This window comes from Microbacterium sp. LMX7-1.2 (genome assembly GCF_040675935.1).
GTDB lineage: Bacteria > Actinomycetota > Actinomycetes > Actinomycetales > Microbacteriaceae > Microbacterium.
This window is the reverse complement of the sequence record NZ_JBEGIL010000001.1, coordinates 3127739-3350360: the sequence shown is the minus strand read 5'-3', so window position 1 is coordinate 3350360 and position 222622 is coordinate 3127739. Positions and strand designations below refer to the sequence as shown.

The 222622-nt window shown below is 69.7% G+C and carries 215 protein-coding genes, 4 tRNA genes and 2 pseudogenes (2 of these 221 cut by a window edge); 101 read left to right on the top strand and 120 right to left on the bottom strand.

Translation table 11 applies throughout. The features are described from left to right. Positions 1–4, top strand: partial view of a nicotinate phosphoribosyltransferase gene (locus MRBLMX7_RS16430; protein WP_363370110.1) — the end only. 1319 nt of this gene lie to the left of the window's left edge; only the last 4 of its 1323 coding nucleotides appear in the window; the start codon falls outside the window, past its left edge; it ends in the stop codon at positions 2–4. Between the two features lie 48 nt (positions 5–52). Here the strand turns inward: MRBLMX7_RS16430 and MRBLMX7_RS16425 are convergent, their stop codons facing one another. Genes MRBLMX7_RS16425 through MRBLMX7_RS16415 form a run of 3 tightly spaced genes read right to left on the bottom strand, consistent with a single transcriptional unit; the run spans position 53 to position 3666 of the window. Beyond that, positions 53–319 (bottom strand): DUF3039 domain-containing protein, encoded by a 267-nt coding sequence (locus tag MRBLMX7_RS16425; RefSeq protein ID WP_028503536.1) that lies wholly within the window; start codon positions 317–319, stop codon positions 53–55. A gap of 39 nt (positions 320–358) precedes the next feature. Then, entirely contained in the window at positions 359–1924 is a 1566-nt protein-coding gene (locus MRBLMX7_RS16420; RefSeq protein WP_363370108.1) for a hypothetical protein, read from the bottom strand. Continuing rightward, positions 1900–3666 (bottom strand): ABC transporter ATP-binding protein, encoded by a 1767-nt coding sequence (locus tag MRBLMX7_RS16415; protein WP_363370106.1) that lies wholly within the window; start codon positions 3664–3666, stop codon positions 1900–1902. Before MRBLMX7_RS16415 ends, MRBLMX7_RS16420 begins: the two co-directional genes overlap by 25 nt. A 250-nt stretch (positions 3667–3916) precedes the next feature. Between MRBLMX7_RS16415 and MRBLMX7_RS16410 the strand changes: the two genes are divergently transcribed. The 4 genes from MRBLMX7_RS16410 (at position 3917) to MRBLMX7_RS16395 (ending at position 7619) form a co-directional block, all read left to right on the top strand. Then, entirely contained in the window at positions 3917–4609 is a 693-nt protein-coding gene (locus MRBLMX7_RS16410) for an NTP transferase domain-containing protein (protein WP_363370104.1), read from the top strand. Between the two features lie 87 nt (positions 4610–4696). After that, positions 4697–5686 carry a hypothetical protein gene (locus tag MRBLMX7_RS16405; protein ID WP_363370103.1) on the top strand — a complete coding sequence of 330 codons (990 nt, stop codon included), beginning with the start codon at positions 4697–4699 and terminating at the stop codon, positions 5684–5686. A 101-nt stretch (positions 5687–5787) separates the two neighbouring features. Beyond that, entirely contained in the window at positions 5788–7377 is a 1590-nt protein-coding gene (locus tag MRBLMX7_RS16400) for an acyl-CoA carboxylase subunit beta (RefSeq protein WP_414685112.1), read from the top strand. Further along, the gene (locus MRBLMX7_RS16395; protein WP_363370099.1) at positions 7374–7619 is read left to right on the top strand and encodes an acyl-CoA carboxylase subunit epsilon; all 246 of its coding nucleotides are present in this window, start codon (positions 7374–7376) and stop codon (positions 7617–7619) included. The genes MRBLMX7_RS16400 and MRBLMX7_RS16395 overlap by 4 nt, the downstream gene beginning before the upstream one ends. A 183-nt stretch (positions 7620–7802) precedes the next feature. On the opposite strand, the gene MRBLMX7_RS16390 is transcribed toward MRBLMX7_RS16395, so the two are convergent. The 5 genes from MRBLMX7_RS16390 to MRBLMX7_RS16370 all read right to left on the bottom strand — a co-directional run bounded on the left by MRBLMX7_RS16390 (position 7803) and on the right by MRBLMX7_RS16370 (position 13501). Further along, the gene (locus MRBLMX7_RS16390) at positions 7803–9020 is read right to left on the bottom strand and encodes an ROK family transcriptional regulator (protein ID WP_363370097.1); all 1218 of its coding nucleotides are present in this window, start codon (positions 9018–9020) and stop codon (positions 7803–7805) included. Between the two features lie 320 nt (positions 9021–9340). Then, entirely contained in the window at positions 9341–10348 is a 1008-nt protein-coding gene (locus MRBLMX7_RS16385) for a hypothetical protein (protein WP_363370096.1), read from the bottom strand. After that, positions 10345–11577, bottom strand: coding sequence for an ATP-binding protein (locus MRBLMX7_RS16380; protein ID WP_363370094.1), 1233 nt, complete (start codon positions 11575–11577; stop codon positions 10345–10347). The genes MRBLMX7_RS16385 and MRBLMX7_RS16380 overlap by 4 nt, the downstream gene beginning before the upstream one ends. Next, positions 11567–12229 carry a response regulator transcription factor gene (locus tag MRBLMX7_RS16375; RefSeq protein ID WP_363370092.1) on the bottom strand — a complete coding sequence of 221 codons (663 nt, stop codon included), beginning with the start codon at positions 12227–12229 and terminating at the stop codon, positions 11567–11569. Before MRBLMX7_RS16375 ends, MRBLMX7_RS16380 begins: the two co-directional genes overlap by 11 nt. Positions 12230–12271: 42 nt before the next feature. After that, positions 12272–13501: a class I SAM-dependent RNA methyltransferase gene (locus MRBLMX7_RS16370; protein ID WP_363370090.1), complete on the bottom strand. Its 1230-nt coding sequence runs from the start codon at positions 13499–13501 to the stop codon at positions 12272–12274. Positions 13502–13524: 23 nt separating this feature from the next. Here MRBLMX7_RS16370 and MRBLMX7_RS16365 point away from each other — a divergent pair, with 23 nt between their 5' ends. Next, entirely contained in the window at positions 13525–14163 is a 639-nt protein-coding gene (locus MRBLMX7_RS16365) for a Maf family protein (RefSeq protein ID WP_363370972.1), read from the top strand. 78 nt (positions 14164–14241) lie between these two features. Then, a complete protein-coding gene (locus MRBLMX7_RS16360) occupies positions 14242–16008 on the top strand; it encodes an acetyl/propionyl/methylcrotonyl-CoA carboxylase subunit alpha (RefSeq protein ID WP_363370088.1) in 1767 nt (588 codons plus the stop codon). A 151-nt stretch (positions 16009–16159) separates the two neighbouring features. Here MRBLMX7_RS16360 and MRBLMX7_RS16355 read toward each other — a convergent pair whose 3' ends face one another. After that, the gene (locus tag MRBLMX7_RS16355) at positions 16160–17608 is read right to left on the bottom strand and encodes an NAD(P)H-quinone dehydrogenase (RefSeq protein WP_363370086.1); all 1449 of its coding nucleotides are present in this window, start codon (positions 17606–17608) and stop codon (positions 16160–16162) included. Positions 17609–17656: 48 nt separating this feature from the next. Between MRBLMX7_RS16355 and MRBLMX7_RS16350 the strand changes: the two genes are divergently transcribed. The 3 genes from MRBLMX7_RS16350 to MRBLMX7_RS16340 are packed head-to-tail and all read left to right on the top strand — an operon-like array spanning position 17657 to position 20429. After that, complete coding sequence (locus tag MRBLMX7_RS16350; protein ID WP_363370084.1) at positions 17657–18490, top strand: purine-nucleoside phosphorylase; 834 nt, start codon at positions 17657–17659, stop codon at positions 18488–18490. Then, on the top strand, positions 18487–20157 hold the full coding sequence (locus tag MRBLMX7_RS16345) for a phospho-sugar mutase (protein ID WP_363370082.1): 1671 nt from the start codon (positions 18487–18489) through the stop codon (positions 20155–20157). Before MRBLMX7_RS16350 ends, MRBLMX7_RS16345 begins: the two co-directional genes overlap by 4 nt. 8 nt (positions 20158–20165) lie before the next feature. Further along, positions 20166–20429, top strand: coding sequence for an HPr family phosphocarrier protein (locus MRBLMX7_RS16340; RefSeq protein ID WP_363370080.1), 264 nt, complete (start codon positions 20166–20168; stop codon positions 20427–20429). 25 nt (positions 20430–20454) lie between these two features. On the opposite strand, the gene MRBLMX7_RS16335 is transcribed toward MRBLMX7_RS16340, so the two are convergent. After that, on the bottom strand, positions 20455–22377 hold the full coding sequence (locus MRBLMX7_RS16335) for a BglG family transcription antiterminator (RefSeq protein WP_050722798.1): 1923 nt from the start codon (positions 22375–22377) through the stop codon (positions 20455–20457). A gap of 170 nt (positions 22378–22547) precedes the next feature. Here MRBLMX7_RS16335 and MRBLMX7_RS16330 point away from each other — a divergent pair, with 170 nt between their 5' ends. The 8 genes from MRBLMX7_RS16330 to MRBLMX7_RS16295 all read left to right on the top strand — a co-directional run bounded on the left by MRBLMX7_RS16330 (position 22548) and on the right by MRBLMX7_RS16295 (position 30227). Beyond that, positions 22548–22862 (top strand): PTS sugar transporter subunit IIB, encoded by a 315-nt coding sequence (locus MRBLMX7_RS16330; protein ID WP_050722797.1) that lies wholly within the window; start codon positions 22548–22550, stop codon positions 22860–22862. Next, the gene (locus MRBLMX7_RS16325) at positions 22859–23137 is read left to right on the top strand and encodes an HPr family phosphocarrier protein (RefSeq protein ID WP_050722796.1); all 279 of its coding nucleotides are present in this window, start codon (positions 22859–22861) and stop codon (positions 23135–23137) included. The genes MRBLMX7_RS16330 and MRBLMX7_RS16325 overlap by 4 nt, the downstream gene beginning before the upstream one ends. After that, positions 23134–24816: a phosphoenolpyruvate--protein phosphotransferase gene (gene ptsP, locus MRBLMX7_RS16320; protein WP_363370077.1), complete on the top strand. Its 1683-nt coding sequence runs from the start codon at positions 23134–23136 to the stop codon at positions 24814–24816. The genes MRBLMX7_RS16325 and ptsP overlap by 4 nt, the downstream gene beginning before the upstream one ends. Beyond that, positions 24813–26375, top strand: coding sequence for a PTS mannitol transporter subunit IICB (locus MRBLMX7_RS16315; protein WP_363370075.1), 1563 nt, complete (start codon positions 24813–24815; stop codon positions 26373–26375). Before ptsP ends, MRBLMX7_RS16315 begins: the two co-directional genes overlap by 4 nt. A gap of 70 nt (positions 26376–26445) precedes the next feature. Beyond that, positions 26446–26877 carry a PTS sugar transporter subunit IIA gene (locus MRBLMX7_RS16310; protein WP_363370073.1) on the top strand — a complete coding sequence of 144 codons (432 nt, stop codon included), beginning with the start codon at positions 26446–26448 and terminating at the stop codon, positions 26875–26877. Next, positions 26877–28049, top strand: a complete 1173-nt coding sequence (locus MRBLMX7_RS16305) for a mannitol-1-phosphate 5-dehydrogenase (RefSeq protein ID WP_363370072.1) — start codon at positions 26877–26879, stop codon at positions 28047–28049. Before MRBLMX7_RS16310 ends, MRBLMX7_RS16305 begins: the two co-directional genes overlap by 1 nt. A gap of 96 nt (positions 28050–28145) precedes the next feature. Further along, the gene (locus tag MRBLMX7_RS16300) at positions 28146–29468 is read left to right on the top strand and encodes a flavin-containing monooxygenase (protein WP_363370070.1); all 1323 of its coding nucleotides are present in this window, start codon (positions 28146–28148) and stop codon (positions 29466–29468) included. A 9-nt stretch (positions 29469–29477) separates the two neighbouring features. Next, a complete protein-coding gene (locus MRBLMX7_RS16295; RefSeq protein WP_363370068.1) occupies positions 29478–30227 on the top strand; it encodes an alpha/beta hydrolase in 750 nt (249 codons plus the stop codon). A 13-nt stretch (positions 30228–30240) separates the two neighbouring features. Here MRBLMX7_RS16295 and MRBLMX7_RS16290 read toward each other — a convergent pair whose 3' ends face one another. The 9 genes from MRBLMX7_RS16290 to MRBLMX7_RS16250 form a co-directional block, all read right to left on the bottom strand. Then, positions 30241–31344, bottom strand: a complete 1104-nt coding sequence (locus MRBLMX7_RS16290; RefSeq protein ID WP_363370066.1) for a polysaccharide deacetylase family protein — start codon at positions 31342–31344, stop codon at positions 30241–30243. A gap of 17 nt (positions 31345–31361) precedes the next feature. Continuing rightward, complete coding sequence (locus MRBLMX7_RS16285; RefSeq protein ID WP_363370064.1) at positions 31362–32477, bottom strand: adenosine deaminase; 1116 nt, start codon at positions 32475–32477, stop codon at positions 31362–31364. Between the two features lie 75 nt (positions 32478–32552). After that, the gene (locus MRBLMX7_RS16280; protein WP_363370062.1) at positions 32553–33845 is read right to left on the bottom strand and encodes a thymidine phosphorylase; all 1293 of its coding nucleotides are present in this window, start codon (positions 33843–33845) and stop codon (positions 32553–32555) included. After that, a complete protein-coding gene (locus tag MRBLMX7_RS16275) occupies positions 33842–34240 on the bottom strand; it encodes a cytidine deaminase (protein WP_050722786.1) in 399 nt (132 codons plus the stop codon). Before MRBLMX7_RS16275 ends, MRBLMX7_RS16280 begins: the two co-directional genes overlap by 4 nt. Positions 34241–34262: 22 nt before the next feature. After that, positions 34263–35546, bottom strand: a complete 1284-nt coding sequence (locus MRBLMX7_RS16270) for an ABC transporter permease (RefSeq protein WP_414685149.1) — start codon at positions 35544–35546, stop codon at positions 34263–34265. Continuing rightward, positions 35546–36856, bottom strand: coding sequence for an ABC transporter permease (locus MRBLMX7_RS16265; RefSeq protein WP_363370058.1), 1311 nt, complete (start codon positions 36854–36856; stop codon positions 35546–35548). The genes MRBLMX7_RS16270 and MRBLMX7_RS16265 overlap by 1 nt, the downstream gene beginning before the upstream one ends. Further along, on the bottom strand, positions 36853–38367 hold the full coding sequence (locus MRBLMX7_RS16260; protein ID WP_363370056.1) for an ABC transporter ATP-binding protein: 1515 nt from the start codon (positions 38365–38367) through the stop codon (positions 36853–36855). Before MRBLMX7_RS16260 ends, MRBLMX7_RS16265 begins: the two co-directional genes overlap by 4 nt. Before the next feature lie 139 nt (positions 38368–38506). Next, positions 38507–39619 (bottom strand): BMP family lipoprotein, encoded by a 1113-nt coding sequence (locus tag MRBLMX7_RS16255; RefSeq protein ID WP_050722782.1) that lies wholly within the window; start codon positions 39617–39619, stop codon positions 38507–38509. Between the two features lie 148 nt (positions 39620–39767). Then, positions 39768–40883 carry a mannose-1-phosphate guanylyltransferase gene (locus tag MRBLMX7_RS16250; protein ID WP_050722781.1) on the bottom strand — a complete coding sequence of 372 codons (1116 nt, stop codon included), beginning with the start codon at positions 40881–40883 and terminating at the stop codon, positions 39768–39770. Between the two features lie 179 nt (positions 40884–41062). On the opposite strand from MRBLMX7_RS16250, the gene sdhC reads away from it, so the two are divergent. The 6 genes from sdhC to MRBLMX7_RS16220 all read left to right on the top strand — a co-directional run bounded on the left by sdhC (position 41063) and on the right by MRBLMX7_RS16220 (position 46717). Beyond that, positions 41063–41503, top strand: a complete 441-nt coding sequence (gene sdhC / locus MRBLMX7_RS16245) for a succinate dehydrogenase, cytochrome b556 subunit (RefSeq protein ID WP_082297558.1) — start codon at positions 41063–41065, stop codon at positions 41501–41503. Continuing rightward, the gene (locus tag MRBLMX7_RS16240) at positions 41503–41946 is read left to right on the top strand and encodes a succinate dehydrogenase hydrophobic membrane anchor subunit (RefSeq protein ID WP_050722779.1); all 444 of its coding nucleotides are present in this window, start codon (positions 41503–41505) and stop codon (positions 41944–41946) included. The genes sdhC and MRBLMX7_RS16240 overlap by 1 nt, the downstream gene beginning before the upstream one ends. A 20-nt stretch (positions 41947–41966) precedes the next feature. Continuing rightward, the gene (sdhA, locus tag MRBLMX7_RS16235) at positions 41967–43793 is read left to right on the top strand and encodes a succinate dehydrogenase flavoprotein subunit (protein WP_363370053.1); all 1827 of its coding nucleotides are present in this window, start codon (positions 41967–41969) and stop codon (positions 43791–43793) included. Positions 43794–43795: 2 nt separating this feature from the next. Continuing rightward, positions 43796–44563, top strand: coding sequence for a succinate dehydrogenase iron-sulfur subunit (locus tag MRBLMX7_RS16230; protein ID WP_363370052.1), 768 nt, complete (start codon positions 43796–43798; stop codon positions 44561–44563). 89 nt (positions 44564–44652) lie between these two features. Beyond that, the gene (locus tag MRBLMX7_RS16225; protein WP_363370051.1) at positions 44653–45867 is read left to right on the top strand and encodes a YihY/virulence factor BrkB family protein; all 1215 of its coding nucleotides are present in this window, start codon (positions 44653–44655) and stop codon (positions 45865–45867) included. A 10-nt stretch (positions 45868–45877) separates the two neighbouring features. Then, positions 45878–46717, top strand: a complete 840-nt coding sequence (locus MRBLMX7_RS16220; RefSeq protein ID WP_363370049.1) for an exodeoxyribonuclease III — start codon at positions 45878–45880, stop codon at positions 46715–46717. Here the strand turns inward: MRBLMX7_RS16220 and MRBLMX7_RS16215 are convergent. From MRBLMX7_RS16215 to MRBLMX7_RS16205, 3 genes are read right to left on the bottom strand one after another with little or no spacing between them, the layout of a single operon-like run. After that, the gene (locus tag MRBLMX7_RS16215) at positions 46711–47355 is read right to left on the bottom strand and encodes a DUF4166 domain-containing protein (RefSeq protein WP_363370047.1); all 645 of its coding nucleotides are present in this window, start codon (positions 47353–47355) and stop codon (positions 46711–46713) included. The two genes, MRBLMX7_RS16220 and MRBLMX7_RS16215, sit on opposite strands and share 7 nt — an antisense overlap. Next, complete coding sequence (locus MRBLMX7_RS16210) at positions 47352–48038, bottom strand: DUF4166 domain-containing protein (protein WP_363370046.1); 687 nt, start codon at positions 48036–48038, stop codon at positions 47352–47354. Before MRBLMX7_RS16210 ends, MRBLMX7_RS16215 begins: the two co-directional genes overlap by 4 nt. After that, positions 48035–48691 (bottom strand): SRPBCC family protein, encoded by a 657-nt coding sequence (locus MRBLMX7_RS16205; RefSeq protein WP_363370044.1) that lies wholly within the window; start codon positions 48689–48691, stop codon positions 48035–48037. Before MRBLMX7_RS16205 ends, MRBLMX7_RS16210 begins: the two co-directional genes overlap by 4 nt. A gap of 64 nt (positions 48692–48755) precedes the next feature. On the opposite strand from MRBLMX7_RS16205, the gene trpS reads away from it, so the two are divergent. Together trpS and MRBLMX7_RS16195 are read left to right on the top strand one after the other, a co-directional pair. Next, positions 48756–49760: a tryptophan--tRNA ligase gene (gene trpS / locus MRBLMX7_RS16200; protein ID WP_363370042.1), complete on the top strand. Its 1005-nt coding sequence runs from the start codon at positions 48756–48758 to the stop codon at positions 49758–49760. A 37-nt stretch (positions 49761–49797) separates the two neighbouring features. Continuing rightward, positions 49798–50529 carry a hypothetical protein gene (locus MRBLMX7_RS16195; RefSeq protein WP_363370040.1) on the top strand — a complete coding sequence of 244 codons (732 nt, stop codon included), beginning with the start codon at positions 49798–49800 and terminating at the stop codon, positions 50527–50529. A 48-nt stretch (positions 50530–50577) separates the two neighbouring features. On the opposite strand, the gene pth is transcribed toward MRBLMX7_RS16195, so the two are convergent. Beyond that, complete coding sequence (pth, locus tag MRBLMX7_RS16190) at positions 50578–51159, bottom strand: aminoacyl-tRNA hydrolase (RefSeq protein WP_363370038.1); 582 nt, start codon at positions 51157–51159, stop codon at positions 50578–50580. 116 nt (positions 51160–51275) lie between these two features. Continuing rightward, entirely contained in the window at positions 51276–51905 is a 630-nt protein-coding gene (locus tag MRBLMX7_RS16185; RefSeq protein WP_050722768.1) for a 50S ribosomal protein L25/general stress protein Ctc, read from the bottom strand. A gap of 219 nt (positions 51906–52124) precedes the next feature. Between MRBLMX7_RS16185 and MRBLMX7_RS16180 the strand changes: the two genes are divergently transcribed. From MRBLMX7_RS16180 to MRBLMX7_RS16165, 4 genes are all read left to right on the top strand, one after another. Continuing rightward, positions 52125–52250, top strand: a complete 126-nt coding sequence (locus tag MRBLMX7_RS16180; RefSeq protein ID WP_268768105.1) for a hypothetical protein — start codon at positions 52125–52127, stop codon at positions 52248–52250. Positions 52251–52329: 79 nt separating this feature from the next. Then, positions 52330–53784, top strand: coding sequence for an NADP-dependent phosphogluconate dehydrogenase (gene gndA / locus MRBLMX7_RS16175; protein ID WP_363370035.1), 1455 nt, complete (start codon positions 52330–52332; stop codon positions 53782–53784). 113 nt (positions 53785–53897) lie between these two features. Then, positions 53898–54626 (top strand): response regulator transcription factor, encoded by a 729-nt coding sequence (locus MRBLMX7_RS16170; RefSeq protein ID WP_050722766.1) that lies wholly within the window; start codon positions 53898–53900, stop codon positions 54624–54626. A gap of 26 nt (positions 54627–54652) precedes the next feature. Continuing rightward, a complete protein-coding gene (locus tag MRBLMX7_RS16165; RefSeq protein WP_414685148.1) occupies positions 54653–56125 on the top strand; it encodes a sensor histidine kinase in 1473 nt (490 codons plus the stop codon). 132 nt (positions 56126–56257) lie between these two features. Here the strand turns inward: MRBLMX7_RS16165 and MRBLMX7_RS16160 are convergent, their stop codons facing one another. From MRBLMX7_RS16160 to MRBLMX7_RS16135, 6 genes are all read right to left on the bottom strand, one after another. Further along, positions 56258–57832 (bottom strand): FAD-dependent oxidoreductase, encoded by a 1575-nt coding sequence (locus MRBLMX7_RS16160; protein ID WP_363370031.1) that lies wholly within the window; start codon positions 57830–57832, stop codon positions 56258–56260. A 44-nt stretch (positions 57833–57876) separates the two neighbouring features. Further along, positions 57877–58734, bottom strand: a complete 858-nt coding sequence (locus MRBLMX7_RS16155) for an FAD:protein FMN transferase (protein WP_363370029.1) — start codon at positions 58732–58734, stop codon at positions 57877–57879. A gap of 18 nt (positions 58735–58752) precedes the next feature. Next, positions 58753–59217 (bottom strand): FMN-binding protein, encoded by a 465-nt coding sequence (locus MRBLMX7_RS16150; RefSeq protein WP_363370028.1) that lies wholly within the window; start codon positions 59215–59217, stop codon positions 58753–58755. Positions 59218–59322: 105 nt separating this feature from the next. Further along, entirely contained in the window at positions 59323–60357 is a 1035-nt protein-coding gene (locus tag MRBLMX7_RS16145; protein ID WP_363370026.1) for a ribose-phosphate diphosphokinase, read from the bottom strand. An 8-nt stretch (positions 60358–60365) separates the two neighbouring features. Further along, complete coding sequence (gene glmU / locus MRBLMX7_RS16140) at positions 60366–61814, bottom strand: bifunctional UDP-N-acetylglucosamine diphosphorylase/glucosamine-1-phosphate N-acetyltransferase GlmU (RefSeq protein ID WP_363370025.1); 1449 nt, start codon at positions 61812–61814, stop codon at positions 60366–60368. 1 nt (position 61815) lies between these two features. Further along, positions 61816–61887 (bottom strand) — tRNA-Gln (locus MRBLMX7_RS16135). Between the two features lie 72 nt (positions 61888–61959). Here MRBLMX7_RS16135 and MRBLMX7_RS16130 point away from each other — a divergent pair. Next, on the top strand, positions 61960–62454 hold the full coding sequence (locus MRBLMX7_RS16130; protein ID WP_050722759.1) for a MarR family winged helix-turn-helix transcriptional regulator: 495 nt from the start codon (positions 61960–61962) through the stop codon (positions 62452–62454). 24 nt (positions 62455–62478) lie between these two features. Here the strand turns inward: MRBLMX7_RS16130 and MRBLMX7_RS16125 are convergent, their stop codons facing one another. Then, positions 62479–63432 (bottom strand): NADP-dependent oxidoreductase, encoded by a 954-nt coding sequence (locus MRBLMX7_RS16125; protein ID WP_363370023.1) that lies wholly within the window; start codon positions 63430–63432, stop codon positions 62479–62481. A 116-nt stretch (positions 63433–63548) separates the two neighbouring features. Between MRBLMX7_RS16125 and MRBLMX7_RS16120 the strand changes: the two genes are divergently transcribed. Both MRBLMX7_RS16120 and MRBLMX7_RS16115 read left to right on the top strand, forming a co-directional pair. Next, positions 63549–64484, top strand: coding sequence for a GlxA family transcriptional regulator (locus MRBLMX7_RS16120; RefSeq protein WP_363370021.1), 936 nt, complete (start codon positions 63549–63551; stop codon positions 64482–64484). Between the two features lie 16 nt (positions 64485–64500). Next, the gene (locus MRBLMX7_RS16115; protein WP_363370019.1) at positions 64501–65433 is read left to right on the top strand and encodes a pseudouridine synthase; all 933 of its coding nucleotides are present in this window, start codon (positions 64501–64503) and stop codon (positions 65431–65433) included. An 18-nt stretch (positions 65434–65451) separates the two neighbouring features. On the opposite strand, the gene MRBLMX7_RS16110 is transcribed toward MRBLMX7_RS16115, so the two are convergent. From MRBLMX7_RS16110 to MRBLMX7_RS16060, 11 genes are all read right to left on the bottom strand, one after another. Further along, positions 65452–66111: a methionine ABC transporter permease gene (locus MRBLMX7_RS16110; RefSeq protein WP_050722755.1), complete on the bottom strand. Its 660-nt coding sequence runs from the start codon at positions 66109–66111 to the stop codon at positions 65452–65454. Beyond that, a complete protein-coding gene (locus MRBLMX7_RS16105; protein WP_363370017.1) occupies positions 66111–67154 on the bottom strand; it encodes a methionine ABC transporter ATP-binding protein in 1044 nt (347 codons plus the stop codon). The genes MRBLMX7_RS16110 and MRBLMX7_RS16105 overlap by 1 nt, the downstream gene beginning before the upstream one ends. A 119-nt stretch (positions 67155–67273) precedes the next feature. Beyond that, positions 67274–68182, bottom strand: a complete 909-nt coding sequence (locus tag MRBLMX7_RS16100) for a MetQ/NlpA family ABC transporter substrate-binding protein (RefSeq protein ID WP_363370015.1) — start codon at positions 68180–68182, stop codon at positions 67274–67276. 137 nt (positions 68183–68319) lie between these two features. Then, positions 68320–70119: a Na+/H+ antiporter gene (locus tag MRBLMX7_RS16095; RefSeq protein ID WP_363370013.1), complete on the bottom strand. Its 1800-nt coding sequence runs from the start codon at positions 70117–70119 to the stop codon at positions 68320–68322. 40 nt (positions 70120–70159) lie between these two features. Continuing rightward, positions 70160–70945: an ABC transporter ATP-binding protein gene (locus MRBLMX7_RS16090; protein ID WP_363370011.1), complete on the bottom strand. Its 786-nt coding sequence runs from the start codon at positions 70943–70945 to the stop codon at positions 70160–70162. Then, positions 70942–71994 (bottom strand): FecCD family ABC transporter permease, encoded by a 1053-nt coding sequence (locus MRBLMX7_RS16085; protein WP_363370009.1) that lies wholly within the window; start codon positions 71992–71994, stop codon positions 70942–70944. The genes MRBLMX7_RS16090 and MRBLMX7_RS16085 overlap by 4 nt, the downstream gene beginning before the upstream one ends. 3 nt (positions 71995–71997) lie before the next feature. Beyond that, positions 71998–73041 carry a FecCD family ABC transporter permease gene (locus tag MRBLMX7_RS16080; RefSeq protein ID WP_363370007.1) on the bottom strand — a complete coding sequence of 348 codons (1044 nt, stop codon included), beginning with the start codon at positions 73039–73041 and terminating at the stop codon, positions 71998–72000. A gap of 22 nt (positions 73042–73063) precedes the next feature. Next, the gene (locus MRBLMX7_RS16075) at positions 73064–74023 is read right to left on the bottom strand and encodes an ABC transporter substrate-binding protein (protein WP_363370005.1); all 960 of its coding nucleotides are present in this window, start codon (positions 74021–74023) and stop codon (positions 73064–73066) included. A gap of 96 nt (positions 74024–74119) precedes the next feature. Then, positions 74120–75943, bottom strand: a complete 1824-nt coding sequence (locus tag MRBLMX7_RS16070) for an ABC-F family ATP-binding cassette domain-containing protein (protein ID WP_363370003.1) — start codon at positions 75941–75943, stop codon at positions 74120–74122. 45 nt (positions 75944–75988) lie between these two features. Then, positions 75989–76465, bottom strand: coding sequence for a DUF664 domain-containing protein (locus MRBLMX7_RS16065; RefSeq protein ID WP_363370001.1), 477 nt, complete (start codon positions 76463–76465; stop codon positions 75989–75991). Positions 76466–76479: 14 nt separating this feature from the next. Then, positions 76480–77391, bottom strand: a complete 912-nt coding sequence (locus MRBLMX7_RS16060; RefSeq protein ID WP_363369999.1) for a phosphotransferase family protein — start codon at positions 77389–77391, stop codon at positions 76480–76482. Positions 77392–77579: 188 nt separating this feature from the next. Between MRBLMX7_RS16060 and MRBLMX7_RS16055 the strand changes: the two genes are divergently transcribed. After that, positions 77580–78965: an HNH endonuclease signature motif containing protein gene (locus MRBLMX7_RS16055; protein ID WP_363369997.1), complete on the top strand. Its 1386-nt coding sequence runs from the start codon at positions 77580–77582 to the stop codon at positions 78963–78965. Between the two features lie 340 nt (positions 78966–79305). Here the strand turns inward: MRBLMX7_RS16055 and MRBLMX7_RS16050 are convergent, their stop codons facing one another. The 7 genes from MRBLMX7_RS16050 to rsmA form a co-directional block, all read right to left on the bottom strand. Beyond that, positions 79306–80427 carry a sugar-binding protein gene (locus MRBLMX7_RS16050; protein WP_363369995.1) on the bottom strand — a complete coding sequence of 374 codons (1122 nt, stop codon included), beginning with the start codon at positions 80425–80427 and terminating at the stop codon, positions 79306–79308. Positions 80428–80485: 58 nt separating this feature from the next. Beyond that, the gene (gene mmsB, locus MRBLMX7_RS16045) at positions 80486–81838 is read right to left on the bottom strand and encodes a multiple monosaccharide ABC transporter permease (protein ID WP_363369993.1); all 1353 of its coding nucleotides are present in this window, start codon (positions 81836–81838) and stop codon (positions 80486–80488) included. Beyond that, on the bottom strand, positions 81835–83355 hold the full coding sequence (gene mmsA, locus MRBLMX7_RS16040) for a multiple monosaccharide ABC transporter ATP-binding protein (protein WP_363370969.1): 1521 nt from the start codon (positions 83353–83355) through the stop codon (positions 81835–81837). The genes mmsB and mmsA overlap by 4 nt, the downstream gene beginning before the upstream one ends. A gap of 154 nt (positions 83356–83509) precedes the next feature. Then, positions 83510–84550 (bottom strand): LacI family DNA-binding transcriptional regulator, encoded by a 1041-nt coding sequence (locus MRBLMX7_RS16035; protein ID WP_363369991.1) that lies wholly within the window; start codon positions 84548–84550, stop codon positions 83510–83512. Between the two features lie 79 nt (positions 84551–84629). Further along, positions 84630–85562: a 4-(cytidine 5'-diphospho)-2-C-methyl-D-erythritol kinase gene (locus MRBLMX7_RS16030; protein ID WP_363369989.1), complete on the bottom strand. Its 933-nt coding sequence runs from the start codon at positions 85560–85562 to the stop codon at positions 84630–84632. A 78-nt stretch (positions 85563–85640) separates the two neighbouring features. Continuing rightward, on the bottom strand, positions 85641–86708 hold the full coding sequence (gene mgrA, locus MRBLMX7_RS16025; RefSeq protein ID WP_363369987.1) for an L-glyceraldehyde 3-phosphate reductase: 1068 nt from the start codon (positions 86706–86708) through the stop codon (positions 85641–85643). Positions 86709–86717: 9 nt separating this feature from the next. After that, positions 86718–87587: a 16S rRNA (adenine(1518)-N(6)/adenine(1519)-N(6))-dimethyltransferase RsmA gene (rsmA, locus tag MRBLMX7_RS16020; protein WP_363369985.1), complete on the bottom strand. Its 870-nt coding sequence runs from the start codon at positions 87585–87587 to the stop codon at positions 86718–86720. A gap of 54 nt (positions 87588–87641) precedes the next feature. Between rsmA and MRBLMX7_RS16015 the strand changes: the two genes are divergently transcribed. Then, positions 87642–88892: an MFS transporter gene (locus MRBLMX7_RS16015; RefSeq protein ID WP_363369983.1), complete on the top strand. Its 1251-nt coding sequence runs from the start codon at positions 87642–87644 to the stop codon at positions 88890–88892. 113 nt (positions 88893–89005) lie between these two features. After that, positions 89006–91330, top strand: coding sequence for a DUF4143 domain-containing protein (locus MRBLMX7_RS16010; protein ID WP_363369981.1), 2325 nt, complete (start codon positions 89006–89008; stop codon positions 91328–91330). 42 nt (positions 91331–91372) lie between these two features. Here MRBLMX7_RS16010 and MRBLMX7_RS16005 read toward each other — a convergent pair whose 3' ends face one another. From MRBLMX7_RS16005 to MRBLMX7_RS15965, 9 genes are all read right to left on the bottom strand, one after another. Then, on the bottom strand, positions 91373–92248 hold the full coding sequence (locus MRBLMX7_RS16005; RefSeq protein WP_363369979.1) for a TatD family hydrolase: 876 nt from the start codon (positions 92246–92248) through the stop codon (positions 91373–91375). A 24-nt stretch (positions 92249–92272) separates the two neighbouring features. Then, positions 92273–93862: a methionine--tRNA ligase gene (gene metG, locus MRBLMX7_RS16000; RefSeq protein ID WP_363369977.1), complete on the bottom strand. Its 1590-nt coding sequence runs from the start codon at positions 93860–93862 to the stop codon at positions 92273–92275. 37 nt (positions 93863–93899) lie between these two features. Continuing rightward, a complete protein-coding gene (locus tag MRBLMX7_RS15995) occupies positions 93900–95441 on the bottom strand; it encodes a molybdopterin-dependent oxidoreductase (protein ID WP_363369975.1) in 1542 nt (513 codons plus the stop codon). Positions 95442–95504: 63 nt separating this feature from the next. After that, on the bottom strand, positions 95505–96674 hold the full coding sequence (locus MRBLMX7_RS15990) for a glycoside hydrolase family 1 protein (RefSeq protein WP_363369973.1): 1170 nt from the start codon (positions 96672–96674) through the stop codon (positions 95505–95507). Between the two features lie 32 nt (positions 96675–96706). Continuing rightward, positions 96707–98434 (bottom strand): ABC transporter ATP-binding protein, encoded by a 1728-nt coding sequence (locus MRBLMX7_RS15985; RefSeq protein ID WP_414685108.1) that lies wholly within the window; start codon positions 98432–98434, stop codon positions 96707–96709. Further along, positions 98431–99354 (bottom strand): ABC transporter permease, encoded by a 924-nt coding sequence (locus MRBLMX7_RS15980; RefSeq protein WP_363369969.1) that lies wholly within the window; start codon positions 99352–99354, stop codon positions 98431–98433. The genes MRBLMX7_RS15985 and MRBLMX7_RS15980 overlap by 4 nt, the downstream gene beginning before the upstream one ends. Then, positions 99351–100331 (bottom strand): ABC transporter permease, encoded by a 981-nt coding sequence (locus MRBLMX7_RS15975; RefSeq protein WP_363369967.1) that lies wholly within the window; start codon positions 100329–100331, stop codon positions 99351–99353. The genes MRBLMX7_RS15980 and MRBLMX7_RS15975 overlap by 4 nt, the downstream gene beginning before the upstream one ends. Continuing rightward, on the bottom strand, positions 100328–101992 hold the full coding sequence (locus tag MRBLMX7_RS15970) for an ABC transporter substrate-binding protein (protein WP_363369965.1): 1665 nt from the start codon (positions 101990–101992) through the stop codon (positions 100328–100330). The genes MRBLMX7_RS15975 and MRBLMX7_RS15970 overlap by 4 nt, the downstream gene beginning before the upstream one ends. A gap of 130 nt (positions 101993–102122) precedes the next feature. Next, positions 102123–102566 (bottom strand): MarR family winged helix-turn-helix transcriptional regulator, encoded by a 444-nt coding sequence (locus MRBLMX7_RS15965; RefSeq protein ID WP_363369963.1) that lies wholly within the window; start codon positions 102564–102566, stop codon positions 102123–102125. A 55-nt stretch (positions 102567–102621) separates the two neighbouring features. On the opposite strand from MRBLMX7_RS15965, the gene MRBLMX7_RS15960 reads away from it, so the two are divergent. Then, positions 102622–102990 (top strand): VOC family protein, encoded by a 369-nt coding sequence (locus MRBLMX7_RS15960; protein ID WP_050722726.1) that lies wholly within the window; start codon positions 102622–102624, stop codon positions 102988–102990. Between the two features lie 32 nt (positions 102991–103022). Here MRBLMX7_RS15960 and MRBLMX7_RS15955 read toward each other — a convergent pair whose 3' ends face one another. From MRBLMX7_RS15955 to rsmI, 3 genes are read right to left on the bottom strand one after another with little or no spacing between them, the layout of a single operon-like run. Next, positions 103023–104117: a LacI family DNA-binding transcriptional regulator gene (locus tag MRBLMX7_RS15955; protein WP_363369960.1), complete on the bottom strand. Its 1095-nt coding sequence runs from the start codon at positions 104115–104117 to the stop codon at positions 103023–103025. A gap of 58 nt (positions 104118–104175) precedes the next feature. Beyond that, the gene (locus tag MRBLMX7_RS15950; RefSeq protein ID WP_363369958.1) at positions 104176–104793 is read right to left on the bottom strand and encodes a class I SAM-dependent methyltransferase; all 618 of its coding nucleotides are present in this window, start codon (positions 104791–104793) and stop codon (positions 104176–104178) included. Further along, a complete protein-coding gene (gene rsmI, locus MRBLMX7_RS15945) occupies positions 104790–105611 on the bottom strand; it encodes a 16S rRNA (cytidine(1402)-2'-O)-methyltransferase (RefSeq protein WP_363369956.1) in 822 nt (273 codons plus the stop codon). Before rsmI ends, MRBLMX7_RS15950 begins: the two co-directional genes overlap by 4 nt. A gap of 35 nt (positions 105612–105646) precedes the next feature. Between rsmI and MRBLMX7_RS15940 the strand changes: the two genes are divergently transcribed. Together MRBLMX7_RS15940 and MRBLMX7_RS15935 are read left to right on the top strand one after the other, a co-directional pair. Beyond that, positions 105647–107203: a dolichyl-phosphate-mannose--protein mannosyltransferase gene (locus tag MRBLMX7_RS15940; protein WP_363369954.1), complete on the top strand. Its 1557-nt coding sequence runs from the start codon at positions 105647–105649 to the stop codon at positions 107201–107203. Positions 107204–107224: 21 nt separating this feature from the next. Continuing rightward, positions 107225–107443 carry a hypothetical protein gene (locus tag MRBLMX7_RS15935; RefSeq protein ID WP_363369952.1) on the top strand — a complete coding sequence of 73 codons (219 nt, stop codon included), beginning with the start codon at positions 107225–107227 and terminating at the stop codon, positions 107441–107443. Positions 107444–107450: 7 nt separating this feature from the next. Here the strand turns inward: MRBLMX7_RS15935 and MRBLMX7_RS15930 are convergent, their stop codons facing one another. The 3 genes from MRBLMX7_RS15930 to MRBLMX7_RS15920 are packed head-to-tail and all read right to left on the bottom strand — an operon-like array spanning position 107451 to position 111059. Then, entirely contained in the window at positions 107451–109256 is a 1806-nt protein-coding gene (locus MRBLMX7_RS15930) for a thioredoxin domain-containing protein (RefSeq protein ID WP_363369951.1), read from the bottom strand. 9 nt (positions 109257–109265) lie between these two features. Next, positions 109266–109838, bottom strand: coding sequence for an FMN reductase (msuE, locus tag MRBLMX7_RS15925; protein WP_363369949.1), 573 nt, complete (start codon positions 109836–109838; stop codon positions 109266–109268). Positions 109839–109892: 54 nt separating this feature from the next. Continuing rightward, positions 109893–111059 carry a heparan-alpha-glucosaminide N-acetyltransferase domain-containing protein gene (locus tag MRBLMX7_RS15920; protein ID WP_363369947.1) on the bottom strand — a complete coding sequence of 389 codons (1167 nt, stop codon included), beginning with the start codon at positions 111057–111059 and terminating at the stop codon, positions 109893–109895. A gap of 69 nt (positions 111060–111128) precedes the next feature. On the opposite strand from MRBLMX7_RS15920, the gene hrpA reads away from it, so the two are divergent. Further along, positions 111129–115034 carry an ATP-dependent RNA helicase HrpA gene (gene hrpA, locus MRBLMX7_RS15915; RefSeq protein WP_363369946.1) on the top strand — a complete coding sequence of 1302 codons (3906 nt, stop codon included), beginning with the start codon at positions 111129–111131 and terminating at the stop codon, positions 115032–115034. Positions 115035–115272: 238 nt separating this feature from the next. Here hrpA and MRBLMX7_RS15910 read toward each other — a convergent pair whose 3' ends face one another. After that, a complete protein-coding gene (locus MRBLMX7_RS15910; protein ID WP_363370966.1) occupies positions 115273–115575 on the bottom strand; it encodes a GIY-YIG nuclease family protein in 303 nt (100 codons plus the stop codon). Between the two features lie 147 nt (positions 115576–115722). On the opposite strand from MRBLMX7_RS15910, the gene MRBLMX7_RS15905 reads away from it, so the two are divergent. From MRBLMX7_RS15905 to MRBLMX7_RS15885, 5 genes are read left to right on the top strand one after another with little or no spacing between them, the layout of a single operon-like run. Continuing rightward, the gene (locus MRBLMX7_RS15905; RefSeq protein ID WP_363369944.1) at positions 115723–116667 is read left to right on the top strand and encodes a quinone oxidoreductase family protein; all 945 of its coding nucleotides are present in this window, start codon (positions 115723–115725) and stop codon (positions 116665–116667) included. A gap of 43 nt (positions 116668–116710) precedes the next feature. Continuing rightward, positions 116711–117706, top strand: a complete 996-nt coding sequence (locus MRBLMX7_RS15900) for a Gfo/Idh/MocA family protein (protein WP_363369942.1) — start codon at positions 116711–116713, stop codon at positions 117704–117706. Then, on the top strand, positions 117699–118658 hold the full coding sequence (locus MRBLMX7_RS15895) for an NYN domain-containing protein (RefSeq protein WP_363369941.1): 960 nt from the start codon (positions 117699–117701) through the stop codon (positions 118656–118658). Before MRBLMX7_RS15900 ends, MRBLMX7_RS15895 begins: the two co-directional genes overlap by 8 nt. Positions 118659–118671: 13 nt before the next feature. Further along, on the top strand, positions 118672–119280 hold the full coding sequence (locus MRBLMX7_RS15890) for a DUF4166 domain-containing protein (protein WP_363369940.1): 609 nt from the start codon (positions 118672–118674) through the stop codon (positions 119278–119280). Positions 119281–119282: 2 nt separating this feature from the next. Then, positions 119283–120266, top strand: coding sequence for an epimerase (locus tag MRBLMX7_RS15885; RefSeq protein WP_414685147.1), 984 nt, complete (start codon positions 119283–119285; stop codon positions 120264–120266). Positions 120267–120276: 10 nt separating this feature from the next. Here MRBLMX7_RS15885 and MRBLMX7_RS15880 read toward each other — a convergent pair whose 3' ends face one another. Genes MRBLMX7_RS15880 through MRBLMX7_RS15870 form a run of 3 tightly spaced genes read right to left on the bottom strand, consistent with a single transcriptional unit; the run spans position 120277 to position 121858 of the window. Then, a complete protein-coding gene (locus tag MRBLMX7_RS15880) occupies positions 120277–120657 on the bottom strand; it encodes a PLDc N-terminal domain-containing protein (protein WP_363369937.1) in 381 nt (126 codons plus the stop codon). A gap of 24 nt (positions 120658–120681) precedes the next feature. Then, the gene (locus MRBLMX7_RS15875) at positions 120682–121611 is read right to left on the bottom strand and encodes an aldo/keto reductase (protein WP_363369935.1); all 930 of its coding nucleotides are present in this window, start codon (positions 121609–121611) and stop codon (positions 120682–120684) included. 37 nt (positions 121612–121648) lie between these two features. After that, entirely contained in the window at positions 121649–121858 is a 210-nt protein-coding gene (locus tag MRBLMX7_RS15870) for a hypothetical protein (protein ID WP_152926157.1), read from the bottom strand. A gap of 94 nt (positions 121859–121952) precedes the next feature. Between MRBLMX7_RS15870 and MRBLMX7_RS15865 the strand changes: the two genes are divergently transcribed. Genes MRBLMX7_RS15865 through MRBLMX7_RS15855 form a run of 3 tightly spaced genes read left to right on the top strand, consistent with a single transcriptional unit; the run spans position 121953 to position 123427 of the window. Then, positions 121953–122327 (top strand): helix-turn-helix domain-containing protein, encoded by a 375-nt coding sequence (locus MRBLMX7_RS15865; protein WP_363369933.1) that lies wholly within the window; start codon positions 121953–121955, stop codon positions 122325–122327. A 23-nt stretch (positions 122328–122350) separates the two neighbouring features. Next, positions 122351–122791: an ImmA/IrrE family metallo-endopeptidase gene (locus MRBLMX7_RS15860; RefSeq protein ID WP_363369931.1), complete on the top strand. Its 441-nt coding sequence runs from the start codon at positions 122351–122353 to the stop codon at positions 122789–122791. A gap of 33 nt (positions 122792–122824) precedes the next feature. Next, positions 122825–123427 carry a GNAT family N-acetyltransferase gene (locus tag MRBLMX7_RS15855; RefSeq protein ID WP_363369930.1) on the top strand — a complete coding sequence of 201 codons (603 nt, stop codon included), beginning with the start codon at positions 122825–122827 and terminating at the stop codon, positions 123425–123427. A gap of 24 nt (positions 123428–123451) precedes the next feature. On the opposite strand, the gene MRBLMX7_RS15850 is transcribed toward MRBLMX7_RS15855, so the two are convergent. Beyond that, positions 123452–123655 carry a hypothetical protein gene (locus tag MRBLMX7_RS15850; protein WP_050722708.1) on the bottom strand — a complete coding sequence of 68 codons (204 nt, stop codon included), beginning with the start codon at positions 123653–123655 and terminating at the stop codon, positions 123452–123454. 136 nt (positions 123656–123791) lie between these two features. Here MRBLMX7_RS15850 and MRBLMX7_RS15845 point away from each other — a divergent pair, with 136 nt between their 5' ends. Continuing rightward, positions 123792–124403, top strand: a complete 612-nt coding sequence (locus tag MRBLMX7_RS15845) for a flavodoxin family protein (protein WP_363369927.1) — start codon at positions 123792–123794, stop codon at positions 124401–124403. Between the two features lie 22 nt (positions 124404–124425). Here MRBLMX7_RS15845 and MRBLMX7_RS15840 read toward each other — a convergent pair whose 3' ends face one another. Beyond that, positions 124426–124752, bottom strand: coding sequence for a hypothetical protein (locus MRBLMX7_RS15840; RefSeq protein ID WP_050722707.1), 327 nt, complete (start codon positions 124750–124752; stop codon positions 124426–124428). A 96-nt stretch (positions 124753–124848) separates the two neighbouring features. On the opposite strand from MRBLMX7_RS15840, the gene pgi reads away from it, so the two are divergent. Continuing rightward, positions 124849–126528 (top strand): glucose-6-phosphate isomerase, encoded by a 1680-nt coding sequence (gene pgi, locus MRBLMX7_RS15835; protein ID WP_363369925.1) that lies wholly within the window; start codon positions 124849–124851, stop codon positions 126526–126528. A 27-nt stretch (positions 126529–126555) separates the two neighbouring features. Here the strand turns inward: pgi and MRBLMX7_RS15830 are convergent, their stop codons facing one another. Further along, the gene (locus tag MRBLMX7_RS15830; RefSeq protein ID WP_363369923.1) at positions 126556–128304 is read right to left on the bottom strand and encodes a DUF4304 domain-containing protein; all 1749 of its coding nucleotides are present in this window, start codon (positions 128302–128304) and stop codon (positions 126556–126558) included. Between the two features lie 86 nt (positions 128305–128390). Between MRBLMX7_RS15830 and MRBLMX7_RS15825 the strand changes: the two genes are divergently transcribed. Continuing rightward, positions 128391–129659 carry an FAD-dependent oxidoreductase gene (locus MRBLMX7_RS15825; protein WP_363369921.1) on the top strand — a complete coding sequence of 423 codons (1269 nt, stop codon included), beginning with the start codon at positions 128391–128393 and terminating at the stop codon, positions 129657–129659. Positions 129660–129713: 54 nt separating this feature from the next. Here MRBLMX7_RS15825 and nrdF read toward each other — a convergent pair whose 3' ends face one another. From nrdF to nrdH, 4 genes are read right to left on the bottom strand one after another with little or no spacing between them, the layout of a single operon-like run. Next, positions 129714–130694, bottom strand: a complete 981-nt coding sequence (gene nrdF / locus MRBLMX7_RS15820; protein WP_363369919.1) for a class 1b ribonucleoside-diphosphate reductase subunit beta — start codon at positions 130692–130694, stop codon at positions 129714–129716. A gap of 49 nt (positions 130695–130743) precedes the next feature. Then, positions 130744–132864 (bottom strand): class 1b ribonucleoside-diphosphate reductase subunit alpha, encoded by a 2121-nt coding sequence (nrdE, locus tag MRBLMX7_RS15815; RefSeq protein ID WP_363370965.1) that lies wholly within the window; start codon positions 132862–132864, stop codon positions 130744–130746. 20 nt (positions 132865–132884) lie between these two features. Then, positions 132885–133334 carry a class Ib ribonucleoside-diphosphate reductase assembly flavoprotein NrdI gene (nrdI, locus tag MRBLMX7_RS15810; protein ID WP_363369917.1) on the bottom strand — a complete coding sequence of 150 codons (450 nt, stop codon included), beginning with the start codon at positions 133332–133334 and terminating at the stop codon, positions 132885–132887. Positions 133335–133361: 27 nt separating this feature from the next. Next, the gene (gene nrdH / locus MRBLMX7_RS15805; RefSeq protein WP_045253199.1) at positions 133362–133595 is read right to left on the bottom strand and encodes a glutaredoxin-like protein NrdH; all 234 of its coding nucleotides are present in this window, start codon (positions 133593–133595) and stop codon (positions 133362–133364) included. A gap of 389 nt (positions 133596–133984) precedes the next feature. Between nrdH and MRBLMX7_RS15800 the strand changes: the two genes are divergently transcribed. The 7 genes from MRBLMX7_RS15800 (at position 133985) to MRBLMX7_RS15770 (ending at position 141089) form a co-directional block, all read left to right on the top strand. Then, positions 133985–135193, top strand: a complete 1209-nt coding sequence (locus tag MRBLMX7_RS15800; protein ID WP_363369915.1) for an MFS transporter — start codon at positions 133985–133987, stop codon at positions 135191–135193. Further along, positions 135190–136119: a sugar kinase gene (locus MRBLMX7_RS15795; protein ID WP_363369913.1), complete on the top strand. Its 930-nt coding sequence runs from the start codon at positions 135190–135192 to the stop codon at positions 136117–136119. The genes MRBLMX7_RS15800 and MRBLMX7_RS15795 overlap by 4 nt, the downstream gene beginning before the upstream one ends. 120 nt (positions 136120–136239) lie before the next feature. Then, positions 136240–136998 carry an alpha/beta fold hydrolase gene (locus MRBLMX7_RS15790; protein ID WP_363369911.1) on the top strand — a complete coding sequence of 253 codons (759 nt, stop codon included), beginning with the start codon at positions 136240–136242 and terminating at the stop codon, positions 136996–136998. Continuing rightward, entirely contained in the window at positions 136995–138167 is a 1173-nt protein-coding gene (locus tag MRBLMX7_RS15785; RefSeq protein ID WP_363369909.1) for an acyl-CoA dehydrogenase family protein, read from the top strand. Before MRBLMX7_RS15790 ends, MRBLMX7_RS15785 begins: the two co-directional genes overlap by 4 nt. Positions 138168–138254: 87 nt before the next feature. Next, on the top strand, positions 138255–138722 hold the full coding sequence (locus MRBLMX7_RS15780; protein ID WP_050722699.1) for an Lrp/AsnC family transcriptional regulator: 468 nt from the start codon (positions 138255–138257) through the stop codon (positions 138720–138722). After that, a complete protein-coding gene (locus MRBLMX7_RS15775) occupies positions 138719–140113 on the top strand; it encodes an aspartate aminotransferase family protein (RefSeq protein ID WP_363369907.1) in 1395 nt (464 codons plus the stop codon). Before MRBLMX7_RS15780 ends, MRBLMX7_RS15775 begins: the two co-directional genes overlap by 4 nt. A gap of 61 nt (positions 140114–140174) precedes the next feature. Further along, a complete protein-coding gene (locus MRBLMX7_RS15770; protein ID WP_363369905.1) occupies positions 140175–141089 on the top strand; it encodes a hypothetical protein in 915 nt (304 codons plus the stop codon). Positions 141090–141098: 9 nt separating this feature from the next. Here the strand turns inward: MRBLMX7_RS15770 and MRBLMX7_RS15765 are convergent, their stop codons facing one another. Continuing rightward, entirely contained in the window at positions 141099–142637 is a 1539-nt protein-coding gene (locus tag MRBLMX7_RS15765; RefSeq protein ID WP_363369903.1) for a PucR family transcriptional regulator, read from the bottom strand. Between the two features lie 123 nt (positions 142638–142760). Between MRBLMX7_RS15765 and MRBLMX7_RS15760 the strand changes: the two genes are divergently transcribed. After that, positions 142761–144245 carry a CoA-acylating methylmalonate-semialdehyde dehydrogenase gene (locus MRBLMX7_RS15760; RefSeq protein WP_363369901.1) on the top strand — a complete coding sequence of 495 codons (1485 nt, stop codon included), beginning with the start codon at positions 142761–142763 and terminating at the stop codon, positions 144243–144245. 19 nt (positions 144246–144264) lie between these two features. After that, positions 144265–145653 (top strand): aspartate aminotransferase family protein, encoded by a 1389-nt coding sequence (locus MRBLMX7_RS15755; protein ID WP_363369899.1) that lies wholly within the window; start codon positions 144265–144267, stop codon positions 145651–145653. Between the two features lie 7 nt (positions 145654–145660). On the opposite strand, the gene MRBLMX7_RS15750 is transcribed toward MRBLMX7_RS15755, so the two are convergent. The 5 genes from MRBLMX7_RS15750 to MRBLMX7_RS15730 all read right to left on the bottom strand — a co-directional run bounded on the left by MRBLMX7_RS15750 (position 145661) and on the right by MRBLMX7_RS15730 (position 150794). Further along, entirely contained in the window at positions 145661–146407 is a 747-nt protein-coding gene (locus MRBLMX7_RS15750) for a FadR/GntR family transcriptional regulator (RefSeq protein WP_363369897.1), read from the bottom strand. A 61-nt stretch (positions 146408–146468) separates the two neighbouring features. Continuing rightward, a complete protein-coding gene (locus tag MRBLMX7_RS15745) occupies positions 146469–147248 on the bottom strand; it encodes a 3-oxoacyl-ACP reductase (protein ID WP_050722693.1) in 780 nt (259 codons plus the stop codon). 40 nt (positions 147249–147288) lie between these two features. Beyond that, positions 147289–148647, bottom strand: a complete 1359-nt coding sequence (locus tag MRBLMX7_RS15740; protein WP_363369895.1) for an aldehyde dehydrogenase family protein — start codon at positions 148645–148647, stop codon at positions 147289–147291. 58 nt (positions 148648–148705) lie between these two features. Further along, entirely contained in the window at positions 148706–149458 is a 753-nt protein-coding gene (locus tag MRBLMX7_RS15735; protein WP_363369893.1) for a gamma-glutamyl-gamma-aminobutyrate hydrolase family protein, read from the bottom strand. Further along, positions 149439–150794: a glutamine synthetase family protein gene (locus MRBLMX7_RS15730; protein WP_363369891.1), complete on the bottom strand. Its 1356-nt coding sequence runs from the start codon at positions 150792–150794 to the stop codon at positions 149439–149441. Before MRBLMX7_RS15730 ends, MRBLMX7_RS15735 begins: the two co-directional genes overlap by 20 nt. 156 nt (positions 150795–150950) lie before the next feature. On the opposite strand from MRBLMX7_RS15730, the gene MRBLMX7_RS15725 reads away from it, so the two are divergent. Further along, entirely contained in the window at positions 150951–152498 is a 1548-nt protein-coding gene (locus MRBLMX7_RS15725) for an amino acid permease (RefSeq protein WP_363369890.1), read from the top strand. 34 nt (positions 152499–152532) lie between these two features. Here MRBLMX7_RS15725 and MRBLMX7_RS15720 read toward each other — a convergent pair whose 3' ends face one another. The 3 genes from MRBLMX7_RS15720 to MRBLMX7_RS15710 are packed head-to-tail and all read right to left on the bottom strand — an operon-like array spanning position 152533 to position 153535. Further along, complete coding sequence (locus MRBLMX7_RS15720) at positions 152533–152805, bottom strand: metal-sensitive transcriptional regulator (protein ID WP_363369888.1); 273 nt, start codon at positions 152803–152805, stop codon at positions 152533–152535. A gap of 34 nt (positions 152806–152839) precedes the next feature. Beyond that, positions 152840–153247, bottom strand: a complete 408-nt coding sequence (locus tag MRBLMX7_RS15715; protein ID WP_363369887.1) for a type II toxin-antitoxin system VapC family toxin — start codon at positions 153245–153247, stop codon at positions 152840–152842. Between the two features lie 3 nt (positions 153248–153250). Continuing rightward, complete coding sequence (locus MRBLMX7_RS15710; RefSeq protein WP_363369885.1) at positions 153251–153535, bottom strand: type II toxin-antitoxin system prevent-host-death family antitoxin; 285 nt, start codon at positions 153533–153535, stop codon at positions 153251–153253. 126 nt (positions 153536–153661) lie between these two features. Here MRBLMX7_RS15710 and MRBLMX7_RS15705 point away from each other — a divergent pair, with 126 nt between their 5' ends. From MRBLMX7_RS15705 to MRBLMX7_RS15690, 4 genes are all read left to right on the top strand, one after another. Then, entirely contained in the window at positions 153662–154939 is a 1278-nt protein-coding gene (locus MRBLMX7_RS15705) for a DUF445 domain-containing protein (protein WP_363369883.1), read from the top strand. Positions 154940–154953: 14 nt separating this feature from the next. After that, positions 154954–155868: an arginase family protein gene (locus tag MRBLMX7_RS15700; RefSeq protein ID WP_363369881.1), complete on the top strand. Its 915-nt coding sequence runs from the start codon at positions 154954–154956 to the stop codon at positions 155866–155868. 160 nt (positions 155869–156028) lie between these two features. Continuing rightward, a complete protein-coding gene (locus tag MRBLMX7_RS15695; RefSeq protein WP_363369879.1) occupies positions 156029–157108 on the top strand; it encodes a Gfo/Idh/MocA family protein in 1080 nt (359 codons plus the stop codon). Beyond that, positions 157101–157853 carry a ThuA domain-containing protein gene (locus MRBLMX7_RS15690; protein WP_363369877.1) on the top strand — a complete coding sequence of 251 codons (753 nt, stop codon included), beginning with the start codon at positions 157101–157103 and terminating at the stop codon, positions 157851–157853. Before MRBLMX7_RS15695 ends, MRBLMX7_RS15690 begins: the two co-directional genes overlap by 8 nt. A gap of 53 nt (positions 157854–157906) precedes the next feature. On the opposite strand, the gene MRBLMX7_RS15685 is transcribed toward MRBLMX7_RS15690, so the two are convergent. The 4 genes from MRBLMX7_RS15685 to galU all read right to left on the bottom strand — a co-directional run bounded on the left by MRBLMX7_RS15685 (position 157907) and on the right by galU (position 160510). Further along, positions 157907–157979 (bottom strand) — tRNA-Ala (locus MRBLMX7_RS15685). A gap of 50 nt (positions 157980–158029) precedes the next feature. Further along, positions 158030–158896 (bottom strand): hypothetical protein, encoded by an 867-nt coding sequence (locus MRBLMX7_RS15680; protein ID WP_363369875.1) that lies wholly within the window; start codon positions 158894–158896, stop codon positions 158030–158032. A gap of 70 nt (positions 158897–158966) precedes the next feature. Next, on the bottom strand, positions 158967–159578 hold the full coding sequence (locus MRBLMX7_RS15675; RefSeq protein WP_363370962.1) for a GNAT family N-acetyltransferase: 612 nt from the start codon (positions 159576–159578) through the stop codon (positions 158967–158969). A 44-nt stretch (positions 159579–159622) separates the two neighbouring features. Continuing rightward, positions 159623–160510, bottom strand: coding sequence for a UTP--glucose-1-phosphate uridylyltransferase GalU (galU, locus tag MRBLMX7_RS15670; protein WP_363369873.1), 888 nt, complete (start codon positions 160508–160510; stop codon positions 159623–159625). A gap of 40 nt (positions 160511–160550) precedes the next feature. Between galU and MRBLMX7_RS15665 the strand changes: the two genes are divergently transcribed. Together MRBLMX7_RS15665 and MRBLMX7_RS18715 are read left to right on the top strand one after the other, a co-directional pair. Beyond that, a complete protein-coding gene (locus tag MRBLMX7_RS15665) occupies positions 160551–161147 on the top strand; it encodes a 5-formyltetrahydrofolate cyclo-ligase (protein WP_363369871.1) in 597 nt (198 codons plus the stop codon). Positions 161148–161162: 15 nt separating this feature from the next. Further along, positions 161163–161303 (top strand): annotated as a pseudogene (locus tag MRBLMX7_RS18715) (FmdB family zinc ribbon protein); the annotation flags it as partial. Positions 161304–161317: 14 nt separating this feature from the next. Here MRBLMX7_RS18715 and MRBLMX7_RS18710 read toward each other — a convergent pair. After that, complete coding sequence (locus MRBLMX7_RS18710; RefSeq protein WP_414685155.1) at positions 161318–161500, bottom strand: hypothetical protein; 183 nt, start codon at positions 161498–161500, stop codon at positions 161318–161320. A 32-nt stretch (positions 161501–161532) separates the two neighbouring features. On the opposite strand from MRBLMX7_RS18710, the gene mscL reads away from it, so the two are divergent. After that, on the top strand, positions 161533–161958 hold the full coding sequence (gene mscL, locus MRBLMX7_RS15655) for a large conductance mechanosensitive channel protein MscL (protein ID WP_363369868.1): 426 nt from the start codon (positions 161533–161535) through the stop codon (positions 161956–161958). Between the two features lie 22 nt (positions 161959–161980). Here mscL and MRBLMX7_RS15650 read toward each other — a convergent pair whose 3' ends face one another. Beyond that, complete coding sequence (locus MRBLMX7_RS15650) at positions 161981–162196, bottom strand: hypothetical protein (RefSeq protein ID WP_363369866.1); 216 nt, start codon at positions 162194–162196, stop codon at positions 161981–161983. After that, complete coding sequence (locus MRBLMX7_RS15645) at positions 162189–165908, bottom strand: AAA family ATPase (protein ID WP_363369864.1); 3720 nt, start codon at positions 165906–165908, stop codon at positions 162189–162191. The genes MRBLMX7_RS15650 and MRBLMX7_RS15645 overlap by 8 nt, the downstream gene beginning before the upstream one ends. Positions 165909–166105: 197 nt before the next feature. On the opposite strand from MRBLMX7_RS15645, the gene MRBLMX7_RS15640 reads away from it, so the two are divergent. Continuing rightward, positions 166106–166621, top strand: coding sequence for a methylated-DNA--[protein]-cysteine S-methyltransferase (locus tag MRBLMX7_RS15640; protein ID WP_363369862.1), 516 nt, complete (start codon positions 166106–166108; stop codon positions 166619–166621). Positions 166622–166707: 86 nt separating this feature from the next. Here MRBLMX7_RS15640 and MRBLMX7_RS15635 read toward each other — a convergent pair whose 3' ends face one another. Together MRBLMX7_RS15635 and MRBLMX7_RS15630 are read right to left on the bottom strand one after the other, a co-directional pair. Continuing rightward, complete coding sequence (locus MRBLMX7_RS15635) at positions 166708–168315, bottom strand: solute symporter family protein (protein ID WP_363369860.1); 1608 nt, start codon at positions 168313–168315, stop codon at positions 166708–166710. Further along, entirely contained in the window at positions 168312–168659 is a 348-nt protein-coding gene (locus MRBLMX7_RS15630; RefSeq protein ID WP_050722674.1) for a DUF485 domain-containing protein, read from the bottom strand. The genes MRBLMX7_RS15635 and MRBLMX7_RS15630 overlap by 4 nt, the downstream gene beginning before the upstream one ends. Before the next feature lie 110 nt (positions 168660–168769). On the opposite strand from MRBLMX7_RS15630, the gene MRBLMX7_RS15625 reads away from it, so the two are divergent. Continuing rightward, positions 168770–169627 carry a LuxR C-terminal-related transcriptional regulator gene (locus MRBLMX7_RS15625; protein WP_363369858.1) on the top strand — a complete coding sequence of 286 codons (858 nt, stop codon included), beginning with the start codon at positions 168770–168772 and terminating at the stop codon, positions 169625–169627. A gap of 48 nt (positions 169628–169675) precedes the next feature. Next, complete coding sequence (locus MRBLMX7_RS15620; RefSeq protein WP_363369857.1) at positions 169676–170068, top strand: histone-like nucleoid-structuring protein Lsr2; 393 nt, start codon at positions 169676–169678, stop codon at positions 170066–170068. A 1-nt stretch (position 170069) separates the two neighbouring features. On the opposite strand, the gene MRBLMX7_RS15615 is transcribed toward MRBLMX7_RS15620, so the two are convergent. Then, a complete protein-coding gene (locus MRBLMX7_RS15615) occupies positions 170070–170714 on the bottom strand; it encodes a MarR family winged helix-turn-helix transcriptional regulator (RefSeq protein WP_363369855.1) in 645 nt (214 codons plus the stop codon). Positions 170715–170811: 97 nt separating this feature from the next. Here MRBLMX7_RS15615 and idi point away from each other — a divergent pair, with 97 nt between their 5' ends. The 8 genes from idi to MRBLMX7_RS15575 all read left to right on the top strand — a co-directional run bounded on the left by idi (position 170812) and on the right by MRBLMX7_RS15575 (position 178739). Continuing rightward, positions 170812–171333: an isopentenyl-diphosphate Delta-isomerase gene (gene idi, locus MRBLMX7_RS15610; RefSeq protein ID WP_363369853.1), complete on the top strand. Its 522-nt coding sequence runs from the start codon at positions 170812–170814 to the stop codon at positions 171331–171333. 29 nt (positions 171334–171362) lie between these two features. Beyond that, positions 171363–172415: a polyprenyl synthetase family protein gene (locus tag MRBLMX7_RS15605; protein WP_363369851.1), complete on the top strand. Its 1053-nt coding sequence runs from the start codon at positions 171363–171365 to the stop codon at positions 172413–172415. Next, positions 172412–173317: a phytoene/squalene synthase family protein gene (locus MRBLMX7_RS15600; protein WP_363369849.1), complete on the top strand. Its 906-nt coding sequence runs from the start codon at positions 172412–172414 to the stop codon at positions 173315–173317. The genes MRBLMX7_RS15605 and MRBLMX7_RS15600 overlap by 4 nt, the downstream gene beginning before the upstream one ends. Beyond that, entirely contained in the window at positions 173314–174909 is a 1596-nt protein-coding gene (crtI, locus tag MRBLMX7_RS15595) for a phytoene desaturase family protein (RefSeq protein WP_363369848.1), read from the top strand. Before MRBLMX7_RS15600 ends, crtI begins: the two co-directional genes overlap by 4 nt. Continuing rightward, positions 174909–175253 carry a lycopene cyclase domain-containing protein gene (locus tag MRBLMX7_RS15590; protein WP_363370959.1) on the top strand — a complete coding sequence of 115 codons (345 nt, stop codon included), beginning with the start codon at positions 174909–174911 and terminating at the stop codon, positions 175251–175253. The genes crtI and MRBLMX7_RS15590 overlap by 1 nt, the downstream gene beginning before the upstream one ends. Further along, the gene (locus tag MRBLMX7_RS15585) at positions 175250–175618 is read left to right on the top strand and encodes a lycopene cyclase domain-containing protein (protein WP_363369846.1); all 369 of its coding nucleotides are present in this window, start codon (positions 175250–175252) and stop codon (positions 175616–175618) included. Before MRBLMX7_RS15590 ends, MRBLMX7_RS15585 begins: the two co-directional genes overlap by 4 nt. Continuing rightward, complete coding sequence (locus MRBLMX7_RS15580) at positions 175615–176490, top strand: prenyltransferase (protein ID WP_363369844.1); 876 nt, start codon at positions 175615–175617, stop codon at positions 176488–176490. The genes MRBLMX7_RS15585 and MRBLMX7_RS15580 overlap by 4 nt, the downstream gene beginning before the upstream one ends. 62 nt (positions 176491–176552) lie before the next feature. Further along, positions 176553–178739: an MMPL family transporter gene (locus tag MRBLMX7_RS15575; protein WP_363369842.1), complete on the top strand. Its 2187-nt coding sequence runs from the start codon at positions 176553–176555 to the stop codon at positions 178737–178739. Positions 178740–178757: 18 nt separating this feature from the next. Here the strand turns inward: MRBLMX7_RS15575 and MRBLMX7_RS15570 are convergent. From MRBLMX7_RS15570 to MRBLMX7_RS15555, 4 genes are all read right to left on the bottom strand, one after another. After that, a tRNA-Arg gene (locus MRBLMX7_RS15570) sits at positions 178758–178831 on the bottom strand. 36 nt (positions 178832–178867) lie between these two features. After that, positions 178868–179365 (bottom strand): HNH endonuclease, encoded by a 498-nt coding sequence (locus tag MRBLMX7_RS15565; RefSeq protein ID WP_050722943.1) that lies wholly within the window; start codon positions 179363–179365, stop codon positions 178868–178870. 326 nt (positions 179366–179691) lie between these two features. Beyond that, the gene (locus tag MRBLMX7_RS15560; RefSeq protein ID WP_050722663.1) at positions 179692–180435 is read right to left on the bottom strand and encodes a M23 family metallopeptidase; all 744 of its coding nucleotides are present in this window, start codon (positions 180433–180435) and stop codon (positions 179692–179694) included. Between the two features lie 315 nt (positions 180436–180750). Continuing rightward, complete coding sequence (locus MRBLMX7_RS15555; protein ID WP_363369839.1) at positions 180751–181452, bottom strand: metal-dependent transcriptional regulator; 702 nt, start codon at positions 181450–181452, stop codon at positions 180751–180753. A gap of 98 nt (positions 181453–181550) precedes the next feature. On the opposite strand from MRBLMX7_RS15555, the gene serC reads away from it, so the two are divergent. Continuing rightward, the gene (gene serC, locus MRBLMX7_RS15550; protein WP_363369837.1) at positions 181551–182663 is read left to right on the top strand and encodes a phosphoserine transaminase; all 1113 of its coding nucleotides are present in this window, start codon (positions 181551–181553) and stop codon (positions 182661–182663) included. An 87-nt stretch (positions 182664–182750) separates the two neighbouring features. On the opposite strand, the gene MRBLMX7_RS15545 is transcribed toward serC, so the two are convergent. Together MRBLMX7_RS15545 and MRBLMX7_RS15540 are read right to left on the bottom strand one after the other, a co-directional pair. Beyond that, positions 182751–183512, bottom strand: a complete 762-nt coding sequence (locus tag MRBLMX7_RS15545; RefSeq protein ID WP_363369835.1) for a DUF3027 domain-containing protein — start codon at positions 183510–183512, stop codon at positions 182751–182753. Then, the gene (locus MRBLMX7_RS15540; RefSeq protein ID WP_050722660.1) at positions 183496–183876 is read right to left on the bottom strand and encodes a cold-shock protein; all 381 of its coding nucleotides are present in this window, start codon (positions 183874–183876) and stop codon (positions 183496–183498) included. Before MRBLMX7_RS15540 ends, MRBLMX7_RS15545 begins: the two co-directional genes overlap by 17 nt. A 158-nt stretch (positions 183877–184034) precedes the next feature. On the opposite strand from MRBLMX7_RS15540, the gene MRBLMX7_RS15535 reads away from it, so the two are divergent. From MRBLMX7_RS15535 to MRBLMX7_RS15510, 6 genes are all read left to right on the top strand, one after another. Continuing rightward, on the top strand, positions 184035–184307 hold the full coding sequence (locus MRBLMX7_RS15535) for a multidrug ABC transporter ATPase (RefSeq protein ID WP_363369833.1): 273 nt from the start codon (positions 184035–184037) through the stop codon (positions 184305–184307). Between the two features lie 11 nt (positions 184308–184318). Continuing rightward, entirely contained in the window at positions 184319–186031 is a 1713-nt protein-coding gene (locus MRBLMX7_RS15530) for a helicase-associated domain-containing protein (RefSeq protein WP_363369829.1), read from the top strand. Between the two features lie 45 nt (positions 186032–186076). Then, positions 186077–187717, top strand: a complete 1641-nt coding sequence (locus MRBLMX7_RS15525; RefSeq protein WP_363369827.1) for a DNA repair helicase XPB — start codon at positions 186077–186079, stop codon at positions 187715–187717. A 56-nt stretch (positions 187718–187773) separates the two neighbouring features. After that, entirely contained in the window at positions 187774–188460 is a 687-nt protein-coding gene (locus tag MRBLMX7_RS15520; RefSeq protein WP_096714949.1) for a response regulator transcription factor, read from the top strand. Positions 188461–188517: 57 nt separating this feature from the next. Further along, positions 188518–190215: a sensor histidine kinase gene (locus MRBLMX7_RS15515; protein WP_363369824.1), complete on the top strand. Its 1698-nt coding sequence runs from the start codon at positions 188518–188520 to the stop codon at positions 190213–190215. Between the two features lie 137 nt (positions 190216–190352). Continuing rightward, the gene (locus tag MRBLMX7_RS15510; protein WP_050722655.1) at positions 190353–190640 is read left to right on the top strand and encodes a WXG100 family type VII secretion target; all 288 of its coding nucleotides are present in this window, start codon (positions 190353–190355) and stop codon (positions 190638–190640) included. A gap of 110 nt (positions 190641–190750) precedes the next feature. On the opposite strand, the gene groL is transcribed toward MRBLMX7_RS15510, so the two are convergent. The 4 genes from groL to MRBLMX7_RS15490 form a co-directional block, all read right to left on the bottom strand. Next, positions 190751–192370 (bottom strand): chaperonin GroEL, encoded by a 1620-nt coding sequence (gene groL, locus MRBLMX7_RS15505; protein WP_363369822.1) that lies wholly within the window; start codon positions 192368–192370, stop codon positions 190751–190753. Between the two features lie 122 nt (positions 192371–192492). Continuing rightward, positions 192493–193071 (bottom strand): LytR C-terminal domain-containing protein, encoded by a 579-nt coding sequence (locus tag MRBLMX7_RS15500; RefSeq protein ID WP_363369820.1) that lies wholly within the window; start codon positions 193069–193071, stop codon positions 192493–192495. Positions 193072–193140: 69 nt separating this feature from the next. Next, entirely contained in the window at positions 193141–193398 is a 258-nt protein-coding gene (locus tag MRBLMX7_RS15495; RefSeq protein ID WP_363369818.1) for a DUF3263 domain-containing protein, read from the bottom strand. A 9-nt stretch (positions 193399–193407) separates the two neighbouring features. Continuing rightward, positions 193408–194400, bottom strand: coding sequence for a DUF2332 domain-containing protein (locus MRBLMX7_RS15490; RefSeq protein ID WP_363369816.1), 993 nt, complete (start codon positions 194398–194400; stop codon positions 193408–193410). A 67-nt stretch (positions 194401–194467) separates the two neighbouring features. Here MRBLMX7_RS15490 and msrB point away from each other — a divergent pair, with 67 nt between their 5' ends. Further along, positions 194468–194872: a peptide-methionine (R)-S-oxide reductase MsrB gene (gene msrB, locus MRBLMX7_RS15485; protein WP_050722651.1), complete on the top strand. Its 405-nt coding sequence runs from the start codon at positions 194468–194470 to the stop codon at positions 194870–194872. Then, positions 194869–195399, top strand: a pseudogene (locus MRBLMX7_RS15480) (nitroreductase family protein); the annotation flags it as partial. The gene msrB and the pseudogene MRBLMX7_RS15480, both read left to right, overlap by 4 nt. 154 nt (positions 195400–195553) lie before the next feature. On the opposite strand, the gene MRBLMX7_RS15475 reads toward MRBLMX7_RS15480, so the two are convergent. Beyond that, complete coding sequence (locus MRBLMX7_RS15475) at positions 195554–196465, bottom strand: DMT family transporter (protein WP_363370956.1); 912 nt, start codon at positions 196463–196465, stop codon at positions 195554–195556. A 121-nt stretch (positions 196466–196586) separates the two neighbouring features. Between MRBLMX7_RS15475 and MRBLMX7_RS15470 the strand changes: the two genes are divergently transcribed. The 5 genes from MRBLMX7_RS15470 (at position 196587) to MRBLMX7_RS15450 (ending at position 201066) form a co-directional block, all read left to right on the top strand. Continuing rightward, positions 196587–197213 carry an SOS response-associated peptidase family protein gene (locus MRBLMX7_RS15470; RefSeq protein WP_363369811.1) on the top strand — a complete coding sequence of 209 codons (627 nt, stop codon included), beginning with the start codon at positions 196587–196589 and terminating at the stop codon, positions 197211–197213. A 113-nt stretch (positions 197214–197326) separates the two neighbouring features. Then, positions 197327–198238 carry an ABC transporter ATP-binding protein gene (locus tag MRBLMX7_RS15465; protein ID WP_363369809.1) on the top strand — a complete coding sequence of 304 codons (912 nt, stop codon included), beginning with the start codon at positions 197327–197329 and terminating at the stop codon, positions 198236–198238. Continuing rightward, complete coding sequence (locus tag MRBLMX7_RS15460) at positions 198235–199047, top strand: ABC transporter permease (protein ID WP_363369807.1); 813 nt, start codon at positions 198235–198237, stop codon at positions 199045–199047. The genes MRBLMX7_RS15465 and MRBLMX7_RS15460 overlap by 4 nt, the downstream gene beginning before the upstream one ends. A 37-nt stretch (positions 199048–199084) precedes the next feature. After that, positions 199085–200371, top strand: a complete 1287-nt coding sequence (locus tag MRBLMX7_RS15455; protein ID WP_363369805.1) for a sensor histidine kinase — start codon at positions 199085–199087, stop codon at positions 200369–200371. After that, a complete protein-coding gene (locus MRBLMX7_RS15450) occupies positions 200368–201066 on the top strand; it encodes a response regulator transcription factor (protein WP_363369803.1) in 699 nt (232 codons plus the stop codon). The genes MRBLMX7_RS15455 and MRBLMX7_RS15450 overlap by 4 nt, the downstream gene beginning before the upstream one ends. A 7-nt stretch (positions 201067–201073) precedes the next feature. Here the strand turns inward: MRBLMX7_RS15450 and MRBLMX7_RS15445 are convergent, their stop codons facing one another. Beyond that, positions 201074–202027 carry an aldo/keto reductase gene (locus MRBLMX7_RS15445; RefSeq protein ID WP_363369801.1) on the bottom strand — a complete coding sequence of 318 codons (954 nt, stop codon included), beginning with the start codon at positions 202025–202027 and terminating at the stop codon, positions 201074–201076. Positions 202028–202141: 114 nt separating this feature from the next. On the opposite strand from MRBLMX7_RS15445, the gene MRBLMX7_RS15440 reads away from it, so the two are divergent. After that, entirely contained in the window at positions 202142–203029 is an 888-nt protein-coding gene (locus tag MRBLMX7_RS15440) for a hypothetical protein (protein WP_363369799.1), read from the top strand. A gap of 69 nt (positions 203030–203098) precedes the next feature. Here the strand turns inward: MRBLMX7_RS15440 and MRBLMX7_RS15435 are convergent. Both MRBLMX7_RS15435 and MRBLMX7_RS15430 read right to left on the bottom strand, forming a co-directional pair. Then, a tRNA-Thr gene (locus tag MRBLMX7_RS15435) sits at positions 203099–203174 on the bottom strand. Between the two features lie 42 nt (positions 203175–203216). After that, positions 203217–204170 (bottom strand): DsbA family protein, encoded by a 954-nt coding sequence (locus MRBLMX7_RS15430; protein ID WP_050722643.1) that lies wholly within the window; start codon positions 204168–204170, stop codon positions 203217–203219. A gap of 231 nt (positions 204171–204401) precedes the next feature. Here MRBLMX7_RS15430 and MRBLMX7_RS15425 point away from each other — a divergent pair, with 231 nt between their 5' ends. Next, the gene (locus tag MRBLMX7_RS15425; RefSeq protein WP_050722642.1) at positions 204402–205505 is read left to right on the top strand and encodes an ABC transporter ATP-binding protein; all 1104 of its coding nucleotides are present in this window, start codon (positions 204402–204404) and stop codon (positions 205503–205505) included. A 79-nt stretch (positions 205506–205584) separates the two neighbouring features. Next, entirely contained in the window at positions 205585–206892 is a 1308-nt protein-coding gene (locus MRBLMX7_RS15420; RefSeq protein ID WP_050722641.1) for a DUF4032 domain-containing protein, read from the top strand. A 23-nt stretch (positions 206893–206915) separates the two neighbouring features. On the opposite strand, the gene MRBLMX7_RS15415 is transcribed toward MRBLMX7_RS15420, so the two are convergent. The 6 genes from MRBLMX7_RS15415 to MRBLMX7_RS15390 form a co-directional block, all read right to left on the bottom strand. Beyond that, positions 206916–207557: an NAD(P)-dependent oxidoreductase gene (locus MRBLMX7_RS15415; RefSeq protein WP_363369796.1), complete on the bottom strand. Its 642-nt coding sequence runs from the start codon at positions 207555–207557 to the stop codon at positions 206916–206918. A 10-nt stretch (positions 207558–207567) separates the two neighbouring features. Then, positions 207568–208572: a 23S rRNA (guanosine(2251)-2'-O)-methyltransferase RlmB gene (rlmB, locus tag MRBLMX7_RS15410; protein WP_050722639.1), complete on the bottom strand. Its 1005-nt coding sequence runs from the start codon at positions 208570–208572 to the stop codon at positions 207568–207570. After that, positions 208565–209968, bottom strand: coding sequence for a cysteine--tRNA ligase (gene cysS, locus MRBLMX7_RS15405; RefSeq protein WP_363369793.1), 1404 nt, complete (start codon positions 209966–209968; stop codon positions 208565–208567). The genes rlmB and cysS overlap by 8 nt, the downstream gene beginning before the upstream one ends. A 164-nt stretch (positions 209969–210132) precedes the next feature. Further along, positions 210133–210723: a short chain dehydrogenase gene (locus MRBLMX7_RS15400; RefSeq protein WP_363369791.1), complete on the bottom strand. Its 591-nt coding sequence runs from the start codon at positions 210721–210723 to the stop codon at positions 210133–210135. Beyond that, complete coding sequence (ispD, locus tag MRBLMX7_RS15395; protein ID WP_414685145.1) at positions 210720–211988, bottom strand: 2-C-methyl-D-erythritol 4-phosphate cytidylyltransferase; 1269 nt, start codon at positions 211986–211988, stop codon at positions 210720–210722. Before ispD ends, MRBLMX7_RS15400 begins: the two co-directional genes overlap by 4 nt. 73 nt (positions 211989–212061) lie before the next feature. Continuing rightward, positions 212062–212544 (bottom strand): CarD family transcriptional regulator, encoded by a 483-nt coding sequence (locus MRBLMX7_RS15390; protein WP_050722636.1) that lies wholly within the window; start codon positions 212542–212544, stop codon positions 212062–212064. A gap of 136 nt (positions 212545–212680) precedes the next feature. Here MRBLMX7_RS15390 and MRBLMX7_RS15385 point away from each other — a divergent pair, with 136 nt between their 5' ends. Then, positions 212681–213217 carry a DNA modification methylase gene (locus MRBLMX7_RS15385; RefSeq protein ID WP_363369786.1) on the top strand — a complete coding sequence of 179 codons (537 nt, stop codon included), beginning with the start codon at positions 212681–212683 and terminating at the stop codon, positions 213215–213217. Positions 213218–213304: 87 nt separating this feature from the next. On the opposite strand, the gene MRBLMX7_RS15380 is transcribed toward MRBLMX7_RS15385, so the two are convergent. Continuing rightward, positions 213305–213988, bottom strand: coding sequence for a response regulator transcription factor (locus MRBLMX7_RS15380; protein WP_050722634.1), 684 nt, complete (start codon positions 213986–213988; stop codon positions 213305–213307). Further along, a complete protein-coding gene (locus MRBLMX7_RS15375; protein WP_363369784.1) occupies positions 213985–215202 on the bottom strand; it encodes a sensor histidine kinase in 1218 nt (405 codons plus the stop codon). Before MRBLMX7_RS15375 ends, MRBLMX7_RS15380 begins: the two co-directional genes overlap by 4 nt. Before the next feature lie 219 nt (positions 215203–215421). Here MRBLMX7_RS15375 and phoU point away from each other — a divergent pair, with 219 nt between their 5' ends. Continuing rightward, positions 215422–216117, top strand: a complete 696-nt coding sequence (gene phoU / locus MRBLMX7_RS15370) for a phosphate signaling complex protein PhoU (RefSeq protein WP_050722632.1) — start codon at positions 215422–215424, stop codon at positions 216115–216117. A 65-nt stretch (positions 216118–216182) separates the two neighbouring features. On the opposite strand, the gene MRBLMX7_RS15365 is transcribed toward phoU, so the two are convergent. Beyond that, the gene (locus MRBLMX7_RS15365) at positions 216183–216932 is read right to left on the bottom strand and encodes a phosphoglyceromutase (RefSeq protein WP_363369782.1); all 750 of its coding nucleotides are present in this window, start codon (positions 216930–216932) and stop codon (positions 216183–216185) included. Between the two features lie 69 nt (positions 216933–217001). Between MRBLMX7_RS15365 and MRBLMX7_RS15360 the strand changes: the two genes are divergently transcribed. Next, on the top strand, positions 217002–217826 hold the full coding sequence (locus MRBLMX7_RS15360) for a class I SAM-dependent methyltransferase (protein ID WP_363369780.1): 825 nt from the start codon (positions 217002–217004) through the stop codon (positions 217824–217826). 60 nt (positions 217827–217886) lie between these two features. On the opposite strand, the gene MRBLMX7_RS15355 is transcribed toward MRBLMX7_RS15360, so the two are convergent. The 3 genes from MRBLMX7_RS15355 to MRBLMX7_RS15345 all read right to left on the bottom strand — a co-directional run bounded on the left by MRBLMX7_RS15355 (position 217887) and on the right by MRBLMX7_RS15345 (position 220074). Further along, the gene (locus MRBLMX7_RS15355; protein ID WP_363369778.1) at positions 217887–219008 is read right to left on the bottom strand and encodes a YgfZ/GcvT domain-containing protein; all 1122 of its coding nucleotides are present in this window, start codon (positions 219006–219008) and stop codon (positions 217887–217889) included. Positions 219009–219025: 17 nt separating this feature from the next. Beyond that, positions 219026–219628, bottom strand: a complete 603-nt coding sequence (locus tag MRBLMX7_RS15350) for an FABP family protein (RefSeq protein WP_050722628.1) — start codon at positions 219626–219628, stop codon at positions 219026–219028. Between the two features lie 158 nt (positions 219629–219786). Then, the gene (locus MRBLMX7_RS15345; RefSeq protein WP_050722627.1) at positions 219787–220074 is read right to left on the bottom strand and encodes a hypothetical protein; all 288 of its coding nucleotides are present in this window, start codon (positions 220072–220074) and stop codon (positions 219787–219789) included. Positions 220075–220165: 91 nt separating this feature from the next. On the opposite strand from MRBLMX7_RS15345, the gene MRBLMX7_RS15340 reads away from it, so the two are divergent. Both MRBLMX7_RS15340 and MRBLMX7_RS15335 read left to right on the top strand, forming a co-directional pair. After that, positions 220166–220849: a winged helix-turn-helix transcriptional regulator gene (locus tag MRBLMX7_RS15340; protein WP_363369776.1), complete on the top strand. Its 684-nt coding sequence runs from the start codon at positions 220166–220168 to the stop codon at positions 220847–220849. 52 nt (positions 220850–220901) lie between these two features. Then, a protein-coding gene (locus MRBLMX7_RS15335; RefSeq protein WP_050722625.1) for an RNA degradosome polyphosphate kinase crosses the window boundary here: on the top strand, positions 220902–222622 show its 5' portion. 445 nt of this gene lie beyond the right edge of the window; only the first 1721 of its 2166 coding nucleotides appear in the window; the start codon lies at positions 220902–220904; the stop codon falls past the right edge of the window.

Below are 222622 nucleotides of genomic sequence, written 5' to 3'. Positions count from 1 at the left end.
CTGACCACTGGTCGTCGGCCGACGACCGAGGCGCGACGCGAGAGACCGGCGGTCAGCCGACCATCGACTCGTAGATCTCCTTGCACGTGGGGCAGATCGGGAACTTCTCCGGGTCACGACCCGGGGTCCACTTCTTGCCGCACAGCGCCCGCACCGGCTTGCCGGTGATCGCGGACTCGAGGATCTTGTCCTTCTTCACGTAATGCGAGAAGCGCTCATGGTCGCCCGGCTCGAGATTCTCCTCGCGGAGAAGCTCTTCCAGTTCGCGATCAAGCGTTGCCACGCCGCCCTGATCGGGGCTGTCCAGCGGAGTACTCATGCGCTGAGTCTAGTCGCGCGAGGATGCCGATGGGCGGCCTCATGCCGTCTCGACGAACTCCATCAGCCGCTCGCCCTGCTGCTGGAAGATCCGCCCGCCGATCACGACGCCCAACGCGAGCACGACCAGTCCGCTCGCGAGACCGACCCAGAAGGTCGCCGGCGCGTACGCGGAGCCCTCGATCGTCGTGAGCGCGAACAGCCAGATCGTCGGCCCGCTCAGCACGATCGCTCCGAGGAACGCCGCCGCGGGACCGTAGGCGCCGCGCGACGTGGGGCGCTGCGGCTGCTGGAAAGGGCTGTCCCCCGGGCGCGAGACCGCGTACGGCGCGATCACCGACACGATGCTCGACAGACCGAGCGCCGACAGCAGCAGGCTCGCGCCCACGCCCACGAGGGGCAGCAGGAGCCGCCAATCGTCGATCGACAGCAGAGTAAGGGGCACCGCGATCGCGAGCACCGGAAGCGCCACGAGGAGCACGGGCACGAGACGGCCGAGCCGGTCGGGCACACCGCGCACGCCGCTCGCCACGTGCGTCCAGAGGGCGGTCGAGTCGTAGGCGACGTCGTTGTGCGGGAGCCACCCGAAGAAGAGGGCCATCACGGGCACCGGGACCAGTGCGGCGATCTCCAGCGGCACGCCCGCGACCACGAGCGGCAGCACGGTGAGCACCCCGGCGATGGGGACCACGATCACGTTCATGATGTACCGGCGGTCGCGCAGCCAGTACACGAGGCTGCGCGCGGCGATCGCGCCGAAGGCGTTCGAGGGCAGCAGACCGAACCAGCCGAGACCCGTCCGCTCACGAGACGCGACGGGACGCTCGGTGGTCGTCAGCAGACGGCGCACCAGCCACGACCACAGCACCCAGAGGATCACGAGCGTCGCGACGGCCACGAGGCCGCTGATCCAAGCGCCGGCGACGTCGTCCGCGGCAGCCGCGAACAGGAAGCGCGGGGCGGCGGCGAGCGGAGTGACCCCGATCGCTGTCGTGATGCTCTCGACGATCCCGGGCACCTGGCCGTCCCACCGCAGGGAGGCGAGGAACACCGCGACGGGGAACGCCACGACGATCACGGCGAGCGCGAACAGCGCGGTCAGCTCACGCGATCGGCGCTCGGGCAGCAGCAGGGCGTTGACGGCCATGCCGACTCGGGCGGCGAGGATGGTCGTGAGTGTGCTGACCACGCTCAGGATCACGGCCGCGGGCCACGGAGCTCCCAGACGCACCGCGACCACGCACACGCTCACGTGCACGGCGATCAGCGCCAGGCTGGGGACGCTGATGAGCGAGGCGAGCGCCAGGACCGCCGGCATCCGTCGCTCGTCGACGCCGAAGACCGCGAACCTCCGCGGATCGAGCGGATCGACCGCCCCCACGAGAATCGGCCCCACGAGGAACCCGAGGAACAGCGCCGCGCTGCCGAGGACCACGACCGTGCGCGCGACGTCGACGTGGGCGGACTCGAGGCTGAGCACCGCGGCGCACACGAGCACCGTGATGACGACCACGACGGCGAGCATGAGCAGCGTCCGCACCCGACGTTCGCCGCGGAGCGATCCGATCAGGAGCGCAGCCCTCAGTCGGAGAACGTGTGCAGCCACTCGAGCCCCTCCACCTCGCCGATGCCGCCGGACAGCTCGACGAACCGCGCCTCGAGCGTCTGCCCGGCGCGCACCTCGTCGATCGTGCCCTCGGCGAGGACGTCTCCGCCCACGATGATCGCGACCCGCGAGCATACGCGCTCCACGAGGTCCATCCCGTGGCTCGAGAGGATCACGGTTCCGCCATGCGCGACATACGCGCGCAGGATGTCGAGGATCACCGCCGACGACACCGGGTCGACCGCCTCGAAGGGCTCGTCGAGCACCAGCACGCGCGGCGAGTGGATCATGGCTCCCGCGAGCATGATCTTCTTCGTCATGCCGGCGGAGTAGTCGGAGACGACGCGCCCGAGGGCGTCACCGAGGTCGAACGCCCGGGCCAGATCGCCGACGCGCTTCTCGATCACGTCGGAGGCCAGGCCGCGGAGCAGGCCGTAGTAGTAGAGGAGCTGCCGTCCGGTCAGACGATCGAAGGTGCGCAGGCGGTCCGGGAGGACGCCCATCATCCTCTTCGCGGCGAGCGGGTCGGATCGCTGGTCGACGCCGCAGATCACGACCTCGCCGCTGTCGGAGCGCAGCAGACCGGCCACGATCGACAGCGTGGTCGTCTTACCGGCGCCGTTCGGCCCGACGATGCCGTAGAACGATCCGGCGGGCACGGTCAGGTCGACGCCGTTGACGGCGATGTGATCGCCGAAGCTCTTCACGAGGCCGCGGATGCGGATGGCTTCGACTCCGGATGCTGCGGCGCTCGACGACGTGGGCTCGTCCGCCGGAGCATCGTCGACAACCGGGGTGACCTCCTCGACGGGCGCGGCGTCCTGTGCAGTGGCGTCGGCGACCGCGTCGTCCACGACCTCCGCTGGAGCGTCGTCGACCGCTGCGGGAAGGTCTTCCGCCGGCTCTTCGGTGACCGGCTCGCCCACGGTCGGCTCCGCCTCTACCGGCTCTGCTTCGACCGGCTCCGCGTCGACCGACTCTGCCTGCTCGGCGCCTGTCGCGGGGAGTGCGGCCTCAGCGACGGGGTGCACCGGCTCGGGCTCGGGCTCGGCCGCGGTGGGCTCTGCGGGAACGGCCTCGAGCGGAGCAGGCGCCTCCGACTGTGTCTCCAGGGGACGCTCGACCGCAGGCGTCGCGATCTCCGCGACGTCCGTCGACGCGTCCTCCTGCGCGGCGCGCGCCTCGGCCTCCGCCTTCGCGGCTGCAGCCTTGGCAGCCCTGGTCGCTGCGGCCTTCTTCGCCGCGGCGGTCCGGTCGGCCGACGTGCGCGCCGCCGTAGTGCGGGCGGCGCTCTTCTTCACCGCCGACTTCTCCGCCGCCGCCTTGGCCGCTGCGGTCTTCGTCGCCGCGGACTTGGCCGTAGACGTCTTCGCTGCGGTCGAGCGCGCTGCAGCCGTCTTCGCCGCAGCCGTCTTCGCTGCAGCTATCTTCGCCGCAGTCGTCTTCGCCGCAGTGCTCTTCGCGGCAGTCGTCTTCGCCGCAGTGCTCTTCGCGGAGGTCGGTCGCTTCGTCGGCGCCTTCGCCGCCGTGGGAGCGGTTGCGCCCGCCGAACCGGCATCCGTCCTCGCGATCGGCTCCACGACCACCTCCGCCGTCGGGGCCGCCTGCTCAGCGGCCGAGCGCGCAGGAGTCCGCTTCGCCGGAGTGCGCTTCGCCGGGGTCTTCCGAACCGGCGTCTTCTTCTCGGAAGGGGTCACGGCATCGGATGCCGGATCGGTACGGTCGTCGGGGGAGGCAGTCACCGTCCTACGGTATCAACGGGGCGGGAGTATTCCTCCGTTAGCCGCAATAAAGGGAGCGAAACGGCGGCATTCTTCGTGGTCCTGTCAAGCCCTGGACGAATCTGAGTGTTCGGTGTGTACTGGATCACGAAACGGCAACGGGGCCTCCTCGCCCCGGTGCTTCCCAGGCTGTATCGCTAGCATGACTCACGGCACGACGAAGTGTCCGGTCGGTGAACCGACCGTGAACACCTAATCCTTAGGAGCACTCGTGACTCTTCAGACCGTCATCCTCGCCGCAGGTATGGGCTCGCGCCTCGGTCGTGCGCTGCCGAAGCCGCTCACCGAACTGAGCGACGGCCGCACCATCATGCGCCAGCAGCACGACAACATCCGCGCCGCCTTCGGCTCCGACGCACGCATCACCACGGTCGTGGGCTACCGTGCCGAGACCATCATCGAGGCGTTCCCGACCGCGAAGTACGTCCACAACGAGCGCTACGACGAGACCAACACCTCCAAGAGCCTCCTGCGCGCCCTCGGCGCGACCGGCCGCGCCGGCGTGCTCTGGATGAACGGCGACGTGGTCTTCGACCCGATGATCCTGGGCCGCGCGGCCGAGTACATCGAGCGCGACCAGTCGTTCGTCACCGTCAACACCTCCAAGGTGAGCGACGAGGAGGTCAAGTACACCGTGACCGCCGAGGGCTTCATCAAGGAGCTGTCGAAGACGGTCAAGGGCGGTCTCGGCGAGGCCGTCGGGATCAACTACATCTCCTCCACGCACAAGAAGGCGTTCATGCGCCAGCTGCAGCGCGTCGAGGACCAGGACTACTTCGAGCGCGGGCTCGAGCTCGCGATCGCGGAGGACGGCCTCCTTCTCGAGCCGATGGACGTCTCCGACCTGTACGCGGTCGAGATCGACTTCGCCGAGGACCTCGAGCGGGCGAACCTCTTCGTCTGACCCGCACGGCACTGCACGAAAGCCCGGCCCCGTCAACGGGGCCGGGCTTTCGGCGTTCTCGCGGCATCCGTTCCTAGGATCGTGTGCATGGCCTCGAAGGTGCACAAGATCCACTCGCTCCCCGACGACGCACCCTGGGACCGGGGCGTGCCGCCGGTCGGCTCGCCCGAGCATCCCTTCATGGTCCGGGGGCTGGATCGAGTCCTCGCGATCCAGCGCCCGCTCGTCCTCGCGCACATCCGGAGCATCCGCCTGCGCAACCCCCACGCGACGCCCGCGGAGATCATCCGCATCCTCGAGCGCCGGTATCTCGCCGCCGTCACGACGGGGGGAGCCGCGGTCGGGGCGACGGCCGTGGTCCCGGGCATCGGCACGGGTGTCACGCTCGCCCTCTCCGGTGTCGAGACCCTGGGCTTCGTGGAGTCGACCGCGCTGTTCGCGCAGTCAGTGGCCGAGGTGCACGGGATCGCGGTCTCCAACCCCGACCGCGCCCGAGCGCTGGTCATGACGCTGATGCTCGGCAAGGAGGGCGTCGCCCTCGTCAGCCAGCTCGCGGGCCAGGCCACCGGCCGTGGCGGCACCCGCTCCTCGTACTGGGGCGAACTCGTCACGACCTCGCTCCCCCGGGCAGCCGTCGGACCCCTCGTCGATCGCCTCAAGAGCATGTTCGTGAAGCAGTTCGCGGCCGCGGGTGGAGCCTCCTTCCTCGGCAAGGCGCTGCCCTTCGGCGTCGGCGCGGCGATCGGCGGCGCGGGCAACCACATCCTCGGCCGCCGCGTGCTCACCACATCGCACCGGGCGTTCGGCGCCGCCCCCGTCGACCTCCCCCTCGACCTCGAGCCCGTCGACGGCGCGGAGAAGGTCGAGCTGCGGATGCTGCACGGCGCGCAGTACCTCGGAAACGCCGTGGCGGGGGCCGCGGGGGCCGCCGCACGCGGTGCCGGCTGGGCCGGACGCAAGGTGGCGTCGGTGGGGCGGGGCCGCCGCACGAAGGACGTCGCCGAGATCGAATCCGCGGGCGATCACGGCCTCCCCGACGGCACGTGGTCCTCTGCCGACGACGGCCGGCACGGCTGACGAGCGCGCCAGGCTCGTGCACGACAGACGCCAAAGGATCCGGCGAGCCGTTGTGGTGAGCATCCAAGGAAGAGCGCCGGGGCGACGATAGGGTGGAATCCGTGACGGAAAAGCCCGAACTCTCGACCACCGCCGGCAGGATCGCAGACCTCCGCGCTCGCTACAACGAAGCCGTTGTCGACGCTGAGAAGACCGCGCAGGACAAGCAGCACGCCAAGGGCAAGATGACCGCCCGCGAGCGTATCGAGCTGCTCGTCGATCCGGGGAGCTTCGTCGAATTCGACGAGTACGTGCGTCACCGCACGACGGCCTTCGGGATGGATCGCAACCGCCCCTACGGCGACTCCGTCGTCACCGGTGTCGGCACGATCAACGGCCGGACGGTCGCGGTGTACTCCCAGGACTTCACGACCTTCGGCGGCTCACTCGGCGAGGTGTCGGGCGACAAGATCATCAAGATCATGGAGTTCGCCCTCACCAACGGGATGCCGATCATCGGCATCCTGGACTCGGGCGGGGCTCGCATCCAGGAAGGCGTCCTCGCCCTCAGCAAGTACGGCGAGATCTTCCGCCTGAACACCCGCTCCTCCGGCGTGATCCCGCAGATCTCGATCATCATGGGCCCGGCCGCCGGCGGCGCCGTGTACGGCCCTGCCCTCACCGACTTCGTGATCATGGTCGACAAGACCAGCCAGATGTTCGTGACCGGGCCCGACGTCATCAAGACGGTCACGGGCGAGGATGTCGGCATGGAGGAGCTGGGCGGCGCCCTCACGCACAACACCCGCTCGGGCGTCGCGCACTACCTCGCGCAGGACGAGGATGACGCGCTCGACTACGCGCGCACGCTCCTCGGGTTCCTGCCCGACAACAACATGGCAGAGATCCCCGGGTACGAGAGCGGCTTCGAGTGGGAGACCACGGATGCCGATCGCTCGCTGAACACGATCATCCCGGACTCGCCCAACCAGCCGTACGACATGCACACCGTGATCGAGCACGTCGTGGACGCCGGCGACTTCATCGAGGTGCAGCCGCTGTTCGCCCCGAACATCCTCATCGGCTTCGGTCGCGTCGAGGGCCGCTCGGTCGGCATCATCGCGAACCAGCCGTCGCAGATGGCGGGCACCCTGAACATCGAGGCCGGCGAGAAGGCCAGCCGCTTCGTGCGCTTCTGCGACGCCTTCTCGATCCCGATCGTGACGCTCGTCGACGTGCCCGGTTACCTCCCCGGCACCGATCAGGAGTGGACGGGCGTGATCCGGCGCGGCGCGAAGCTCATCTACGCGTACGCCGAGGCCACCGTCCCGATGGTCACGGTGATCCTGCGCAAGGCCTACGGCGGCGCCTACATCGTGATGGGCTCCAAGCAGCTCGGCGCCGACGTCAACCTCGCCTGGCCGACGGCCGAGATCGCGGTGATGGGCGGTCAGGGTGCGGTGAACATCCTGTACCGCAACGAGATCAAGAAGGCCGAGGAGGCCGGGGAGGACGTCGCCGCCGTGCGCACGCGCCTCGCGAACGAGTACACCTACAGCGTCACCTCGCCGTTCCTCGCGGCCGAGCGCGGCGAGATCGACGGCATCATCGAGCCGGCCAACACCCGCGTCTCGGTCGCGAAGGCGCTGCGAGCGCTGCGCGGCAAGCGCGCCGAGCTGCCGGCCAAGAAGCACGGGAACATCCCGCTGTGACGCGCGCGGAGGAGCAGGGTTCGACGGACGGCCGGGACGAACGGCCGACCATCGAGATCACGCGCGGCTCGGCGACGGAGGAGGAGCTCGCGGCGCTGATCGCCGTGGTCAGCGACGCCTACGCGCAGGAGGCGGCGGAGGCGGTGGCGGAGGAGCCGATCGTCTCGGCCTGGGCCCGCACGCAGCGCCCGATGCGGCGTCCGCTACGGCGCGACATCCCTTGGGGCCGCTTCGCCGGCTGAGGCGGCCGAACTGCGGGTCCGCGAGCCCCCCAGCTCACGGACCGCGCAGACAGCCTCCGTCGTAAATGCGTGACGGCTTCCCCCTCGGTACCCCAGTCATCGCATCCGCTTCGATAGTACATCGAGTGGACATACGCACCGACGGTTTAACCCGATATTCCGGTATTCGGGTTGCAGGCTTGTTCAGTCTTCGAGGTACAGGTCCGAAGGACGCGGGCTCAGGATCTCGTCGAGCACGACGCACGCCGCCCCGACCGCGGCCACGTCGTCGCCCACGACGGTGCCGTCCACCGAGAGCGTCCGCAGCGCACGGGTGGCGTTGCGTCCCTCCAGCAGGGTGGGGAGCTCCCGGAGGTAGACGTCCGCCACACGGCTCCAGAACGGACCGCCCATCACGACGCGATCCACATCCATCGCGTTCGTGAGCGAGGAGATCAGCACGGCGAGATGCCCGGCAGCCCCTTCGAGCACGCCGAGCGCCGCCTCGTCCCCCGCTCGCGCCCGATCACACAGCAGCGTGAACCGCTCCTCGACCGCGTTCGCGTCGGTGTCGAGCACGCCTCCCTGGATCGCGCGCTCGACGATCGCCTGGGGGGTGCACACCACTTCGACGCATCCTCGACTGCCGCACGCGCACTCGGGGCCGTCGGGATCGACGATGATGTGACCGACCTCGCCCCAGTTGTGCGAGCTGCCTCGGACGGCCTCGCTGTCGCGCACGAGGGAGGCGCCGATGCCGGTTCCCAGGTACACGAACAGGAATGACCGGTCGGCGTCCCACCGGCCCGTCCACTGCTCCCCCACGGCAGCCGCTGTCGTGTCCTTCTCCAGCGTCACGTCGAGCCCCGTCGCCTCCCCGAGCACGGCCCGCAGCGGAACGCGGTGCCACCCGTCGAGCTTCGGCGGATCGATCACGGTCCCCCGGTCCGCGTCGATCGGTCCCGGCGCGGCGACGCCCACCCCCGCGACCGCGGCGCGATCCACCCCGGCGTCGCGGATCAGGGCGTCGATCGTGCGAGCCATGGTGTCCACGATCAGACGCGGCTCCCGCTCGGAGGTGCGCACCACGTGGCGATGCACCACCGTCCCCGCCATGTCGAGCAGAACCACGGTGATGACCGCGGGGTCGAGGTGTACACCGACCGAGTAGCGACTCTCCGGCACGAGGCGCAGCGTGACGCGCGGCTTGCCCGGGCCGTTGATCGTGCGGCCGGCCTCGGCGATGACCTTCTCGTCGAGCAGGCGACGAGTGATGTTCGTGACGGTCTGGGCCGAGAGCCCCGTCTCGTCGACGAGCTCGATGCGGCTCAGGCCCTCCCCCGACCGACGGATCGCCTCCAGGATGACGGACTGGTTGAAATCGCCCATCCGAGGCAGGTTGGTTCCGCGGCGCTTGACCATGCCCCATCTTCTCGCATGCGCTGGAATTCGTGTCCCCCAAAATACCTACAGACAACGTCTTGAAGAACCATCAGACTGAGGGGGACGCTTCGCGTTCGGCTGGTCTCTCTGTCCCAGGGTAGACAGACGCAGACCGGTCTTCGGCGGGACGGTTTTCGGGTAACTGTTCCGCATGGCGAGGGGCAGGCGGCTTCGCCGCCCCTCGCCCACTCTCTTCCCCCCTCGCCTCCGGTCACCTCCCCCGGCCGGAGCCGAGGCGGAGCGCGCGAACCACACGTCGGGCGGGACGTCACGATCGATCCCCGCGCCGCGGAGCGTCCTCAGGCCTCCGGGGCCCGCGGGATCTCGTGCCACACGTCGACGGCGTCGTCGTCGCTCGAGTCGCCGGCCGCGGCCCGACCCACCACGGTCACCGCCGTGCGCGGATCGCGCGCAGCCCGGATGATCCACCTCTCGGCGACGCTCGCGCGCAGCACCGACGCGAGTTCGTCGCGGATCTCGGCGCGGCGCGCCTCAGCGACGTCGTCCAGCCCTCCTTCGTCGAACACCGTGACGGCCGCGCCGTGACGGCGTGCGTCCTCGATCGCGTCACGCACCTCGTCGTTGAGGAGGTCGGCACCGCGGAGCTCGTCGCGCAGCCGCCCCTCCGCCAGGCGCGCCTCGAGCCGCTCGGCATCGTCGAGCATCCCGTGCGTCGCCACGGCCCGAGCCAGGACGGGCCCCGCGACCGCGAGCGCGAAATGCGTGCCCAACCGGCGCTCCTGCTGCCGGACCTGCTGCGTGGCGTGCCAGGCGGACACGGCCTGCTGGATGCTGGCGAGGCGCTCGGTGTCGCGCACCGCCCTGTCCCAGAACATCACGAGCAGGTGCGCGACCGCGACCCACATGATCGAACCCACGAGGCCGAGGGAGAGGGCACTGAAGAACCCGAGCGCGAGCGACGACGCCGCGACGAGGACGATGACGCTGAGCCAGCCGATCACGAAGCGCCGGCGGACGATGCACACGATGCCGAGCAGACCGAGCGCGCCGATGTACCAGGTCGCGAACGGCGATCGCAGTGTGGCGGGATCCAGCGACAGCGTCACGAGCGCCGGGATCAGCGCGGACGAGCTCAGCGCGACGAGCGCGGTCCACAGCGGCATCCTGACATCGACGGCCGAGTCCCACAGGATCGCGACGTTCACGACCACCAGGTAGAGGCCGATCGCCGCGACCATGAAGAGCGGGCCGGTCGGTTGCTCGATCCACCACACGCCCCGGGCCGCGAAGTACATCGCGAAGCCCACGGCGAGCGAGGTGGCGACGCTGCGCACCGTCCGGTTCACGACTTCTCCCATCCGAGGGCGACCGTGGTGCCGTGCTCGCTCGAGTCGATCTCGGCGGAACCGGCGACGCCGGCCATGCGCGCCAGGATCGACGCGCGGATGCCGAGACGGTCGGCGCCGATCGCATCGACGTCGAAGCCCGGACCGGTGTCGGAGATGATGACGCGGATACCCTCCTCACCGTGCCCCTCCGCGAGGATGTGCAGACCGCGCCCGTGCGCATGGGTCACCGCGTTGCCCAGCGCCTGACGCGCCGCGAGCACGAGGGCCCTGGCCGCACGCCCCGGGATCAGACCGGGTCCGCCGCGCTCCTCCACGATCGCATCGGCCCCGAGTTCGGAGAGGGCGCGGCGCAACTCGACGACGATCTGCGACATGCCGATCGGCTCGTCGCTGCCCTCCTGCGCGACCGCGGCCTCGGTGTTGGCCAGTCGGGTGAGCGCCTCGCGCGACATGCCCACCGCGAGGTCGCGTGCCCGCTCTCCCTCGGCCCGCTCCACCGCGATCAGGGCGGCGAGCACGCTGTCGTGCATGAGCGCCGACATCGCGACGCGCTCCTCCTCCGCTGCGGCCGCGGCGGCGGCATCCGCGTACGACGCCACCGCGCGCGCCCGCGCCTCGTCCACGCCCGCGGCCACCGAGCGGAACATCCACCCGAGCGAGATGATGACGATGCCGAGGATCAGCGTGAACGACACATCGAACGCCGTCGTGACCCAGAAGTCGCGGGAGAACGAGCCCTCCACGAGCCGCACGTAGCCGTAGACGAACGGGAGCCCCACCGCCCAGGCGAACTGCAGCCACAGCGGAAACGCCAGCATCGCCGCGACGACGCCCACGTTGACGAGGAAGAAGATCCACGGCTGATCCGCCGCGGAGGCGTCAGGACCGACGAGACTCGGCCAGGCTCCGAGCGCCAGCACGTAGGCGACGGCGAAGAGACCGGATGCCACGCGCACCGCCCGCCCGATCACGCACGCGACGAGCATGGCGGCGAAGGGGATGTACACCGCGAGCAGCGTCGCGACCCGGGGGCCGTCGCTCCACGAGGTCGTCGAGAGCGCCGCGATCAGCGCCTGCGTGCCGAGCACGGAGGACCCGATGGCGACCACGGTCGCGAGGATGCGCTCCATGCGCTTGCCCGTGAAGCGCTCGAACTCGGTCTCCACGCTGCCCGGAGAAGGGATCTGGCTCCAGGCTTCGCGGATGCTGAGCGGATCAGCGGGCACTCGGCGCCCCGTCGGAGGCCACGATGCCGTCCTCCATCGCACGGCGCAGCAGGTCGACCTTGGTCGGCGCGGGGCGCCCGACGTCTACGTACTTGACGCGGATGCGGGTGATGTTCTCCTTGGCCGTGGAGTAGGCCACGCCGAGTCGCTCGGCCACGGCTTTGAGCGGCAGGCCCGTCGCGTACAGCCGCAGCACCTCGCGCTCGCGGGTCGAGAGCTGGGCGTCCGCGAACTCCCTGTCGCCGTCGACCGCGCTCGCCCACTCGACGTTGTTGAGGGGGTCGCCCTGCGCGACGGTGCGGATGGCGTCGAGGACGTCGTCGAGGGCCGAGGACTTGCTCACGACGCCCGCGGCTCCCGCCACGAGCGCCTCGCGCACGGCGGCCGGGCGATCGGCGACGCTGTGGATCACGACGCTCGCACCGTCGGCGACGAGCGAGGAGACGTTCTCGGTCACGGTGGTGCCGTCGCCGAGGGTGAGATCGAGCACGACGACGTCGGCGGGCGCGGCGGCCGTCATCACCCGCCATTCGAGGTACGAGCCGACGGTGCTGCCGGAGAACACGACGGTCTGCGCTCCGTCACGAGCGCACGCCGCCTCCAGACCGAGGCGGACGGATTCGTGATCGTCGATGAGTGCGACCCTGCTCATCCGTCCAGCCTACTGAGTCGCGATCGGGGATGAGCGCGGCGCTCACCGGGTGAGCAGCGCGACGACCTCGAAGTGGTGGGAGTGCGGGAACAGATCGAATCCGCGCATCGTCGGCACCTGCCAGCCCAGATCCCGGAACGTGCCCAGGTCGCGGGCAAGCGCCACCGGATCGCAGGCCACGTAGGCGATCGCGTCCGGCGCGAGCCCGTGCAACGCCTCCACGACGGCGCGACCGGCGCCGGCCCGAGGCGGGTCGAGCACGACGGCGCCGGCCGTGGCACCGGAGGGAAGGCCTGCGAGATAGCGATCGACGCGGGCGGTGACGGCGGTCGCGTCGAGGCCCGCGAGGTTCTCCGCGGCGTGCGCGGTCGCGCGGCGGCTCGATTCCACCGTCACGACGTCGGTGGCCCCGAGGTCGCCGAGGGTGGCCGAGAACAGACCGACGCCGCCGTAGAGGTCGTAGTGCGTGGCGGCCTCGTCGACGTGCCCGTCGAGCACGCCGTAGACCGCGGCGTCGAGCACCGATGCCGCGCGCGGGTGCACCTGCCAGAAGCCCCCGGCATCCACCTGGAACCGGCGGTCGCCGACCAGCTCGTGCACGACCTCCGGCTCCGGCCTGCGCCCCTGACCACGACCTGGGCGCCCTTCGATCCTGTCGCGTCGGAGGATGCGCACCCGCCCGTCGGCGGGCTCGATGAGGTCGACGCTCCCCGGGCGCCCGCCCGTGAGCGAGAGGGCGGCCTCCGCGATCTTCGGCCGTGCCAGCGGATGCTCTCCGACGCGGATGACGCGGTGGCTGCGAGCCGCATAGGGGCCGACCGCGCCGTCGTCGTCGATGTGCAGCGTGACGCGCGTGCGCCACCCCGTGCCGTCCGTCGAGTCGACCGCCTCGATCTCGGGGGCTTCGAGCCCGCCCCCGGCGAACCGGTCGAGAGCCTCCGTGAGCACCCGGCGCTTGAGGACGCGCTGGTGCGCGAGCTCGATGTGTCCGAGATCCGCCCCGCCGGGGCGCGACTCGGGGGCGTTCTCGATGTCTGCCTCTGCCCAGATGTGCGATGTGCGGTGCGGCGAGGGGTCGAGCACCTCGACCGTCTCGGCGCGCCAGAAGCTCTTCGATTCACCGGTCGACTCGGCATCCAGGCGCGCGCGGACGCGCTCCCCGGGGATCGCGTCGGAGACGAACACGACTCGTCCCTCATGGCGGGCGATGAAGGTTCCGCCGTGCGCGATACCGGTGATGTCCAGATCGAGCAGGTCAGAGGAGGAAGTCATTCTTCGAGGATACGGTGGTGCACATGCGCGTCTGCCTCGCCTCCACCTCCCCCGCCCGTCTCATGCTGCTGCGTCAGGCGGGGATCGAACCGCTCACGCAGTCCCCTGACGTCGACGAGGACGCCGTGGCCGCGGCGGCGGCGGCCGAGCGCGGCGCCGACCTCCCTCCCGCCGACCTCGTGCTCCTGCTCGCGCGGGCCAAGGCCGCAGTCGTCGCCCGGCAGCTCGCGGCCGACGCGACCTTCGACGGGCTCGTGATCGGCGGCGACTCCATGTTCGCGCTCGGCGGCCGCGTGTACGGCAAGCCCTACACGCCCGAGGAGGCGACGCGGCGCTGGCAGGAGATGCGCGGTGCGACCGGCATCCTGCATTCCGGCCACTCCGTGTATCGAGTGGCCCCGGGCGCCGAGCCGATCGAGGCCACCGCGACCGCCGAAGCCGCCGTGACGTTCGCGGACGACATCTCGGATGCCGAGATCGCGGCGTACGTCGCCTCCGGCGAGCCTCTGCACGTGGCCGGGGCCTTCACGGTCGACAGCCTGGGCGGTGCGTTCATCACGCGGGTGGAGGGCGATCCCTCGACCGTCGTCGGCATGTCGCTGTCGACGGTCCGCCGCCTGGCGTCCGAGCTCGGGGTGCAGTGGACCGACCTCTGGTCGTAGGGTCCCCTCGACGTTTCCCCACCTTTCTTGTGGGGAGTCGTCAAAGAGATCGGCTTTCTTCTCGCTAGGCTGGCAATCATGCCTGATATCGCCAAGGTGCTCATCGCCAACCGCGGCGAGATCGCCGTACGCATCATCCGTGCCGCCCGCGACTCCGGGATCGCCTCGGTCGCGGTCTACGCCGACCAGGATCGCGACGCACTGCACACCCGACTCGCCGACGAGGCCTACGCCCTCGGGGGCGAGACCAGCGCCGAGACGTACCTGCAGATCGAGAAGATCCTCTCGGTCGCCCGTCGCGCCGGCGCGGACGCCGTGCATCCGGGCTACGGCTTCCTCGCCGAGAACGCCGACTTCGCCCGAGCTGTGATCGGCGCGGGGATGACGTGGATCGGCCCGTCCCCCGAGGCCATCGAGGCGCTCGGCGACAAGGTCACCGCACGTCACGTCGCCGAGAAGGTCGGGGCGCCCCTCGCCCCCGGCACCCCCGGCCCGGTCTCCGGCGCCGACGAGGTCGTCGCGTTCGCGAAGGAGTACGGCCTTCCGATCGCCATCAAGGCCGCGTACGGCGGCGGCGGACGCGGCCTCAAGGTCGCACGCGAGCTCGACGAGGTCGCTGAGCTCTTCGAGTCGGCGACCCGCGAGGCCGTTACGGCCTTCGGCCGTGGCGAGTGCTTCGTCGAGAAGTACCTCGACAAGCCGCGTCACGTCGAGACGCAGTGCCTGGCGGATGCCGAGGGCAACGTCGTGGTGATCTCGACGCGCGACTGCTCGCTGCAACGCCGTCACCAGAAGCTCGTGGAAGAGGCGCCCGCGCCGTACCTCACCGAGGAGCAGAACGCGCAGCTGTACTCCGCGTCCAAGGCCATCCTCAAGGAGGTCGGCTACGTCGGGGCAGGCACGTGCGAGTTCCTCATCGGCGCCGACGGCACGGTCTCCTTCCTCGAGGTGAACACGCGTCTGCAGGTGGAGCACCCCGTGTCCGAGGAGGTCACCGGGATCGACCTCGTGCGCGAGCAGTTCCGCATCGCCGCGGGCGGCACGATCGACTACGACGACCCCGCGCCCACCGGCCACTCGATCGAGTTCCGCATCAACGGCGAAGACCCGGGTCGCGGATTCCTCCCCCAGCCGGGCCCGATCCACGTCTTCAAGACCTTCGGCGGTCCCGGCATCCGCCTCGACTCCGGCGTCACGGCCGGCGACTCGGTCTCCGGAGCGTTCGACTCGCTGCTCGCGAAGATCATCGTGACCGGCAAGGACCGCGCCGAGGCCCTCGAGCGCTCCCGACGTGCCCTCGAGGAGTTCGAGGTCGCGGGTCTGCCCACCGTGCTGCCCTTCCATCGCAAGGTCGTGAACGATCCGGCGTTCACCGCCGAGGACGGTGAGTTCGGCGTGTTCACGCGCTGGATCGAGACCGAGTTCGTCAACGACATCCCCGCGTGGGACGGCGAGCTCGAGTCGCCCGCTGCGGCGTCCGGTCGCCACACCGTGGTCGTCGAGGTCGCCGGCAAGCGCCTCGAGGTCAGCCTGCCCGACCGTGTCGCGGTCGCCGCCGGCACCGCGGGACGTCCCGCCGCCGTGCCCCCGTCGCGTCGCAGCCATGCGACCGCAGCCAACGCCGGAGCGTCGGGCGACGCCGTGAAGTCGCCGATGCAGGCCACGGTCGTCAAGGTCGCGGTCGAGGATGGCCAGCAGGTCGTCAAGGGCGATCTCGTCGTGGTCCTCGAGGCCATGAAGATGGAGCAGCCGCTGCAGGCGCACAAGGACGGCGTCGTCGGCAACATCAGCGCGGATGCCGGGGCGACGGTCTCGGCCGGCCACCAGCTGCTCACGATCAGCTGACTCGCACCTCCATCCGCTCACACGAGAAGGGCGCCCCACCGCGGTGGGGCGCCCTTCTCGCGTCGTGGGCGTCTCGTCTCGTCGCCGCGCTCCTCACGGGGCGACCGCCGATCGTCGAGCGCGCGGAGCGAGACGAAACGCTCGGCCCGATCTACGAGATGTTGACGAGGTGCATCGCGCGGCTCGCGTCGGTGATGCTGCTCGACAGCGACGGGTAGGCCGCGAAGACGCGCGAGACCTGGTCGACGGTGAGACGGCGCTCGACCGCCACCGCGATCGGGTAGATCAGTTCGGACGCCTTGGGGGCGACGATCACGCCGCCGATCACGGTGCCCGATCCCTTGCGGGCGATGAGCTTGACGAAGCCGTCCTTGATGCCCATCATCTTGGCGCGCGGGTTGGCCGCGAGGGGCAGCTTGTAGACCAGGCCGTCGGCGACGCCGTCCTCGACGTCCTTCTGCGAGTAGCCGACCGTCGCGATCTCCGGCGCAGTGAAGATGTTCGAGGTGATCTTGATGAGTTCGAGCGGGATCACGATGTCGCCCAGCGCATGGAACACGGCCGTGCGGCCCTGCATCGAGGCGACGGAGGCGAGCGGGAAGAAGTTCGTGCAGTCGCCCACCGCGTACACGTTGGGGACGGAGGTGCGCGCCACCCGGTTGACCCGGATGTTGCCCTGCTCGGTGAGCTCGACACCCGCCTCCTGGAGGCCGATGCCCTGCGTGTTCGGGATGGATCCGACGGCCATCAGGCAGTGGCTGCCCTCCACCGTGCGCCCGTCGGCGAGGGTCACCCGGACGCCGTCGTCGATCACCTCGACCTTCTCGGCGCGGGCCTTCGACAGCAGCTCCATACCGCCCCGCTTGAAGACCTTCTCCAAGACCTTCGCGGCATCCTGGTCTTCGCCGGGGAGCACCTGCTCGCGGCTGGAGACCAGCGTGACCTTGGCGCCGAGGTTCATGTACGCGGAGGCGAACTCCGCCCCCGTGACACCCGATCCGACGACGATCAGGTGCTCGGGGAGCGCCTTCATGTCGTACAGCTGGGTCCAGGTGAGGATCCGCTTGCCGTCGGGCTTCGCGGAGGAGAGCTCACGCGGCGAGGCGCCGACCGCGACCACGATGGTGTCGGCCTCGACGCGGTCGAAGTCCGTGCCGTCCTGCCCGGTCGAGACGATGATCGCGTTCGGCCCCTCGAGGCGGCCGTGACCGGACAGGATGCGGACGCCGGCCTCGAGCAGGGTGGCGCGCATGTCCTCGGACTGCTGGCCGGCGAGGGCGATCAGCCGCTTGTTGACCGCGGCCAGGTTGATGGCGATCTCGGGCTTGAGCGGCTTGCCGTGCTCGCCCTTGGCGTAGAACTGCACACCGAGGTCGGACGCCTCCGAAATCGCGACGGCCGCATCCGCGGTGGCGATGAGGCTCTTCGAGGGCACGACGTCCGTCAGCACGGCCGCCCCACCGACGCCCACGCGCTCGACCAGGGTCACCTCGGCTCCGAGCTGAGCGGCCGCGAGGGCTGCCTCGTAGCCGCCGGGACCGCCGCCGAGCACGGCGACGCGCTGAGTGCGTTCGAAAGGGGTGGAAGACATGGTCTCCATTCTTCCGCAATCCTGGCACCCGGCCGTCCACCTTCCTAGAGTGGATCCATGCCTGAAAACCACAGCAACCCTCTCGACGACCCGACTGCGAACCCGTTCGAGGTCGCCGCCGCAGCCGCCGCGGACATCGCGCGCCTCACGGGCGTCGAGAAGCACGACATCGCCCTCACGCTCGGCAGCGGCTGGGGCAAGGCCGCCGACCTCATCGGCGAGACCATCGCGACCATCCCCGCGACCGAGGTGACCGGCTTCTCGAAGCCCGCGCTCGAGGGCCACGTCGGCACCCTGCGCAGCATCCGCACCCCGGGCGGCAAGAACGTCCTCGTGATCGGCGCCCGCACGCACTACTACGAGAGCCACGGCGTGCGCCGCGTCGTGCACTCGGTCCGTACCGCCGCCGCAACGGGGGCGAAGATCATGGTGCTCACCAACGGCGCCGGGGGCGTGCGCGAGACGTGGAAGCCGGGGCAGCCCGTGCTGATCAGCGACCACATCAACCTCACGGCCGACTCGCCGCTCGAGGGCGCGACGTTCATCGACCTCACCGACCTGTACGCGACGCGCCTGCGCGACATCGCCCGTACGGTCGACCCTTCGCTCGACGAGGGCGTGTACACGCAGTTCCGCGGCCCGCACTATGAGACGCCGGCCGAGGTGCAGATGGCCAAGCGCATCGGCGGCGACATCGTCGGCATGTCCACGGCCCTCGAGGCCATCGCGGCGCGCGAGGCGGGAATGGAGATCCTCGGGTTCTCGCTCATCACGAACCTCGCCGCCGGCATCCAGAAGACTCCCCTCAGCCACGCCGAGGTGATCGAGGCGGGCCGCGAGGCCGAGCCGGTGATCTCGGCGCTGCTGGCCCGAGTGGTCGAGGCGCTGTGAGCGAGGAGCGCCTCGCACAGGCGCGCGCATGGCTGCGCCAGGACCCCGACCAGGAGACCCGCGACGAGCTCGCCGGTGTCATCACCCGCGCGGGAGGCGGTGACGCGGCCGCGCTCGCCGACCTCGACGACCGCTTCGCCACGCGCCTCGCCTTCGGCACGGCGGGTCTGCGCGGCGCGCTCGGCGCCGGGAGCAACCGCATGAACCGCGTGCTGGTGGCGCAGGCCGCCGCCGGGTTCGCGGCGTACCTGCGCGAGAAGTCGCCCGGCACTGTGCCCACGGTCGTGATCGGGTACGACGGGCGCCGCAACTCGCGCGTGTTCGCCACGGACTCGGCCGAGCTGTTCGCGGGTGCCGGTCTGCGTGCCATCCTGCTTCCCCGCCTGCTGCCGACCCCGGTGCTCGCCTTCGCCGTGCGCCATCTCGGTGCGGATGCGGGCGTGATGGTCACGGCCTCGCACAACCCGCCGAACGACAACGGGTACAAGGTGTATCTCGGTGGTGCGGACCAGGGCTCGCAGATCGTGTCCCCCGCGGATGCCGAGATCGCGGCGCACATCCAGAGTGTCGCGGATGCCGGCGACGTGTCGGCCCTCCCCCGGTCGACCTCGTACGAGACGGCGGCCGAGGACGTCGTCGACGCCTACGTGGCGGCCACGGCCGCTGTCGCGCCCGCCCCCGAGGCGGCCTCGGGTCTGCGTTGGGTGTACACGGCGATGCACGGCGTGGGCTGGGAGACGGTCTCGTCGATCGTGAAGGCGGCAGGGTATCCGCAGCCCATGGTGGTGGGTGAACAGCTGCAGCCGGACGCGACCTTTCGCACGGTGTCGTTCCCGAACCCGGAGGAACCGGGCGCGATGGACCTGTCGTTCGCCCGGGCGAAGCGCGTGCAGGCGGACTTCATCCTCGCGAACGATCCGGATGCCGACCGCCTCGCCGTCGCGATCCCCGATCCCTCCGCGGACGGCGGATGGCGACGACTGACCGGCAACGAGGTCGGCCTGCTGCTCGGCGCCCGCGCGGCACGTGCGGCCGCAGGGACGCCCGGCGCTTCACTCGCCTGCTCACTGGTGTCGTCGCCCGGCCTGGGGGCGATCGCCGCGCACCACGGACTCGACTTCCACGAGACGCTCACGGGCTTCAAGTGGATCTCACGCGCACCCGGCATCGTTTTCGGCTTCGAGGAGGCACTCGGCTATCTCGTGAACCCCGGGACGGTGCGGGACAAGGACGGCATCTCCGCCGTCGTCGCGATCCTCGGACTCGCGGCCGAGGCCCACGGTCGCGGGGCCTCGCTCGCCGACCTGCTCGTCGAGCTGGGCGACACCTACGGGCACTTCGCGAGCGGCCAGGTCTCGGTGCGCGTCGAGGACCTGTCGGTCATCGGCACCGTGATGCAGTCGCTCCGTGCGACGCCTCCCGCACAGTTCGGCCAGCGGGGCATCGCCGCGGCGGAGGACCTGCTGCACGCCGAGCAGGGTCAGCCGTCGGGCGACGTGCTGCGCTACCGACTCCTCGACGGCTCGCGCATCATCGTGCGTCCGAGCGGGACCGAGCCCAAGCTCAAGGTCTACATCGACGCCGCCGGCGACTCCGCGGAGCACGCGACGCAGGCCGTCGGAGAGCTCGAGACCGCGGTCCGCGCCCTCCTGGACGAGCGCTCGTAGGTCGCACCATGCCACGCAGACACGTCGTGATCACCGCGCACAACGGGGTGCACGCGCGTCCCGTCGCGGAGCTCGTGCGCCTCGTCCAGGCGCATTCGCACAGCGTGACCCTGCAGACCTCGACGGGGGCGGTGGTCGATCTCAGCAGCGTGCTGGCGATCATGGACCTCGCCCTCGCCGAGGGAGATGCGGTAGTGCTCGAGACACCCGAGTCGCCCGGGGCCGATGCGGTGCTCGACACGCTCGCGGGCGTGCTCGATCCGCGCGGCTGAGACACAGAACCGCCGAACCTCGGGCTCAGCCGTCGATCACGGCGACCAGCTCGTCGAGGAAGGCCTCGAACGTGGTGCCGCGGCGCACGATGCGCTGCACGCTGTCCCTCTCGCTGAACACCTCGACGAGCTGCTCGAAGACGGTCTGGAACGCGGTGCGGTCGCTCTCGCTGAAGGCGGCGAGCGCGACGACCTGCACGCGCCCGTCGCCCCATGCTGCCGAGCCCTCGGCCACCCCGATCGCGATCGCTGTCCGCGCCGCGGTCATCTGCAGGGCGTGCGGCACGGCCAGGGCGTCGGTGAACGCGGTCGAGGACATCCGTTCGCGGGCGATCGTGTTGTCGACGTAGTCCTCGCCGATCAGACCTGCGTCGACCAGCAAGCCTCCCAGACGGCGGATGATGGTCTCCTCCCCCTCGTCGGGGAGCGGATGGACGAAGGCGTCGGCGACGAAGTACCGGGCGAGCTCGGCGCGGAGGCGCGCGAGGCGGCGAGCGCGGCGCACGCGCCCGGCCGCCTGCTGGATGCGGTCGACGTCGGCATCCGTGAGGAAGGGCTGGATGCGGACATAGCGGTCACCAGCGGCACCGGGCTCGATCGTGCTGAGCACCAGATCGGTGTCGAACGACGACCAGTCGGGATCGACGTTCGTCACGACGCTCGTGACCTCGATCGCCGAGCCGAGCGATCGGTCGACGCTCGATCGGAGCAGCTCGTGGAGCTCGTAGTAGCCGGGGCACACGATCGTGGCGGTGAGGATCGTCTCGGCCTTGCGGCTGCGCTCCAGCCGCCCGCCGACGTGCATGGCGATGTAGGCGATCTCGTCGTCGTGGATGGGCGTGCCGAGCCGGTCATGGAGCCCGCTCGCGATCGACACCGCCACTTCGAAGATCATCGGGTACGAGGTCTTGAGCGAGCGCGTGAGCGGGTTGCGGGTGAGAGCGCTTTCCTCGGCGCGGCGCAGCAGGTTCTGCACATGCAGCGCGAGCCGGAGCACGAAGGTCTCGTCGAGGAGGTCGACCTGGAAGTCCTCAGCCGCGCGCGCGATCTCCTCGCGGACCGCGGCCTCGACACCGGGCTCGATCCCGCTGCGGGCGACGTCGCGGGTGGCATCCTGACCCGGCGCGACGACGCGGGTGAGGACCAGGGAAGCCAGGTGCCCGCTGTCGCCCGGGCCGAGAGACACCTGGAAGTGCTCCTGCGCGAGGCGGGCGATGACGGTGCCGACCGCGGGGATCTCCGGGCGAGCTCCGGTAGCGGTCGCCTCGAGGGCGTGGCCGGCTGCGACCCGATCCGCCGCGATCGCGATGTGCAGCAGCACGTCGGAGATCGCGAGCTCGTTCACGTAGTAGCCGAGTGCGCCGAGTTCGCGGACGAGCTCCGACTTGAACGGGCCGACGGCGTGCGCGGGGACGGCGCTGCCGTCCAGCGCTCGACGGAACGTCTCAGGATGGAAGGACGCCGCGTCCATCTCGTCGTGCGCCAGGCGCGAGAGCAGGCGGCGTTGCGCGGTCTCGTCGCCGCGCAGACGCACCGTCTCCCGGTCGCGCTCGAGCACGAGCGCGCTGTCGTCGAGGAGCGTGCGCACACGGGCGAGGTCGGCTTCGAGCGTCGCCTCGCTCACGTGCAGCCGCTCGGCCATCGCGAACACGTCGATCCCATCCGGGTCGTCGAGGAGCGCACGGACGAGCGCGTGCAGGCGGTCACGCGGGGCCGATTCGCCGCCCTGGCGCGTGCGCAGCGCCTCACGCGCGCTCGCCCCGGCCCGGTATCCGGCCGGTCCGGACTCGATCGCGTCGGCGCCGGACGTCCGTGAGTTGAGGGCCGCGACATAGGAGCGGATGCTGCGCGGAGTGACTCCGAGCTGATCGGCGAGACTCGCGGCCGTCGCCCAGCTGCCCCGACGCAGCAAAGTCGAGAGGAGCTGGTCCTGGCGCTGCCGAGACATCATCCTCCCCTTTTCCCGTGCTGACCGCACTGTCGTGACGTGTCTTCCATCCTGCCAGGTGCGTCGAACCCCCGCGCCGGAACGGGGGTTCCGCGGGGGCGGAAAGGAACCTGTTGGCACCCGGCATCCGTCTCTTCCCAGAATGTTCTCAGGAAAGGTGGCATCGATCGATGAGGATCCTGGTGGTGTGCGGCGCGGGCGCGTCGAGCACGTTCGTCGCACAGCGACTCCGCCGTGCGGCGGCCGACGCCGGTCTCGACTGGGACGCGGCTGCGGGCACCGAGAGCACCCTCGTCGGCAGCGACCACGACCTCGTCCTCCTCGGCCCGCACATGGCGCCGCGTCTGGAAGCGCTCCGCGAGGCGGTCATCGCCCCGGTCGCGCTGCTCCCCGACGACGTCTTCGCCGACAGGGACGGCACCCGCACGCTCGCGTTCGCGCGCTCGATCATCGACGTCAGGAACACCCCGAAAGGAACACCATGACCGCTTCCCGTACCGTCCGGATCGGCTCCTCCCACGGACTCCACGCACGACCGGCCAAGCTCTTCGCACAGGCGGCGAAGGATTCGGGCATCCCCGTCACGATCGCCAAGGACTCCGGCAAGGCGGTCAACGCCGCCAGCATCCTCGGCGTGATCGCCCTGGCGATCGAGCACGGCGACTACGTCACGCTCACGGCCGACGGCGACAACGCGGAGACCGTGCTCGACACGCTCACCGAACTGCTGACGACCGATCACGACCAGGACACCGCATGAGCGAACTGCGCGGAGTGGGGATCGGTCTGGGCGTCGCCCAGGGACCGGTCGTCCGGATGACGGAGGCGCTGCCCGCGCCCGAGAACACCCCGAGCACCGAAGGCCCGGATGCCGAGCGCTCGCGCGTCCGCGAGGCGATCGCGGCCGTCGCTCAGGAGCTCACGGCTCGCGGCGAGACGGCCGGCGGATCGGCCCAGGAGGTTCTCGAGGCGCAGGCCATGATCGCGGAGGACCCGACTCTGCAGGACGAGGTCGACTCCCGCATCGACGACGGCGCGACGGCCGAGTGGGCTGTGCACGACGCCTTCGCCGGATTCAAGGCCACGCTCGAGGCCGTCGGCGGCTATCTCGGCGAGCGCGCTGCCGACCTCGACGACATCGCCCAGCGGGTGCTCGCCCGTCTGCGTGGCGTGGAGGCACCCGGCGTCCCCGATCCCGGTCACCCGTTCGTGCTGGTCGCCCGCGACCTCGCGCCAGCCGACACGGCCCTGTTGAACCTCGACCAGGTCCTCGCGCTCATCACGTTCGACGGAGGCCCCACCTCGCACACCGCGATCCTCGCCCGTGAGAAGGGCATCGTCGCGATCGTCGGCGCCGCGGCGGCCTCCGAGCTCGCGAGCGGTCAGAGCGTCATCGTCGACGCCGCAGCCGGGATCGTCACGACGGACCCGACCGATGTCGAGAAGGAGCGCGCCGAGGAGCGCGCCGCGGCGCGCCGCTCGGCGGACGCCGCTCCCCTCACTCCCGGCGCCCTCGCCGACGGCACGCTGATCCCGCTGCTGGCGAATCTGGGAAAGCCCGCAGACGCATCCGATGCCGTCGCACGTGGGGCCGAGGGCGTCGGGCTCTTCCGCACCGAGTTCCTGTTCCTGTCGTCGTCGCAGGCGCCCACCGTGGCGCAGCAGCGCGAGGCGTACCGGGAGCTGCTGGCGGCGTTCCCCGGCAAGAAGGTGGTCGTGCGCATGCTCGACGCCGGTGCCGACAAGCCGCTCGCCTTCCTCAACGACGCGCACGAGGAGAACCCCGCCCTGGGTCTGCGCGGGCTCCGCGCCCTCCGCGCGAGCGAGGACATCCTGCGCGAGCAGCTCACGGCCCTCGCCGAGGCGGACGCCGAGACCGAGGCCGAACTGTGGGTCATGGCCCCCATGGTCGCGACCGTCGAGGAGACCGCGTACTTCACGGCCCTCGCCCGCGAGTACGGCCTGAAGACCGCGGGCGTCATGGTCGAGGTCCCGTCCAGCGCCCTTCTCGCCGATCGCGTGCTGGCCCACGCCGACTTCGCCTCGATCGGCACCAACGACCTCACGCAGTACACGATGGCCGCCGACCGCCTCCTCGGATCGGTCGCCGGGTTCCAGGATCCGTGGCACCCCGCTGTGCTGCGCCTGGTCCGGGAAGTGGGCGCCGCCGGCGCACGCCTCGGCAAGCCCGTCGGCATCTGCGGCGAGGCGGCGGCGGATCCGCTGCTCGCCGTCGTGCTCGTCGGCCTCGGCGCGACGAGCCTCTCGATGGCTCCGTCCGCCCTGGCGGACGTGCGCCAGACCCTGTCCGCACGCACCCTCGACGAGGCCCGCAACCTCGCCGAACTGGCACTGGCAGCCGATGACGCCGCCGGCGCCCGACAGGCCGTGGCCGACGCCACGACCTCCCTCCCTCACCAGAAAGAGACGACATCATGACGACGACGTCACCAGCCGCCACGAGATCCGGCGGCGTTCGAGTAGGAGTGCAGCGCTTCGGCACATTCCTCTCGGGAATGGTCATGCCGAACATCGCGGCATTCATCGCTTGGGGCTTCATCACCGCCCTGTTCATCCCCGACGGATGGCTGGGAAGCAACAGCCCCGTCGAGGCATGGCGCTGGGCCGACTCGGCGATCCTTGGCGGAGGTGAGATCGATGGAGTGACCTTCCCCGGTCTCGTCGGCCCCATCATCACGTATCTCCTTCCCACGCTGATCGCGTTCACCGGTGGTCGCATGGTCCACGGTCACCGCGGTGGCGTTGTCGGCGCTGTCGCCGCGTTCGGCGTCATCAGCGGGGCCTCGGGCACCGTGATGTTCCTCGGCGCGATGATCGCCGGTCCGCTCACGGCTCTCATCCTGAAGTGGGTCGAGCGACCGTGGCAGGGCAAGATCAAGCCTGGATTCGAGATGTTGGTCGACAACTTCTCGGCCGGTTTCGTCGCGTTCTTCATGGCGCTCGCATCGTTCTTCTGGCTCGCGCCCGTGATGCGCTGGCTCACCGATCTCCTCGGCGGCGCGGTCGGCTGGCTCGTGGAGACGGGCCTCCTGCCGCTGGCGAGCATCATCGTCGAGCCCGCGAAGGTGCTGTTCCTGAACAACGCGATCAACCACGGCGTCTTCACCCCGCTCGGCACCGAGCAGGTCCAGGAGACGGGACGCAGCCTGCTCTTCCTCGTCGAGGCGAACCCCGGACCCGGTGCAGGCATGCTGCTCGCTCTGGCGGTCTTCGGCGTCGGCGTCGCGCGGGCGACGGCTCCGGGCGCGTTCCTCATCCAGTTCCTCGGCGGCATTCACGAGGTCTACTTCCCCTACGTCCTGGCCAAGCCGCTCCTGATCCTCGGCCTCATCGCGGGTGGCGCGACCGGCGTTCTCACGAATGTCATCTTCCAGTCGGGGCTGGTCGCCCCGGCCGCTCCGGGATCGATCTTCGCAGTCCTCATCCAGACGGCTCCCGGCAGCCACCTCGGCGTCATCCTGTCGGTGGTGCTTTCCGCAGCGGTCACCTTCGCGATCTCGATGCCGATCCTGCTCGCTTCCCGCAAGCGTGATCTGGCAGCAGAGGCTGCGAACGGCGACCCGCTCGCCGCAGCCATCGCGAAGACTGAGGCAAATAAGGGCAAGTCGTCCAGCACCCTGTCCAACCTGGCTGCTGCTGCCGGTGGCACCACTGCCACGGCCACGGCCGTCGCCACGACCCCGATCCAGAACATCGTGTTCGCGTGCGACGCAGGTATGGGTTCTTCGGCGATGGGCGCGAGCGTCCTGCGCAACAAGTTCAAGAAGGCGGGCATCGAGGACGTCACGGTCGTCAACCAGGCGATCGCGAACCTCGACGGCACGGCCGACCTCGTCATCACGCAGCAGCAGTTGACCGACCGCGCGAAGGCGCAGTCGCCGAACTCGGTGCACGTGTCCGTGGACAACTTCATGAACGCACCGCAGTATGAAGAAGTCGTCGAGATGGTGCGCGAACAGCGCGAATCCGGCGAGTGACAGACCGGGCGGGGCGGGTGCCACGGCATCCGCCCCGCCCCCACATCCGCAGAACCCGAAAGGAATCACCATGGGCGTCCTCACCCTCGGCCAGGTCCGCATCCACTCCGGCTCCAGCACGCAGGAGGCCGCACTGCAGGAGGCCACCGACATCCTGGTCTCCGCCGGCGCCGTGACCCCCGCGTACGTCGACGCGATGCGTCAGCGCGAGGAGACTGTCTCGACCTACATGGGCAACGGCCTGGCGATCCCGCACGGCACGAACGAGACCAAGGACGCGATCCTCGGCTCCGCGCTGTCGGTCGTGCGCTACGACGGCGGCGTCGACTGGGCCGGTGAGCAGGCGACGTTCGTGATCGGCATCGCCGGTCGCGGCGACGAGCACCTGGAGATCCTGTCGCAGATCGCGATCCTGTTCTCCGACGAGGACGACGTCGCGAAGCTCAACGCGGCGCAGACCCCGGATGAGCTGTTCGCGCTGCTCGCGGACGTGAACTCCTGATGACCGCAGCGGACACCCGGAAGGCCGTGCACTTCGGCGCGGGCAACATCGGTCGCGGATTCGTCGGCCTGCTGCTGCACGAGGGCGGCTACGAGGTCGTCTTCTCCGACGTCGCGGACGCTCTGGTCGATGCGATCAACGCGGTCGACTCGTACACCGTGCACGAGGCCGGCCCGGGAGGCTCCGACCACGTCGTCACGGGCTTCCGCGCCGTGAACAGCAAGAACGACCCGGAGGGCGTCGCGGCCGAGGTCGCATCGGCCGATGTCGTGACGACCGCGGTCGGCCCCACCGTGCTGCGCTTCGTCGCGCCGACCATCGTGGCAGGTCTCGCCCGCCGCTCCCCCGACGCCGCACCCCTGCAGGTCATGGCCTGCGAGAACGCGATCGGCGCGACCGACACCCTCCGTGCCGAGGTCGAGAAGGCCGCGGGCGCGGATGCCGCGGAGCTGCTCTCGCGCGCGGTGTTCGCGAACACCGCGGTCGATCGCATCGTGCCCGGGCAGCCGGCCGACGGGGGCGTCGACGTCACCGTCGAGCCGTACTACGAGTGGGCGATCGAATCGGGCGCGTTCGGCGCAGACCTGCCGCACATCCCCGGAGCGCACTTCGTCGACGACCTGGCGCCGTACATCGAGCGCAAGCTCTTCACGGTGAACACGGGCCACGCGGCCACCGCGTACTTCGGCGCCCGCGCCGGCATCGATCGCATCTCCGACGCGCTCGACGATCCTGACATCGCCGCGCGCGTGTCGGCCACGCTGGAAGAGACCTCGGCCGTCCTGGTCGCCGAGCACGGTCTCGATCCCGCCGACCTTGCGGAGTACCGCGCGACGATCCTCGAGCGCTTCCGCAACCCGGCGCTCGTCGACACCGTACAGCGCGTGGGCCGCCAGCCGCTCCGCAAGATCTCGCGGCACGAGCGCTTCATCGGCCCGGCGGCCATGGCCGCGGAGCGCGGGCTGACCACGACCGCGCTGATCGGCGCGGTCACGGCCGCGCTCGAGTTCGAGGAACCCGACGACGAGCAGGCCGTCGAACTGCAGGAGCTGCTGCGCACGGAGGATGCCGAGGCGTTCACCACCCGCACCACGGGTCTCGATCCGGAGCATCCGCTGTTCCCGGCTGTGCGCGACGCGGTCGCGTCCCGCCAGACCGCGCTCCGCGCCTGACACGAGGATGCCGCCCCGACGCCCCCGGCCGATACGATCGGCAGGGGGCGTCGCCCTGTGCGCGGCCCCTCGGCACGAGGACGTGCGGGGAGGACCATGAGCAGATACGCCGTGATCGGCGCGGGCCCGTCGGGGCTCGCGACGGCGCGCGCGCTCACCCGGCGCGGGATCGAGATCGAGGGCTACGAGGCCTCGCACGGTGTGGGCGGGCTGTGGGACATCGACAACCCTCGAAGCACGATGTACGAGTCCGCGCACCTCATCTCTTCGCGCACGACGACGCAGTTCGCGGAGTTCCCGATGGATTCCGACGCCGACTACCCGGATCACCGCGTGCTGCTGCGCTACTTCCGCGCCTACGCCGAGCGGTTCGGCCTCACGGATCTGTTCCGCTTCGACACGCGGGTGACCCGTCTCGCGCCGCGCGACGGCGGCTGGGATCTCACCGGCATCGGACCCGACGGCGAGCACACGCACTGGTACGACGGTGTCGTGCTCGCTAACGGCACGCTCGCCGAGCCGAACGTCCCGACGTTCCCCGGCCGTTTCGACGGGGAGGTGCTGCACACGAGCGCCTACAAGTCCCCCTCGCAGCTCGCGGGCAGGCGCGTGCTGCTGATCGGTGCGGGCAACTCCGGATGCGACATCGCCGTGGATGCCGTGCACCATGCGGCCTCCATCGACATGAGCGTGCGCCGCGGCTACTACTTCGTTCCGCGCTATCTGTTCGGCCGGCCGAGCGACACACTCAACCAGGGTCGTCCGCTCCCCGCCCGGCTCAAGCAGGCGCTCGACAGCCGCGTGCTCCGCGCCTTCACGGGGGACCCGGTGCGGTTCGGCTTCCCGAAGCCCGACTACCGCATCTACGAGTCGCATCCGATCGTGAACACCATGGTGCTGAACCACCTCGGCCAGGGCGACCTCCGCATCCGCCCCGACGTCGAACGGTTCGACGGACCGACGGTCCGGTTCCGCGACGGCTCGTCCGACGAGTACGACCTCGTGCTCCTCGCCACCGGCTACCGCCTCGACTACCCCTTCGTCGACCGGGGGCACCTGCACTGGCGTGGCGCCTCGCCGCGCCTGTTCCTCAACATGTTCCCCGCGTCGTTCAACGGTCTGTATGTCGTCGGCATGATCGAGGCGTCCGGGATCGGCTGGCAGGGGCGCTACGAGCAGGCGGATCTGCTCGCGGCGTACCTCGATGCCGTGGCGAACGATCCACCGCGCGCCGCCCGTTTCCGCGCGCGCGTCGCGGGTGAACCGTGGCCCGATGTCACCGGCGGCTACCGCTATCTCGGGCTCGACCGCATGTCGTACTACGTGAACAATCACGCCTATCGGGCGGCCGTGAGGCACGAAAGGGATGCTCTCCTGCGGCCACTCCCCGCGGCTCCCCGGCGCCGCACGACGACGTAGCCTGGAGAGGTGCAGAAGAAACGCGGTCGCCGGGTCCTGAAGGTCGTGCTGTGGGGGCTCCTCACCGTCGTGGTGCTCGGTGTCGGCGGCATCCTGGTGTGGAGTCAGGTCGGCGTGATGCCGGCTGAGCCGGAACCGCTCGCCGAGGTGCGCGCGGATCCCGCGATCCACATCGAGGACGCCGCTCAGGGCATCGTCATGACGCCGGCCGACGGCGACTCCGACCGCGGCCTGGTCTTCGTTCCCGGCGCCAAGGTCGATCCCTGGGCCTACGCGTCGATCCTGCACGGTCTCGTCGACGACGGGACGACCGTCGTGATCACCCGCCCCTGGTTGAACCTCGCGTTCTTCGACCTGCGCGGGCTGGACCAGTTCACGTCCGCCGCGCCGGACATCGACGACTGGGCCGTGGGCGGCCACTCGCTGGGCGGGGTGCGCGCGTGCCAGCTCGCCGCCGATGCCGAGGCGCTCGTGCTGTTCGGCTCGTACTGCGCCGATGACCTCTCGACGAGCGGCCTCGCGGTTCTCAGCATCTCCGGCAGCGAGGACGGACTGTCGACTCCCGCGAAGGTGAATGCTGCGCGGCATCTGCTGCCGGCTGACGCCGAGATGGTCGAGATCGACGGCGCCTCGCACGCGTCTTTCGGCGACTACGGACCCCAGGCGGGCGACGGGACGCCGGCGATCTCCCGCACCGACATGCACGCCAGGGTCGACGAGCTGCTCGAGGGATTCTTCGCGGAGCTCCCCACCCGGTGAGGTCGGGTCGCGGTCAGCCGATCCGCTTGATCAGCGCGTCCAGCCCCATGCCGTAGTCGATGCGCACGACCGGCAGGGCGTACTTGTCCGTGCCGATCGTGACGTAGCCCGGCTCGATCGTGCGGGCCATCTCGAAGCCGGCCATCGCGACGCCCTGTTTGGCCGTGTCGTTGTAGTGCCCGAACGGATACGCCATGACCTCGCGCACACCCAGGATGTCGCCGGAGGCGTTCATGTCGGCGGCGATCTCCTCGGCGGTCCAGTTGACCATGCGCCCCTTGCCGTTCGCGCCGGCCTGGTGCATGTCGTTCGTGTGCGAGCGGCGCTGCACGTAGATCGACGGCGCAGGGTCCTGCCGATACGCCGTGATCATGAACGAGGTCGAGAGCAGCTTGTACTCGTCGATCACGGGCACCGCGAGGTCGAACCACGTCTGGTCGGCGTCGTCGTCGGTGATGATCACGGAGTGCGCGGGCAGGTAGAGCCGTCCGTCGATGAACGCGCTGAGCTCATCCCAGGTGGGTAGGTAGAAGCCGGTGGTCGCGATGTGCTGCATCTGCGCCTGGAAGTCGCCGATGTACGCGTAGTTGCCGCGCAGCCAGCCCTTCTCGCCTTCGGGGTTCGTCGTGAACTGGTGGTACATGAGGATCGGGATCTGCGCGTTCTCGGCGGCGTTCGCTTCGGGCGTCGTCCACCCCGCGAACAGCTCGACCTCCTGATCGGCGCAGACCACCGGATCGGCACCGTTGACGCGGGCCGCGACCGTGAGGGCAGCCGCGTCTTCCGGGGTCGCATACCAGCCGGCGAACACGCGGCCGTCGATCGCGGGGATCGGCAACCCGACGTACAGCCCGCTCTGCGACTGCAGCATCGGATCGGCGGGGGCGCCGTCGCCCACGAACGTGACGGCGCATCCGGCGGGATCGCCCGAGTCCTTCACGAGCTGCTGCGCCGGCGTCAGCGGATGCTCTATCACCGCCCCGCTCGCCCGCGGCGACGTCTTCTCGGGCTCGCGTGTGAGCCATGCGTAACCGGCCGCGCCGGCTCCGCCGAGCACCACCAGGACAGCGAGCGTCACGGTTATCGCGATGCGCCGCTTCTTCCCCCCGGAAGCCATCCCTCAGCCCTCCATGACTAGTCGGCGAAGCCCTCGGCGATCATCTCGACGAGCTCTTCCCGCTCCTCGACCGGGAGGAAGGCTGCCGAGGCGGCGTTGAACTGGAAGGTCTCGAGGTCATCGAGGTCGTACTCGAACGCCTCGACGAGCAGAACGAGCTCGCGGGTGAGCGACGTGGCGCTCATGGTGCGGTTGTCGACGTTCACGGTCACCGCGAAGCCCAGCTGGTAGAGCAGGTCGAAGGGATGGTCTGCGAGGGTCTTGCCCCACGCCGAGATCGCCCCGGTCTGCAGGTTCGACGACGGGGACAGCTCGAGCGGGATCTCCCGATCGCGCACCCAGCGCGCGAGGTCGCCGAACTGCACCTGCACCTCATCGCCCTCCTGCGTCACGACCTGCAGGTCCTCCGCGATCCGCACGCCGTGCCCGAGGCGCAGCGCACGACCGTCCACGAGAGCGGAGCGGATGGACGCGAGGCCCGCCGCCTCCCCCGCGTGCACCGTGACGGGGAAGAAGTTCTCGGCGAGGAAGTCGAACGCCGCGCGGTGGTCGGACGGCGGAAAACCGTCTTCGGGACCGGCGATGTCAAAGCCGACGACCCCGCGTCCGCGGAAGTCGACGGCGAGTTCCGCGATCTCCCGGGCACGGTCGGCGTGGCGCATCGCCGAGAGCAGCTGACCGACGCGGATGCTGTGGCCGGCGCGGTCCGCGGCGTCCTCGCCCTCCTCCAGCCCCTGCTGGACGGCCTCGACGGCCTGGTCGAGCGAGAGGCCACGGGTGAGGTGCTGCTCGGGCGCCCAGCGGACCTCGCCGTAGATCACGCCGTCGTTCGCGAGGTCCTGCACGAACTCGCGGGCGATGCGCGTGAGTCCCTCCTCGGTCTGCATGACGGCCGTCGTGAGGTCGAAGGTCTTGAGGTACTCGACGAGGGAGCCGGAATCGCTCTTCTTCGCGAACCACTTCCCGAGCGCACGGGGGTCGTCGGCGGGCACGTCGAGGCCGATCGCGTCGGCGAGCTCGATGATCGTGGCGGGCCGCACGGCCCCGTCGAGGTGGTCGTGCAGCGACACCTTCGGCAGGGCGCGCACGGACGTCCCCTGGATGGTGACGTCGCCGTTCGCGTCGATCGACATGAGGTTCCTCTCGGTCGCGGATCCGCAGCTCTCAGGCTACCGGTCGCGGGTGCAGGCGGTGATGCGCTCGCGGGCTCAGGCGGTGATGCGCTCGCGCACGATCGGGCCGGTCTCCGGAGCCTGGTCGCCGAGCTCCCACGATCCCTCCAGCGCCTCGAGCGCCCGGGGGAACCGGGCCTCGTCGGCGGCCGAGAGCGTGAACAGCGGCTGGCCCGCGGTCACGCGGTCGCCGGGCTTGGCGTGCAGGTCGATGCCCGCTTCGAACACCACCGGGTCCTCGGCGCGCGCGCGACCGGCGCCCAGACGCCACGCCGCGACGCCGAAGGGCAGCGCGTCCATGCGGGTGACCACGCCGTCGGCCGGGGCCGTGACGACATGCGTCTCGCGGGCCGTCGGCAGTGCGGCATCCGGGTCGCCGTCCTGTGCGCGGATCATGGCCTTCCAGCGGTCCATCGCGCGCCCGTCGTCGAGAGCCTTCTCGACGTCGGCGTCCGGCTGGCCGGCGAGGGCGAGCATCTCGCGCGCCAGGGCCAGGGTGAGCTCGCGCACATCAGCGGGGCCGCCGCCGGCGAGCACCTCGACGGACTCGCGGACCTCGTTCGCGTTGCCGATCGCGAGCCCCAGGGGCACGTTCATGTCGGTGAGCAGAGCCGTGGTCGCGACGCCCGAGTCGGTGCCGAGCGCGACCATCGTCCGGGCCAGCTCCCGGGCGCGCTCGATGTCCTGCATGAAGGCGCCGGAGCCGAACTTCACGTCGAGCACGAGCGCGTCCGTGCCCTCGGCGATCTTCTTCGACATGATGCTCGAGGCGATCAGCGGGATCGCCTCGACCGTCCCCGTCACGTCGCGCAGCGCGTAGAGCTTCTTGTCGGCGGGCGCGAGACCGGAGCCCGCGGCGCAGATGACCGCGCCCACGTCGCCCTGCATCTGCGCGAACATCTCCTCGTTGCTGAGCGCTGCACGCCACCCGGGGATCGACTCGAGCTTGTCGAGCGTTCCGCCCGTGTGGCCGAGGCCGCGCCCGGAGAGCTGCGGCACCGCCACGCCGAACACCGCGACGAGCGGGGCGAGGGGAAGCGTGATCTTGTCGCCGACGCCGCCGGTCGAGTGCTTGTCGACGGTCTTCTTGCCGAGGCTCGCGAAGCTCATCCGCTCACCCGTCGAGATCATCGCGTCCGTGAGCACGCGGATCTCGTCGCGCTCCATGCCGCGCTGGAACACCGCCATCGCGAACGACGCCATCTGCGCGTCCGACACGTAGCCGCGCGTGTACGCGTCCACCATCCAGCGCAGGGCCGGCTCGGAGACCGCTCCCCCGTCGCGCTTGGCGCGGATCACGTCCACTGCGTCGAAAGGCTCTACGGTCATCGGGCGTCCTCCAGGTCGCGCGGCCCGAACGCATCGGGCAGCACCTCGTCGATCGTGCGGATGCCGGAGACGGTCTCCAGCAGCATCCCGGGCATCGCGTGCTCGAACAGGAGCTGACGGCAGCGTCCGCACGGCATGATGGTCTGCCCATCGTTGTTCACGCACACGAAGGCGACGAGCTGGCCGCCGCCCGACATGTGCAGGTCTCCGACCAGCGCGCACTCGGCGCACAGAGTCACGCCGTACGACGCGTTCTCCACGTTGCAGCCGGCCACGATGCGGCCGTCTCCGACGAGCGCGGCGGCGCCGACCTTGTAGCGCGAGTACGGCGCGTAGGCCTTCGCCATCGCCTCCGTGGCTACCTGGCGCAGCTCGTCCCAGTCGATGTCGGTCATGTGTTCTCGACTCCTCGGGGTGTCAGGACTTGATGTACGGCTTGCCGCTCGCCGCGGGGCCGCGGATCTGACCAGCGAAACCGGCGACTGCGAGCAACGTGACGACGTACGGCAGCATCAGCATGAACTCGCCGGGGATCGGCGTCTTCAGGATCGACAGCAGGTTCTGCAGGTTCGTCGCGAACCCGAAGAGCAGCGCGGCGAGCGTCGCGCGGATCGGATCCCACCGGCCGAAGATCACGGCGGCGAGGGCGATGAAGCCGAGACCCGCCGTCATGTCCTTCCCGAACTGCGGCACCGAGACGAGCGTGAAGTACGCGCCTCCGATGCCCGCGATCGCGCCCGCGAGGAGTACGTTCCAGAAGCGCGTCGAGTTCACCTTGATGCCGACGGTGTCGGCCGCCTGCGGGTGCTCGCCGACAGCGCGCAGCCGGAGGCCCCACTTCGTGCGGTAGAGACCCCACGCCACCACCGCGACGGTGATGAACATCAGGTACACGATGAAGGTCTGGTTGAAGAGCACCGGCCCGATGATCGGGATGTCGCTGAGCAGCGGGATCTCGATGCGGCTGAAGCGCACGGGGCTGTTCAGCTCCGCTTCGTGCGGTGCCAGGAGGGCTCCGTAGAGGAAGCCGGTGAGGCCGCTGACGAGCACGTTGAGCACGACTCCGACGATCACCTGCTCGACGAGGTACTTGATCGCGAACGCCGCGAGGACGCTGGCGACCAGGACTCCGCCGAGCATGGCGCCCAGAAGACCGATGAACGGGCTCCCGGTGATGCTCGACAGCAGTGCTGCGGAGAACGCACCGAGGAGCAGCTGTCCTTCGATCGCCACGTTGACGACGCCGGCCCGCTCGCCGATGACACCGCCCAGCGCGCCGAACACCAGCGGCACGGAGAGGGACACCGCGCCGAAGAGCAGGCTGGTGACGGGCACGAGCCCGCCGGCACCGGCCCACACGAGGAACGCGAAGACCGCGATCGCGCCGAACCCGGCCGCGATCCACAAGGAGGCCTTGCGGTAACTCCACGCGCGGAGGAAGGCGGCGATCGTGAGCACCACGAGGATTCCGACCACGACCCAGATGGTCGGGCCCGTGGGCAGTTCGACGTCCGGCAGGGCGAGAGCCGAGGACTGGTCGCTCAGGCGGAAGGAGCTTGTCCCGCTCCGCGGCACCAGGAGGAAGAGGAGCGCCAGGAGCACGGTGACCGCGGCGAGCACGATCGGCCCCTTGAGGTGGCGCTCACGCACTGTGGCGAGCTGGACCGTGCCGTCGGCGGCTTCGGTCTGAACGAGCGACATCATGCGGCCACCGCCTTCTTCGCAGCCTTGGCTCTCGCCTTGGCGGCCTTCTCCGCATCGGACTTGGGCAGGAAGAACACCGCGCGCAGCAGCGGCGGTGCCGCGATGAAGAGCACGACGAGCGACTGCACCACGAGCACGATGTCGACCGGGATGTCCTGCGCCTGCATCGAGAACGACCCCGCCTTCAGCGCACCGAACAGGATGCCGGCCGCGAAGGTGCCCCACGCGCGGCTGCGTCCCAGGAGGGCGACGGTGATCGCGTCGAAGCCGATCCCGGCGTCGATCGTCTCGGTGATACCCGTCGTGACGGCGCCCTGGACCTGGTTCATGCCGGCGAGACCCGCGAGCGCGCCGGCGAACAGCATCGCGTACACGTAGACGCGCTGCACGCTGATTCCGGCGGCGCGTGCGGCGTGCGGGTTCTCCCCCACCGCGCGCATGCGAAGACCGAGAGCGGACCGCTCGATGAGCCACCACACGAACAGCGTCGCGATGATCACGAGCACGAAGCCGAGATCGAGGAGCGGGAACTTCGGGCCGAGCAGCTCAGGGAACTGCGCCGACGACGGCGTCGGCGAACCGAGCGCCTGGTTCGTGCCGGGCTTCTGCAGGAGCCCCGGCGTGCGGATCATCCACAGCAGCAGGTAGTACGCCACGTAGTTGAGCATGATCGTGAGAATCACCTCGTGCGCGCCGGTGCGGGCCTTGATGAGTCCCGCGATGGCTCCCCAGAGAGCGCCGCCGGCGATGCCGGCGACGAGCGTGACGGGGATGTGCAGCCAGATCGGCAGATCGAGGTTGAAGGTCAGCAGACCGGCCACCGCGACGCCGATGAGCATCTGTCCGCGGGCGCCGATGTTGAACAGGCCCACGCGGAACGCGAGCGCGACGCCGAGGCCGGCGGCGATGAGCGGGGCGGCGAACCCCAACGTGTTCGTGAGCGGGCGGATCTGCGCGGCGAAGTCGGCCCCACGGGCGTTGAAGATCGCCCCGCGGAAGAGCGCCTCATAGCCGTTGTAGACCGCCTGCCAGGCCGCCGCGATCGTGTCGCCCGGACGTGCGAAGAAGTAGCCCGAGGCCTCCTGCACGTCCTCGTTCGTGAACGCGATGAGCACGCCGCCGACGACGAGGGCGAGGAAGATCGCGAGGATCGTCGAGACTGCGCTCCCGCGCAGGATCTCCTTGAGGATGACGTTGCCGCGCGGGGGCGGGGGCACGTCTCCCGTCAGCGGGCCGGTCGCCCGCGGGAGCTGTTCGGCGGGGAGGCCCTTGACGGCATCGTCCGCTCCCGGTGTGGTCCCGCTCATGCGGCTGCCTCTCCTTCGGCGGCGCCCGCCATCATCAGACCCAGCGTCTCGCGCGGGGTGTCGCCGGGCACGATGCCGACGATGCTTCCTCGGTACATGACCGCGATCCGGTCGGCGAGAGCCGCGACCTCGTCGAGTTCCGTCGAGACCACCACCACCGGGACCCCGGCGTCGCGCGTCTCGATGATGCGCTTGTGGATGAACTCGATCGATCCGACGTCCACACCGCGGGTCGGCTGCGCGGCGACGAGGAGGCGCAGCTCGCGGCTCATCTCGCGCGCGATCACGACCTTCTGCTGGTTTCCCCCGGACAGCGTGCCCGCGGGGGTGTGCGGGCCCTGCGTGCGGATGTCGTACTCGGAGATCCGCTCCTTCGCGAACTCCTCGAGTGCGGCGCGGCGGATGGTGCCCCCGCGGCTGAACGCCTGGTCGTCTGAGCGGTCGAGGATCAGGTTCTCCGCGACGGAGAACCCTCCGACCAGTCCGTCCTCGTTGCGGTCCTCGGGCACGAAGCCGACTCCGGTGTCGAGGATGGCGCGCACGCTCTTGCCCACGAGCTGCGTGCCGTCGAGCGTGATGGAGCCCTCGACCCGGGCTGCGAGGCCGACGATGGCCTCGACGAGCTCGGTCTGGCCGTTGCCCTGCACTCCGGCGATCGCGAGGACCTCTCCGGGTCGCACGGTGAAGGCGACGTCGTCGACGACGATCGCACCGCTCGGGGTCAGCACGCGGAGACCCTCGACCTCGAGTCCGCCATCGCCCAGTCGCGGTGCCTCCTTCTGAACCGTGAGCTCGACGGCGCGTCCGACCATGAGCGAGGCGAGCTCGGAGTTGCTGGCAGTCGGCGACGCTTCGCCGACGATGCGCCCGAGACGCACGATCGTGATGGTGTCCGCGACCTCGCGGACCTCACGGAGCTTGTGGGTGATGAAGACGATCGCGGTGCCCTCTTCGCGGAGCTGCCGCATGATGCCCATGAGCTCGTCGGTCTCCTGCGGGGTCAGCACGGCGGTCGGCTCGTCGAACACGAGAACCTTCGCATCGCGCGAGAGCGCCTTGATGATCTCGACGCGCTGCTGCACGCCGACGGGGAGGTCGCCGACGATCGCGTCGGGGTCGATGTCGAAGCCGAAACGCGCGGCGACGGCACGCACGTGCTCGCGGGCCTTCGCGATGTCGAGGCGTCCGACGCCCTTCGTCTGCTCGTGGCCGAGCATGACGTTCTCGGCGACGGTGAAGACGGGGACGAGCATGAAGTGCTGGTGCACCATGCCGATGCCCGCGTTCATCGCGTCTCCGGGGCCTCGGAACCGCTGCACGACGTCGTCGAGGAGGATCTCTCCCTCGTCGGCCTGGTAGAGGCCGTAGAGGACGTTCATCAGCGTGGACTTGCCTGCGCCGTTCTCACCGAGAAGAGCGTGGATCTGCCCCGGCTCGACCACCAGATCGATGTGGTCGTTGGCCACGAGGCTACCGAATCGCTTGGTGATGCCGCGAAGTTCGAGCTTCATATCTGCACCTTATCCAGAAGTGTCCGTGGAGTCCCGGGCGCGACGGCGGAAATCCGCGCACGCTGAGGACGGTCGTCCGTCCACGGCGCGGGGCGAGTGGCCGCTTGCTCCACTCGCCCCGCCCTGGACCTGCTGCGACTTACGGGGAGTTCGGGGACTCCACCGTGATGTCGCCCGAGATGATCTGCTCCTGGAGAGCGGCGATCTCATCGAGCAGCCCGTCGGGCAGCTCGGACTCGAACGAGCCGAAGCCCGAGAGCTTCACGCCCTCGTTCTCGAGGGTGCCCACGTAGGGCGCCGGGTCGAAGTCGCCCTCCGAGGCCGCGATGGTCGCGTCCTCGACGGCGACGTCGATCGCCTTCATGATCGAGAAGAGGGTGACGTCAGCCACGCTCTCGTCGGCGACGGCGAGGTCGCTGTCGACGCCGACCATGAGGGTGTCCTTGCCGCTGTCCTTGATGGCTGCCGCGGCGCTCTGGTAGATCGGGCCACCGACCGGGAGGATCACGTCGACGCCCTGGTCGAGCACACCCTGAGCGGTCTGCTTGGCGGTGTCGTTCGCGTCGAAGCCACCCGTGAACGAGCCCTCCTGCGTCGCGACGTCCCAGCCGAAGACCTGCACGGCACCCGACTTGTCCTCGTTGTACTTCTCGACACCGAGCTCGAAGCCGTCCATGAACACGGCGACGGACGGGATCTGCATGCCGCCGAAGGTGCCGACCTTGTTCACACCGGCCTGCGCCGACCAGCCGGCCGCGGCGTAACCGCCGAGGTACGCGGCCTGGGCCGTGTCGAAGACGAGGGGCTTGATGTTCGGCGCGTCCGTCGTGCCGTCGAAGTCGTTGTCGGCGTAGTCGTCGATGATCGCGTAGTCGATGTCCGGGTTCGCGAGAGCGGACTCGACGGTCGCGGCGGACAGCTTGAAGCCGACCGAGACGATGAGCGAGCACCCTTCCGAGACGGCGGTCTCGAGGTTCGGGGCGTAATCGTTGTCGTTCGCCGACTCGAACTCGAGCGGCTTCACGCCGAGGGTGTCCGCGGCGCGGTCCATGCCTTCCTTGGCGGACTGGTTGAACGACTTGTCGTTCCAGCCCCCGGCGTCGGAGACGAGGCACGGCAGGAAGTCGGATGCAGCGTCGCCGCCTCCGTTGCCGCCCGACTCGGTCGGAGCCTGGCCGCAGCCGGCGAGTGCGAAGACGACGCCCGCGGCGATGGTGGCGCCGAGCAGCTTCTTGGTGGTGGAGATGGTCAACTCATGCCTCCCTCAACGAACCCGCGGCCCTCGCGGATCGATCAAAGTTACCTACTGTTTCGTCATTCGCGCATACCGGAGCGGGCGGCTTCGGTGAATGGTTACGAACCTGAAATCTGAGCGACACATGAGCACCTCGGGGTGCGCATCAGAGCACGTCGCCTCGACCGGTGAGTTTGAGGGACTCCACGACGCCCTTCACGCGCTGCGCGTTCTCGACCGTCGTGACCAGCAGGGCGTCAGGGGTGTCGACGACCACGATGTCCTGCACACCGACCAGGCTGATCACACGGGACGTCTGGCTGACCAGGATGCCGCTCGCCGCATCCGTCAGCACGCGGGCCTTCGGACCCAGCACGGCCAGGTCGCCCTTGCGTCCGTTCGTGATGAGCTTCGTGAGCGAGGCGAAGTCCCCCACGTCGTCCCAGTCGAAGTGGCCGGGCACGACGGCGAGGCGTCCGCGGGTCGCCGCGGGCTCCGCGACGGCGTAGTCGATCGCGATCTTCTTGAGCCCCGGCCAGATGCGGTCGACCGCCGGCCCTCGGCGCTCGCGGTCGTCCCACGCCTCCGCGAGCTCGAGGAGCCCGGCGTGCAGCTCCGGCTCGTTGGCGGCGAGCTCGTCGAGCAGGACGCTCGCCTTCGCGATGAACATGCCCGCGTTCCACAGATAGTCGCGGCTCGCGAAGTACGCCTTGGCGGTCTCGAGGTCCGGCTTCTCGACGAAGCTCTCGACGAGCGCGGCCTCCCGCGCCCCGTCGACCACCAGCTCCGGGCCCCTCTTGATGTACCCGAAGCCGACCGCGGGCTCTGTCGGCGAGATGCCGATCGTGCAGATGTACCCCTCGCGCGCGACCTCCACGGCGTCCCTCACCGCGAACTCGAACACGCGAGTCCCGCGGATGACGTGGTCGGCGCTGAAGGAGCCGATGATGACGTCCGGGTCGCGACGGTGCAGGATCGCGGCCGCCAGTCCGATCGCAGCGGCGGATTCACGGGGCTCGGACTCGAGGAACACATTGAGGTCGGCGATTCCGGGGAGCTCCGCCTCGACGGCGGCTCGATGAGCGCGCCCCGTGACGACGGCGATGCGGTCGGGTCCCGTGAGCGGCTCGAGGCGGTCCCAGGTGTCGCGGAGCAGGGAGTGCCCGGATCCCGTCAGATCGTGCAGGAACTTCGGCGCATCCGCGCGCGACAACGGCCACAGACGGCTGCCGATTCCTCCGGCGGGGATGACGGCGTAGAAGTTCTCGATGGGTCGGCTCACTCTGTCAGCGTAGCCCGAGGCGTTGTCTCGACATCGAGATGGTTAGGGTCCCCTTCGTCGCCCGCAGGCTCCGCGCGGGAATAAGATGGACGTCGATCGGGCATGCCTGACTTCGACAGGGTCAACCTGTACGGGCGCAGTGCACGCGACCGAGTCACATCGATCCAGGGAGGACGACCGTGTCCACAAGCGCTCGCTTGACACCGTCGATTTCGGAAACCACGTCCAAGACCCCCCGCGGCACCCTCTACCGGGGTCGCGAAGGCATGTGGTCGTGGGTGCTTCACCGCATCACCGGAGTCGCCATCTTCTTCTTCCTGTTGGTGCACGTGCTCGACACGGCGCTCATCAGGGTGTCGCCCGAGGCGTACAACGCCGTGATCGGCACGTACAAGAACCCGATCATGGCGCTCGGCGAGGTCGTACTCGTCGCCGGCATCGTGTTCCACGCCATGAACGGCCTGCGCATCATCGCGGTCGACTTCTGGTCGAAGGGCGCGAAGTACCAGCGCCAGCTGTTCTGGGGCGTGCTGCTCGTCTGGGGCATCATCATGGCCGGCTTCGTGCCTCGCCACCTGATGCTCGCGTTCGCCGGCTTCGGCGCCGGAGGAGGACACTGATGACCGCTCAGACCGTCGCCGCGCCCGTACGCACCCGCCGCGGAGTGAACCTCGAGAAGTGGGGCTGGCTCTTCATGCGCGGCTCCGGCGTGCTCCTCGTGATCCTCATCTTCGGGCACCTCTTCATCAACCTCATGGTCGGCGAGGGCATCCACGCCCTCGACTTCGCCTTCATCGCCGGCAAGTTCGCCACGCCGTTCTGGCAGTGGTGGGACGTCATCATGCTGTGGCTCGCGCTGATCCACGGCGCGAACGGCATGCGCACGATCGTGAACGACTACGTCACGAACAACACGGCGCGCAAGGCGCTCGTCTGGGCCCTCGGTCTCGCCGCGGCTCTGCTCATCCTCCTCGGCACGCTCGTGGTCTTCACGTTCGACCCGTGCCTCGGAGTGACCGAGTCGAGCACGCTGTGGGAACAGTGCCAGACGCTGGGCAAGTAGAAGAGAAGGCATAAGAAGAAGTGACTACCGAGACCCAGGACTCCTTCGTGCGCGACGGCGTGCACTACCACCAGTTCGACATCGTCATCGTGGGAGCCGGCGGCGCCGGCATGCGCGCGGCGATCGAGGCAGGACCCGGCGCCAAGACCGCCGTGATCTCCAAGCTCTACCCGACGCGCTCCCACACGGGTGCGGCGCAGGGCGGCATGGCCGCAGCCCTCGCGAACGTCGAGGAGGACAGCTGGGAGTGGCACACGTTCGACACCGTCAAGGGCGGCGACTACCTCGTCGACCAGGACGCTGCGGAGATCCTCGCGAAGGAGGCCATCGACGCGGTCATCGACCTCGAGAACATGGGCCTCCCCTTCAACCGCACGCCCGAGGGCAAGATCGACCAGCGCCGCTTCGGCGGCCACACGGCCGAGCACGGCAAGACGCCGGTGCGTCGCGCGTGCTACGCCGCAGACCGCACGGGTCACATGATCCTGCAGACGCTGTTCCAGAACTGCGTCAAGCTCGGCATCAACTTCTTCAACGAGTTCTACGTGCTCGACCTCATCACGGTGAAGGATGCCGCGGGCGCGACGCAGATCGCGGGCGTCGTGGCGTACGACCTCTCGACCGGAGAGCTGCACGTCTTCCACTCCAAGGCCGTGATCTTCGCGACCGGCGGCTTCGGCAAGATCTTCAAGACCACCTCGAACGCGCACACCCTCACGGGCGACGGCGTGGGCATCGTGTGGCGCAAGGGCCTCCCCCTCGAGGACCTCGAGTTCTTCCAGTTCCACCCGACCGGCCTCGCCGGGCTCGGCATCCTCCTCACCGAGGGCGCGCGCGGCGAGGGCGCGATCCTGCGCAACGCCTCCGGCGAGCGGTTCATGGAGCGCTACGCACCGACCATCAAGGACCTCGCTCCGCGTGACATCGTCGCTCGCTGCATGGTGCAGGAGGTCGCAGAGGGCCGCGGTGCCGGCCCCCACAAGGACTACGTGCTGCTCGACTGCACGCACCTCGGCGCGGAGGTCCTCGAGACCAAGCTCCCCGACATCACGGAGTTCGCCCGCACCTATCTCGGCGTCGACCCCGTGGTCGAGCCGGTCCCGGTCATGCCGACCGCGCACTACGCGATGGGCGGCATCCCGACCAACAACGCCGGCGAGGTCCTCGCCGACAACGACACGGTCGTCCCCGGTCTCTACGCCGCCGGCGAGTGCGCGTGCGTCTCGGTGCACGGCGCCAACCGCCTCGGCACCAACTCGCTGCTCGACATCAACGTGTTCGGCAAGCGCTCGGGCCGCAACGCGGTCGAGTACGTCAAGACCGCCGAGTTCGTCCCGCTGCCCGAGAACCCCGCGGCCTTCGTGTCCGACATGCTCGAGGGTCTGCGCAACAACCAGGGCACCGAGCGCATCGCCGTGCTGCGCAAGACGCTGCAGGATGAGATGGACAAGGGCGCGCAGGTGTTCCGCACGCACGACTCGCTGCAGCACGTGCTGGGCGTCATCGCGGAGCTGCGCGAGCGCTACAAGAACGTGCACGTCGACGACAAGGGCCACCGCTTCAACACCGACCTCCTCGAGGCGGTCGAGCTGGGCTTCCTGCTCGACATCGCCGAGGTCGTCGTCTACGCGGCGCAGAACCGCGAGGAGAGCCGCGGCGGTCACATGCGCGACGACTTCCCGAAACGCGACGACGAGAACTACATGCAGCACACGATGGCGTACCTCACGGGCGACCCGCATTCGTCCGACCCGAGCGATCACATCAAGCTCGACTGGAAGCCCGTCGTCTTCACCAAGAACGAGCAGGGCGAGTTGAACTACCCGCCGATGGAGAGGAAGTACTGAGAATGTCGAACGCACTCGCCGAGGCCCCCGCGGAGGTCACGGAGGACACCGGCATCCAGTCCTTCATCGTCACGTTCAACATCCGCCGGTTCGACCCCGAGGTCGACGCCGAGCCGCACTGGGTCGACTACGACGTGGAGCTCTACTCCACCGACCGCGTCCTCGACGCGCTGCACAAGATCAAGTGGGAGGTCGACGGCTCGCTCACGTTCCGCCGCTCCTGCGCCCACGGCATCTGCGGCTCCGACGCCATGCGCATCAACGGCCGCAACCGCCTGGCCTGCAAGACGCTGATCAAGGACCTCGACATCTCGAAGCCGATCTACGTCGAGGCGATCAAGGGCCTCCCCCTCGAGAAGGACCTCGTCGTCGACATGGAGCCGTTCTTCGCGTCGTACCGCGAGGTGCAGCCCTTCCTCGTCGCGAACTCCGTGCCCGAGAAGGGCAAGGAGCGCACCCAGTCGATCGTGGACCGCGAGATCTTCGACGACACGACCAAGTGCATCCTGTGCGCCGCGTGCACCTCGTCGTGCCCCGTGTTCTGGACCGACGGCCAGTACTTCGGCCCTGCGGCGATCGTGAACGCGCACCGCTTCATCTTCGACTCGCGCGACGACAACGCCGCCGTGCGCCTCGACATCCTCAACGACAAGGAGGGCGTGTGGCGCTGCCGCACGACCTTCAACTGCTCCGAGGCCTGCCCGCGTGGCATCGAGGTCACCAAGGCCATCGCCGAGGTCAAGCAGGCCGTGCTGCGCGGTCGCCCCTGATCACGCGGTGACGACGCGGACGGGCGGTCTCCTCCGGGAGGCCGCCCGTCGGCCGTCTGCCCCGCGATCGACGCCGATAGGGTGAAGACGTGTCCCGCCCCGATCGAGCAGCAGCCGAGCCCGAACAGGGCCGGATCGACGCCGCCGTAGAGCGCGCGACGACGATCACGCGTCGCGCTCTCGCCCTCTTCCCCGTGCGCGTCTGGCGACACTTCCTGCAGCACAACGGCTTCCTCCTCGCCGCCGGAGTGAGCTACCAGGCGCTGTTCGCGATCTTCGCGGCCGTCTACCTCGCCTTCGCCGTCGCGGGCCTCTGGCTCGGGGCCAGCACGGAGGCCGTCGACGCGCTGATCGACGTCATCAACAGCTACATCCCGAACCTGATCCAGGCTGAGGGCGGCCTGTTCACTCCGGATCAGGCGCAGGAGATCGCGGCGAGCACCACCGGCGTGCTCAGCGTCACGGGCCTCATCGCTCTGGGGACGGTGATCTGGACAGCCATCGGATGGGTGACCTTCTCGCGTCGCGCGACCCGAGACATCTTCGGCCTGCCACCGGACCTGCGCAACTACCTGCTGCTCAAGGCCCGCGACCTCCTCGCCGCGCTGATCTTCGGCGTCGCGCTCCTGGCAGGGTCTCTTCTCAGCTCGGCCAGCGCGGCGGCGCTGAGCTGGCTGCTCGGCCTCGTCGGGTGGCAGCCGGGATCGGCGGGCATCGAGCTCAGTATCCGTCTCGGAACCGTGCTGGTCTCCTTCGTGCTGCTGTCGAGCGCCCTCGCGGCCATGGTCAGGTTCCTGACGGGCACATCGCTGGCCTGGCGGACGATCTGGCCGGGCGCACTGCTCGGCGGGGCGGCGATGACGGTCCTCCAGTACGGCGCGGGCTTCCTGCTGAGCTACACGCCGAGCAATCCGCTGCTCGCCACGTTCGCGATCTTCATCGGACTCCTGCTGTGGTTCCGCGTGAACGGCGTCGTGATGCTCGTCGCGTCGTCGTGGATCGCGGTGTCAGCGCGAGACCGCGATCTGCCCCTCACGCACAGGTCGAACGCTCAGCGGCGTGCCGACGAGCATCGCACGCTCGTCGCGGCGGCGCAGATCCGTCTGGACGCGGCTCGAAACGCACGCGAGGATGCCCCGTGGTACCGGTCCTGGGCGGCGGCGCATGCCGTGCGGGCGGCGGAAACCGACCTCGCCGATCTCGAAGCGTCCGCCCCGCCGCTGCCCGAGCCGGTGCCGTCGTTCATCCAGCGCTTACGGGCGGAACGGGACCGCTCGTCCGAGGATGTCGGCGACCCTCGTTAGGCTTGTCCTCATGCCTCATCTGCGTATCGCCTCGGTCAATGTCAACGGGATCCGAGCGGCCGCTCGCAACGGGATGAGCTCCTGGCTCGATGCCGCCGACGTCGACATCCTGACCCTGCAGGAGGTCCGCGGGCAGGACGAGCACCTCGAGGCCGCCCTCCCGGGCTGGACGTTCGTGCACGACGAAGCGACCGCGAAGGGCCGCGCCGGCGTGGCGATCGCGAGCCGCACCCCCGCGCTGGTGTCGCGCACCCAGTTCGGGCCGGACGACTTCGACTCGAAGGGACGCTGGATCGAGGCCGACTTCCTGATCGGCGACCGCCCGCTCACCGTGGTGAGCGCCTACGTGCACTCGGGCGAAGCCGACACCCCGAAGCAGGACGAGAAGTGGAAGTTCCTCGACGCGTTCGGCATCCGACTCGCCGAGCTCGGCCAGGACGACGCCCTCGCGCTCGTGACGGGCGACCTCAACGTGGGCCACCGCGAGCTCGACATCAAGAACTGGCGCGGCAACCGCAAGAAGGCCGGCTTCCTGCCTCGCGAGCGCGCCTACTTCGACCGCTTCCTCGGCGCGGCCGGCCAGGAGGTCGAGGGAGTCGACGGCAGCACCGGCACCGGACTCGGCTGGGTCGACGTCGGCCGGCGCTTCCATGGCGAGGTCGACGGCCCCTACACGTGGTGGTCGATGCGCGGCCAGGCCTTCGACAACGACTCGGGATGGCGGATCGACTACCACCTCGCCACCCCGGCCCTCGCCGAGCGCGTCACGGCCTACCACGTGGCCCGCGCCGAGGCCTACGACCAGCGGTGGAGCGACCACGCCCCCGTGGTCGTCGACTACGCCTACTGAGTCGAGCCGGGTCGGTCCTCGGGCGGCGCGACGCGGTACCACCCGCGATACTCGAGGACGGTGCCCGCGATCGGGCTACGTGCGCTCATCCGGATGGTTCGCCGTTCCTGCACGGCATCCCATCCATCCTCGACCCGGATATCGAGGCGGAGGATCCCGCGGAGCGCGAAACGTCTTCCTGCGAGGCGCACGGCCACACGCTCGCTGCGCATCCGCAGGGCACCGCCCTCGGTGACGTCGCAGCGCAGGATCAGTTCGATCCGTCCCGCCCTCCCCAGCACGTTGCGCACCAGTCCGGGACGCGAACTCGCGACGAGTCGGTCCGTGATGCACTGGACGCCGCCGCGGAATCCGAACTCCCGCGTGGTGTCGAGCGTCGCACGCCCGAGTCCGTCCCGCCGCGCCACCGTCACGAGAGTGAACGGCACGTCGCGCTCGTATCCGCTCACCAGAGCGTCCCGACCGACGACCGGGATGCCGAGGGCGTTGAGGCGGCGGAGCCGACTTCCGGCGCGCGCGAACACGCCGTGCGACTCCTGACGCTCGATCGTCGACGACATCTGCGCGCGGAGGGTCGGATGCAGGCGATCGGCGTCCTCACCGAGAGCGTCCAGGAGGACTCCGGATCCTCCGGTCACTCCCGTGCCTCCTCGCGGTAGGGCTTGGTGGTCGCCGGCGCATCGCCGCCCGGCACGAACTCGCAGGCGAACGTGCCCCGGTAACCGAACAGGAAGCCCAGGATGTCGTTGCGCACTTCGAGATCGATGACGTAGCAGTCGCGTTCGTCGTCGTAGTGCTCCGTCAGGTACGCACGGCCGCTGAACATCATCGGGAAACGGAACGCCACCGGCCCCTCATAGAATCGCTGCTCACCTGAGGTCAAGCGGAGACCGCCGTCGTCGGTCACGGAGAGGTCCAGGTCGACGGCGAGGTGCTGGTGCGTCCCGAGATAGTCCACGATCCGACCGCGGTCCTCACTGTAGATCATGGTCGCGTCGAAGCGCCGTCGACGGGCTGGACGGATCTGCATCGTGCGCACGAACGTCACGGTCTCCCGCCCCAGGCCATCGACGTACGCATGGTTGTCGATCTGGAAGGGGATGTCGCGCCCGCGGTCGGGGAACATGATGTTGCGCATCGTGCCGATCCCGAGGAACGGCAGCGTCCACCACGGACCGCGGCGGACCTCGGTCATGACACCCCGTCCGATGCATCCGTAGCCCGCAGCCACGCCGACCCCGAAGCGCTCCTGCATGCGCGGGTGCAGTCGATCGAAGTCCGGTCCGAGTGCGCGGCGGAACACGCCCGTCGCGGCGGTCATCGGTCCAGCTCCGCGAGGGCGGACGGTGCATTCTGCATGATGGTGCGGTCTCCGGGACGAGGCGGACGGGAGAGGCAGCGACCCGCGCGAGCGCGTGGACGACCGGGCCGCAGCGACCGCCACCAGCCGGTCTGCTCGGGAGGGATCCCCTCCTCGGCCCAGAGGCGGAGCCGGTCGAAGCTCCAGGCGGTGAGCCACCAGACGAACCGCCGCGTGACGAGTGGATCGACGATCCGTCCGAGAAGTCCCCACCCCGGAACGTAGTCGTAGCCCGTGAGGAAGCGGATGCCGTCGTCGGTCGGGATGTACCGCCAGTAGCCTCGTCCGGCTCCCAACGGGGAGAGCCGATCCGAGGTGTCGAAGAGGAGCGCGGAAGTGCGCTCGCCCGCCCTCCCCCGGCGTTCACCGCGGGACACCCCGGTGCCGCGGATCGTGTGGACGCCGAGATCGAGCTCGTAGACGAACTCCTGTGCCCCGTCTTCGCGGACGTTCGTCGGTCGGATCGCGGTGAAGCGTGCGTCCCACCGCGCATGAGTGTCCGGATCCTGCGTCAGCTCCCAGACTCGCTCCATCGGTGCCCGGATGACGATCTCGACGTACAGGGCGGCGTCCCGCCGTTTCCGAGGTCCGTCGGCACGGCGCGGGGAGGTCATGCGCATCAGCCTAGACAGGACTCCTGCGCCAACGAGCCCGGCACGTCGGCCTAGGATTGAACCCGTGACCAAGCCTCGCCTCTACTCCGGAATGCAGCCCTCCGCCGACTCCCTCCAGATCGGCAACTACATCGGGGCGCTCCTACAGTGGCGGGAGCTGCAGAGCTCCTACGACGCCTACTTCTCCGTCGTCGACCTGCACGCGCTCACAGTCGCCCAGGACCCCGCGGAGCTCCGCGAGAAGACCCGCCGCACGGCCGCGCAGTACATCGCCGCCGGGATCGAGCCGTCCCAGTCGACGCTGTACGTGCAGTCGCACGTGCGCGCGCACGCGGAGCTCGCCTGGATCCTCTCGACCATCACGGGCTTCGGCGAGGCCGGGCGCATGACGCAGTTCAAGGACAAGTCGGCCCGCTACGGCGCCGACGCCACGAGCGTCGGCCTGTTCACGTACCCGGTGCTGATGGCGGCGGACATCCTGCTGTACCAGACCGATGTCGTGCCGGTCGGCGACGATCAGAAGCAGCACGTCGAGCTGACCCGCGACCTCGCTGAGCGATTCAACTCCCGTTTCGGCGAGACCTTCGTCGTGCCGCGCCCCGTGATCCAGAAGGACACGGCGCGCATCTACGACCTGCAGAACCCGACGTCGAAGATGTCGAAGTCCGCGGAGAGCGACGCCGGCGTGCTGTGGATGCTCGACGACCCGGCCAAGTCCGCGAAGAAGATCATGCGGGCCGTGACCGACAACGAAGGCTCCGTGCGCTTCGACCGCGAGAACAAGCCCGGCGTCTCGAACCTGCTCACGATCTACGCGGCCCTCAGCGGCCGTCAGGTCGAGGCGATCGAGGACGAGTACGCAGGACGCGGGTACGGGGACTTCAAGAAGGGCCTCGCCGAGGTGGTCGTCAACGAGTTCGAGCCGGTGCGCGCCCGCGCGCTGGAGCTGCTCGCCGACCCCGCCGAGCTCGACCGCATCCTCGCGGCGAACGCCGCACGTGCGGATGCCGTCGCCGACGCGACCCTCGCCGCGGTGTACGACCGCGTCGGGCTGCTGCGCCGCGTCTGAGCCGGTCGCCGTCGGACCCGCGCTCTAGGATGGGGGCGTGAGCGATCAGCAGCAGCCCCCGTCCGGCGCCGTCCCACCCGAGCCTGCTCCCGAGCACATCCCCGCGCCCACCCCGCCGGCGTACAACGAGGCTCCACCCGTACCCCCGGCATACGCCGCGGCACCGCCGGCCCCTCCCGCGTACGCCCCGCCGGCATACAGCGAGGCCCCTCCCGCTCCCCCGGCATACGCCGCGGGACCTCCTCCCGTTCGCCCGGCATCCGCACCGGCAGGCTTCCCGGCACCAGGGGCTCCTACGCCCCAGGCCGCCCCTCCCGGCGCGTACCAGGTCCCCGTGGGCGGCTACGCGCCGTCGTCCGGCGGATACCAGGTACCTGAGGTCCCGGCACGGAAGTCCGGTTTCCTCGGCATCCTGGCTCTCGTCCTCGCGATCGTCGCCGCGGTGGTGGTCCCGATCGTCGCGGGCGTCGCAGGCTTCGAGATCGGCGTCCGCATCCCGTCAGGCATCGACACGAACGATCCCGACCTGCTCTCGACCCTCTCCCCCGCACGGGATCAGGTCCTCTGGGCCGAGATCGCCTTCTGGGCCGGCACCGTGCTCGGCATCGCGGCCATCGTCATCGGGATCCTGGGCATCGTCCGCCGGCAGGGCCGAGGGGCGGGGATCGCCGCTCTCGTCGTGGCCGCCGTCGCCCCCGTGATCTTCTGGGTCGTCCTGGTCGTCACGATCGCCACGGGGACGGCATCCGGCTTCCTGCCCACGACCTGACCGACCCCTGGCCGGCGCGAACCTCGGGCCCGCTGTGCGGCCGTACCGCTAGCGCGGAGCGTGGTGCTTCTGCTGCGCCGCGAGAAGCCCCTCCGCGACGAGCAGTTCGACGGCGTCGGCCCCGTCGGACACGAGGACCGGCAGGTTCGCGCGCTCGTCCTTGGCGAATGGCGACAGGACCCAGTCTGCCGGATCCTGACGTCCGACCGGACGCCCGATGCCGACGCGCACCCGCGGGAAGTCCGGCGTGGTGAGGGCACGGGCGATGTCGCGCACGCCGTTGTGTCCGCCGTGGCCGCCGCCGGTCTTGAGCTTGACGGTGTCGAAGGGGATGTCGAGCTCGTCGTGCACGACGATGACGCGCTCCGCGGGCACGGAGTAGAAGCGCGCGAGCGCAGCGACCGGAGTGCCTGAGACGTTCATGAACGTGTTCGGCTTGGCGAGCACGAGCTTGTCGCCACCGGGGCGCAGCCACGTCTCGACGACCCGCGCACCGCCCTTGTGCTCGCGGAACGACTCCCCGCGGCGAGCGGCGAGCTCGTCGACGACCATCTGACCGATGTTGTGCCGCGTGGCCTCGTAGCGAGGGCCGGGGTTGCCGAGTCCGACCACCAGCCAGGTGGATGCCATGTCTCGTCCTCTCGGATGCCGGGACGTGCGGTCCCGGGTCAGGATACGACAGAGGGGGCGCGATCTGCTCGCGCCCCCTCTGTGGAGCAGTCAGCTGTGCGCTGCGCCGGCGGAGGTCACTCCGCGGCGTCCTCCTGCGCTGCCTCTTCCTCGGTCTCGCCCTCGGCGGGCTCCTCGGTCTCGGCGTCGGCGTCGCTCTCGAGGTCGAGGACCGGCACCGTCACGGCGACCACGAGGACCTCGGGGTCGGTCAGCAACGTCGCGCCCTTGGGGAGCGTGACGTCGGCGGCCGTGATGTGCGCGCCCTCCTCGAGGCCCTCGACCGAGACCTCGACGTTCTGCGGGATGTGCGTGGCCTCGACCTCGAGCGACAGCGTGGTCGCGTCGAGGTTGGCGATCGTGCCGGCGAAGGACTCGCCCGTGACGACGACGGGAACGTCGATCGTGACCTTCTCGCCCTTCTTCACCACGAGCAGGTCGATGTGCTCGATGATCTGGTGCACCGGGTCCTTCTGGACGTCCTTGACCAGCGCGAGCTGCTCCTTGCCGGCGATGTCGAGCTCGAGCAGCGCGTTGGCGCGGCGGATGATGAGCGAGACCTGGTGGCCGGGCAGTGCGACGTGCACGGGCTCGGTGCCGTGGCCGTAGATGACGGCGGGGATCTTGCCGGCGGCGCGGAGGCGGCGGGCGAAGCCCTTGCCGAAGCTCTCGCGGAGCTCGGCGACGACCTTGGTGTCTTCAGACATGGGTTCTCCTTCGGGGCACGCAGCGAGGCTGCGCGGTGGTCTGGGATTCGAACTCGTACGCAGACGCGTGAGGAAAGCCACCGGGCTTGCTTCGCCGCGTCGATAACGGATGTGCGCGCACGCGCGCAGGCATCCCTCGCCGAGGTACTCCCCTCATCGTACCAAACCACCCGGTAGGCTGAGGACACCGTTCCCTCGCACAGAACACGGAGTCACCTCATGCTCGACGGCGCCCTCTTCTCGCACGTGATCGCCTGGGTCATCGGAGCGATGACCGTCTGCGCTGCCGTCACGACCTTCGCGGCCCTGTTCTCGCTCGGCCGCTCGGGCTACCGCAAGGACTGACAGCGACACACGCGCGGCTGACGGGCTCCCGCCGCGATAATCTGGAGGCATCCCAACCTTCACGATCGAGGAGCCTTCTGTGCCCGGAGCATCAGCCAACATCGGAGTCGTCGGACTCGCCGTCATGGGGTCGAACCTCGCCCGCAACCTCGCGAGCCGCGAGGGCAACACGGTGGCGATCTTCAACCGCAGCTACGAGAAGACCGAGACGCTCGTCTCCGAGCACCCTGAGGCCGGCTTCCTCCCCGCGAAGACCTACCAGGAGTTCGCCGACAGCCTGCAGAAGCCGCGGACCGCGATCATCATGGTCAAGGCCGGTCGCCCGACGGATGCCGTGATCGACTCGCTGCTCGAGGTCTTCGAGCCCGGCGACATCATCGTCGACGGCGGCAACGCGTACTTCCCCGACACGATCCGTCGCGAGAAGGCCGTGCGCGAGACCGGAGTGAACTTCGTCGGCGCCGGCATCTCCGGTGGCGAGGAGGGAGCCCTCACCGGCCCGTCGATCATGCCCGGCGGCTCGGACGAGTCGTGGGTCACGCTCGGCCCGATCCTGAAGTCCATCGCCGCGGTCGCCGAGGGCGAGCCCTGCGTCACGCACGTCGGCCACGACGGCGCCGGCCACTTCGTGAAGATGGTGCACAACGGCATCGAGTACGCCGACATGCAGCTCATCGCCGAGGCCTACGACCTCATCCGCCGCGGCACCGGCAAGACCCCCGCCGAGATCGCCGACATCTTCGCCGAGTGGAACCGCGGCGAGCTGGAGTCGTACCTGATCGAGATCACCGCCGAGGTGCTCCGCCAGATCGACGCCGCCACCGGCCAGCCTCTCGTCGACGTGATCGTCGACCAGGCCGGCGCCAAGGGCACCGGTGCGTGGACCGTGCAGACCGCGCTCTCCCTCGGCGTCCCGGTCTCCGGCATCGCCGAGGCCACCTTCGCCCGCTCGCTCTCCAGCCACCCCGAGCAGCGCGCCGTCGCCGCCGCCCTCCCCGGCCCCGACGACGAGTTCACCGTCGCGCCCGAGGACGTCGATGCGTTCATCGAGGACGTGCGCCTCGCGCTCTACGCGTCGAAGATCGTCGCCTACTCGCAGGGCTTCGACGAGATCCGCGCCGGCGCCGCCGAGTACGACTGGAACATCGACCTCGGCGCCATCTCGAAGATCTGGCGCGGCGGCTGCATCATCCGCGCCCAGTTCCTCAACCGCATCGCCGATGCCTACGCCGCAGAGCCCGGCCTTCCCGTGCTCATGACGGCACCGTACTTCGCCGAGGCCCTCACCCGCGGCCAGGCCGCCTGGCGTCGCGTGGTCGTGACCGCCGCACAGTCCGGCATCCCCGCCCCGGCCTTCTCCTCGTCGCTGTCGTACTACGACGGCATCCGCGCCGATCGCCTCCCCGCCGCGCTCGTGCAGGGCCAGCGCGACTTCTTCGGCGCGCACACCTACAAGCGCATCGACAAGGAAGGAACGTTCCACACCCAGTGGTCCGGCGACCGCACCGAGATCGAGGCCGAAGACACCCACTGAGCGTGTCCTCCACGATGAAGGCCCCGGCTGCTACAGCCGGGGCCTTCATCGTTCACAGACAACGCATAAGAGTCTCCATAGAAATCACATAGGAGATTCCGCAGAATGGGGTCATGACCAATGACCTGCCCGAACTGCGCCGCCCCGACGGCTCCCCGCTGCGCATCCTCGCCGTCGACGACGAGCAGATGCTGACGGACCTGCTCGCGATGGCGCTGCGGATGGAGGGATGGGAGGTGCGCACCGCCTCCTCAGGACTGGAGGCTCTCCAGGTCGCCCGGGAGTTCGAGCCCGACGCCCTCGTGCTCGACATCATGATGCCCGACCTCGATGGGATGTCCGTGCTGCGACGCCTGCGCGAAGCCGGCAACCTCGTGCCCGTGCTGTTCCTCACCGCGAAGGATGCCGTGGGAGATCGCGTCGCGGGCCTCACGGCCGGCGGCGACGACTACGTCACGAAGCCGTTCAGTCTCGAAGAGGTCATCGCACGTCTGCGCGCGATCATCCGCCGCACCGGACACGCCACCGCCGACGATGGACAGTCGATCCTCCGCGTCGCCGACCTCACCCTGAACGAGGACAGCCACGAGGTCGTGCGCGACGGCACCGAGATCGAGCTCACCGCCACGGAGTTCGAGCTGCTGCGCTATCTGATGCGCAACGAGCGACGCGTGCTGTCGAAGGCGCAGATCCTCGACCGCGTGTGGAGCTACGACTTCGGCGGCAAGTCCTCCGTGGTCGAGCTGTACATCTCCTACCTTCGCAAGAAGATCGATGCCGGACGCACTCCCCTGCTGCACACCGTGCGCGGCGTCGGCTACATGATCAAGGCGCCGCAGTGACCACCACGAGGGTGGCGGGACGGCCGATGAGTCTGCAGACACGGCTCATGACCGCCGTGATCGGATTCGTGTCCATCATCCTCGTGATCGTCGCGGTCATCACCAGCGCGATCCTCGGACGCACTCTCGAGGGCCAGCTCGACCAGAAGATCGAGAACTACGCGGTTCAGCTCACGTCTGCCGTCAACAAGTTTCCGTCGAACCTCGCGACCGCTGTGGAGATCTTCGCCACGACCACATCACCGGAGCCCGGGCTCATCGTCGCTGTGTCCAACCAGGCCGGAGCCAGCGGAATCGTGGTCAACGGCCCGCGGGACGACATCAGCACGGGCCCCGCGGTTCTGAGCTCGACGCAGCTCGATCAGATCGAGGCAGCTCTCCACGGCGGCCCGAACGCCACCGTGACGATCGACGGGCTCGGTTCCTATCGGGTCGTCGTGGCGACCGCGCCGCAGACCGGCGCCACAGTCGTGACCGGCCTGCCCCGCAACGAGATCCAGAACCAGCTCACGACGCTCCTCACAGTCATCGTGCTGGCGACGCTGGGCGGACTGATCCTGCTCGCGCTCACCACCGCGATCACGATCAGGGTGAGCCTGCGTCCGCTGCGCGCCGTCGCGGCGACGGCGACGCGCGTCGCGAACCAGCAGCTCGACCGCGGAGAGGTGCAGATCACCGAGCGCGTCCCTGCCTCCGAGGCCGACCCGCGCACCGAGACCGGGCTCGTGGGCGCCTCGCTCAACAAGCTGCTCGACCACGTGAACTCCTCACTCGCAGCACGTCAGAAGAACGAGGAGCAGATGCGGCGGTTCGTCGCCGACGCGAGCCACGAGCTGCGCACCCCCCTGGCCTCGATCCGCGGGTACTCCGAGTTGTCGTTGCGCGCTCTGAGCCAGCAGCAGGGCCCCGCGGCGATCGAGGGCACCACGACCTCTCTCGAGCGCATCCAGGCACAGTCGCTGCGCATGACCCGGCTTGTCGAGGACCTGCTACTGCTCGCGCGGCTCGACGAGGGACGAGAGCTCGTGTACGGCACGGTCGACCTCACCCAGCTCGCGCTGGAGGGGCTGTCGGATGCACGCCCCACCGCCGCCGACCACCGCTGGAGCATCGAGGTGCCCGACGAGCCGATCGTCGTGCTGGGAGATGCGGGGCGGATGCATCAGGTCGTCGCGAACCTGCTCGCGAACGCCCGCACGCACACGCCTGCAGGCACCGAGATCACCCTCAGCGTGAGCCGCGAGGGCGACGACGCCGTGCTGCGCGTGCACGACGACGGCCCCGGCATCGATCCGAGCGTCCGCGAGGAACTCTTCGCCAGGTTCGCCCGTGCCGATACGTCTCGCGCCCGTCAGACCGGCGGCACGGGGCTCGGTCTCGCGATCGCGAAGGCCATCGTCGAGGGGCATGGCGGCCGGATCACCGTGCAGAGCGAACCCGGAGACACGACGTTCACCGTGCGCATCCCCGTCAACCCCGGCACACCCGCCAGTACCTGATCACCTAGATCGCCGTATCCCGGCCGCAGACGCCGTCCCGATCCGCGGACGCTGTCCCGATCCGCCGACCGGCCCGGCGATTCCGTCAGCCGATCGGGACGCGGCCCGCTGTTCGGGACACGCGCCGAAGCCTCAGTACCCGGCGAAGGCGTCGGTCGTGAGCGAGCGGGCCTTCTGCAGCGCGGGCGCGAGGTCGGCGATCAGCCTCGGCGGGCCGGAGATGTACGCGTGGCGCAGTCCCAGATCGGGCACGCAGCGCTCCAGCCCCTCGGCGTCGAGGCGCGCGCCCTGCGCCCACATCCAGTGCGGAGGGAGGTCGGCCGGCTCGTCGCGCGTGAACACCACGACGCGCGCACCCGTCGCCGCGAGCTCGTCGCGGAACGCCAGCTCGCTGCTGTCCGAGGCGACGTACACGAGCACGACGTCGCGCTGCTGCCCCGTGCTCTGCAGCTGACGCAGCTGCGACACGAACGGCGTCACGCCGATGCCGGCGGCGACCATCAGCACGGGGGCCTCGGAGCGCGGGAGCAGGAAGTCGCCCCAGGTACCGGTCACCGCGAGGGTCGCTCCCGGTTCGGCGGCGGCCAGGGCGCGCTTGTAGCTGGACGGATGCTTCTGATCGCCGTTCTTGTAGGCGATGCGCAGGGTCGGCAGGTCGGCGGGCGCCGACACGATGCTGAACTCGCGACGCGTCCCCCGCGCATCGGGCCTGTGGTGGGGAACGTCGAGCTCGAGGTACTGGCCGGCGAGGAACCGCACCTTCCCCCGTGCGCGGAACGTCAGCTCCTGCGCGGTCGGGGTGATGAAGCGGCGGCTCTCGAGCACGAGGCGCACGGACCCGCGCAGCGCGAAGGCGAAAGCCAGGAGGTTGCCGAACAGCAGCGCACGCTCCTGTCCGAGGGTGAACAGGGAGCCGATCGCGATGGGCCACCCGGCGAGGACGCCGACGAGAGCCGCGACGGAGAACTGCTGCCAGCGACGCGGCGGCAGGGTGAGCGGTTCCGAGAGCATGAACGCGCCGAGGAAGAGGAACGGCGACTGCAGCACCGCGAAGGAGAGAGCGGACCCGAGGTCGAACGCGATGTCGAACTCCTGCGCCTGCACGGCCTGTCGGAGCACGGACACCGCGATCGCGATCACGAGGAAAGCGAGGACGATGCGCACCTTCTCGGTGCGCCAGAGCACCGCGAGGCCGAGGACGGCGACGGGGAGGAACAGCGAGGGCGTGCCGACCCACCACGACGAGGAGGTACCGAGCCACTCGAACGCCCCGAAGGACCCCAGGATCGACACGACCGCGGCGCCGAAGGCCGCGGGGTTGAGAATGTGCCGCCCGCGCCACGCGATCAGGTACTTGGACAGGCTCGCGACGACGCCGGCGATCGCGAGACCGAGCAGCGTGGCGGGTTCGAGACCCGGACGCAGCACGAACAGGAGGATGAGGGCGGTCACGAGCGAGGACTCGATGCGCCACGGGAGCCGCAGGAGGCGCTGCGCCGCGGCATCCACGACGGAGATGACGACCGCGAGCACCGCGAAGGAGGCGACGATCTCGAGCGGCGTCGGAGAGACGATCACACCGAGGGCCGACAGGACGATCGCGATGACCGCGAGTCCCAGGAGCGCGAACAGCACCAGGCGGTACATCGAGATGCCGCCGAGGAGTGCGAGCACGCGCTGCCGGAGGGCGGTGAGGGAGGTGATCACGGGTCTACTCTTCCGTACTCGGAGTGGTGAGGGCAGGGTCCGCGCTAGCCGCGCGCGGTGAACAGCTCGACCGGGCAGTCCCGCGAGCGCTCGGCACGTCCGTCGGTCGACATCCGCACCCACTCGACGCCCCACTGCGCGGCGAGGTCCGGGCCGCCGTCGAAGAACAGGGCCGTGGCGACCGCATCGGCGTGCATCGCGTCGGCGCCGATAGCCCAGGTCGCCACCCAGGTGCGGACCGGGATGCCGGTGCGCGCGTCGAGGACGTGATGCAGTCCGTCGCCCCAGGCCCGCCGATTCGCCGCCGAGGCGCAGAGCGCCGCATCCTGCACCTCCGCCACGCCGATCGCCTTCGTGGCGTCGTAGGGGTGCTCGAGGCCGATGCGCACGGCGCCGCCACGCACACGGATGTCCCCGCCGGCGTCGACCACGACATCCCCCGGCAGGTCCGCCAGCTCCGCGGCCACGAGGTCGACCAGCCGCCCCTTGCCCAGCGCCCCGACGTCGAGCAGCGCGGGAGCGGATGCCGTCGCGCCGCGTTCATCCCAGTGGACGATCCCGGTCCAGTGCGCGATCGCGGGCACGGGCTCCCCCGCGACCAACGAGTAGTCGGGGTCGTAGCCGAGCGCGACGAGGCTGTCGGCCACGAGCGGATTCACGCCGCCATGCGTGGCGGCCGACGCCGCGCGATAGGCGTCGAGCATGGGCGCGGCGTCGGCCGAGGCCAGCATCCCGCCCTCGCGTCCGAGCCGGTGCACCTCGGAGTCGGGGAGGAACCGCGACCAGACCTGATCGAACCGCCCGATCAGGGCGCTCACGCCGTCGCGTCTGACAGCGTCGAGCTCGCGCGCGGTCTCGATCTCCCAGACGGTGCCGATCGCGTCGAAACGCCAGATCGCCATGGTCGCGGCTCTCCGGGATCAGGCCGCGGCCTGCTCCTTGATCGAGTCGACCGCCTCGTTGAAGCCGCCGCTCGTGAGCGAGGATCCGGCGACGCGGCTCACGTTCAGCTCGTCGAGGGACTTGCCGACGACCTCGTCCGAGATGCCGTCGATGAACTGCCCCTGGTACTGCTCGGTCTCGCGTGCCTGAGGGTCGCCCGTGACCTCGACGTCCTCCACGACGCCGTCGGCGATGGTCAACGTGACCGAGATCGTCTCGACGGTCTCCGGCGTCTGGTAGGAGCCGTCGGCCGTGTAGGTGCCGTCCTTGTAGTCGCCGCCGGCCGTGCCGGAGTCGGACGAGGGCGTGCTCGTGTCGGATCCGTCGGATGCGGGGGACTCGGCATCGGCGTTGCCGGAGCATCCGGCGAGCACGAGGAGCCCCGCGACTCCGAGGATGGCGGAGCCCTTGCGGACAGTGGTCGGTACGGTCGTGCGGATCATGATGGTCCTCCGGCTCGGTCGAGACGACTGTATGTCGCTGAATCGACCGTAGGGATCCTGGCTATGGACCGGCTGTGCCCGAGGTTAGCGTCGCCTAAGCTCGCGCTACGCGTCGCCGCCGAACATGCTCGTGACCGAGCCGTCCTCGAAGACCTCGTGGATCGCACGCGCCAGCATCGGGGCGATCGGGAGGATCGTGAGGTTGTCCCACCGACGCGACTCCGACAGCGGGATCGTGTCGGTGACGACGACCTCGTCGATCGACGCATCCTGCAGCCGCTCCGAGGCGGGGTCGCTGAAGATCGCGTGGGTCGCGGCGACGATGACGCGGTGCGCGCCGTTCGCCTTGAGCGCCTGCGCGGCCTTCACGATCGTGCCACCGGTGTCGATCATGTCGTCGACGAGGAGACACGTGCGACCCTCGACCGTGCCGACGATCTCGTGCACCGACACCTGGTTCGCGACCTTGGGGTCGCGACGCTTGTGGATGATCGCGAGCGGCGCACCAAGGCTGTCGGACCACGTGTCGGCGACGCGGACGCGGCCCATGTCGGGCGAGACGACCGTGAGGATCTCGCGGTCGGCGGGGCTCAGCGTGCGCTGGAAGTGCTCCAGGAGCACGGGCTTGGCGAACAGGTGGTCGACGGGTCCGTCGAAGAAGCCCTGGATCTGCGCGGCGTGCAGGTCGACGCTCATGACGCGGTCGGCGCCGGCCGTCTTGAGCAGATCGGCGACGAGGCGGGCGCTGATCGGCTCGCGGCCGCGGCCCTTCTTGTCCTGACGCGAATACGGATAGTACGGCGCGACGACCGTGATGCGCTTGGCGGAGGCGCGCTTGGCCGCGTCGATCATGATGAGCGTCTCCATCAGCCACTCGTTGACCGGCTCGCCGAACGTCTGGATGAGGAAGAGGTCGCAACCGCGGATCGACACTTCGAAGCGGGCGTAGATCTCACCCGAGGCGAACGTGCGGTGCTCGGTGGGCACGACCTCGGTGCCGAGAGCCGCGGCGACGGCCGCCGTGAGCTGGGGGTGCGAGCGTCCGCCGGCGACGACGAGCCGCTTCTTGGTCTTGGCGACGAGCCCCGGGGCGATGCCGTTGTCCCGATCCAGATCGACCGTCTTCTTCTTGCGCGCCATCAGTCCGCCTACTCCGCCGCTCGCGACCGGGCCGCGGCGTCCGCCGCTCCCGTACCTGCCCTGTTGTTCTCGACCCAGCCTTCGATGTTGCGCTGGGGGGCGACGCTCATGGCAAGAGCACCGGCGGGGACGTCCTTGCGGACGACGGCTCCGGCACCTGTCTTGGCGCCTGCTCCCAGCCTAACGGGCGCGACGAGAGTCGTGTGCGACCCCGTGTGCACCTCGTCCTCCACCACCGTGCGGTGCTTGTTGACGTCGTCGTAGTTGGCGGTGATCGTGCTGGCGCCGAGGTTGACGCCGCGGCCGACGGTCGCGTCGCCGACGTATGACAGGTGCGGCACCTTGCTGCCCTCGCCGATCTCGGCGTTCTTGGTCTCGACGTACGCGCCGATCTTGCCCTTCGCGCCGAGGACCGTGTTGGGCCGGAGGAAGGAGAAGGGGCCGACGGTCGCTTCGGCGCCGATCACGGCGAGCGTCGCATCGCTGCGGCGGACGATCGCATCCTCGCCCACCTCGCAGTCGACGAGCGTGGTGTCGGGGCCGATGATCGCCCCTGCGCCGATCTTCGTCGCACGCAGGATCTGCGTGTGCGGCAGCAGCGTGACGTCGGGAGCGAGCACGGCGTCGTCGTCGATCCACGTGGTCGCGGGGTCGACGACCGTGACGCCCTCGAGCTGCCAGCGACGCACGATGCGCTCGTTGAGGAGACGGCCGACGAGGGCGAGCTGCGCACGGTCGTTGACGCCGTAGGTGACGGTGACGTCGGAGACGACCGATGCCGCGACGCGGTCTCCGTCGCGACGGAGCAGCCCCGGGACGTCGGTGAGGTACATCTCACCCTGGGCGTTGTCGACGCCGATCTCCGGCAGATAGCGACGCAGGGTCGCCGCACGGAAGACGTACATCCCTGCGTTGATCTCACGGACCGCGACTTCGTCGGCGCTCGCATCCTTCTGCTCGACGATGCGGTCGACGCTGCCGTCGGCGTCCCGGATGACGCGGCCGTACCCCGTGGGGTCCTCGACGACGGCGGTCATGAGCGTCGCGGGTGCGCCCGCCGTGCGGTGCGCGTCGAGGAAGCCGGTGAGCGTGTCGGCGTCCGCCAGGGGGCAGTCGCCCGAGAGCACGAGCACGTCCCCGTCGAACTCGGCGGGGAGCGCGTCGATCGCGACCTGCACGGCACGACCGGTGCCGGGCACCTCGTCCTGGTCGACGAAGACCGCGTGGGGGTAGCTCTCCGACAGCGCTGCGACGACCTGGTCGCGCTCGTGCCGCACGACGACCTCGACGTGGGCGGCGCTGAGACGCGCGGCCGTCGTGAGGACGTGCCCGACGAGCGGGCGCCCGCCGATCGGGTGCAGCACCTTGGGGAGTCGCGACTTCATGCGCGTGCCCTGGCCTGCAGCCAGGATGATGATGGCGAGGTCGCTGCCTGCGACGCTGTCGTTTGCGGTCATGCTCCGCCGCCAGGACTCGAACCTAGACCTCACAGCTCCAAAGGCTGTCGTGCTGCCATTACACCACGGCGGACCGCGGCGCCCCGAGGAGGCCGCCCGTCAAGTCTGCCATGTCCATCCGTGTGCTTCCCGCGATAATGGACGGATGAGCGAGGCGGATGAGGTCGACCGGATCGTCGGCGCGTGGAACACCCAGCGACCGGACCTCGATTTCTCGCCGCTCGAGGTGCTGTCCCGCATGGACCGCCTCACCCGCCTGCTGGACCGTGCGCGTCGGGACGTGTTCCGCCGCAGCGACCTGGAGCCCTGGGAATGGGATGTGCTGTCGGCACTGCGCCGCGCCGGCTCCCCGTTCCAGCTCTCCCCCAAGCAGCTGCTGCAGCAGACGCTGGTCTCCAGCGGCACCATGACGAACCGCATCGACCGCCTGGTCGGCCGACGCTTCGTGCGACGGGAGGCCGACCCGGCCGACGGCCGGAGCGTGCTGGTCACGCTCACGGACGACGGCCGGATCCGGGTGGATGCCGCGATCACGCGCCTCGTCGACGTCGAAGCCGATCTGCTGCAGGGCCTGTCGCGCGGCGATCGCGACCGCCTGGCCGCCCTGCTCCGCAAGCTGAGCCTGAGCTTCGACGCCTGACCACGGTCCGAATCGCGGCGGCGATCAGACCTCCGGGTCGACGACCACGACGACCTTGCCCGTCGCGCGTCCGGTCTCGACGCGCTCCTGAGCGGAGACGAGCTCGTCGAGCGGGAACTCCGCGTCGAGGTGCACGGTCACGCGTCCGGCATCCGCGAGGTCTGCGATCTCCCCGAGCTGCGCCCCGTCCGCGTGCACGAGGATCCGCTCGACGGGCGAGGCGCCCCACTCGGCCAGCTGCGCACGCTGGGCGTTCGTCAGACCGGTGATGCTGATCACGGAGGTGCCGGGGGCGACGGCCCCACGCGGCGGCAGTGTTCCGTCGACCGTGACGATCACGGCGTCGACCGGTGCGACCGCGGCGAGCGCCTGCTCGTCGCGGTAGTCGACGACCTCGTCCGCGCCCCACGAGCGGACGAGGTCGTGCTTGGCGGGGCTCGCGGTCGCGACGACGGAGGCGCCTCGAGCCACGGCGAGCTGGATCGTCAAGTGCCCCACGCCGCCGGCGCCCCCGAGCACGAGCACCCGCTGCCCCGCGCCCGCATCGGAGCGCACGCCCGCGGCGTCGAGAGCCTGCCAGGCGGTGAGGGCGGCGAGCGGAGCGGCCCCGCCCTGTGCGGTGCTCCACGCCTGCGGGATGCGCGCGAGATCGGATGCCGCGACCGCGGCGTACTCGGCGAGGGTGTGCGCCGCGCGGGGGAAGCCGGCGAGCGCGTGGACCCGGTCACCGACCGCCCACTCCTCGACGTCGTCGCCGACCGCGACCACGACGCCGGCGACGTCCCATCCCGGGCGATCGGAGTAGCGGATGACACCGAAGTCGGTCGCGGCGGCGCGGATCTTGACGTCGACGGGGTTGAGCCCCGCCGCGCCGACGCGGAGGAGCACCTCGTCGGCGGTGGGACGAGGGGCGTCGATCACGGTGATCGAGACGACCTGGGCGGCGGACCCCGGTCCGGTGTACTTCGCTGAGCGCACGGCGCTGCCTTTCTCTCGGGCGGCGTCCCGGTGCATCCGGGGCCGCTGTCCCAGCATCCTCGGCAGCCTCCCGGCCGGATAGTGGCCGGATGGACAACATGTGTCACGATAGAGCCATGCATTCGATCGTCGTCGTGGCCCTCCCCGGGGTGTTCCCCTATGAGCTCGGCGTGCCCGCCCGGTTCTTCCGCGCCGCCGAGAAGGACGGCGTCCCCCTGTACTCCGTCACCACCTGCACCCTGGACGGGCTCCCCGTGGCGACCAACGCCGACTTCTCCGTGACGCCGCAGGCCGACCGGTCCGCGCTCGACACCGCCGACACGATCATCGTGCCGCCGTGGAGCGACGCCGAGGTGTCCGGCGACCCGATCGGCCTCGCCGCCCTCGCCGACCGCCGCATCGTCAGCTACTGCACCGGCGCGTTCACGCTCGCCGCCGCCGGCCTGCTCGACGGTCTCGAGGCCACGACGCACTGGTGCGCCTCGACCGAGTTCGCTCGCCGGTTCCCCCGCGTGCGCCTCCGGGAGGACGAGCTCTTCGTCGACAGCGGCTCCGTGCTCACCGCAGCCGGAGCCTCGGCAGCCGTCGACGCGACCATGCATCTGATCGCGAAGGTCCATGGGGCGGCGGTCGCCGCGCAGGTCGCGCGGGTGACGCTGGCGGCCCCGCATCGCGGAGGCGGTCAGCGGCAGTTCATCGCCCGACCCGCCCTGCCCACCGCCGCCGCCGGCTCGGCCAGCGACATCCAGGCATGGCTGTCGTCGCGCATCCATGAGCCGCTCTCCCTCGCCGAGGTCGCCGAGCGCTTCGGTATGAGCGTGCGCACGCTGACCCGCCGGTTCCGCTCCGAGACCGGACGGACAGTGGGCGACTGGTTCGCCGACGCCCGCGTCGACAGGGCGCGCGAGCTGCTCGAGACGACCGACCTGCTCATCGACGACGTGGCCTCGCGCTCCGGCTTCGCGACCGGCGCCGCACTGCGCAAGCACTTCCGCGACCGGATCGGGCTGTCGCCGCAGCAGTACAGGTCGCGCTTCGCGCGCGCCGCGTAGGGTGGGACGAATGGGTATGCCCTCTCCTCTCCCCGTGCGCGACGGCGTCGGTGCGACCCGTCTGCACGTCCCCCTGAGGGGAGAGTGGCCCACGGTCGCGGCGTACATGGTCGAGCGCTTCTTCCACCTCGACCCCGAGCGCCTGCTGGTGCGCTTCGACCGCGGCGAGATCGTCGCCCGCGACGGGCGGCCCCTCGCTCGGGATACGCCCCTGGGCGCCGAGGAGTTCGTCTGGTACTACCGCGAGCCGCCGGTCGAGGGCGAGGTGCCCTTCGAGATCGAGGTGCTGCACCAGGACGACGACCTCGTCGTGATCGACAAGCCGCACTTCCTGCCCACGACGCCTGGCGGCCGGTTCCTGCAGAACTCGGCGCTCGTGCGCCTTCGCAATCTGCTCGACAATCCCGAGCTCGCGCCGATCCACCGCCTCGACCGCGCCACGGCCGGGCTGCTGATGTTCTCCGCCCGCCCGCCGACACGCGGCGCCTACCAGCTCATGTTCGAGCGCCGACAGGTGCAGAAGGTGTACGAGGCGGTGTCTGCCCGGCCCGTGGACTGGGATGCCGACGCCTACCCGCTCGTCTACCGCAACCACATCGTCAAGCATCGCGGCGAGGTGCGCGTGCGCGTCGAGCCCGAGCTCGCACCGAACGCGGAGACGGTGATCGACGTGCTGCACGCCGACGACCGCGTCGTGCACACGCTGCTGCGTCCGCACAGCGGCAAGATGCATCAGCTGCGCGTGCACCTCGCGGCGCTCGGCCTCGGCATCCTGCACGACGGCTTCTACCCCGAGCTCCTCCCGGAGGCTCCGGACGACTTCAGCCGGCCGTTGCAGCTGCTCGCGCGCGAGCTCCACTTCGTCGATCCGCTGAGCGGCGAGGACCGCGTCTTCACGACTCGGCGCGCGCTCGACTTCGCGCCGACGGCATCCCGCGCCGCATCCTGAGCACCGCGACGGGGCGCGCTACCGGCGCATGACCTTGCGCGCGAGCCTCGCGCCGAGCATCTGCACGAGGTGCACGAACACGACGATCAGCACGATCGCGGCCCACATCACGACGGGCTCGAACTGACGGAAGCCGTAGATCTGCGCGAAGGCTCCGAGCCCGCCGCCGCCGATCAGTCCCGCCATCGCCGTCATGTCGATCAGCGCCACGACGACGAACGTGTAGCCGAGGATGAGCGGCCCGAGCGACTCGGGGATCGCGACCGTGAAGAGGATCCGCAGCGGACTCGCGCCCATCGACTTCGCCGCCTCGATGACGCCGGGCGGGACCGACACCAGGTGCTGCTCGACGATGCGGCCGATCGCGAAGGCTGCCGCGATGCCGATGATGAACGCCCCGGCCGTGGTGCCGATGCCGGTGCCGACGACCACGCGCGCGAAGGGCTGCGCGACCGCGACGAAGAGCACGAACGGGATGGGCCGGAAGAAGTTCACGGCGAGGTTCGCGATCGCCGCCACCACGCCGTTCTGCAGCAGGCCGCCCGGGCGCGTGACGTACAGGATCACGCCGATCACGAGACCCAGGATGCCGCCGAGCACGAGGGCGAACGTCGTCATGTACAGCGTCTCGAGCGCGGCGGACCAGAACTCCGGGCCCAGTTCGATCAGGCGATCCATCAGCGGGCCTCCTCTCCGGCGAGCTCCGTGACCTCGACGCGTTCGCCGATCGTCGCGAGTGTGCGGTCGATCGCGGCGCCGTCACCGCGGATCGCGAGCGTCAGGTGCCCGAACGCCCGTCCGCGGATGTCGTTGATCCCGCCGTACACGAGCTCGAAGTCGAGTCCGGCCGCGGCGAGGTCGAGGAAGACCTGGGCCTGCGAGGAGTCTCCGTCGCGGAACGAGAGCGTCACGATGCGACCAGCGTGCCGCTCGCGCAGCACCGCCAGCTCGGCAGGCGACGGCACGCCTTTGACGACGGTGCCGACGAAGCGCTGCGAGGCCGGGTTCTGCGGGGCCGAGAACACGTCGAACACATCGCCCTGCTCGATCACGCGCCCGCGCTCCATGACAGCGACCTTGGTCGCGATGGTCTGGATGACGTCCATCTCGTGCGTGATCACGACGATCGTGACGCCCTGCTCCCGGTTCACGCGCTTCAGGAGGTCGAGCACCTCGTGCGTGGTCTGCGGGTCCAGTGCGCTGGTGGCCTCGTCGGCCAGGAGGATCGCGGGCTTCGTGGCGAGGGCCCGGGCGATTCCCACCCGCTGCTTCTGCCCGCCGGACAGCTGCTCGGGATACGCCTTCGCCTTGTCGGACAGCCCGACGAACGCGAGGAGCTCGGTCACGCGCTCCTCGATGTCGGGCTTCGACCAGCCGGCGAGCTTCAGCGGATAGGCGATGTTCGCCTTCACGGTCCGCGAGGAGAAGAGGTTGAACTGCTGGAAGATCATCCCGATGCCGCTGCGGACCTTGCGCAGCGCGCTCTCGGGCAGCGCGGTGATGTCGACGCCGTCGACGTGGATGGTGCCGCCGGTCGCGGGCTCGAGCGCGTTGATCAGGCGCACGAGCGTCGACTTGCCGGCGCCGGAGTACCCGATGATGCCGAACACGTCGCCCTTCTCGATCTCGAGGGTCACGTCGTCGACGGCGACGACCTCGCCGTCGCCCGGGGTGCGGGCGGGATAGGCCTTCGACACGGTGGCCAGGCTCACGATGGGCATGCATGCTCCGAGATGGGTGGTCGGTGGGTTCGTGCGGCGGGGAACGACGAATCGGGTGACGCACGAGGCGCCACCCGATTCTCTCGCATCAGGCGGGGCGGGTCTCACCCCGCACGGAGTCACTTCTTCGCGTCGGCGTCCTTCTGGACCTTCGCGAGCGTGGAGACGAGGTCTTCGACCGGGGTCTGCAGCGCCACGGCGGTGTCGCCCGAGGACTCCTGGAGCCCTGCCTGCACGTCGGCGTTAGTCTGGAAGATCTCGACGAGCTTGAGGTACGTCTCGTTGTCGGCATCGTCGGCGCGTGCCGCGAAGATGTTGACGTACGGCAGCGCGCTGGGGTCCTCGGGGTCGTCCTGCGCGATCGCGTCGTCGAACGTGAGGCCGGCGTCCTCCACGAAGTCGTTGTTGATGATCGCGGCGGCGACATCGGGCAGCGAGGTGGGGATGAGCGCGCCCTCGAGGGCCGTGATCTTGACCTTGGACTTCTCGGTGTCGACCTGCGCGAGGTCGGAGTACGGCGTGCCGCCGTCCTTGAGCTCGACGAGCCCCGCCTGCTGCAGCACGTTGAGCGCTCGCGCCTGATTCGAGGCGTCGTCCGGCACGGCCACCGTCTCGCCCTCGGGGATGTCGTCGACGTCGTCGTACTTCTTGGAGTAGAGGCCCAGCGGGTAGATCGCGGTCGAGCCGATCGGCGTCAGGTCGGACCCCGAGGCGTTGTTGTACTCGGCGAGGTACACGATGTGCTGGAACTGGTTCAGGTCGATCTCGCCCTCGGTGAGTGCGGGGTTCGGCTGCTCGTAGGAGCCGAAGTCCACGAGCTCGACCGTGATGCCCTCGTCGGCGGCGGCCTCGACGAACGGGGCCCACTGCGCGTCGCCCTTGCCGACGACGCCGATCTTGACGGTCTGGTCGGCCGAGCCGGAGTCGCCGGAGCCGGCGTCGGAGGATGCCGTCGCGCAGCCCGACAGGGCGATGACGAGCGGGACCGCAGTGAGCGCGGCGAGGAGGGTGGTGGTGCGGCGGGACATGTGAGTACGGATTCCTCTCTTGGGGGACTCGAATACGTTAGGCAGCGCGGGCGACGACTCGACAATCGGGCGTCACAGAGCGTCACGCGCGATCTACCGGAGTATTGGTTTCCGGACGCGCGGGTCACGGCACCGCGTCAGTCGTACTCCTCGATGCCCTGCAACCGCACCTGCTCGAGATCGAGCCGGGCGGAGATGCGACGCACGACGAGGTCGTCGACCGCACCCGAGCGGCGGAGCCCCAGCAGCACCTCGCGCTTGCGCTCCAGGAGCGCGAGCTTGAGCCGCGTGTGCTCCTCGTGCCGCAGCAGCGGCGACCGCTGCATCACGTCGACGTCCGTGGAGGTCGCGATCATCTGCAGCGTGCGCACCTCGCCCTCGGCGGTCGCACCGTCATCGTCGACCTCTCGGGCCCGCTCGGGCGAGATCCCGGGAGAACCGGCATCCCCTCCCCCGATGCTCTCCCCGGCGGATCCCGCAGCGCCCAGCGGGTCGGGCTCGCCGAGCAGGTCGTCGAGGGCTTTCGCCTCGGCATCCACGATCGCCTGCTCGCGCGCGAGCGCCTTGGCGTTCGAGAACTCCAGCATCTGGTACCCCTCGGCGCGCACGCGGTCGCGCACCTCCTGGCCGATGCCGTGCTCGACCGCGAGATCGTCGAGCGCCGAGAGAGCGGCTCCGGAGATCGTGCGCTCAGCGAGCTCGTACTCCTCGGCCTCGACGTAATCGACGGGGAACCGCGCCCAGCGCACGATCGCGGGCAGCAGCGGCCCCTGCACGAGCAGGCTCAACAGGATGACGCCGGCGGTGACGAACACGATCTCGTCGCGTCCGGCGATCTCCCCGCCCGTCGCAGCCGACGCGGGAACCGACAGTGCGATCGCGAGCGACACCGCGCCGCGCATGCCGGCGACCGTCGACACCGCACGTGCTCGCGCCCTGGCACCGCGCGCGGGCCTCGGGCCGGCCTGCCGCTGGAACACGACGTTCAGCAGTTGGAAGACGTAGCGCACGACGAGCAGCGTGGCCCACACGGCGAGCGTGATCAGGACGAGCCGACCGATCTCGGCGCCCGAGATCTCGTGCGCCACGTACTGCACCTCGAGCCCGATCAGGACGAACAAGGCGCCGTTCAGCAGGAACACCCCGAACGGCCAGGCCGCATCCGCCTGACGCCGGGACGACGCCGTGGTCACCCGGGGCGACACCCAGGCCACGATCAGACCCGCGACGACGACGGCGAGCACTCCCGACGCGTGCACGATCTCGGCGAGCAGGAAGGCCGAGAACGGGATGAGCAGCAGGGTCACGTTGATGACGGCGGTCGACGAGGAGCGGCGCAGCAGCAGGTAGCCGAGCGCCGCGATCACGACACCGGCCGCGACGCCGCCGAGATACGACATCAGCACCGACATGGTCACCGAGAGGGGCGTGATGTTGCCGCCGAGCGCGAGCGAGACCGCGATCGCGTACAGCACGAGCGCGGTGCCGTCGTTCGTCAGGCTCTCGGCCTTGAGCTTCATGAACATGCGCCGCGGGAGCAGGCGCCCGAGGGCGGCCACCGCGGTGGCGTCCGGCGGGGCGACGGCCGCGCCGAGGATGAGCGCGGTCTCCCACGGCATCCCGAACAGCAGGCCGATGCCGGCGACCGCGAACGCGGACGCCACCACGAGCAGCGTGCTCATCGGCAGGATGTAGCGGAAGTCGCGGCGGATCGAGCGCAACGACGTCGTGAGGCTCTCCCAGAACAGCATCACCGGGAGGAAGAGCAGCAGCACGGTCTCGGGCGGCAGCTGGATCTCCCGCAGCTGCGGCACGAAACCCAGCGCGAGTCCCAGGATGACGAGGACGAGGGGCAGAGCGAGTCGGACGCGGGGTGCGAGCAGCGCTCCGACGAGGATCGTGAGTCCGATCAGAACGGTTACTTCGAGGCCTTCCATCCCTGTCTCCCAACGCAGATGGGAGAAGGATATTCCTCTCTCAGCCGTGCGACCAGCGCGGCACCACGAGCGGGCTGCCCGATTCGGGATCGGCGATCACCCTCGCATCCAGACCGAACACGTGCGCGACGAGGGATTCGGTGATCACCTCGTCGGACCGGCCGCTCGACACGACGGCTCCGTCCTTCATCGCGACGATGTGATCGGCGTACCGCGCCGCCTGGTTGAGATCGTGCAGCACTGCGACGAGCGTCGTGCCCGCGGTGCGGTTGAGTGCACGGCACAGCTCGAGGAGCTCGACCTGGTGGCTGAGGTCGAGGTACGTCGTCGGTTCGTCGAGCAGCAGAATGGGCGTCTGCTGCGCGAGGGCGACCGCCATCCACACGCGCTGCCGCTGCCCGCCGGAGAGCTCGTCGACGAGACGGCCGGAGAGGTGCCGGACGCCGGTCGCATCCATCGCCTCCGCCACGGCGGCCTCGTCCTCAGGCGACCAGGGCGAGAACAGCCTCTGATGGGGGTACCGGCCGCGCGACACGAGGTCGATCACGCGGATGCCGTCGGGCGCGACCGGGCCCTGCGGCAGCAGTCCCACCTCACGCGCGACGTGCTTGGTCGGCAGGCGATGCAGGCTCTCCCCGTCGAGCAGCACGCTGCCCCGCGCGGGCTGCAGCAGGCGTGTCAGGCTCTTCAGCAACGTGGACTTGCCGCACGCGTTCGGGCCCACGATCACCGTGAAGGCGCCGTCGGGGATCTCGACCGACACCTCCTTGCAGACGATGCGGTCGGCGTAGCCGAGCGCGGCCTCAGCCACGGTCAGACGGGTCATCTTCTCTTCCCTTCTCTCAGGAGCAGCCAGAGGAAGTACAGTCCGCCGATCGAGACGGTCACGATGCCGAGGGGGAGGGGCGAATCGGGATGGATGCGCTGCGCGACGACATCCGCGAGTAGGAGCAGTAGCGAGCCGACCGCGGCGGTGGGTCCCAGCGCCAGGCCGTCGGAGCGCACGATGCGACGCGCGATCTGCGGGGCGGCGAGCGCGATGAAGGAGATCGGTCCGACGGTCGCGGTCGCGAGCGCCGTGAGGCCCACGCCCACGACGATCGCGCTGACCTGCACGAGCCGGACGTTCTGCCCCAGGGCGGTAGCGAACGGCACGCCGACCTGCATGAGGCGCATCGGACGGCTCAGCAGTAGCGCGGCGATCACGAAAGCACCGGATCCGGTGAGCGTGATCCACACGGTGGGCCACGAGACGCCGGAGAGGTTGCCCGCGCCCCAGAGCCCCGCCATGATCGCATCCTCTACGGTCGCGTTCAGGAGGATCCACACGTTCACGGACGCGAGCATCGCGCTCACGCCGATCCCGACGATGATGAGCCGCACTCCCCGCACGGCACCGCGGCGAGAAGCGAGCAGGAAGACGAGGAACGCGGTCACCACGCCGCCGACCAGCGCGCCGCCCATGGTCGCCGCCGACCCTCCGCCGAGCAGCAGCATCACCACGAGCGCGCCCGTGTACGAACCGGTCTGGAAGCCGATCACGTCGGGCGAGCCGAGCGGATTCCCGGTGAGGTTCTGGAAGATCGCTCCGCTCATCGCGAGGCACGCGCCGAGCAGCACCGCGATCACGATGCGCGGGGCACGCCACTCCAGCACGACCATCGTCGTGTACTCGTCCCCCCGGCCGGCGAGTGCGGCCATCGCCTCGGGGAAGGAGATCTGGGCGGATCCGGAGAACACCGCGAACACGGCGAGCGCGGCCGTCGCGATCCAGAGCCCCGCGCACACACGCAGAGAGCGGGCGTCGACGAGCATCCACGGGCGAACTGGTGGGCCGACACGGTGCATCCGTCGGCCGAAGTCGAGATCGGTCATGCGTCAGACCTCCGAGACCCGGAAGCGCCGGACCATCCAGATGAGCACCGGCGCACCGATGAACGCGGTGACGACGCCGACCGGCACCTCCCCCGCCGTGATGATCCGGCCGAGCACGTCGGCGAATCCGAGCACGATCGGGGCGATCAGCACCGAGTACGCCAGGATCCACCCCTGGTGGGGGCCCACGATCATGCGGGCGACGTGCGGGGCGAGCAGTCCGAGGAACCCGATCGGCCCCGCGGCCGCCGTCGCGCCGCCCGCGAGCAGCGCGATCGCGAGGAGCACGACGAGCCGGATGCGGTTCGGATGCGCGCCCATGGCGACGGCGGAGGCCTCGCCGAGCGACAGGACGTCGAGCGAGCGCGAGCTCAGCAGCGCGATCACCAGGCCGACCACGATGAACGGCACGATCGCGAGCGTCGCGTCGAGCGGCTGGGATGCCGTGGTGCCTGCCGACCAGCCGCGCATCCGCTCGAGCACCTCGGAGTTCGACAGCAGCACGGCGGAGCTGAAGCCGGACAGCACCGCGCCGAGAGCCACGCCGGAGAGGGTCATGCGCACCGGGTTGCCGCGCGCCGCTCCGGTGTTGCCGATCGCGAAGACCAGCACCGAGGTGAGCATCGCCCCGACGAACGACCACCACATGTACTGCGAGATGTCGGTGACCGCGAAGAACGCGAGGCCCACGACGACAGCGAGCGATGCGCCGGCGTTGACCCCGAGGATGCCCGGATCGGTCATCGGGTTGCGTGTGACCGCCTGCATGAGAGCTCCGGCGACGCCGAGCGCCGCCCCCGCGACCAGGATGAGCACGGTGCGGGGCACGCGTGAGAACCAGACGGTCTGCGAGATCGCGTCGTCGGGGTCGGGCTGCAGCAGCGCGTGCAGGACGTCGGCCGGCGGCACGGTGCGTGATCCGACCAGCATGCTCGCGGCGAGCGCGAGCACGAGGAGGATCAGGAGCGGGATCAGACCGGCCCAGCGACGGGGAGCACCGGAGCGCTCCCCGTCGAGGCGCGGCTCGGCGAGCGAGACCTGCGACATCAGATGGTCAGGTGGGAGGAGGTCAGGCGACCTTCGCGGATGCCGACACGAGAACCGCGACATCGTTCAGCCACTGCGCGTAGGTCGACGCGGTCATGGCGCCCTTGGAGCTCCAGGCCCCGAGCTGCTCGGCCTTGACGGCGGGGAGAGCGTCCCACAGCTCGGCCGAGAAGGAGAAGTCTTCGTCGTACCCCTCGATCAGCAGGATGTCGGCCGGGTAGGTCGAGGCGTCCTCCCACGCGACCTGTCCCCACGGGTTGCCCGTGGCCGGGGCGTCGGCCCCGACGATCGTGGCGCCGAGCTCTTCGAGAAGGTCGGCCTGCGCGAAGCCCACGCCCGTGTAGAGCATCTCCTTGGTGGGGCTCGCGAGCATGATGTTCAGACCGTTGTCGGCTGTGGCGGCGCGGAGGGCGTCCTTCGCGGCCTCGAGGTCCTCATCCGAGGCGAGGATCTCCTCGGACGCGACCTCGCCGCCGAAGAAGTCCGCGATCTCGCGGGTGTCGGCGATGCGGGCGTCGATGGTCTCGCTGCTGGGGAGTGCGACGAACGGAGCGACGCGCGCGATCTGCGAGTTCACGTCCTCGTCGAACCACTGCCAGCCGTCGGCCGTGCCCTGCCCGATGATCGCATCCGGGCGGAGCTCTGCGAGCTTCTCGACGTCGATCTCGCCGTCCTTGCCGACGACCGGGATGTCGCTGATGTCGGCGTCGCCCATCACGAAGGGGTTGTCGCACTCGTAGCCGAACAGCGCCACCGGCTCGATGCCGTACTCGTGCAGGGAGCTGTAGGCGTAGCAGTCCATGACGATGTTCTCGGGCTGTCCGTCGAAGTCGATCTCCAGCCCGTCGATCGTCGGGTGCGCGAGGGTGACGGTGTCGCCGCCGTCCGCCGCAGGTTCGCCGGCGGCGTCTGCGGAGGCGCACGAGGCGAGCAGCAGCGCGGAGGCGGAGATGAGGGCGGCAAGGGTGAGGCGGCGATTCACGGCATGACCATTTCTGTCGTCGGAGGGGTGTTCTTCGACCCTATCGACGGCGACTTAGGGTAGCCAAACCTAAATTAATCCCGGCGTGTCGCGCGATCAGCCGATCTGCTCCGTGAGCTCGAACCAGCGGAGCTCGAGCTCCTCGATCTCGGACTCCTGGTCGCCGATCGCCTTCATCCGCTCCCCCAGGCCGGCGTAGTCCGCCTGGTCGTGGTCGGCCAGTGCGTGCTTGGCCTTGTCGACCTGCTCGGTGAGCTTCTGGATCCGGCGCTCGAGCGACGACGCCTCCTTCTGCGCGGCGCGCAGAGCGGCCCCGTCCAGACCGGCGGCCACTGGCGCGGCATCCGATCCCGCGGCCGCAGGTGCGGCGGTCGTCGTGGGCGCGGCATCCTGCAGCTGCCGCAGACGCAGGTACTCGTCGACCCCTCCGGGCAGGTGCCGCAGGCGACCACCGAGGATCGCGTACTGCTGATCGGTGACCCTCTCGAGGAAGTACCGGTCGTGACTCACGACGAGGAGCGTGCCCGACCACGAGTCGAGCAGATCCTCGATCGCCGCGAGCATGTCGGTGTCCATGTCGTTGGTGGGCTCGTCGAGGATCAGCACGTTCGGCTGGTCGAGCAGCACGAGCAGCAGCTGCAGTCGACGCTGTTGACCGCCGGAGAGGTCCTTAACCGGCGTCGACAGCTGCGCTGACGAGAAGCCGAGGCGTTCGAGCAGCTGACCGGGTGTCAGGTCCTGCGCCTTCGAACCGGCACCCATCGTGTAGGAGGTGCGCAGGCCCGAGATCACGACGCGCACCGGGTCGTTCCAGTGCTGCTCGAGCTCGTCGAGTCGCTGCGTGAGCGTCTTCACCTTGACGGTCGTGCCGCGTTTGATGCGCCCCTCGGTCGGTTCGACCGTGCCCGAGATCAGACCGAGCAGCGTCGACTTCCCTGCGCCGTTGACTCCCAGGATGCCGGTGCGTTCGCCCGGCGCGATCCGCCACTCGACGTCGGACAGCACACGCTTCGTGCCGCCGTCCTCCGTCGGATAGGCGACTCCCACGTCGAGCAGGTCGACGACGTCCTTGCCCAGGCGCGAGACCGCGAGCGACTGCAGGGAGACCTTGTCGCGGATCTCGGGCACATCGGCGATAAGCTCGTTCGCCGCGTCGATCCGGAACTTGGGCTTGCTCGTGCGCGCGGGGGCCCCGCGGCGCAACCAGGCCAGTTCCTTGCGGGCGAGGTTCTGCCGCTTCGCCTCGGTCGCCGCCGCCATCCGGTCGCGCTCGACGCGCTGCAGGATGTACGCCGCGTAGCCGCCCTCGAAGGGCTCGACGATGCGGTCGTGCACCTCCCAGGTCTCGGTGCAGATCTCGTCGAGGAACCAGCGGTCGTGGGTCACGACGAGCAGGGCTCCGGAGTTCGCGGGCCAGCGCTTCTTGAGGTGGCCGGCGAGCCAGGTGATGGCCTCGACGTCGAGATGGTTGGTGGGCTCGTCGAGCGCGATGACGTCCCAGTCGCCGGCGAGGAGCGTCGCGAGCGAGACGCGGCGACGCTGACCTCCGCTGAGCGCGCCGATCCGGGCATCCCACGGAAGTTCGGACAGCAGCCCCTCGATGACGTCACGGATGCGCGCGTCGCCAGCCCACTCATGCTCCGGGGTGTCGCCGACGACGGCCTGCGCGATCGTGAGGTCGTCGTCGAGCGTGTCGGCCTGGTCGAGCACGCCGATCGTGGTGCCGCCGCGCACCGTGACGCGGCCCGAGTCGGGTTCCTTGCGTCCGGCCAGCATTCCGAGAAGGCTCGACTTGCCGTCGCCGTTCCGGCCGACGATGCCGATCCGGTCGCCTTCCTCGATGCCGAGGGTCACGGAGTCGAAGACGACTCTCGTCGGGTACTCGAGGTGCAGGGCCTCAGCCCCCAGAAGATGTGCCATATCGTCTTCCAGGGTAGTCGGGCGTGACGGTGCCGACGGCCGCGGTCAGCGGCTGTCGACGAGCGAGCGGAGGATGTCGAGCTGCCCGGTGTTCCAGGCGAGTTCGTCGAGCACGTGCGTGTACAGACTCAGGACGGTGCGCGGATGGCGTCCGGTGACGACGTCGTCGAGACGGAGACCCGAGAGGTTCGAGCGGGCGTGCTCGCGGATCTCCAGGCAGTGGGCCCTGACCGACTCGATCGTGTCGGTCTTCCTGGCCTTCCAGGAGTTCGCGGTGGCGACGGGCAGCCCGAGCTCGGCGCGCGGACGGCCGGTGATCGCCTCGCCGAACCACACCCCTTCGACGTAGGCGGTGTGCCTCACGACGCCGAGGATCGATGGGCGCCCCGGGATGAGGATCTCGCGCGCCTCCCCGTCGGACAGCCCGTCGAGGCTGCCGAGGATCAGGCTGCGGCTCTGCTCGATGCGCGCGTCGAGGTCGTCTCTGGTCGAGACGCCGGAGTCGGCGTGGTGATGGCTCATGCAGGGATCCTCCCTCACCCCTCCGACATCTGCGCGATCCAGGTGACGGAGGCGATCGCCTCCCGCCGCTGGAAGTCGCGCAGAGTCGCCATACCCGGTGGCGCCGGCCACCGGCACTTCTCGAACCAGTTCCCGCCGATCGCCGCGAGCAGGGAGATGTGGTCCTCGGTGGTGGAACCGTGGAACACAGGATGAGCGAGGAGGGGATCGACATCGGCTTCGGCATCCGCCACGCGCAGATCGAGGAGGTAGAGCAGAGCGTCCTCCCACCCCGCACCCCTGGCCGCCCAGGGCCAGTCGAGCAGCCGGGCACGTCCGGACGGGTCGATGAGGATGTTGTCGGTGCGCAGGTCGCCGTGCACGAGACGGTCGCCGGCGACCGCGGCATCGACGCGTTCCGCATGCGTGCGGAGGAAGGCGAGGTGCTCCACGCACCACGGGGTCGTCTCATCCAGGAGACCAGCGGCCTCGAGACGCCTCCAGGACTTCGCATCCTCCGCGAGCTCATCGGCGAGAGAGGGCAGACCGGCCGGTGGTGACACGGCGGCGAGCGCCGCGATCGCATCGAGCACGGTCGCGGTATCGGAGGGAGCGTCTTCTCGCGGATGCCGCCCCTCGACGTCCTCGATCACCAGAACCGTCCAATCGTCCTGCGTGAACGACTCGACGAGATGGGCGGCGGGGAGCTCTCGCGGGATGGTGCGAAGGATGCCGACTTCCCTCTCGTACAGGTCGAAGGTTCCCTGCGACGACGCGTGCACGGCCTTCACGAAGAGACGCCGGCCATCCTCGAACGACATCCGCGACGCCATACCCGCCGAGAATCCGCCGGGCTGAGTGCGAGCCCCGCTCGCCGGCGATCCGGCGACCTTCTCGACGCGCTGCCGGATGCCGTCGGGGAGATCCGCCCATTCGAGTCGTGCCATCGAGCCACTCTAGCCGTGCGGGGGTGGGGCCGACGGCTCGCCCGGCCCCACGGTCATCTCGCGCGCACCGCCCGGCTGTCTCATTCGAGTGATCCGCCACCGCGCTGCAGTGTCGCTTCATTCCAGTATTCCAGGGAGAGCATTCGAATCTTCGTTCGAATGTCGGTGGTTGGTGATGGACTCAGGTCATGACAGCACTGATCGATGCGACGGACTCGCAGATGGCGGCGCTCGCCGGTCTGGTCGAGTCGCTGCAGGTGGCCGAGCAGACGCTCGCCGCGATGCAGGCGGCGCGCGACGGACTGCTGGCCATCGCCGGGCGTCTGGCCATCGACATCGCCCGGCAGGGCGACCATCCCGACCGGGGCGACCATGCGATCCGTTCGGTGGCGGCCGAGATCGGAGCCGTGCAGCGCGTGAGCGACCGCACGATCGAACGACGCATGGCCGACGCGACCCTGCTCGTCGAGCAGTTCCCCTCGGTGTGGGCCGCACAGGGGGCCGGACTCATCAGCGCCGCGCACTCCCGGGTGATCGTCGACGCCGGATCGCATCTCGTCGATGACGCAGATCGCGAGGCGTATGCGGAGACCATGGTGCCGCTCGCCGCGGAGGAGTCAGCCAACAGGCTGCGGCCCCGCGCTCGGCGTGAGGCTGAGCGGTTGCTCGCGCGCTCGATCGACGAGCGACACCGCGAGGCGCGTGCAACGCGCCGCGTGTGGATGACGGACGCCGATGACGGCATGGCAGATCTCCACGTCCACGCTCCTGCTGTGCTCGTGCACGGCATGTTCGACCGCCTCTCGCAAGCTGCTCACGCCGTGCGAGACGAAAACCGCCGCCTTGCACGGGAGAGCGCGAGCGAAGACGGTGGCTCGGGCAAGGATGCGTCATCGCCCGACGGGCGCACGGTCGATGAGCGCACAGTCGATGAGATCCGCGCTGACCTGCTGACCGATCTCGTGCTCACCGGCGCGCCCAGTGGTCATGACACCGCCGACGGGATGTTGGGTGCGATCCGCGCGCGGGTCGAGATCACTGTGCCGGTGCTGACCCTGATGGACGATCAGGCATCGACCTCGCTCGCGTTCGACGACGTACCGGCGCTTCCTCCCGCAGAACTCGATGGTGTCGAGCCGATCGACGTCGACACCGCTCGCAGCCTCGCGGGCTCCACGACGGGATGGGATCGTGTGCTCACTCACCCGATCACCGGGCGCATGCTCGCCGTCGACCGCTACCGGCCGAGCGAGCATCTGCGGCGACACCTCCGGGCGCGAGATCGCCGGTGCCGATTCCCGGCGTGCGGGATCGCTGCGAGGAAATGCGATCTCGACCACAACCACGACGCCGCCACGGGCGGAGAGACCCGCGATACGAACCTCGCGCAGTTCTGCCGACGACACCATGTCCTCAAGCACCACTCACCCTGGCACGTCCGCCAACGACACGGCGGCATCCTCGAGTGGACCAGCCCGACGGGGCGCATCTACAGCGACAAGCCGCCGACGCAGCACACCGTGACGTTCGCACCGGAGCCGGCAGCGCCTGTGCCTGCGCGCGCGCCGTTCTGACCTGCGCTCCTTCTGACCCACGCCCACGAACTCACGATGACCGGTGAGATCGTCATCGAGCGGTTCGACGTCCTCGGCACCCGATCCGACGGATCCGTCATGGCGACCGCATGCCTGGACGTGTCGACCGTCGCCTTCCTGGATTCGACCGGAACCACCATGCCTCTCGGCTACGTGCCCGAAGCACAGCATTTCGAACTCCGGTTCGACGAGGAACACGGGGCGCTGCACGCCAAGAAGCCGCTGCAGGCGAAGTCACTGCTGCGCGCGAAAGAACCGCTGCACGCGAAGGAGCCGCCCGGGTCGAGTGACCCGGACGGCTCCGTTCAGCGGTTCGCGCTTACTGGTACGACTTCACGATCTCGAGCAGGCTCGGGACGTTCGCGTACGCCTCGGCGGCGTTCTCCTTGGTGACGATCACCGGGTCGAGCAGGTACGACGGGACGACCTTGGAGCCGTTGTCGTAGGACTCGGTGTCGTTCACCTCGACCTCGTCGCCCTTCTGCAGCTCGCCGACCATCTTGATGGCCTGCGCGACGAGCAGCGTGGTGTCCTTGTTGATCGTGGAGTACTGGATGCCCTCCATGATCGACTTCACGGACTCGACCTCGGAGTCCTGACCCGTGACGACCGGGACGGGACGACCGGCCTGCTGCACCGAGGTGATGATGGCGCGGGCGAGGGTGTCGTTCGGCGAGAGGACTCCGTCGAGCACGGTGTCACCGCTGTACGAGCCGGTCAGCAGCGTGTCCATGCGGTTCTGGGCGTTCTCGGCGAGCCAGCCCTCGGTCGCGGTCTGGGCGATCTCGGTCTGACCCGAGACGACCTTCAGCGTGCCGTCGTCGATCTTCGGCTGCAGGACCTCCATGGCGCCGTCGAAGAAGACCGCGGAGTTCGCGTCGTCCGGGGAGCCCGAGAACAGCTCGATGTTGTACGGAGCCTCGTGGCCCGCACGCTCGGCGAGACCGTCGAGCAGGGCCTGGCCCTGCAGGTTGCCGACCTTGAAGTTGTCGAACGCGACGTAGTAGTCGAGCGCGTCGGTGTTCTCGATCAGGCGGTCGTACGCGATCACGTAGGCGCCGGCATCCTTGGCCGCCTGCACCTGCGTGGCCAGCTGCTTGCCGTCCTTCGCGCCGATGATGATGACCTTGGCGCCGTTGGTGACCATGGCCTGGATCTGGTTCTGCTGCTCGGCGACCGTGTTGGTGGCCGGTGCGTACTGCACGTCCGCCTTGAAGCCGGCTTCCTTGAGCCCGTCCTCGAACAGCTTGCCGGCGAGGACCCAGTTCTCCGAGGTCTTGTCCGGAAGGGCGACACCGATCGTGGCGTCGGCTGCGAAGCCCTTCGAGGCCTCGTCGCCCGAACCCGATCCGGTGTCGCCGCCACGCTCGGCCGAGCAGCCAGTGAGCGCGAAGGCAGCCGTCGCGACGAGCGCTGTCGCGGTGACGATGATCTTCTTCATGTGATCTCTTTCTCTGATGTGTGACGGATCCGGCGCGTGCTGTGCGCTGTGGAACCGCTTACTTTCCGCTCGTCTTGTCGACGGGTGGGGCCTGATAGGTCTTGTTGGGCTCGAACGTCTCGGTCGCGGCCTCCTGCTGGCGGAAGCGACGCGTCATGAAGCCGATGATCGACGGGCGGCCCTGCTGCTTGTTCCAGACGTCGATGCCGACCGCGATCAGGAGCACGAGACCCTTGATCATCGAGACGACGTCGGCACCCTGACCGAGCAGTGCGAGGCCGTTGTTGAGGAAGGCCATGACGAGACCACCGATGATCGAGCCGATCACGGTGCCGATGCCGCCCGCGACGGCCGCGCCGCCGATGAACACCGAGGCGATCGCGTCGAGCTCCCAGCCGGTGCCGTCGTTCGGGCCGGAGGCCTGCGAGCGGGCGACGAAGATCATGCCTGCGAGCGCTGCCATGACCGACATGTTCATCATGACGAAGAAGTCGACCCAGCGGTCCTTGACGCCCGACAGACGCGCCGCCTGACGGTTGCCGCCGACCGCGTAGATGTGACGACCGAACACGGTGTTGCGGGTGACGAACGAGTAGATGATGACGAGCGCCAGGAGGATGAGTCCCGGAACCGGGAAACTCGTGCCGGGACGACCGGTCGCGAACATCCATCCCGCGGCGAGAACGACGACCGAGAGGAGCACGACCTTCACGGTGCTGACCCAGACCGGCGCGCTCTCGGAGCCCATCTTGTGCTGGACGCGGCGCGTGCGGATCTCCCAGAAGATCAGCCAGACGACGGCGAGCAGCGCGAGGATCATGGTCGGCACGTTGAACGGCAGCGGCAGGCCCACCTCGGGGAGGTAGCCGGTGCCGATGTACTGGAAGCCCTTCGGCACCGGGATGGTCTGCGCGTCGCCGATCCACTGCTGAGCGCCGCGGAAGAACAGCATGCCGGCCAGGGTGACGATGAACGCCGGTACCCCGACATAGGCGACCCAGAATCCCTGCCAGGCGCCGACCAGAGCTCCCACGCCGAGGCCGAGCACGATCGCGAGCGGCCAGGGGAGGTTCCACTCGGCCATCGACTTCGCGACGATGATGCCGGTGAAGGCGGCGACCGAGCCGACCGACAGGTCGATGTGGCCCATGATGATGACCATCACCATGCCGATCGCCAGGATAAGGATGAACGAGTACTGGTTGATGACGTTGATGACGTTGCCCGGGGTCAGCGTCGCGCCGTTCGGACCGTTGCGCAGCAGCGTGAAGATCTCGAACAGCACGATGATGACGATGAGGCTGCCGAGGATGCCGAACTGGCGCAGTGTCGAGGTGCCGTTGCTCCCGAACATCTTGCGGATGTCGCCGAAGTGGAAGCCGCGCTTCGTTGTCGTGAGGTCGGTGGTCATGCGGATGCTTTCTGGGTCGCGGAGGTCATGCTGCGCATGAGGGCCTCGGGTGTGGCCTGATCGGCGGGGATGCAGTCGGTGACCCGACCTTCGAAGACGGTGTAGATGCGGTCGGAGATGCCGAGCAGCTCTGGCAGCTCGCTCGAGATCACGATGACGCCCTTGCCCTGAGACGCGAGCTCGTTGATGATCGCGTAGATCTCGTACTTGGCGCCGACGTCGATGCCGCGGGTGGGCTCGTCGAGGATCAGCAGGTCGGGGTCTGTGAACATCCACTTCGCCAGGACGACCTTCTGCTGGTTGCCGCCCGACAGCTTGCCGACGCCCTCCTCCACCGACGGGGTCTTGATGCGCAGCGCCTTGCGGTAGCGCTCGGCGACCGAGAACTCCTCGCGCTCGTCGACGACGCCGCGGTGGGTGATCTTGCCCAGCTTGGCGGACACGATCGACCGTTTGATCGTGTCGAGCAGGTTGAGCCCGAGCACCTTGCGGTCCTCGCTCACGTAGGCGAGACCCTGCTTGATCGCGGTGGCGACGTCGGGGATCACGACCTCCTGGCCGTCCTTGATGATCGTGCCGGACTGGAAGTTCCCGTAGGAGCGGCCGAACAGGCTCATCATGAACTCGGTGCGACCGGCGCCCATGAGGCCGGCGATGCCCACGACCTCGCCCCGGCGGACATCGATGCTGGACCCCTTGACGACCATGCGCTCGGCGACGGAGGGATGCTGCACCCACCAGTCCTTGACCTCGAAGAAGACCTCGCCGATCTCGGGCGTACGGTCCGGGTACCGGCTCTCGAGCGAGCGGCCGACCATGCCGCGGATGATCCGGTCCTCGTTGATCTCGCCGCGCGAGATGTCGAGGGTCTCGACCGTGCGTCCGTCGCGGATGATCGTGATCTCGTCGGCGATCTGCTCGATCTCGTTGAGCTTGTGGCTGATCATGATCGACGCGATGCCCTTGGCCTTGAGGCCCAGGATCAGGTCGAGCAGGTGCTGCGAGTCGTTCTCGTTGAGCGCGGCGGTCGGCTCGTCGAGGATCAGCAGCTTGACGTCCTTGTTGAGCGCCTTCGCGATCTCGATGAGCTGCTGCTTGCCGACGCCGAGCGTCTTGATCGCGACGTCCGGGTCCTCCTTGAGCCCGACGCGGGCGAGGAGCTCGATCGCGCGCTGCTTCTGCGCCTGCCAGTCGATGCGGCCGAAGCTACGGATCTCGTTGCCGAGGAAGATGTTCTCGGTGACGGAGAGCTCCGGGATCAGCGCGAGCTCCTGGTGGATGATCGCGATCCCGGCCTGCTCGCTCGCGGCGATGTCCTTGTATCGCTGCTCCTCGCCGTACAGCAGGATGTCGCCATCGTAGGAGCCGTACGGGTAGACGCCGGAGAGGACCTTCATGAGGGTCGATTTCCCGGCGCCGTTCTCGCCGCAGATGGCGTGGATCTCCCCCGCACGGACGGTGATCGAGACGTCAGACAGTGCCTTGACGCCCGGGAACTCCTTGGTGATGCTGCGCATCTCCAGGATGGGGCCTGACACGACCGGCAACGTTGCTGTGGTGCTCACGGTTCTTCCTCGCTACGTGCGGTCACGTGCGATGTGACCGTTCACATTGGTATATGTAACTCCGGTGGATGGAACGATGTCAAGTCCGACCCGCGAATTCGTGTCGTTACCGTGACACGTGCGCGACGCGGGCGACGTGGGGACCCGCGGACTCCCGATCGCGGAGCGATGCCTGCACGGGACCGAAGACCGGAGACTGCTCCCCACGGATCTGCGCGAGCAGGATCCGCACGGCTCGGCGGCCCAGCTCCGTGAAGTCCTGATGAACGGTCGTCAGCGTGGGAGCGACGTGCGCCGCGACGGGGATGTCGTCGAACCCGACGACGCTGACGTCGTCGGGCACGCGGATCCCCGCATCCCGGAACCCGTGCAGGAGCCCGATCGCCATGAGGTCGTTCGCGGCGAACACGGCGGTGAAGTCGCGTCGGCGCGACAGCTCCTGCCCCGCGAAATAGCCGAAGTCCGCGGTCCAGTCGCCGCGGATCGGCGGGAACGTGGGGAGGTCGGCCTCACGCAGGGCGTCGAGGTATCCGCGCATGCGCGACTCGGCCTCGATCCAGTCCTGGGGTCCCGCGAGATGCAGGATGTCGGTGTGCCCGAGTCTGATCAGATGCTCGGTCGCCGCCCTCGCACCCGCGACCTGATCGGCCGAGAGGCTCACCCCATCGGACCCGGAGGCGGTCTGCAGCGTGACGAACGGGAAGTCGACGGCCATCCCCCGCAGAACGTGGAACACGCGCACCTGCGGGGCGAGCACGACGATCCCGTCGACCTGCTCCCGCTCCAGCTGCCGCACGGCGCTGCCGATCGCCTCGGGCGACGTCGCCGGCAGGTTCAGGGTCGAGACGGAGTACCCCTCCTCGCGCGCCGCCTCCTCGATCGAGGCGATCGACGACGTCGGGCCGAACTCCCCGATCGTCGCGGACAGCACCCCGAGCATGTTCGACCGGCTCGTGACGAGCGCCCGCGCGGCGAGGTTGGGGCGGTAGTCCAGCACCGCGATCGCGTCGAGCACCTTGGCCTTGGTCTCGGGTCGGATGCTCGGGTGGTCGTTGAGCACGCGGGAGACCGTCTGGTGCGAGACCCCGGCGAGGCGGGCGACGTCGCGGATGCTCGGAGAGCGGGCACGGTCGGAGGCGGTGGACATCACGCCTCCTCGCATGTGCACGGTCACATCGTCACACCATTATGGCTCTCCGACGCGCTCGGCGCACCTCGGAGACGGCTCAGGAGAGGATGCGCGCCCCCGGCACCGGGCCGTGCACGTGGAGGGACTCGATCCCCTGGCCCCGGAGCGTGTCCTGCACTACACGGGCGGCACCCGGGTCCGCGCACAGCAGCGCGACGGTCGGTCCGGAGCCGGAAACGATCCCCTGCAGGGCGCCCGCGTGGATGCCGCGCAGGATCGTCGTCTCCAGCTCGGGACGCTCGTGCAGGGCGGCTTCCTGGAGGTCGTTGTAGATGCTCTCGGAGAGAAGCACGGGGTCGCCGGAGCGCAGCGCCTGGAGCACAGGGATGGGGACGTCGAGCGAAAGCGGCGGGTCGTCGGCGAGGGCGCCCTCGTCGTCGCGCAGCTCGTCGAGGCGCGTGTAGACGAGCGGGGTCGACAGTCCGCGGTCACTCGGCACCAGCACCCAGTCGAAGCGCCCGCGGGCAAGCGCCGGGTTGAGCTGATCGCCGCGCCCCGTGCCCACCGCGGTGCCGCCGTGCAGCGCGAACGGCACGTCCGCCCCGAGACGCGCGGCCAGTTCGTGCAGACGCGCGTTCGAGAACCCGGTCCCCCACAGCGCGTCGCACGCCACGAGCGCGGCCGCGGCGTCGGCCGATCCCCCGCCCATACCGCCGGCGACCGGCACGCTCTTGCGCAGCTCGAGCGCGACACCGCCCCCGTAGTCGGCGGCGGCGGCGAGCAGCTTGGCAGCCCTCATCGCGAGGTTGCGATCGTCCAGCGGCACACTGTCGGGATCGTCCACGCCCGACACCGTGATCGAGAAGTCGTCGGCGTGACGCGCGATCACGTCCTCGTACAACGACACCGCCTGGAACACCGTCGCCAGCGCGTGATACCCGTCCTCGTGACGGCCGCCCACGCCGAGGTACACGTTGATCTTGCCCGGGGCGCGGACGTGCACGGATTCGGCGGAGGCGGCGAAGGTCATGACGGGATCACAGAGATCGTGCCCGGCGCACGGACGTGCACAGAGTCAGCGGAGGCGGCGAAGGTCATGGCGGGACTGTCAGAGCTCCGTGGAGGTCGCCCAGAGGTCGACGTCGATGGAGCCGGAGAGCTCGTCGATGCGCGACAGCTCCTCGTCGGTGAACGCGGGGCCGTTCACCGCCGCGATGTTCTCATCGAGCTGCTCGGGCCGCGAGGCGCCGATCAGCGCGGAGGCGACGACCGGGTTGCGCAGCGTCCACTGCAGCGCCAGCTGCGCGAGGCTCTGACCGCGATCACGGGCGATCTCGTTCAGCGACCGGAGGATGCGCACGGCCTCGTCGCTCAGCGGCGCGTCCGGCAGCGAGCCGCGCTTCTGCGCACGGTCGGCGGTGCCGTCGCCGAGGTACTTGTCGGTGAGCAGGCCCTGCGCGAGCGGCGTGAACGCGATCGCGCCGAGGCCCGATTGCTCGAGCGTCTCGGCGAGCCCGTCCTCGACCCAGCGGTTGAGGATCGAATACGCGGGCTGGTGGATCACGAGCGGCGTGCCGAGCTCCTTCGCCACGGCGACGGCCTCGGCCGTGCGCTCCGCGCTGTACGAGGAGATGCCCACGTACAGCGCCTTGCCCTGGCGCACCAGGGTGTCGAGCGCTCCGACGGTCTCGGCGATCGGCGTCACGGGGTCGACGCGGTGCGAGTAGAAGATGTCGACGTAGTCGAGGCCCATGCGGGTCAGCGACTGCTCGGCGCTCGCCAGGATGTACTTGCGGCTCGCGAAGTCGCCGTAGGGTCCGGGCCACATGTCCCAGCCGGCCTTCGACGAGATGATGAGCTCGTCGCGGTAGGGGCGGAAGTCTTCGGCGAAGATGCGCCCGAAGTTCTTCTCGGCCGAGCCGTACGGCGGCCCGTAGTTGTTGGCGAGGTCGAAGTGCGTGATGCCCCGGTCGAACGCGTGGCGCAGGAGCGCGCGCTGGTTGTCGAGCGGGATGTTGTCGCCGAAGTTCCACCACAGACCCAGCGAGATGGGCGGCAGGTAGAGGCCGGATGAGCCGACCTGGCGGTAGTCGAACTGCTGGTAGCGGCCCTCGTCGGCGGCGTACGGGCGGTGGAGTTCGGGGACGTTCGGGCGGAAGCGCGGAGAGTCGGTCACGGTGCCAGATTAGTCCGTGCTGGCGGTGGCGCCGACCCGGGCGACCTCCTGCGCAACACGCTGGTAGTCGTCGACCGTGAGGTCCTCGCCCCGGGCGGTGGGGGCGACGCCGGCGGCGATCAGCACCTCGGATGCCGCCGCGGAGCCGCCGAGCAGGCCCGAGAGTGCCTGCCTCAGCATCTTGCGCCGCTGGTTGAAGGCCGCGTCGACGATCGCGAAAGTGCGACGCCGTTCGTCCTCGGAACCGCGCTCGCCCTCGGTGCGGTCGAAGCCCACGAGCAGGCTGTCGACGTTGGGCGCGGGCCAGAAGACCTGACGGGACACGTTTCCGGCGAGCTTCCATTCGCCGTACCAGGCGGCTTTGACGCTGGGCGAGCCGTAGATCTTCGAGCCGGGCTTCGCGGCGATGCGCTCCGCGACCTCGGCCTGCACCATCACGACGCCGCGCCGCAGATAGGGGAACGTCTCGAGGAAGTGCAGGAGGACCGGCACCGAGACGTTGTACGGGAGGTTCGCGACGAGCACGGACGGCTCTCCCGGCAGCGCGGTGACCCGCAGCGCGTCGGCATCCACGACCGTGAGCCTCTCGGGCTCGACGCCGTGCTCGACCGCGGTCTGCGGCAGCCGGGCGGCGAGCCGATGGTCGATCTCGACCGCGGTCACCGAGGCCCCGGCTTCGAGGATCGCGAGGGTGAGCGAGCCGAGGCCCGGTCCCACCTCGACCACGCGCTCCCCCGGCTGGACCCGAGCGGCGTGCACGATCTTGCGGACCGTGTTGGCGTCGACCACGAAGTTCTGGCCGAGCTTCTTGGTGGGGGTGACATCGAGCTCGGCGGCGAGGCGGCGGATCTCGGAGGCGCCGAGCAGCGTGACGGTCATGTGTCCATTGTCCCCTACCCCCTGGATGTCCCCCGCCCCCACTACTCTTCAGTGATGCCCTCTCTCGGTGAACTCGTCGCGCCCCGCCGCATGGGCAGGGACTTCCGCTGGCTGCTCGCCTCGTCGTGGACCAGCAACGTCGGCGACGGCGTCGCCCTCGCCGCCGCCCCGCTGCTGATCGCCTCGATGACCTCCTCGCCGCTCCTCGTCGCCTCGGGGGCGATCCTGCAGTTCCTCCCGTGGCTGATCTTCGGGCTGCACGCGGGCGCGATCGCCGACCGCTTCGACCGCAGACGCCTCGTGATGGTCGCGAACGCCGCGCGGGCCGTCGTGCTCGCCGCGCTGTGCGTGTTCCTCGTGACGGGCACGGCGAACATCGGCATCGTCCTCGCGGTGGCCTTCCTCTACGGGACGGCCGAGGTGTTCGTGGACACCGCGGGGAGCACGCTGCTCCCGATGCTCGTGAAGCCCGCCGACCTCGGCATCGGCAACGCGCGCCTGCAGGCCGGGTACCTCGTCGCGAACCAGTTCGCCGGCCCGCCGCTCGGCGCGTTCCTGTTCGCGGCGGGCTCCGCATGGCCGTTCCTCGTCGAGGTGCTCTGCGTGACGCTCGCGATCGTGCTGATCTCGCGGATGGCGCGCACGCCCGTCCCGCCGCGCGAAGCCGCCGCAGACGGCGACTCAGCCTCGCGCTCGCCCGTGCACACCGACATCGCCGAGGGTCTGCGCTGGTTGTGGCGCAACCCACCCGTCCGGATGCTGGTGATCATCATCCTCGTGTTCAACGTGACCTGGGCGGCGCCCTGGGGCGTGCTCGTGCTGTACGCCACGGAGCACCTCCAGATGGGCGCGATCGGCTACGGCGCCCTGACCACGGCGTCGGCCGCCGGCGGCATCCTCGCGACCGTGAGCTTCGGCTGGCTCGAGCGGCACGTCTCGTTCGCGACGCTCATGCGGGTCGTGCTGTCGCTCGAGGTGCTGATGCACCTGGCCTTCGCGCTCACGACCACCGGGTGGGTCGCGCTCGTCATCATGGTCGTCTTCGGCGCGTACGCGTTCGTGTGGGCGACGATCTCCACGACCGTCCGGCAGCGTCTCGTGCCCGCCGAACTCCAGGGCCGCGTCGCTTCCGTCAACATGGTCGGCGTGTTCGCCGGTCTGGTGATCGGCCAGGCCCTGGGCGGGGTTATCGCGCAGCTCTGGGGCCTGACCGCGCCGTGGTGGTTCGCCTTCGCAGGATCGGCTCTCACCCTGCTGCTCGTGTGGCGTCCGATCTCGCAGATTGTGAGCGCGAGGCCTGCATAAAAAAAGTACATGGCGTGTTGTAATAAAAGTACTACTGGGGTACTTTGTTGGTCATGGTTGCATACGTTCACCGCCTAGTCGGAGATCGACTACGTCGCACATCAGAGCCGCCGGTGCTGATCCTGGAAGGTGCTCGCGCTGTCGGAAAATCGACCATGATGCGCCAACAACTTCAGCAAGAGCGTGACTACGACTACGTGTCTTTCGCCGACGAAGCGACGCTACGCAGAGCCGAGGAGGACGTCCGTGGATGGCTCGCGCGGCTGACACGGCCGACCATCATCGATGAAGCGCAACTGCTGCCGTCGCTACCGCTTGCGCTGAAGGAACACACGGACGCCCTGTCCACGGACAATCAGTTCGTGCTGACAGGTTCTGCATCCATCGGCCGCAAGGGCCTGGGCGGTGCCGACCCGCTCACGCGCAGAGCACAGCGAATGACGATGCATCCGCTGACGCGATGGGAGTTGGCGGGACACCCTGGATCGCTTGTCGACCGGCTCTTCGACGGTGAGATTGTTCCAGGTACCTACCGGCAAGAAAACGATCGTCAACTACTTGACCGTTTGAGGATCGGAGGGTTTCCCCTCTACGTCTTCCCGAAGAGCGTCCTCACCCGAGGAGACCTCCGCGGGCGCCTGGCCTCTGACCTCACGATGATCCTCTCGGACGAAGTCATGCCGGACATCGGATTCAACGTCGTCAAAGCGCGGTCGGTTCTCGACGCCCTGCTACGACGTCCGGGAGGGATTCTCAACGCGACGGATCTGGGACGACAACTCGATTTGGACAAGCGCACCGTCGAGAGGCACATCGATGCGTTCGGACGGTTGTTCCTTCTTCAATGGCTGCCGAACCTCGCCACGGAAGGGCGACGACAGAGCTTCTCGCGAGCGAAGATCCATGCGTCCGATATCGCGTTCGCGGTGGATGCTTTGGAGCGGTCAGGTATCGACATCCTTGACCAGCGCGAGTACTTCGGTCAACTGCTCGAGAGCCATGTCGTGAACGAGCTGCGCGCACACGCCGAGTGGGCAGACGTTCGGACCATGGCCCACTACTGGCGTAAAGCGAGTGCGACCAACCCCGAGGTCGACCTGGTCTTCACCGACGACATGCAGCGACACGTAGCAATCGAGATCAAAGCGTCGACGAGAGTCTCGTCGGCGGATGCAGCAGGTATTCGCGCGTTCCGCGCGTCTCGCGGGCTTCACCGCGGATTCGTCTTCTACAGGGGCTCGGAGATTTTGGCCATAGACGATGATGTCTGGGCAGTGCCGTTCTCCCTCCTCGACGATGTGAGCAGCTTCGGGCCGACGACCCGATCGAGCGGGCCGGCCCCCGAGCGAGAGGAACTCATCATCAACAGCCCTGCCCCGCGGAGTTCCCGCGATGATTTCGACGCATCACTCTTCGTCAGCTACGTTCACGCCGACAACGACGCCCAGAAGGGAAGGATCATCAAGTTCGCGCGAGATCTTGCGGAGACCTACTCCTTCTTGTACGGCAGGGATCTCCAGATCTTCATCGATAGGGACGACATCGGGTGGGGTGACGACTGGCGCAAACGGCTCGGCAACGAGATCGCGTCCACAGCATTTCTTCTCGCGAACGTGACCCCTCGGTACCTTCGCAGTCAGGCGTGCCGACAGGAGGTGCTGGACTTCGCCAGCGCAGCTCGAGCAGCAGGTGAGCCGCGGCTGCTGTTGCCGCTGCTCTGGGTCGACATCGATGCGACTGATGTCGTCCCGAAGGACGATCCTGTCCGCCAACGTCTCCTCGATACACAGTGGATCGACGTGAAGGCGGTTCGCGCACTACAGCCCGACAGCATCGAGTATGAGCAACTCGTGGAGCGAGTCGCGATACGACTGCGGAGCACGCTCGAGGCTCGAAACGCGCCGGGCAAGATGAGCGAGCCAGCCGCTGAGGAACCGGACCTCATCGACCTCGTCACCTCGATGAACGGTCACCGTGAACAATTGGACGAGGCGGTGCGGGCATTCACGTCCTCTTTCGACGAGATCGGGTCCGCGTTCCGCGCCGAGCCGCTACCGCAGACGGCGGACATGCATGCAGCGTCTACTGTCTTCGCCCGTATCGGCCAGCGGCTTGAAGAGCCGAGCGCTAGTCTCATTGCGGCAACCGAAGAACTCGGCGAAGCCTGGCAACGCGTCGACAGTGACATCTCAGAGTTCGTCCGTCTTGCTTCGGCCTTTCCACGTGCGACGAGGGAAGAGCTCAGCGAGTCTCTCGCAGGACTGTCACGAGCGCTCGATCAGCCTGGCATCGACCAGATGGAGACCATCGTGAACATGATGAGCGGAATCTCGAGGCAGTTGCGACCGACCGGAAGAGCGCTGGGTGGGGCACTGCAGTTGGTCCGCGGCATCAGCGGATCGGCCCAGGCCTGGCGCACTGCGCTTGAAGCTCAATGACGTCGGCCGTCGACAGATTCCCGAGCCTCGGCCTAACGATGCTCAGTCGAACGAGCCATAGACCCTCAGGGTGTTCGCGGCCAGCTGCGCGCACAGCTCGTCGACGTCGATCCCGAGCTCGACGGCGATGAAGCGCACCGTGATCGGCACGAGGTACGGCGCGTTGGGGCGACCGCGCAGCGGTGTCGGCGTGAGGAACGGCGCGTCGGTCTCGACGAGGATGCGGTCGAGCGGCGTCACCGCGAGCGCGTCGCGCAGGTTCTGGGCGTTTTTGAACGTGACGTTGCCCGCGAACGACAGGTGATAGCCCGCATCCGCGCACACCCGCGCCATCGCGTCGTCGCCCGAGAAGCAGTGGAACACCGTCGTCTCCGGCGCGCCCACGCGGGCGAGCGTCTCGAGCACCGCGTCGTGCGCGTCACGATCGTGGATCTGCATCGCGATCCCGTGCTTCTTCGCGAGCGCGATGTGCGCCTCGAAGGACGTGAACTGCGGGCCCCGGCGCTCGGGCTCGGTGCGGAAGAAGTCGAGCCCGGTCTCGCCGATCGCCCGCGTGCGCGGGTGCCCCGCGAGCTCGTCGATCACCGCGAGCGCCTCATCGAGACGCCCCTCCTCGGCGTAGGCCGGGGCGTCGTTCGGATGGATTGCGACCGCGGCCAGCACTCGACGGTCGGACGCGGCGGCCTCCACGGCCCAACGCGAGGACTCGATGTCGCCCGAGGCCTGCACGACGCCGGCGATCCCCACCGCCTCCGCACGATCGAGCTGCTCGATCAGCGACAGCGGCTCGTCGCCGTCGAGGATCTCGAGGTGCGCGTGGTTGTCGTAGACCGGGACGGCGAGGGGCTCGGGAGCTGCGGGATACCGCAGGTCCTTGCGTCCGTCGCCGTCCCGGCGCTGCACGTAGGTCTCAGGCATGGCTGTCACAGGCGGGAGACGCGATCAGGCCTGTTCGACGCGCGGGAACAGCGGCGCGAGGCCGTTGACGCTCGTGCCCGGCTTCAGCACGCCCCACGCCCCGGCCTCGCGGATCGGCTGATCCTGCAGACGCCCGAGCGTCTCGGCTGCGCCCAGCGCGATCCACAGCTTCTCGGTCGACACCGGCATGACAGGCGACAGCAGCACCGCGAGCGCGCGCAGACCCTCTGCGCACGTGTAGAGCACGGTGCCGAGGCGCTCGCGCTGCGCGTCGTCACCGGCGGCGGCCTGCTTGGCGAGCGCCCACGGCTCGTTCGTCGTGATGTAGCCGTTGAGCGCGTCGACGACCGTCCAGATCGCCCGGATCGCCTCATCGATGCGGAACTGCTCGACCGCGGCATCCGCATCCGTCGTCGCACGCGCGACGAGACGCTGGATCACGAGATCCTGCTCCAGGTACTCTGCGGGCGGTGGCACGACACCCTCGAAGTACTTCTCGATCATGGCGGTCGTGCGCGACGCGAGGTTGCCGAAGCCGTTCGCGAGCTCGGCCTGATAGCGCGCGGCGAGGTCCTCCCACGAGAACGACCCGTCCTGGCCGAACGCGATCGCCGAGAGGAAGTAGAACCGGTAGGCGTCCGAGCCGAAGACGTCGGTGATCTCGGTCGGCGCGATGCCGGTGAGCTTCGACTTCGACATCTTCTCGCCGCCCACGAGCAGCCAGCCGTGCGCGAACACACCCTTGGGCACGTCGACGCCTGCGGCCATCAGCATGGCCGGCCAGATCACGGCGTGGAAGCGGAGGATGTCCTTGCCGACCACGTGGTACGCGGGCCAGCGGCGGTCGAACGTCTCGGGGTCGTCGCCGTACCCGACCGCTGTCGCGTAGTTGAGCAGCGCGTCGACCCACACGTAGATGACGTGGGACGGGTCCCAGGGCACCTCGATGCCCCAGTCGAACGCCGAACGCGAGATCGAGAGGTCCTTGAGACCCTGCCGCACGAACGAGACGACCTCGTTGCGCGCGGACTCGGGACGGATGAAGTCGGGCTGCGCCTTGTAGAGCTCGAGCAGGCGGTCCTGGAACTCGCTGAGCTTGAAGAAGTAGTTCTTCTCCTGCAGCAGCTCGAGCGGCTTCGAGTGGATCGCGCACACCTTCAGCCCCTCGAAGGGACCGGTGCCGTCGAGGATCTCGGACTCCGGCTTGAACTCCTCGCAGCCCACGCAGTACAGCGCCTCGTACTCGCCCGCGTAGATGTAGCCGCGGTCGTAGATCGCCTGCACGAACTTCTTGACGCGCTCCTCGTGCCGCTCCTGCGTCGTGCGGATGAAGTCGTCGTTCGCGACGTCGAGCGTCTTCAGCAGCGGGAACCACGCCTCGGTCACGAGCTTGTCGACCCACTCCTGCGGGGTCACGTTGTTCGCCGCCGCGGCACGGAGCATCTTCTGTCCGTGCTCGTCGGTGCCCGTCAGCATCCAGGTGTCGTCGCCGCCCTGGCGGTGCCAGCGCGCGAGCGCGTCGACCGCCACCGAGGTGTATCCGTGGCCGATGTGGGGCACGTCGGACGGATAGTAGATGGGCGTCGTGATGTAGAAGGATTCGCCTGCGGGCATGGATCGATTCTAGGCGCGATGACGGGGGCGGTTACGCTCAGCCCACGCTCACGTCGATGCGGTGCCAGCCCTGCGCGCCGTCGGGAGCAGGCGGAGCAGGATCGGAGGTCTGCGTGTCGCCGTCGGCGCTGATCGCGCGGCACTCGATGCTGTGCGACCCGCTGTCCGCGGTCCACGGCAGCCGCCACTGCACCCACGTGTCGGCCGAGATCGCGGAGGCGAGTTCCGCCTGCTGCCACGAGCCGCCGTCGATGCGCACCTCGACGCCCTCGACCCCGACGTGCTGCTGCCAGGCCATGCCCGCGATCACGGCCTCGCCCGGCTCGATCCGCTGTCCGCGCCGAGGCACGTCGATGCGCGACTGGAGCTTGACCGGACCGTGGTCCGACCAACCGCGCGTCGTCCAGTAGGCCGTCTTGCGGTCGAACCGCGTGACCTCCAGATCGGTGACCCACTTCGTCGCCGACACATAGCCGTAGAGACCGGGCACCACCATCCGCACCGGGAAGCCGTGCTCGATCGGCAGCGGCTCGCCGTTCATCCCCACCGCGAGCAGCGCGTCCCGATCGTCGGTGAGCGCCTCGATCGGCGTGGAGGCCGTGAACCCGTCGGAGGAGGTGGAGAGCACCATGTCGGCGTCCGGGTCGACCCCTGCACGCGCGAGAAGATCGCGCACGGGATGACCGAGCCAGAGGGCGTTGCCGATCAGCGATCCGCCGACCTCGTTCGACACGCACGCCAGCGTCACGTGCGACTCCTGCATCGGCAGGGCGAGCAGTTCATCCCAGGTGATCTCGACCTCGCGCTCGACCATGCCGTGGATGCGCAGCCGCCAGTCGCCCGGATCGATACGCGGGACGACGAGGGCCGTGTCGATGCGGTAGAACTCGGTGTTCGGGGTCACGACCGGTGCGAGACTCGGGATGCCGAGGTCGGCGGTCGCGGGGACCGGAGCCGCCGGGCGCGTGGCCTGCGGCAACCGGAGCGCATCGCGGACCGCCTCGATCGAGCGGGTCGCTCCGCGCGCGACGTTGCCCACGATCAGCGCCGCGACGCCCGCGGCCGCGACGCCCGCGGTCCAGAGCAGGAACCGCCGTCGCTCCTCGGAGTCGGTGCGCACGTACGGGATCGGCTGCACCGTGCGCATGAGCAGCCGCAGCGCGACCACCGCGACGACCCCCGCGACCAGCCCGGGCAGCCACGCGAAGGGACCGGCGCCGGGACGGGTCATCGCGACGATGAGCGCGAGCGCTCCGAGCGCGCCGAGGACAACCGAGCCGAGCCCGCCGCGGCGTGCCTCCAGGATGCCGGACAGCACCGCGACACCTGCGAGCACGATCGCGATCCCCGTGATCAGGGCCGCCTTGTCGCCGGTGCCGAACAGCGCGATCGCGGTGTCCTTCGCCCACGCGGGCGCGAGGTCGATCAGTCCGCTGCCGATCACGGCGACGGGACTCGCGGCCGGTTCGACGACGGCCGCGACGAGCTCACCCGCGCCGACCGCGAGCACGGCGGCGCTCAGCCCCGAGGCGCCCGCCCGGAGGCGGCCGCCTCGACGCGCCGTCATGACATGGGTCATGGACCGAGCGTAACCCCGGCGCGACAGTCCAAGGGCCGTCGGACCCTCGGACGACCTGGCGACTCAGAGCGCGTTGCGTCGTGCTACGCTGCCGAGCCACTCGAGCGACGGCTTCGGCGACCGCTCGAAGGTCTCGCGGTCGAAGCCGATGAGCCCGAACGTCGGCCGGTAGCCGCTCGCCCACTCGTAGTTGTCGAGCGCGCTCCAGTGCTGATAGCCGCGCACCTCGACGCCGTCGGCGATCGCCCGGTGCAGACCCTCCAGCGCGCCCTGCGTATAGGCGACGCGTCGGGTGTCGTCGGCCGTGGCGATGCCGTTCTCCGTCACGAGCACTGGCACGCCTCCGCTGCGCTCCCACGCGCTGCGCACACCCATCTCGAGCGCCTCGGGGAAGAACTCCCAGCCGGTGAGCGTGGTCTCCACATCGGATGAGACGGGCCGCGGACCCTCGGGACCGATGAACGTGCGGGTGTACGCCTGCACGCCCACGAAGTCGTCGCCCGCCGACTGGTCCAGATACCAGTGGTCGCGCGGGTCGCCGTACTGCGCCAGCATCTCGTCGGCTCCGGGCTCGCCGGTCGAGTGGAACGCCTGCGTCGCGATGGTCCATCCCGCCTGGATGCCGGGCTTCGAGTGCAGGATGTCCGAGGCGCGGTGGTGCGCGTCGAGCAGCGTGTCGGCGACGGCGAGGTCGGGATTCGGGAGGCCGTAGGCGACGAGGTTCGCGGCGTCCTCTCCCCCGGCGAGCATCGCGGCGATGTTCGGCTCGTTGATCGTGCACACGTAGGTGACGTCGTCGAGGATCGGCAGCACGGTCTCGACGTAACGTGAGAAGAGGTCGACGGCATCCGACGCGCGCCAGAACCCGTCCTTCTGGAACCACTGCGGCACCGTGAAGTGCATGAGCGTCACGGTCGGGTCGAGCCCCAGCCCGAGGGCCGTGTCGATCATGCGGCGGTAGTGGTCGACCATGGCCCGCGAGATGAACCCGCGCTCCGGCTCGATCCGCGCCCACTCGACCGAGAAGCGGTACGAGTTGAGGCCTGCGGCGGCGAGCAGGCCCATGTCCTCGGGGTAGCGGTGGAAGTGGTCGGCGGCGTCTCCCGAGGGCTCCACCATCGGCGAGTCCGGAGCGTGCTCCATCGTCCACCAGTTGCTGGTCGTGTTGTTCCCCTCCACCTGGTGGGCGGCGGTGGCCGCTCCCCAGAGGAAGCCGTCAGGGAAGGTGAGCACGGTGCGCTCCTTTCTTTCTCTCGCGCTTCGTTCTAGCGCGCGATGCGTGCGGGGTTGGGCACGGCATCCAGCAGTTGGACCGTGTACGCGTCCTCCGGATGCTGCAGCACCTCGGCGGTCTCGCCGCGCTCGACCACCCGCCCGCTGTTGAGCACGAGGATGTTCTCGGTCACGAGTCGCGCGCTCAGCAGGTCGTGCGTGATGTAGAGCATGCTGATGCCCCAGCGTTCACGGAGATCCTCGAGCAGTGCGAGCACCCCGGCGCGCAGCGAGACGTCGAGCATCGACACCGGCTCGTCGGCGATCAGCACCTGCGGATCGCTCGCGAGCGCGCGGGCGATCACGACGCGCTGCCGCTGCCCGCCGGAGAGCTGGTGCGGGAGCTTGGCGGCGAACTGCTCGACGGGAGTCAGCCCCACCGTCTCGAGGAGCTCCAGCACGCGCGCACGCGCCTCCGCACCGCGCAGCGAGGTGTAGTTGCGCACCGGACGGCTGAGGGCGTACTCGACCGTGTGCAGCGGGTTGAGCGCGGCATAGGGGTCCTGGAACACCATCTGCACGTCCTTGCGCAGGTCGCGCAACCCCTTCCTTCCGAGCGAGGCGACGTCGACGTCGCCGAAGCGCACGGTTCCCTCGGTCGGCTTCTCGACCCCCGTGATGAGCTTCGCGAGCGTCGACTTGCCCGACCCGGAGGCACCGACGAGCGCGAGCGCCTCGCCGGGCTCGAGGCGGAACGAGACGTCATCGACCGCCACCACCGGCTTCTCGCCGCGACGCGGCGGGGCGTAGCGCTTGGTCACGCCGTCGACGACGACCGCGGCGTCCGCGCGACGGGTGTCGCGCTGCGACACGGTCGGCACGGTCTCGGTCACATCGGTGCGGGAGGTCCCCTCGCGCCGCCGGGTGCCGAGGTCGACGAACCCCGGGATCGAGATCGACTCGGCCCGCGGGTCGGCGTAATGGCTCAGCAGCATCCGTGTGTACTCATCCTGCGGGTGGTGCAGGATGTCGAGGCTCGGCGCGTCCTCGACGATCTTGCCCTCGTGCATGACCATGACCCGGTCGGTGGCCTCGAGCACGATGCCGAGGTCGTGGCTGATGAGGATCGCGGTGAAGTGCTCGGAGTGCTGCAGCTCCTTGATCGTGTCCATGACGGCGTGCTGCACCAGCACGTCGAGAGCAGTCGTCGGCTCGTCGAACACCATGAGCTGCGGCTCCAGCGACAGCGCGAGGGCGATCGAGGTGCGCTGGCGCATGCCGCCCGACAATTCACCCGGGTAGCGCGACAGCACCGCGGGGTCGAGTCCGACCTTGCCGATCAACTCTCGTGCTCGGACCTCCCGCTCCTCGCGCGGCACGTGGCCGTGCGCCGCGAAGATGTCGCGGAAGTGGTTGCCGACCGTGCGCACGGGATTGAGCGCGTTCATGCCCGACTGCAGCACCATCGCGAAGCCGCCCTGGCGCTGACGTCGCAGCTCCTCGGCATCCAGCTCGCGGATGTCGCGGCCGCCGAACAGGATGCGTCCGCCGCTGATGCGCGCCGGCGGCTTCTGCAGCCGGGTGAGGGCGAACCCGAGTGTCGACTTGCCCGAGCCCGACTCGCCGACGAGTCCGACGAACTCGCCGCGACGCAGCGAGAACGAGACGCTGTCGACCGCCGTCACCGGGGTGGCCCCGGGCGAGGCGTACTCGACCGAGAGGTCCTGCACGTCGAGGAGGATGTCGCTCGTGGTCGTGGTCTGAGGTGCCATGGCGCTCATCGCCCCTTCCCTTCCCGGAGGCGCGGATTGGAGATGCCGTCCACGCCGAAGTTGATGAGTGTGAGGCTCAGCGCCAGCAAGGCGATGCACAGACCGGGGGCGAACAGCAGCAGCCACTGCCCTGTGAGCAGCGAGTTGGAGTTCTGCGCCCAGTAGAGCATGGTGCCCCAGCTGACGATGCTGGAGTCGCCGAGACCGAGGAACTCGAGTCCGGCCTCCGCGAGGATCGCCGCCGTCGCCGCCCCGAAGAGCGTGCCGGCGATGATCGACGTCATGTTCGGCAGGATCTCGCGGAACACGATGCGCGCCCGACTGTCGCCCGAGAACTGCGCCGAGGTGACGAAATCGTTGCCGCGCAGCGACTGCGTCTGGCTGCGGAGCACCCGCGCGCCCCACGCCCAGCCGGTCACCACGATCACGGCGATGATCATGAGGATGCCGCCGTTCTGCAGGTACGCGGCGATCACGATCATGAGCGGGAGGCCCGGGATCACGAGGAAGAGGTTCACGATGAAGCCGATGACCTCGCCCGCGAAGCCGCGCATGTACCCCCAGCTGAGACCGATCAGCACCGCGACTATGGTCGAGAGGATGCCGGCCGCCAGGCCGACCAGCAGACTGATCTGCGAGCCGTAGATGAGCTGGCTCAGCACGTCCTCGCCCGCGGCGGTCGTCCCCAGCCAGTGCGCGGCCGAGGCGTCGGCGTTGCGCTCGAAGGAGTTGTCCTTGGGGCCGTAAGGCGCCAGCAGCGGAGCGAACACCGCGACCAGCACGAACAGGCCGAGGATGATGAGGCCGAGCCGTGCCTTGCCGTTGGCCCACAGCGTGCCCACCATGCGGCCGAACGCGCGCCACGGGCTGGGCGCCGCGATCCGCTCGGTGGGGACTTTCACGTTGATGGTCGTGTCTCGAGTAGTCATCGGCGAGTCCTTGGGTCCAGCACCCCATACAGGATGTCCACGAGGAAGTTGGCGATGAGCACGCTCACGGTGATCATCAGGAAGAGCGCCTGCATGAGCGGGTAGTCCTGCCCGATCACGGCGTTGAAGAGGAGGTATCCGATACCGGGGTACTGGAACACCTGCTCCACGAGGATGGACCCGCCGACCACGCCGCCGAGCGTGAGCCCGAAACCGGTGAGGTTCGGCAGGATCGCGTTGCGTGCCGCGTACCGCAGGGCGATCGTGCGACCGCGCAGACCGTTCGCCTCGGCGAAGGTCACGTAGTCCTCGCCGAGCGTGTTGATCATGGCGTTGCGCATGCCGATGATCCAGCCGCCCAGCGAGGTGAGCAGGATCGTCAGCGCCGGCAGCACGGCATGCCGGGCCAGGTCCGCGATGAAGTCGCCTGTGAAGCCGGGCGTGGTCGTCGCGGCGTAGGCCCCGGTGGTCGGGAACCAGTGCAGCACATAGCCGAGGAAGAACAGCAGCAGCAGCGCGGTCCAGAAGTACGGGAAGGTGCTGAGGAACGACCCGGTCAGCGTGGGCAGCGAGTCGAGCCAGGTGCCGCGGCGCCAGGCCGCCGTCACGCCGATCAGCGTGCCGATCACGAACGCGAGGATCGTGACGATGCCGACCAGGCCGATCGTGTACGGCAGCGCTGTGGAGACCATGCTCGACACGCTCTGCGGATAGAACGTGTACGAGACGCCGAAGTCGAGCCGCGCGACCTGACCGAGGTAGGACACGTACTGGTCCCACAGCGATCCGGTCGGCACGCCGAGCTGCGCCTCGATCGCGGCGCGGGTCGCATCGGTGACGGGACCGTTCTGCGCGAGCTTCGCGATCGCCGCGTCGGCCGGGGAGCCCGGCATCATGCGAGGGAGGAAGAAGTTCAGGGTGACCGCGGCCCACAGCGTGAGCACGAACAGGCCGACCTTCTGCAGGACGTACTTCACTGGTCGTCTCCCTTCACGCGCTCGAGCCGGGTGAAGATCATGAGCGGTGCCGAGTCGTAGTTCTGCGGGATCATGTACGGGTCGTCGGCCGAGGGCCACCCGGTGAACTTGGCGTCGTTGAACAGACCCCAGCTCCCTCCGTAGTAGAGCCCGATCACCGGGAGCTCGTCGTACACGACGTTCTGGAGCTCGTGCGCGATCTCCGTCTGCCGTCCGGGGTCGATGGTCTCGCGGTACTCCGCGAGCAGCGCGTCGACCTCGTCGGACCGGTACCGCTCGAAGTTGTTCGCGGTGGCCTCGCCCGAGGGGACGTAGAACTGGCTCGACAGCAGGTTGTTGTAAGCCTGGTAGACGTCGCCGCCGCCCATGCCGCCGATCGCCATCTCGAAGTCGCCGTTGCTGATGGCGCTCTGATAGCCGGCGGGCTGCGGGAGCTTGAGGCTCACCTTCACGCCGACTGCGGCGAGCTGACGCTGCACGGCCTGCGCGGCGCGCGTCCAGTCGGAGTAGCCGTTGGCGGTGGTGAGCGAGAACTCGAGCTGCTCGCCGTCGGGACCCACGAGGCGGTCGCCGTCGAGCGTGTAGCCCGACTCCGCGAAGGCCGCGAGCGCGGCATCCGCATCCTGGGTGATCATTCCTCCGTCGGGGATCGACGGGTCGAGGTACTCCTCCTGGTTGGGGAGGATGAGACCGGTCTGACCGGCGGGCTCCATGTATCCCTCGGATGCCGTCTCGGCGATCTCCTCGCGGTCGAGCGCGAGCGCGATTCCGCGCCGGACGTTCACGTCGTCGAAGGGAGCGACCTCGAGGTTGGGCAGCAGCGCGATCACGCCGACCGGCGGGAACCACCACTCGTTGTTCGGGCTCGCGGCACCCCAAGTTCCCTCCACATCCGAGATGAAGGAGTAGGACCAGTCGTAGCCGCGGGTCACGGTGTCGAGCTGCGTGTTGGTCGAGGGCAGGATGATGTGCTCGATCTCGATCTTGTCGGCCTGCCAGTAGTCGGGGTTCTTGTCCATCGAGTACTGCTGGTCGTTGTAGTTGCCGAGCACGAACGGTCCGGTGCCGACCGGGTTCTCGTTGCGGAAGGTGCCGGGATCCTCGACGTCGGCCCAGATGTGCTCGGGCACGATCATCGTGAGCCCGAGGATGGGGAGCGCGGGGGCGTCGTCGCTCTGCAGGTGCATGATCACGTCGTCGCCGTCGACCTCGACGCTGTCGAGGTGCTGCCACGCGCCCTTAATGTCGAGAGAGGGGTTGTCCTTCAGCAGCTGGAACGTGAAGGCCACGTCGTCGGGGGTCAGCTTCTCGCCGTCGGACCAGTCGACGTCGTCGCGGATCGTCATGACGACGGTGCGGGCGTCGGGCTGCGACCACTCGCTTGCGAGCCACGGGTTGAGCGAGTTGTCGAGCGGGTTCACGAGGATCAGCGGTTCGTAGATCCACCGCGACGCCGTGCGCGTGTTGGTCAGGTAGGGGTTGAAGTTCCGCGTGAAGAACGGGTTCCCCTTGTCGGCGTTGATGAGCATCGTGTCATCGCCGATGGACGGGTCAGGCTGCGAGCTGATCTGGATGCTGCATCCGCTGAGCACCACGGCCGCCGCCGCCAATCCCACGATCGCCGCTCTCCGCCAGCGCCGGAGCATGTGCGTCTTCGCCACGCTTCCACCTCATGTCGTCTGTGTCATGAAGGGTCCCCGGGTCAGGGACGCCCTGCGACCGAAGCCGCATGAGCGAGTGTAAGCGCATACATTTACGGAATGCAACCCCTTGACGCCGATGCCGGGGTCCTCAGTCGGATGCTCGCAGTGCGACGATCATGCTCCGCAGGCTCTGCAACGCAGCCTCGCGCTCCCGCTCGGAGAGCCCGGCGAGCATGCGCACCTCGACCGCGCGGACGGCAGCGCTGGCGCGTTCCAGAGTGCGCCTTCCCTGCGCGGTCAGCCGGGTCGGAAGCGCCTTGCCGACCGGGGCATGGTCGGGGCGCGTCACAGAGCCGTCGCGCTCGAGCGCCTGCAGCAGGACGTTCATCGACTGCCGGGTCACGAACGCACCTCTGGCGAGCTCCGAATTCGACAGACCGGGCCTCTGGGCGAGCAGTTCGAGGCACGAGTAGTGCGTGATCGTCATGCCGAACGGACGCAGCGCGTCCTCCATGGCGGCACGGAGGGCGCTCGACGCCTCCTTGAGCAGGTAGCCGAGCGAGGTGTCCAGATCGATCATGTCTTGACCCATGTCAGTAGTCTGACATACGCTTTGTGTCAGATAACTGACATGAAAGGATGACCACATGCCCGTCACCGGTCCCGACTTCGTCTCCCTCCAGGTGCGCGACCTCCCCGCATCCCAGGCCTTCTACGAGACCTACCTCGGCCTCGAGCGCTCCCCCGCCGGTCCCCCGCACGCCGTCGTGTTCACGACCTCGCCCATCGCCTTCGCGCTGCGGGACGTCGTCGAGGGCACCGACCTCGACGCGGCCCCCCACCCCGGAATCGGCGCCGCGGTCTGGCTGCACGCGACCGACGTGCAGGACATCCACGACGCCCTCGTCGCAGACGGCCACGAGATCGTATCGGCGCCGATCGACGGCCCCTTCGGCCGCACGTTCACGCTCGCCGACCCCGACGGCTACCGGATCACCCTGCACGACAAGGCCTGAGCTGGCTGAGCTGGTCCGGGCTTGTCGGGCGCTCAGGACACGCGGGAGCTCTCACGCACCAGGATCTGCAACGGGAGCCGGACGGTCATGGGCTCGGCGTCGGGCTGTTCCAGGCGCCGTGCGAGCAGCTGGACGGCCGCGCGGCCGAGGTCGATCATCGGCTGCCGCACCGTCGTCAGCGCAGGACGCGCGAGCGCCGCGGCCTCGATCCCGTCGAAGCCCGTCACGCGCACGTCGTCCGGCACCCGCAGCCCCGCCGCACGGAAGGCATCGATCGCGCCGAGCGCCATCTGGTCGTTCGCCGCGATGAGCGCGCTCGGCGCTCCGCGCTCGACCAGCTCCGCCCCCGCGCGTCGCCCGGACTCACGCGTGAAGTCCCCGCGCACCAGGGTGACGGCATCCGCAGTCGCTCCGACCTCGGCGAGCGCGGCCGTGAAGCCCTCCCAGCGCTGAGCGCCGTCGGGCGAGTCGACAGGGCCGGCGAGATACGCCAGACGATCGGGTGCCGCGTCCCGCAGCACCAACCGGGTCAGCTCCGTCATCGCCTCGGCGTTGCTGACCGTGACATGGTCGTAGCTGTCGCCGCGCGGCGGTCCCGACAGCACCACCACCGGGATGCGCTGCGCGAGGCGTGCGAGCACATCGTCCGGAACGCTCTGCGCCAGCACCATGAGGCCGTCGACGCGTCCGGCGATGTCGCGCACAGTCTCCCGCGAGGGGTCGTCGCGCCCCACCCCGATCATGAGAACGAACCCGCGCTTCCACGCCTCCAGCTCCGCGCCTCGCAGCACCTCATCGAGGAACAGCATGGCCGGCTGAGGCACGTGGTCGTCCGATTCATGCCTTACCGTGAACGGCGGGGCCGGTCGATCAGCCAGCACGTCGAGCATCGGCGCATCCTCGGCCGCATCGAACCCCGGGAAGTAGAGACCCAGCACACCGGTGCGACGCTCAGCCAATCCCCGGGCACTCCCGCTCGGCACGTAGCCGAGCTCCGACACCGCGGCGAGGACGCGTTCGCGAGTCACCGGCCTTACGGCATCCGGCTGCCGCAGCACGCGCGACACGGTCGCGATCGAGACCTCGGCCCGCTCTGCGACGTCGTAGACCGTCGCCCTCCTGCTCACGCTGGCTCCTCCTCGGTCGCTCGCTCGGGTGTGCACCAGGGTAACCCGCGACGGGACATCAGACTCGACGGGCCACGAGCGCCCCGTGCGGACGCGCGCTGATCTCGCCGGGGACCCGCTCACGGCTCTCGCTGCGCTCGACGTGGAACCCCGCATCCGTCAGCAGCGCTCCCAGCGCGTCCGAGGACCAGAGGTACGCCGTGGTCACCGCGTGCGCGAACGGCTCGCGCGGCTCGCCGTCGAAGAAGCCGAGCAGGATCGAGCCGGCGGGGCGCAGGACGCGCGCGAACTCGGCCAGCACGAGCGGCATCTCCGTGGGCGACGTGTGGATCAGGGAGTACCAGGCGAGGATGCCGCCGAGCGAGGAGTCCTCGCAGGGCAGTGCATGGAACGATCCCACCTCGAACCGGATGCCGGGATGCCGAGATCGTGCCGCCGCGACGAAGGCGGAGGAGAGGTCGATGCCGTAGACCTCACCGCCGCCCTCCGCGAGGAGAGCCGCCCACTGCCCCGGGCCGCACCCGGCGTCCAGCAGCGACCCGGCCGTGCCATCGCGCCAGGCGCGGACCGTCACGATGTCCCGCGGGTCCATCTGCGCGAGGTCCCCGGCGAGCGCGGTGTACTCCGCGGCACGCGCGTCGTACGCCGCCGCGACCGCGCCCTCGGCCGGGTTCATCCGTGCCGCGCGGCGAGCGCCGCCTGGTACAGATCCCGCGAGGAGAGCCCGGTCGCGGCGGCGACCTCGCCGCACGCGTCCTTGAGGCGGATGCCGGAGGCGACGAGGGCCTGCACCTGGGCCAGGGCATCGTCCGGCGAGGCGGCGACGCGGAGTGCTCCCTCCACCACGATCACGATCTCGCCCTTGACCCCGGCCTCCGCCCACTCGACCAGCTCCGGCGCCGTCCCCCGACGGACCTCCTCGTAGAGTTTCGTGAGCTCCCGGCACACCGCGATGCGGCGGGCATCGCCGAACGCTGCGCCCATGTCGGCAAGACTCTGAGCGAGGCGGGCCGGGGACTCGAAGAACACCATGGTGCGCGGCTCGGTCGCCAGCGCCGACAGTGCCGAGCGCCGCTCCCCCGGCTTGCGCGGCAGGAAACCCTCGAACGTGAAGCGATCGGTCGGCAGGCCCGAGATCGCGAGGGCCATGAGCACGGCGCTCGGGCCGGGGATCGCCGTCACCGTCACCCCCTGGGCCACGGCCTCGGCGACCACGCCATAGCCGGGGTCGCTGATCGCCGGCATCCCCGCATCGCTCACCACCACCACGTCCTGCTCGGCGGCGAGCGCCACCAGTTCGGCGGCCTTCTGCTTCTCGTTGTGGTCGTGCAGCGCGATGAGCCGGGGTCGGTTCTCGATCCCCAGCGCCCGCAGCAGGTGCGCGGTCGTCCTGGTGTCCTCCGCGACGACGACCTCGGCGTTCTCGAGCACCTCGACGAGGCGGCGCGACACGTCGCCCAGGTTTCCGATCGGCGTGGCGGCGAGGATGATCACCCGCCCAGCATAGGCGGGTTGTCTAGGCTGGAGCGGTGACCGAGCCCGTGCCGCTGCTGCCCCCTCCCGAGGAGCGGCTGACGCGCTACGGAGCGCTCCGCGACCGCATCCTGCGCGACCCGGACTGGGAGCGGATGCTGCGCTGGTTCGCCCCGCTCGTCGTCACGGCCGTCGCCGCGGTCCTGCGGCTCGTGAACCTCGGGCACCCGCATCAGCTCGCGTTCGACGAGACGTACTACGTCAAGGACGCCTGGTCGCTGTGGACGCTCGGCTACGAGGGCACCTGGGGCGAGGGCGCGAACGAGGCCTTCGTCACCCTGCAGAAGCTCCCCCTGTCGGACGTCGGCTCCTTCGTGGTGCACCCGCCGCTCGGCAAGTGGCTCATCGCCCTGGGCATGGCGATCGGCGGGCCGGACAACACGGTCGGCTGGCGTCTGGCGACGGCCCTCCTCGGCACCGCGACCGTGCTGCTCGTGTACCTGGTCGCGCGCCGCCTGACCGGATCGATCGTCGTCGCGACCGTCGCGTCCGGACTCCTCGCGATCGACGGCCTCAGCATCGTCATGAGCCGCACCGCGCTGCTCGACGGGCCGCTGACGTTCTTCCTGCTGCTCGGGGCCCTGTTCATCCTGCTCGACCGCGAGCGCGCGATCCCGGCGCTGAAGCGTCCCGAGCCCGACGCACCCGACCCGATGTGGGGCCGAGTGCTGTGGCGGCGCCCTTGGCTCGTGGCGGCGGGTGTCGCGCTCGGCGCGGCCACGGCGGTCAAGTGGTCGGGGCTCTACGCGCTCGCGGCGTTCGGACTCTACGTCGTGGTGACGGATGCTCTCGCCCGCCGCCGTGCGGGGGTCGTGCTGTGGCCGACCGCCGCGGCGTTCCGGCAGGGTCCGATGTCGTTCGTGCTGCTCGTGTTCCCCGCCCTGCTCACGTATCTGGTCAGCTGGACGGGCTGGCTCGTCACGATGGGCGGCTACGCGCGTCGGAGCGATCCGAATCCCCTGATCGCGCTCTGGAACTACCACAAGCAGATCCTCGACTTCCACGTCGGCTTGACCAGCGGGCACCCGTATGCGAGCCCCGCCTGGGAATGGCCGCTCCTCCTGCGCCCCACCGCAGTATGGGTCGCCGGCGACCCCGCGCCGTGCGGCGTGGACCACTGCATCGCGGTGATCTCGACGATCCCCAACCCGCTCATCTGGTACGCGAGCGTCGCCGCCGCGGTATACCTGCTGTACCGCCTGGTGCGCGCGTGGATCCAGCGGCGCCCGACGCCGGGGCCGGCGCTGACGTTCCCGCTGATCGGCCTCGCCGCGACCTACATCCCGTGGCTGATGTTCCCCGAGCGCACGATCTTCCAGTTCTACACGGTCGCGATGGCGCCGTTCCTCGTGATCGCGCTCGCGGTCGTCCTGCGCCGGATCGCCGGGTCCCGGGATGCCCCGCTGCAGCGACGCCGGACCGGAGAGCGCGCCGTGCTCGTGTTCCTCGGCGTGGTCGTGCTCGTGTCGGTGTTCTACTACCCGGTGTGGACGGGCATGAGCGTGCCGTACCAGTTCTGGCTGCTGCACAATTGGCTGCCGGGCTGGGTCTGAGGATCCGAGACCAGGACGATCATGGGCGACCCCTCCGGCTTCGAGTACGCCGTCCGCGGCGACGACGTCGTGATCCGTCACCGCGGACGCGTGGCGACCGTGCTCCGCGGCGAGCGCGCGGCCCGTTTCCTCGACGAGGTCGAGAGCGGCGACCCGCAGCTGCTGATGGCGAGAGTGACCGGCGACTACCGCCGCGGCAACGAGCGCACGGCGAAGGAGCATCCCCGCAACCGAGGCTGAGAACCCGTCACCTCGCCCGTGGGATGCTCCCCGGATCACTCGTCGGCAGCCGGCACACGAACGACCGACAATCGAAGGCCTGCTCCTGCGCGTCCGCCTTCGCCTTCGCCGCGAACAGGTCGAATCCCGCGTCCTCGAACGCCTGCGCCTGGGTCGCCGTCACGATCGCGATGACATCCGCGTCCGCACGACGGGCGGCCTGCGCGAGCGGACCGTCCGGGTCCTCCGTGACCACGACGATCTGCCGCGGCGCCTCCACGAGTCCGGCGGCCACGCCCAGCAGACTGCCATGCGCGAAGGGCTGTGCCGTCGCGGCCGTCGCGTGCGCCCGCACCCGCTCCTCGGCTGCGACCCGGTACCGGTCCCCGGCGCCGAGCCGCCAGGCCGTCAGAGAGGCCGCAGCAACGGCCGCCGCCGCGGACGGCAGGTCGCCGTCGGTCTGATCCGGAGCGGTCGCGATGCCGTGCGCCGGCAGGAGCGGATCGCCGCGGAGCCCCTCCAGAGCCGCGTCCAGGAGGTCCCTTCCCGCGACGGCCCAGCCGGCCTCGCCGGTCGCGACGGCGAGCGCGAGCAGACCGCCGGCGAGCAGCGCGGCGTCCGCCGTGGTCGCGGCCGCCGGCGAGGCGACGCCGTCGAGCGAAGCCCGTACGAGTCCACCCTCCGCATCCCGGTTCACGCGCAGCACGTGACGGGTGGCCTCGACAGCGGCCCGCACCCATTCCCGCTCTCCGAGCGCCGCTCCCGCGCGGGCGAGCGCGCCGATCGCAAGGCCGTTCCAGCCCGTGATGACCTTGCCGTCGACAGCGGGCGGCTCCAGCGCGCTCCGCTCCGCGATGGGCCGGAGGTAGTAGCCGCCCTCGCTGCGGTGGCCGTCGATCCACGACTCCGAGTCCTGAGCGGCGCCGAAGCCGCCGTCCGCACGCCGCAGAGTGCGCAGCAGGAAGGCGGCGACGCCCCGTGCGGTGTCCTGGTCGTCCGCCGCGAGCGCCGCGTCCAGCAACTGGGCGTTGTCGGTCAGCATCCGCTCGTAGTGGGGGATGCTCCAGTCACGCTGCGTCGCGTAGCGGAAGAACCCGCCGTCCTCGTCGCGCAGCGCGGATGCCGTCATCGCGGCGATCGCGCGGTCGGCCGACGCCGCGGCATCCGGGGCCTCTCGCCGCACCAGCGGACTCTGCAGGAACGACAGCACCGTCGCGACGGGGAACTTCGGCGCCCCGCCGAACCCCCCGTGCACGGTGTCCTCCCGCTGAGCGATCGTCGACGCCGCCGCCTGGAGCGCAGCCGCATCGGGCAGGTCGGACGGAGCCGCGGCCGCTGCGTGCCGGAGCGCCTCCGTCACGGCATCCGCCGACTCCTCCGCCTGTGCCCGACGCACCGTCCACGCCTCGCGCACCGCGGCGAGCACGTCGCGGAAAGCGGGCAGCGGGGGCCGGGCCTCCGGCGGCCAGTAGGTGCCGGCGTAGAAGGTGCGGCCGGTGGGCGTGGCGAACGCCGTGAGCGGCCACCCGAGGTTCTGTGTGAAGGCGGAGGCCGCCGCCATGTAAGCCCCGTCGACCTCAGGATGCTCCTCGCGATCGACCTTGACGGCCACGAAGTCCCGGTTCACGAGCGCCGCGATCTCGGGGTCGGCGAACGATTCGCGCGCCATCACGTGGCACCAGTGGCAGGTCGAGTAGCCGATCGAGATGAGCAGCGGCACGTCGCGCCTGGCCGCCTCCTCGAAGGCCTCGGGCCCCCACGGATACCAGTCGACCGGGTTGTCGGCGTGCGCGCGGAGGTAGGGGCTGAGCGTATCGGCGAGCCGGTTCGTCATACCCTCACGCTACGAGACCAGCAGGGTCTCCGTCGGTCGGCTGGCCGCGTAGCCGACGAGCGGCAGTGCGCGCTCCGCGGCGAGGTCGATGCGCGAGCGCAGCACATCGGCGGAGATCACGTAGCCGTCGAAGTCGGTGTCGCTCGCGTAGACGCCCAACGGCAGCGTGAGCGCCTGGAAGAACGAGAACAGCGGACGAAGCTGGTGCTCGATCATGAGGGCGTGCCGCTCTCCCCCGCCCGTCGCGGCGAGCAGCACCGGCTTGCCGACGAGTTCGTACTGCCCGACGAAGTCGAACAGGTGCTTGAACAGGCCGGTGAACGAGGCGCGGTAGACGGGGCTGCCGACGATCAGCAGATCGGCCGCCTCGATCGTGACGAGCTTCTCCTCGACGGAGGCGGGCAGCTGGTCGCGGCGCAGCGCCCCGGCGAGCGAGGGACCGATCTCGGTGAGCTCGATGAGCTCGAACTCGACCTCGGCGCGCTCGGCGACGGCCTCGGCGATCGCCCGCACGAGGGCCGTGGTCTTGCTCGGCTCGTGCAGCGATCCGGAGACGGCGACGACACGGTAGGGGGCTGTCATGCCGACGACGCTACCCACGAGCATCCGCCCTGTCGCGTGGAACGACACGCGACGTCATCTGACGGGAGAGACGGATGAGCGTGGGGGTCTCGCCATCGCCGTGGCCGCCCGGCCCACGAGGCGCTCCAGGGGTCCGCGGCCGAAGAAGATCGACCACAGCGTCGTGACGAGAAGCAGGGCGAGGGCCGTCAGGCCCCAGAAGGCGTTGCTCGTGAAGAAGCCGCCGGGCCCGCCGATCAGGGCGACCGAGAGCACGTGCACGCTGTATGCCGACAGCGGCATGGACCCCAGAGCGCCCAACGGCAGCAGCACCCAGCGCGCCGGGCGGCTCAGCAGCAGGCACAGCGCGATCACGGTGAGCGCGAACCCGCCCGAACCGAGGATCTCCGCCGTGCCGCCGGAGTGCGGGTCGACGCCGAAGATCGCCGTGAGCACAGCGCCGAGCGGATCGGCATCCGCGAGCGCGGTCGGGTACGAGCTCCAGCCGGTGGCCCCTCCCGAGCCCATGCCCGCGTCCGACGAGCTCACCCCTGCGGCGGCGCCGACCACGCCGAGTCCGTATCCCACGACCATGAGTCCGACGCCGATGCCGAGCGCCACCACCGCCGTCTCCATGCGCTCCACGCGCAGGCGTCCGAGCGCCATGCCGCCGAACACGAACGCGAGCCACACCGTGATCGGATACGAGCCGTACAGCACCAGGCTGATGCCGGCTCCGTAGGGATGCATCGCGAGCACTCCGACGAGCGCGAGCAGCGCGGGTCCTGCGAGCGCGAGGACGCCGGCCGCGACGAGCAGCGTGCCCGGTCGCCACCGGAGGAACGGGATCACCGCGACGTACAGCAGCCCGTACAGGGTGAGGATCACGGCGATCGGCGTGTTCAGCATCTCCAGAGCGAGGCCGATCACGAAGATCACGGCGCCGCGGCCCAGGAGCTGCAGGCGGATGCTCGGCATCCGCGCGGGATCCGGAAGATCGTGACGCCCCGTCATGAGGGCGATCGAGACGCCGGCGAGCACCGCGAACAGGATCGAGGACCGACCGTGCACGAGGTCCAGCCAGGTGCCGGGATCGAACGGGTCGAACGCCGAGGTCTCGCCGATGTGCGCGCCGGCCATGCCGAGGATCGCGAGGCCGCGGGCGATGTCGAGCCCGAGGATGCGCGGGGGCCGACCGAACGTGCGGAACCAGTGCGCGGGAGCGGCGAGGGCGTAGGTCACCCGACGATAGTAGGGCCGGTGCTGAGGAGTGTGCCGAGTGTCGGGGAGAGCGTCATACGATGGAGGGCTATGTCTTCTCCCGTGATCGTCTTTCCGCCTGAGCTGCCCGTCAGCGCCGCCCGGGACGAGATCGCCGACGCCATCCGCGACCACCAGGTCGTGATCGTCGCGGGTGCGACCGGCTCCGGCAAGACGACGCAACTGCCGAAGATCTGCCTCGAGCTGGGCCGCGAGCGCATCGCCCACACGCAACCGCGGCGCCTCGCCGCCCGCACGATCGCCGAACGCGTGGCGGAGGAGCTGCAGGTCGAGCTGGGGACGCTCGTCGGCTACAAGGTGCGCTTCACCGACAAGGTCTCGGACGAGACGCGCATCGCGCTCATGACCGACGGCATCCTGCTCAACGAGCTGGGCCGCGACCGGCTGCTGCGCCGCTATGACACGATCATCATCGACGAGGCGCACGAGCGCTCGCTCAACGTCGACTTCCTGCTCGGCTACCTCGCACGCATCCTGCCCGAACGCCCCGACCTCAAGGTCGTCATCACCTCGGCGACGATCGATCCCGAGAGCTTCGCACGCCATTTCGCGGCCGCCGACGGCACACCGGCGCCGATCATCGAGGTCTCCGGCCGCACCTACCCCGTGGAGATCCGCTACCGCTCCCAGGAGACGGATGCCGAGGGCGCAGAGCCGGCGGCGGAGGTCGACGAGGTCACCGCGATCGTCGCGGCGCTGCGCGAACTCGACCGCGAGGCGCCGGGTGACGTGCTCGTGTTCCTGCCGGGCGAGGCCGAGATCCGTGACGCGGCGGACGCGGTCCGCGGCACCTACGCGCACGACCGCTCCCCCACCGAGGTGCTGCCGCTGTACGGTCGCCTGTCCGCGGCCGAGCAGCACCGGGTGTTCGAGCGCAGCCGCGTGGCCGGGGTACGACGTCGCGTCGTCCTCGCGACGAACGTGGCCGAGACGAGTCTGACCGTCCCCGGCATCCGGTACGTGATCGACACCGGCACCGCCCGCATATCGCGCTACAGCGCCCGTTCCAAGGTGCAGCGGCTGCCGATCGAGCCGATCTCGCAGGCCTCGGCGAACCAGCGCTCGGGTCGCGCGGGCCGCACCAGCGACGGCATCGCCATCCGCCTGTACAGCGAAGAGGACTTCGAGCGTCGCGCCGAGTTCACGGAGCCCGAGATCCTCCGCACCTCGCTCGCCTCGGTCATCCTGCAGATGCTCTCGCTGGGCTTCGGGGACATCTCGGCGTTCCCGTTCCTCACACCGCCGGACTCCCGCGGCGTGAAGGCCGCGTTCGATCTGCTCACCGAGCTCGGAGCCATCGACGTCTCACGCGACGAGCCGCGTCTGACCCGCATCGGCCGCGACATCTCGCGGATCCCGATCGACCCGCGTTTCGCCCGCATGCTGATCGAAGCCGGCCGCGCCTCGGCGGGGTCGGTGGCACGGGACGTGCTCGCGATCGTCGCCGGCATGTCGATCCAGGACGTTCGCGAGCGCCCGTCCCAGGAGGCCCCGCAGAGCGTGCGCGACGGGGCTGACCGCATGCACGCTCGCTTCGCCGACCCGACCAGCGACTTCCTGTCGATCCTCAACCTGTGGAACCATCTGCGCGAGCAGCAGCGCGAGCTCGGGTCGAGCGCGTTCCGGCGACTCTGCCGGTCCGAGCATCTGAACTACGTCCGTGTGCGCGAGTGGTTCGACGTCCACCGCCAGCTGCGGAGTGTGGTGGGGGACAAGGACGCCCATGACGCGGGGACCAGCGACCCCGACGCGATCCACCGCGCCCTGCTCGCGGGGCTCCTGTCGCAGATCGGCATCCTCGACGAGCGCAACACCGGCAAGGGACTCGACCCCAAGAAGCGCCGGCAGGCGGAGTACCGCGGCGCCCGCGGCATCCGGTTCTCGATCTTCCCGGGCTCGGCGCTGCGCAAGAAGAGCCCTCGCGCGGTCATGGCGGCGGAGGTCGTCGAGACGTCCCGCACCTACGCGCGCACGGTCGCGGCGATCGATCCGGCGTGGGCGGAGGCGCTCGCCGGCGACCTCGCGAAGCGGCAGGTCACCGAGCCCCACTGGTCGAAGGATGCCGGTGCGGCGGTCGCCTATGAGAAGGTGACCCTGTTCGGCGTCGAGATCATCCCGCGCCGCCGAGTGCAGTTCGCGCGCATCGACCGGGCCGCGTCCCGCGAGCTGTTCGTGCGGCATGCCCTCGTGGAGGGCGAGTGGGATCCGAGCCGCATCGACAAGCGCGTGAGCGCGTTCTGGCGCAGCAACGCCGAGCTGCGCCGGCGCCTGGAGAAGCTCGAGGAACGCGAGCGCCGCCGCGACATCCTCGCGGGCGACGAGGCCGTGTTCCGCTTCTACGACGAGCGGGTCCCCGCCGATGTCTTCGACGTCCGGTCGTTCGAGAAGTGGTGGCGTGAGGCGCTGGCCTCCACTCCCAGGCTCCTCGTGATGCGCGAGGCCGACCTGATCGACGATGACAGCCGCGCGGATCAGAGCGAGTTCCCCACCCGGTGGACGCAGGGCGACCAGGTGCTGGGTCTGGCGTATCGGTTCGAGCCGGGCGCTCCCGACGACGGAGTGAGCGTCGTGATCCCGCTGCCGCTGCTCGCGCAGATCGAGGACCGCGGGTTCGACTGGCAGGTGCCGGGTCTGCGCGCGGAGCTCGTCACGGGGCTGCTGCGCGCGCTGCCCAAGGCGATCCGCCGCCACGTCGTACCCGCGGCGGACTGGGCGGAGAAGTTCGGCGCCGAGCTCGCAGGCGACGGCCCCGAGGCGCACGGCGGACGTCCGACGCGCACGCTCAAGGAAGCGCTCGCGCGTCTGATCCAGCCGCTCGCGAATCAACTCGTGTCGGCCGCGGACTTCGAGGACGAGCGCGTGCCCGGGCACCTGCGCATGAACTTCCGCGCCGTCGACGAACGCGGACGCGTCGTGGGCTCCGGACGCGACCTGGGCGCACTGCAGTCGACGCTCGCGGACAGGGCACGCAGCAGCGTCGCCCGCTCGATCGCGGCGCCGCCGCGTCCGGCGGGCCCCGGGAAGGGACCTCGCCCCGCTGCCGCTGCCGCCGCCACCGCGTCGATCGAAAGCGATGGGCTCACCGCGTGGACCTTCAGCGACCTCCCCGACGTGCTCGACACCAGGGTCGCCGGCGGGGTTGTGCGCGGCTACCCGGCGATCGTGGATCAGGGCAAGTCCGTCTCGATCCGCGTCGAGTCGACGGCGGATGCCGCAGCCGCAGCGACCCGCGACGGAGTGCTGCGCCTCGTGCTCCTGAGCGTTCCGTCGCCCTCGTCGTACGTGCAGCAGCACCTCACGAGCCAGGAGAAGCTGGCGCTCGCGGCCTCCCCGTACCCGTCGGCCGCGACGCTGATCGAGGACTGCCGCGCCGCCGTCGCACGGCAGCTGATCGAGCGCGCGGTGCCCGGCGGCGTCGTCCGCAGCGAGGCAGAATTCACCCGGGTGCGCGACGCCGTCTCGGCCGCCATGGTCGACGAGCTCTTCGCGTGCGTGTCGCTCGTGGCACGGATCCTGACGAAGGCGCGCGAGGTCGAGCGGGGCATCAAGTCGCAGAACTCCTTGGCGCTGCTCGGACCGCTGAACGACATCCGCACCCAGTTGTCCGGCCTGCTGCACCCCGGATTCGTGTCGGCGACGGGCGTCGAGCGCCTCGCACGCCTGCCGCGGTATCTCGAGGGGATGCTGGAGCGCCTGAAGACCCTGGCGAACGAGCCGGGCAAGGACCGCACCCGGATGACCGAGTACGAGCGCATGTCGGCTGTGTTCGCGGATGCCGGAGGCACGATCCCGCTCGCCCCGGATGCCTCTCCTGCGCTGGTCGAGACGCGCTGGCTGCTCGAGGAGTATCGGGTGAGCGTGTTCGCGCAGCGCCTCGGAACGGCGCAGCCCGTCTCACCCCAGCGCATCATGAAGGCCCTCGCCGCCGGCAAGTGAGCGAGCGCAGCGGACGGTCCCACCGATCGCGGAGCGGGCGCAGCCGCCCCGGTCGTTGAGCGCGCGCAGCGAGACGAAACGCGTCAGCACTCCGCGCGCAGCACAGCCCCTCCCGATCGTTGAGCGAGCGGGTTCCCTCCCGGTCGTTGAGCGAGCGCAGCGAGACGAAACGCGTCAGCACTCCGCGCGCAGCACAGCCCCTCCCGGTCGTTGAGCGAGCGCAGCGAGACGAAACGCGTCAGGTCTCCGCGGAGCGCAGCTCCCTTCGCTGTCGTGCGCTCCACCCTCTGATCGCATCCAGCCCTCCGTCTATGAACGCGAAACGCTTCGCGTGACTCCATCCCTGGATGCGCTTCTCCCACCGGAACGCGTCGTCGACACGGGCACAGTCCTCGCTCCAGACGAGTTCGACCGGGAGACGGCGGCGCGTGTACGAGCTTCCGGTGCCGTCGGCGTGCTGTATCAGCCGTCGCGGCAGGTCGATCGTGCTGCCTACGTAGAGCCTGCCGTCGGAGCATCTCAGGATGTACACCGTCCCCATGCAGCAGCACCGTGCTCGGGGATGCCGACATCGCGGCGTCGTCCACCACGGAGGGCGTTTCGTCTCGTCGCTGCGCTCCTCGCTCAACGACCGGGGCCCTACTCGATCGTCGAGCGAGCGCAGCGGCGGGCGGGTTAGCCTGGCTGTATGGCTCGCGCGATCGTGTACACGGAATTCGGCTCCCCTGAGGTTCTCCACCAGATCGAGATCCCCGACCCCGTTCCGGTGCGCGGCGAGGCGGTCGTGCGCATCGAGGCGGCCGGGGTCAACCCGATCGACGGCAAGCTGCGCAGCGCGAAGCGCCCGTCGCCGCCGATCACCGAACCGCGACCGGTCGGATTCGACGGAGCCGGAGTGATCGAGGTCCTCGGCGACGGCGTCGACGGCTTCGCGGTCGGCGACCGCGTCGCGATCCGTGACACGCGGGGAACGTACTCCAGCCTGCTCGCTGTGCCCGTCGAGCGGCTGGCGCTCCTGCCCGACGCGGTCACCGCCGGAGAAGGTGCCGCGATCGGCATCCCCGCCGGTACCGCCTACCAGGCCCTCAAGTCACTCGGCCTGACCGAAGGGGACGTGCTGCTCGTGCACGCGGGCTCCGGTTCCGTCGGCCAGGCCGCCGTGCAGTTCGCCGTGGCGTGGGGCGCGACCGTGATCGCCACCGCGAGCCCTGCCCGGCACGACCAGCTGCGCGAGCTCGGCGCGATCCCCGTGGCCTACGGCGACGGCCTGATCGACCGCGTGAGGGAGGCCGCCCCGCAGGGCATCACCGTCGTGCTCGATGGCGCCGGCACCGACGAGGCCATCCAGACCTCCCTCGAACTCGTGGCCGATCGCGACCGCATCGCGACGATCGTCCGAGGACCGGATGCCGCCGACTTCGGCATCCGCGCGTTCTCCGGCGGCTCGCCGATCCCCCTCACCGAGCAGGAGCTCGCATGGCGCGCAGAGGCGCTGGAGGCGACCATCGCGCTGCTCGCGTCTGGCGACTTCACGATCGAACTCGGCCCCGAGCTGCCCCTCGCCGGGGCGGCGCAGGCGCATGAGCTCATGGAGTCCGGCGCCACCTCGGGCAAGATCGTCCTGATCCCCTGACCGCGGCATCCGGTCTCGCGCGATGACCCTCTACGCTGAGAGCATGACTGGACTTCGTTGGGGCATCCTCGCCACCGGCTTCATCGCCGAGACCTTCGCATCCGATCTGCGCACGGCAGGATTCGATCTCGTCGCTGTGGGCTCCCGCTCGCAGGAGTCGGCGGACGCGTTCGCGCAGCGGTTCGACATCCCCCGCGCCCACGCCTCCTACGAGGCACTCGTGGCCGATCCCGAAGTCGACATCGTCTACGTCTCGACGCCGCACCCGATGCATCACGAGAACGCGAAGCTCGCGCTCGAGGCCGGCAAGCACGTGCTCGTCGAGAAGGCGTTCACGGTCAACCGCGCCGAGGCCGAGGACCTGCAGCGCCTCGCCACCGAGCGGGGGCTGCTCGCGATGGAGGCGATGTGGACCCGCTACCTCCCGCACATGGTGCGCATCCGCGAGATCATCGCCGAAGGGACGCTCGGAGAGATCCGTGCCGTGAGCGCCGACCACACGCAGAAGCTCCCGACCGATCCCGAGCACCGCCTCAACGCGCTCGAGCTCGGAGGCGGCGCCCTGCTCGACCTCGGCATCTACCCGATCTCCTTCATCTGGGACGTGCTCGGAGCACCGCAGACGATCACGGCCGTCGCCCGCCTCATCGAGACCGGCGCCGACTCCGAGGTCGCGACCATCATGACGCACGAGGGCGGAGCGATCTCCACGAGCCTCTCGTCGTCGCGCGCGGCCGGCCCCGACGTCGCCAGCATCATCGGCACCGACGCCCGCATCGACATCGACCGCGTCTGGTACACCCCGACGTCGTTCCGGGTCGTGCTGCCGGACGGCACCGTCACAGAGGAGTACGTCTCCGACGTCGCAGGACGCGGCATGGAGTATCAGGCGTGGGCGGCCGAGCGACTGGTGCGCGACGGACTGCTGGAGGGCGACATCCTCCCGCTCGCCGAGAGCGTCGCGATCATGGGCACGCTCGACGAGATCCGCGCGCAGATCGGGGTGCGCTACCCGAGCGAAGGGACCAGCAATGGCTGAGGCGTCCGACGCCCGCGTGGCGGTGTACCTGGACTTCGACAACATCGTCATCTCCTGGTACGACCGGGTGCACGGGCGCAACGCATACGGCAAGGACCGTCAGCGCATCACCGAGCACCCCGGTGACCCGGAGGTGGCCGACCGGCTCGCGCGGGCCATGATCGAAGTCGGCGCGATCATCGACTACGCCTCCTCGTTCGGAACGCTCGTGCTCACCCGCGCCTACGCCGACTGGTCGTCCCCCGTGAACGCGGAGTACCGGTCGCAGCTGGTCGCGCGCGCGGTCGACCTCGTGCAGCTGTTCCCCGCCGCGGCATACGCCAAGAACGGCGCGGACATCCGGCTCGCGGTGGATGCCGTGGAGGACATGTTCCGCCTGCCCGACCTCACGCACGTGGTCATCGTGGCGGGCGACAGCGACTACGTCCCTCTGGCTCAGCGCTGCAAGCGGCTCGGCCGGTACGTGATCGGCGTCGGCGTCGCAGGGTCGACCGCGAAGTCGCTCGCCGCCGCGTGCGACGAGTTCGAGGCCTACGACTCCCTCCCGGGCGTCGTTCGCCCGACGAAGTCCGCGCCGCCCTCGACCCCTGAGCTCCCTGAGACCGTCGCCGAGACGACCGCCGAGCCCGCTGCGAAAGCGAAGTCGCGTCCGCCGGCCAAGAACGGCCGAGCCAAGGGCGCCACCGCGAAGGCGGAGGAGAAGGTGGTGGAGGAGAAGGACGAGGCGACCGAGCTCCTGCAGCGCGCGCTGCGCCTGGGCCACGACAAGGCGGACGCCGACGAGTGGCTGCACAGCTCGGCGGTCAAGACGCACATGCGACGCATGGATCCGTCGTTCAGCGAGAAGGCCCTCGGGTTCCGGTCCTTCTCGGACTTCCTCAAGTCCCGCGGCGACATCGCCGAGCTCGAGGAGACCGGACACGAGCGCCTCGTCCGGCTGCGCGAGCCCTGAGCCCGGACACGATATGACCTCGCCGTACGAGCGTGCGCTCGGTCCGCGCATCGCGGAGCTTCATCCGAAGACCGCCTGGTACTTCCGCACGATACCGCCGGGGCACGTCGGCGTCGGCACGGGGGTGTTCACCACGGCCGGCTCCCGCCACCGCTGGCTGCGCCCGCTGTTCCAGATCGCCGAGTCCCTCGGCGTGGCGTTCGCAGGGTGGGAACGCGAGGTGCCGTTCCGGATCGAGAACAGGACGGTGGGGGGCCGCGCGGTCGCGACGCGCTGGTTCGACCTGCCCGGCCGCACCTGGGTCATGCCCGACGTCGTCGCTCTCGGCCCCGGGGATGTGCTGCGCAACGAGATCGGCCCGCGCGGCACCGTCGTCACGACGTTCGACATCGACGTGCGCGACGGGGCGGTCGTGCTGAGCATCCGTCGCGTGGGTCTCCGGCTCGGGCCTCTCCGCCTCGCGGCGCCGCGCTTCCTGCGGCCGACCATCGGCCTCGTCGAGCGCTGGGACGAGGCGCGCGAGCGTCACCATGTCTCCATGACGATAGACGCGCCCCTTGTGGGCCGCGTCTACGAGTACACCGGCTTCTTCGAGTACACGATCGAGAGCGAGCGCCCGTGAGCATCCCCTCCTCCCCTGTCGACACCCACACGGGACGCGTCGTGATCGGCGGCTCCACCGGGTTCATGGGAAGGTATCTCGCGCCGCGCTATCGAGCCGCAGGGCGTGAGGTCGTCACGATCTCGCGCTCGGGAGCCGACATCGCGTGGGGAGACCAGGCGACTATCGACAGTGCCGTCGACGGAGCCGCGCTCGTGATCGGTCTCGCCGGCAAGAGCGTCAACTGCCGGTACACGCCGGAGAACAGGGCGGAGATCGTCCGCTCGCGTCTGGAGACGACGGCGTCTCTGAGCACCGCGATACTCCACGCAGACGCACCACCCGCCCTGTGGGTGAACTCCTCCACAGCGACGATCTACCGCCATGCGGAGGATCGGCCGATGACGGAGTCGACGGGAGAGATCGGCACCGGGTTCTCGGTCGACGTCGCCACCTCCTGGGAGCGTGCGCTGTTCGCGGACGACCTGCCCGCCACCCGCCGCGTCGCTCTGCGCAGTGCGATCGTGCTCGGTCACGGCGGCGTGCTCGGACCGCTCCGCGGCCTCGCGCGCCTGGGTCTCGGCGGCGCAGCGCACGACGGCCGGTGGCCCATCAGTCGGGCACGCCGCGCGGCCGGCACGGGCCACGAGTTCGCCGCCCGGCGCGGAAGCCAGCGCTTCAGCTGGATCCACGTGGAGGACGTCGCCCGGGTGATCGACCTGCTGGAGCGCACACCGTCGCTCGAGGGACCGGTCAACGCCTCCTCTCCGAACCCGGTCGACAACACCACGTTCATGGCGACGGTGCGGCGGGTGCTCGGCGTACGCATCGGTCCGCCGCTCCCCCGGTGGATGCTGGAGCTGGGGGCGATCGGCATCCGCACCGAGACGGAGCTCGTGCTGAAGAGCCGCTGGGTGCTGCCGGAGAAGCTCGAAGCCGCCGGGTTCACGTTCACCTACCCGACGCTCGAGGGCGCCGTCCGCGAGCCGTACGACCGACCGGACTAGGCCCGGATCGTCAGGCCGCGGGGCCCGAAGCCGTGTCGCCACCCTCGCGGTGGCGCTTCTCGAGCTCTGCGCGGAGCCGCCATTCCTCGATCTCGCGGTCGAGGTCGGCGATCTGCTCCTCGGTGGAGCGCGCGTCGACAGGACGCGCGGGACGCGGATCCGCCGGCGGGGCCGTCGGTGCTGCCGCACGCATCCGCGGGATGCGCAGCCCCGCCTCGGAGTACTCGCGACCGATCGTGAACCACAGGATGCTGCCGATGAGCGGAAGCAGGATCACGATGATGATCCACGCGAGCTTCGGCAGGAACCGCACCTGAGCGTCGTCGCGCCGGATGATGTCGACGAGCGCGAACACCATGAGGGCGACGACGAGGATGGAGAGGAACGGCATGAATTCAGGGTAGACGACGCCGGGCTACGGCAGGAGGTGTCCCGCGGCGCGGAACAGCTCGTACCACTCGGCGCGGCTGAGCTCGAGGTCGGCGCCGACCGCGGCATCCCGCACCCGCTCGGGCGTGGTGGTGCCGAGCACGACCTGCATGTTCGCGGGGTGACGTGTGATCCAGGCTGTGGCGATCGCGATCGGTGTCACGTCGTAGGACGCGGCGAGGCGGTCGATCACGGCGTTGAGCTCCGCGTACTCGGGGTTGCCGAGGAACACTCCCGTGAAGAACCCGCCCTGGAACGGCGACCAGGCCTGCACCGTGATGCGGTTGATGCGGCAGTACTCGACGACGCCTCCGCCGTCGCGGACCACGCTCTGCTCCTCGCCCATCATGTTCGCCGCGACCGGTTGGGCCAGGATCGGCGCGTGCGTGATCGACAGTTGCAGCTGGTTGGCGACGATCGGCTGCCGCACGGCCGTGCGCAGCAGATCGATCTGCCGCGGCGTGTGGTTCGAGACGCCGAAGGCTCGCACCTTGCCCGCGGCCTCCAGGTCGTCGAAGGCACGGGCGACCTCCTCGGGCTCGACCAGCGCATCGGGGCGGTGCAGGAGGAGCACGTCGATGTAGTCGGTGCGCAGCGCGGCGAGCGAGCCCTCGACCTGCCGCACGATGTGGTCGTAGGAGAAGTCGAACATGCCCTGCGTGGGCACGATCCCGCACTTGGTCTGGATGACGATCTCGTCGCGCTCGGACGCGGTGAGGTCGAGCGCTGCGGCGAAGCGCTCCTCGCAGAAGTGCATGCGCCCGCCGTAGATGTCGGCGTGGTCGAAGAAGTCGATGCCTGACGTACGCGCGGCGTCGTACAGCTCGCGGATGCGAGCGTCGTCCTTGTCGTCGATCCGCATCATCCCGGCGACGACGGCGGGTGCGGTGGTGGATCCGAAGGGGATGGTCTTCATGCGGTCCACGCTAGCGCGGACCGCAGCGCTCAGGGTGTCACGGCGCGAGCCGTGCCACGGCCACCCCGAGCGCCTGTGCGATGTCCGCGAGCTCGATCACCGTCACGTCGCGCTCGCCGGCGAGCACGCTCTCGAGGGTCCCCAGCTCGATCCCGGATCGAACCGACAGCCATCGCACGTCCCGCTCTCGCTCTGCGAGGGCGGAGTCGATCGCGCCTGCCACCAGACGTCTCACTTCTGTCGTCACCCGACGACGGTAGCGCTCCGAACGACCGCGCTCAAGCCCTCGGTGCACCAATATGACGGCATCCTGGCTTTGATGCAGTGCTATCGTGACTCGCGTGAAGACACAGGGCGAGCAGTTCAACGCGGCGGTGGGACGACAGCTGCGCGGCGAGATCGCCGCAGCGGGGAGCAGCATCGCCGCGATGGCCCGCCAGGTGGGCATCGCCCGCAGCGCCCTCGACAACTACGTCACCGGCAAGCGCGCCATCCCGATCCCGATCGTGTACGCCGTGAGCACCATCCTCGGGATCGCGCCCCATCTCGTCCTCAGCCGCGCCGAGGAGCGCCTGCGGGCGGAGGACCTGCACCTCGCGCCGGTGACGACGCTGACGCCCCGTGCCGATGTCCCCACCCGACGCCATGATGGATCCGAGGTCGCCTTCGACTCGCCCGTCCCGCACGGCGACGACACGGACGACCTCTACCCCTAGACGCTCACCGCCCGGGAGGCTCCATGGACCAGCTCCTCCGGCTCATCGACGCGCACGGGCTCCACCTCATCGAGCAGCCTGGTCCCTCGCGCGGGGGCTACCGACCGGAGACGGCCACGATCCGCGTCACGCCCGGTCAGAGCGCACGCACCACGCGCAGCATCATCGCGCACGAGCTCGGGCACGCCGTCCTCGGGCACGAGCCCACCACCGACCCCGCCGTCCGCGCGCGGCAGGAGCTGCGTGCCGACGAATGGGCCGCCCGCCTGCTCATCACCCCGGAGGCGTACGCCGAGGCGGAGGAGCTCCGCGGCGCGCACGCGGCCAGCATGGCGTTCGACCTCGGCGTCGCGGTCGACCTGGTCCTCGCGTACCGGAGGCTCCTGCACCGGGTCGGCGACACGACCTACGTCGATGCGCGGATGGGCGCGGGGCAATGGGCGCATCGGGCCGTGTCGGCCTGACCGAGACCCGCGCGTCGCTGGTTGGATGACGGCATGACGTTCCGCACCCGCCCCGCACCGCTCACTCTCACCGGCCGCCTGGTCGAGCTCCGTCCGCTCGAGCGCTCGCACCACGACGGACTGCTCGAGGCGCTGACCGAGGGCGATCTGTGGCAGCGCGCCTGGTACACCTCGATCCCCTCCCCCGAGGGCCTCGCCGCGGAGATCGAGCGGCGGCTCGGCCTGATCGGGACAGGCGAGATGATCCCGTTCACGGCGTTCGACGCCGCGGGACGCACACTCGGGCTCACGTCCTACTACGACATCGCCGCCGATGTGCCGAGACTCCACATCGGCTACACCTGGAACCGGCCGTCGGCCCACGGCACGGGAACCAACGCCGAGTCCAAGCTGCTCCTCCTGCAGCACGCGTTCGAGGACCTCGGCGTGTTCCGCGTGGGCCTGACCACGCAGTGGGTGAACTTCCAGTCCCGCGCGGCGATCGAGCGACTGGGGGCGAAGCAGGACGGCGTGATGCGCGCCATGAGCCGCTATCGCAACGGCGCGCTGCGCGACAGCGTCGAGTACTCGATCATCGAGCCGGAATGGCCCGCGGTGAAGGCGAACCTGCAGGCGCGTCTCGCGGTCAGGGCCTGAGTCCCTGCGGGCGCGCCGCCGCGATCACTCGGTCGCGTTGCCCGACCAGTTGTTCGAGCGGCGGGTCGCGGTGCCGCCCTGGCGCATCATGAACGCGAGCGACAGCATCGTGATGAGCAGGCCGCCCGTGAAGACGATCGCCTGGAAGTCCTCGAGCGACTGAGCGAGACCCATCAGGTAGATGCCTCCGAGGAAGAGGATCATGAAGAAGATGAAGCTGAGGATCACGGGAACTCCTGTCGTAGCGGCCGTCATCCAGGATACCGTCGTCCGCGCTCCGCTCTCGCCCATGAGGGGTTAGCGCAGCCGCGCGCCGGGCGAAACCCCCTTGGACTCACGGGTGCGGAGTGGTTTCGTGCCCGTCATGAGCGCACAACCGACTGCCATCGCCATCTCCTGCACCCTCAAGCCCTCCCCCGATGTGTCGAGCTCCGATCTGCTCTCGTCGCAGATCCTCACGGCCCTCGCGCAGCACGGGGTGAGCGGCGAGCTCGTCCGGGCCGTCGACCATCATCTGAGCCCCGGCGTGGAGGCCGACATGGGCGGCGACGACGAGTGGCCGGTGCTGCGACGCAAGGTGCTCGAGGCCGACATCCTCGTGCTCGTGACGCCCACGTGGATGGGGCAGCACTCGAGCGTCGCACAGCGCGTTCTGGAGCGTCTCGACGCGGAACTGTCCGAGACCGACGACGAGGGACGTCCGAGCCTGTTCGACAAGGTCGCGATCGCGGGCATCGTGGGGAACGAGGACGGTGCTCATCACATCGCCGGCATCCTGTTCCAGTCCCTGAACGACGTGGGGTACACGGTGGCCGCCCAGGGGTCGGTGTACTGGAACGGCGAGGCCATGCAGACCGTGGACTACAAGGATCTCCCCGAGACCCCGGAGAAGGTCGCGTCGGCCACTGCGACGGCTGCGCGCAACGCGGCGCACCTCGCCCGGTCGCTGCGCGCGGAGAAGTACCCGGCCGAATAGGCCGGTCGCGCGACCCGGCAGGTCAGACCTTCTCGGGAACCGTCTCCTCGACCCGCGCGAGCTCGTCGATCACGAGCTCCCCGGTGGCGTTGAGGGAGTGCATCATGTCCTCGACCTGCTTCTTCTCGATGTGCTGCGGCTCGGATGACGAGAACAGGAACTGCAGCGGGATCGCCGGATGCACCCACACGGTGATGCGAGCGGGATCGCCGCCCTCGATCGTGCGCCAGGTCATCATGAAGCTCTCCTGACGGCGCAGCTTGGTGCCGATGATCACCTTGAGCACAGCCAAGGTCTCGTCGTCGATGTGGATCGGCTCGGAGGTGCCGTCGTAGCGCAGTCTTCCCATGAGTGAAAGGTACCCCGACTGGCGATATTCCGCCTACACGCCGGTCGCGGTGTCACGCGGAATCCGTTCGAGCCGTCGCGGGAGTAGCGTGGAGCCATGACCGCTCCTGTCGATCCGACGCACACGTCCGCCTGGTCCGAGCTCACGGCTCTGCACGAGGAGCTCTCCCCCGATCTCCGCGGCTGGTTCGCCGCGGATCCGGGGCGTGCCGAGCGACTGTCGTTCCCCCTCGCCGACCTGCACGTCGACCTGTCGAAGAACCTGGTGACGGACGAGGTGCTCGCGTCGCTCCTGCGCCTCGCCGAGCAGACCGGCGTCGCCGAGCGCTTCGCGGCGATGCTCTCGGGAGCCCACCTCAACACCACCGAGGACCGCGCGGTGCTGCACACCGCACTGCGTCGCCCCGCCGGCTCCGACCCCGCGCTCGTCGTCGACGGACAGGACGTGGATGCCGACGTGCAGTCGGTTCTCGAGTCGCTGTCGGCGTTCGCGGATCGCGTGCGCGGCGGCGACTGGCTCGGAGTGACCGGCAAGAAGGTCACCCATGTCGTGAACATCGGCATCGGCGGCTCCGACCTCGGGCCCGTCATGGTCTACGAGGCGCTGAAGCCCTACGCGGATGCCGGGATCGAGGCGCGGTTCGTGTCGAACATCGACCCGACCGACCTGGCTCAGAAGACCGCGGACCTCGATCCCGAGACCACCCTGTTCATCGTCGCGTCCAAGACGTTCACGACCCTCGAGACCCTGACCAATGCGCGCCTCGCGCGGGACTGGCTGTGGGCGGGACTCGAGTCAGCCGGGGTGATCGACGGTTCCGAGGATTCGCGGACGGACGCCGTCGCGCACCACTTCGCCGCGGTGTCCACGGCGCTCGACAAGGTCGCCGCGTTCGGCATCGACCCGGTCAACGCCTTCGGATTCTGGGACTGGGTGGGCGGACGGTACTCGGTCGACTCCGCGATCGGCCTGTCGCTCGCGATCGCCCTGGGACCGGGCGTGTTCCGCGATCTGCTCGCCGGGTTCCACGCGGTCGACGAGCACGTGCGCACGACCCCGCTCGAGCGCAACGTCCCGGTGCTCATGGGCCTCCTCAATGTCTGGTACGTGAACTTCTTCGGCGCGCAGTCGCACGCCGTGCTCCCCTACGCGCAACAGCTGAGCCGGTTCCCCGCGTACCTGCAGCAGCTCACGATGGAGTCGAACGGCAAGTCCGTGCGCTGGGACGGGACCCCGGTCACGACCGACACCGGCGAGGTGTTCTGGGGCGAGCCCGGCACGAACGGCCAGCACGCGTTCTACCAGCTCATCCACCAGGGCACCCGGCTCATCCCCGCCGACTTCGTCGCGTTCGTGAACCCCGCGTACCCTCTCACCGACGGCGGCCAGGACGTGCACGAGCTGTTCCTCGCGAACTTCCTCGCCCAGACGAAGGCGCTCGCGTTCGGCAAGACAGCCGCCGAAGTCGAGGCCGAAGGCACGACCGGCGCGCTCGTCGCCGCGCGCACCTTCGCCGGCAACCGCCCGACGACCTCGATCTTCGCTCCCGCGCTCACCCCGCAGGTGCTCGGCCAGCTCATCGCGCTGTACGAGCACATCACGTTCACGCAGGGCACGATCTGGGGCATCAACTCCTTCGACCAGTGGGGCGTGGAGCTCGGCAAGCAGCTCGCGATGCAGATCGCACCGGCGATCGGCGGCGACGAGGATGCCGTCGCCGCACAGGACCCCTCGACGAGGGCGCTGCTGGAGTACTACCGGGCGAACCGGGAGTAGCGCGCACCGGACGTAGGGCGCGCACGGTCACGCGGGAGGCAGCGGATACTCCTCCCATCGGGCGTTCCAGTAGGCCAGTTCGTCCACGCCGACGGTGCTGGATCGCTCTGCGATCGCACGCGCGGCTTCAGCGAACCACCAGCGCGCCGCCGCGGGGTCGTCCTCGGCGAGCGCGAGCGCGCCGAGAGCCACCTCGTGCGGGAAGGGCTTCCGGTTGAGCCACAGGTCACCCGATCCACGCGCACTCAGAGGTATTCCGGTGCCCGCGGTCCACAGTCCGACGAGGAATCGGCGCGAGCCGCAGGCGTCGAGGAATGGCGAGATCATCCGCCGCATCCGCACTGCGAGCTCGACGAGATCGTCCTCCTCCGCCTCCCACCCCTGTTCGACGATGAGGATGTCGAGGTCATGGGCTTTCAGGCGCGAGACGTCGTACGCGTGACGCGGCCCGTCCTCGGGATGCAGGGCCGTCCAGTACACCCCGTACTGCACCGCCACCCACGGCCCGCTCGACGAGAAGTTCACGACGTCGATGCGGTTGCCGCGATCACGTCGCCACGTCCGCCCGTCCTTCCGGAACCCGAGTGCCCTCATCGTGTCATCGAGGTGCTCCCGAAGCTCGCGATCGACATCCGCGCGGAGCAGGCGCGGAAGCGGGTCCGACTTCGCGCGGACCACGCGCGCCTTCTCCTTCGCGATCAGCGCGTCACGATCGCGTGCAACGGCGACCCCTTCAGCGCCGAGCGCCGCACCGATCTTCTTCACCAGGTCGCGCCGGGTGATGTCCTCAAGCAGGAGCTTCAGCTCGGCGCGATCGGCGTCCCCATCGCGCGCCACGAGCGAATCGATGCCCGCGGAGGCGACTCGCAGCGCCAGGGATTCCGTGCCGGGCGGCCGGGTCGCCGCGCCGCGTCGGACGAGCACGCCGAGCAGCGCTGCCGGCATCTCCTCCTCCGTCAGCCAGCGAGCGGTGAGTGCCGCGGCCCGCACGACGTCGTCGTTCCCGGCCACGAAGAGCCGCACCTGACCATCCGCAGGATCTCTCACCTCGTCGACGTCGGCGGCGATCCGCAACCAGGTCGCCACCATCCCACGCGCTCCATCCGGGGCGAGCGCCGCCTGCACCCGTTTCTGCCACGTCTGCGACAGCGACTTGTGGCCGAGGTCGGAGAGCGTGAGCACCAGGGTCTCCGCGGCCTCGTGCGGAGTGGCACGAGCGGCTTCGCGGGCGGGTTCGGCCCACCCGTCGCCGTCCCGCACGGCCGAGAGGTCGAGCAGCCCGCGCGGCATGAACGCTGCGAGCAGGCGCTCGGCGAGCCTCCGGTCAGCGTCGACACCCCAGCGGGACTGTCCGAGTCCCGTGAGGTGCGCGGCGCAGCGGGTGAGCACATCGAACAGCGCGGGGCCGCGCGCACCGGCATCCATCGCGACCTGCGCTCCGCGCAGTGCAGGACCGCACACGTAGTTCATGCAGTCGATCGTGAGCGCCGCTTCGAGCGCGAACACCGCGGAAGCTTCATCCCAGGGCAGCTTCTTGCGCGGGAAGGTGCGGACGATGGTGTCCTCGACCGATCGAAAGGGCCAGCCGTTGACCAGGGCGGGACTCTCGTCCATCACCAGCAGCAGCGCTGCAAGCCGGTGACGCCCGGTGAGCTGGGTGTTCAGGGCCTCGGCGGGCCATCCCTCCCAGCCGACGCCGATGCCGTCCAGCGCGTGCTGCATCTCGCGGATCAGGTTCTCACGGGTCAGGGGCGTCGAGACGGCGTCGCTGGGCATGGCATCAGTCTGGCGCAGGTGACGGACATCGGCGGGCGAAGCGCATCGGCGCGCTCCATCTTCCGCATCCGTCGTACGCTGGGGCCATGCATGACGTGGTCGTGGTCGGTGCGGGGCTCGCGGGACTCCGCTGCGCGGGTCTGCTCGCCTCCCGCGGACTCGACGTCGCGGTGATCGAGGCCGGGGACGCGGTCGGCGGACGCCAGCGCACCGACCTCGTCGACGGGTTCCGGGTGGACCGCGGTTTCCAAGTGCTCAATCCGGCGTACCCTGCACTCCGGCGCAGCGTCGATCTCGACGCGCTGGCACTCGGGAGGTTCCCCGTGGGGGTGCAGGTGCGGACCTCCGACGGGATGGCCGAGCTCCGGCATCCGCTCCGACACCCGCTGTCGATCCCCAGCACTCTGCGGAGCGGTCTGGTGACCGGTCAGGATGCCGTCGCGCTGGCGCGGTGGGCGGCGCCGGGGTTGGTGCGTCCGCTCTCGAACCTCGCGGCCGACGACCTCCCGCTGCGTGAAGCGTGGGATGCCGTGGGGCTCGCGGGTCCGCTGCGCACCGCCGTGCTCGAGCCGTTCCTCGCCGGGGTACTCGCAGAAGATCGCGGCATGACATCCAACGCGTTCGCGCAGCTGCTCATCGGATACTTCGCTGTCGGCCGCCCCGGGCTTCCCGCGCAGGGCATCGCCGCGGTCCCTGAGCAGCTGGCCGCGCACGCGCGTGATGCGGGAGCGGTCATCCACTTGGGAGCTCGCGCGGAGGGGCTGTCGACGAGCGGCGCCGGCGTCGAGGCGGACGTCACCGGCGGCGATCCCGTCCGTGCCGCGCGTGCGGTCGTCGCGGTCGGACCGGAGGCCGTCTCCGATCTCGCCGGACTGCCGCGCCCCGCGACGAACGGCCTGCAGACGTGGTGGTTCGCCGCCGACGAGTCCCCTGCGCGGTCGGCGCTGCTCGCGGTCGACGGTCGGCGTCGCGGGCCCGTCGTGAACACCGTCGTCATGACGCACACGGTGCCGTCGTACGCGCCCGCCGGACGCCACCTGATCGCCGCGACCTGCCTGCTGCCGCGGGCCGATGCCTCCGCGGAGGAGGGCACTGTGCGCCGGCACCTGGGCGAGATCTGGGGTGCAGACGTCGGCGTGTGGGAGCTGCTGCGACGGGACGACATCCCGCACGCCCTACCGGCGCAGCCCGCGCCTCTGGGTCCCGCTCGATCGCCGCGCCACGCGGAGCGCCTCTATATCGCGGGCGACCACCGCGACACCGCTTCGATCCAGGGGGCACTGGCCTCCGGAGAGCGCGCCGCTCGGGCCGTTCTCGTGGATGCGGGGTCGCCATCGAGAAACCGAGGACGATGACGGCGAAGGGCCGGATGCTGCGGCATCCGGCCCTTCGTCTGAAACGGTCTCCGCTCAGAAGTCCCAGTCGTCGTCCTCCGTGGCCTCGGCCTTGCCGATCACGTACGACGAGCCCGAACCGCTGAAGAAGTCGTGGTTCTCGTCGGCGTTCGGCGAGAGGGCCGACAGGATCGCGGGGTTCACGTTCGTGACGGTCGAGGGGAACATCGCCTCGTAGCCCAGGTTCATCAGGGCCTTGTTGGCGTTGTAGTGCAGGAACTTCTTGACGTCCTCGGTGAGGCCGACGCCGTCGTAGAGGTCCTGTGTGTACTGCACCTCGTTGTCGTAGAGCTCGAACAGCAGGTTGAACGTGTAGTCCTTGAGCTCCTGACGGCGCTCCTCCGTCTCGTTCTCGAGCCCCTTCTGGAACTTGTAGCCGATGTAGTACCCGTGCACGGCCTCATCGCGGATGATGAGGCGGATCAGGTCGGCCGTGTTCGTGAGCTTCGCCTTCGACGACCAATAGATCGGCAGGTAGAAGCCCGAGTAGAACAGGAACGACTCGAGCAGGGTCGAGGCGATCTTGCGCTTCAGCGGGTCGTCGCCCTGGTAGTAGTCCATAATGATCTGCGCCTTCTTCTGAAGGTTCGGATTCTCCGTGGACCAGCGGAACGCCTCATCGATCTCCTTGGTCGACGCGAGCGTCGAGAAGATCGAGGAGTAGCTCTTCGCGTGCACCGACTCCATGAACGCGATGTTCGTGTAGACGGCCTCCTCATGGGGCGTGATCGCGTCAGGGATCAGCGAGACGGCGCCGACCGTGCCCTGGATCGTGTCGAGCAGCGTCAGACCGGTGAACACGCGCATCGTGAGCAGCTGCTCGTCCGCGGTGAGCGTGTTCCACGACTGGATGTCGTTCGACAGCGGCACCTTCTCGGGCAGCCAGAAGTTGTTCACCAGACGGTTCCAGACCTCGAGGTCCTTGTCGTCGATGATGCGGTTCCAGTTGATCGCCTGCACGCTGTCGACCAGCTTGATCGATTGGTTGGGGGTCATGATGCGGTCCTGATTCGGTCGTTGAGCGAGCGGAGCGAGACGAAACGCCTCAGAGCATGCACGAGACGCACTCGGTCATGTCGGTGCCCTCGAGCGCCAGCTGACGCAGACGGATGTAGTAGATCGTCTTGATGCCCTTGCGCCATGCGTAGATCTGCGCCTTGTTGATGTCGCGAGTGGTGGCGGTGTCCTTGAAGAACAGCGTCAGCGACAGGCCCTGGTCGACGTGCTGCGTGGCCGCGGCGTAGGTGTCGATGACCTTCTCGTAGCCGATCTCGTACGCGTCCTGGTAGTACTCCAGGTTGTCGTTCGTCATGAACGCGGCCGGGTAGTAGACGCGACCCAGCTTGCCTTCCTTGCGGATCTCGATCTTCGACGCGATCGGGTGGATCGACGACGTCGAGTTGTTGATGTACGAGATCGACCCGGTCGGCGGCACGGCCTGCAGGTTCTGGTTGTAGATGCCGTGCTCCTGGATCGACGCCTTCAGCGCCTTCCAGTCGTCCTGCGTCGGGATGTGCTTGCCCGCGAAGAGCTCCTTGACCTTCTCGGTCGCAGGTACCCACGCCTGGTCGATGTACTTGTCGAAGAACTCCCCCGACGCGTACGTCGAGTCCGCGAAGCCCTCGAACGCCTGCTTGCGCTCGATCGCCAGGTTGTTGGAGGCGCGCAGCGCGTGGAACAGCACGGTGTAGAAGTAGATGTTCGTGAAGTCGACACCCTCCTCCGAGCCGTAGTGGACGTGCTCGCGGGCGAGGTAGCCGTGCAGGTTCATCTGGCCGAGGCCGATCGCGTGCGACTTGTCGTTGCCGTCCTCGATCGAACGCACCGAGCGGATGTGGCTCTGGTCGCTGACCGCGCTCAGCGCACGGATCGCCGTCTCGACCGTCTGGCCGAGGTCGTCGGCATCCATCGACAGCGCGATGTTCATCGAGCCGAGGTTGCAGGAGATGTCCTTGCCGATCTGGTCGTACGACAGGTCGTCGTTGTACGTGGTCGGCGTGTTCACCTGCAGGATCTCGCTGCAGAGGTTCGACATGTTGATCCGACCCTTGATCGGGTTGGCCTTGTTCACCGTGTCCTCGAACATGACGTACGGGTAGCCCGACTCGAACTGGATCTCGGCGATGGTCTGGAAGAACTCGCGCGCGTTGATCTTCGTCTTCTTGATGCGCGGGTCGTCGACCATCTCGCGGTACTTCTCGGTGACCGAGATGTCGCCGAACGGCACTCCGTAGACCTTCTCGACGTCATAGGGCGAGAAGAGGTACATGTCCTCGCCGTTCTTCGCGAGCTCGAACGTGATGTCCGGCACGACGACGCCGAGCGACAGCGTCTTGATGCGGATCTTCTCGTCGGCGTTCTCGCGCTTGGTGTCGAGGAAGCGCATGATGTCGGGGTGGTGCGCGTTGAGGTACACCGCGCCGGCGCCCTGACGCGCGCCGAGCTGGTTGGCGTAGCTGAAGCTGTCTTCGAGGAGCTTCATCACGGGGATGATGCCCGAGGACTGGTTCTCGATCTGCTTGATCGGCGCGCCGGCCTCGCGGATGTTCGAGAGCAGCAGCGCCACGCCGCCGCCGCGCTTGGAGAGCTGGAGCGCGGAGTTGATGCCGCGGGCGATCGACTCCATGTTGTCCTCGATGCGCAGCAGGAAGCAGCTGACGAGCTCGCCGCGCTGCGCTTTGCCGGCGTTGAGGAACGTGGGGGTGGCGGGCTGGAAGCGCCCGGAGATGATCTCCTCGACCAGGGCGACCGCGAGCTTCTCGTCGCCGTCCGCGAGTCCGAGGGCCGTCATGACGACGCGGTCCTCGAAGCGCTCGAGGTAGCGCTTGCCGTCGAAGGTCTTGAGCGTGTAGCTCGTGTAGTACTTGAACGCGCCGAGGAACGTCTCGAAGCGGAACTTCTTCGAGTACGCGAGGTCGTTGAGCTTCTGGATGAACTCGTGCGAGTACGCCTCGATCACGGCGGGCTCGTAGTACTCCTTCTCGACCAGGTAGTCGAGGCGCTCCTTGAGGGAGTGGAAGAAGACCGTGTTCTGGTTCACGTGCTGCAGGAAGTACTCCCGTGCAGCGCGCTTGTCGGCGTCGAACTGGATCTTCCCGTTCGCGTCGTAGAGGTTCAGCATGGCGTTCAGGGCGTGGTAGTCCAGCCCCTCGTACGCCGGGTTCATCTTGAAAGCCACCGTGTCGGTCACTGCGTGCTCTTCAACTGCGTTACCCACCGTCGTTCCAATCCGTCGCTCACGCGATCCACGTCGTCCTGTGTGCCGAATATCTCGAGCCGGTACAAGTGAGGCACGTGGCACTTGCGGCTGATGATGTCACCGGCGAGGCAGAACGCCTCGCCGAAGTTGGTGTTTCCCGCCGAGATGACTCCGCGGATGTGGCGCCGGTTGCGCTCGTCGTTGAGGAACCGGATCACCTGCTTGGGCACGGCGCCGCGTTCGACGCCGCGCCCCTCACCCCCGCCGTAGGTAGGGGTGACCAGCACGAAGGGCTCGTCGACGACGAGGTCCTCCTCCTGGCGGAGGAGCGGGATGCGCCGGGCGGGGAGACCCAGCTTCTCGATGAAGCGCGCGGTGTTGCCCGACACGCTCGAGAAATAGACCAGGAGCGGTGCAGCGGTCGCGACGGCAGTCATTCGTCAACCCCGCTTCGCTGTCGCGGCTCAGGCCAGGCGGGAGGCGAGCTCGTCGATCTTGTCGGGGCGGAAGCCCGACCAGTGGCCCTCGTCGGTGACGACGACCGGTGCCTGCATGTACCCGAGCGACTTGACCTGCTCGAGCGCCGCCGGGTCCTCCGACAGGTCGAGGATCTCGTACTCGATGCCCTTGGCGTCGAGCGCGCGGTAGGTCGCGTTGCACTGAACGCAGGACGGCTTCGTGTAGACCGTGATCGACATCTTCTCGTTTCCCCTCAACTCTCTCTGGCCTGCTCATCGTCAGACGTTTTCCGGTAGACCCTCACCGGGAACTCAATACTACATATGGGGACCGACATTCGGGGTGACCACAAGGGGTAGTAGTTACATCCGTGTAGTTTTCCACCGCTCTCCCCATGTACAACACAGGTTCTCCACCGTTTCTTCCACAGGTCCGCGGTCTCGGAACGGGGTCGCGAACCGCGAGAAATCGCGGCTGGGAGGACGCTGGGAGAGATCCATCCACAGGGGGCACGATACGGCCGGCCTCCGACATCCGATTTTCTGTGGAAACGTCGCTTCGGCGTGTCGCGGCGTGTCGCGTTCCCCACCCCTCCACGGAGGTCGGCGGCGCCCGCTAGCGTGGACGCGTGGCGGGATACCAGGACCTTCTTCGCACGCCCGGAGTGGCGCGCATGATCGCGGCGCAGCTGACCGCGCGGTTCCCCAGCGGGATGATGTCGCTCGCGATCCTCCTGCACGTCGAGCAGCAGACCGGCAGCTACGGCTCGGCCGGTCTCGTGCTCGCCGCGACCAGCGTCGGCCAGGCCGTCGCGGGTCCGATCACGAGCCGTTGGATGGGCGCCTGGGGCATGCGCCGCGTCCTCACCCTCACGAGCGCCGTGTGCGTGCTCGCGGTACTCGGACTCGGCCTGCTCCCCCTGGGCGTCCCCGGGTACATGGCGTTCGGCCTGCTCGCCGGCCTGTCGACGCCGCCGATCCAGGCCGCCGTGCGCACCATCTACCCCAAGCTCGTGAACTCCCGCCAGCTCACACCCCTCTTCTCCCTCGACGCCTCGCTGCAGGAGATCATCTGGGTGCTCGCACCGGTCGTGATCACGCTCGTGTCGACCCAGGTCGGCACGACCGAAGGCCTCATCCTCGTCGCGGTCATCCTCGTGGGCGGCGCGGCCTGGTTCATCGCCTCCCCCGAGGTCGGGCGCGTCCGCATCCCCCGCAGCCGCAGCGCGCTCGGCACCGTGGTGCTGAAGCCGCCCGTGCTCCTCGCCGCCGTCGTGGGCTTCCTCCTCATCGGCGCCTGCGCCGCCGTCGAGGTCGGCGTGGTCGCGACGTTCGAGCACGGCAGTCTCGCAGCGGGACTCGTGCTGGCGGTGTTCTCGGTGGGCAGCCTCGCGGGCGGCCTCGCCTTCGGCCACATCCCGATCGGACCGTGGGCCATGGCCCGACGTCTGCTGATCGTCACCGTCGGCCTGGCCCTCACCATGGTCTCCCTGAACGTCTTCTGGCTCGGCGGCACACTGATCGTCGCCGGCATCGGCATCGCCCCCGCCCTCGCCGTGCTGTTCGCGATCACCTCGGCGAGCGTGAAGTTCAGCGAGACCGCCGAGGCCTTCGGATGGACCGGCACCGGTCAGCTGATCGGGGCCGCGGCGGGATCCGCGGTCGCCGGTTTCCTCGTCGACGCGACCGACCCGCGCGGGGCCTACCTCGCTGCCACGATCTTCGCCGCGGTCGGCCTTCTCGTCGCCGTGGTCTTCGTCCGCTTCTTCCCCGATCTGCGTCATCGCGACGCGGCACCCCGTCCCGACACCGAGCCCCTGGCGGTCACACCCTCATGAACACTGCACCCCCTCCCCCGGTCCCGACGGACCCGGGGTCACCCGTCGCGGTCGTGTGCGTCGGCGAGTCCATGGGACTCGTCACCGCGCTCGGCGCGCCCCTCGCCGAGACCGAGACCGCCGCGCTCGGCATCGCCGGTGCCGAGGGCAACGTCGCGGTCGGGCTCATCGCAGCCGGGCACCGCGCGGCGTGGGCCTCGCGCCTCGGCGCCGACCCGATCGGCACGCGCATCCGCGCCGAGCTCGCCCGCCGCGGCGTCGACCTGTGGGTCGAGACCGACGACGCCGCCCCGACCGGCGTGATGTTCAAGGACCCGGGAGTCGAGTCCTCGTCCGTCTACTACTACCGCCGCGGATCGGCGGCATCCCGCATGGACGCGGGATTCCTCGATCCGGCCCGACTCGACGGCGTCCGCATCGTGCACACCACCGGGATCACCCCGGCCCTCTCCGCCTCCTGCCGCGACATGGTCGATCGGCTGTACATCGACGCACGCGCGGCCGGCGCCCTGGTGTCGTTCGACGTGAACGACCGCCGTGCGCTGTGGAGTCCGGAGGATGCCGCGGCGACACTGACCCGCCTCGCCGACGCCGCCGACATCGCTTTCGTCGGACGGGATGAGGCCGAGCGCATCTGGGGCACCGCGACCGCCGACGACGTGCGCGCGCATCTGCCGCACTGCGGCCTGCTCGTCGTCAAGGACGGAGACGTCGGCGCCACCGCCTTCGCCGGCGAGGACGCTCCCGTGTTCGTTCCGGCGCCGCGTGTCGACGTGGTCGAACCCGTCGGCGCGGGCGACGCGTTCGCCGCCGGATTCCTGGCGGCGACGCTCGACGGCGCGGACCTCGCGGCGCGCCTCTCCGCCGGGCACGCGGCGGCCGCCCGGGTGCTCACGACCCACGGCGACCTCCCACCGATGGACTGAGCGCGGATCACGACGCACCCGCGGTCGCGGGCTGAGGGCATGCCTGCACTGTGCACGGCCCCCGCCGCTGGATCGAACGCCCGTGGGCTCCTCGGCATCCCGCGGTCGTAGGCTGAGGGCATGCCTGCGCCGCTCACGCTCCCCCGCCTCGGCTGGGGCGATCCGTCATCGTCACTCCGCGCCCTCCTCGTGCACGGGCTCGGCTCCTCGGGCGCGCTGATGTGGCGCCTCGGCGAGGCTCTCGCCGCGGACGGCTGGCATGCGACGGCGATCGACCTGCGCGGCCATGGCGACGCGCCGCGTGCGCTCGACTACACGGTCCAGGCGTACGGCGCGGACCTCGCCGCGACCCGCCCCGACGGCGGCGGCCCCTGGGATGCCGTGATCGGCCACTCGCTCGGTGGAGCCTCTGCCACGGTCGCCGCGGCCGCGTCGCCCGAGTGGACCCGGCGGCTGGTGCTGCTGGATCCCGCGATCCTCGTGGGAGGCCGCGACGCGTCGATCGTCCGGAAGAGCCAGGAGCGGGCGTTCGCCGACAACCGGGTGGAACTGGTACGTCAGGAGCATCCGCACTGGCACCCGCAGGACTGGGAGCTCAAGGTCGACGCGGTGCACCGCACGAGCGCGTGGGCCGTCGAGCAGACGAGCGCGCAGAACACCCCCTGGGACGTCACGGCAGAGGCTGCGGCGCTCACGGTCCCGACGCACGTGATCGGCTCCGACCCCGCGGTCTACAGCATCTTCACGGGCGAGGTCGCCGCGAACGTGCTCGCCGCGAACCCCCACATCACGATGTCGGTCGTGGAGGGTGCAGGGCACTCCCTGCACCGGGACAAGCCCGAGGAGTCGATCCGACAGCTGAAGGAGGCCCTCGCATGACCGCATCCGACCCGGGTTTCGACCCCGCCGCGTTCCTGCCCGACGACCTCCTCGAGCGCATCCGCGAACGCGCGCCGCTGCACGACCGCGACAACACCTTCCCCGAGCAGGATCTCGCCGAGCTGCGGGATGCCGGCTACCTCTCGATCCTCGTGCCGACCGAGCGCGGCGGAGCGGGCCTCGGGCTCGCGGAGGCGGCGATCCTGCAGCAGCGCCTCGCGACGGCCGCACCCGCCACGGCGCTCGCGATCAACATGCACCTCGTGTGGACGGGCGTCGCCAAGGTGTTCTCAGACCGCGGCGTCACCGGACTCGAGTTCGTGCAGGACGGCGCCGTCGCCGGGGAGGTCTTCGCCTTCGGCATCAGCGAGGGCGGCAACGACCTCGTGCTGTTCGGCAGCGACACGGACGCCGTCCCCACGGGCGACGGCGGCTACGCGTTCACCGGCACGAAGATCTTCACGTCGCTCGCACCCGTCTGGACCCGGCTCGGGCTGCACGGCCTCGACACCACGAGCGCCGACGCCCCGAAGCTCGTCTTCGCGTTCCTGGAGCGCACCGATGCCGTCGTCACGGGCGACGACTGGGACACGCTGGGCATGCGGGCCACGCAGAGCCGCACCACGCGGCTGCACGGGGCGACCGCGGATGCCGCGCATGTGGTGCGCCGCATCGATCCGGGACCGAATCCCGACCCGATCGTTTTCGGCATCTTCTCGGTGTTCGAGATCCTGCTCGCCTCGGTGTACACGGGCATCGCGCGCCGCGCGCTCGACCTCGCGGTGCAGACGGCGCACGCGCGACGGTCGAAGAGGTCCGGGGCCGCGTACAGCCAGGACCCCGACATCCGCTGGCGTATCGCCGACATGGGACTCGCCTACGATGCGCTGCCCCCGCAGATCGCCGCTCTCGCGCGCGACGTCGACGAGCGGGTCGATCACGGGGCCCGGTGGTTCACTCTGCTGTCGGGGCTCAAGCACCGCGCGATCACGATGGCGAAGCACGTCGTCGACCAGGCGATGCTGGTGGCGGGCGGCGGCTCCTACTTCTCGTCGAACGAGCTCTCCCGCCTGTACCGGGACGTGCTCGCCGGGGCGTTCCACCCCTCGGATCCGGAGTCGGCGCACTCCACTGCGGCGAGCGCGTGGCTCGGCCCGCTCGAGGCCTGACCTGGACCACCGCCGGATTCGCACCCGGGATAGGTCGAATCTGCGGAATCGGTTGCCGAGCGGCCTTCACGGTGCGAAGATCGCATCATGCCGTCGTCGAAGAAGCATCCCATTCTGGACGATGTGTCCAAGACCATCGTCGAGCTGCTGCAGGAGGACGGCCGGCGCTCGTACTCCGACATCGGCCGCGCGGTCGGCCTGAGCGAGGCCGCCGTTCGTCAGCGCGTGCAGCGGCTGACCGAGGCGGGCGTGATGCAGATCGTGGCCGTGACCGATCCGATGCAGCTGGGCTTCCGCCGCCAGGCCATGATCGGAATCCGCGTGTCCGGCGACACCAGGGTGGTCGCCGAGAAGATCGCCGAGATCCCCGCGATCGACTACGTGGTGATCACGGTCGGATCCTTCGACGTGCTGGCCGAGGTCGTCTGCGAGGACGACGACGACCTGCTCGCCCTGATCAACGACAGCATCCGTCCGATCGACGGCGTGCTGTCGACCGAGACCTTCATCTACGCCAAGCTGCAGAAGCAGCTCTACAACTGGGGGACCAGATGAGCACCACCCGCACCACCCCGTCCGAGTCCGAGCTGCAGGCGATGGCCAAGGACCACCTCTGGATGCACTTCACCAGGCAGTCCACGATGGAGAAGTCCGGCGTGCCGATCATCGTCAAGGGCGAGGGGCATCGCATCTGGGACGCCAAGGGCAAGGAGTACATCGACGGCCTCGCGGGGCTGTTCGTCGTGAACGCCGGACACGGACGACGCCGACTCGCCGAGGCCGCCGCCGCCCAGGCATCCGAGCTGTCGTTCTTCCCGCTGTGGTCGTACGCGCACCCCGCGGCCATCGAGCTCGCCGACCGGTTGGCCGATGAGGCGCCCGGCGACCTCAACCGCGTCTTCTTCTCGACCGGCGGCGGCGAGGCCGTGGAGACCGCGTTCAAGCTCGCGAAGCACTACTGGAAGCTGCAGGGCAAGCCCGCCAAGCACAAGGTGATCTCGCGGGCGGTTGCGTACCACGGCACCCCGCAGGGAGCGCTCGCGATCACCGGCATCCCGGCCATGAAGGCGATGTTCGAGCCCGTGACCCCCGGCGGGTTCCGCGTGCCGAACACGAACTTCTACCGCGCGGCCGAGATGGGTGGCCCGAGCGACGACCTCGAGGCGTTCGGCCTCTGGGCCGCCAACCGGATCGAGGAGATGATCCTGTTCGAAGGCCCCGAGACGGTCGCGGCGGTGTTCCTCGAGCCGGTGCAGAACTCGGGCGGATGCTTCCCGCCGCCTCCCGGATACTTCGCCCGCGTGCGCGAGATCTGCGACCGGTACGACGTGCTCCTCGTCTCGGACGAGGTCATCTGCGCGTTCGGCCGCCTCGGCCACACCTTCGCATGCACGGGCCTCGGTTACGTGCCCGACATGATCACGTGCGCCAAGGGCATGACGAGCGGATACTCCCCCATCGGCGCCACCATCGTGAGCGACCGCATCTACGAGCCGTTCTCGCACGGCGACCTGTCGTTCCCGCACGGCTACACGTTCGGCGGGCACCCCGTCTCGGCTGCGGTCGCCCTCGAGAATCTGGCGATCTTCGACGAGGAAGGCTTGAACGCGCACGTCCGCGAGAACTCCCCGCTGTTCCGCGCCGAACTCGAGACGCTGCTCGACCTCCCGCTGGTGGGCGATGTGCGCGGAGACGGCTATTTCTTCGGCATCGAGCTCGTCAAGGACAAGACGACCAAGGAGACCTTCGACGACGACGAGTCCGAGCGGCTGCTGCGCGGCTTCCTGTCGTCGGCGCTGTTCGACGCCGGCCTGTACTGCCGCGCCGACGACCGCGGGGACCCCGTGATCCAGCTGGCGCCCCCGCTCACGATCGGACCGGCGGAGTTCCGGGAGATCGGCCAGATCCTGCGCGGCGTGCTCACGGAGGCGCAGGGGGTGCTGTAGCGGGCTGAGCAGTATGCCGCCATTCTGAGCGCTATCCTCTGTGCAGAGGAGGGAGCGGCGCATGGGGATGCCCGAGGAGAACCCGTTCGCGGAGGCGTTCGGCGCTGCCCTCGCCGCACGCGGCCTGTCGCTCACGGCGCTCCGGCGACGGCTGATCGACAGCGGCAACCCCGTCGCGGCCGCGACCCTGAGCTACTGGCGTTCCGGGGAAAGGGTCCCCGACGGGGCGTCGTCCCACGCGGTCGTCGACGAGATCGAACGGATCCTGGGACTTCCGGATCACGCGCTGATCCGGCTGATCCCGGAACGGGTGCGGGTCGCGCCGGTGCGGCCTTCCAAGAGTCCGTTCTCCGACAGCGAGGTGCAGTCCGCGCTCGCAGAGACCTTGCAGCTCCTGGACGCTCCGGCCCTGGACTCGACGCGGGAGCTGACGAGTCTGGTCGTGAACGACGTCGCCGCCGACGGCATCCTCCGCAGACGCACCGCCCAGACGATGATCCAGTCCACTCTGCCCGAGACCATCGATCATGTGACGTACACGCTGGTGTCCGAGATCGACGTCGTCGACCGCCCGGAGATCACGGTGCACGGAGCACGGATCGTCCGCGACCATCTGCATGCCTCCGGGCAGGTCTACGCCTACGTCATGAAGCTCGATCAGCCTCTCGCCCCGGGCGCCTCGACCATGTTGGAGGTCGTCATGGAAGAGCATGGCGAACACCGGTCGCGTCAGCCCGAGACGGGCGTCGCCGTGTTCCGTCCCATCCGCGATCTCGTGATCTGGACGCGATTCCATCCGGATGCGATGCCCGATTGGCTCGAGGAACTCGAGTCGGTGGACGAGACGGGTGAGCTCTTCGTACGACCACTCCGCCCGAAGGCATCGGTGCACCAGGCTCGACGTGACTTCGGACCGGGTGCGCTCGGTATCCGCTGGGGCTACGAGGGCCGATGGGAGCGCGCCGAGCTGCCGTGAGGCGGCGTTCTAGCCGGATGCCGCCGTGCGGCGTCGCGCGAGCAGCGCGAGGTGGAGCGCGGCCAGGGTCTCGCCGTCGTCGAGGTCGGCACCCAGCAGATCCCCGATGAGCGTGAGTCGCTGATAGAACACCGACCGCGACAGGTGGCTCGCGGTCGCCGCGGCCGACCTGTTGCCCGGATGGGCGAGCAGGGCGCCGAGCACGTCGAGCAGATCACCGCGCCGCTCCTCGTCGTATCTCACGAGCGGGGCGAGCATCCGCAGGCTGTGCTCGTGCAGGCGATGATCGTCGCGCAATGTGGCGACGAGTCGCTCCAGCGGCCGGTCGCCGACGCGGCGCACGCGGGCACCCTCCTCGGCGCGGTCGCTGTCGGCCAGGTCGCGTGCGGCGCGCAGGGAAGCAAGAAGCCCGAGGACGTCGTCGGCCGGCGGTCCGAGGAACACGGCCCGATCACCCGCCGCGATGCGCAGGACTGTCGCATCGTCCAGCTCGACCGCGGGACGGGCCGACAGCAAGGCGACGTCGTCCTCCCCCGCCCGAGCCGCGACGACCGCGAAGCCGGCCTGCCGCGCTCGGTAGGCGAGCTCGCCGATCGACGTCGTGCCGCGCGCGACCAAGCCGTGGCACCGGCGTCCGCGCAGTTCGAATCCCCCGGCTCGCAGACGGGCGTCGATGTCCGCGGCATCCGCGAACCGGGCACCGAGCAGGTCGTCGATCACCGCCCGCTGCGCGAGGAGCGACCACTCCTGATCGCCCCCGTCCGCGATGCAGCCGAAGGCGAGCGCGGTCGCGCCCTGTTCCAGCACCGTGAGTCTCCCCGCCGCCGTCTCCGGCCCGGGGAGCGCGAGAAGCATCCCCCATCGCGATCCGCGGGCGGCCACGGGAACCCGATCCGCGGGCGATCGACGCTCCAGGGTCTGCGACACCGACTGCCCCAGGTACTCGGCCGCGATCACCTCGCCGGCGAGGTTCTCGAGCACGACCGGCGATCCGATCGCCCTGGACGTCTCCGCGACGATGACGTCGGCCGGCGCACCCTGCAGACTCAGTGCGGTGAACAGCTCGTGCAGGTGCTGGCGCTCGCGCAGGGCGGCGGTCTGCGCGGCGATCAGCGCATGGTGCACGGCCTCTGTCACGGCGACGAACTTCACCTCGCGGGTGAGCGCGATCAGGGCGAGTCCCTCCTGCGCGCACACCTCGGCCACGGCGTCGGGGATGGACGGATGCCGCACGCCCAGCTCGAGGACGATGCCCGCCACGCCGACGCCGCTGAGGCGCGCCGCGAACTCGCGCAGCAACCGAGGGTCGTCCGGCCAGCCGGCGCCCGTGGTGAGCAGCAACTCCCCGCCGTCGAGGAGCCGGGCGACGCCCGCACTGTCCGACACGTGAACCCAGCGCACGGCGGCGTCGAGAGCTGCGCCGCCGACTGCGACCTCGGGAGCACCGCGACGGATCGCCGGCGTCTCCAGCACCTCCGCGACCGTGAGGAACCCGGATCCACCCGGACGGTCTGTCCGGAAGTCTGTCGACTCGCGACGTTCTGCCACCCGAACCGCCCTCTTGCGTCTGTGAACATGGGAGGAGAACAGCGTATCGGGAGCCGGTCAGAATGTCTGCCAGTGTCCGAGACCGAGGAACCTGAACACAAAACCCCGAGCATGAGGAGCAGCGTGGAGATCATCCGTCACGTCGTCAACGGAACCGACACCGCGGAAGCGGCGCGCACGGGAGAGGTCTTCGATCCGGCGACCGGCCAGGTGTCGAAGCACGTCGCGTTCGCCTCGACCGCCGAGGTCGACCAGGCGGTCGCCGCGGCCACCGCCGCCCTCCCCGCCTGGCGCGAGACCAGCGTCATCAAGCGCGCCGACGTCTTCTTCCGCCTGCGCCAGATCCTCAAGGAACGCACCCCCGAGCTCGCTGCGATCGTGACGAGCGAGCACGGCAAGGTGCTCTCGGATGCCGCCGGAGAGGTATCGCGCGGCATCGAGAACGTCGAGTTCGCGGCGGGCCTCGTGCACCTCCTCAAGGGTGAGCGCAGCGAGCAGGTCGCCCGCGGCGTCGACGTGCACTCGGTCAAGCAGCCGGTCGGCGTGGTCGCCGCGATCACGCCCTTCAACTTCCCGGTCATGGTGCCCTTGTGGATGGTCGCCTCGGCGATCGCCTGCGGCAACACGGTCGTGCTCAAGCCGAGCGAGAAGGACCCGTCCGCCGCGGTGTGGCTGGCGAAGGCCTTCCAGGAGGCGGGTCTCCCCGACGGCGTGCTCAACGTCGTGCACGGCGACAAGGAGGCCGTCGACGCCCTGCTCGACTCGCCGCGCGTGAACGCCGTGAGCTTCGTCGGCTCCACGCCGATCGCTCGCTCGATCTACCAGCGCGCCTCGGCTAACGGCAAGCGCGTGCAGGCGCTCGGCGGCGCGAAGAACCACATGGTCGTCATGCCCGACGCCGACATCGACGCCGCGGCCGATGCCGCCGTGTCCGCGGCGTACGGCTCTGCCGGTGAGCGCTGCATGGCCGTCTCGGTGCTCGTCGCGGTGGGTGACGTCGCCGACGACCTCGTGGCCGCGATCGCCTCGCGCATCGAGGGGCTCACGATCGGGGCGGGCACGGATGCTGCGAGCGAGATGGGACCGCTCATCACGCGCGAACACCGCGACCGCGTCGCCTCCTACGTCACGGGCGCTGCGGCGGAGGGCGCGACCGTCGTCGTCGACGGCACCGAGAAGGAGTTCGACTCCGAGGGGTTCTTCGTCGGCGTGAGCCTGATCGACCACGTCGCACCCGGCATGAAGGTATACGACGACGAGATCTTCGGTCCGGTGCTCGGCGTCGTGCGCGTCGAGACCTACGCCGAGGCCGTCGAGCTCGTGAACGCGAACGCCTACGGCAACGGCACCGCGATCTTCACGCGCGACGGTGGTACCGCGCGCCAGTACGAGTTCGACATCGAGGTCGGCATGGTCGGCGTGAACGTGCCGATCCCCGTTCCGATCGGCGCCTACTCCTTCGGCGGCTGGAAGGACTCCCTGTTCGGCGACTCGCACATCTACGGCCCCGAATCGATCCACTTCTACACGCGTTCCAAGGTCGTCACCACCCGCTGGCCCGACCACACCCCCTCGCAGATCGACCTCGGGTTCCCGAGCAACCACTGACCCGGGACGGAGACAGAGCATGACCGACTTCATCGACCGCCACGGCGCGTCCCACACGCTCCCCGCACCGGAGGCCGAGGCGCAGGTGCGCGCCGACGACCGCGGGCACGTGTTCCACTCCTGGAGCGCGCAGGGTCTGATCGATCCGCTGCCCGTCGCCGCGGGTGAGGGATCCACGTTCTGGGACTACGCCGGGAACGCGTACCTCGATTTCTCGAGCCAGCTCGTGAACCTCAACCTCGGCCACCAGCATCCCGATCTCGTCTCGGCGATCCAGCAGCAGGCCGGCCGTCTCGCGACGATCCAGCCCGCCGTGGCGAACGACGTGCGCGGCGAGCTCGCGCGACTCATCGTCGAGGTCGCGCCCGAAGGGTTCCAGAAGGTCTTCTTCACCAACGGCGGCGCCGAGGCCAACGAGTACGCCGTGCGCATGGCACGGCAGACGACCGGCCGGCGCAAGGTGCTGTCGATGTACCGCAGCTACCACGGGTCGACCGCGACCGCGATCTCGCTCACGGGCGATCCTCGGCGCTGGGCGAACGACACGGTCGACTCCGGCACGGTGCGCTTCTTCGGCCCGTACCTCTACCGCTCTCCGTTCCACTCCGAGACCCTCGAGCAGGAGTCGGAGCGCGCGCTCGCGCACCTCGAGCAGACGATCCAGCTCGAGGGCCCGCACACGATCGCGGCGATCATCATCGAGACCGTGGTCGGCACCAACGGCGTGCTCGTGCCGCCACCCGGCTACCTGCAGGGCGTGCGCGAGCTGTGCGACCGGTTCGGCATCGTCTACATCGCCGACGAGGTCATGGTGGGCTTCGGCCGGCTCGGCGAGTGGTTCGGCGTCGACGCCTTCGACGCACGCCCCGACCTCATCACCTTCGCGAAGGGCGTGAACTCGGGCTACGTGCCGCTCGGCGGCGTCGTGATCTCCGAGCGCATCGCCGCGGCGTTCGACACGACGCCCTTCGCCGGCGGTCTCACGTACTCGGGGCACCCGCTCGCGTGCGCCGCGGGCGTCGCGACCTTCGAGGTCTTCCGTCGCGACGGGATCCTCGAGCGCGTGCGCGACCTCGGCGAACGCGTCGTCGAGCCGACGCTGCGCTCCTGGGCCGAGAGCCACCCGAGCGTCGGGGAGGTCCGCGGGCGCGGACTGTTCTGGGCCGTCGAGCTCGTCCGCGACCGGGAGACGCGCGAGCCTCTCGTGCCGTTCAACGCCTCCGGCGCGGATGCCGCGCCGATGGGGGCCTTCGCCGCGGCGGCGAAGAAGGGCGGCGTCTGGCCGTTCACGCACTTCAACCGGATGCACGTCGCCCCACCGCTCGTGATCACCGAGGACGAGCTCGTGCGCGGCCTGTCCGTGCTCGACGACGCGCTCTCCGTCGCCGACGAGCACGCCGCGGGCTAGCCCGCGCTCAGACGAGGAAGCCGCGCAGCAGCGACTCGGAGCCGGCGAGGTGGTCGCTCATGGCCGCCTCGGCGGCATCCGGTCTGCCTGCGAGGATCGCCGTCACGATCCGCTCGTGCTGCTCCCCCGAGTGCGCGATGTTGCGCGGCAGCAGCGGGAACGTGTCGAGCCAGACGTTGACCGAGGCTCGGTTCTCGGCGACGAGCGCGACGAGCGAGGGGATGCCGGCGGCTTCCGCGATCGCGAGGTGCAGCAGAGTGTCGAGGCGTCGGTACTCCTCCGGGCCCGCCGGAAGCGCGGCCTCATGCCGCGCCCAGAGGTCGGCCCGCGTGGCCGCGTCGAGCGAGCGGTTCGCCGCGGCACGGACGGCACCGGTCTCGAGCACCCGCCGGAGCCCGAGCACGTCGTCGATCTCGGCGGGAGGCACGGCACCGGAATCCGACGGCTGGGGCAGCGGGTCCGCCACGAAGGTGCCGCCGTAACGACCGCGCTTCGGCACCAGGTATCCGGTGTCGGCGAGCTCGCGGATGGCGTCGCGCACGGTGTCGCGACTCACCCCGAAGGATGCCGCGAGCTCGCGCTCCGGAGGCAGCGACTCCCCCGGAGCCACGACCCCGAGCCTGATGGTCTGCACGATGCGGGAGATCGCGTCCTCCAGGGCGTTGCCGCGACGCAGCGGGCGATACACCGCCTTGCGCACCTCGTCGAGCTTGCGCACCTCGACGAGGTCGCCGTCCGCACTCCGCTCGTTCATGCTCTCAGCCTGTCATCCCCCGATGTGCGCGCCGCACAGCTGCGCGCTCACCGCTCCGTGCTCACAGTGGTGTGACGTAAGCGTTCGTGATACCGCCGTCGACCACGAACGCGCTGGCGGTGATGAACGAGGAGTCGTCCGAGGCGAGGAACGCGACGGCGGCGGCGAGCTCGGACGGCTCGGCGAACCGCCCCATCGGCACGTGCACCAGGCGGCGCTGCGCGCGCTCCGGGTCCTTCGCGAAGAGCTCCTGCAACAGCGGCGTGTTGACCGGCCCGGGGCACAGCGCATTGACGCGCACGCCCTGACGCGCGAACTGCACGCCGAGCTCGCGCGACATCGCCAGCACGCCGCCCTTGGATGCCGTGTAGCTGATCTGCGAGGTCGCCGAGCCCAGCAGCGCCACGAACGAGGCGGTGTTGATGATGGAGCCGCGCCCCGCAGGCACCATGTGGCGCAACGCCGCGCGGCTGCACAGGTAGACGCTCTTGAGGTTCACGTCCTGCACGCGGTCCCACGCGGGCAGCTCGGTGGTCTCGATCGAGTCGTCGTCAGCGGGCGAGATGCCGGCGTTGTTGAACGCGATGTCGATGCGCCCGAACTCGGCGGCGACGCCGTCGAACAGGGCGTTCACCTTCGTCTCGTCGGCCACGTCGACGGGACGGAACGCGCCGCCCACCTCGGCGGCCGCCTTCTCGCCGGTCGCCGGGTCGACGTCGGCGATCACGACGAACGCGCCCTCGGCGGCGAAGCGCTGCGCCGTCGCGAAGCCGATGCCGCTCGCGCCTCCCGTGATGATCGCGACGCGGTCCTTCAGTCGCTGGGTCAGATCGATGGTCATGGTGTCTCCGTTGCTGGATGGATCAGGGCGGATGCCGGGGTCAGTCGTCGGTCGCGAAGAAGACGTTCTTCGTCTCGGTGAAGTGCTCGGCCGCGTCCGGTCCGAGCTCGCGCCCGAGCCCCGACGCCTTCATGCCGCCGAAGGGCGTGGCGTAGCGCACCGAGGAGTGCGAGTTCACCGACAGCACGCCGCTCTGCACGCCGCGGGCGACGCGCACGGCGCGGCCCAGGTTCTGGGTCCACAGCGAGCCTGCGAGACCGTAGACCGTGTCGTTCGCGAGGCGGATCGCGTCGGCCTCGTCGTCGAACGGCAGCACGGCGACGACCGGTCCGAAGACCTCCTGCTGGGCGATGCGGTCACCGGGCTGGGCGAGCACCACGGCCGGGGCGAACCAGAAGCCGTCACCCTCCGGCGCCGTGCCGCGGAACGCGATGTCGGCGCCGTCGAGGAACGACGACACCGTGTCCCGATGGCCGGCCGAGATGAGCGGGCCCATGTCGGTCTCGGCGCTCGACGGATCCCCGACCCGCCACGCCCGCACGGCGGGCTCGAGCAGCTCGAGGAACCGGTCGTACACCGAGCGCTGCACGAGGAGGCGGCTGCGCGCGCAGCAGTCCTGACCCGCGTTGTCGAACACCGAGCCGGGCACGGCCGTGGCCGCCTTCTCGAGGTCGGCGTCGTCGAACACGATGTTGGCGCTCTTGCCGCCGAGCTCCAGCGTGACGGGCTTGAGCGCGCGGGCGCATCCGGCTGCGACCTCGATGCCCACCTCGGTCGACCCGGTGAAGACGACCTTGCGGACGTCCGGATGCTCCACGAGGCGCTGCCCGACGACCGAGCCCGAGCCCGTGACGACCTCGAACAGCCCCTCGGGGAGGCCCGCTTCGAGGGCGATCTCCCCCAGCCGGATCGCGGTGAGCGGCGTGAGCTCGGCCGGCTTGAGCACCACGGCGTTGCCCGCGGCGAGCGCGGGCGCGAACGCCCAGGACGCGATCGTCATGGGGAAGTTCCACGGCACGATCACGCCGACCACGCCGTAGGGGTCGTGGAAGGTGACGTCGAGGCCGCCGGCCACGGGGATCTGACGACCCGAGAGGCGCTCCGGATCGGCCGAGTAGTAGTTGAGCACCTGCGCGACGTGCGCGGCCTCCCAGCGGGCCTGGCCGATCGGATGACCCGAGTTCAGCACCTCCAACTGGGCGAGCTCCTCGGCTGCTCCCTCCACCGCGCGGGCGAACGAGCGGAGCGCGTCCGCGCGGGCGACCGGGGGAAGCGCCGCCCAGCGGCGCTGTGCGGCGACGGCACGCGCGATCGCGGCATCCGTCTCCCCCACGTCTGCGCGGGCGATCTCGCGCACGGCAGTGCCGGTCGACGGGTTGATCACGGTGAACGCGCTCATCGGATGCTCTCTCCTCTCGTCGCTGCCGGTGCGGCGTCGGTGCTGACCATGACGGCGTTCATGCCGCGCTCTCCCTTCTTCCCGCGGCGAACACGCGGGCCTGTGCGACGAGATCGGCGAAGAGACGCCGGTCCTCGGCGTTCTCCTCCGGGTGCCATTGGACGCCGACGACGTGTCCGGCGGAGGTGTCGACGAAGGCCTGCACGAGGCCGTCGTCGGAGTGAGCGGCCGCGACCAGGCCGTCGCCCAGGCGACCGATCCCCTGATGGTGGTAGCTGTGCACGCTCACCTCGCTCTCGCGGATGATGTCGGCGAACGGCGTCTCGGCCGAGATTCCGACGGCGTTCTCGGCGAACACGCCGCCCCCGAGGCGGTACTTCTCCGTGCCGAGCGACTCGGGCAGGTGCTGCTGCAGCGTGCCGCCGCGCGCGACATTCACGAGTTGCAGGCCGCGACAGATCGCCAGCACCGGCATGCGGCGGCGCTCGGCCGCCCGGAACAGGGCCAGCTCCCAGGCATCGCGATCCGTGCGGGCGGGGTCGGTGAGCGGATGCCGCGCCTCGCCGTACAGCTCAGGGGCGACGTCGGCTCCCCCCGAGAGCACGAGGCCGTCCATGCCCGCGATCGCCGCGTCGGCGGCATCCGGGTCCTGAGGCGGGAGCAGGAGCGCGATACCGCCGGACTCGGTCACACCCGTGACGTACTGCTCGGGGAGGAACGCGGCGCGCACGTCCCACACGCCCTGCTGCGCCCGCTCGAGGTACGTCGTGACGCCGATCAGCGGCGCGGGATCAGAGGCGTTCGAAACCACGGATGCGCTCCCAGTCGGTGACGGCGGCGTCATAGGCCTCGAGCTCGATGCGCGCCTGGTTGAGGTAGTGGTCCACGACGTCGTCACCGAACGCCTCACGGGCGATCGTCGACTCGCTGAAAAGCTGAGCGGCCTCACGGAGGGTCGTCGGGAGGTGGTCGACCGCGTCCTCGTAGGCGTTGCCGGTGAACCGCTCGGGCAGCGGCAGCTCGTTCTCGATGCCGTAGAGGCCTCCGGCGATGATCGCGGAGATGCCGAGGTACGGGTTCACGTCGCCGCCGGGCACGCGGTTCTCGACGCGGAGGGCGGAGCCCTGGCCGACCACGCGCAACGCGCACGTGCGGTTGTCGATGCCCCACGCGACCCCCGTGGGCGCGAAGCTGCCCTTCGCGAACCGCTTGTACGAGTTGATGTTGGGCGCGAACAGCAGCGTGAACTCTCGGAGGGTGGCGAGTATCCCGGCGATCCAGTGCTCCATGAGCGGGCTGAAGCCGTGCTCGCCCTCCCCCGCCATGACCGGCGTGCCGTCCTGGTCGCGCAGCGACAGGTGGATGTGGCAGCTGTTGCCCTCGCGCTCGTTGAACTTGGCCATGAAGGTGAGCGCCTGGCCGTGCTGCTCGGCGATCTCCTTGGCCCCGTTCTTGTAGATCGCGTGCTGGTCGGCGGTCTCGCGGACCTCGGCGTAGCGGAACGCGATCTCCTGCTGTCCGAGGTTGCACTCGCCCTTGACGCCCTCGCAGTACATGCCGGCGCCGTCCATGCCGTTGCGGATGGCGCGCAGCAGCGGTTCCATGCGGGTGGAGGCCTGCAGGTTGTAATCGACGTTGTAGTCGGTCGCCGGAGTGAGCCCCTCGTACTTGCGCGCCCACGCGTCACGGTACGTGTTCTCGAACACGATGAACTCGAGCTCGGTGCCCGAGAAGGCGGTCCAGCCCCGCTCGGCGAGCCGGTCGCGTTGCCGGTCGAGGATCGCGCGCGGCGAGGGGCCGACGGGCTCGCCGTTCTGCCAGACGAGGTCGGCCATCACGAGTGCCGTGCCCTTGAGCCACGGGACACGTCGCAACGTCTCGGCGTCGGGGCGCAGCACCATGTCGCCGTAGCCGCGGTCCCAGCCCGACATCGCATAGCCGTCGACCGTGTTCATGTCGACATCGACCGACAGCAGGTAGTCGCAGGCCTCGGCGCCGTGGTGCAGGATGTCCTCCTGGAACAGCCGTGCCGAGACGCGCTTGCCGACCAGTCTGCCCTGTGCATCCGCGAAGGCGACGATCACCGTGTCGATCTCGCCGGCGGCGATGCCGGCGTCCAGCTGGTCGATGCTCAGATTGCCCGACATCCCACGCTCCGTTCTGCTGCGGTGAAGCGATCGGCCGACCGGCTTCGCCCTCACCCTAGAACACCTCGAGGTTTAAAGGTAGACGAAACCACCATTGACTGTCACAATCATCCGCAAGGTGCACCCGGCGCCTGCGCGCATTCGAACGGAGAGCGGATGTCTGGTCAGAGCAATGAGTCCCGCAAGGTCGCCGGAGCGACCTATACACGTGCCGGCAGCGACTACTTCGAGAAACGGACGCTGAAGAGGTCGGCCGGCGTCTGGGGGCTCTGGGGCCTCGCCGTCGCCGCCGTCATCTCGGGCGACTTCTCGGGGTGGAACTTCGGGATCGACTTCGCGGGCTTCGGAGGAATGCTGATCGCCTTCGTGATCCTCGTGATCATGTACTACGGCATGATCTTCTCGATCGGAGAGATGGCCGCCGCGATGCCGCACACCGGCGGAGCGTACTCGTTCGCCCGCTCGGCCATGGGCCCGTGGGGCGGCCTCGTCACGGGAGCCGCCGAGACCATCGAGTACGTCGCGACCACGGCGGTGATCGTCTACTTCTCGGCCTCGTACGCGAACGGGATCACGAGCGAGCTGCTCGGCCTCGTGTTGCCCGGATGGGTGTGGTACCTGATCCTCTACGTCGTCTTCATCGCCCTCAACTCCGCGGGCGCGGCGATCTCGTTCCGATTCGCGATCGTCGTATCGGTCATCTCGATCGGCATCATCCTGGTGTTCTCGGCCATGGCGCTGTTCTCTGGGGCCTTCAGCTGGGACGCGCTGTGGGACATCGTCCCCGATGAGGGGCAGACGGCCTTCCTGCCGCACGGTGTCCTGCCGATCCTCTTCGCCCTGCCGTTCGCGATGTGGTTCTTCCTCGGGATCGAGGAGCTCCCGCTCGCCGCGGAGGAGTCGCACAACCCGACCAGGGACATCCCGAAGGCCGGGTTCTGGGCCCGCGGCACTCTGATCGTGACGGGACTGCTCGTGCTGTTCCTCAACACCGGCGTGATCGGCGCCGAGGCGACGGGAACCGCGGGAGAACCTCTTCTCGACGGCTTCCGAGCGATCGTCGGCGACCAGCTCGCCGCCGTCCTCGCGCTCTTCGCGCTCATCGGCCTCCTCGCCTCGCTGCAGGGCATCATGTTCGCCTATGGCCGCAACATGTACTCGCTGTCCCGCGCCGGCTACTACCCGCGGTTCCTCTCGCTGACCGGCAAGCGTCAGACCCCGTGGGTCGCCCTCGTCGTCGGCGCGGCGATCGGCTTCATCGCGCTCATCGTCCTCGACGTGCTGGCGGCGCTCGACGCCGAGGGCGCGGGAACCGTCGCCGGCGCGATCGTCCTGAACATCGCCGTCTGGGGAGCGGTGCTCGCGTACGCCCTGCAGCTGATCTCGTTCATGATCCTGCGCCGCAAGTATCCGAACGTCGACCGTCCGTACCGCAGCCCGTGGGGTGTGCCCGGAGCGGCGATCGCGCTGGTGATCGCGGCGCTGATCTTCCTGGGCTTCCTGCTCAACCCGACGTTCGGACCTGCGATCATCGCGATCGCGATCGTCTACGTCGTGATCCTGCTCGGGTTCGGACTGTTCTTCCGGCACCGTCTCGTGCTCTCTCCCGAGGAGGAGTACGCGCTGTCGGGCGGATCGCACGGCGACCCGCAGGCCGAGGGCTACGACGCCATGGAGGGCGAGGTGTTCGGCGGCGGCCGCTAGGTCCGCACCGACAGCCGCGAGCGCGGCGAGTCCGTCACTTGCTGCTGAAGTCGAACGCCTTCAGCAGCTCGTCGACGGCCTTGTCGCGCTCCTCGCCGCCTTCCTCGAACATATGAGTCACGTGGGTGCGCAGATGGTTCTCGAGCAGCAGTCGGTTGAGGGACTCCAGGGAACGCTGGATCGCGCGGGACTGCGTGATGATGTCCATGCAGTACTCCTCGTTCTCGATCATCCGCGCGACGCCGCGCATCTGACCCTCGAGGATGCTGGTGCGGTGCAGCGCGCGCTTCTTGATGTCTTCGATCACGCTTCGAGAGTACGCGCCCCGACGGCACCCGCGCTCAGTCGCCGAAGGGGTTCAGCACCGACAGGCCGGGGATGTCGAAGTCCTTGGTGTTGCGGGTGACCAGCGTCAGGCCGTGGTGCAGCGCGGTCGCGGCGATCAGGGCGTCGGAGAGCTGGCGACGGTCCGGAACCTGGAGCGCGGCCGCGAGGAGGGCGACGTCTGCGTCGACCTCGATCGCGGCACGCGGCATCTCTCGCCTCACCGAGTCCAGCCAGCGCTCCAGTGAGGTCGCGGCCACCGGGTCCCGCCGTCGGGACAGCAGCACCCAGCGCTCGAGCTCGAGGTCGGTGATGACGCTGATGCGCAGCGCCGACCTCGGCGTCGAGCCGAACCACGCCGCGACTCCCGGGTGCGGGCGGGGACGCCGCAGTTCAGAGACGATATTGGTGTCGAGCAGGAACATCGTTCAGAACTCGATCGGCGGACGACCGAAGTCGTTCTTCCGCTCGGCGATGATCTCGTCCATGATCTGGCCGAAGAGATCGTCGGGATCTGCATCGTCGGGGAGGGGCTCGATGAGGTCCAGGATCGAGCGGGACCCTTCCGTGGACACCGCCGGCGCGAGACGGTGGTACTCGGCGATCGAGAGCAGCACGTACGCCGGCTCGCCGCGCTTCGTGATCATGACGGGCTGATCGTCGGCGACGCGCTGGGCACGCGCGACGGACTGGTTGAACTCTCTCGCGGTCATGGTGAACACGATGCACCTCGATTCAAGATGTAGTGATTGTACTACACAGAAGCATCTGTCTGGCGGACCAGACGTGGGATGCCGGAACGCAGGCTCGCGGACTCGTGCGCGTGAAAGGATGACGTCATGCCGCGAACACCGATGGCGCTGCTCTCCCCCGCCGACCAGGAACGACGCCTCGCGCTGCGTCGCATGAAGGCCGTGGCGCTCGGCGCCCTGATCTTCATGGCCGTGCTGTTCGTGATCGCGTTCTGGCTGCAGGAGCGCCAGCCGTGGCTCGGCTACGTGCGCGCAGCGGCCGAGGGAGGCATGGTCGGCGCCCTCGCCGACTGGTTCGCCGTCACCGCGCTGTTCCGTCGCCCGCTCGGGCTGCCCATCCCGCACACCGCGATCATCCCCAGCCGCAAGGACGAGATCGGCCGCTCGCTCGGCGAGTTCGTCGAGACCAACTTCCTCGAGGGTTCCGTCGTACGCGCGAAGCTGTCGACCACGGCGATCGCACAGCGCGCCGGGGAATGGCTGCGCGAGCCCGCGCACGCCGAGCGGATCGCCGCCGAGGGCTCGACCATCGCGACCGCCGTGCTCAATGCGCTCAGCGACGACGACGTCCGCGACCTCATCACCGACCTCGCGCGCGAACACCTCGTCACGCCCGAGTGGGGGCCGCCCGCCGGCGCGTGGCTCGAGAAGATCGTCGAGGCCGACGCCCATCACGGCGCTGTCGATCTGGCCGCCGACAGCATCGGACGCTGGCTCGATGCGAACGCCGCCTCGTTCTCGGGCCTCATCTCGCGCCGCCTGCCCGGCTGGGTGCCCAAGCTCGCTCATCGCTTCGTCGACGACACCGCGTACAACGAGGCGGTCAAGTTCGTCCGCGCCGTGCAGGCCGACCCGCGGCATCCGGCCCGGATCGCGGTGGACGGCTACCTCGCTCGCCTCGCGGACAGTCTGCAGCACGACCCCGCGACGCGCGCCAAGCTCGAGAACGCCAAAGCGTCGCTGTTCGACAGCCCCCGCGTCGGCGCCCTCGCCGCCGAGGCGTGGAACACCGCCAAGAACGGCCTGCTCACGGCTCTCGCCGACCCCGAGAGCGGGCTTCGGCGCCGCGCGGCCCAGGCGTTGCAGGAGATCGGCGACAGGCTGACGACGGATGCCGCGCTGCAGCGCCGCGTCGACACCTGGGTGTCCGACGCCGCAGTGTTCCTCGTCGACCGCTACCGCCACGACATCGCATCGATCATCACGGACACGGTCGAGCGCTGGGACCCGGCGGAGACGACGGAGAAGATCGAGCTGATGGTCGGTCGCGACCTGCAGTACATACGACTCAACGGCACGGTCGTCGGTGCCCTCGCGGGTCTCGCGATCTTCACCGTCGCGCACGCCCTCATCCCCGGGGTTTGACAGGAGACACGCACATGGCCCTCTCGCACGATCCCCTCTGGCCGCGCGCCGGATCCTGGCCCGCGTTCGACGAGGCAGCCGACGCGGTCCTGCTCGGCGTCCCCACGTGGCGCACCTCCCTGTCGCCGACAGGCGCTCACGCGACGCCGGCGGCGATCCGCGAGGCCCTCCCCCGCTATGGCGCGACGCTCATGGGACCGCCCGCGGTCGACCTGGACGAGGTGCTTCGCATCGCGGATGCCGGGGACATCGTCGAGCCGGACGGCGACGAGGGCGAGGCGGCGACCATCGCGCGCATGCGCGAGCTGTCGGACGCCGCACGCCTGGTGATCGCGCTCGGCGGCGACAACTCCCTCACCTACCCCGTGGCGCTCGGCTCCCGCGCGACCGGCCTGATCACGATCGACGCGCACTTCGACCTGCGCGACGGCGTCTCGAACGGCACCCCCGTGCGACGACTGGTCGAGGACGCGCCGACCTCGGCATCCGTCGACACGGCAGGGATCGACCCGGCGCGCATCGTACAGATCGGCATCGCCGACTTCGCGAACTCCGCAGCCTACGCCCGCCGAGCCGCCGACTGGGGAATCCGGGTCATCACGCTCGACGAGGTGCGCCGCCGAGGCCTCGACGACGTCGTCGCTGAGGCGCTGGAGGTCGCGGGCGCAGGGCGCGATCCCCGCGTCCACCTCGACATCGATGTCGACGCGTGCGACCGCTCCGTCGCCCCCGGCTGCCCCGCGAGCGTGCCCGGCGGCTTCGCGGCGTGGGAGCTGCGGGCTCTCAGCCGAGCGATCGCGTCGGATGCCCGTGTCGTCAGCGCGGACCTCGCCGAGGTGGATGCCACCGCGGATGCCGAGGACGCACGCACCGTCCGTCTCGCGGCGCTGTGCGTGCTGGAGCTCCTCGCGGGGCTCGCCGTCCGCTGAGCCGAAAACGGGCTCGTACCGTCACCCTCAACGGAATCCATGGGCCTGGCGACACCCCGCCGACGAGCCGAACGAGCACGCCCTCGACCATAGGATCGAAGGAGTCTGCTCGCGGGTGAGCCCCGCGAACGGCGATCGTCTGCGAATGAAGGGAACTCCTGTGACGGTGAGATTGATCCACGTCGGACTAGGCGGATGGGGCGGCAACTGGGCGCGCAACGTGGTGCCGGACGAGGAGCTGATCACGGTCGCCGCGCTCGTGGAGCCCGACGAGAAGACGCGCCGCACCGTGCTCGCGGAGCTCGGCCTCCCCGACGCCGTCGGCTTCGCGTCGCTCGCAGCGGCCCTGGACGCGGTCGAGTCGGACGCCGTCCTCCTGACGACCCCGGCCGTCACGCACGCGCCGCTGGCCCGCGAGGCCCTCGCCGCCGGCAAGCACGTCCTCACGGAGAAGCCGTTCGCGGCCACCGCCGAGGAGGCCGCCGCTCTCGTCGCGACCGCGGATGACGCCGGACTGCTGATCCACGTCAGTCAGAACTACCGGTACTACCCCGCTCCCCGGGCCGCGCGCGACCTGCTCGCGCGCGGAGCCGTCGGCGAGGTCGTGTCCATCGACATCGACTTCCGCCAGTGGGACAACGACCTGCCCGTGGGCACGCATCCGCACTACAGGTTCCCGCACCCGCTGTTGCACGACATGGCGATCCACCACTTCGACCTGATCCGGATGGTGACCGGCGAGGAGGCGCGCGCCGTGTTCGCGAAGTCCTCCGCACCGTCGTTCAGCAAGTACGACGATGAAGCCGCTGCCGCGGTGATCATAGAGCTCGACAGCGGGATCACGGTCTCCTACCGCGGAAGCTGGGTCAGCCGCGGCGCCCGAACGGCCTGGGCCGGCGACTGGCGGATCGACGGTGCCGACGGGGAGATCGCCTTCACCAGCAGGCTCGGTGGGGAGAAGGAGACCGCCGACGGCGACGTCGTCCAGGTGCGCGACGCCGTGTCCGCTGAGCGCCGCGAGCTGCCCCTGGAGACCGACGGCCGCGTGGACCGCGCGGGGAGCCTGCACGCTTTCGCCCACGACATCCTCACCGGCGAGTCGACCGGGCACCACGGGCGCGACAACGTCGGCAGCATCGCCCTCATGGAAGCGGCCACCCGATCCGCGGAATCCGGGCGCTTCGAAGCCGTCACCGTCCCCGCTCGACTCGACTCCCGGAAGGAGCAGGCACATGCCTGACACCGCACTCAGGGTCCTCGTCTGGAACGAGAACCTGCACGAGACCACCGGCCACGAAGCCACGCTGCGGAACTACCCTGACGGCATCCACTCGACCATCGCCGAGGGGCTCCGCGAGACTCTCGGCGACGACGTCGTCGTGACGACCGCGACCCTGCAGGACGAGCAGCACGGGCTGTCCGAGGAGACTCTGGCGAACACCGACGTGCTGCTCTGGTGGGGGCACATCGGCCACGACCAGGTGTCCGACGAGGTCGTCGACCGGGTGCACCGCCACGTCCTCGAGGGCATGGGGATCCTCATCCTCCATTCCGCCCACTACTCGCGCATCTTCCAGCGGCTGATGGGCACGTCCTGCGCGCTGAAGTGGCGCAGCGACGGCGAGCGCGAGCTCGTCTGGACGATCGCGCCCCGGCACCCCATCGCCCAGGGCGTCCCACACCCCATCGTCATCCCCGCGCAGGAGATGTACGGGGAGCACTTCGACATCCCCGAACCCGAGGAGACGATCTTCCTTTCGACGTTCGCGGGCGGTGAGGTCTTCCGCTCCGGCGTCACCTACACGCGCGGCTACGGGCGCGTGTTCTACTTCTCGCCCGGCGACCAGGACTTCCCGGTCTACCACCACCCCGATGTGCGCCGCGTGCTCGCGAACGGCGTGGAGTGGGCGCGCCCCACGGTGGCGCGCACCCCACTGACCGCCGACTATCACGCGACCGACTGGTTCCTCCGCGGCGAGCGCTGAGCCTGTGCACGAAGAAGCCCCTCCGAGCGAACTCGGAGGGGCTTCTTCCTCGGTGGACCTAAGGGGATTCGAACCCCTGACCTCCTCGATGCGAACGAGGCGCGCTACCAACTGCGCCATAGGCCCTTGATGTCCTCAACGTTATCACGCCGAGGGACGTGTCCGCGCCGCGCAGGTCACCCGGCGGCGCGACGGGCGAGCATCTCGCGGACGTGCGCCTCGATCTCCGCATCGTCGACGAATCCCATCGCCGCGTAGGGCGAGGACGCTGCGGGCTCCTTCGCCGCCGGAGCGGGAAGGCGCACCGGGGCGGCCGGAGCCATCCGCTCCGCCCTCTCCCGCAGCTCGGCGAGACGAGCGGCCTTGCGCATCTCCTCCTGCGCGTCGATCTCGGCACGAGCGACCTGCGCACGGGAGCCGGCGACCGACACGAGGGGTTCGGGAAGCCGACGCGGCGTCCACGTCGCGGGTCCTTGGTCGTGCAGGGGCGGCGACACGCGCTCCTCGACGGGCGGCTCGCTTACCACTGTCCGGCGCACGGCGCGTCCCGCGACCGAAGCCATCCGCTGGAGCAGAAGAGCGGCGACGACGACCGTCACGCCGCCCAGCCACACGAGGATCTGAGTCTGTGCGACGACGAGCTGCCAGACACCCAGACCCGTGACGGCGAGTCCGGCTAGAAGCAGGGTCGTGGCGGCCACCCGCACACGCCGACGCGCCCGCGCCTGACGGACTACGGGGTCGGCCTTCGCGGCAGCGAGCTGCTGCCGCAGCGCGACGAGCTCCGCCGCCTCCTTCTCGGACTGCAGCCGCTTCGCGAGCTTCTGCTGCGCGAGCGCGGTGCGGGCGTTGAGCTCGAGGCGCACCTCGTCGGGGGTCTCGCTCGTCTCGGCGAGCACACGCAGCGCCTGGTTGAGGCGCACGGCGTTGCGCTCGGCGGCGTCGTACTGGAAGCGTCCGCGCCACGACGGCAGCAGATAGAGCAGCCACAGGAGCACGGCGACGAGAACGATCACTCCTCCGCTCAGCACCGGCCCGTCCATGTCGACAACGGTACGGGAGTCGGGTTCGTCCGTCCGTGCAGTCGGGGCGCGTGTCGCGGGCGGGTTCGCCTCAGATGGTCAGACGGTCCGAGGGCGGGATGTCCGCGGCGTGCAGCGGAGCCTGTCCGCCCAGCCACCGCGCGAGCACACCCTGGGGCACATCCTCCCTCGTCAACGCGAAGGCGTAGTGGTCGCGCCAGTCGCCGTCGATGTGGATGTAGCGCCGACGGAGACCCTCGTACCGGAACCCGAGCTTCTGCACCACGCGCAGGCTCGCGGCGTTCTCGGGGCGGATGCAGATCTCCATGCGGTGCAGTCCGTACTCCGTGAAGCACGCGTCGGTCGCGAGCGCCACCGCGGTCGGTGTGATACCGCGTCCGGCGAAGCGCTCGCTCACCCAGTAGCCGATCGTCGCCGAGCACAGCGACCCGCGCGCGACGCCCCACACGTTGAGCTGGCCGGCGATCTCGCCGCCGTACTCCATGACGAACGGGTAGCCGGCGCCGTCACGGTACTGCTGCAGGAGGCGTCGGATGCTCAGACGCATGTCGAACGACACCGAGCCGTACGGCACCGTCGCCTCCCACGGCTGCAGCCACGCACGGTTCGACAGCAGCTCGTGCTGCAGTGCGCGCGCGTCGCGCGAGCGCACCAGACGCAGTTCGATCGCGCCGTGCCGCATCCCCGTGGCCTGTTCCATTCCCGCGTCCCGACGCCGCGCAGCGCCTAGAGGCGTTCCGCGAACTCCTTGAGCCAGGGACGCAGCTCGGGGCCGAGATCCTCGCGGTCGGAGGCGAGCTGGACGATCGCCTTGATGTAGTCGACGCGGTCACCCGTGTCGTAGCGACGCCCGCGGAAGATCACCCCGACGACGCCCGGCCCGTCGGGGTCGGTCGCGAGGACCTGCAGCGCATCGGTCAGCTGGATCTCGCCGCCCTTGCCGGGCTCGGTGCGCTCGAGCACGTCGAACACGGAAGCGGGCAGCACGTAGCGCCCGATGATCGCGAGGTTCGAGGGCGCGTCCTCCTGCGCCGGCTTCTCGACCAGACCGGTGATGCGCACGGCATCCGATCCTTCGATGTCCTCGACGGCGGCGGCGCCGTACATGTGGATGCTGGAGGGATCCACCTCCATGAGGGCGATCACGGCGGCGCCGGTGCGTTCGTGCTCGGCGATCATCTCGGTCAGCAGCGGGTCGCGCTCGTCCATGAGATCGTCGCCGAGGAGGACCGCGAAGGAACTGTCGCCGACGTGGGTGCGCGCGCGCAGCACGGCGTGGCCGAGTCCCTTGGGCTCGCCCTGGCGGACGAAGTGGATGTCGGCGAGGTCGCTCGACTTCATGACACGCTCGAGACGACCGGTGTCGCCCTTCTCCATGAGCTTCACCTCGAGCTCCGGCACGGAGTCGAAGTGGTTGGAGATCGCGTTCTTGTTGCGGCCGATGATCACGAGGATGTCCTCGATCCCGGCGTTCGCGGCCTCCTCGACCACGTACTGGATCGCCGGCTTGTCGACGACGGGCAGCATCTCCTTCGGCATCGCCTTCGTCGCTGGCAGGAATCGCGTGCCCAGTCCTGCGGCGGGGATGACGGCTTTGATCTTGTGGTGGCCCATCTCCACAGCCTACCGGGGCCGCCGCCGTAGACTCGGAGGCATGTCGAACGACGTCGAGCACGAGAAGCGTGCGCTGCGCGCCGAGCTCCGCGAGCGGCGGCAGCTGCTGAGCGATGCGCAGCGCGAGAGCGCCGCCTCCGCGATCGCGCTGCGTCTGGACGAGCTGGTCGCCGAGCTCGGCGCGGAGTCGATCTCCTGCTTCCTCTCCACCACGACAGAGCCGGGAACCCGCGACTTCGTCCTGGCGGCGGTGCGGCGCGGCATACGCGTCCTGCTCCCGGTCACCCGGGCCGACGGCCTGCTGGACTGGGCCGTCGCGACCGACGACGACGAGATCACCGAGGGCATGTACGGCCTCCCCGAGCCCACCGGAGAGCTCCTCGGACCGATCGCCGTCAACGACGTGGACCTCATGATCATCCCGGCGGCGGCCGTCGACCGCACCGGCATGCGCATGGGCTGGGGTCGCGGATACTTCGACAAGACCATCGGATCCATGGAGAAGTGCCCGCCCGTCTACGCGGTCATCTATGATTCCGAGGTGCTCGACTCCCTGCCGAGAGAGGTGCACGACCAGCCCGTCACGGGAGTCGTCACCCCCACCCGCACCCTTCTCCTGTCGCCCGAGCGACGCTGACACCCCCGAGGACCCATGCCCACCTACGCCTACGCCTGCCGCTCGTGCGGTCATGCCTTCGACGCCGTCCAGAGCTTCTCCGACGACGCGCTCACCGTCTGCCCTGAATGCGGGGGCGAGTTGCGCAAGCAGTACGGATCGATCGGCGTGACCTTCAACGGCTCCGGCTTCTACCGCACCGATTCGCGCGGCGCGTCCGGCACGAAGAAGGAGTCGAGCGCTTCGCCGTCGAGCTCGTCGTCGTCTGGCTCGTCCTCCCCCGGCTCGTCCTCGTCCGGCTCGTCGTCGAGCTCGTCGTCCAGCGCTCCTTCGGCCCCGGCCGCAGCATCCTCGTCCTCCTGACCCCCGACCATCCCCCGATCTCACCGACCGAACGGAGAATCTCATGCTCAAGGGCTTCAAGGACTTCCTGCTCCGCGGGAACGTCATCGACCTGGCCGTGGCCGTCGTCATCGGCACCGCGTTCACCGCGATCGTGACCGCGATCGTGAACAGCATCATCAACCCGCTCGTCGCGCTGTTCTTCGAGGCCGACGCCACCGGGCAGTTCGGGCCGACGGTCAAGAACATCTACGGCAACGACGTCACGTTCCCGCTCGGTGACCTCATCTCGGCGGTCATCAGCTTCCTCGCGGTCGCCGCGGTCGTGTACTTCGTGTTCGTCCTGCCGATGAACACCTTCAAGAAGCATGTCGAGGCGCGCAAGGGAACCCCGGCCGAGGAGCCGCAGGAGGAGCCCGCGGCCGCGACCGAGGCCGAGCTGCTCGTCGAGATCCGGGACCTGCTCGCGCGGAACGCCGCCCGCGACTGAGGACAGGCGCGGAGCGGATCCGTCAGTAGTGCGGCGGGACGTCGCCGAGCATCCGATCGTCGTTGGGCCCTTTCGGGCCCTTCGGACCGGATGCCGGGGGCTCCCGCCGCTCTGCTGTCTCCGGCGCCGTATCGGTGCCGACCACCGGGGTGAGTCGCGCACGTCGCGAACCCCGCACGCGCTCGACCTTCTGACGCGGCTCCATCCGCCGCTCCGGTCGCTCCGGGTCGTCAGTCATGGCGCGGATCGACGATGTCGATCGGCTGCGTGTCGTCCTCGGCGCGCACAGCCGTAGGCGAGATGCCCAGAACCCCGGCGATGCGCGTCGCGGCCGTCACCGGGTCGCTGTAGAGGTCGAACGCGTGCACCCGCACGTAGTGCCATCCGAGCCGGCGGAGCACATGCGGGCGCAGTCGAAGGGTCTCGCGCAGCGACTCCCCGCGGGTCTCGGGGTCGGACTCGATCACGACCGCCTTGCCGGCGTGCTGGGCGACGAGCGGCAGCAGTCCCCGGTAGTCGACGTCGACCGCTGCTCCGAGTCGGCGCAGTTCCCGCGCGAGAGCGAGGGTCAGCGGATCGGCGAGATCCTCGAGCCGAGCCTCCCGACCGCGGACGGCGAGGCCGCCGAGGATCGACATGAGCGTGGCGGCGCCGAACTCGAGCCGACCGTCGTCGAATGACGAGGGCCGGATCGACGACACGATCACCATCGAGCGCCGCGCGCGGGTCATACCGACCGTGAGCAGACGCTCGCCGTCGGGCGTGGACAGGTCGCCGAAGTCGCTGAGCACGCGGCCGTGCTTCGTGAGGCCGAAGCCGAGGGAGAGGATCACGCGATCCCGGCTCTCCGCGACCGATTCCTCGAGCGTCAGCACCGCGAAGGGCTCGGCCGTGTCGCGCCCGACGAAGTCGGCGACATCGGATCGTCCGGCGAACGCGGAGGTCACGGCGGCGCGCACGCGCTCGGCATGACGTCGGCTCGCGGTCACGACCATGAGCGACTCCTCCGGACGGTGCACCGCGTGCTCGACGACGAGCGTGACCACGCGGGCGACCTCGGCGTCGGGGCTCTCGACGGCGCCGGAGATCGGATCCGGGGCTCCCACACCGCCCTCCACGTAGTCGACCGTGAGGCTGCCTCGGCCGAGATACGAGCCGGCCCACGGCAGAGATACGATCTCGCCGCCGTAGAACGCGTCGTTGATGAGTTCGACGAGGTCCTCGCCTCCCGCGCGATAGCTGCGGGTGAGGGTCATGACGGGCAACAGCTCCGACAGGCGCTCGAACACGGAGGTGTCGTCGAACTCGACCTCGGGCTCCCAGTCGGCTCCGGGGTCGACCGCGACGTGGAAGGGTGTCGGGCGCTGCGTCACGGGGTCGCCGAACGCGACGACCTGGCGGGCGCGGCGGATCGCCGGGGCGGCCTCCGCGAGGTTCACCGCGGCGGCGTCGACGAGCAGCACGGCGTCGAACTCGACGGAGTCGGGGATCTCGGGCACCAGGTACGGCGACGAGATCCACACCGGCGCGAGGACGTCGACCAGGGTCGGCGCGGCGCTGACGATCTCGGCGGTGGTGGTCGTCTGCTGCTTGAGAGCGCGCCGCAGGTGCTGCGACTCCTGCGGCTCGTCGACGATCGCGATCCTCCATTGGTTCGCGAGCTGCCAGGCGAGCAACGGGCCGGCCATCGCCGCGTGGGCCTCGTCGACGAGGCGGAAGTCGCGCTCGAGACGATCGACCACGGCGGTGTTCGCGCCGAGCAGCGCCCGGTCGTCCTGCAGAGCCCGTTCGAGGAGGGATTGCCACCAGGCGAACTCGAGCTCGTCGCCCACGCGGTCCTCCGCGACATGCCGCACCGAGAGCTCCGTGAGCAGTGGCTCCAGACCGAGGTCCGCCAGGCGATCGCGCAGCTGGGCGCGCTCCACGAGGTTGTCGAACACGTCGGACTTGGCCGCCAGGCCCGCGAGCATGCGGACGAGCCGTGCGACCGGAAGCGTCGACAGCGGCTCACGACGTCCGAGCGCCGCGTCGAGTTCGGCGAGCTCCGCCGCGACGCGCTGCCAGGCGACGTACACGTCCCCGAGGCCGAGCGGGATCTCGGGCGCGACGCCGGAATCGACGCACCGCTGCCAGTGCGTGCGCTGCGTCTGGATCCGCAGCAGGGCCTCGTGCATCTCGGTCACGTGCACGCCAGGGCGCACGTACTCCTTGGCCAGCCGCTTGAGGCGTCGACGGGTGGCGCTCGACATACCCGGCGCGTCGCGCCGGGAGCCGTGAGCCTGGATCAGTTCGCCCAGCGGTCGCTCGAACACGGTAGGACTGAATCGGTCGAGCGAGTCCCGGATGCCCTGCAGCAGCCGGAGGTACTCCCCCAGCTCGTCGATCGTCGCGAACGGACGCATGTGCGTCTGCGCGATCAGCGCGTACCCGCGCTCGAGCAGGGCGGGCACGCTGTCGGAGTTCAAGCGACCGGCGAGCTGATGGGCAGCGCGTGCCGCCTCGGTGCTCGTGAACGTGACTCCGTACCAGGGGGAGTCGTCCGGCCCGAAGCGGAACTCGCCCAGGCGCGCGGCCTGCGCGAGCGCGGCGGCAGCGGAGGCGCGGTCATCCGCGAGACGGCGCAGCGTCTCGGCGCTCAGTCGCGCCGTGGTGGAGGGCGGATGCGGCAGCGAGGCGAGCCGCGTCAGGTGGCGCGTCGCATCGAGCACCGTGGCCTGCGTGCCGGCGATGGGCGCGGTGAGCGAGCGCCGGTAGTCGCGGAGCACCGTGCGGAGGCGCACGAGCGCATCGTCCACGTCGGAGACCTTGGGGGCGGTGGCCTTCTCGTTGCGGCCGATGGCGCGCACGAGGTCGCGGCGCACGCTGGCCGGCGACACCGCGAGGCTGTCGAGGCCGATGCCTGCGAGCCGGTGACGCACGCCGTCGAGCGTCGAGCGGCGCGCCGAGACGACGAGCACGCGCTTGCCGCCGCGGACGAGCTCCCCCACGGCGTTGATCACGGTCTGTGTGCCACCAGTGCCCGGCAGCGTCGCGACCGTCAGCGAATGCCCGGCGGCGATGCGCGCGAGCACGGCCTCCTGCTCGGCATCCGCGTCCAGCAGCAGGTTGTCGGAGGCGGGTGCGCGGTCGTCCGGGCCCGTGTGGTGCGGGGCGGGACGGCGAGCGGAGACCTGCTCGCGATCCCCGACGTGTCCGGCGAGGGCGTTGAGCACCGTGTGGTCGAGCGTCGATCCGTCGCGCGACATCGCCCCGCCGACGTCGGCGAAGGTCGAGACGACGAGGCGCGGCAGCACCGTGAACGTGTCGATCGAGCGCGTCGTGGTGCGCAGGCTGTCGATCACGGGCTGCGGCTTGAAGATGCCGCCGTCGTAGGCCAGTGCGGCGAGGGCTTCGGCGTCGATCGAGATGCCGAAGTGCTCGCGGGCGATGCGCACGAGCTCGGGGTTGACGTCGAAGGCCCCCTGCAGCTTGAGCTCGAAATCGGAGTGGTGACGGCGGATCGCGAGAGGACGCAGCAGGACGGGGGCAGCGAAGTCGGCGCCGCCGATGCGCCATCCGGCGACTCCCACGGCGAGATGCACGGCCTCGATCCCGCGCACGGTGCGCAACTCCGTGTTCTTGGCGGTGATGCGCTCGGCCGCGAGACGGGCGGTGCGCAGGCCCACCTCGTCCCGGAAGAGGTTGGAGAGGAGGGTCGACTTGCCGGTGATGAACTGGGGCAGACTGCCCGGATGCGCCTTCGAGATGTCGATGCCGGACTCGACCGTGTCGCGGAACGTCACGAGGGGCGATGCGCCGCCGAGGTCGGCGGCCTCGGCGCGCAGACGGGTGCGCTCGGCTTCGGCCGCGTGGGCGACGTCGACACCCGACGAGGAGTCGTGCAGTTCGCCGAGGGTCACCGAGGCGTCGGTCGCTGCGTCATCCGCAGACCTGCCTTCACGTCGCCACACACTCACACCCTAGGCGCGACCCGGCGAGACGGCGGTATCCCGGGCGGGTTTCACCGTATTTCCGCCGCTCTGCGCCCGCAGCGGCACCCGTACGACTCGCCCTCCACAGTCAACCGGTCGAGTCAGCTTCTCCCCCGCTGCGGGGAGGACCGACCGGAGCAGGTCCGAGAGCGAGGGTGGAACGCCAGGATGGAGTCATGACGTTCCGCTACGACTTCGCTCCGACGCCCTTCGGCGACGCCCTCGCGGTGTTCTCCGAGGAGGGCATCGTCCGCTTCGACCTCTCCGAGGCCGACGATCCGTCGGTCCCGTGGCTGCTCGAGGGCGTCGCACAGCGACTGCGCGCGGTCCCGGAGCCCGACCCCGGCGCGGCGGAGGAGCTCACGGCGCTGCTCGACGACTACTTCGACGGCGCCCCCGTGGCGTTCCACGAGCACCTCGCGCTCGACTGGCGCCTCGCCGAGGGCTTCACGCGACACGCGCTGCAGACCATCACGACCATCCCGTGGGGCGAGACCGTGAGCTATGGCGAGATCGCGGTCCTCGCCGGCCATCCCGGCGCCGCGCGCGCAGTCGGCACGGCCTGCCGCAACACCCCGTTCTCCATCATCGTCCCGGTGCACCGTGTGGTCCGCTCCGACGGGTCGCCGGGGCACTATGGCGCGCACCCGGAGCGCAAGCGCTACCTGCTCGACCTGGAGAGACACCGCTGACGCCGGTACTCCGCGGACAGCAGGGACCGGAGACGACGAGGACCCCGACGTGTAGGCCGTCGGGGTCCTCGTGCCGGGCGACCGCGTCAGTGATCGACCGCCTTCTCGGCGCCGAATCCGGTGAGGGAGCGCACCTCCATCTCCGCAGCGAGCGTCCGCGATTCCTTCGTGCGGCTCGTGATCGTGCCGAGCCAGCCGAGCAGGAACCCGAGCGGGATCGAGACGATCCCCGGGTTGTTCATCGGCCACAGCACGATGTCGATCCCCGGGATCATCGAGGTCGGCGACCCCGAGAACACCGGCGACAGCACGATCAGGATGATCGCCGAACCCAGCCCGCCGTACATGCTCCACACCGCACCCCGCGTCGTGAACCGGCGCCAGAACAGCGAGTACAGGATCGTCGGGAGGTTCGCGGAGGCCGCGACGGCGAAGGCCAGAGCCACGAGGAAGGCGATGTTCTGCCCCTGCGCGCCGATCCCGCCCACGATCGCGAGGATGCCGATCACGATCACGGTCCGACGGGCCACGCGCACCTCGGCGTTCGGGTCGGCCTCGACGGGCTTCCCCTCGGCATCCTTCTTGCCCTTCTGGATCACGTTCGCGTAGATGTCGTGCGCGAACGAGGCGGCCGCCGTGATCGTGAGACCGGCGACCACGGCGAGGATCGTCGCGAACGCCACCGCGGAGATGAACCCGAGCAGCAGCGGTCCGCCGAGGTGGAGAGCGAGCAGCGGCGCGGCGGAATTGGGCCCACCGGGCGCTGCGGCGATCACGTCGGCTCCCACCAGCGCCCCGGCCCCGTATCCGAGCACGAGCGTCAGGAGGTAGAAGCCGCCGATGAGCCAGATCGCCCACACCACGGACCGCCGCGCCTCCTTGGCCGTGGGCACGGTGTAGAACCGCATCAGCACGTGCGGCAGACCCGCCGTGCCGAGCACCAGTGCCATGCCGAGAGACAGGAAGTCCCACGGGTTCGCTCCGTACTGCAGCCCCGGGCCGAGGATGGCCTCGCCCTTGTCGGAGTTCGCGACCGCGGCCTCGAGCAGCGTGTTGAGGTTGAAGCCGTTGATCGCGAGGACCCAGATCGTCATCGCGAGAGCGCCGCCGATCAGCAGGAACGCCTTCACGATCTGCACCCAGGTGGTGCCCTTCATGCCGCCGATCAGCACGTAGAGGATCATGAGCAGACCCACCACGGCGATCACGATCGACTGCCCGACCCGTCCGTCGATGCCGAGCAGCAGCGAGACGAGACCGCCCGCTCCCGCCATCTGCGCGAGCAGATAGAAGAAGCACACGGCGAGGGTCGTGATCGCGGCTGCCATGCGCACGGGACGCTGCTTGAGACGGAACGACAGGACGTCGGCCATCGTGAACTTGCCGGTGTTGCGCATGAGCTCGGCGACGAGCAGCAGCGCCACGAGCCAGGCCACGAGGAACCCGATCGAGTAGAGGAAGCCGTCGTAGCCGTTGATGGCGATCGCACCGCAGATGCCGAGGAAGGATGCCGCGGACAGATAGTCCCCCGCGATCGCGAAGCCGTTCTGCGGCCCGGTGAACGAGCGCCCCGCGGCGTAGTAGTCGGCCGCGGTCTTGTTGTTGCGGCTCGCACGGATCACGATGAAGAGCGTCACCGCGACGAATGCCAGGAAGATCGAGATGTTGAGGATCGGATTGCTCTCGGCGTTCATGCTCCCTCCTGCGCCTTCTCGAGTTCCTCGCGGATCTCGCTCGCGATCGGGTCGAGTCTGCGATTCGCGAAAGCGACATATCCCATCGTGATCGCGAACGTGGTCACGAACTGTCCGAGCCCGAAGAGCAGGCCCACGGTGATGTCACCCCAGACCCGCTGCGACATGAAATCGGTCGCGAATGCGGCGAGCAGGACATAGACGAAATACCAGACGAGGAAGAACGCGGCGAGAGGGAAGATGAACGATCTCTGGGTTCTCTTGAGAGTGCGGAATCGTGGCGACTCCTCGACGGCGACGTAATCGATCGCACCTGCCGAATCGCCCGTTGTGTGGTCGGTCATGGGGCCTCCTTGCCTCATGGTCGTCGGGCCCGCCCGGTCGTGCCGAGCGAGTGGTAGGGTCGACGCTACGAAACGGGGAACGGCGTCGTCACCCCCGAAAGTAGGTACTCGTGAGCACTGTGGCCGGGATCGAATCCGAGACGGAGCTCGTCGCCAGGGCGGTGCGCGAGCTCGCTCAGCGCACCCGATTCCCGGTCGCCTTCGGTGGCCTGATCGACGAGGGCGTGGTGAGCGTCACCAGCATCGTCGGCAACCGCACGCACAGCCTCGACGGGCTGCGGGTTCGGCCGGAGCGTGGTCTCGGCGGTCGCGCGATGATCGAGCTGCGGCCAAGGATGACGAACGACTACGGCTCCTCCCAGCAGATCACGCACGACTACGACGTCTTCGTGCTCGGTGAGGGACTGCGCACGCTGCTCGCTCTCCCGATCGTGGTGGCCGGTCGGCCCCGAGGGGTCCTCTACGCCGGCGCCTGGGATCGTACCCCCGAGGACGGCGTCACCACGGCCCCGGCCATGAGCGTCGCGCAGTCCGTGGCGGAGGAGCTCCGCATCCGCGACGAGGTCTCCCGGCGCCTGCGCGAGGCGACGCCGGTCGCCGACGGCGTCGCGCCCCAGCAGCGGGAGGAGCTTCGGGAGAGTTTCGCGGAGCTCCGCAGCATCGCCGCGTCGGTGGACGACGCAGGGCTGCGCGCGCGGATCGCGCAGGTGGAGAGCCGCCTCGTGGCTCTCGCAGGGGACACTCCCGCGGTCTCGACCGGCCCCGTCCCGACCGTGCATCTGTCGCGACGGGAGACCGACGTGCTCGCGTGCGCCGCCCTCGGCGCGACCAATGCCGAGATCGCCGCGCAGCTCGGATTGCGCGAAGGCACGGTCAAGGCATACCTCGGCACGGCGATGTCGAAACTCGATGCGTCGACGAGGCACGCCGCGGTCGCAAAAGCGCGGCGAGCAGGGCTTCTGCCCTGAAGCGCGTATTCGATCCGCTGAGGAGAAACGAATTGCGGCGAAATGTGAGTGGCGCATTTCGAGGCCACCGGTATTGTCTTGTGCATGGCGAAAAGAATTGTGCATCAGCTGGTCGATGACATCGACGGCAGCGTATTGGAAGTCGGCGAAGGCGAGACCGTGCATTTCTCGCTCAACGGAACCTCCTATGAGATCGACCTGAATGCGGCGCACGCGGAGGAGCTGCGTGCGGCATTCGAGCCGTACATCACGGCCGGCCGCCGCGCCGGCTCGGCCGCGGCTCCGCGGTCGTCCTCCCGGTCGGGAGCGCCGCGCAAGCGCGCCTCGCGCAACCCCGAGGTCGCGGCGATCCGCGCGTGGGCGAATGACAACGGATATTCGCTGTCGGAGCGGGGCCGGATCCCCGCGCCGGTCGTCGAGGCGTACAACGCCGCGCATTGATTCACTCGGAGGTCGCGTCTCCGGCCTGGGCCCACGGCTCATCCCGGAGCGCGATCTCCTGCGCCATGTCGGTGAGGAACCGGATCACGACATCGCGTTCCTCGGCCGACAGTCGCGCCGCCGAGTAGAACCTCTTCGCCTGCTGTGCGCCGACCGTCTCCATGGCCGCGCGCCGGGTCTCCGCTGTGATCGTGATCGCGAGCGCGCGACGATCCGTCGGGTGCGGTGAGCGCACGATGTGCCCCCCCTTCTCCAACCGGTCGAGGAGCTTGGTCGTGGACGCGGTCGAGATGCCGAGGTGCGTCGCGATGCCGCCCGGTGTGGCGACCGCCCCGCGGTTCGCGCACACGATCAGATAGTGCAGTGCCCTCATGTCGGTCTCATTGAGTCGCATGTACCGCCGCGACGCGAGCGACAGCTTCTGCTCGGCGTCGCGCAGTTCACCGAGCGCTCCCATGAGCTCTGCGATCTGCCGCAGATCCGCGGGCGCCACACCGGTGCGGTCGATCAGGACGCTGCGCGGATCGCTCGCTTCGACGTCGTAGATGGCCGCGTGAGCGAGTCCGTCCGGGGAGATCGCGTCGCCGGCCGCGGGCGCGCTCGTAGCCACCCCGCTCAAGGGGCTGGCGCCGACTCCGTCGTTCATGCCATCATGCTACACACCATTGGATTCATGTTATGTTGATAATTAGCCAAGCTAGCGAAAATGACATGACGCCGGCGAGACCGAGGAGGAACACCGCATGGACGAGGTCACCCTCCTCTCCCCCGAAGGACACGCGATCGGAGTGATCGCGAAGAACGAGGTCCACACGACCGACACCCCCCTCCACCTCGCGTTCTCGTGCTACGTCCTCGACGACGCAGGCCGCCTCCTCGTCACACGCCGCGCGCTCTCCAAGCGCACCTGGGCCGGAGTCTGGACCAACAGCTTCTGCGGTCACCCCCGCCCGGACGAGACCATCGCGGATGCCGTCGAGCGGCGAGCCCGCGAGGAGCTCGGCCTCGAGTTGGCCGACATCTCCCTCGAGCTCGCCGACTACCGGTACCGCGCCGTCGACGCCAGCGGAATAGTCGAGAACGAGGTCTGCCCCGTGCACGTCGCCCGGGCCAGCGGACCCCTGACCCCCGCTGCCGACGAGGTGGCGGAATGGGCCTGGGTCGATCCGGGCGAGCTCGCGACGGCCGTCGCGGCCACGCCCTTCGCCTTCAGCCCCTGGCTCGTCGAGCAGCTGCCCCTGCTCCGCTCCCGCGGGGCGGTCTGACCATGTCGCCGACGGCGATTCACGAGGACATGGGGATCCGGATCGAGGAGGCACTGCGTCGGCGGTTCACGCATCACGGCGATCACGCCGAGCGCTACGGCACCGAGTTCGCCGCGCTCTGGCGCGCGGCCGCCGATCACTCCCTGGGCGGGAAGCTCGTGCGCCCGCGGCTGCTCCTCGACATCCATCGCGCTCTCACGGACGACACGGAGGCCGACCCGCCCCTCGCGGCGATCGACGTCGCCACGCACATCGAACTGCTGCACTACGCCTTCCTGCTCCACGACGACGTGATCGACGGCGACCTCACACGTCGTCGTCGCCCCAACCTCATCGGCTCGCTCGCGGCGAGCACGCCGGGGGCCACCGAAGAGGGCGCCCTGCACTGGGCGCGGTCGAGCGCGATCCTCATGGGAGACCTGCTGCTCACCGCCGCCGTGATGGGCTTCGCGCGCGCCGACGTCCCCGACCATGTCCGCCTCGGGCTGCTCGACCTCATGGAGCAGACCATCCTCGAGACCGTCGCGGGGGAGCACACCGACGTCGCCCTGAGCCACGGGATCGTCGCCCCCGAGCTCGACACCGTGCTGAGCATGAGCGTGTACAAGACCGCGACCTACTCGTTCTCCCTCCCGCTGCGCGCGGCGGCGCTGCTCGCGGGTGCCTCACCGCATACCGAGCGCACGCTCACGAGCGTCGGGCGTCACATCGGCCTCGCCTACCAGCTGCAGGACGACCTGCTGTGCGTGTTCGGCGACCACCGGGCGCACGGCAAGGACGCGTTCTCCGACCTCCGCGAGGGCAAGGAGACGGCGATCATCGCGTACGCCCGCTCGACCGCCGCCTGGCCCCGCATCGCGCGCCGCTTCGGAGCATCCGATCTCAGCCTGCAGGAGGCAGGGGAAATCCGCGATCTGCTGCGGGAGTGCGGTGCGGAGGGCTTCGCGATCGATCTGATCGGCGACCAGCTCGACGCCGTGCACTCGCTGCTGGCGGATGCCGAGCTGTCGGGCGACATCGGCCCGGACGCGGCGGGGGCCATCCTGCACACCGTCACCCGACTGGAAGGCCGCCAGGCATGAGCGCCGACCGCGAGGAGTCGTCGACAGCGGGTCTGGGCCGCTTCAGCCGCGCCGCGGACACGGCATCCACCGACGTCATCCGCGCGTACTCGACCTCCTTCGGCCTCGCCACCCGCCTGCTCGGCGAACGCCACCGCCAGCACGTGCGCAACATCTACGCCATGGTGCGCATCGCCGACGAGATCGTCGACGGGGTCGCGGCGCAGGCGGGACTCGATGCCTCCGCACAGTCCGCGGCTCTGGAGTCGTACATCGCGGCCACGCACCGGTCGATGAGGGAGGGCTACAGCACCGACCTCGTCCTGCACGCCTTCGCGCGCACGGCCAGGGAGTGCGGCATCGGCGAGGACCTCACGCAGCCCTTCTTCGACTCGATGGCCTCCGACATCTCCGCGCCGTCGGACTTCACGGCCTTCGACGCCGATGCGCACGAGCGCTACGTGTACGGCTCGGCCGAGGTCGTCGGGCTGATGTGCCTGCGGGTGTTCCTGCACGAGGAGACGCGGTCGGACGAGGAGCGCGCAGCGCTCGAGCACGGCGCGCGTCAGCTCGGTGCGGCGTTCCAGAACGTGAACTTCCTGCGCGACCTCGCCGACGACACGGACCGCCTGCAGCGCGGGTATCTCGCGGAGTCGGGGCGATTGACCGACGCGGATCGCGATGACTGGGTGCGCACGATCCGCGGGCAGCTCGATGACGCGCGGCGGTCGATCCCGCTGCTCCCGAAGGACGCGCGAGCGGCGGTGCGCAGTGCCCACGCCCTGTTCGAGGCCCTCATGCGTCGCGTCGCCCGCACCCCGGCCGCCACGCTCTACGAGAGGCGGGTCCGCGTGCCCGATCCCGTCAAGGCGCTGCTCGCGGCGCGCGCCGTGCTCGTGACCGCGACGGAGCGCGACCGGTGAGCCGGGTCGTGGTGATCGGCGCGGGCGTCGCCGGCCTCGCGGTCGCAGGTCTCCTCGCGCGCGACGGCCACGAGGTGACGATCCTCGAGAAGAACGGCCGCGTCGGCGGACGCGCGGGCACGATCGAGCGCGAGGGCTTCCGTTTCGACACGGGCCCCTCCTGGTACCTCATGCCCGAGGTCTTCGACCACTTCTTCGCCATGATGGGCACATCGACGCACGAGCAGCTGGATCTCGCACTCCTCGATCCCGGGTATCGCGTCTTCCGCGCACCCCGAGCCGACGGGCGCACCACCGAGCCGATCACCATCCCGACCGGACGCACCGCGGTCTCCGCGCTGTTCGAGTCGCGCGAACCGGGCGCCGCGGCACGGCTCGCCGACTACCTCGACTCGGCGCACGACGCGCGCACCATGGCCGAGCGGTACTTCCTCTACAACCCCTTCACGCGTCTGCGCACGCTCGCCGCGCGCGAGGTGCTGGGCGCGCTCCCCCGCCTCGCCACCCTGCTGGGCACGCGGCTGCAGTCCTTCGCGGCTCGGCGCTTCCGCGACCCTGTTCTACGGCAGCTCCTCGGATACCCCGCGGTGTTCCTCGGCACCGATCCGCGCACCGCGCCGGCGATGTACCACCTTATGAGCGCCCTCGACCTGGACGAGGGCGTCAGCTACCCCCAGGGCGGTTTCTGGCGGGTGATCGAGCGCATCGCGCAGACCGCGATCGACGCGGGCGCGACGATCGTGACGGATGCCGAGGTCACGGCGATCCGCACCGCGGGCGCCGGGCGCGGCACGGCGATCTCCGGCGTGGAATGGCGCGCCGCCGATGGCAGCGCCCGGGCGATCGACGCCGACATCGTCGTCTCGGCTGCCGACCTGCACCACACCGAGACGGTGCTGCTGCCGCCGCACCTGCGCACCTATCCGGAGTCGTGGTGGCAGCGGCGTACGAGCGGTCCCGGCGCCGTGCTCGTCATGCTCGGCGTGAAGGGCGCGCTGCCCGAGCTCCCGCACCACTCGCTGTTCTTCACGGACGACTGGGATGCGAACTTCGACGCGATCTTCGGAGAGCATCCTGCGATCCCCTCCCCCGCATCCACCTACGTATGCCGCCCGAGCGCGACCGACCCGACTGTGGCGCCCGAGGGGCACGAGAACCTCTTCGTCCTCGTGCCGATCCCGGCCGACGTCGGAATCGGCGCGGGCGGATCGGACGGCGGCGGCTCGGAGCTCGTGGAGCGCGCGGCGGACACCGCGATCGATCTGATCTCCACATGGGCGGGCATCGACGACCTCCGCGAGCGGATCGTCGTGCGCGAGACGCTCGGACCAGCCGACTTCCGCGACGACTACCACTCCTGGCGCGGCGGGATGCTGGGGCCCGCGCACATCCTGTCGCAGAGTGCGATGTTCCGGGCCCAGAACGCCTCGCGCCACGTCTCGGGTCTCTACTACGCGGGCGGCACGACGGCGCCGGGGGTCGGCGTGCCGATGTGCCTCATCAGCGCCGAGATCGTGCTCAAGCGCATCCGAGGCGACCACTCGGGCGGCCCGCTCCCGGTTCCCGTCCGCTCCACGAGCGGGACAGCGTGATGGGCATCGTCTACCTCACGGCTCTCCTCGTCACCCTGGGATGCATGCTGCTCCTGGACTGGAGGTTCCGTCTGTTCTTCTGGCGGGATCCGCTCGCAGCATCCGTGGTCGTGCTCGTCGGACTCGTGTTCTTCCTGGTGTGGGACGTCGCCGGCATCGCCGGAGGCATCTTCTTCCGCGGGGAGGGCGTGATCGCGACGGGCATCCTGCTGGCACCCGAGCTGCCGCTCGAGGAGCCGGTGTTCCTGGTCTTCCTCGTGGTGTGCACGATGGTCGTCTTCACGGGAGCGGTCCGCGTGCTCGACGCGCTGCGCCGTCGCGCGCGGGAGGGCCGGACACCATGACCTACCTTCAGCTGTCCGCCTGGTTCACGGGGGCCGCGAGCGTCGCCGCGATCGCGCTGACGCTCGCGACGCCCCGGGGTCGCCGCGCGCGACCGGCCGCGATCGCCGTCACGATCGCCGTCCTGTTCGTCCTCACCGCGGTGTTCGACACCGTGATGATCGCCAGCGGACTCTTCCACTACTCCACCGGCCACCTGCTCGACGTGCACATCGGCCTCGCGCCGATCGAGGACTTCGCCTACCCGCTGGCCGGCGCCGTGCTGCTTCCGGCTCTGTGGATGCTGCTCCGCGCCCGACGCGACGCGAAGGTCGGGGTTGGCGACCGCGAGAGCGCTCCGAGGACCGACGAGGAGCACAGCGGATGAGCACCTCTCGCACGCGCGACGCCGCACAGATCCTGCTGTCCTCGCGTCCGATCAGCTGGATCAACACCGCCTTCCCGTTCGCGGCCGCCTACCTGCTGACGACGCGCGAGGTCGATCTCACGCTCGTGATCGGCACGCTGTACTTCCTCGTGCCGTACAACCTCGCGATGTACGGCATCAACGACGTGTTCGACTACGCCTCAGATCTCGCGAACCCGCGCAAGGGCGGCATCGAGGGCGCGCTGCTCGCTCCCCGCATCCACCGCGCGACCCTGTGGGCCGCCGTGCTGTCGAATCTCCCCTTCCTGATCTACCTCGTCATCGTCGGGAATCCGGCGTCCTGGATCTGGCTCGCAGTGAGCGTGTTCGCCGTGATCGCGTACTCGGCACCCGGCCTGCGCTTCAAGGAGCGGCCGTTCCTCGACTCGACCACCTCGAGCCTGCACTTCGTCACCCCGGCGATCGTGGGCCTCGCCCTCGCCGGCGCTCCGGTCACGCCGACCCTCGTGATCGTGCTCGTGGCGTTCTTCCTGTGGGGGATGGCCGCGCATGCCTTCGGCGCGGTGCAGGACATCGCGCCGGACCGCGAGGGTGGCATCGGCTCGATCGCGACCGTGATCGGTGCTCGCGCGACCGTGCGTCTCGCGATCGGCCTGTGGGTCCTCGCGGGCGTCGCGATGCTCTTCACCTCGTGGCCCGGTCCTCTCGCGGCGGTGCTCGCGGTCCCGTACATCGTGAACGCCGCCCCGTGGTGGACCGTGACCGACGACACCTCGGCCTCGACGAACCGCGCGTGGCGCCGGTTCATCGCGCTCAACTACATCGCGGGCTTCCTCGCCACGATGATCCTCATCCTCGCCTGGGTCTCCTGACCTGGGCATCCGTCCCCCACATCCCGCATCCCCGCATCACCCGCAGCACCGAGAGGCCTTCGATGTCCCGCCCCGCGAACGATCAGATCCCCCAGACGCGAGAGCGATCCCGTCGGCACTCCTGGATGCGGGTCGTGCTGCCCGTCGCCCTGATCCTCGTCTGGCTCGTCGGCGCCGGACTCGGCGGCCCCCTGTTCGGCAAGGTCGACGAGGTCTCCTCGAACGACCAGACGAGCTACCTGCCCAACTCCTCCGACGCCACGCAGGTGCAGAAGCTCCTCACGGATTTCCGCGACAGCGACACGATCCCCGCGATCGCGGTGTTCGTCGGAGATGCATCCCTCACAGACGCCGAGCTGCAGACGATCTCGGACGCCGTGGCCGACGCCCCCTCGGTCGAGGGCGTCAGCGCGGACGTGTCCCCGGCGCTGACGTCCGACGACGGCGAGGCCGTGCAAGCGTTCATCCCGATCTCGGGCGACGCCGAGCTCGCCGACACCGTGACCGCGCTCGGAGACGAGCTGCGCGCCGCGGCCCCCGACGGCGTCGCGGTGTACATCACGGGACCTGCGGGATTCAGCGCCGACCTCGTGGCCGGCTTCGCCGGGATCGACGGCCTGCTCCTGGGCGTCGCGCTGCTCGCGGTGCTCGTGATCCTCGTGCTCGTTTACCGCTCGTTCCTGCTGCCGCTCGTCGTGCTCTCGACGAGCCTGTTCGCCCTGTGCGTCGCCCTGCTCGTCGTGTGGTGGCTCGCGAAGTTCGAGGTGCTGCTGCTGAGCGGCCAGACCCAGGGCATCCTGTTCATCCTCGTGATCGGCGCGGCGACCGACTACGCGCTGCTGTTCGTCGCGCGGTTCCGCGAGGAGCTGCGCGTCGCGCAGGACAAGGGAGCGGCACTGCTGGCCGCGTGGAAGGGGTCGGTCGAGCCGATTGTCGCCTCAGGCGGCACCGTGATCGCCGGCCTGCTGTGCCTGTTGCTCAGCGACCTCAAATCCAACAGCACCCTGGGCCCGGTCGCGGCGATCGGGATCGTGTTCGCGATGCTGTCGGCGCTGACCCTGCTGCCTGCGCTGCTGCTGCTGTTCGGGCGGGCGGTGTTCTGGCCGCGTCGACCCCGCTTCGAGCCGGAGGTCGTGGCCGAGGAGCACGGCATGCGCACGACGGGGCTGTGGGCCCGCCTCGCCGGCCTCATCACGAAGCGTCCGCGGGTGATCTGGATCGTCACGACCCTCGTGCTGCTCGCGGGCGCCTCGGGTGTGCTGCAGCTGAACGCGAACGGCGTGCCGCAGTCCGATCTCGTGCTGGGCGCCTCGGAGGCGCGGGACGGCCAGGTCGCGCTGGGCGAGCATTTCCCCGGAGGTTCGGGCAGCCCGGTGTACGTCGTGGTCGCCGAGGACCGCCTGCAGGAGGCCGCCGACGTGCTGCTCGCCGATGACCGCATCGACGGCGTCTCGGTGACGTCCGCGGACTCGCCGAGCGGCTCGGCGCCTGTCACGGCCGACGGCATCACCGCCGTGGGCCCGCCCGGCTCCGCGGCGCCCGAGCCGACCGTCGTCGACGGCGACGTGCTGCTGCAGGGCACGCTCACCGAAGCGGCGGACTCGGATGCCGCGGCGGACGCGCTCCGCGACCTGCGCGCAGGGCTGCACCAGCACGACGCCCTGGTGGGCGGAGTGACGGCGACCGCCGTGGACACGAACGACGCATCGATCCACGATCGCACCCTGATCATCCCGGTGATCCTGGTCGTGATCATGCTGATCCTGATGCTGCTGCTGCGCTCGATCCTCGCTCCGGTGCTGCTCATCCTCACCACCCTGCTGTCGTTCGGCACCGCGATGGGCGTCTCGGCGCTCGTGTTCGACGGGGTGTTCGACTTCCCCGGCGCCGACCCCGCCGTCCCGCTGTACGGCTTCGTGTTCCTCGTCGCCCTCGGGATCGACTACAACATCTTCCTGATGACGCGGGTGCGGGAGGAATCGCTCGCGCACGGGACGCGCGAGGGCGTGCTGCGCGGACTGTCCATCACGGGAGGCGTGATCACCTCGGCGGGTCTCGTGCTCGCGGCGACGTTCGCGGCGCTGTCGGTGATCCCGATCCTTTTCCTGGTGCAGCTCGCGTTCATCGTCGCGTTCGGCGTGCTGCTCGACACGTTCGTCGTGCGGTCGCTGCTCGTGCCGGCGCTCGCCTACGATCTCGGCAAGGTGATCTGGTGGCCGTCGAAGCTGTGGCGGAGCGGACGCGACTGACCGCACCGCGGGAGTGAGTGCCCTCGACTGGATTCGAACCAGCGACCTGCCCTTTAGGAGAGGGCTGCTCTATCCTGCTGAGCTACGAAGGCGTGATCCCAGTCTACGGGAGACCACTCGCCCGGCTCTCACGCCGCGAGAGCCAGATACGGCTCCCACCGCGGGTCGCTGCGCTCGCTCCCCCGCACGGTCCAGGCGGTGCCGTGCGGCGGTCGCGGTGTGAAGCGCAGCTGCCAGCGCATCTCCTGCGGGGTGCGGTCGCTCTTGACGTTGTTGCAGCGGAGGCAGCAGGCCACGAGGTTCTCCCAGGAGTCGGCACCGCCGCGCGACCGCGGAAGCACATGGTCGATCGTCGAGGCTGCCTTGCCGCAGTAACCGCAGCGGTGGTCGTCGCGGCGCAGCACCCCGCGACGCGTGACCGGCACGCGTCTGCTGACGGGGATGCGCACATAGCGCGAGAGGATGATGACGGCGGGACGGTCGTACACCCCGTGACTCCCCCACACGGGATCATCTTCGATGTGTTCGATCACGGTCGCCTTGTCGTTCATGACCAGGACCAGTGCTCTCTTGAACGACACGATCGCCAGGGGCTCGTATCCCGCGTTCAGTACCAGTGTGCGCATCGCCATCCTCTCGATCCGCCGGGACGGCTTCCCGGCACTCTCGACTCACACGAAGCCACCGAGGAGAAGCGTTCGCAGGGACGAAAAAGGCGCTGTCTACTGACAGCGCCTCATGCGCGCGGCTGCACCGCGGCGCCCCTGCGGACGATGCTGAAGGACGTGACGACCGAGGGCATCCATGGTGCGGATGCTCGGTATTCGATCCATCAGCCTCTCCCGCCTCTGCGACAACGGGTTCAGGCTAACCCATCACAGCGGCCCCGGGGCCGAACTCCCGGTGAACACTCGAAGGCGTGTCCACCGCGCGTCCACGTCGAACGGGCGGATCAGCCCGCGTTCGCGGCGAGCCAGGCGATCGGCTCGTAGAGTCCGCCGTTGACCCAGACCTCGAAGTGGAGGTGGTTGGCGGTGGAGCGACCGGTGCTCCCCACGAAGCCGATGAGCTGGCCGGCGGCCACGGTCTCGCCCGCCTGGACTTGACGCGAGCCGTAGGTCATGTGACCGTAGGTGGTCTGCACGCGCTGTCCGCCCACGACGCTGTCGATCATGACGGCTACGCCGTAGCCGCCGATGCTCTCGGCGGACTGACGCACGACGCCTGCGGCCGCGGCGTAGATCGGGGTGCCCTGCGGAGCTAGCATGTCGGCGCCGTTGTGCGCGCCGCCGACCGTGCGGCTGACGCTGTACGAGCCCTGCGGCAGCGGATAGCGGACCTCGCCCGAACCGGGCGAGACGAGCGCGTAGTTGCCGATGTCGAAGGTCCGGCTGCCGGCGGATGCGGTCTGCGCCGCCGCTGCCGCGCGAGCGGCCGCAGCCTCCTCGGCCTTCTTCTTCTCGATCTCGTCGGGAGTCGTCGCGCTGAAGGTTCCGCGCGCGAGTGGTGCGGCGGTCGCCTGCGAGGCGACCACGAGCGACTGGGCGTCGACGGCCGCGAGCTGCTGCACGGTGGCAGCGGACTCCGCGGGCTGCGAGTTCGCGTAGGCGGGGAGGGCGACGGCGGCCACGAGAGCCCCGACCGCACCGAAGATGGCGACGGAGCGCAGGGGCTTCACGACGGTGCGTGCGCTCACCCGCGGACGGGTGCGCGGGGCGACTGCTCGATCTTCAGGTGTGTTCGCGGACTGGATGTCTTTGACCAAAACGTGATCCTCCTGCGCCTCACGCGCAGTGGCGTCGGCTCGTCGGCACTCTGCTCTCGGGGCACGTGTGTATCTCGGGTACGTTGTGCATTCCACCCGCGAGGACGACGAGCCGGAAAGGCGAATCCCCAGGGGTATCGTCCGCGGGCTTCTCGCCGACGACCCGTCCGAGGTTACCGGAAGATAACGGTCCTGTCACCCTGTGAACCTGGCAATCGCCGGACAGTGCGGTCACGACCCGGAGGATCAGGCGGGTTCGCCCACGAGGAAGATGTGCGAGGCGAGCTCGACGGGCAGTTCGAGACCGTCGTCCTTGCCCTCCATCTGGATCAGGACGTATCCCTCGTTGAAGCGGTAGTCGCCCTTGGCGCCCGGCACCACTCCGGCGTCGCGGAGCTGCTCGAGGAGCTCCGGGTCGACCTGCGCGGGCTCGGCCAGGCGACGCACGGTCCCCTCGATTGGGGCGCCCGCGGCGTTGAGCTTCTGGACGAGGCCGATGACGCCCTCGTCGAACGTGCGGGCGGGGGCGTCGCCCAGCTGATCGAGACCGGGGATCGGGTTGCCGTAGGGCGACTCGGTCGGGTGGCCGAGCAGCTCGACGAGACGACGCTCGACCTGCTCGCTCATGACGTGCTCCCACCGGCACGCCTCGTCGTGCACGAATGCCCAGTCGAGCCCGATCACGTCGGACAGCAGACGCTCGGCGAGACGGTGCTTGCGCATCACGTCGACGGCCTTACGACGGCCCGAGTCGGTGAGCTCGAGCGTGCGGTCCTCGGAGACGACCACGAGGCCGTCGCGCTCCATGCGGCCGACCGTCTGCGAGACCGTGGGCCCCGAGTGGCCGAGGCGCTCGGAGATCCGTGCGCGCAGCGGCACGATGTTCTCCTCCTCGAGCTCGAGGATGGTTCGGAGGTACATCTCCGTGGTGTCGATCAAGTCGGTCATGTCGCCCTCCGGGTCTTCTTAGGCAAGCCTACATTCCCGCACGGACATCGGGGCGTCACGCGGCCGACACCGCGCGGGGCACGGCCTAGAATCGACGCATGCCGATCGAGATTCCCCGTGACCTCCTGCCCGTCGACGGCCGCTTCGGATGCGGCCCATCGAAGGTGCGCCCCGAGCAGCTCGACGCACTGCTCGCCGCGGGCCCCACCCTCCTCGGGACCTCGCACCGACAGGCGCCGGTGAAGAACCTTGTCGGCAGCGTCCGCGAGCAGCTAGCCGCATTGTTCCGCCTCCCCGAGGGGTACGAGATCATCGTCGGCAACGGCGGATCCACCGCATTCTGGGATGCCGCGGCCTTCGGCCTCATCGAACGCCGTAGCCAGAACCTCGTGTTCGGCGAGTTCGGCGGCAAGTTCGCCGCCGCGGCCGCCGCTCCGTGGCTCACCGCCCCCGACGTGCGCAAGGCCGAGCCGGGCACGCGCACCGTGGCCGAGGTCCTCCCCGACGTCGACGTCTACGCATGGCCGCACAACGAGACCTCCACGGGTGTCAGCGCACCGATCTCGCGCGTGGCCGCGGAGGGGGCGCTCACGGTGATCGATGCGACGAGCGCCGCCGGCGGCATCGACTTCGACGCCGCGCAGGCCGACGTCTACTACTTCGCCCCGCAGAAGAACCTGGGCTCCGACGGCGGGCTGTGGTTCGCGGCCGTGTCCCCGGCCGCGATCGAGCGCATCGAGCGCATCGCGGCCTCCGACCGCTACATCCCCGAGTTCCTCAGCCTGAAGAACGCCGTGGACAACTCGCGCCTGAACCAGACCCTCAACACCCCGGCCCTGACCACGCTGCACCTGCTCGACAGCCAGCTGAGCTGGATCCTCGCGAACGGCGGACTCGCCTGGGCGGGCGCGCGAACCGCCGAGTCCTCCGGCATCCTGTACGACTGGGCGACGGCCTCCGACGTGGCGACGCCGTTCGTGGCCGACCCCGCGGACCGCTCCCCCGTCGTCGTCACGATCGACTTCGACGAGTCGGTCGACGCCGCAGCGATCGCGAAGACCCTGCGCGCGAACGGCATCGTCGACACCGAGCCGTACCGCAAGCTCGGCCGCAACCAGCTCCGCGTCGCGACCTTCGTGTCGATCGACCCGGACGACGTCCGTCAGCTCACCCGGGCACTCGACTTCGTGTTGGAGAACCGGGACGCCTGACCAACGCGTCCGCAGACGAGAAGAGGAGGCCGCGCGATCGCGCGGCCTCCTCTTCTCATTGATCGTCCGATTCGCTCTCGCGGAGACTCACTCATCGTCGTCGGAAACGAGCTCTTCCGAATCGTCGTCGGAATCGGCGTCGTCATCCGAGTCATCCGCGGAGTCGGCATCATCCGAGTCATCTGCGGAGTCGTCGTCGTCATCCGAGTCGTCGTCGGAATCGGCCTGGTCTTCCGAGTCGTCGTCGTCATCCGAGTCGTCGGCGGAGTCGTCGAGCTCGTCGATGTCCACGCCGTCGAGGTCGCCACCGTGCACGGGGCGCGGCTCGCTCGTCAGCTCATCGTCGAGATCATCGTCGGCTTCGTCGTCGTCGAGGTCGTCGTCCTCCTCGGAGTCGTCCTCGAGATCCTCATCCTCGTCCTCGTCGATATCGTCGATCTCGTCGTCGATCTCGTCCTCGTCGTCGACGTCGTCCTCGGCGCTCTCGTCGTCGGCGGCGGCGACAGCCGCGGCCTGCTCGGCGAGCTCCGCCTGGTGCGCACGGTACTCGGCCAGCCGCTCGGCCCACGGCACCCACTCCGGCGCCAGGAGCGCGCCGTCACCGGGCAGGAGCTCGACCTCGAGCACGGTCGGCTCCTCGTCGTCGACGCGCGCCACCGTCACCGTCCAGTACCAGCCGGGGTAGCCCGCGAGCCGGTTCTCGAAACGCAGGGAGACCGAGCCGTCCTCCTCGGGGAGATAGCCGGCTGCGGGTCCGATGGTGGACTCGGGGGTGATCTCGCGCAGGGCCTCGAGTGCGAGATCGTGCGCCTCGACGAGACGCGGGTCGACGTCAGGCTTCGAGGTCATCGGCGACCTTGCGCAGGACGGCCGCGATCTTGCGACCGTGACCGGAGGACGGATAGCGACCGCGGCGCAGGTCGCCGCCGATGCCGTCGAGGAGCTTCACCAGGTCCTCGACGATGATCGCCATGTCGTCGGCGGGCTTGCGCTTGGCCTTCGACAGGCTGGGCGGCGCCTCGAGCACGCGCACCGACAGCGCCTGCAGACCGCGCTTGCCGTCGGCGACACCGAACTCGACCCGAGCGCCGGCCTTCACGGCCGTGCCGGCGGGCATCGCCGAGGCATGCAGGAAGACGTCCTGGCCGTCATCGGAGGCGATGAAGCCGAAACCCTTGTCTTCGTCGTAGAACCTGACCTTGCCGGTGGGCATGGGAGAAACCTCGCTGAGTCGGTGTGGAGCTGGATCGCCGCACGGGATGCGGCCCCACCAGCCTACCGGTCGGAGGCCCCTCGGATGCGGGCCGTGACGGGCGATCCCCGGTCACGCCGCGGATCCGCCTGCGCCGCCCAACGGCTAGGCTGAGACGGATGAGCACCCAGAGTCCGGAACCGGAGGTTCCCGTCCGTCGCATCGATCGCGTCCTGGCGTTCACGGCGCTCGGCCTCGCCGCGGCATCCATCGTGTGCTTCTTCGCGATCATCATCGGCACCGCGGTGGGCATGCAGCAGGAGGACTTCGGGGCGGGCGTCTGGCCCGTCGTCGCGGCCATCCCCTACTGGGGCCTCCCGTTGGCCTTCGTGATGATCATCGTGCTGCTCGCGATGAGCTTCATCCGGAAGGGCCGCGCGTCGCGGCCCTGAGGACCCCCGGCATGAGCACGCACGCCCGCCCGCTGGCCGACTGGCTGGCCGCTGCGAGCGATGCCGAGCTCGCGGCCCTGTTCGCGGCACGCGGAGTGCGCGCCGACGCCGGATGGCAGGATTTCTTCGACGCCGCGGAGGCCCTGCTCGATCCTGGCTCGGTCTCGCGCGCGCTCCCCTCCCTCACGCACGCGGAGGCCGACGCGCTGCGCCGGATCGCCGACGGCGGAGCACCAGCCGACGCGGATGCCGCGGCCGTCGCGACCCTGCGGCGGCTCGCGCTCCTGCGACCGGACGGCTCGGCGGCACCGCCCGTCGTGGCGGCGCTGGGCGACCGTCCCGCGCCGCCGGCCGCCGACTCGACGGCACCCGGAGCCTCGTCCGACTCCGCCGCGGCGCACGCGGCCGAGCGGGCCTTCACGACCGTCGCGACCGTCGCAGACCTCCTGATGCTCACCCGCGAACGCCCGCTTGCCCTGCTCAGCGGCGGGGCTCTGAACGCCGGCGAGAAGCGTCAGCTCGCCGAGCAGGGTCTCCCCGCCGAGCAACTCGACGACATGCTCGCGATCGCGTCCACCGCGGGACTCGTGGTGGGCCACGATCGGCGTCTGCACACCACGGAGCCCGCGGAGCGCTGGTTGCGCGCCTCCGCCGCGGAGCGGTGGTCGCAGCTCGCGACCGCATTCCGAGACGGTCTCCCGCGGGGTGTGCGCTCCGCCGATCAGGGCTGGATCCCGACCTCCGCCTGGGATGACGCGCACCCCTGGGACCCCGCGTGGCGTGAGCGCGCCGCGGCGCTGCGAGAGCACGCCAGGCTGCTGGGACTGATCGCCGACGACGGCTCGGAGCCCGCCTGGACCCGGCCGCTCCGCTCCGGCGCGGCGGCGGATCCGTCGGCCCTCGTGAGCCACCTGCCTGCCGAGGTCGACCGCATCTTCCTGCAGAACGACCTCAGCGCGATCTCGCCGGGCCCCCTCGCTCCGGCTCTCGACGTTCGGCTGCGCACGATCGCGGCACGCGAGTCCGCCGCGCAGGCGTCGACGTACCGGTTCACTCCGGAGTCGATCGCGCACGCGCTCGTCCAGGGGGAGACCGAGGAGTCGATCGTGTCGTTCCTCGAGGAGATCTCGCTCACCGGCATCCCGCAGCCGCTCCGCTATCTCGTGACGCAGACCTCCCAGCGCCACGGCCTCGTGCGCGTGTCGACCGACGAGGAGACCGGGCGCACGCGCATCGAGAGCGTCGACCAGAACCTCATCAGGGCGATGGCCGTCGACCAGGCACTGCGCCCGCTCGCGCTGACGGCGCACGTCGAGTCGCTGACGACCCGCGTCGGCCGCGACACCGTGTACTGGGCGCTCACGGACGCGCGCTATCCGGCGACGCTCGTGGACGAGCACGGCACCGCGATCGCCGGCGAGCGGCATCCCGCCGTGGCCGTTGCGCCGAGCACGCCGGATCACGCCGCACTCATCGCCGCACTGCGCTCGCATCAGGGGCCGGACGCCGACGCCGCCTGGCTCGACCGCGAGCTCGAAGCGGCAGTGCGCGCCAAGGCGGTGCTCCGCGTGACCGTGGGGATGCCGGACGGCTCGAGCCGCGATCTCGTGCTCGAGGCCACCGGCCTCGGCGGCGGCCGCCTGCGGGGCCGCGATCGCGCGGCCGACGTCGAGCGGACCCTCCCGGTCTCGAGCATCCGCTCCGCTACCGTGATCGCACCGTGACCGCGCTCGCCCCGACCTCGGGAACGCCCGGTAAACTGGTCTGCTATGTCTGATGGCCCCCTGATCGTCCAGAGCGATCGCACCGTGCTGCTCGAGGTCGCCCACGCGGATGCCGAGAGCGCCCGCCACGAACTCGCGATCTTCGCCGAGCTCGAGCGTGCCCCCGAGCACATCCACACGTACCGGATCACGCGCCTCGGGCTCTGGAACGCCCGTGCCGCCGGGCACACCGCCGAGGACATGCTCGAGACCCTCGACCGCTGGTCGCGCTTCCCCGTCCCGCCGTCCGTCGCGGTCGACCTGCGCGAGACCGTGAACCGCTACGGACGCCTCGTGATCGAGCGCGACGACGAGGGCGTGCTGATCCTCCGCTCGACCGACCCCGCCGTGCTCACCCAGGTCGCGAACAACAAGCGCATCCAGCCGCTGCTGATCGGCCACCCGTCCCCCGAGACGTACGTCGTCGACGCGTGGGCACGCGGGCAGATCAAGCAGGAGCTGCTCAAGATCGGCTGGCCGGCCGAGGACCTCGCCGGGTACACCCCCGGCACCCCGCACGAGATCGAGCTCGACGAGGGCGCCTGGCAGATCCGCCCGTACCAGCAGGATGCGGTCGACGCGTTCTCGAAGGACGGCTCTGGCGTCGTCGTACTCCCCTGCGGTGCGGGCAAGACGATCGTGGGAGCGGGTGCCATGGCCGCCACCAAGACGACCACCCTGATCCTGGTGACCAACACGGTGTCGGCGCGCCAGTGGCGCGACGAGCTCCTCAAGCGCACGAGCCTCACCCCGGAGGAGATCGGCGAGTACTCGGGCCAGGCCAAGGAGGTCAAGCCCGTCACGATCGCGACCTACCAGATCCTCACGGCCAAGCGGAAGGGCCAGTACGCGCACCTCGCGCTGCTGGACGCCCTCGACTGGGGCCTCATCGTCTACGACGAGGTACACCTGCTCCCCGCCCCGGTCTTCAAGCTCACCGCCGACCTGCAGGCGCGCCGTCGCATCGGACTCACCGCCACTCTCGTGCGTGAGGACGGCCGCGAGGGCGATGTGTTCAGCCTGATCGGGCCCAAGCGCTTCGACGCCCCCTGGAAGCAGATCGAGGCGCAGGGGTTCATCTCCCCCGCGGTCTGCTACGAGGTGCGCGTGGACCTTCCGCCGGACGACCGGCTGGAGTACGCGGCAGCCACCGACGACGAGCGCTATCGGCTCGCCGCCTCCGCCCCCGCGAAGATCGACGCGGTACGGGAACTGATCGCGAAGCATCCCGATGAGCAGATCCTCGTGATCGGCCAGTACCTCGACCAGCTCGACACGCTGTCCGAGGCGCTGAACGCGCCGCAGATCACCGGGGCCACCCCGGTCGACGAGCGCGAGGAGCTGTACCGGCAGTTCCGCGAGGGCGAGATCCAGCTGCTCGTGGTGTCGAAGGTCGCCAACTTCTCGATCGACCTCCCCGAGGCCTCGGTCGCGATCCAGGTGTCCGGGTCCTTCGGCTCGCGACAGGAGGAGGCTCAGCGCTTGGGACGCCTCCTGCGGCCCAAGCAGTCCGGCCACACGGCGAGCTTCTACACGCTCGTGGCGCGCGACACGATCGACCAGGACTACGCGCAGAACCGCCAGCGCTTCCTCGCCGAACAGGGTTACAGCTACACCATCGTGGATGCGGATGCCATCGCGGCCTGACCGCCGCTCCGACGAATAGTCAGCATCCGCATGGCCGGAGTCACCATAATGGGGTCATGACTGATGCGCGCATCCTGGTCGTCGACGACGAGCCGAACATCCGCGACCTCCTCTCCACGGGGCTGAGCTTCGCCGGGTTCCAGGTGAAGACGGTGGCCAACGGCGCCGCCACGATCTCGGCGGTGCTCGAGGAGGAGCCGGACCTCATCATCCTCGACGTCATGCTCCCGGACATGAACGGCTTCAGCGTGACCAAGCGCCTCCGCGGCGCGGGCTTCACGGCGCCGATCCTGTTCCTCACCGCCAAGGACGGCACCGACGACAAGATCGAGGGCCTGAACGCCGGCGGCGACGACTACGTCACGAAGCCGTTCAGCCTCGACGAGATCGTCGCGCGCGCACAGGCCATCCTCCGTCGCACGATGCAGGCCGACGAGGAGTCGATCATCCGCGCCGGCGAGCTGTCGATGGACCAGGACACGCACGACGTGCACGTCGGCAAGGAGCCGATCGAGCTCAGCCCGACCGAGTTCAAGCTCCTGCGCTACCTGATGCTCAACCCGAACCGCGTGCTGTCGAAGGCGCAGATCCTCGACCACGTGTGGGAGTACGACTTCAACGGCGACGCCGGCATCGTCGAGAGCTACATCTCGTACCTGCGCCGCAAGATCGACCCGCACACCGAGGAATCGGTCATCCAGACCAAGCGCGGCTTCGGCTACATGCTCAAGGTCGGCAAGTAGGTCTCGCCGACGACGGCGGGCCGTCGTCGCACCGCGCGTGACCGGAGGGAGGACCGCATGGCGCACAAGCCCGACGCGGTCACCCGCTGGTGGCGCGCGATCAGCCTGCGCGCGAAGGTCACGGGAGTCACCGTCGCGGTGCTCGCGCTCGGACTTCTCGTCGCCGGGCTCGGCACGGTGCCGATCCTCCGCACCTCTATCGTCGGCAACATCGAGGGCCAGCTGCCCGCCCTGGTGGCGACCGACCTCGCACCGCGGTACTTCGACGTCTCGACCGAGGACGACAAGACCGTCTACACGGCGCGCGAATCCCCGCGCGACTTCTTCGTCGCGATCTACGACGGCGAGGGCGTGCTGCAGGCCACGACCGGGAGTTCGGCGAACGGCACCCCGCTGTTCCCGTCGACGTACACGCTTCTCGACGCGCAGAACAACACCGACAGCGTGTTCTCGCTCGACGGCACGAAGGGGTCGAGCTTCCGCGCGGCGGTGGCCCTGTTCCCCGGCGAAGGCGGTGGGGCGCTGCGCATACAGATGGTCGCGATGCCCCTCGACTACGCGGATCGCATCATCAGCCAGTTCTTCGGCATCTACGTCACCGTCGCTCTCGTCACGATCCTCATCGCCGCGCTCCTCACGCGCGGCCTCGTGACGCTGACGTTCCGCCGGTTGGGGCAGGTCGAGTCGACGGCGATGTCGATCGCTGCCGGGGACTTCAGCCAGAGACTCACGGATCTCGAGCCCACCACCGAGGTGGGGCGTCTGAACTACGCCATCAACACGATGCTCGACCGGGTCGACGGCTCGCTCGCGCAGCGGGACCGCACCGTGCAGCACATGCGACGCTTCATCGGCGACGCGAGCCACGAGCTGCGCACCCCGCTCGTGAGCGTCCGCGGCTACGCCGAGCTGTACCGGATGGGCGCGATCAAGGGCGAGGAGGACACCGCCCGGGCGATGGAGCGCATCGAGAAGGAGGCGATCCGGATGGGCGTGCTCGTCGAGGACCTCCTCGCGCTGGCCCGCCTCGACGAGGAGCGCGAACCCGAGATCGAGGCGCTGGACCTTCGCCCGATCGCCCGCGACGCCGCCCTGGACCTGCGTGTCGCGGCGCCGGCGCGCACCGTCACCGTCATCGACCGCACCGTCGAGGCTCCCCTGATCGACGTGACCACCCGCTCGAACCCGATCCTTCCCGAGGGGCCGAGTCCCGCACCGCGCGCCGCCCGTTCCCTCGGTGCCCTCGGCCGCCTCCGTCGACGTTCGCGCACGCCCTCCGCCCAGGTGCCGGCGATCGACTTCACCGAGGCGACCGACATCCCCGTCCGCACACCGCCGATCGTGCTCGGCGAGGAGAACAAGGTGCGGCAGGTGGTCACGAACCTGTTGGGCAACGCCCGCCGGTTCTCGCCGCCGGAGAGCCCGCTCGAGATCATCGTCGACGCGGACCGTGTGCGCGGAACCGGCAGCATCTCGATCGTGGATCACGGCGAGGGGATCCCCCCGCAGATCCGCGAGCAGATCTTCGAGCGGTTCTGGCGCGCCGACACCTCGCGCGCGCGGGAGACCGGAGGATCGGGGCTCGGGCTGGCGATCGTCGCCTCGATCGTGAAGGCGCTGCACGGCAGCGTCGCCGTCTCGGAGACGCCGGGCGGCGGAGCCACCTTCACCGTGACTCTTCCGCTCGCCCCGTCCCGGGCCACTCCGGCGCATCTGCTGGAGGACACGCAGCCCCTCGACCCGCTGGACCTCTGAATCCGCCCCGCACGATCTCTCCTTCACCGCCTCCTCACGGCGCCTGTTGTGCACAGGCATCGGGCCGGAGGCGCAGGGAGCGGATGCCGTGGCCGGGCGCTCTCGTAACGTCGGAGGCTCCATCGAGAGGAGATCCCATGTCCGTCTTCACCGTCGACACCGATGCGGTCGCATCCGCGCAGGCCGCCGCCCTGGCCACCATGGAGCGTCTGCGCACGGATGCTGCGACGCTCATGAGCCAGCTGACGCAGTTGCAGTCCAGCTGGGTCGGCACGGCGTCGAACGCCTTCCAGGGCTGCGCCGACCAGTGGCGCGGCGCGCAGCTGCACGTCGAGCAGTCGCTCGAATCGATCGGGCACTCGCTCGGCAGCGCGGCGACGCAGTACGCCGATGCCGACGCGTTCTCGGCGTCGCTTTTCCGCTGAGCGCCCGCGACGCGCTGTTCGCACACGCAGAGACGCCCCGGCCGAAGCCGGGACGTCTCTGTTGTCAGTTGCGGGTTCTGACCGCTGTCGGACCGGAGCCCTTCAGGGGATCAGAAGTCCATACCACCCGTCGGGTCGCCGGCGGGAGCCGCGACCTTCTCGGGCTTGTCGGCGACGACGGCCTCGGTCGTGAGGAACAGGCCGGCGATCGATGCCGCGTTCTGCAGCGCCGAGCGGGTGACCTTGGCCGGGTCGATGATGCCCTGTGCGAACATGTCGCCGTACTCACCGGTCGCGGCGTTGAGGCCCTGGCCCGCGGGGAGCTCGGAGACCTTGTTCGCGACGACACCCGGCTCGAGGCCGGCGTTGAGGGCGATCTGCTTGAGCGGAGCCTCGATCGCGACGCGCACGATGTTCGCACCGGTCGCCTCGTCGCCCGAGAGCTCGAGAGCGTCGAGTGCCTTGGTGCCGGACTGGATCAGCGCGACGCCACCACCGGGGACGATGCCCTCCTCGACGGCTGCCTTCGCGTTGCGGACGGCGTCCTCGATGCGGTGCTTGCGCTCCTTGAGCTCGACCTCGGTGGCCGCGCCCGCCTTGATGACGGCGACGCCACCCGCGAGCTTCGCGAGGCGCTCCTGCAGCTTCTCACGGTCGTAGTCGCTGTCGGTGTTCTCGATCTCGCGACGGATCTGCGTGACGCGTCCCTCGATCTGGTCGGCCTCGCCGGCGCCCTCGACGATCGTGGTCTCGTCCTTGGTGACGATGACCTTGCGCGCACGGCCCAGGAGGTCGAGCGTCGCGTTCTCGAGCTTGAGGCCCACCTCTTCGGTGATGACCTGGCCGCCGGTGAGGATCGCGATGTCCTGCAGCTGCGCCTTGCGGCGGTCGCCGAAGCCCGGAGCCTTGACGGCGACGGACTTGAAGATGCCCTTGAGCTTGTTCAGCACGAGCGTCGCGAGAGCCTCGCCCTCGACGTCCTCGGCGATGATGACGAGCTCCTTGCCGTCCTGGATCACCTTGTCGACGATGGGCAGAAGGTCCTTGATGTTCGAGATCTTCTGGTTCGCGATGAGGATGTACGGGTCCTCGAAGACGGCCTCCTGGCGCTCCGGGTCCGTGACGAAGTACGGGTTCAGGTAGCCCTTGTCGAAGCGCATGCCCTCGGTGAGCTCGAGCTCGGTGCCGAAGGTCTGCGACTCCTCGACCGTGACGACGCCTTCCTTGCCGACCTTGTCGATCGCCTCGGCGATGAGCTCGCCGATGGCCGGGTCAGCGGCGGAGATGGACGCGGTGGCCGCGATCTGCTCCTTGGAGTCGATCTCCTTCGCCGAGGCGAGCAGCTCGTCGGTGATGGCCGTGACGGCCTTCTCGATGCCGCGCTTGAGCGAGATGGGGTCCGAACCGGCCGCGACGTTGCGCAGGCCCTCGCGGACGAGCGCCTGAGCGAGGACGGTGGCGGTGGTGGTTCCGTCGCCGGCGACGTCGTCAGTCTTCTTGGCGACCTCCTTGACGAGCTCCGCGCCGATCTTCTCGTACGGGTCGTCCAGCTCGATCTCCTTGGCGATCGAGACGCCGTCGTTCGTGATCGTGGGGGCGCCCCACTTCTTCTCGAGCACGACGTTGCGGCCCCGCGGGCCGAGGGTCACCTTGACGGCGTCGGCGAGGATGTTGAGGCCGCGCTCGAGGCCGCGGCGGGCCTCCTCATCGAAAGCGATGATCTTTGCCATGAGTTTTGTCGTCCCTCCTGGACGTAGACGTGGGGTTTAGCACTCAGAGTGAGAGAGTGCTAACGCCATTCTGGCACTCGACCCCATCGAGTGCAAGCCGCCGGGAGGGACTGCGGCCGGCGCTACGGAGCCGGGGTCTCCTCGGGGCTCGCGGGCGGGTTCGCCGAGTCGTCGAGGCCGATCACCACGGTGAGCTGCTTCTGTCCTTCCGCAGTCTGCGCTTGGTAGAAGTCGCTCTGCTGCACGTCGGCCCCGCCGATGAGCCCGGCAAGCCCGATCGCCGCGAGCTCGTCCTCGTCGGCCACGTAGTAGACCGTGGTGGTGGTGAAGTCCTGGCTCGTGCTGTCGCTCGCGAACACGACGTCGGCCGCCCAGCCGTTGTTGATGAGGGTCTCGCGCATCTGCTCGTCGAGTCCCTCGTCGGCCGTGGCGTTGAGGATCAGCACGGAGTACGAGGTGTCGATGACGCCGGTCTCCTCCGGCGTGGGCGTGGCGGTCGGCACGGCCTCGGGGAAGAGGGTGATGCGCCCCATCACCACGAGAGACCCGAAGATGCCGCCGATGATCAGAACGAGAGCGGCCACGAAGGACCACAGGAGCACGATCCAGCCGTTCATCCCCGGCGCTTCGGCGCGGTGCGCGCCCACGCGTCCGGAGGAGCGGGGGACGTCGTCGAATCGATCGCGGTTCGGCTTAGACACCCCTCGATGCTAACGGCACGAGGCTGTGCATCCTCATCTCCGCCGTCGAGGCATCCGGCGCGCCGCGATTCAGCCGACGAATCCGGGGGTCCGCGTCGATCGCTGGAGCGCGCGGGCGTCACGGATCCGCCGCAGCCGTCCGATCAGCATCGGGTCGTACTGCAGCGCGTCGTCCGACTCGATCAGACGGCCGAGGAGCTGGTAGTACCGCGCGGCGCTCATGCCGAGCTGTGCGCGGATGACCTCTTCCTTGGCGCCGCCGTGACGCGGCCACAGGGTCTCGAGCGCGAGGATCTGCCGATCCCGTTCGCTGAGTTCTCCGCGCATGCGCTCAGACTACGTCGCGGTCGGCTCCGCGCCCGTGCGCCACTCCCACCACCGGCCGAGCGGGTCCGCCTCCGCCCGCAGGACCCCGTCGAGCGCGACGACGAAGCCCGACCACTCCTCGCTCCGGACGGGCGGGGTCCACACGTCCAGGAGGGCGGGCGGATCGATGGTGATCCAGCGCGCCGGGAGAGAGCGGATGCGGTCGACGAGTGCCGTCCGCTGATCGCGCGGGATGTGCACGAGCACACCGGGGGTCGTGATCACGAGAGTCGCGTCCCGTGGCGCGAGCGCCACGAGCTCGTCCAGACGCGCCCCCGCATCGCCGGCGAGCAGCAGCGGCGGATCGGCCGCCGCGATGTCCAGCGCTGCGGCGACACGCTGCTCGCGACCCTGCTCCCCCGGCCACACGAGCCCCTGCAGCCAGGCGCGGTCGCGCGGATCGCGCGCATCGAGCGGAGCCAGGTCGATGCCCGCGCGCCACACGATCTCCGGCATCCGCATCGCCGGCAGCGGGCCCGCGACGCGGCTCTCGAGCACCACGGTCGACGGGCCGTCGTGCGGATCGAGCGCGCGGAGGACGCGTCCGTCATCCGAGACGAACCGGTACGAGTAGCGGTCGGGATAGAGGCAGAGCCCTGCCGACGCGCCGATCTCGAGCAGCGCGATCGGTCCCTCGATCTCCGACAGCACCGGCAGCAGAGGCGCGAGCCGCAACGGCTCGTTGGTCTGCAGGCGACGCTCGGAGCACTCCGCGACGATCACCTCAGCGTGCGCGATCACGAAGGCACGCCAGTCGGCGTATCCCCCGAGTCCCACGCCCAGCATGCGCGTGACCGCGAACACGAGCGGCGGCTGCCGGCGGGTGTCCGGGATGCGCGCGAGGATGTCGCGGATCGCCCGGTCCTCGGCGACCCCCGAGGCCCACTCGGCATAGAGTTCGCTGCGGCCCGGAGCCTCCTGCGTGGCGAAACGGGCGTAACGCTGCTGCACGGCATCCGTCATATGACCATTCTGCCGCGCCGACTCCCGCCGGACGCGAGAGAATGGGTGCAGACCCCCAGGAGGACCGATGTCGTACAGCGTGGACAAGACCGAAGACGAGTGGCGCGAGGAGCTCGGCGCCGACCAGTACGCCGTGCTGCGTGAGGCCGCGACCGAGCGCGCCTGGACCGGCGAGCTGCTCGACGAGGGCCGCGCCGGCCTCTACACCTGCGGCGCGTGCGACGCCGAGCTGTTCAAGAGCGGCACGAAGTTCGACTCCGGATGCGGCTGGCCCAGCTTCTACGAGTCGATCCGCCCCGAAGCGGTCGAGCTCATCGAGGACACGAGCCTGGGCATGGTGCGCACCGAGGTGCGCTGCGCGAACTGCGGCTCGCACCTGGGCCACGTCTTCCCCGACGGGTTCGGCACGCCGACCGGCGACCGTTACTGCATGAACTCGATCGCGCTGAACTTCACGCCAGACGAGGCATGACCGCACTCGACGCCGTCCGCGCGCGGCAGTCCTGGTCGAAGGTCACCGACCAGGCGCCCACACGCGAAGAGCTGATCCCGCTCGTCGCAGCGGCCGGTCGGGTGGCCGACCACTCCTCTCTGCGTCCGTGGCGCCTGATCGAGCTGCGCGGTGCGGACCGCGAGGCGCTCGGCACCGCGATCTCGGAGGCTCAGGGGGACGCCTCGCCGTCGGGCAAGCCGCTGCGCGCACCGCTTCTCATCGCCGTCGTCGCGAGCTACCGCACGAGCGACAAGGTGCCGCGCTGGGAGCAGGAGGCCGTCGCCTCGGGCGTCGCGCACGTGCTGAGCCTGCTGCTCGACGAGGCAGGGTGGGGCGTGCTGTGGCGCACCGGACATTACACGCGCGCGACGGCCGTCGCGAAGGCGCACGGTCTCACCGCGAACGAGGAGCTGCTCGGCTGGCTCTACGTCGGCGGCAAACCCGAGGGCAAGCGACCCGGTCGACGCAAGCAGATCGATGCCCGCGCCCTCATCACCCGGATGCCACGGCCTGCGGCGTCGACGGCCGAGGAGGCGGACGCGGAGGTCCGCCCGCAGGAGAAGAAGAAGGACAAGGCCAAGAAGAACACGTCCAAGAAGGACAAGTCCAAGAAGGACAAGCGCAAGAAGGACAAGCGCAAGAAGAAGGCGAAGAAGTAGCTCAGGAGCGACGGCGACGCGGCAGGGCGACCACCACGGACGACACCGCGACGACGACCATCCCGACGATCTGCCACAGCGCCGGCCCGGCCGCGGCCGGCCAGAGCAGGTCGATCACGATCGAGGTCGCGAGCTGCCCGAGCACCGACCCCAGCCCCATCAGCAGCACGCCCGTGTGCGCCACGATGAACGCGCCGAGCAGGATGTAGGCGAACCCCAGGAACCCGCCCAGGTAGAGCCACGGCTCCGCGGGCGGCGGCTGCGGGAGTCCGCGTATCGCGACGCTCACCCCGGCCGCGAGCAGGAGCGCGATCGTGCCGGCGACGAAGCTCGTGAAGGTCGCGATGAGGGGCGACCCCACGCGCTGTGCCAGACGCCCGTTCGTGGCCGCCTGCCAGGCGATGCCGACGCCCGCGGCGAACGGCAGCAGCAGCATCCACAGCGGAGCCGCCTGCAGCACGTCGCCGCTCAACGAGATCGCGACCGCGGCGAGCGCGAGCACCCCGCCGGCGACACGGCCGGGGGTGACCGCGACGACGCCGGCCGGCCCGAAGCCGATCCGGTCCAGCACGAGACCGTGCAGCGTCTGCCCCGCGACCACGCCGACCGTGAACAGCGAGACGCCCAGCACCCCGGCCGTCACGCCCTGCGTGGAGACGGTCAGTGCTCCGCAGGCGCCGCCCAGCAGCATCCAGAACGGGATGCGGCGGTCGCGGATGCCGATACGCAGACGTCCGACGCCGCGGCGCGCGGCGGGGATGCAGGAGATCACGGCGACGAGGGTGAGGAGGCCGACCGCGAAGGAGATGAGTCCGGCGACGATGCCGTTCTCGACGCGGACGCCGAGCACGCCGTTGATCCGCGCCTGCACTGCGGTGAGCACGCCGATCGCGACTGCTCCGCCGAGCGCCACGGGAGCGGGGAGTCGGCGGGTCGGGGTCACCTGTCGACACTACCCCCGCGCCCGTGCACGCCGTCGCGCACGCTCCCGCAGGGCCGGTGCGAGTGTCGGCGCCCCGGCGTACGCTGACGGCATGTGCGCGAGCTACGGTCTTGATCCCCGGTTCACCGATACCGAACTCCTCGAAGCCGCCGACGAGGAGGTGCTCGAGGGTCTGCGCGGATGGGCGGAGGGGAACGCCGGCGAGACCGTGCGTCCGACCGGCAAGAACCTCCGCAACCTGAATCCGATCGTCGTGCAGCCCGATGCCGCGCCGGCCCTCGAGCCGGCATGGTGGGGATTCCTGGTGAACGGCGAGCCGTCGAAGTTCCCCTCCATCAACACGCGATCCGAACGGCTGCAGGATCGCCCCGGCGGGCTCAAGACCCGAGCCCTGGTCCCCGCGACGAGCTGGTTCGAGATGAAGAAGCCCGAACGCGTGTGGCACGAGTTCCTCGTCGACGACGGCGCCCTGTTCGGAATGGCCGCCGTGACGCAGCACGGGCGCACGAGCGACGGCACCTCGTTCACCTGCTACTCGATCGTCATGCGCCCGGCCCCCGAGCACCTCGCCGGCATCCACGATCGGATGCCGCTGCTCGTCCCCGCGTCCCTGAGCCACGACTGGCTCACGGCCGAGCCGACGCGGGAGATCATCGACGAGGCGATCGCCGCGTCCGAGGAGGTCGTGGCACGGGTGAGCGCCCGCCCGCGCCCCTGACCGGAGGGCTGAGGCCCGTCGTCCTCAGGTGCCGGAGAGGACACCGGAATGCTGCAGCATCCGGTACCACGGGAGGACGCGCGCCGCCGCACCGGACGCGTAGCGTCGGAGACATGATCACAGCAGAGGGCCTCACGAAGAGGTTCGGAGACAAGACAGCCGTCCAGAACGTGTCGTTCACGGTGCAGCCCGGCTCGGTGACCGGCTTCCTCGGCCCCAACGGCGCGGGCAAGTCGACCACGATGCGCCTGATCGTCGGGCTGGACCGCCCCACGTCGGGCGTCGCGACGATCGGCGGCCGCGAGTACCGCGGTCTGCGCGCACCCCTCACCGAGGTCGGAGTGCTGCTCGACGCCAAGGCCGTGCACACCGGCCGCACCGCCCGCAACCACCTGCGCGCCATGGCGGCGACCCACGGCATCCCCGCCTCCCGCGTCGACGAGGTCATCGATCTCGCCGGCATCGGCTCCGTCGCCCGCAAGCGCGCGGGCAAGTTCTCGCTCGGCATGGGTCAGCGCCTCGGGATCGCCTCGGCACTGCTCGGCGACCCGCACACGCTCATCCTCGACGAGCCCGTCAACGGCCTCGACCCCGAAGGAGTCCGGTGGGTGCGCCAGTTCGTGCGCCACGCGGCATCCGAGGGGCGCACGGTGCTGCTGTCGAGCCACCTCATGAGCGAGATGGCCCAGACCGCCGACCACGTGATCGTGATGGGCCGCGGCCAGGTGCTGGCCGACGCCCCGCTCGACGAGCTCGTGCGGGCCTGGACCCGCAACACCGTCCGCGTGCGCACGCCGCGCGCCGCCGACCTGGCCGCCGCGGTCGGCGGCCCCGACGTCGAGATCGTGAGCTCGGCCCCCGATCTGCTCGACGTCGTCGGCCTCCCGGCCGCCCGGATCGGCGACCTCGCCGCGGACCGCGGCATCCCCCTGCACGAGCTGACGCCGACCACCGGATCGCTCGAGGACGCGTACCTCGCCCTCACCGGCGAAGCCGTCGAGTACCGCACCAAGGAGATCTCATGACCACCACGCAGACCGCGCCCCGTACGCGCGCGCAGGTCGACACGGGTCGACGCCTCACCTTCCTCCGCGCCGTGCGCGGCGAGTGGATCAAGCTCGCCACGCTCCGCTCCACATGGTGGTCGATCGGCCTCGCCGCGGTGCTGACGATCGGCATCGCCGTCCTCATCGCGCAGGCCATCGACATGCCTGGCTTCGAGCCCATCCAGGCCGTCGTGATGCCGATCCAGTTCACGATGCTGCTGGCCGGCATCCTCGGCGCGATCGCCGTGACCGGGGAGTACTCGACCGGGATGATCCGCTCGACGCTCACGGCCAATCCGCGCCGAGGCTCCGCGCTGCTCGCGAAGGCACTCGTCGTCGCGGTGTTCCTGTTCGTGTCGTCGCTCGTGATCTTCTCCGCCGCGGCGGCCGCTGTATCGGCGATCGTGGCGCCCCGCGAGCAGAGCATCGACTGGGCGGACCCGGCGGCATCCGTGCTGCCGATCGTCGTGTCCTCGCTGTCGATGGCGGTGTTCGCCCTGATCGGCGTGGCCTTCGGGTTCATCCTCCGCTCCGGCGCCGGGGCGATCGCCGCGACCGTCGGCCTGCTGTTCGTGCTGCCGATCGTCGCGAACTTCTTCGCTCTCGCGGGCGAGGCGTGGGCGTGGGTCATCGACGCCGCCGCGTACCTGCCGGTCGCCGCCGCGCAGAGCGCGATCCTCCCCGAGGGTGCGACGCTGGACGAGCCCGTGGCCTTCCTCACGCTCGGCATCTGGGCTGTGGGCGGACTCATCGTGGCGTGGATCGTGCTGCGCACACGCGATGCGTGAGCGCGCACTCCTCGGCACGGCCGCGTAGAGTCGCCGCGTGACCCGCACCCGCAGCCGCAGCGCCTCCCTCCGCGAGGAGGAGGAGCTGCGGCTGCCGCGTCCCCCCGGAGTCCTCCGGCGCTTCTGGGCACGGCACCCGGTCGTCGCCGACGTCCTCATCACACTGCTGTGCCTGGCGCTGTCGCTCCTCCCCGCTGCTCCGTTCGCGGAGACGGGCGACGCCACGCCGCTGCGCGTCGTGTTCGCCGCGATCGCCCCGATCGCCATCATCGCCGCCTGTGTGACGCTGATGTGGCGCCGCCAGGCGCCCCTCGTGCCGTTCGTCGCCTCCTTCGGCGTCGAGGCTCTCCTGCTGTTCGCACCGCAGCCCGCGGGCACGCCGCTGATGTTCGTCACCTGCTACTCGTTGGCCGTGTACCGCTCGACGCGCACGGCCTGGATCGGGTTCGGGATCGCGCTCGCGGCTCTCACCGGCGTCTCGGGTCTGCTGCTGCTCGCGGGCGGCGTGACGTTCCAGATCGCGATCAACGCAGTCGTCACCTCGCTCGTGCTGGGGCTGATCGGCACGCTCATCGGCGTGAACGTCGGCGGCCGCAAGCGCTACATCGCCGCCGTGATCGATCGCTCACGTCAACTGCTCGTCGAGCGCGATCAGCAGGCCCAGCTCGCTGCCGCGGCAGAACGCGCCCGGATCGCGCGCGAGATGCACGACATCGTGTCGCACTCGCTGACCGTGATCGTCGCCCTGTCCGAAGGTGCCGCTGCCACGAACGACCGCGCCCAGGCTGCAGCCGCCTCGACGGCCTCGGCGGAGACGGCTCGCAGCGCCCTCACCGAGATGCGGTCGATGCTCGGCGTGCTGCGCGACGCCGAGTCCCCGCTGCCGCTCGCCCCGATGGCCCCTGCGGAGCCGCACGACACGGTCGCGACCGCGCAGCGGGCCGGCTTCCCGGTGACGCTCTCGGTGAGCGGCGAGGCCGCCCTGCCGCCGGCCGTCGCGCACGCGGTCGGTCGCATCGTGCAGGAGGGCGTGACCAACGCGATGCGCCATGCACCCGCCGCCACGGCGATCGCCGTGCGAGTCGCCCACGGTGCAGACGACGTGACCGTCGAGATCGCGAACGACGGCGCATCCGAGACGAAGGGCACGTCGGGGTACGGCCTGCGCGGACTCGCCGAGCGCGCGGCGCACGTGGGCGGGCGCATCGTCTCGGCCCCAGTGCCGGGCGGGCGATGGATGCTGCACGCCGTCCTCCCCCGGAGCGGAACCGCCCCGCTCCCCACCGACCCCTCACCCGCCCCCGCCACGAAGGAGCGCTCATGAGCACCCCGATCTCGATCCTCCTGGTGGACGACCAGGAGCTCATCCGCCTCGGCTTCCGCATGGTGCTGGAGGCCGAGGCCGACATGGTCGTGGTCGGCGAGGCGGCCGACGGGCACGCCGCGATCGCGCAGACCGCCGCGCTCGCGCCCGACCTGGTCCTCATGGACATCCGGATGCCGGGACTCGACGGCATCGCGGCGACCGAGGCGATCGTGCGGGAGCATCCGCAGACGCGTGTGCTCGTGCTGACGACCTTCGACCTCGACGAGTACGCGTTCGGTGCCATCCGCGCCGGGGCGAGCGGATTCCTGCTCAAGGACGCGCACCGTCAGGAGATGCTCTCCGCCGTCCGTGCGGTGCATCGCGGCGATGCGGCGCTGGCCCCGCGTGTGACCAGGATGCTGCTCGAGCACGTGACGCCGCAGCTGGGCGCTGAGCAGTCGGGCGCGAGCGCCCCGCTCGACGACCCCTCTGCGGGGCTGACCGACCGTGAGCGCGACGTGTTCCTGGAGATCGGGCGCGGACTCACGAACGCCGAGATCGCCCGCGCGCTCTACGTGAGCGAGTCGACCGTGAAGACGCACGTGGGGCGTGTGCTGTCCAAACTGGGCGCGCGCGACCGCATCCATGCCGTCATCCTCGCGCACCGTCTGGGACTGGTCGGCGACGACGAGGCGCCGCCGACCGAGTCCTGAGCCCGGCTCAGTTCGATGCCGACGTCCACTCCGAGACGCGGTTCAGGGTCGCGACCTCCTCGGACGTCAAGTCGAGACGGGCGCCGGCCAGGAGGTCCGGGACCTGCTCGACCGTGCGGGCGCTCGCGATGGGGGCGACGACCGTCGGCTGCGCGCGCAGCCACGCGAGCGCCGTGGCGGCGATCGAGGCGTCGTGTGCCGCGCCGATCTCCTCGAGCGCGTCGATGATGCGCAGACCGGCCTCGGTCGCGTACTTGGCTGCGCCACCGGCGCGCGGAGACGACTGCCCCTCGGCATCCGGCGAGCGGTACTTGCCGGTGAGGAAACCGCTCGCGAGCGAGTAGTAGGGCACGAGACCGAGCTCGAACTCCTGCGCGACCGGGATGATCGTCTCCTCGACATCGTTGCGGTGCACGAGGTTGTAGTGCGGCTGGATCGCGACGGGGCGGGCGACGCCGAGCCGGTCGGAGATCGCGATCCACTCGCGGATGCGTTCGGCGGTGTAGTTCGAGACCGCGACGTTCCGTACGAGGCCGTCGGCGACGAGTTCGCCGAACGCGCCGACGGTCTCCTCGAGCGGCGTGCTCTCGTCGTCGAAGTGTGCGTAGTACAGGTCGATCGCATCGACACCCAGACGCGTGAGGGAGGCCTCGGCGGCGCGGCGGACGTTCGCGGCAGCCAGGCCGCGGAAGTCCGGATGCTGGCTCACCTTGGTCGCGACGACCACGTCAGAGGGCTTCCGCGACGTGAGCCACTCGCCGATGATCGTCTCGCTCTCACCGCCGGAGTTGCCGTCGATCCACGCGCTGTACGAGTCGGCCGTGTCGATGAAGTCACCGCCGCCGTCGACGAAGGCGTCGAGCACGGCGAAGGACGCATCGCGGTCGGCCGTCCAGCCGAACACGTTGCCGCCCAGCGAGAGCGGGAAGACGGACAGGTCACTGGTTCCGATGCGAGTCATACCGGGGACAACCCGCCTGTCCGCTGAGGTATTTCGCGTATGACGGAGTGTGTCGCACCCCCGCGATCGCCGCACGCTCTTTCGGCGCACTAGCGGCGTCGCTACTGTGAGGGCATGCGCCACATGATGTCCACCCGTCGAGGTCGTCGACTTCTCGCCCTCGCCGCCGCTGTCGCCCTGGCCTGCGTCGGCGCCGCGGGAACGGCCGGAACCACCGCCTCTGCCGCTCCGGTCTACAACATCCCCGAGGCGGTGGGGTACGACTACAGCCCGGGAGAACCCGCGATCTCGGGGGGCAGCGCAGGAACCGTGAACGGCCTGAGCGAGACCGCATGCACGGGCTCCTTCGCGATCGCAGGCGACTCCGGGTTCTTCCTGACGACCGCGCGCATGTGCGGGTACAAGTTCGACACGATGCACGACGGGACCTACCGAGGCGACGCGGGATACTATGCGGACACCGTGAACAGCCGCCCCGCGGAGCCGGTCGTGCTCCTGGAGATGCGTCCCGGGAACGATGCGCATCAGCTTCTGGTCGATGCCAGGACCGGCGAATCCCCCGCCGGCGGCTATGTGCAGGGCTGGATGCCGACGCGCGATCAGTCCTACGGCATGCTCGTCGGGAAGATGGGCATCGACACCGGATGGACGGAGGGCCGCATCGTCGGGATCGCCCGCTGGCACTACGACCCGAACATCATCCTCATCTGCACCGACGCCCCTGCGTCCGGAGCCGACGGCGGCGGCCCCGTGTGGCGCAACGACGAGTACGGACTCCGCGCGCTGGGGACGGTCCTCGGAGTGACCGACAAGGGCGGCGCCTGCTACCGCCCCATCCAGGAGACGCTCTACGCGTACGGGGCGCGAATGCCTTCGTTCGGTCCCGAGCAGGGGCGCCCGACGTGGGGCACGTTCGCACCGGGCATGCCGCTGTACGACGGATATGTCCAGCTCTACAACAACGGAAGGAGCATGGAGAAGGGCGCTGACTGGCGGCTCTGAGGTCGCCTGATCCACTGAAGACGAGGCCCGCATCTCCTGCGATTCCGCGAAGATGCGGGCCTTCGTGTGTGGAGCCGACTACGGGACTCGAACCCGTAACCCCCGTATTACAAGTACGGTGCGCTACCAATTGCGCCAAGTCGGCGGACGCCACCCAGCTTAGCGAGCGGCGCCGGAGGGTGACGAACTACGACGCGGGGGTCGTAGCGGTCGGCGTGGGCGTCGGTGACGGAGTCGCAGCGTCCTGCGAGGCGTCGTTCGACACCGTGAGCACGAACTGCGAGAACTCCACAGGGTCGTCGAGCGCTCCGACGTAGGCCTCGCCGTTCACGACGATCATGGGCGCCGAGGTGAGCACCAGGTCGTCAGACCCGACGAGCGGTCCCTCGAGTGCGCGTGAGGTGGCCTCCTTGGCCCAGCTCACGTAGTCCTGGTCCTCGATGCACGAACGGACGCTCTTGACGTTGTCCGACCCGACCGCACCGGCGATGTCCGCGAGGTCGGCGTCGGAGTACCCGTCGCTGTTGACCTCGGGCTGGTCGTCGAGCAGGTCGTGGTTGAAGGCGTAGAACTGCGCGGGCGAGTGCGTCGCCACGCAGGCGGCGGCGCCGGCGGCGCGCAGCGAGTACTTCGTGCCGTTCGAGCTGGCGGTGAGCAGCGCGACCGGGTGATAGGTCACGGTCGCCGCCCCCTCGTTGATCCAATTGACCAGCTGGCGGGCGTTCGCACGCTCGAACTCCCCGGCGTCCGGCGACAGGTAGTCGACATAGACGTGGATGTCGACAGCGCTCGACGTCGTCGGCGCGGGGGTCGGCGCGGCTTCGCCACCGGCATCCGTCGCATCCGGAGCGGGAGACGCGGACATGTCCTCGGACGCGACGGTCGCGCTGACGTCGGAGATCAGGATGCCGTCGTCGTCCATGCCGCCCGGCGAGAGCTGCGGCTTGGAGACCTGAGCGGAGACGGCCAGCGTCACGGCGGTGCCGATCGCTCCGACCGCGACCACCGCGATCGCGCCGACGATGATTCGTCGCATGACGCGCGCCCTCGACTGCTGGGCGTGCACCTTCTGTGCCTTCTCCCGCACGGCCTCGCGCGAATTGCGAGGGGTGGGGACGTTCGGCGTCTCGTCGCTCGACATCGTTCCTCTTGACGGTCTCGGTGGGGCAGGGTGGCCCCGAGCGCCGATCGGGCGGCGCACGCCGTGTGATCACGGCCGACAACGATGCTAACCAGCCTGGCTGAGAAATACCCAGACGCCCTGGATTCTGCCATACTGATTTCCGACCCGATGAGGGGTCACGGCGGGTCGAACCGCCGCTCTATCACTACGGATCGTCCGGCACGTACCTGCCGGTGAAGGAGAAACACAATGGCATCTGTGACTTTCGACGAGGCCACCCGCCTCTACCCGGGCGGCACCCGCCCGGCCGTCGACAAGCTCAACCTCGAGGTCGGAGACGGCGAGTTCCTCGTCCTCGTCGGCCCTTCCGGTTGCGGTAAGTCCACGTCGCTGCGCATGCTCGCCGGCCTCGAAGAGGTCAACGCCGGCCGCATCCTGATCGGCGACCGCGACGTGACCGACGTCCCGCCGAAGGACCGCGACATCGCGATGGTCTTCCAGAACTACGCGCTGTACCCGCACATGACCGTCGCCGAGAACATGGGCTTCGCGCTCAAGATCGCCGGTGTCGGCAAAGAAGAGCGTGCGAGCCGCGTGCTCGAGGCCGCCAAGCTGCTCGACCTCGAGCAGTACCTGACCCGCAAGCCGAAGGCCCTCTCGGGTGGTCAGCGTCAGCGTGTCGCGATGGGCCGCGCGATCGTGCGTCAGCCGCAGGTGTTCCTCATGGACGAGCCGCTGTCGAACCTCGACGCCAAGCTCCGCGTGCAGACGCGTACGCAGATCGCCTCCCTCCAGCGTCGTCTCGGCGTCACCACGGTCTACGTCACGCACGACCAGACCGAGGCGCTCACGATGGGCGACCGCATCGCGGTGCTCAAGGACGGCCTGCTGCAGCAGGTCGGCTCGCCGCGTGACCTGTACGAGAAGCCGAACAACGTGTTCGTCGCCGGCTTCATCGGCTCGCCCGCCATGAACCTGTTCTCGGCCGACCTCGCGGACGGCGGCGTGCTCTTCGGCACCGAGACCGTTCCGCTCGACCGCGACACCGTGGGTCGCGCAAACGGCTCGCAGGTCACCGTGGGCGTGCGCCCCGAGGACATCACGGTTGGTCCGGCCGACGGTAAGGGCCTCTCGGTCGTCGTCGACCTCGTCGAGGAGCTCGGCGCCGACGGCTACCTGTACGGTCACACCGACATCAACGGCAAGCGCACCGACCTGGTCGCGCGCGTCGACGGACGAAACCACCCGAACGCCGGCGAGACCGTGACGCTCGCCGCGAACGCCGGCCACGTGCACGCGTTCGACATCGAGTCGGGCGACCGCCTGAACGACAAGCCGGTCGTCTCCGCCTGATCGGAACCGCAGATGCGGCGCGGGCTGACTTCGGTCGCCCGCGCCGCTTCTGCTTCTCCCCCGCACACCCTGGAGTCACATGCACGACGCGCTGCGCATCACCGCGAGCTCGATCGACCCCGGCCTGCTCGCCCTGCCGTGGTCGACGCCTCTCGCCGCCTGGCCGTCGGAGAGCATCGTGTCGCTCCCGAAGGGTCTATCGCGGCATCTCGTGCGCTTCGCCGACCTCTCGGGGCGTGTGGTCGCCGTCAAGGAGACGACCGATGAGATGGCGCGCCGCGAGTACGAGATGCTCGGCAACCTCGCTCGCCTGGACGTCCCGTGCGTCGACCGCGTGGCGGTCATCGCGGGCCGATCGGATGCCGAGGGCGAGCCGCTCCCCGCAGCCCTCGTCACCTCGCACCTGAGGTTCTCGATGCCGTACCGGGCGCTCTTCACGCGCGTGCTGCGCCCGGATACCGCGACCCGACTCGTCGACGCACTCGCCCTACTGCTCGTGCGGTTGCACAACGTGGGCTTCTACTGGGGCGACGTGTCCCTGTCGAACACGCTGTTCCGACGCGATGCCGGAGCCTTCGCCGCCTACCTCGTCGACGCCGAGACCGGCGAGCTGCACGAGGAGGGCCTGACCGACGGCCAGCGCGCCTACGACCTCGACCTCGCCCGCACCAACATCGCCGGAGAGGTCATGGACCTCGCCGCCGGCGGACGCCTCGAGCACGGTGTGGACGCGATCGCTATCGCCGACGGGATCGTGTCGTCGTACCGCTCGCTGTGGGCCGAGCTCACGGCGCAGGAGTCGTTCGCGGCTGCCGAGACGTGGCGCATCACGGAGCGCGTCGAGCGGCTGAACGCCCTGGGGTTCGACATCGACGAGATGTCGATGTCGACGACGTCGGACGGCACGGTCGTGGAGATCCAGCCCAAGGTCGTGGACGCCGGACACCACCAGCGGCGCCTCATCCGCCTCACCGGTCTCGACGTCGAGGAGAACCAGGCACGGCGGCTGCTGAACGACCTCGACGAGTTCCGCGCCCGCTCCACCAAGCAGTGGGCGGATGAGGAGATGTACGCGCACGAGTGGCTGACCCGGGTCTTCGAACCGGTCGTGCGCGCGATCCCCTACGAACTGCGCGCCAAGCTCGAACCGGCCGAGGTGTTCCACCAGGTGCTCGAGCACCGCTGGTACCTCTCGCAGGCGCAGGGGCGCTCGGTGCCGCTGGCCGAGGTGCTGACGAGCTACATCAACGAGGTGCTCCGCCACCGTCGTGACGAGGCGACGATCATGGGGCCGCCCACCGAGACCATGAGCCTGCCCGTCATCACGGGCGCGACCTCGGTGAGCGATGAGGACGACGACGGGGTCGACTGGCGCGACCTCGTCTGAGGCCCGGAGCCGGTCGGCGCGTGTCAGTACCCGACGGTGAAGCGCTCGCGGCGGTGGTTGCCCTGCTCGATCTCGTCGACCACGGCGACCGCGAAGTCCGCACCCGAGATGAAGGATTTCCCGTCGGCGTCGCGCACGAGCACGTCGCCGCCGTCGCGGTAGTGGCCGGTGCGCTCGCCCTCGGCCCACGGTCCGAAGACCTCGGCCGGGTGGATGAAGAACCAGTCCAGTCCGGCATCCGTCTGCTCGAGGAGCGCGAGCGAGTCGATGCCGACCTGGGCCTCGTGCTTGTACTCCTCGGGGAAGTCGAGGTCGAACAGCCGCGGGCCGCCCGGGGCGACGAGGCTCCCGCCCGCGCCCCCGACCACGCCGAGACGCGTCGAGGTGTCGGCGAGCTCGGCGATCACGTTCTGCAGCGCCTCGAGCACGCGGTCGGTCATGTCGCCGCGCGGCGACAGCGCCGAGACGACGGCATCCGCGCCGTCGAACGCGTTCGCCAGCGAGGCGATGTCGAGAGCGGAGCCCTGCACATACGACGCGCCGTCGACGGCGTCCTCCGGCACCGAGCGCGAGATCGCGATGACCTCGTGCCCGCGGCTCACCGCCTCCGTGACGATGTGCTTCCCGGCGTAGCCGGTCCCTCCGAGGACGACGATGCGGGCCATGAGGTCTCTCCTACTTCGCGTTGCGGATCGTGGACACCTGGTAGAGCGCGACGGACGTCGCGATGCCGGCGTTCAGGGACTCGGTCACGGCCGAGATCGGGATCGACACGATCTGGTCGCAGGTCTCGGCGACGAGACGCGAGAGGCCCTTGCCCTCGGATCCCGTGACGATCACGACGGGCCGGTCGGCGAGCTGCAGGTCGGGCAGCAGCACGTCCCCGTCGCCGTCGAGGCCGAGCACGAACACGCCCTGCTTCTTGAACTCCTTGAGCTGCGTCGTGAGGTTCGAGGCCAGTGCGACCGGCACCCGGGCGGCCGCTCCGGCGCTCGTCTTCCAGGCCGCGGAGTTCACCCCGGCCGAGCGACGCTGCGGCAGGATCAGGCCATGTCCGCCGAAGGCACCGGTGGAGCGGATGATCGCCCCGAGGTTGCGCGGGTCGGTGATGCCGTCGAGCGCCACGAACAGCGGTACCTCGCCCTTGTCGATGACCTGCTCGAGGAGGTCCTGCGGGTGCGCGTACTCGTACGGGGGCACCTTGATCGCGACGCCCTGGTGCACGCCGTCGAAGCCGGCCATGCGGTCGAGCTCCTGACGCGTGACCTCGAGCACCGGGATGCCGCGGTTGGTCGCGATCGACAGCATCTCCTTGACGCGGTCGTCCATCTCGACGCGCTGCGCGATGTAGAACGCGGATGCCGGGATCCTGGCGCGCAGCGCCTCGAGCACGGAGTTGCGCCCGGTGACGGTCTCGGTGTCGGTCGTGTTGTCCTTCACACGCGCCGTGCGGTTCGGGTTGCCGCCGGACGTCTGACGCCCACCCGGCTTGCCGCGTCCGCCCGCGGCGGCGTAGCGCTCGGCCGCGGCCTTGCGCTTGCCCGCGGGGTGCCACGCGCGATCCTCGGCCTTCGGTGTGGGTCCGCGCCCTTCGAGGGAGCTGCGCCCCTTGCCGCCGGAGCCCTTGGTGGGGCCCTTCTTCTTGCCCTTGCCCGCTGAGGGGTTGCCTGGCTTAGCCATCGATACTCCAATGAGTTCCGGCCGGAGTGTCCTCCAGCGTGATTCCTGCGGCGGCGATCGCGTCACGGATGCGATCCGCCGCCGCCCAGTCCTTGTCGGCGCGCGCCTGTGCGCGCTGCGTGATCATCTCCTGGACGAGTGAGTCCAGCGCCGTCGCGTGAGCGGTGGATGCCGTCGATGCGGAGGACGGCACGAGCCCCAGCACCGAGGTCATCGCGAGCACGGCGCGGGCCGCGTCCAGCGCGGCATCCGTGTCGCCGGAGTCGAGCGCGGAGTTGCCGGCCCGCACGGTCTCGTGCAGCACGGCCAACGCCTGCGGCACGCCGAGGTCGTCGTCCATCGCCTCCGTGAAGGGCGCGGGCAGGCTCTGCCCCACGAAGTAGCCGATGCCGCCGCCCGCGATGCGGCCGACCCGCTGCAGGAATCCGCCGATGCGCCCCAGGGCGGCCTCCGCCTCGGTCCACGACGACGCCGTGAGGTCGAGGCTCGATCGGTAGTGCGCGGCTGCGAGGGCGTAGCGCACCACGAGCGGGTCGTGCTCCTTCAGCACGTCGGCGGCGAGCGTGAAGTTCCCGAGGGACTTCGACATCTTCTGACCGCCGACCGTCACGAGGCCGTTGTGCACCCAGTACCGTGCGAAGCCGAGGCCCGCGGCGGTCGACTGCGCGAGCTCGTTCTCGTGGTGCGGGAAGCGCAGGTCGAGGCCCCCGCCGTGGATGTCGAACTCGTCGCCCAGATAGCGGCGGGACATGGCGGAGCACTCGATGTGCCAGCCGGGGCGGCCCTGACCCCAGGGCGACTGCCATACGGCATCCGCGGGCTCGCCCTCCTTGGCGCCCTTCCAGAGCGCGAAGTCCTGAGGGTTGCGCTTACCACGGGGGTCCGCGTCCTCCGCTGCCTCCATCGCGTCGACCGACTGGTTCGTGAGTCCGCCGTACGCGGGCCACGAGCGCACGTCGAAGTAGACGTCACCGGAGCGGTCCGGAGCGGGGTACGCATGACCCCGCTCGATGAGCGTCTGGATGAGCTCCTGCATCTGCGGCACGGATGCCGTAGCGCGGGGCTCGTACGTCGGCGGGAGGATGCCGATCGCCGAGTACGCCTGCGTGAACTCCTGCTCCATGCGGTACGCGAGCGCCCACCAGGGCTCGACCTCGGTGGCGTTCGCGAGGACCTTGTCGTCGATGTCGGTGACGTTGCGCACGAACGTGACGCGCCCGTGCCGGACGTCGAGCCAGCGGCGCAGCAGGTCGAAGCTCAGCGCGGCGCGCACGTGCCCGATGTGCGGACCGGACTGCACCGTGGGTCCGCACACGTACATCGTGATGTTCTCGGGGTCGAGAGGCACGAAATCGCGCAGCTGCTGCTCGCGGGTGTCGTAGAGGCGGAGAGTCACCGGTCAAGCCTACCGGGCGCGGGATTCCCGAGTCTGGGCGCGCACAGCAGGGTCTCGATTCACGGACTCCGTCCCGATTCGCGGACCGCACATGTCACACTGCACGCGAATCGGGACACGGTCAGCGGATCGGGCGGCTTTCCGGGCGCCCCGGCGGCTCCGGGTCAGTCGACCGGGAGGACCTGGCCGGTCTGCACGCCGAGAACGCTCTTGGCGAAGGCCTGGCCTACCCGATGCGACGACACGGGCACGAAGCCGGGGAACGACGAGTGATAGGAGGGCGCGTCCTCGAGCACGGAGGGACTGACGGCGTTGATGCGGATGCCGCGAGGCAGCTCGGTCGCGGCCGCGATCACGAACGACTCGATCGCGCCGTTCACGAGCGAGGCGGCGGCCCCGGTCGCGATGGGCTCTCGTGCGAGGATGCCGGAGGTCAGGGTGAACGATCCGCCGTCGCGCACGAACGGGGTGCCCAGGCGGACGATGTCGAGCTGCGCGAGCACTTTGCTGCGGAACGCCGCGTCGTAGTCCTCGCGCGTGAGCTCGCCGAGCGGGCGGAACGCCACGCTTCCCAGCGCCACGATCACCGCGTCCACCTCTCCGACCTCGGCGAACAGACGCGCGACGGATGCCGGGTCGGTGGCGTCGACCGCGGGCTCGCCGCTGCGCGAGGCGGCGACGATCTCGTGACCCTGCAGCGCGTCGACCGCGGTGCCTCCGACGAGTCCGTTCGCTCCGATGACGAGGATCCTCATGACTGCTCCTTCTCCTTGCTCTCGGGGTCCTGCGCGTTGTTGGCGTCGACGTCGGCGATCACCATCGCGATCGCGGTGACGGAGATTCCCTCCGTGCGACCGGGGAATCCCAGTCCGTCGGTGGTGGTGGCCGTGACCGACACGGGCGCCCCGCCGAGCGCGGCGGACAGGACGCCCTCGGCCTCCCGGCGGCGCGCGCTGAACCTCGGCCGGTTGCTCTGGAACTGCACCGAGACGTTGCCGATGCCGAACCCGGCCTGAGCGAGCAGCTCCCGAGTGCGCGCGAGGAAGACCTCGGCATGCGCGCCCGCATACTCCGGATGGGCGGTGCCGAAGTGCTCGCCGATGTCGCCGAGGCCCGCGGCGCCGAGCAGCGCGTCGACGATCGCGTGCGCGACCGCATCGCCGTCGGAGTGGCCGGACAGCGGCTGCTCCCCCGGCCATTCGAGACCAGCGAGCCACAGGTTGCCATCGCCGCCGAACGCGTGCACGTCCGTGCCGATACCCACCCGCGGCACGCCCACCGGCTGTGCCACGGGCTGCGCGACCGGCTGTGCGAGCGACTGCACGGCTGTCGCCGCGAGCAGGTGACGTGCGCGCACCAGGTCGTCGGGGGTGGTGATCTTGAACCCCCGGGACGATCCGTCGATGTGCCGCACCGGGTGGCCCGCGGCGGCGAAGAGGGCGGCGTCATCGGTGTACTCGATGCCGTCGCGCTCGGCCCGCGCGTAGGCCTGCTCGAGCAGCGTGCGCGGGAACCCCTGCGGCGTCTGGGCGGCCGCGAGCTCGGAACGGTCGACCGGCGCTATCACGGTCGCCCCCTCGACCCGCTTGAGCGTGTCGATCACGGGCAGGGTCGGGAGGATCCCGGTGCTGTCATCGACCGCGTCGATCACGGCGTCGATCACGGCGGGCGGGGTGAGAGCGCGCGCGGCGTCGTGAACGAGCACGGTGCGGACGTCGCCCCACAGAGCCGCGAGCCCCGCGGCGACGGACTGCTGCCGCGTGCTCCCACCCGTCACCACCCGCGTCAGGTCGACTCGGTCGCCCGCGGCGGCGCGCACCTCGGTCTCGGCATCGCCCTCGAAACCGGCCGGCGCCACCACGACGACCTGGACGGGTGCCGCGGCGAACACGCCGTCGAGTGCGTGGCGGAGGATCGAATGCGCGTCGATGCCGACGAACGCCTTGGGCGCCCCGGCATCCAGTCGTGTCCCCGATCCGGCGGCGACGACGATGATCGCGGCGGTCGGGACGGGAAGCATGCTCACGCCTTCACGTTACCCGTGCAGACGAAGAAGGCGGATGCCGAAGCATCCGCCTTCTTCTGCAATCCGCTCAGGACGCGAGGACCTCGTCGAGCAGAGCGCCCGCCTTGTCCTCGTCGATCTTCTCGGCGAGCGCCAGCTCGGAGATGAGGATCTGACGCGCCTTGGCCAGCATCCGCTTCTCACCAGCGGAGAGTCCGCGGTCCTGGTCGCGGCGCCACAGGTCGCGCACGACCTCGCTCACCTTGATGACGTCACCTGAGGCGAGCTTCTCGAGGTTCGCCTTGTAGCGACGCGACCAGTTGGTCGGCTCCTCGGTGAACGGCGCACGCAGCACCTCGAACACGTGGTCGAGGCCCTCCTTGCCGATCACATCGCGCACACCCACGAGATCGACGTTCTCAGCGGGGACCTCGATGATGAGGTCACCCTGAGTGACGTTGAGCTTCAGGTACTTCTTCGTCTCGCCCTTGATGATGCGCTCCTTGACCTCGATGATGGTCGCAGCGCCATGGTGCGGATAGACGACAGTCTCGCCAACCTCAAAAAGCATAAAAACGTGTCCTTTCGGCAACCTCAAGGATACCACAGGGGATATGCGCTAAGGTTCGCGCCCCGGCGTCCACGGGCCCGGTGCGGCATGCGCATAGAATGGGATGCGGATATCCCGTCGGACCTCAGGAGGACCCGTGAAATCGCGCCTTGTCGCGTCTGCCGCTCTCAGCGCCCTCGTTCTTCTCGGCGCGACGGGCTGCACGTTCATCACGCCGCAGTCGACGAAGATCGAGTACGCCGCCTCGGACGGCGTGAACGTCTCCGACGCCGACGGCCCGATCGACGTGCGCAACGCGTTCATCGTCGCGAACGAGGACGGCTCGGTCGGCAACTTCATCGGGGCGGTCGTCAACCCGACCACCGAGAAGGCGACGCTCACGATCACGCTCGTGGGCATCGATCCCTTCACCGTGACCGTCCCGGCCGGCAAGACCATCAGCTTCGGCGCCGACGAGGAGCCGCTGCGCATCGTCGGCCTCGACTCCATGCCCGGCTCGACCGTCGAGGTGCACTTCCAGTCCGGCGACGGCGCCGGCACCAAGACCGAGATCCCGGTCCTCGACGGCACCCTCCCCTACTACAAGGACCTCGTGCCGAGCACGACCGGCAGCACGACTCCGAAGCCGACCCCGATGCCGACCGACACCGCGGCGCCCGCTCCCGAGGAGTGACCCGCTCCGGTCGACGGAACGGAAGAGGCCGGCACCCCGCGGGGTGCCGGCCTCTTCGCGTCTGCGACGTTCAGCCGAGGGCGCCGCTCAGCCCTCGAAGCGGTAGCCGAGGCCGCGCACCGTCACCAGCATGACCGGTTCGCCGGGATTCTCCTCGATGCGCGAGCGGATGCGCTTGATGTGCACGTCGAGGGTCTTGGTGTCGCCGAAGTAGTCACTGCCCCACACGCGGTCGATGAGCTGCCCGCGGGTGAGCACCCGACCCGAATTGCGCATCAGCACCTCGAGCAGTTCGAACTCCTTGAGCGGCATGTTGATCTGCTCGCCCGCGACCGAGACGGTGTGCCGGTCGATGTCGAGGCTCACGCGACCGCCGTCGAGCACGCGCTCGTCGAGCTCGCTCTCGGCCTGCACGACCCGGCGCAGCACGGCACGCATGCGCGCGAGCAGCTCCCGGGACGAATACGGCTTGGTGACGTAGTCGTCGGCGCCGAGCTCCAGGCCCACCACGATGTCGACCTCGGAGTCCTTGGCGGTCAGCATGATGATCGGCACGGCCGAGGTGGAGCGGATCTGACGGCACACCTCCGTGCCGGGCATCCCCGGCAGCATGAGGTCGAGCAGCACCACGTCGGCGCCGCGCTCGCGGAACGCCGTGAGCGCTCCGGGGCCGTCTTCGGCGATCTCCACCTCGTACCCCTCGCGGCGCAGCAGATACGCGAGCGGGTCGGCGAGGTCGGGTTCGTCTTCGACGAGAAGGATGCGGGTCATGCGTTCTCTCCGTTTCGGACGCGAGCGTCGGCCTTGGCCGGCTTGCGCTCGCGCTTCTTCTTGCTCTTCTTGTCCTTCGCGAGGCGTGCGGGTGCCTCGATCATGGGAAGTCGGATGGTGAAGGTCGAACCGCGACCCGGCCGCGACCACAGCAGCACCTCGCCGCCGTGACGCTGGGTGGCGTGCTTGACGATCGAGAGCCCGAGGCCGGTGCCGCCGGTGCGTCGGGAACGCGCCTCGTCGGCACGGTAGAAGCGTTCGAAGATGCGCTCGCGGTCCGCCTCGGAGATGCCGATCCCCTGATCGGAGACCGCGACCTCGACGATCTCACCGTCGGCCTTCACGCCCACCCCGATGCGGGAGCCCTTGGGCGAGTAGACGATCGCGTTCGCGATGAGGTTGCCGAACGCCTCGATCAGGATCTGCGAATCGCCGTGCACCCACACGCCGCGGTCGCCGCCGCGGGCGATCTCCACCCCGGCCGAATCGGCCTGCACGGCGTGGGCTTCGATCGCCGAGGCCAGCACCTCGTCGATCGACACCGCCCGGGCGGAGGAGAGCGCGTCGTCGGTCTGCAGGCGAGAAAGGCTCATGATGCGTCCGGTGAGCTGCCCCAGCCGCACGGCCTCCGCCGAGATGCGCGTCGCGAAGTGGCGCACCTGCTGGGCGTCGTCCGCCGCCGACTCGATCGCCTCGGCGAGCAGGGTGATCGCGCCGACCGGAGTCTTGAGCTCGTGGCTGGTGTTGGCGACGAAGTCGCGGCGCATCTGGTCGAGCCGCTCCTGCTCGGTGACGTCGCGGATCACCAGGAGCGACATCCGGGGGCTGATCGCACTGGCCCGCGCGGAGACCAGACGCGGGTCGAGGCTGAGTCCGCCGCGCGTGATGCGCAACGACTCTGTGACCGATCCGCCGTCGACCCGCAGACTGCGCATCAGCTGCCGAAGCTCCGGGTTCTCCAGCGGAGCGCCCACCTCGATGTCGAAACGGCTCGCCGCCTTGGAGGCAGCGAGCACGAGACCCGAGGGGTCGACCACGCAGGCCGCGTCGTCCATGCTGCCGAGCACAGCGGTCACGCCCTCGGGTACGACGAGAGACGTCTCGTCCGCGATCCTGGCCCGCGTGCGATACGCCCACGCCACGACCAACGACAGTCCGACGCCGATCACGAGGCCGACGAACAGCGCGAACAGCGCGATCTGCGGCAGGGTCATGACACCAGCGTAGAGTGCGTTCACCGGCCGCACGGCGGGTTCGCCGCCCCGCGACGAAAGCGGAGAAGTACTATTCACGTGCTGGGCACCGTTCGTTAACCTTCGGGGCAGAGAATCCCTTTCGGGCCTGTGCGAGAGCGAGGTCCTCCTCTCGCGCGGACGACCCAGCCGTCTCGCGCTGGCCTGACAGCCGAGACCCGAATGAAAGGTTGCGCCCCAATGCGCGAAGTCTTCCACCAGTCCCTCGAGGATCTGCAGTCCCGTCTCGTCGAGATCGCCGACCTCGTCACCGTCTCGATCGACAAGGCCACCCGCGCTTTCGCCACGAGCGACGTCGCCCTGGCCGAAGAGGTCATCGCGGACGACGCGAAGATCGACGAGCTGGCCGTCGCGCTCGACGAGCAGGCCATCGAGATCCTCGCCCGCCAGCAGCCGGTCGCCCGCGACCTGCGCATCGTCGTGTTCGCGCTGCGAGTGAGCGCCTCGCTCGAGCGCATGGGCGACATGTCCGAGCACATCGCCCAGCTCGCGCGCCTGCGCTTCCCCGAGCGCGCGATCCCGAAGGGCCTCAAGGGCACCTTCGTGAAGATGGGCGAGCTGGACGTCGAGATCTCCCGCACGCTCACCGAGCTGCTGCGCACGCAGGACCTCAAGTTCGCCGACCAGATCCGCAACGCGGACGACGACGTCGACGAGCTGCACGCGAGCGTCTTCGAGAAGGTGCTCAGCGACAACTGGAAGGGCGAGACCACGGCGACCGTCGACGCGACGCTCGCGAGCCGGTACCACGAGCGCTTCGCCGACCACGCCGTCGCCGTCGCGAAGAAGGTCGTCTACCTCGCGACCGGCGACTGGCAGGCCGGCGAGGAGGACATCGCCCTCGCCGCCGAGCAGCAGACCCTCGGCCACGCCTGAGCCTCGGCTCCCCGTATGACGAAGGGGGCGGATGCCGATCGGCATCCGCCCCCTCGTCGTCTGTCTTACTTCTTGCCCTGCGCGGCGACGGCTGCGGCGCCCGCCGCGGCGGCCTCGGGGTCGAGGTAGCGGCCCGGGCCCGTCGGCACGTTGTTCTCGTCGAGCTCGTACACGAGCGGGATGCCGGTCGGGATGTTCAGCTCGGCGATGTCGGCGTCGCTGATGCCCTCGAGGTGCTTCACGAGACCGCGCAGCGAGTTGCCGTGCGCCGTCACGAGCACCGTCTTGCCGGCCTCGAGGTCGGGGACGATCGCGCTCTCCCAGTACGGCAGGAGACGGTCGATCACGAGCTTGAGGGACTCGGTGCGGGGCACCTCCCCGTCGATGCCCGCGTAGCGCGGGTCGTTCACCTGGCTGAACTCGCTGTCGTCGTCGAGCACGGGCGGCGGCACGTCGAACGACCGGCGCCACAGCTGGAACTGCTCGGGACCGAACTCCTCGAGCGTCTGGGCCTTGTCCTTGCCCTGCAGCGCGCCGTAGTGACGCTCGTTGAGGCGCCACGAACGCGTCACGGGGATCCACAGGCGGTCCGCCGCGTCGAGCGCGATGTTCGCCGTCTGGATCGCGCGGCTCAGCAGCGAGGTGTGCAGCACGTCGGGCAGGATGCCGGCTTCGGCCAGCAGCTCGCCGCCCCGCTGGGCCTCGGCCTTGCCCTGCTCGTTCAGGCGGACGTCCACCCAGCCGGTGAAGAGGTTCAGTTCGTTCCACTCGCTCCGGCCGTGACGGAGCAGGATCAGGGTGCGCTTCGCAGTCATGCCGCCAGTTTATCCGCGCGGGGTCGCGGACACGCCTCGGAGTCGGCGCGTGACTGGAAGGATGGGCACATGGCGTCCTCTCCCCTCGGCCGACCCACCCGCGGCACCACGGGGACCAATCGGCTGCGTCGCAACGACCGCTGGATCGCCGCCTCACGCGCCTTCCTCCGCGCGACGGATCCGCTCGTGATCGACCTCGGCTACGGCGCGAGCGGGGTCACCGCGTTCGAGCTCGCGACCCGTCTGCAGCGGGTGAGGGCGGATGCCGAGGTGCGAGGTCTCGAGATCGACCCGGCGCGCGTGGCGAGCGCTGACGCGCAGCTCGCCGAGGTGCGGGCGGGGCGTACGCCCTTCTCTCCGGACCTGCGGGTGTCGTTCGCGCGCGGCGGCTTCGAGGTGCCGCTGGCGGACGGACGCCGACCCGCCGTGATCCGCGCCATGAACGTGCTGCGCCAGTACGACGAGGCGGATGTCGCGGGCGCATGGGGCACCATGACGTCGCGTCTGGATCCCGGGGGTCTGCTCATCGAGGGCACCTGCGACGAGATCGGCCGCATCGCGAGCTGGATCGACGTGGATGCCGCCGGGACGCCGCTCCGTCTCACGATCTCGCTGCGACTCGCCGGGCTCGAGCATCCCTCCGTCGTCGCCGAGCGGCTGCCGAAGGCGCTCATCCACCGCAACGTGCCGGGCGAGCGCGTGCACGCCTTCCTGACGGACCTCGACCGCGAATGGGACCGCGCGGCCGCACTCTCGACGTTCGGCGCGACGCAGCGGTTCCTGGCGGCCGTGACCGCGCTGCGCGATCAGGGGTGGCCGGTCGAGGGCGGGCGCAGCCGGTGGCGGCTGGGTGAGCTCACGCTGCCATGGGCGGCGGTCGCCCCGCGGGGGTAACGCGTTTCGTCTCGTCGCTGCGCTCCTCGCTCGACGACCGGGGGCGAGTTACGGAACGCGTCAGCCGGCGTTGCGCGGATCCGGCGCGCTCGGGCGGCGCGACAGGCGGGTCAGTCGAGGGATGTCGGCCGTAGCGCCGGCATCCCCGGGCACGATGACCTGCTGTGCCGCGGCGATGTCCCCGCCGTCCGTGCGCACGACCAGGTCTCCCACGGGGGCACGGCGCGACAGGATCGCGAGAGCGATGGGGCCGTCCTCGTGATGCCGAGCCACCGACGTCACACGACCCACCTCGTCGTCTCCCGCGAACACCGGATCGCCGGCGGCGGGGAGCACAGCGTCGCTCCCGTCGAGGTGCAGAGCGGCCAGACGGCGCGGTGGGTGGCCGAGGTTGTGCACCTTCGCGACCGTCTCCTGTCCGCGGTAGCAGCCCTTGTTCAGGTGCACGGCCGTGCGGATCCAGTCGGACTCGTGCGGCAGCGAGCGCTCGTCCACCTCGGCCGACCAGCGCGGACGCCACGCCGCGACGCGGAGAGCCTCCGCCGCGAGGAGACCTGCGACATCCTCTGCGCCGAGCGTCGCGGCGAGCGCGTCCGCGGTCTCCCGCGACACGATCGCGACGCGCCAGGCGTAGTCGGTGCCGGGATGCTCGGCGACCTCCGCGTACTGGTGCCCGCCCGCGCTCACGCGCTGCCAGGGATCCGTCCACACGAGCGCCGTCCCCGCGGGGCGGAAGGCGATCTCGTCGGCGCGGCTCGCCGCAGCGCCCCCGTCGACGAAGCCGAGCAGAGCCAGGTCGGGGCGCAGCCCGACCGTCGCCTGCGTGCGGAACTTCATGCGCTGCAGCCAGGTCGCGAGCCCCTCGGCATCCGCGGCGTCCGCGAGGAGCCAGGTCGAGGTGCCGTCATCGAGGACACCGGCCGCGTGCTCGACGCGTCCCTGCGGGTCGAGCACGAGCAGCTCTGTGCTCTCGCCCGCGCCGATGCGACCCAGCGCCTGCGAGGTGATCGAATCCAGCCAGCCGAGACGCTCGGGCCCGGCGACCTCGATCACGGCACGGTCGTCGAGCGGCACGAGCGCGTCGCCCGCCGCCAGACGCCGCTGTTCGCGGAACACGTCGCCGAAGTGCTCGATGCCCCTCTCGCCGACCACGGCGCCGTCGATGTCGCGGAAGCCGGCCACGTCAGATCCCGGCCATGTCAGATCTTCGCCAACCGGGCCGACGCATGCGAGCGCAGCGGCGTTCCCAGCGCGGCGATGTCCCACGCCCAGAGCAGGTGGTTGTCGACCAGTCCGTACATGCGGGAGGCCGAGCCGTACTCCTTCGCGCCGGCGCCGCGCACGACGGCGTCCGTGGCGATGTCGATGCGGGGGCCGTTGATCTCGCCGAGGTACAGCTCCAGCATCCCGTCGGCGTGGGCGATCGAGACCTCGATCGGGAACCCGCCGGATGCCGCGCGCAGAGCCTCGACGTCGTCGACGCCGCGCGGCGACGACTCGGCGACGGGAGGGAGGAGCCCGGGGCCCGCGTCGGAGTCGGTCGCGGGACGGCTCAGCCGCCAGAAGCCGCTCTCGGCGACCAGAGGGAGAGACGTCTCGCCCTCGTCCCGCGTGAAGATCGCGGTGGCTGAGTAGTTCAGGAACGGACCGCCGTCATGGCTGAAGCTCACGCGATGCGTGAACTCGCCCTGCAGGCGCTCATCGCCCACCGGGTAGTCGATGACGCCGGTGCCCTCCCACACGCCGATCAGCCACGACAGCGGCGCGAGGTCGGCGGGGAGATCCGTGGGGAGCTCGAGCACGGTCGGCTCAGCGCTGACCGCGGAAGAGGTTGCGAAGCACGACGACCGAGACGAAAACGATCGCGAGGCTCGCCAGGCCCAGCAGGCCGATGAAGAAGAGTTCGAGAGCCATGAGGTCCATGACGACCACTTTACCCTCCGCGCCCGCGGCTGTCGCGTCAGGAGACGAGGGCGGCGAGACCGAAGCCGACCGAGACGACACCCATCACCAGCAGCGCACCGAGTGCGCCGCCTGCCACGCGCAGGATGAAGCCCTGGGTCCGCCCGTACCAGAGCTGCACCGCGAACGACAGGAGGACGACGCCGCCGAACGCCACGATCAGCCACGGCACGCGCCAATCCTCGGGCACGAAGAGGCCCACCGCGATCGCCGCCGCGAACGCGACGCCCCACACGACGAGCACCCCGACGAACGCGTTGCGCGGCGCGAGGGCAGGTTCCGTCATGACTCCATTGTCACCCATCGGCGCGAAACGCACCTCTCGACGCCCGGTATCATGGCCCCACGGCGTCCCCCGCCGTCCGGAAGGAGTGCGCGTGGCCCAGGTGCTGGTGTTGACCAATGCTCCGATCGCGGAGCCGGTTCTCCCCGCGCTGGAGCTTCTCAGCCACCGCATCCGGCAGATTCCCGCGGAGCCTGCGCAGCTCGTGAGCGCCCCCGACTACGACATCGTGATCGTGGACGGCCGTCAGGATCTCGTCGGCGCCAAGTCGCTGTGCCGTCTCCTGCGCGCGGCAGGCCAGGAGGCGCCGCTGCTGCTCGTCGTCACGGAGGGCGGCATGAGCGCCCTGTCCGGCGACTGGGGCATCGACGACGTGCTGCTCGCCACCGCGGGCCCGGCCGAGACCGACGCCCGCGTGCGCCTCGCGATCGCACGACGCGACGAGGTCGCCGAGCCCACCCGGGTGCAGGCATCCGGGGTGACGATCGACGAGCAGTCCTACTCGGCCAAGCTCCACGGACGCCCGCTCGATCTCACCTACAAGGAGTTCCAGCTCCTGCACTTCCTCGCTACGCATCCCTCACGGGTGTTCACGCGCGAGCAGCTGCTCAGCGAGGTGTGGGGCTACGACTACTTCGGCGGCACCCGCACCGTCGACGTGCACGTCCGGCGACTGCGGGCCAAGCTCGGCGACCAGGAGCAGATCATCGGCACGGTGCGCAACGTCGGCTACCGCTTCAACGTCTACGAGGACGAGACGGTCCCCGCGACCCGCTGACCGCGGCCTTTCGTTCACACGCGCGTCACCTCACGGTGCTTAGATGTACCCCATGATCGATCCCGCTCTCGCCGACGCAGGTCTCGGCGATGCCGAAGACGACGACTTCGACGCCATCGAGGCGCCGGACTCGCTCCTGCCCGACCACCGCTACATCGATCGCGAGCTCAGCTGGCTCGCGTTCAACCAGCGCGTGCTCGAGCTCGCCGAGGACCCGTCTCTTCCCGAGCTCGAGCGGGCGAACTTCCTCGCCATCTTCGCGAGCAACCTCGACGAGTTCTTCATGGTCCGCGTCGCCGGCCTCAAGCGCCGCATCGTGACGGGCCTCGCCGTGCCGACGAACATCGGCCGGTCGCCCGTCGACGCGCTCGCCGACATCTCCCGCGAGGCGCACGCGCTGCAGCTGCGGCACGCGGACGCATGGAAGTCGCTGGTGCGTCCCGCCCTCGCGGATGCCGGGATCGAGGTGACCGACTGGTCCGATCTCACGGACGACGAGCGCTCCGGGCTCACCGAGTACTTCCAGGCGCAGGTGTTCCCGGTCCTCATGCCGCTCGCGGTCGACCCCGCACACCCCTTCCCCTACATCTCCGGTCTGTCCCTGAACCTCGCGATCCGCATCCGCAACGCCCGCACCGGGCGTCAGGAGTTCGCCCGCCTCAAGGTGCCGCCCATGCTCCCCCGCTTCGTCGAGGTGCCCGGCGCCGGCGAGATCAAGCGCTTCCTGCGCCTCGAGGAGCTCATCGCCAACCACCTCGGCGACCTGTTCCCCGGCATGGAGGTGCTCGACCACCACGCGTTCCGGCTCACGCGCAACGAGGACGTCGTGATCGAGGAGGACGAGAGCGAGAACCTGATCCAGGCGCTCGAGGCCGAGCTGCGCCTGCGGCGCTTCGGTCCGCCGATCCGCCTCGAGATCACCGACGACATGGACGAGGTCACGATGGACCTGCTGGTCCGCGAGCTCGACATCACCGACCAGGAGGTCTACCGCCTCCCGGGACCGCTCGACCTGCGCGGCCTGTTCGACCTCTCGCGCATCGACCGCCCGGACCTGCGCTACCCGCCGCACCTGCCCACGACACCCGTGGCGTTCCAGCCCGGGGGCAACGAGACCCGCGCCGACATCTTCAAGGCGATCCGCAAGTCCGACGTCCTCGTGCACCACCCCTACGAGTCCTTCACGACCAGCGTCGTCGCGTTCCTCGAGCAGGCGGCCCGCGACCCGCACGTGCTCGCGATCAAGCAGACCCTGTACCGCACCTCGGGCGACAGTCCGATCGTGCAGGCGCTGATCGACGCGGCCGAAGCAGGCAAGCAGGTGCTCGCGCTGGTCGAGGTCAAGGCCCGCTTCGACGAGGCGAACAACATCGTGTGGGCGCGCAAGCTCGAGAAGGCCGGCGTGCACGTCGTGTACGGCCTCGTCGGCCTCAAGACCCACTGCAAGCTCGCCCTCGTGATCCGCGAGGAGGAGGGCGTGCTGCGCCACTACTCGCACATCGGCACGGGCAACTACAACCCGAAGACCAGTCGCATCTACGAGGACTTCGGACTGTTCACGGCCGACCCGCAGGTCGGCAAGGACCTCACGCGCCTGTTCAACGAGCTCAGCGGCTACGCGATCGAGAAGAAGTTCAAGCGCCTGCTCGTCGCCCCGCTGCACCTGCGCAAGGGCCTCATCCGGCAGATCGACCACGAGCGCCGCAACGCCGAGAACGGCAAGCCCGCGGGCATCCGCATCAAGGTCAACTCGATGGTCGACGAGGAGATCAT

What these genes read in the sequence shown, in the direction of transcription:
- MRBLMX7_RS16425 (WP_028503536.1), bottom strand. Translation starts at nt 319, where the DNA reads ATGAGTACTCCGCTGGACAGCCCCGATCAGGGCGGCGTGGCAACGCTT.
- MRBLMX7_RS16405 (WP_363370103.1), top strand. Translation starts at nt 4,697, where the DNA reads ATGGCCTCGAAGGTGCACAAGATCCACTCGCTCCCCGACGACGCACCC.
- MRBLMX7_RS16390 (WP_363370097.1), bottom strand. Translation starts at nt 9,020, where the DNA reads ATGGTCAAGCGCCGCGGAACCAACCTGCCTCGGATGGGCGATTTCAAC.
- MRBLMX7_RS16375 (WP_363370092.1), bottom strand. Translation starts at nt 12,229, where the DNA reads ATGAGCAGGGTCGCACTCATCGACGATCACGAATCCGTCCGCCTCGGT.
- MRBLMX7_RS16370 (WP_363370090.1), bottom strand. Translation starts at nt 13,501, where the DNA reads ATGACTTCCTCCTCTGACCTGCTCGATCTGGACATCACCGGTATCGCG.
- MRBLMX7_RS16365 (WP_363370972.1), top strand. Translation starts at nt 13,525, where the DNA reads ATGCGCGTCTGCCTCGCCTCCACCTCCCCCGCCCGTCTCATGCTGCTG.
- MRBLMX7_RS16360 (WP_363370088.1), top strand. Translation starts at nt 14,242, where the DNA reads ATGCCTGATATCGCCAAGGTGCTCATCGCCAACCGCGGCGAGATCGCC.
- MRBLMX7_RS16355 (WP_363370086.1), bottom strand. Translation starts at nt 17,608, where the DNA reads ATGGAGACCATGTCTTCCACCCCTTTCGAACGCACTCAGCGCGTCGCC.
- MRBLMX7_RS16350 (WP_363370084.1), top strand. Translation starts at nt 17,657, where the DNA reads ATGCCTGAAAACCACAGCAACCCTCTCGACGACCCGACTGCGAACCCG.
- MRBLMX7_RS16340 (WP_363370080.1), top strand. Translation starts at nt 20,166, where the DNA reads ATGCCACGCAGACACGTCGTGATCACCGCGCACAACGGGGTGCACGCG.
- MRBLMX7_RS16335 (WP_050722798.1), bottom strand. Translation starts at nt 22,377, where the DNA reads ATGTCTCGGCAGCGCCAGGACCAGCTCCTCTCGACTTTGCTGCGTCGG.
- MRBLMX7_RS16330 (WP_050722797.1), top strand. Translation starts at nt 22,548, where the DNA reads ATGAGGATCCTGGTGGTGTGCGGCGCGGGCGCGTCGAGCACGTTCGTC.
- MRBLMX7_RS16325 (WP_050722796.1), top strand. Translation starts at nt 22,859, where the DNA reads ATGACCGCTTCCCGTACCGTCCGGATCGGCTCCTCCCACGGACTCCAC.
- ptsP (WP_363370077.1), top strand. Translation starts at nt 23,134, where the DNA reads ATGAGCGAACTGCGCGGAGTGGGGATCGGTCTGGGCGTCGCCCAGGGA.
- MRBLMX7_RS16315 (WP_363370075.1), top strand. Translation starts at nt 24,813, where the DNA reads ATGACGACGACGTCACCAGCCGCCACGAGATCCGGCGGCGTTCGAGTA.
- MRBLMX7_RS16310 (WP_363370073.1), top strand. Translation starts at nt 26,446, where the DNA reads ATGGGCGTCCTCACCCTCGGCCAGGTCCGCATCCACTCCGGCTCCAGC.
- MRBLMX7_RS16305 (WP_363370072.1), top strand. Translation starts at nt 26,877, where the DNA reads ATGACCGCAGCGGACACCCGGAAGGCCGTGCACTTCGGCGCGGGCAAC.
- MRBLMX7_RS16300 (WP_363370070.1), top strand. Translation starts at nt 28,146, where the DNA reads ATGAGCAGATACGCCGTGATCGGCGCGGGCCCGTCGGGGCTCGCGACG.
- MRBLMX7_RS16290 (WP_363370066.1), bottom strand. Translation starts at nt 31,344, where the DNA reads ATGGCTTCCGGGGGGAAGAAGCGGCGCATCGCGATAACCGTGACGCTC.
- MRBLMX7_RS16285 (WP_363370064.1), bottom strand. Translation starts at nt 32,477, where the DNA reads ATGTCGATCGACGCGAACGGCGACGTCACCATCCAGGGGACGTCCGTG.
- MRBLMX7_RS16280 (WP_363370062.1), bottom strand. Translation starts at nt 33,845, where the DNA reads ATGACCGTAGAGCCTTTCGACGCAGTGGACGTGATCCGCGCCAAGCGC.
- MRBLMX7_RS16275 (WP_050722786.1), bottom strand. Translation starts at nt 34,240, where the DNA reads ATGACCGACATCGACTGGGACGAGCTGCGCCAGGTAGCCACGGAGGCG.
- MRBLMX7_RS16270 (WP_414685149.1), bottom strand. Translation starts at nt 35,546, where the DNA reads ATGTCGCTCGTTCAGACCGAAGCCGCCGACGGCACGGTCCAGCTCGCC.
- MRBLMX7_RS16265 (WP_363370058.1), bottom strand. Translation starts at nt 36,856, where the DNA reads ATGAGCGGGACCACACCGGGAGCGGACGATGCCGTCAAGGGCCTCCCC.
- MRBLMX7_RS16260 (WP_363370056.1), bottom strand. Translation starts at nt 38,367, where the DNA reads ATGAAGCTCGAACTTCGCGGCATCACCAAGCGATTCGGTAGCCTCGTG.
- MRBLMX7_RS16240 (WP_050722779.1), top strand. Translation starts at nt 41,503, where the DNA reads ATGACCGCTCAGACCGTCGCCGCGCCCGTACGCACCCGCCGCGGAGTG.
- MRBLMX7_RS16230 (WP_363370052.1), top strand. Translation starts at nt 43,796, where the DNA reads ATGTCGAACGCACTCGCCGAGGCCCCCGCGGAGGTCACGGAGGACACC.
- MRBLMX7_RS16220 (WP_363370049.1), top strand. Translation starts at nt 45,878, where the DNA reads ATGCCTCATCTGCGTATCGCCTCGGTCAATGTCAACGGGATCCGAGCG.
- MRBLMX7_RS16210 (WP_363370046.1), bottom strand. Translation starts at nt 48,038, where the DNA reads ATGACCGCCGCGACGGGCGTGTTCCGCCGCGCACTCGGACCGGACTTC.
- MRBLMX7_RS16205 (WP_363370044.1), bottom strand. Translation starts at nt 48,691, where the DNA reads ATGACCTCCCCGCGCCGTGCCGACGGACCTCGGAAACGGCGGGACGCC.
- pth (WP_363370038.1), bottom strand. Translation starts at nt 51,159, where the DNA reads ATGGCATCCACCTGGCTGGTGGTCGGACTCGGCAACCCCGGCCCTCGC.
- MRBLMX7_RS16185 (WP_050722768.1), bottom strand. Translation starts at nt 51,905, where the DNA reads ATGTCTGAAGACACCAAGGTCGTCGCCGAGCTCCGCGAGAGCTTCGGC.
- MRBLMX7_RS16180 (WP_268768105.1), top strand. Translation starts at nt 52,125, where the DNA reads ATGCTCGACGGCGCCCTCTTCTCGCACGTGATCGCCTGGGTCATCGGA.
- MRBLMX7_RS16170 (WP_050722766.1), top strand. Translation starts at nt 53,898, where the DNA reads ATGACCAATGACCTGCCCGAACTGCGCCGCCCCGACGGCTCCCCGCTG.
- MRBLMX7_RS16165 (WP_414685148.1), top strand. Translation starts at nt 54,653, where the DNA reads ATGAGTCTGCAGACACGGCTCATGACCGCCGTGATCGGATTCGTGTCC.
- MRBLMX7_RS16155 (WP_363370029.1), bottom strand. Translation starts at nt 58,734, where the DNA reads ATGGCGATCTGGCGTTTCGACGCGATCGGCACCGTCTGGGAGATCGAG.
- MRBLMX7_RS16150 (WP_363370028.1), bottom strand. Translation starts at nt 59,217, where the DNA reads ATGATCCGCACGACCGTACCGACCACTGTCCGCAAGGGCTCCGCCATC.
- MRBLMX7_RS16145 (WP_363370026.1), bottom strand. Translation starts at nt 60,357, where the DNA reads ATGGCGCGCAAGAAGAAGACGGTCGATCTGGATCGGGACAACGGCATC.
- glmU (WP_363370025.1), bottom strand. Translation starts at nt 61,814, where the DNA reads ATGACCGCAAACGACAGCGTCGCAGGCAGCGACCTCGCCATCATCATC.
- MRBLMX7_RS16130 (WP_050722759.1), top strand. Translation starts at nt 61,960, where the DNA reads ATGAGCGAGGCGGATGAGGTCGACCGGATCGTCGGCGCGTGGAACACC.
- MRBLMX7_RS16120 (WP_363370021.1), top strand. Translation starts at nt 63,549, where the DNA reads ATGCATTCGATCGTCGTCGTGGCCCTCCCCGGGGTGTTCCCCTATGAG.
- MRBLMX7_RS16115 (WP_363370019.1), top strand. Translation starts at nt 64,501, where the DNA reads ATGCCCTCTCCTCTCCCCGTGCGCGACGGCGTCGGTGCGACCCGTCTG.
- MRBLMX7_RS16110 (WP_050722755.1), bottom strand. Translation starts at nt 66,111, where the DNA reads ATGGATCGCCTGATCGAACTGGGCCCGGAGTTCTGGTCCGCCGCGCTC.
- MRBLMX7_RS16105 (WP_363370017.1), bottom strand. Translation starts at nt 67,154, where the DNA reads ATGCCCATCGTGAGCCTGGCCACCGTGTCGAAGGCCTATCCCGCCCGC.
- MRBLMX7_RS16100 (WP_363370015.1), bottom strand. Translation starts at nt 68,182, where the DNA reads ATGTCCCGCCGCACCACCACCCTCCTCGCCGCGCTCACTGCGGTCCCG.
- MRBLMX7_RS16095 (WP_363370013.1), bottom strand. Translation starts at nt 70,119, where the DNA reads ATGGAAGGCCTCGAAGTAACCGTTCTGATCGGACTCACGATCCTCGTC.
- MRBLMX7_RS16090 (WP_363370011.1), bottom strand. Translation starts at nt 70,945, where the DNA reads ATGACCCGTCTGACCGTGGCTGAGGCCGCGCTCGGCTACGCCGACCGC.
- MRBLMX7_RS16085 (WP_363370009.1), bottom strand. Translation starts at nt 71,994, where the DNA reads ATGACCGATCTCGACTTCGGCCGACGGATGCACCGTGTCGGCCCACCA.
- MRBLMX7_RS16080 (WP_363370007.1), bottom strand. Translation starts at nt 73,041, where the DNA reads ATGTCGCAGGTCTCGCTCGCCGAGCCGCGCCTCGACGGGGAGCGCTCC.
- MRBLMX7_RS16070 (WP_363370003.1), bottom strand. Translation starts at nt 75,943, where the DNA reads ATGGCACATCTTCTGGGGGCTGAGGCCCTGCACCTCGAGTACCCGACG.
- MRBLMX7_RS16065 (WP_363370001.1), bottom strand. Translation starts at nt 76,465, where the DNA reads ATGAGCCATCACCACGCCGACTCCGGCGTCTCGACCAGAGACGACCTC.
- MRBLMX7_RS16060 (WP_363369999.1), bottom strand. Translation starts at nt 77,391, where the DNA reads ATGGCACGACTCGAATGGGCGGATCTCCCCGACGGCATCCGGCAGCGC.
- MRBLMX7_RS16055 (WP_363369997.1), top strand. Translation starts at nt 77,580, where the DNA reads ATGACAGCACTGATCGATGCGACGGACTCGCAGATGGCGGCGCTCGCC.
- MRBLMX7_RS16050 (WP_363369995.1), bottom strand. Translation starts at nt 80,427, where the DNA reads ATGAAGAAGATCATCGTCACCGCGACAGCGCTCGTCGCGACGGCTGCC.
- mmsB (WP_363369993.1), bottom strand. Translation starts at nt 81,838, where the DNA reads ATGACCACCGACCTCACGACAACGAAGCGCGGCTTCCACTTCGGCGAC.
- mmsA (WP_363370969.1), bottom strand. Translation starts at nt 83,355, where the DNA reads ATGCGCAGCATCACCAAGGAGTTCCCGGGCGTCAAGGCACTGTCTGAC.
- MRBLMX7_RS16035 (WP_363369991.1), bottom strand. Translation starts at nt 84,550, where the DNA reads ATGTCCACCGCCTCCGACCGTGCCCGCTCTCCGAGCATCCGCGACGTC.
- MRBLMX7_RS16030 (WP_363369989.1), bottom strand. Translation starts at nt 85,562, where the DNA reads ATGACCTTCGCCGCCTCCGCCGAATCCGTGCACGTCCGCGCCCCGGGC.
- rsmA (WP_363369985.1), bottom strand. Translation starts at nt 87,587, where the DNA reads ATGACCGTCACGCTGCTCGGCGCCTCCGAGATCCGCCGCCTCGCCGCC.
- MRBLMX7_RS16015 (WP_363369983.1), top strand. Translation starts at nt 87,642, where the DNA reads ATGCCCTCTCTCGGTGAACTCGTCGCGCCCCGCCGCATGGGCAGGGAC.
- MRBLMX7_RS16005 (WP_363369979.1), bottom strand. Translation starts at nt 92,248, where the DNA reads ATGCCTGAGACCTACGTGCAGCGCCGGGACGGCGACGGACGCAAGGAC.
- metG (WP_363369977.1), bottom strand. Translation starts at nt 93,862, where the DNA reads ATGCCCGCAGGCGAATCCTTCTACATCACGACGCCCATCTACTATCCG.
- MRBLMX7_RS15995 (WP_363369975.1), bottom strand. Translation starts at nt 95,441, where the DNA reads ATGACCCATGTCATGACGGCGCGTCGAGGCGGCCGCCTCCGGGCGGGC.
- MRBLMX7_RS15985 (WP_414685108.1), bottom strand. Translation starts at nt 98,434, where the DNA reads ATGAGCGCCATGGCACCTCAGACCACGACCACGAGCGACATCCTCCTC.
- MRBLMX7_RS15980 (WP_363369969.1), bottom strand. Translation starts at nt 99,354, where the DNA reads ATGACTACTCGAGACACGACCATCAACGTGAAAGTCCCCACCGAGCGG.
- MRBLMX7_RS15965 (WP_363369963.1), bottom strand. Translation starts at nt 102,566, where the DNA reads ATGGGTCAAGACATGATCGATCTGGACACCTCGCTCGGCTACCTGCTC.
- MRBLMX7_RS15960 (WP_050722726.1), top strand. Translation starts at nt 102,622, where the DNA reads ATGCCCGTCACCGGTCCCGACTTCGTCTCCCTCCAGGTGCGCGACCTC.
- MRBLMX7_RS15950 (WP_363369958.1), bottom strand. Translation starts at nt 104,793, where the DNA reads ATGAACCCGGCCGAGGGCGCGGTCGCGGCGGCGTACGACGCGCGTGCC.
- MRBLMX7_RS15935 (WP_363369952.1), top strand. Translation starts at nt 107,225, where the DNA reads ATGGGCGACCCCTCCGGCTTCGAGTACGCCGTCCGCGGCGACGACGTC.
- MRBLMX7_RS15930 (WP_363369951.1), bottom strand. Translation starts at nt 109,256, where the DNA reads ATGACGAACCGGCTCGCCGATACGCTCAGCCCCTACCTCCGCGCGCAC.
- msuE (WP_363369949.1), bottom strand. Translation starts at nt 109,838, where the DNA reads ATGACAGCCCCCTACCGTGTCGTCGCCGTCTCCGGATCGCTGCACGAG.
- hrpA (WP_363369946.1), top strand. Translation starts at nt 111,129, where the DNA reads ATGTCTTCTCCCGTGATCGTCTTTCCGCCTGAGCTGCCCGTCAGCGCC.
- MRBLMX7_RS15910 (WP_363370966.1), bottom strand. Translation starts at nt 115,575, where the DNA reads ATGGGGACGGTGTACATCCTGAGATGCTCCGACGGCAGGCTCTACGTA.
- MRBLMX7_RS15905 (WP_363369944.1), top strand. Translation starts at nt 115,723, where the DNA reads ATGGCTCGCGCGATCGTGTACACGGAATTCGGCTCCCCTGAGGTTCTC.
- MRBLMX7_RS15900 (WP_363369942.1), top strand. Translation starts at nt 116,711, where the DNA reads ATGACTGGACTTCGTTGGGGCATCCTCGCCACCGGCTTCATCGCCGAG.
- MRBLMX7_RS15895 (WP_363369941.1), top strand. Translation starts at nt 117,699, where the DNA reads ATGGCTGAGGCGTCCGACGCCCGCGTGGCGGTGTACCTGGACTTCGAC.
- MRBLMX7_RS15890 (WP_363369940.1), top strand. Translation starts at nt 118,672, where the DNA reads ATGACCTCGCCGTACGAGCGTGCGCTCGGTCCGCGCATCGCGGAGCTT.
- MRBLMX7_RS15880 (WP_363369937.1), bottom strand. Translation starts at nt 120,657, where the DNA reads ATGCCGTTCCTCTCCATCCTCGTCGTCGCCCTCATGGTGTTCGCGCTC.
- MRBLMX7_RS15875 (WP_363369935.1), bottom strand. Translation starts at nt 121,611, where the DNA reads ATGAAGACCATCCCCTTCGGATCCACCACCGCACCCGCCGTCGTCGCC.
- MRBLMX7_RS15860 (WP_363369931.1), top strand. Translation starts at nt 122,351, where the DNA reads ATGGACCAGCTCCTCCGGCTCATCGACGCGCACGGGCTCCACCTCATC.
- MRBLMX7_RS15855 (WP_363369930.1), top strand. Translation starts at nt 122,825, where the DNA reads ATGACGTTCCGCACCCGCCCCGCACCGCTCACTCTCACCGGCCGCCTG.
- MRBLMX7_RS15845 (WP_363369927.1), top strand. Translation starts at nt 123,792, where the DNA reads ATGAGCGCACAACCGACTGCCATCGCCATCTCCTGCACCCTCAAGCCC.
- MRBLMX7_RS15840 (WP_050722707.1), bottom strand. Translation starts at nt 124,752, where the DNA reads ATGGGAAGACTGCGCTACGACGGCACCTCCGAGCCGATCCACATCGAC.
- pgi (WP_363369925.1), top strand. Translation starts at nt 124,849, where the DNA reads ATGACCGCTCCTGTCGATCCGACGCACACGTCCGCCTGGTCCGAGCTC.
- MRBLMX7_RS15830 (WP_363369923.1), bottom strand. Translation starts at nt 128,304, where the DNA reads ATGCCCAGCGACGCCGTCTCGACGCCCCTGACCCGTGAGAACCTGATC.
- MRBLMX7_RS15825 (WP_363369921.1), top strand. Translation starts at nt 128,391, where the DNA reads ATGCATGACGTGGTCGTGGTCGGTGCGGGGCTCGCGGGACTCCGCTGC.
- nrdF (WP_363369919.1), bottom strand. Translation starts at nt 130,694, where the DNA reads ATGACCCCCAACCAATCGATCAAGCTGGTCGACAGCGTGCAGGCGATC.
- nrdE (WP_363370965.1), bottom strand. Translation starts at nt 132,864, where the DNA reads ATGAACCCGGCGTACGAGGGGCTGGACTACCACGCCCTGAACGCCATG.
- nrdI (WP_363369917.1), bottom strand. Translation starts at nt 133,334, where the DNA reads ATGACTGCCGTCGCGACCGCTGCACCGCTCCTGGTCTATTTCTCGAGC.
- nrdH (WP_045253199.1), bottom strand. Translation starts at nt 133,595, where the DNA reads ATGTCGATCACGGTCTACACGAAGCCGTCCTGCGTTCAGTGCAACGCG.
- MRBLMX7_RS15795 (WP_363369913.1), top strand. Translation starts at nt 135,190, where the DNA reads ATGAACACTGCACCCCCTCCCCCGGTCCCGACGGACCCGGGGTCACCC.
- MRBLMX7_RS15790 (WP_363369911.1), top strand. Translation starts at nt 136,240, where the DNA reads ATGCCTGCGCCGCTCACGCTCCCCCGCCTCGGCTGGGGCGATCCGTCA.
- MRBLMX7_RS15785 (WP_363369909.1), top strand. Translation starts at nt 136,995, where the DNA reads ATGACCGCATCCGACCCGGGTTTCGACCCCGCCGCGTTCCTGCCCGAC.
- MRBLMX7_RS15780 (WP_050722699.1), top strand. Translation starts at nt 138,255, where the DNA reads ATGCCGTCGTCGAAGAAGCATCCCATTCTGGACGATGTGTCCAAGACC.
- MRBLMX7_RS15775 (WP_363369907.1), top strand. Translation starts at nt 138,719, where the DNA reads ATGAGCACCACCCGCACCACCCCGTCCGAGTCCGAGCTGCAGGCGATG.
- MRBLMX7_RS15770 (WP_363369905.1), top strand. Translation starts at nt 140,175, where the DNA reads ATGGGGATGCCCGAGGAGAACCCGTTCGCGGAGGCGTTCGGCGCTGCC.
- MRBLMX7_RS15755 (WP_363369899.1), top strand. Translation starts at nt 144,265, where the DNA reads ATGACCGACTTCATCGACCGCCACGGCGCGTCCCACACGCTCCCCGCA.
- MRBLMX7_RS15750 (WP_363369897.1), bottom strand. Translation starts at nt 146,407, where the DNA reads ATGAACGAGCGGAGTGCGGACGGCGACCTCGTCGAGGTGCGCAAGCTC.
- MRBLMX7_RS15745 (WP_050722693.1), bottom strand. Translation starts at nt 147,248, where the DNA reads ATGACCATCGATCTGACCCAGCGACTGAAGGACCGCGTCGCGATCATC.
- MRBLMX7_RS15740 (WP_363369895.1), bottom strand. Translation starts at nt 148,647, where the DNA reads ATGAGCGCGTTCACCGTGATCAACCCGTCGACCGGCACTGCCGTGCGC.
- MRBLMX7_RS15730 (WP_363369891.1), bottom strand. Translation starts at nt 150,794, where the DNA reads ATGTCGGGCAATCTGAGCATCGACCAGCTGGACGCCGGCATCGCCGCC.
- MRBLMX7_RS15725 (WP_363369890.1), top strand. Translation starts at nt 150,951, where the DNA reads ATGTCTGGTCAGAGCAATGAGTCCCGCAAGGTCGCCGGAGCGACCTAT.
- MRBLMX7_RS15715 (WP_363369887.1), bottom strand. Translation starts at nt 153,247, where the DNA reads ATGTTCCTGCTCGACACCAATATCGTCTCTGAACTGCGGCGTCCCCGC.
- MRBLMX7_RS15710 (WP_363369885.1), bottom strand. Translation starts at nt 153,535, where the DNA reads ATGACCGCGAGAGAGTTCAACCAGTCCGTCGCGCGTGCCCAGCGCGTC.
- MRBLMX7_RS15705 (WP_363369883.1), top strand. Translation starts at nt 153,662, where the DNA reads ATGCCGCGAACACCGATGGCGCTGCTCTCCCCCGCCGACCAGGAACGA.
- MRBLMX7_RS15700 (WP_363369881.1), top strand. Translation starts at nt 154,954, where the DNA reads ATGGCCCTCTCGCACGATCCCCTCTGGCCGCGCGCCGGATCCTGGCCC.
- MRBLMX7_RS15690 (WP_363369877.1), top strand. Translation starts at nt 157,101, where the DNA reads ATGCCTGACACCGCACTCAGGGTCCTCGTCTGGAACGAGAACCTGCAC.
- MRBLMX7_RS15680 (WP_363369875.1), bottom strand. Translation starts at nt 158,896, where the DNA reads ATGGACGGGCCGGTGCTGAGCGGAGGAGTGATCGTTCTCGTCGCCGTG.
- MRBLMX7_RS15675 (WP_363370962.1), bottom strand. Translation starts at nt 159,578, where the DNA reads ATGCGGCACGGCGCGATCGAACTGCGTCTGGTGCGCTCGCGCGACGCG.
- galU (WP_363369873.1), bottom strand. Translation starts at nt 160,510, where the DNA reads ATGGGCCACCACAAGATCAAAGCCGTCATCCCCGCCGCAGGACTGGGC.
- MRBLMX7_RS15665 (WP_363369871.1), top strand. Translation starts at nt 160,551, where the DNA reads ATGTCGAACGACGTCGAGCACGAGAAGCGTGCGCTGCGCGCCGAGCTC.
- MRBLMX7_RS18710 (WP_414685155.1), bottom strand. Translation starts at nt 161,500, where the DNA reads ATGGTCGGGGGTCAGGAGGACGAGGATGCTGCGGCCGGGGCCGAAGGA.
- mscL (WP_363369868.1), top strand. Translation starts at nt 161,533, where the DNA reads ATGCTCAAGGGCTTCAAGGACTTCCTGCTCCGCGGGAACGTCATCGAC.
- MRBLMX7_RS15650 (WP_363369866.1), bottom strand. Translation starts at nt 162,196, where the DNA reads ATGACTGACGACCCGGAGCGACCGGAGCGGCGGATGGAGCCGCGTCAG.
- MRBLMX7_RS15640 (WP_363369862.1), top strand. Translation starts at nt 166,106, where the DNA reads ATGACGTTCCGCTACGACTTCGCTCCGACGCCCTTCGGCGACGCCCTC.
- MRBLMX7_RS15635 (WP_363369860.1), bottom strand. Translation starts at nt 168,315, where the DNA reads ATGAACGCCGAGAGCAATCCGATCCTCAACATCTCGATCTTCCTGGCA.
- MRBLMX7_RS15630 (WP_050722674.1), bottom strand. Translation starts at nt 168,659, where the DNA reads ATGACCGACCACACAACGGGCGATTCGGCAGGTGCGATCGATTACGTC.
- MRBLMX7_RS15615 (WP_363369855.1), bottom strand. Translation starts at nt 170,714, where the DNA reads ATGAACGACGGAGTCGGCGCCAGCCCCTTGAGCGGGGTGGCTACGAGC.
- idi (WP_363369853.1), top strand. Translation starts at nt 170,812, where the DNA reads ATGGACGAGGTCACCCTCCTCTCCCCCGAAGGACACGCGATCGGAGTG.
- MRBLMX7_RS15605 (WP_363369851.1), top strand. Translation starts at nt 171,363, where the DNA reads ATGGGGATCCGGATCGAGGAGGCACTGCGTCGGCGGTTCACGCATCAC.
- MRBLMX7_RS15600 (WP_363369849.1), top strand. Translation starts at nt 172,412, where the DNA reads ATGAGCGCCGACCGCGAGGAGTCGTCGACAGCGGGTCTGGGCCGCTTC.
- MRBLMX7_RS15590 (WP_363370959.1), top strand. Translation starts at nt 174,909, where the DNA reads ATGGGCATCGTCTACCTCACGGCTCTCCTCGTCACCCTGGGATGCATG.
- MRBLMX7_RS15585 (WP_363369846.1), top strand. Translation starts at nt 175,250, where the DNA reads ATGACCTACCTTCAGCTGTCCGCCTGGTTCACGGGGGCCGCGAGCGTC.
- MRBLMX7_RS15580 (WP_363369844.1), top strand. Translation starts at nt 175,615, where the DNA reads ATGAGCACCTCTCGCACGCGCGACGCCGCACAGATCCTGCTGTCCTCG.
- MRBLMX7_RS15575 (WP_363369842.1), top strand. Translation starts at nt 176,553, where the DNA reads ATGTCCCGCCCCGCGAACGATCAGATCCCCCAGACGCGAGAGCGATCC.
- MRBLMX7_RS15565 (WP_050722943.1), bottom strand. Translation starts at nt 179,365, where the DNA reads ATGCGCACACTGGTACTGAACGCGGGATACGAGCCCCTGGCGATCGTG.
- MRBLMX7_RS15555 (WP_363369839.1), bottom strand. Translation starts at nt 181,452, where the DNA reads ATGACCGACTTGATCGACACCACGGAGATGTACCTCCGAACCATCCTC.
- serC (WP_363369837.1), top strand. Translation starts at nt 181,551, where the DNA reads ATGCCGATCGAGATTCCCCGTGACCTCCTGCCCGTCGACGGCCGCTTC.
- MRBLMX7_RS15545 (WP_363369835.1), bottom strand. Translation starts at nt 183,512, where the DNA reads ATGACCTCGAAGCCTGACGTCGACCCGCGTCTCGTCGAGGCGCACGAT.
- MRBLMX7_RS15540 (WP_050722660.1), bottom strand. Translation starts at nt 183,876, where the DNA reads ATGCCCACCGGCAAGGTCAGGTTCTACGACGAAGACAAGGGTTTCGGC.
- MRBLMX7_RS15535 (WP_363369833.1), top strand. Translation starts at nt 184,035, where the DNA reads ATGAGCACCCAGAGTCCGGAACCGGAGGTTCCCGTCCGTCGCATCGAT.
- MRBLMX7_RS15530 (WP_363369829.1), top strand. Translation starts at nt 184,319, where the DNA reads ATGAGCACGCACGCCCGCCCGCTGGCCGACTGGCTGGCCGCTGCGAGC.
- MRBLMX7_RS15525 (WP_363369827.1), top strand. Translation starts at nt 186,077, where the DNA reads ATGTCTGATGGCCCCCTGATCGTCCAGAGCGATCGCACCGTGCTGCTC.
- MRBLMX7_RS15520 (WP_096714949.1), top strand. Translation starts at nt 187,774, where the DNA reads ATGACTGATGCGCGCATCCTGGTCGTCGACGACGAGCCGAACATCCGC.
- MRBLMX7_RS15515 (WP_363369824.1), top strand. Translation starts at nt 188,518, where the DNA reads ATGGCGCACAAGCCCGACGCGGTCACCCGCTGGTGGCGCGCGATCAGC.
- MRBLMX7_RS15510 (WP_050722655.1), top strand. Translation starts at nt 190,353, where the DNA reads ATGTCCGTCTTCACCGTCGACACCGATGCGGTCGCATCCGCGCAGGCC.
- groL (WP_363369822.1), bottom strand. Translation starts at nt 192,370, where the DNA reads ATGGCAAAGATCATCGCTTTCGATGAGGAGGCCCGCCGCGGCCTCGAG.
- MRBLMX7_RS15495 (WP_363369818.1), bottom strand. Translation starts at nt 193,398, where the DNA reads ATGCGCGGAGAACTCAGCGAACGGGATCGGCAGATCCTCGCGCTCGAG.
- MRBLMX7_RS15490 (WP_363369816.1), bottom strand. Translation starts at nt 194,400, where the DNA reads ATGACGGATGCCGTGCAGCAGCGTTACGCCCGTTTCGCCACGCAGGAG.
- msrB (WP_050722651.1), top strand. Translation starts at nt 194,468, where the DNA reads ATGTCGTACAGCGTGGACAAGACCGAAGACGAGTGGCGCGAGGAGCTC.
- MRBLMX7_RS15470 (WP_363369811.1), top strand. Translation starts at nt 196,587, where the DNA reads ATGTGCGCGAGCTACGGTCTTGATCCCCGGTTCACCGATACCGAACTC.
- MRBLMX7_RS15465 (WP_363369809.1), top strand. Translation starts at nt 197,327, where the DNA reads ATGATCACAGCAGAGGGCCTCACGAAGAGGTTCGGAGACAAGACAGCC.
- MRBLMX7_RS15460 (WP_363369807.1), top strand. Translation starts at nt 198,235, where the DNA reads ATGACCACCACGCAGACCGCGCCCCGTACGCGCGCGCAGGTCGACACG.
- MRBLMX7_RS15450 (WP_363369803.1), top strand. Translation starts at nt 200,368, where the DNA reads ATGAGCACCCCGATCTCGATCCTCCTGGTGGACGACCAGGAGCTCATC.
- MRBLMX7_RS15445 (WP_363369801.1), bottom strand. Translation starts at nt 202,027, where the DNA reads ATGACTCGCATCGGAACCAGTGACCTGTCCGTCTTCCCGCTCTCGCTG.
- MRBLMX7_RS15440 (WP_363369799.1), top strand. Translation starts at nt 202,142, where the DNA reads ATGCGCCACATGATGTCCACCCGTCGAGGTCGTCGACTTCTCGCCCTC.
- MRBLMX7_RS15430 (WP_050722643.1), bottom strand. Translation starts at nt 204,170, where the DNA reads ATGTCGAGCGACGAGACGCCGAACGTCCCCACCCCTCGCAATTCGCGC.
- MRBLMX7_RS15425 (WP_050722642.1), top strand. Translation starts at nt 204,402, where the DNA reads ATGGCATCTGTGACTTTCGACGAGGCCACCCGCCTCTACCCGGGCGGC.
- MRBLMX7_RS15420 (WP_050722641.1), top strand. Translation starts at nt 205,585, where the DNA reads ATGCACGACGCGCTGCGCATCACCGCGAGCTCGATCGACCCCGGCCTG.
- MRBLMX7_RS15415 (WP_363369796.1), bottom strand. Translation starts at nt 207,557, where the DNA reads ATGGCCCGCATCGTCGTCCTCGGAGGGACCGGCTACGCCGGGAAGCAC.
- rlmB (WP_050722639.1), bottom strand. Translation starts at nt 208,572, where the DNA reads ATGGCTAAGCCAGGCAACCCCTCAGCGGGCAAGGGCAAGAAGAAGGGC.
- MRBLMX7_RS15400 (WP_363369791.1), bottom strand. Translation starts at nt 210,723, where the DNA reads ATGAGGATCCTCGTCATCGGAGCGAACGGACTCGTCGGAGGCACCGCG.
- ispD (WP_414685145.1), bottom strand. Translation starts at nt 211,988, where the DNA reads ATGCTTCCCGTCCCGACCGCCGCGATCATCGTCGTCGCCGCCGGATCG.
- MRBLMX7_RS15390 (WP_050722636.1), bottom strand. Translation starts at nt 212,544, where the DNA reads ATGCTTTTTGAGGTTGGCGAGACTGTCGTCTATCCGCACCATGGCGCT.
- MRBLMX7_RS15380 (WP_050722634.1), bottom strand. Translation starts at nt 213,988, where the DNA reads ATGACCCGCATCCTTCTCGTCGAAGACGAACCCGACCTCGCCGACCCG.
- MRBLMX7_RS15375 (WP_363369784.1), bottom strand. Translation starts at nt 215,202, where the DNA reads ATGACCCTGCCGCAGATCGCGCTGTTCGCGCTGTTCGTCGGCCTCGTG.
- phoU (WP_050722632.1), top strand. Translation starts at nt 215,422, where the DNA reads ATGCGCGAAGTCTTCCACCAGTCCCTCGAGGATCTGCAGTCCCGTCTC.
- MRBLMX7_RS15365 (WP_363369782.1), bottom strand. Translation starts at nt 216,932, where the DNA reads ATGACTGCGAAGCGCACCCTGATCCTGCTCCGTCACGGCCGGAGCGAG.
- MRBLMX7_RS15360 (WP_363369780.1), top strand. Translation starts at nt 217,002, where the DNA reads ATGGCGTCCTCTCCCCTCGGCCGACCCACCCGCGGCACCACGGGGACC.
- MRBLMX7_RS15345 (WP_050722627.1), bottom strand. Translation starts at nt 220,074, where the DNA reads ATGACGGAACCTGCCCTCGCGCCGCGCAACGCGTTCGTCGGGGTGCTC.